The 226,558-nt window shown below is 69.0% G+C and carries 209 protein-coding genes, 5 tRNA genes, 4 pseudogenes and 1 riboswitch (2 of these 219 only partly in view); of the genes and pseudogenes, 89 read left to right on the top strand and 129 right to left on the bottom strand.

Annotated elements, in window-relative coordinates; genetic code table 11:
* The 4 genes in view from ACFYXF_RS25245 to ACFYXF_RS25230 are tightly spaced (at most 26 nt apart) and all read left to right on the top strand, a layout consistent with a single transcriptional unit that may run on beyond the window.
* On the top strand, positions 1-223 hold the 3' portion of the coding sequence (locus ACFYXF_RS25245) for a hypothetical protein (RefSeq protein ID WP_389352551.1). 1,001 nt of this gene lie to the left of the window's left edge; the window shows 223 of its 1,224 coding nt (coding positions 1,002-1,224); its start codon lies off the left edge, out of view; its stop codon occupies positions 221-223.
* 25 nt (positions 224-248) lie between these two features.
* Positions 249-1,430 (top strand): hypothetical protein, encoded by a 1,182-nt coding sequence (locus tag ACFYXF_RS25240; protein WP_389352550.1) that lies wholly within the window; start codon positions 249-251, stop codon positions 1,428-1,430.
* Positions 1,431-1,456: 26 nt separating this feature from the next.
* Complete coding sequence (locus tag ACFYXF_RS25235; protein WP_389352548.1) at positions 1,457-2,572, top strand: hypothetical protein; 1,116 nt, start codon at positions 1,457-1,459, stop codon at positions 2,570-2,572.
* The gene (locus ACFYXF_RS25230; protein WP_389352546.1) at positions 2,572-3,126 is read left to right on the top strand and encodes a hypothetical protein; all 555 of its coding nucleotides are present in this window, start codon (positions 2,572-2,574) and stop codon (positions 3,124-3,126) included. Before ACFYXF_RS25235 ends, ACFYXF_RS25230 begins: the two co-directional genes overlap by 1 nt.
* Before the next feature lie 72 nt (positions 3,127-3,198).
* On the opposite strand, the gene ACFYXF_RS25225 is transcribed toward ACFYXF_RS25230, so the two are convergent.
* The 11 genes from ACFYXF_RS25225 to ACFYXF_RS25175 form a co-directional block, all read right to left on the bottom strand.
* Positions 3,199-7,098, bottom strand: a complete 3,900-nt coding sequence (locus ACFYXF_RS25225; RefSeq protein WP_389352545.1) for a DNA-directed RNA polymerase subunit beta' — start codon at positions 7,096-7,098, stop codon at positions 3,199-3,201.
* 94 nt (positions 7,099-7,192) lie between these two features.
* Positions 7,193-10,675, bottom strand: coding sequence for a DNA-directed RNA polymerase subunit beta (rpoB, locus tag ACFYXF_RS25220; RefSeq protein WP_389352543.1), 3,483 nt, complete (start codon positions 10,673-10,675; stop codon positions 7,193-7,195).
* Between the two features lie 619 nt (positions 10,676-11,294).
* Positions 11,295-11,681 carry a 50S ribosomal protein L7/L12 gene (gene rplL / locus ACFYXF_RS25215; protein WP_389352542.1) on the bottom strand — a complete coding sequence of 129 codons (387 nt, stop codon included), beginning with the start codon at positions 11,679-11,681 and terminating at the stop codon, positions 11,295-11,297.
* 109 nt (positions 11,682-11,790) lie between these two features.
* Positions 11,791-12,321: a 50S ribosomal protein L10 gene (gene rplJ, locus ACFYXF_RS25210; protein WP_389352540.1), complete on the bottom strand. Its 531-nt coding sequence runs from the start codon at positions 12,319-12,321 to the stop codon at positions 11,791-11,793.
* Between the two features lie 357 nt (positions 12,322-12,678).
* The gene (locus ACFYXF_RS25205) at positions 12,679-13,506 is read right to left on the bottom strand and encodes a DUF1396 domain-containing protein (protein WP_389352539.1); all 828 of its coding nucleotides are present in this window, start codon (positions 13,504-13,506) and stop codon (positions 12,679-12,681) included.
* A gap of 58 nt (positions 13,507-13,564) precedes the next feature.
* Positions 13,565-14,476 (bottom strand): hypothetical protein, encoded by a 912-nt coding sequence (locus ACFYXF_RS25200; RefSeq protein WP_389352537.1) that lies wholly within the window; start codon positions 14,474-14,476, stop codon positions 13,565-13,567.
* Positions 14,477-14,612: 136 nt separating this feature from the next.
* On the bottom strand, positions 14,613-15,338 hold the full coding sequence (gene rplA, locus ACFYXF_RS25195) for a 50S ribosomal protein L1 (RefSeq protein ID WP_369036424.1): 726 nt from the start codon (positions 15,336-15,338) through the stop codon (positions 14,613-14,615).
* Positions 15,339-15,427: 89 nt separating this feature from the next.
* On the bottom strand, positions 15,428-15,862 hold the full coding sequence (rplK, locus tag ACFYXF_RS25190) for a 50S ribosomal protein L11 (protein ID WP_006383482.1): 435 nt from the start codon (positions 15,860-15,862) through the stop codon (positions 15,428-15,430).
* Between the two features lie 152 nt (positions 15,863-16,014).
* Positions 16,015-16,863, bottom strand: coding sequence for a transcription termination/antitermination protein NusG (gene nusG, locus ACFYXF_RS25185; protein ID WP_389352534.1), 849 nt, complete (start codon positions 16,861-16,863; stop codon positions 16,015-16,017).
* Positions 16,864-16,940: 77 nt separating this feature from the next.
* Entirely contained in the window at positions 16,941-17,228 is a 288-nt protein-coding gene (secE, locus tag ACFYXF_RS25180; RefSeq protein WP_327695295.1) for a preprotein translocase subunit SecE, read from the bottom strand.
* Between the two features lie 109 nt (positions 17,229-17,337).
* Positions 17,338-17,410: transfer RNA gene (locus ACFYXF_RS25175), tRNA-Trp, on the bottom strand.
* Positions 17,411-17,717: 307 nt separating this feature from the next.
* On the opposite strand from ACFYXF_RS25175, the gene ACFYXF_RS25170 reads away from it, so the two are divergent.
* Both ACFYXF_RS25170 and ACFYXF_RS25165 read left to right on the top strand, forming a co-directional pair.
* The gene (locus tag ACFYXF_RS25170) at positions 17,718-18,944 is read left to right on the top strand and encodes a pyridoxal phosphate-dependent aminotransferase (RefSeq protein WP_389352532.1); all 1,227 of its coding nucleotides are present in this window, start codon (positions 17,718-17,720) and stop codon (positions 18,942-18,944) included.
* A gap of 123 nt (positions 18,945-19,067) precedes the next feature.
* Positions 19,068-20,108 (top strand): adenosine deaminase, encoded by a 1,041-nt coding sequence (locus ACFYXF_RS25165; protein ID WP_389352530.1) that lies wholly within the window; start codon positions 19,068-19,070, stop codon positions 20,106-20,108.
* Between the two features lie 75 nt (positions 20,109-20,183).
* Here ACFYXF_RS25165 and ACFYXF_RS25160 read toward each other — a convergent pair whose 3' ends face one another.
* Positions 20,184-20,813, bottom strand: coding sequence for a TetR/AcrR family transcriptional regulator (locus ACFYXF_RS25160; RefSeq protein ID WP_389352528.1), 630 nt, complete (start codon positions 20,811-20,813; stop codon positions 20,184-20,186).
* A 110-nt stretch (positions 20,814-20,923) separates the two neighbouring features.
* Here ACFYXF_RS25160 and ACFYXF_RS25155 point away from each other — a divergent pair, with 110 nt between their 5' ends.
* On the top strand, positions 20,924-21,556 hold the full coding sequence (locus ACFYXF_RS25155) for an NAD(P)-dependent oxidoreductase (protein WP_389352526.1): 633 nt from the start codon (positions 20,924-20,926) through the stop codon (positions 21,554-21,556).
* Between the two features lie 25 nt (positions 21,557-21,581).
* Here the strand turns inward: ACFYXF_RS25155 and ACFYXF_RS25150 are convergent, their stop codons facing one another.
* From ACFYXF_RS25150 to ACFYXF_RS25115, 8 genes are all read right to left on the bottom strand, one after another.
* Positions 21,582-22,637 carry a UDP-N-acetylmuramate dehydrogenase gene (locus ACFYXF_RS25150; RefSeq protein ID WP_389352524.1) on the bottom strand — a complete coding sequence of 352 codons (1,056 nt, stop codon included), beginning with the start codon at positions 22,635-22,637 and terminating at the stop codon, positions 21,582-21,584.
* Positions 22,638-23,200: 563 nt separating this feature from the next.
* Entirely contained in the window at positions 23,201-24,664 is a 1,464-nt protein-coding gene (locus ACFYXF_RS25145; RefSeq protein ID WP_389352522.1) for an MFS transporter, read from the bottom strand.
* Between the two features lie 113 nt (positions 24,665-24,777).
* On the bottom strand, positions 24,778-25,338 hold the full coding sequence (locus ACFYXF_RS25140) for a TetR/AcrR family transcriptional regulator (protein WP_389352520.1): 561 nt from the start codon (positions 25,336-25,338) through the stop codon (positions 24,778-24,780).
* 485 nt (positions 25,339-25,823) lie between these two features.
* The gene (locus ACFYXF_RS25135) at positions 25,824-26,252 is read right to left on the bottom strand and encodes a MaoC family dehydratase (protein WP_389352518.1); all 429 of its coding nucleotides are present in this window, start codon (positions 26,250-26,252) and stop codon (positions 25,824-25,826) included.
* Positions 26,252-26,716, bottom strand: coding sequence for a MaoC family dehydratase N-terminal domain-containing protein (locus tag ACFYXF_RS25130; protein WP_389352516.1), 465 nt, complete (start codon positions 26,714-26,716; stop codon positions 26,252-26,254). Before ACFYXF_RS25130 ends, ACFYXF_RS25135 begins: the two co-directional genes overlap by 1 nt.
* A gap of 118 nt (positions 26,717-26,834) precedes the next feature.
* Positions 26,835-26,999, bottom strand: coding sequence for a 50S ribosomal protein L33 (gene rpmG / locus ACFYXF_RS25125; protein WP_003948671.1), 165 nt, complete (start codon positions 26,997-26,999; stop codon positions 26,835-26,837).
* Between the two features lie 88 nt (positions 27,000-27,087).
* A tRNA-Met gene (locus tag ACFYXF_RS25120) sits at positions 27,088-27,160 on the bottom strand.
* Between the two features lie 46 nt (positions 27,161-27,206).
* Positions 27,207-27,279 (bottom strand) — tRNA-Thr (locus ACFYXF_RS25115).
* 311 nt (positions 27,280-27,590) lie between these two features.
* Between ACFYXF_RS25115 and ACFYXF_RS25110 the strand changes: the two genes are divergently transcribed.
* Together ACFYXF_RS25110 and ACFYXF_RS25105 are read left to right on the top strand one after the other, a co-directional pair.
* Positions 27,591-28,832, top strand: a complete 1,242-nt coding sequence (locus tag ACFYXF_RS25110; RefSeq protein ID WP_389352514.1) for an amidohydrolase family protein — start codon at positions 27,591-27,593, stop codon at positions 28,830-28,832.
* 82 nt (positions 28,833-28,914) lie between these two features.
* Complete coding sequence (locus ACFYXF_RS25105) at positions 28,915-29,571, top strand: SDR family oxidoreductase (RefSeq protein ID WP_389352512.1); 657 nt, start codon at positions 28,915-28,917, stop codon at positions 29,569-29,571.
* Positions 29,572-29,611: 40 nt separating this feature from the next.
* On the opposite strand, the gene ACFYXF_RS25100 is transcribed toward ACFYXF_RS25105, so the two are convergent.
* Positions 29,612-29,845, bottom strand: a complete 234-nt coding sequence (locus ACFYXF_RS25100) for a hypothetical protein (RefSeq protein ID WP_389352683.1) — start codon at positions 29,843-29,845, stop codon at positions 29,612-29,614.
* Positions 29,846-29,946: 101 nt separating this feature from the next.
* Positions 29,947-30,025, bottom strand: a tRNA-OTHER gene (locus ACFYXF_RS25095).
* Positions 30,026-30,333: 308 nt separating this feature from the next.
* On the opposite strand from ACFYXF_RS25095, the gene ACFYXF_RS25090 reads away from it, so the two are divergent.
* Genes ACFYXF_RS25090 through ACFYXF_RS25080 form a run of 3 tightly spaced genes read left to right on the top strand, consistent with a single transcriptional unit; the run spans position 30,334 to position 32,603 of the window.
* Positions 30,334-30,999: a hypothetical protein gene (locus tag ACFYXF_RS25090; RefSeq protein WP_389352510.1), complete on the top strand. Its 666-nt coding sequence runs from the start codon at positions 30,334-30,336 to the stop codon at positions 30,997-30,999.
* Positions 30,996-31,487: a hypothetical protein gene (locus ACFYXF_RS25085; RefSeq protein ID WP_389352508.1), complete on the top strand. Its 492-nt coding sequence runs from the start codon at positions 30,996-30,998 to the stop codon at positions 31,485-31,487. Before ACFYXF_RS25090 ends, ACFYXF_RS25085 begins: the two co-directional genes overlap by 4 nt.
* A gap of 27 nt (positions 31,488-31,514) precedes the next feature.
* Positions 31,515-32,603, top strand: coding sequence for an MBL fold metallo-hydrolase (locus ACFYXF_RS25080; protein WP_389352506.1), 1,089 nt, complete (start codon positions 31,515-31,517; stop codon positions 32,601-32,603).
* 526 nt (positions 32,604-33,129) lie between these two features.
* On the opposite strand, the gene ACFYXF_RS25075 is transcribed toward ACFYXF_RS25080, so the two are convergent.
* Positions 33,130-33,888 (bottom strand): glycosyltransferase family 2 protein, encoded by a 759-nt coding sequence (locus ACFYXF_RS25075; protein ID WP_389352504.1) that lies wholly within the window; start codon positions 33,886-33,888, stop codon positions 33,130-33,132.
* Entirely contained in the window at positions 33,876-34,787 is a 912-nt protein-coding gene (locus ACFYXF_RS25070; RefSeq protein WP_389352503.1) for a GntR family transcriptional regulator, read from the bottom strand. The genes ACFYXF_RS25075 and ACFYXF_RS25070 overlap by 13 nt, the downstream gene beginning before the upstream one ends.
* Positions 34,788-35,519: 732 nt before the next feature.
* Here ACFYXF_RS25070 and ACFYXF_RS25065 point away from each other — a divergent pair.
* The 9 genes from ACFYXF_RS25065 to ACFYXF_RS25025 all read left to right on the top strand — a co-directional run bounded on the left by ACFYXF_RS25065 (position 35,520) and on the right by ACFYXF_RS25025 (position 41,696).
* Complete coding sequence (locus tag ACFYXF_RS25065; RefSeq protein ID WP_389352501.1) at positions 35,520-35,669, top strand: hypothetical protein; 150 nt, start codon at positions 35,520-35,522, stop codon at positions 35,667-35,669.
* 31 nt (positions 35,670-35,700) lie between these two features.
* On the top strand, positions 35,701-36,153 hold the full coding sequence (locus ACFYXF_RS25060; protein WP_389352499.1) for a hypothetical protein: 453 nt from the start codon (positions 35,701-35,703) through the stop codon (positions 36,151-36,153).
* A 104-nt stretch (positions 36,154-36,257) separates the two neighbouring features.
* Positions 36,258-36,524, top strand: a complete 267-nt coding sequence (locus ACFYXF_RS25055) for a DUF6284 family protein (protein ID WP_389352497.1) — start codon at positions 36,258-36,260, stop codon at positions 36,522-36,524.
* A complete protein-coding gene (locus ACFYXF_RS25050) occupies positions 36,521-36,967 on the top strand; it encodes a Pycsar system effector family protein (protein WP_389352495.1) in 447 nt (148 codons plus the stop codon). The genes ACFYXF_RS25055 and ACFYXF_RS25050 overlap by 4 nt, the downstream gene beginning before the upstream one ends.
* Complete coding sequence (locus ACFYXF_RS25045; protein WP_389352493.1) at positions 36,964-38,070, top strand: conjugal transfer protein; 1,107 nt, start codon at positions 36,964-36,966, stop codon at positions 38,068-38,070. The genes ACFYXF_RS25050 and ACFYXF_RS25045 overlap by 4 nt, the downstream gene beginning before the upstream one ends.
* Positions 38,070-38,480 (top strand): RRQRL motif-containing zinc-binding protein, encoded by a 411-nt coding sequence (locus ACFYXF_RS25040; RefSeq protein ID WP_389352491.1) that lies wholly within the window; start codon positions 38,070-38,072, stop codon positions 38,478-38,480. Before ACFYXF_RS25045 ends, ACFYXF_RS25040 begins: the two co-directional genes overlap by 1 nt.
* Before the next feature lie 2 nt (positions 38,481-38,482).
* Complete coding sequence (locus tag ACFYXF_RS25035) at positions 38,483-38,800, top strand: hypothetical protein (protein WP_389352489.1); 318 nt, start codon at positions 38,483-38,485, stop codon at positions 38,798-38,800.
* Between the two features lie 108 nt (positions 38,801-38,908).
* Positions 38,909-41,029: an FtsK/SpoIIIE domain-containing protein gene (locus ACFYXF_RS25030; RefSeq protein WP_389352487.1), complete on the top strand. Its 2,121-nt coding sequence runs from the start codon at positions 38,909-38,911 to the stop codon at positions 41,027-41,029.
* Between the two features lie 202 nt (positions 41,030-41,231).
* Positions 41,232-41,696 carry a hypothetical protein gene (locus ACFYXF_RS25025; RefSeq protein WP_389352485.1) on the top strand — a complete coding sequence of 155 codons (465 nt, stop codon included), beginning with the start codon at positions 41,232-41,234 and terminating at the stop codon, positions 41,694-41,696.
* A 7-nt stretch (positions 41,697-41,703) separates the two neighbouring features.
* Here the strand turns inward: ACFYXF_RS25025 and ACFYXF_RS25020 are convergent, their stop codons facing one another.
* The gene (locus tag ACFYXF_RS25020; RefSeq protein ID WP_389352483.1) at positions 41,704-42,003 is read right to left on the bottom strand and encodes a hypothetical protein; all 300 of its coding nucleotides are present in this window, start codon (positions 42,001-42,003) and stop codon (positions 41,704-41,706) included.
* Positions 42,004-42,112: 109 nt separating this feature from the next.
* Between ACFYXF_RS25020 and ACFYXF_RS25015 the strand changes: the two genes are divergently transcribed.
* The 4 genes from ACFYXF_RS25015 to ACFYXF_RS25000 all read left to right on the top strand — a co-directional run bounded on the left by ACFYXF_RS25015 (position 42,113) and on the right by ACFYXF_RS25000 (position 46,571).
* Positions 42,113-43,015: a bifunctional DNA primase/polymerase gene (locus ACFYXF_RS25015; protein WP_389352481.1), complete on the top strand. Its 903-nt coding sequence runs from the start codon at positions 42,113-42,115 to the stop codon at positions 43,013-43,015.
* A 401-nt stretch (positions 43,016-43,416) separates the two neighbouring features.
* Positions 43,417-44,766, top strand: coding sequence for a phage/plasmid primase, P4 family (locus tag ACFYXF_RS25010; RefSeq protein WP_389352479.1), 1,350 nt, complete (start codon positions 43,417-43,419; stop codon positions 44,764-44,766).
* Positions 44,767-45,000: 234 nt separating this feature from the next.
* Positions 45,001-45,210 carry a helix-turn-helix transcriptional regulator gene (locus ACFYXF_RS25005; RefSeq protein ID WP_389352478.1) on the top strand — a complete coding sequence of 70 codons (210 nt, stop codon included), beginning with the start codon at positions 45,001-45,003 and terminating at the stop codon, positions 45,208-45,210.
* Positions 45,207-46,571, top strand: a complete 1,365-nt coding sequence (locus ACFYXF_RS25000; RefSeq protein ID WP_389352476.1) for a tyrosine-type recombinase/integrase — start codon at positions 45,207-45,209, stop codon at positions 46,569-46,571. The genes ACFYXF_RS25005 and ACFYXF_RS25000 overlap by 4 nt, the downstream gene beginning before the upstream one ends.
* 155 nt (positions 46,572-46,726) lie before the next feature.
* On the opposite strand, the gene ACFYXF_RS24995 is transcribed toward ACFYXF_RS25000, so the two are convergent.
* Positions 46,727-46,808: transfer RNA gene (locus tag ACFYXF_RS24995), tRNA-Tyr, on the bottom strand.
* 235 nt (positions 46,809-47,043) lie between these two features.
* Here ACFYXF_RS24995 and ACFYXF_RS24990 point away from each other — a divergent pair.
* Positions 47,044-47,532: a YajQ family cyclic di-GMP-binding protein gene (locus tag ACFYXF_RS24990; RefSeq protein ID WP_235475569.1), complete on the top strand. Its 489-nt coding sequence runs from the start codon at positions 47,044-47,046 to the stop codon at positions 47,530-47,532.
* 95 nt (positions 47,533-47,627) lie between these two features.
* On the opposite strand, the gene ACFYXF_RS24985 is transcribed toward ACFYXF_RS24990, so the two are convergent.
* A complete protein-coding gene (locus tag ACFYXF_RS24985) occupies positions 47,628-47,894 on the bottom strand; it encodes a GlsB/YeaQ/YmgE family stress response membrane protein (protein WP_235479946.1) in 267 nt (88 codons plus the stop codon).
* 198 nt (positions 47,895-48,092) lie between these two features.
* Between ACFYXF_RS24985 and ACFYXF_RS24980 the strand changes: the two genes are divergently transcribed.
* Positions 48,093-49,361, top strand: a complete 1,269-nt coding sequence (locus ACFYXF_RS24980; RefSeq protein ID WP_389352474.1) for an APC family permease — start codon at positions 48,093-48,095, stop codon at positions 49,359-49,361.
* A 51-nt stretch (positions 49,362-49,412) separates the two neighbouring features.
* Here the strand turns inward: ACFYXF_RS24980 and ACFYXF_RS24975 are convergent, their stop codons facing one another.
* The 13 genes from ACFYXF_RS24975 to ACFYXF_RS24915 all read right to left on the bottom strand — a co-directional run bounded on the left by ACFYXF_RS24975 (position 49,413) and on the right by ACFYXF_RS24915 (position 61,572).
* Entirely contained in the window at positions 49,413-49,991 is a 579-nt protein-coding gene (locus ACFYXF_RS24975; RefSeq protein ID WP_389352472.1) for an SMI1/KNR4 family protein, read from the bottom strand.
* Between the two features lie 132 nt (positions 49,992-50,123).
* Positions 50,124-50,519: a YccF domain-containing protein gene (locus tag ACFYXF_RS24970; protein WP_389352470.1), complete on the bottom strand. Its 396-nt coding sequence runs from the start codon at positions 50,517-50,519 to the stop codon at positions 50,124-50,126.
* Entirely contained in the window at positions 50,516-51,379 is an 864-nt protein-coding gene (gene htpX / locus ACFYXF_RS24965) for a zinc metalloprotease HtpX (protein WP_389352468.1), read from the bottom strand. The genes ACFYXF_RS24970 and htpX overlap by 4 nt, the downstream gene beginning before the upstream one ends.
* 163 nt (positions 51,380-51,542) lie before the next feature.
* A complete protein-coding gene (locus ACFYXF_RS24960; RefSeq protein WP_389352466.1) occupies positions 51,543-53,066 on the bottom strand; it encodes an NADH-quinone oxidoreductase subunit N in 1,524 nt (507 codons plus the stop codon).
* Positions 53,063-54,640, bottom strand: coding sequence for an NADH-quinone oxidoreductase subunit M (locus tag ACFYXF_RS24955; protein WP_389352464.1), 1,578 nt, complete (start codon positions 54,638-54,640; stop codon positions 53,063-53,065). The genes ACFYXF_RS24960 and ACFYXF_RS24955 overlap by 4 nt, the downstream gene beginning before the upstream one ends.
* Positions 54,641-54,646: 6 nt before the next feature.
* Positions 54,647-56,641: an NADH-quinone oxidoreductase subunit L gene (locus ACFYXF_RS24950; RefSeq protein ID WP_389352463.1), complete on the bottom strand. Its 1,995-nt coding sequence runs from the start codon at positions 56,639-56,641 to the stop codon at positions 54,647-54,649.
* On the bottom strand, positions 56,638-57,045 hold the full coding sequence (gene nuoK, locus ACFYXF_RS24945) for an NADH-quinone oxidoreductase subunit NuoK (RefSeq protein ID WP_389352462.1): 408 nt from the start codon (positions 57,043-57,045) through the stop codon (positions 56,638-56,640). Before nuoK (ACFYXF_RS24945) ends, ACFYXF_RS24950 begins: the two co-directional genes overlap by 4 nt.
* Entirely contained in the window at positions 57,045-57,758 is a 714-nt protein-coding gene (locus ACFYXF_RS24940; protein ID WP_389352461.1) for an NADH-quinone oxidoreductase subunit J, read from the bottom strand. The genes nuoK (ACFYXF_RS24945) and ACFYXF_RS24940 overlap by 1 nt, the downstream gene beginning before the upstream one ends.
* Positions 57,755-58,408: a NuoI/complex I 23 kDa subunit family protein gene (locus ACFYXF_RS24935; RefSeq protein ID WP_389352459.1), complete on the bottom strand. Its 654-nt coding sequence runs from the start codon at positions 58,406-58,408 to the stop codon at positions 57,755-57,757. Before ACFYXF_RS24935 ends, ACFYXF_RS24940 begins: the two co-directional genes overlap by 4 nt.
* Positions 58,408-59,376: an NADH-quinone oxidoreductase subunit H gene (locus ACFYXF_RS24930; RefSeq protein WP_389352457.1), complete on the bottom strand. Its 969-nt coding sequence runs from the start codon at positions 59,374-59,376 to the stop codon at positions 58,408-58,410. The genes ACFYXF_RS24935 and ACFYXF_RS24930 overlap by 1 nt, the downstream gene beginning before the upstream one ends.
* Positions 59,373-60,545, bottom strand: a complete 1,173-nt coding sequence (locus tag ACFYXF_RS24925; RefSeq protein WP_389352455.1) for an NADH-quinone oxidoreductase subunit C — start codon at positions 60,543-60,545, stop codon at positions 59,373-59,375. The genes ACFYXF_RS24930 and ACFYXF_RS24925 overlap by 4 nt, the downstream gene beginning before the upstream one ends.
* Positions 60,542-61,159 (bottom strand): NADH-quinone oxidoreductase subunit B, encoded by a 618-nt coding sequence (locus ACFYXF_RS24920; RefSeq protein ID WP_389352453.1) that lies wholly within the window; start codon positions 61,157-61,159, stop codon positions 60,542-60,544. The genes ACFYXF_RS24925 and ACFYXF_RS24920 overlap by 4 nt, the downstream gene beginning before the upstream one ends.
* A complete protein-coding gene (locus ACFYXF_RS24915) occupies positions 61,150-61,572 on the bottom strand; it encodes an NADH-quinone oxidoreductase subunit A (RefSeq protein ID WP_389352451.1) in 423 nt (140 codons plus the stop codon). The genes ACFYXF_RS24920 and ACFYXF_RS24915 overlap by 10 nt, the downstream gene beginning before the upstream one ends.
* Positions 61,573-61,759: 187 nt before the next feature.
* Here ACFYXF_RS24915 and ACFYXF_RS24910 point away from each other — a divergent pair, with 187 nt between their 5' ends.
* From ACFYXF_RS24910 to ACFYXF_RS24890, 5 genes are all read left to right on the top strand, one after another.
* Positions 61,760-62,974, top strand: a complete 1,215-nt coding sequence (locus ACFYXF_RS24910; protein WP_389352449.1) for a sensor histidine kinase — start codon at positions 61,760-61,762, stop codon at positions 62,972-62,974.
* A gap of 165 nt (positions 62,975-63,139) precedes the next feature.
* The gene (locus tag ACFYXF_RS24905) at positions 63,140-64,498 is read left to right on the top strand and encodes a sensor histidine kinase (protein ID WP_389352447.1); all 1,359 of its coding nucleotides are present in this window, start codon (positions 63,140-63,142) and stop codon (positions 64,496-64,498) included.
* Between the two features lie 453 nt (positions 64,499-64,951).
* On the top strand, positions 64,952-65,611 hold the full coding sequence (locus ACFYXF_RS24900; protein WP_330290511.1) for a response regulator transcription factor: 660 nt from the start codon (positions 64,952-64,954) through the stop codon (positions 65,609-65,611).
* Positions 65,612-65,874: 263 nt separating this feature from the next.
* Positions 65,875-67,860 carry a 2-oxoacid:acceptor oxidoreductase subunit alpha gene (locus ACFYXF_RS24895; RefSeq protein WP_389352445.1) on the top strand — a complete coding sequence of 662 codons (1,986 nt, stop codon included), beginning with the start codon at positions 65,875-65,877 and terminating at the stop codon, positions 67,858-67,860.
* Entirely contained in the window at positions 67,853-68,938 is a 1,086-nt protein-coding gene (locus tag ACFYXF_RS24890; RefSeq protein ID WP_389352443.1) for a 2-oxoacid:ferredoxin oxidoreductase subunit beta, read from the top strand. The genes ACFYXF_RS24895 and ACFYXF_RS24890 overlap by 8 nt, the downstream gene beginning before the upstream one ends.
* A gap of 15 nt (positions 68,939-68,953) precedes the next feature.
* Here the strand turns inward: ACFYXF_RS24890 and ACFYXF_RS24885 are convergent, their stop codons facing one another.
* Entirely contained in the window at positions 68,954-69,379 is a 426-nt protein-coding gene (locus ACFYXF_RS24885) for a winged helix-turn-helix transcriptional regulator (RefSeq protein ID WP_389352441.1), read from the bottom strand.
* Between the two features lie 92 nt (positions 69,380-69,471).
* On the opposite strand from ACFYXF_RS24885, the gene ACFYXF_RS24880 reads away from it, so the two are divergent.
* From ACFYXF_RS24880 to ACFYXF_RS24855, 6 genes are all read left to right on the top strand, one after another.
* Positions 69,472-70,323, top strand: coding sequence for an NAD(P)H-binding protein (locus ACFYXF_RS24880; protein WP_389352439.1), 852 nt, complete (start codon positions 69,472-69,474; stop codon positions 70,321-70,323).
* Positions 70,324-70,504: 181 nt separating this feature from the next.
* A complete protein-coding gene (rarD, locus tag ACFYXF_RS24875; protein ID WP_389352438.1) occupies positions 70,505-71,473 on the top strand; it encodes an EamA family transporter RarD in 969 nt (322 codons plus the stop codon).
* Between the two features lie 63 nt (positions 71,474-71,536).
* Positions 71,537-72,028, top strand: coding sequence for a VOC family protein (locus ACFYXF_RS24870; RefSeq protein ID WP_389352436.1), 492 nt, complete (start codon positions 71,537-71,539; stop codon positions 72,026-72,028).
* A gap of 158 nt (positions 72,029-72,186) precedes the next feature.
* A complete protein-coding gene (locus tag ACFYXF_RS24865; RefSeq protein WP_369033557.1) occupies positions 72,187-73,155 on the top strand; it encodes a M28 family metallopeptidase in 969 nt (322 codons plus the stop codon).
* Positions 73,156-73,274: 119 nt separating this feature from the next.
* Complete coding sequence (locus tag ACFYXF_RS24860; RefSeq protein ID WP_389352434.1) at positions 73,275-74,462, top strand: amidase; 1,188 nt, start codon at positions 73,275-73,277, stop codon at positions 74,460-74,462.
* A gap of 79 nt (positions 74,463-74,541) precedes the next feature.
* The gene (locus ACFYXF_RS24855) at positions 74,542-75,087 is read left to right on the top strand and encodes a flavodoxin family protein (RefSeq protein WP_389352432.1); all 546 of its coding nucleotides are present in this window, start codon (positions 74,542-74,544) and stop codon (positions 75,085-75,087) included.
* A gap of 53 nt (positions 75,088-75,140) precedes the next feature.
* Here ACFYXF_RS24855 and ACFYXF_RS24850 read toward each other — a convergent pair whose 3' ends face one another.
* From ACFYXF_RS24850 to ACFYXF_RS24830, 5 genes are all read right to left on the bottom strand, one after another.
* Entirely contained in the window at positions 75,141-76,076 is a 936-nt protein-coding gene (locus ACFYXF_RS24850) for an ABC transporter permease (RefSeq protein WP_389352430.1), read from the bottom strand.
* Positions 76,063-77,058 carry an ATP-binding cassette domain-containing protein gene (locus ACFYXF_RS24845; RefSeq protein ID WP_389352428.1) on the bottom strand — a complete coding sequence of 332 codons (996 nt, stop codon included), beginning with the start codon at positions 77,056-77,058 and terminating at the stop codon, positions 76,063-76,065. Before ACFYXF_RS24845 ends, ACFYXF_RS24850 begins: the two co-directional genes overlap by 14 nt.
* A gap of 80 nt (positions 77,059-77,138) precedes the next feature.
* On the bottom strand, positions 77,139-78,455 hold the full coding sequence (locus tag ACFYXF_RS24840; RefSeq protein ID WP_389352427.1) for an outer membrane lipoprotein carrier protein LolA: 1,317 nt from the start codon (positions 78,453-78,455) through the stop codon (positions 77,139-77,141).
* 265 nt (positions 78,456-78,720) lie between these two features.
* Positions 78,721-79,698 (bottom strand): CHRD domain-containing protein, encoded by a 978-nt coding sequence (locus ACFYXF_RS24835; RefSeq protein WP_389352425.1) that lies wholly within the window; start codon positions 79,696-79,698, stop codon positions 78,721-78,723.
* Between the two features lie 209 nt (positions 79,699-79,907).
* Positions 79,908-80,918: a polyprenyl synthetase family protein gene (locus ACFYXF_RS24830; RefSeq protein WP_389352423.1), complete on the bottom strand. Its 1,011-nt coding sequence runs from the start codon at positions 80,916-80,918 to the stop codon at positions 79,908-79,910.
* A 641-nt stretch (positions 80,919-81,559) separates the two neighbouring features.
* Positions 81,560-81,725: riboswitch (cyclic di-AMP (ydaO/yuaA leader) on the top strand.
* A 3-nt stretch (positions 81,726-81,728) separates the two neighbouring features.
* On the opposite strand from ACFYXF_RS24830, the gene ACFYXF_RS24825 reads away from it, so the two are divergent.
* The gene (locus ACFYXF_RS24825) at positions 81,729-82,220 is read left to right on the top strand and encodes a transglycosylase SLT domain-containing protein (RefSeq protein WP_389352421.1); all 492 of its coding nucleotides are present in this window, start codon (positions 81,729-81,731) and stop codon (positions 82,218-82,220) included.
* Between the two features lie 16 nt (positions 82,221-82,236).
* On the opposite strand, the gene ACFYXF_RS24820 is transcribed toward ACFYXF_RS24825, so the two are convergent.
* The 3 genes from ACFYXF_RS24820 to ACFYXF_RS24810 all read right to left on the bottom strand — a co-directional run bounded on the left by ACFYXF_RS24820 (position 82,237) and on the right by ACFYXF_RS24810 (position 85,842).
* A complete protein-coding gene (locus ACFYXF_RS24820) occupies positions 82,237-83,082 on the bottom strand; it encodes an HAD family hydrolase (protein WP_389352419.1) in 846 nt (281 codons plus the stop codon).
* A 168-nt stretch (positions 83,083-83,250) separates the two neighbouring features.
* Positions 83,251-84,510 carry an FAD-dependent oxidoreductase gene (locus tag ACFYXF_RS24815; RefSeq protein ID WP_389352417.1) on the bottom strand — a complete coding sequence of 420 codons (1,260 nt, stop codon included), beginning with the start codon at positions 84,508-84,510 and terminating at the stop codon, positions 83,251-83,253.
* Between the two features lie 96 nt (positions 84,511-84,606).
* The gene (locus ACFYXF_RS24810; protein WP_389352415.1) at positions 84,607-85,842 is read right to left on the bottom strand and encodes an ATP-grasp domain-containing protein; all 1,236 of its coding nucleotides are present in this window, start codon (positions 85,840-85,842) and stop codon (positions 84,607-84,609) included.
* Between the two features lie 235 nt (positions 85,843-86,077).
* Here ACFYXF_RS24810 and fahA point away from each other — a divergent pair, with 235 nt between their 5' ends.
* Positions 86,078-87,292, top strand: a complete 1,215-nt coding sequence (gene fahA / locus ACFYXF_RS24805) for a fumarylacetoacetase (RefSeq protein WP_389352414.1) — start codon at positions 86,078-86,080, stop codon at positions 87,290-87,292.
* 163 nt (positions 87,293-87,455) lie between these two features.
* On the opposite strand, the gene recQ is transcribed toward fahA, so the two are convergent.
* Positions 87,456-89,564, bottom strand: coding sequence for a DNA helicase RecQ (gene recQ / locus ACFYXF_RS24800; protein WP_389352681.1), 2,109 nt, complete (start codon positions 89,562-89,564; stop codon positions 87,456-87,458).
* Positions 89,565-89,872: 308 nt separating this feature from the next.
* Here recQ and ACFYXF_RS24795 point away from each other — a divergent pair, with 308 nt between their 5' ends.
* Positions 89,873-90,505, top strand: coding sequence for a hypothetical protein (locus ACFYXF_RS24795; protein ID WP_389352412.1), 633 nt, complete (start codon positions 89,873-89,875; stop codon positions 90,503-90,505).
* Between the two features lie 64 nt (positions 90,506-90,569).
* Here ACFYXF_RS24795 and nuoN read toward each other — a convergent pair whose 3' ends face one another.
* From nuoN to ACFYXF_RS24725, 14 genes are read right to left on the bottom strand one after another with little or no spacing between them, the layout of a single operon-like run.
* Positions 90,570-92,219: an NADH-quinone oxidoreductase subunit NuoN gene (gene nuoN, locus ACFYXF_RS24790; RefSeq protein WP_389352410.1), complete on the bottom strand. Its 1,650-nt coding sequence runs from the start codon at positions 92,217-92,219 to the stop codon at positions 90,570-90,572.
* A complete protein-coding gene (locus ACFYXF_RS24785; protein WP_389352408.1) occupies positions 92,216-93,787 on the bottom strand; it encodes an NADH-quinone oxidoreductase subunit M in 1,572 nt (523 codons plus the stop codon). Before ACFYXF_RS24785 ends, nuoN begins: the two co-directional genes overlap by 4 nt.
* Before the next feature lie 5 nt (positions 93,788-93,792).
* On the bottom strand, positions 93,793-95,688 hold the full coding sequence (nuoL, locus tag ACFYXF_RS24780) for an NADH-quinone oxidoreductase subunit L (protein WP_389352406.1): 1,896 nt from the start codon (positions 95,686-95,688) through the stop codon (positions 93,793-93,795).
* A 14-nt stretch (positions 95,689-95,702) separates the two neighbouring features.
* The gene (gene nuoK, locus ACFYXF_RS24775; protein ID WP_037929353.1) at positions 95,703-96,002 is read right to left on the bottom strand and encodes an NADH-quinone oxidoreductase subunit NuoK; all 300 of its coding nucleotides are present in this window, start codon (positions 96,000-96,002) and stop codon (positions 95,703-95,705) included.
* Entirely contained in the window at positions 95,999-96,853 is an 855-nt protein-coding gene (locus ACFYXF_RS24770) for an NADH-quinone oxidoreductase subunit J (protein WP_389352403.1), read from the bottom strand. Before ACFYXF_RS24770 ends, nuoK (ACFYXF_RS24775) begins: the two co-directional genes overlap by 4 nt.
* Positions 96,850-97,452, bottom strand: coding sequence for an NADH-quinone oxidoreductase subunit NuoI (nuoI, locus tag ACFYXF_RS24765; protein WP_389352401.1), 603 nt, complete (start codon positions 97,450-97,452; stop codon positions 96,850-96,852). The genes ACFYXF_RS24770 and nuoI overlap by 4 nt, the downstream gene beginning before the upstream one ends.
* Positions 97,445-98,812, bottom strand: coding sequence for an NADH-quinone oxidoreductase subunit NuoH (gene nuoH / locus ACFYXF_RS24760; protein ID WP_389352399.1), 1,368 nt, complete (start codon positions 98,810-98,812; stop codon positions 97,445-97,447). The genes nuoI and nuoH overlap by 8 nt, the downstream gene beginning before the upstream one ends.
* Positions 98,809-101,313 carry an NADH-quinone oxidoreductase subunit G gene (locus tag ACFYXF_RS24755; protein WP_389352397.1) on the bottom strand — a complete coding sequence of 835 codons (2,505 nt, stop codon included), beginning with the start codon at positions 101,311-101,313 and terminating at the stop codon, positions 98,809-98,811. Before ACFYXF_RS24755 ends, nuoH begins: the two co-directional genes overlap by 4 nt.
* Positions 101,310-102,659 carry an NADH-quinone oxidoreductase subunit NuoF gene (gene nuoF, locus ACFYXF_RS24750; RefSeq protein ID WP_369033578.1) on the bottom strand — a complete coding sequence of 450 codons (1,350 nt, stop codon included), beginning with the start codon at positions 102,657-102,659 and terminating at the stop codon, positions 101,310-101,312. Before nuoF ends, ACFYXF_RS24755 begins: the two co-directional genes overlap by 4 nt.
* Positions 102,656-103,474, bottom strand: coding sequence for an NADH-quinone oxidoreductase subunit NuoE (gene nuoE / locus ACFYXF_RS24745; protein WP_389352679.1), 819 nt, complete (start codon positions 103,472-103,474; stop codon positions 102,656-102,658). The genes nuoF and nuoE overlap by 4 nt, the downstream gene beginning before the upstream one ends.
* Before the next feature lie 29 nt (positions 103,475-103,503).
* Positions 103,504-104,826, bottom strand: a complete 1,323-nt coding sequence (locus tag ACFYXF_RS24740) for an NADH-quinone oxidoreductase subunit D (RefSeq protein WP_389352395.1) — start codon at positions 104,824-104,826, stop codon at positions 103,504-103,506.
* Positions 104,823-105,584: an NADH-quinone oxidoreductase subunit C gene (locus ACFYXF_RS24735; protein WP_389352393.1), complete on the bottom strand. Its 762-nt coding sequence runs from the start codon at positions 105,582-105,584 to the stop codon at positions 104,823-104,825. The genes ACFYXF_RS24740 and ACFYXF_RS24735 overlap by 4 nt, the downstream gene beginning before the upstream one ends.
* Positions 105,581-106,135 (bottom strand): NADH-quinone oxidoreductase subunit B family protein, encoded by a 555-nt coding sequence (locus tag ACFYXF_RS24730; protein ID WP_053743379.1) that lies wholly within the window; start codon positions 106,133-106,135, stop codon positions 105,581-105,583. Before ACFYXF_RS24730 ends, ACFYXF_RS24735 begins: the two co-directional genes overlap by 4 nt.
* A gap of 14 nt (positions 106,136-106,149) precedes the next feature.
* A complete protein-coding gene (locus ACFYXF_RS24725) occupies positions 106,150-106,509 on the bottom strand; it encodes an NADH-quinone oxidoreductase subunit A (RefSeq protein ID WP_005476348.1) in 360 nt (119 codons plus the stop codon).
* A gap of 725 nt (positions 106,510-107,234) precedes the next feature.
* Between ACFYXF_RS24725 and ACFYXF_RS24720 the strand changes: the two genes are divergently transcribed.
* A complete protein-coding gene (locus ACFYXF_RS24720; RefSeq protein WP_389352391.1) occupies positions 107,235-108,104 on the top strand; it encodes a C40 family peptidase in 870 nt (289 codons plus the stop codon).
* A gap of 152 nt (positions 108,105-108,256) precedes the next feature.
* Entirely contained in the window at positions 108,257-108,883 is a 627-nt protein-coding gene (gene def, locus ACFYXF_RS24715) for a peptide deformylase (protein WP_389352389.1), read from the top strand.
* Positions 108,884-108,904: 21 nt separating this feature from the next.
* On the opposite strand, the gene ACFYXF_RS24710 is transcribed toward def, so the two are convergent.
* Positions 108,905-110,188, bottom strand: a complete 1,284-nt coding sequence (locus ACFYXF_RS24710; protein WP_189151773.1) for a geranylgeranyl reductase family protein — start codon at positions 110,186-110,188, stop codon at positions 108,905-108,907.
* A gap of 99 nt (positions 110,189-110,287) precedes the next feature.
* Between ACFYXF_RS24710 and ACFYXF_RS24705 the strand changes: the two genes are divergently transcribed.
* Both ACFYXF_RS24705 and ACFYXF_RS24700 read left to right on the top strand, forming a co-directional pair.
* Positions 110,288-110,812, top strand: coding sequence for a GNAT family N-acetyltransferase (locus ACFYXF_RS24705; RefSeq protein WP_389352387.1), 525 nt, complete (start codon positions 110,288-110,290; stop codon positions 110,810-110,812).
* A gap of 119 nt (positions 110,813-110,931) precedes the next feature.
* Positions 110,932-111,264: pseudogene (locus ACFYXF_RS24700) on the top strand (PASTA domain-containing protein); the annotation flags it as partial.
* Positions 111,265-111,300: 36 nt separating this feature from the next.
* Here ACFYXF_RS24700 and ACFYXF_RS24695 read toward each other — a convergent pair.
* The 4 genes from ACFYXF_RS24695 to ACFYXF_RS24680 all read right to left on the bottom strand — a co-directional run bounded on the left by ACFYXF_RS24695 (position 111,301) and on the right by ACFYXF_RS24680 (position 116,197).
* Positions 111,301-111,996 (bottom strand): demethylmenaquinone methyltransferase, encoded by a 696-nt coding sequence (locus tag ACFYXF_RS24695; RefSeq protein ID WP_389352385.1) that lies wholly within the window; start codon positions 111,994-111,996, stop codon positions 111,301-111,303.
* Between the two features lie 68 nt (positions 111,997-112,064).
* A complete protein-coding gene (locus tag ACFYXF_RS24690) occupies positions 112,065-113,357 on the bottom strand; it encodes an acyltransferase (protein WP_389352383.1) in 1,293 nt (430 codons plus the stop codon).
* Positions 113,357-115,813 carry a bifunctional polysaccharide deacetylase/glycosyltransferase family 2 protein gene (locus ACFYXF_RS24685; protein ID WP_389352381.1) on the bottom strand — a complete coding sequence of 819 codons (2,457 nt, stop codon included), beginning with the start codon at positions 115,811-115,813 and terminating at the stop codon, positions 113,357-113,359. The genes ACFYXF_RS24690 and ACFYXF_RS24685 overlap by 1 nt, the downstream gene beginning before the upstream one ends.
* 18 nt (positions 115,814-115,831) lie before the next feature.
* Complete coding sequence (locus tag ACFYXF_RS24680) at positions 115,832-116,197, bottom strand: hypothetical protein (protein ID WP_389352379.1); 366 nt, start codon at positions 116,195-116,197, stop codon at positions 115,832-115,834.
* Between the two features lie 430 nt (positions 116,198-116,627).
* Between ACFYXF_RS24680 and ACFYXF_RS24675 the strand changes: the two genes are divergently transcribed.
* Positions 116,628-117,689, top strand: a complete 1,062-nt coding sequence (locus ACFYXF_RS24675; RefSeq protein ID WP_389352377.1) for a chitinase — start codon at positions 116,628-116,630, stop codon at positions 117,687-117,689.
* Between the two features lie 72 nt (positions 117,690-117,761).
* Here ACFYXF_RS24675 and ACFYXF_RS24670 read toward each other — a convergent pair whose 3' ends face one another.
* The 4 genes from ACFYXF_RS24670 to ACFYXF_RS24655 all read right to left on the bottom strand — a co-directional run bounded on the left by ACFYXF_RS24670 (position 117,762) and on the right by ACFYXF_RS24655 (position 123,372).
* The gene (locus ACFYXF_RS24670) at positions 117,762-118,208 is read right to left on the bottom strand and encodes a hypothetical protein (protein ID WP_389352375.1); all 447 of its coding nucleotides are present in this window, start codon (positions 118,206-118,208) and stop codon (positions 117,762-117,764) included.
* A gap of 7 nt (positions 118,209-118,215) precedes the next feature.
* Positions 118,216-119,430 carry a cyclic dehypoxanthinyl futalosine synthase gene (gene mqnC / locus ACFYXF_RS24665; RefSeq protein WP_389352373.1) on the bottom strand — a complete coding sequence of 405 codons (1,215 nt, stop codon included), beginning with the start codon at positions 119,428-119,430 and terminating at the stop codon, positions 118,216-118,218.
* Positions 119,431-119,497: 67 nt separating this feature from the next.
* Positions 119,498-120,301 carry a prepilin peptidase gene (locus ACFYXF_RS24660; protein WP_389352371.1) on the bottom strand — a complete coding sequence of 268 codons (804 nt, stop codon included), beginning with the start codon at positions 120,299-120,301 and terminating at the stop codon, positions 119,498-119,500.
* Positions 120,298-123,372, bottom strand: coding sequence for a BTAD domain-containing putative transcriptional regulator (locus ACFYXF_RS24655; protein ID WP_389352369.1), 3,075 nt, complete (start codon positions 123,370-123,372; stop codon positions 120,298-120,300). The genes ACFYXF_RS24660 and ACFYXF_RS24655 overlap by 4 nt, the downstream gene beginning before the upstream one ends.
* A gap of 490 nt (positions 123,373-123,862) precedes the next feature.
* Between ACFYXF_RS24655 and ACFYXF_RS24650 the strand changes: the two genes are divergently transcribed.
* Positions 123,863-124,336 (top strand): hypothetical protein, encoded by a 474-nt coding sequence (locus ACFYXF_RS24650; RefSeq protein WP_389352367.1) that lies wholly within the window; start codon positions 123,863-123,865, stop codon positions 124,334-124,336.
* On the top strand, positions 124,333-125,427 hold the full coding sequence (locus tag ACFYXF_RS24645) for a hypothetical protein (RefSeq protein WP_389352365.1): 1,095 nt from the start codon (positions 124,333-124,335) through the stop codon (positions 125,425-125,427). The genes ACFYXF_RS24650 and ACFYXF_RS24645 overlap by 4 nt, the downstream gene beginning before the upstream one ends.
* Before the next feature lie 6 nt (positions 125,428-125,433).
* Here ACFYXF_RS24645 and ACFYXF_RS24640 read toward each other — a convergent pair.
* Positions 125,434-126,253, bottom strand: a pseudogene (locus tag ACFYXF_RS24640) (hypothetical protein).
* A 110-nt stretch (positions 126,254-126,363) separates the two neighbouring features.
* A pseudogene (locus ACFYXF_RS24635) lies at positions 126,364-127,130 on the bottom strand (transposase).
* Between the two features lie 116 nt (positions 127,131-127,246).
* Here ACFYXF_RS24635 and ACFYXF_RS24630 point away from each other — a divergent pair.
* Together ACFYXF_RS24630 and ACFYXF_RS24625 are read left to right on the top strand one after the other, a co-directional pair.
* Complete coding sequence (locus tag ACFYXF_RS24630) at positions 127,247-127,870, top strand: hypothetical protein (RefSeq protein ID WP_389352677.1); 624 nt, start codon at positions 127,247-127,249, stop codon at positions 127,868-127,870.
* Between the two features lie 170 nt (positions 127,871-128,040).
* The gene (locus ACFYXF_RS24625) at positions 128,041-128,340 is read left to right on the top strand and encodes a hypothetical protein (protein ID WP_389352363.1); all 300 of its coding nucleotides are present in this window, start codon (positions 128,041-128,043) and stop codon (positions 128,338-128,340) included.
* 76 nt (positions 128,341-128,416) lie between these two features.
* Here the strand turns inward: ACFYXF_RS24625 and ACFYXF_RS24620 are convergent, their stop codons facing one another.
* Positions 128,417-128,857, bottom strand: coding sequence for an ATP-binding protein (locus tag ACFYXF_RS24620; RefSeq protein ID WP_389352361.1), 441 nt, complete (start codon positions 128,855-128,857; stop codon positions 128,417-128,419).
* Between the two features lie 191 nt (positions 128,858-129,048).
* On the opposite strand from ACFYXF_RS24620, the gene ACFYXF_RS24615 reads away from it, so the two are divergent.
* Positions 129,049-129,867 carry a helix-turn-helix domain-containing protein gene (locus ACFYXF_RS24615; protein WP_389352359.1) on the top strand — a complete coding sequence of 273 codons (819 nt, stop codon included), beginning with the start codon at positions 129,049-129,051 and terminating at the stop codon, positions 129,865-129,867.
* Positions 129,868-129,876: 9 nt separating this feature from the next.
* The gene (locus tag ACFYXF_RS24610; RefSeq protein WP_389352357.1) at positions 129,877-130,080 is read left to right on the top strand and encodes a DUF397 domain-containing protein; all 204 of its coding nucleotides are present in this window, start codon (positions 129,877-129,879) and stop codon (positions 130,078-130,080) included.
* 34 nt (positions 130,081-130,114) lie between these two features.
* Here ACFYXF_RS24610 and ACFYXF_RS24605 read toward each other — a convergent pair whose 3' ends face one another.
* The 4 genes from ACFYXF_RS24605 to ACFYXF_RS24590 all read right to left on the bottom strand — a co-directional run bounded on the left by ACFYXF_RS24605 (position 130,115) and on the right by ACFYXF_RS24590 (position 136,752).
* Positions 130,115-130,555: a hypothetical protein gene (locus tag ACFYXF_RS24605; protein ID WP_389352355.1), complete on the bottom strand. Its 441-nt coding sequence runs from the start codon at positions 130,553-130,555 to the stop codon at positions 130,115-130,117.
* A gap of 29 nt (positions 130,556-130,584) precedes the next feature.
* Positions 130,585-131,331: a hypothetical protein gene (locus ACFYXF_RS24600; RefSeq protein WP_389352353.1), complete on the bottom strand. Its 747-nt coding sequence runs from the start codon at positions 131,329-131,331 to the stop codon at positions 130,585-130,587.
* A 22-nt stretch (positions 131,332-131,353) separates the two neighbouring features.
* Positions 131,354-135,994 carry a DUF6531 domain-containing protein gene (locus ACFYXF_RS24595; RefSeq protein WP_389352352.1) on the bottom strand — a complete coding sequence of 1,547 codons (4,641 nt, stop codon included), beginning with the start codon at positions 135,992-135,994 and terminating at the stop codon, positions 131,354-131,356.
* Positions 135,995-136,104: 110 nt separating this feature from the next.
* Positions 136,105-136,752 (bottom strand): hypothetical protein, encoded by a 648-nt coding sequence (locus ACFYXF_RS24590; protein WP_389352675.1) that lies wholly within the window; start codon positions 136,750-136,752, stop codon positions 136,105-136,107.
* A 106-nt stretch (positions 136,753-136,858) separates the two neighbouring features.
* Between ACFYXF_RS24590 and ACFYXF_RS24585 the strand changes: the two genes are divergently transcribed.
* Positions 136,859-137,209: a hypothetical protein gene (locus ACFYXF_RS24585; protein WP_389352350.1), complete on the top strand. Its 351-nt coding sequence runs from the start codon at positions 136,859-136,861 to the stop codon at positions 137,207-137,209.
* Between the two features lie 51 nt (positions 137,210-137,260).
* Here the strand turns inward: ACFYXF_RS24585 and ACFYXF_RS24580 are convergent, their stop codons facing one another.
* The 9 genes from ACFYXF_RS24580 to ACFYXF_RS24540 are packed head-to-tail and all read right to left on the bottom strand — an operon-like array spanning position 137,261 to position 143,932.
* Positions 137,261-137,722, bottom strand: coding sequence for a pilus assembly protein TadG-related protein (locus ACFYXF_RS24580; RefSeq protein ID WP_389352673.1), 462 nt, complete (start codon positions 137,720-137,722; stop codon positions 137,261-137,263).
* Positions 137,723-137,724: 2 nt separating this feature from the next.
* Positions 137,725-138,144, bottom strand: coding sequence for a TadE/TadG family type IV pilus assembly protein (locus ACFYXF_RS24575; protein ID WP_389352348.1), 420 nt, complete (start codon positions 138,142-138,144; stop codon positions 137,725-137,727).
* A complete protein-coding gene (locus ACFYXF_RS24570; protein WP_389352347.1) occupies positions 138,144-138,647 on the bottom strand; it encodes a TadE family protein in 504 nt (167 codons plus the stop codon). The genes ACFYXF_RS24575 and ACFYXF_RS24570 overlap by 1 nt, the downstream gene beginning before the upstream one ends.
* Before the next feature lie 49 nt (positions 138,648-138,696).
* Complete coding sequence (locus ACFYXF_RS24565; RefSeq protein WP_389352345.1) at positions 138,697-138,951, bottom strand: hypothetical protein; 255 nt, start codon at positions 138,949-138,951, stop codon at positions 138,697-138,699.
* Positions 138,952-139,011: 60 nt separating this feature from the next.
* Complete coding sequence (locus ACFYXF_RS24560; RefSeq protein WP_389352343.1) at positions 139,012-139,935, bottom strand: type II secretion system F family protein; 924 nt, start codon at positions 139,933-139,935, stop codon at positions 139,012-139,014.
* On the bottom strand, positions 139,932-140,984 hold the full coding sequence (locus ACFYXF_RS24555; protein ID WP_389352341.1) for a type II secretion system F family protein: 1,053 nt from the start codon (positions 140,982-140,984) through the stop codon (positions 139,932-139,934). Before ACFYXF_RS24555 ends, ACFYXF_RS24560 begins: the two co-directional genes overlap by 4 nt.
* 2 nt (positions 140,985-140,986) lie before the next feature.
* A complete protein-coding gene (locus ACFYXF_RS24550) occupies positions 140,987-142,297 on the bottom strand; it encodes a CpaF family protein (protein WP_235475650.1) in 1,311 nt (436 codons plus the stop codon).
* Complete coding sequence (locus tag ACFYXF_RS24545) at positions 142,294-143,193, bottom strand: hypothetical protein (protein WP_389352339.1); 900 nt, start codon at positions 143,191-143,193, stop codon at positions 142,294-142,296. The genes ACFYXF_RS24550 and ACFYXF_RS24545 overlap by 4 nt, the downstream gene beginning before the upstream one ends.
* A gap of 16 nt (positions 143,194-143,209) precedes the next feature.
* Positions 143,210-143,932 carry a hypothetical protein gene (locus ACFYXF_RS24540; RefSeq protein ID WP_389352337.1) on the bottom strand — a complete coding sequence of 241 codons (723 nt, stop codon included), beginning with the start codon at positions 143,930-143,932 and terminating at the stop codon, positions 143,210-143,212.
* Positions 143,933-144,439: 507 nt separating this feature from the next.
* Between ACFYXF_RS24540 and ACFYXF_RS24535 the strand changes: the two genes are divergently transcribed.
* The 11 genes from ACFYXF_RS24535 to ACFYXF_RS24485 all read left to right on the top strand — a co-directional run bounded on the left by ACFYXF_RS24535 (position 144,440) and on the right by ACFYXF_RS24485 (position 153,672).
* Entirely contained in the window at positions 144,440-145,162 is a 723-nt protein-coding gene (locus ACFYXF_RS24535) for a hypothetical protein (RefSeq protein ID WP_389352336.1), read from the top strand.
* Between the two features lie 116 nt (positions 145,163-145,278).
* Positions 145,279-146,493, top strand: a complete 1,215-nt coding sequence (locus ACFYXF_RS24530) for an acyl-CoA dehydrogenase family protein (protein WP_389352334.1) — start codon at positions 145,279-145,281, stop codon at positions 146,491-146,493.
* A 170-nt stretch (positions 146,494-146,663) separates the two neighbouring features.
* Entirely contained in the window at positions 146,664-147,335 is a 672-nt protein-coding gene (locus tag ACFYXF_RS24525; RefSeq protein ID WP_389352332.1) for a hypothetical protein, read from the top strand.
* Positions 147,332-148,411, top strand: a complete 1,080-nt coding sequence (locus tag ACFYXF_RS24520; RefSeq protein ID WP_389352330.1) for a hypothetical protein — start codon at positions 147,332-147,334, stop codon at positions 148,409-148,411. The genes ACFYXF_RS24525 and ACFYXF_RS24520 overlap by 4 nt, the downstream gene beginning before the upstream one ends.
* A 247-nt stretch (positions 148,412-148,658) precedes the next feature.
* A complete protein-coding gene (locus ACFYXF_RS24515; RefSeq protein WP_389352328.1) occupies positions 148,659-149,492 on the top strand; it encodes a hypothetical protein in 834 nt (277 codons plus the stop codon).
* Between the two features lie 260 nt (positions 149,493-149,752).
* A complete protein-coding gene (locus tag ACFYXF_RS24510) occupies positions 149,753-150,196 on the top strand; it encodes a hypothetical protein (protein WP_389352327.1) in 444 nt (147 codons plus the stop codon).
* 98 nt (positions 150,197-150,294) lie between these two features.
* Positions 150,295-150,579 (top strand): hypothetical protein, encoded by a 285-nt coding sequence (locus tag ACFYXF_RS24505; RefSeq protein ID WP_389352325.1) that lies wholly within the window; start codon positions 150,295-150,297, stop codon positions 150,577-150,579.
* 50 nt (positions 150,580-150,629) lie between these two features.
* The gene (locus ACFYXF_RS24500) at positions 150,630-151,979 is read left to right on the top strand and encodes a hypothetical protein (protein ID WP_389352323.1); all 1,350 of its coding nucleotides are present in this window, start codon (positions 150,630-150,632) and stop codon (positions 151,977-151,979) included.
* A 13-nt stretch (positions 151,980-151,992) separates the two neighbouring features.
* Complete coding sequence (locus ACFYXF_RS24495; RefSeq protein ID WP_389352321.1) at positions 151,993-152,412, top strand: hypothetical protein; 420 nt, start codon at positions 151,993-151,995, stop codon at positions 152,410-152,412.
* Positions 152,402-153,061 (top strand): hypothetical protein, encoded by a 660-nt coding sequence (locus ACFYXF_RS24490; protein ID WP_389352320.1) that lies wholly within the window; start codon positions 152,402-152,404, stop codon positions 153,059-153,061. Before ACFYXF_RS24495 ends, ACFYXF_RS24490 begins: the two co-directional genes overlap by 11 nt.
* Positions 153,058-153,672: a hypothetical protein gene (locus ACFYXF_RS24485; RefSeq protein WP_389352318.1), complete on the top strand. Its 615-nt coding sequence runs from the start codon at positions 153,058-153,060 to the stop codon at positions 153,670-153,672. Before ACFYXF_RS24490 ends, ACFYXF_RS24485 begins: the two co-directional genes overlap by 4 nt.
* A gap of 157 nt (positions 153,673-153,829) precedes the next feature.
* Here ACFYXF_RS24485 and ACFYXF_RS24480 read toward each other — a convergent pair whose 3' ends face one another.
* From ACFYXF_RS24480 to ACFYXF_RS24445, 8 genes are all read right to left on the bottom strand, one after another.
* On the bottom strand, positions 153,830-154,366 hold the full coding sequence (locus ACFYXF_RS24480; RefSeq protein WP_389352316.1) for a hypothetical protein: 537 nt from the start codon (positions 154,364-154,366) through the stop codon (positions 153,830-153,832).
* Positions 154,367-154,680: 314 nt separating this feature from the next.
* Positions 154,681-155,148: a hypothetical protein gene (locus tag ACFYXF_RS24475; protein WP_389352314.1), complete on the bottom strand. Its 468-nt coding sequence runs from the start codon at positions 155,146-155,148 to the stop codon at positions 154,681-154,683.
* A 199-nt stretch (positions 155,149-155,347) separates the two neighbouring features.
* On the bottom strand, positions 155,348-155,548 hold the full coding sequence (locus tag ACFYXF_RS24470) for a hypothetical protein (RefSeq protein WP_389352312.1): 201 nt from the start codon (positions 155,546-155,548) through the stop codon (positions 155,348-155,350).
* 20 nt (positions 155,549-155,568) lie between these two features.
* Positions 155,569-156,174, bottom strand: a complete 606-nt coding sequence (locus ACFYXF_RS24465) for a hypothetical protein (protein WP_389352310.1) — start codon at positions 156,172-156,174, stop codon at positions 155,569-155,571.
* Positions 156,171-156,839: a hypothetical protein gene (locus ACFYXF_RS24460; protein WP_389352308.1), complete on the bottom strand. Its 669-nt coding sequence runs from the start codon at positions 156,837-156,839 to the stop codon at positions 156,171-156,173. The genes ACFYXF_RS24465 and ACFYXF_RS24460 overlap by 4 nt, the downstream gene beginning before the upstream one ends.
* Positions 156,826-157,467 carry a hypothetical protein gene (locus ACFYXF_RS24455; protein ID WP_389352306.1) on the bottom strand — a complete coding sequence of 214 codons (642 nt, stop codon included), beginning with the start codon at positions 157,465-157,467 and terminating at the stop codon, positions 156,826-156,828. Before ACFYXF_RS24455 ends, ACFYXF_RS24460 begins: the two co-directional genes overlap by 14 nt.
* A gap of 26 nt (positions 157,468-157,493) precedes the next feature.
* Entirely contained in the window at positions 157,494-158,789 is a 1,296-nt protein-coding gene (locus tag ACFYXF_RS24450; protein WP_389352304.1) for a putative T7SS-secreted protein, read from the bottom strand.
* Positions 158,786-159,097 (bottom strand): type VII secretion target, encoded by a 312-nt coding sequence (locus tag ACFYXF_RS24445; protein ID WP_006380709.1) that lies wholly within the window; start codon positions 159,095-159,097, stop codon positions 158,786-158,788. The genes ACFYXF_RS24450 and ACFYXF_RS24445 overlap by 4 nt, the downstream gene beginning before the upstream one ends.
* A 75-nt stretch (positions 159,098-159,172) precedes the next feature.
* On the opposite strand from ACFYXF_RS24445, the gene ACFYXF_RS24440 reads away from it, so the two are divergent.
* A complete protein-coding gene (locus tag ACFYXF_RS24440; RefSeq protein ID WP_389352301.1) occupies positions 159,173-159,847 on the top strand; it encodes a hypothetical protein in 675 nt (224 codons plus the stop codon).
* A 105-nt stretch (positions 159,848-159,952) separates the two neighbouring features.
* On the opposite strand, the gene ACFYXF_RS24435 is transcribed toward ACFYXF_RS24440, so the two are convergent.
* Complete coding sequence (locus tag ACFYXF_RS24435; RefSeq protein WP_006380729.1) at positions 159,953-160,252, bottom strand: WXG100 family type VII secretion target; 300 nt, start codon at positions 160,250-160,252, stop codon at positions 159,953-159,955.
* A 268-nt stretch (positions 160,253-160,520) separates the two neighbouring features.
* On the opposite strand from ACFYXF_RS24435, the gene ACFYXF_RS24430 reads away from it, so the two are divergent.
* Positions 160,521-165,089, top strand: coding sequence for an FtsK/SpoIIIE domain-containing protein (locus tag ACFYXF_RS24430; protein WP_389352299.1), 4,569 nt, complete (start codon positions 160,521-160,523; stop codon positions 165,087-165,089).
* Positions 165,090-165,521: 432 nt separating this feature from the next.
* Here ACFYXF_RS24430 and ACFYXF_RS24425 read toward each other — a convergent pair whose 3' ends face one another.
* Positions 165,522-167,204, bottom strand: a complete 1,683-nt coding sequence (locus tag ACFYXF_RS24425) for a serine/threonine-protein kinase (protein ID WP_389352297.1) — start codon at positions 167,202-167,204, stop codon at positions 165,522-165,524.
* Between the two features lie 59 nt (positions 167,205-167,263).
* Positions 167,264-168,112: a menaquinone biosynthetic enzyme MqnA/MqnD family protein gene (locus tag ACFYXF_RS24420; protein ID WP_389352295.1), complete on the bottom strand. Its 849-nt coding sequence runs from the start codon at positions 168,110-168,112 to the stop codon at positions 167,264-167,266.
* Positions 168,113-168,412: 300 nt separating this feature from the next.
* On the opposite strand from ACFYXF_RS24420, the gene ACFYXF_RS24415 reads away from it, so the two are divergent.
* Both ACFYXF_RS24415 and ACFYXF_RS24410 read left to right on the top strand, forming a co-directional pair.
* Positions 168,413-168,616 (top strand): cold-shock protein, encoded by a 204-nt coding sequence (locus ACFYXF_RS24415; protein WP_148009945.1) that lies wholly within the window; start codon positions 168,413-168,415, stop codon positions 168,614-168,616.
* 167 nt (positions 168,617-168,783) lie between these two features.
* Positions 168,784-169,443: a class I SAM-dependent methyltransferase gene (locus ACFYXF_RS24410; protein WP_389352293.1), complete on the top strand. Its 660-nt coding sequence runs from the start codon at positions 168,784-168,786 to the stop codon at positions 169,441-169,443.
* Positions 169,444-169,458: 15 nt separating this feature from the next.
* On the opposite strand, the gene ACFYXF_RS24405 is transcribed toward ACFYXF_RS24410, so the two are convergent.
* Together ACFYXF_RS24405 and kstD are read right to left on the bottom strand one after the other, a co-directional pair.
* Positions 169,459-170,178 carry a DsbA family protein gene (locus tag ACFYXF_RS24405; RefSeq protein ID WP_389352671.1) on the bottom strand — a complete coding sequence of 240 codons (720 nt, stop codon included), beginning with the start codon at positions 170,176-170,178 and terminating at the stop codon, positions 169,459-169,461.
* A gap of 128 nt (positions 170,179-170,306) precedes the next feature.
* The gene (kstD, locus tag ACFYXF_RS24400; protein ID WP_389352291.1) at positions 170,307-172,088 is read right to left on the bottom strand and encodes a 3-oxosteroid 1-dehydrogenase; all 1,782 of its coding nucleotides are present in this window, start codon (positions 172,086-172,088) and stop codon (positions 170,307-170,309) included.
* A 102-nt stretch (positions 172,089-172,190) separates the two neighbouring features.
* Here kstD and ACFYXF_RS24395 point away from each other — a divergent pair, with 102 nt between their 5' ends.
* On the top strand, positions 172,191-172,745 hold the full coding sequence (locus ACFYXF_RS24395) for a YciI family protein (RefSeq protein WP_389352289.1): 555 nt from the start codon (positions 172,191-172,193) through the stop codon (positions 172,743-172,745).
* Between the two features lie 15 nt (positions 172,746-172,760).
* Here ACFYXF_RS24395 and ACFYXF_RS24390 read toward each other — a convergent pair whose 3' ends face one another.
* From ACFYXF_RS24390 to ACFYXF_RS24370, 5 genes are all read right to left on the bottom strand, one after another.
* Positions 172,761-174,056, bottom strand: a complete 1,296-nt coding sequence (locus ACFYXF_RS24390; protein WP_389352288.1) for a hypothetical protein — start codon at positions 174,054-174,056, stop codon at positions 172,761-172,763.
* Positions 174,053-179,182: a hypothetical protein gene (locus ACFYXF_RS24385; protein WP_389352286.1), complete on the bottom strand. Its 5,130-nt coding sequence runs from the start codon at positions 179,180-179,182 to the stop codon at positions 174,053-174,055. The genes ACFYXF_RS24390 and ACFYXF_RS24385 overlap by 4 nt, the downstream gene beginning before the upstream one ends.
* Positions 179,179-181,242 carry a CHAT domain-containing protein gene (locus ACFYXF_RS24380; RefSeq protein WP_389352285.1) on the bottom strand — a complete coding sequence of 688 codons (2,064 nt, stop codon included), beginning with the start codon at positions 181,240-181,242 and terminating at the stop codon, positions 179,179-179,181. The genes ACFYXF_RS24385 and ACFYXF_RS24380 overlap by 4 nt, the downstream gene beginning before the upstream one ends.
* Entirely contained in the window at positions 181,239-182,090 is an 852-nt protein-coding gene (locus ACFYXF_RS24375; protein ID WP_389352283.1) for a hypothetical protein, read from the bottom strand. Before ACFYXF_RS24375 ends, ACFYXF_RS24380 begins: the two co-directional genes overlap by 4 nt.
* A 92-nt stretch (positions 182,091-182,182) precedes the next feature.
* Positions 182,183-182,608 (bottom strand): ATP-binding protein, encoded by a 426-nt coding sequence (locus ACFYXF_RS24370; protein ID WP_389352281.1) that lies wholly within the window; start codon positions 182,606-182,608, stop codon positions 182,183-182,185.
* A 215-nt stretch (positions 182,609-182,823) separates the two neighbouring features.
* Here ACFYXF_RS24370 and ACFYXF_RS24365 point away from each other — a divergent pair, with 215 nt between their 5' ends.
* Both ACFYXF_RS24365 and ACFYXF_RS24360 read left to right on the top strand, forming a co-directional pair.
* Positions 182,824-183,606, top strand: a complete 783-nt coding sequence (locus ACFYXF_RS24365) for a helix-turn-helix transcriptional regulator (protein WP_389352670.1) — start codon at positions 182,824-182,826, stop codon at positions 183,604-183,606.
* The gene (locus ACFYXF_RS24360; protein ID WP_389352279.1) at positions 183,603-183,842 is read left to right on the top strand and encodes a DUF397 domain-containing protein; all 240 of its coding nucleotides are present in this window, start codon (positions 183,603-183,605) and stop codon (positions 183,840-183,842) included. Before ACFYXF_RS24365 ends, ACFYXF_RS24360 begins: the two co-directional genes overlap by 4 nt.
* Positions 183,843-183,866: 24 nt before the next feature.
* Here ACFYXF_RS24360 and ACFYXF_RS24355 read toward each other — a convergent pair whose 3' ends face one another.
* From ACFYXF_RS24355 to ACFYXF_RS24345, 3 genes are all read right to left on the bottom strand, one after another.
* Complete coding sequence (locus ACFYXF_RS24355; RefSeq protein WP_389352277.1) at positions 183,867-185,162, bottom strand: S8 family serine peptidase; 1,296 nt, start codon at positions 185,160-185,162, stop codon at positions 183,867-183,869.
* Between the two features lie 195 nt (positions 185,163-185,357).
* Positions 185,358-186,512 (bottom strand): N(5)-(carboxyethyl)ornithine synthase, encoded by a 1,155-nt coding sequence (locus ACFYXF_RS24350; protein WP_389352275.1) that lies wholly within the window; start codon positions 186,510-186,512, stop codon positions 185,358-185,360.
* Positions 186,513-186,676: 164 nt separating this feature from the next.
* On the bottom strand, positions 186,677-187,213 hold the full coding sequence (locus ACFYXF_RS24345) for a DUF6817 domain-containing protein (RefSeq protein WP_389352273.1): 537 nt from the start codon (positions 187,211-187,213) through the stop codon (positions 186,677-186,679).
* A 261-nt stretch (positions 187,214-187,474) separates the two neighbouring features.
* On the opposite strand from ACFYXF_RS24345, the gene ACFYXF_RS24340 reads away from it, so the two are divergent.
* On the top strand, positions 187,475-188,365 hold the full coding sequence (locus ACFYXF_RS24340; RefSeq protein ID WP_389352271.1) for a LysR family transcriptional regulator: 891 nt from the start codon (positions 187,475-187,477) through the stop codon (positions 188,363-188,365).
* A 184-nt stretch (positions 188,366-188,549) separates the two neighbouring features.
* On the opposite strand, the gene ACFYXF_RS24335 is transcribed toward ACFYXF_RS24340, so the two are convergent.
* Complete coding sequence (locus ACFYXF_RS24335; RefSeq protein WP_389352269.1) at positions 188,550-190,493, bottom strand: AMP-dependent synthetase/ligase; 1,944 nt, start codon at positions 190,491-190,493, stop codon at positions 188,550-188,552.
* 358 nt (positions 190,494-190,851) lie between these two features.
* Here ACFYXF_RS24335 and ACFYXF_RS24330 point away from each other — a divergent pair, with 358 nt between their 5' ends.
* Positions 190,852-191,721, top strand: a complete 870-nt coding sequence (locus ACFYXF_RS24330; RefSeq protein ID WP_389352267.1) for a MaoC family dehydratase — start codon at positions 190,852-190,854, stop codon at positions 191,719-191,721.
* Between the two features lie 76 nt (positions 191,722-191,797).
* On the opposite strand, the gene ACFYXF_RS24325 is transcribed toward ACFYXF_RS24330, so the two are convergent.
* The 9 genes from ACFYXF_RS24325 to ACFYXF_RS24285 all read right to left on the bottom strand — a co-directional run bounded on the left by ACFYXF_RS24325 (position 191,798) and on the right by ACFYXF_RS24285 (position 198,594).
* Positions 191,798-192,451, bottom strand: a complete 654-nt coding sequence (locus ACFYXF_RS24325; RefSeq protein ID WP_389352265.1) for a TetR/AcrR family transcriptional regulator — start codon at positions 192,449-192,451, stop codon at positions 191,798-191,800.
* 31 nt (positions 192,452-192,482) lie between these two features.
* Entirely contained in the window at positions 192,483-192,803 is a 321-nt protein-coding gene (locus ACFYXF_RS24320) for a DUF4229 domain-containing protein (RefSeq protein ID WP_389352263.1), read from the bottom strand.
* Between the two features lie 114 nt (positions 192,804-192,917).
* Positions 192,918-193,442: a GNAT family N-acetyltransferase gene (locus ACFYXF_RS24315; protein WP_389352261.1), complete on the bottom strand. Its 525-nt coding sequence runs from the start codon at positions 193,440-193,442 to the stop codon at positions 192,918-192,920.
* 32 nt (positions 193,443-193,474) lie between these two features.
* Positions 193,475-194,638 (bottom strand): aminofutalosine synthase MqnE, encoded by a 1,164-nt coding sequence (gene mqnE / locus ACFYXF_RS24310; protein WP_389352259.1) that lies wholly within the window; start codon positions 194,636-194,638, stop codon positions 193,475-193,477.
* A 63-nt stretch (positions 194,639-194,701) separates the two neighbouring features.
* On the bottom strand, positions 194,702-195,157 hold the full coding sequence (locus ACFYXF_RS24305) for an Lrp/AsnC family transcriptional regulator (protein ID WP_105972321.1): 456 nt from the start codon (positions 195,155-195,157) through the stop codon (positions 194,702-194,704).
* 136 nt (positions 195,158-195,293) lie between these two features.
* Positions 195,294-195,986, bottom strand: a complete 693-nt coding sequence (locus tag ACFYXF_RS24300) for a UbiX family flavin prenyltransferase (RefSeq protein ID WP_389352257.1) — start codon at positions 195,984-195,986, stop codon at positions 195,294-195,296.
* 31 nt (positions 195,987-196,017) lie between these two features.
* Positions 196,018-196,161 (bottom strand): hypothetical protein, encoded by a 144-nt coding sequence (locus ACFYXF_RS24295; protein WP_389352255.1) that lies wholly within the window; start codon positions 196,159-196,161, stop codon positions 196,018-196,020.
* A gap of 76 nt (positions 196,162-196,237) precedes the next feature.
* Positions 196,238-197,140, bottom strand: a complete 903-nt coding sequence (gene mqnP / locus ACFYXF_RS24290; RefSeq protein WP_389352253.1) for a menaquinone biosynthesis prenyltransferase MqnP — start codon at positions 197,138-197,140, stop codon at positions 196,238-196,240.
* Complete coding sequence (locus ACFYXF_RS24285) at positions 197,137-198,594, bottom strand: menaquinone biosynthesis decarboxylase (RefSeq protein WP_389352251.1); 1,458 nt, start codon at positions 198,592-198,594, stop codon at positions 197,137-197,139. The genes mqnP and ACFYXF_RS24285 overlap by 4 nt, the downstream gene beginning before the upstream one ends.
* 97 nt (positions 198,595-198,691) lie before the next feature.
* Between ACFYXF_RS24285 and ACFYXF_RS24280 the strand changes: the two genes are divergently transcribed.
* Both ACFYXF_RS24280 and ACFYXF_RS24275 read left to right on the top strand, forming a co-directional pair.
* On the top strand, positions 198,692-199,081 hold the full coding sequence (locus ACFYXF_RS24280) for a PLD nuclease N-terminal domain-containing protein (RefSeq protein ID WP_389352249.1): 390 nt from the start codon (positions 198,692-198,694) through the stop codon (positions 199,079-199,081).
* 99 nt (positions 199,082-199,180) lie between these two features.
* Positions 199,181-200,563 carry a purine-cytosine permease family protein gene (locus tag ACFYXF_RS24275; RefSeq protein ID WP_389352247.1) on the top strand — a complete coding sequence of 461 codons (1,383 nt, stop codon included), beginning with the start codon at positions 199,181-199,183 and terminating at the stop codon, positions 200,561-200,563.
* A 156-nt stretch (positions 200,564-200,719) separates the two neighbouring features.
* Here the strand turns inward: ACFYXF_RS24275 and ACFYXF_RS24270 are convergent, their stop codons facing one another.
* Positions 200,720-202,513, bottom strand: coding sequence for an acyl-CoA dehydrogenase (locus tag ACFYXF_RS24270; protein ID WP_389352245.1), 1,794 nt, complete (start codon positions 202,511-202,513; stop codon positions 200,720-200,722).
* Between the two features lie 452 nt (positions 202,514-202,965).
* On the opposite strand from ACFYXF_RS24270, the gene ACFYXF_RS24265 reads away from it, so the two are divergent.
* The 4 genes and pseudogenes from ACFYXF_RS24265 (at position 202,966) to ACFYXF_RS24250 (ending at position 207,235) form a co-directional block, all read left to right on the top strand.
* Entirely contained in the window at positions 202,966-203,601 is a 636-nt protein-coding gene (locus tag ACFYXF_RS24265; protein WP_389352669.1) for an RNA polymerase sigma factor, read from the top strand.
* The gene (locus tag ACFYXF_RS24260) at positions 203,598-204,272 is read left to right on the top strand and encodes a hypothetical protein (RefSeq protein ID WP_389352243.1); all 675 of its coding nucleotides are present in this window, start codon (positions 203,598-203,600) and stop codon (positions 204,270-204,272) included. The genes ACFYXF_RS24265 and ACFYXF_RS24260 overlap by 4 nt, the downstream gene beginning before the upstream one ends.
* Positions 204,269-205,477: pseudogene (locus ACFYXF_RS24255) on the top strand (acyltransferase family protein); the annotation flags it as partial. The gene ACFYXF_RS24260 and the pseudogene ACFYXF_RS24255, both read left to right, overlap by 4 nt.
* Positions 205,478-206,431: 954 nt before the next feature.
* Positions 206,432-207,235, top strand: coding sequence for an SAM-dependent methyltransferase (locus ACFYXF_RS24250; RefSeq protein ID WP_389352241.1), 804 nt, complete (start codon positions 206,432-206,434; stop codon positions 207,233-207,235).
* Between the two features lie 105 nt (positions 207,236-207,340).
* On the opposite strand, the gene ACFYXF_RS24245 is transcribed toward ACFYXF_RS24250, so the two are convergent.
* Entirely contained in the window at positions 207,341-211,546 is a 4,206-nt protein-coding gene (locus tag ACFYXF_RS24245; RefSeq protein ID WP_389352239.1) for an XRE family transcriptional regulator, read from the bottom strand.
* 177 nt (positions 211,547-211,723) lie between these two features.
* On the opposite strand from ACFYXF_RS24245, the gene ACFYXF_RS24240 reads away from it, so the two are divergent.
* From ACFYXF_RS24240 to ACFYXF_RS24210, 7 genes are all read left to right on the top strand, one after another.
* On the top strand, positions 211,724-212,197 hold the full coding sequence (locus ACFYXF_RS24240; RefSeq protein ID WP_389352237.1) for a hypothetical protein: 474 nt from the start codon (positions 211,724-211,726) through the stop codon (positions 212,195-212,197).
* Between the two features lie 196 nt (positions 212,198-212,393).
* The gene (locus ACFYXF_RS24235) at positions 212,394-212,906 is read left to right on the top strand and encodes a toxin-antitoxin system HicB family antitoxin (protein WP_389352236.1); all 513 of its coding nucleotides are present in this window, start codon (positions 212,394-212,396) and stop codon (positions 212,904-212,906) included.
* A gap of 96 nt (positions 212,907-213,002) precedes the next feature.
* A complete protein-coding gene (locus ACFYXF_RS24230) occupies positions 213,003-213,851 on the top strand; it encodes a DUF4097 domain-containing protein (RefSeq protein WP_389352235.1) in 849 nt (282 codons plus the stop codon).
* A gap of 106 nt (positions 213,852-213,957) precedes the next feature.
* On the top strand, positions 213,958-214,965 hold the full coding sequence (locus tag ACFYXF_RS24225) for an ATP-binding cassette domain-containing protein (protein WP_389352668.1): 1,008 nt from the start codon (positions 213,958-213,960) through the stop codon (positions 214,963-214,965).
* Positions 214,962-215,756, top strand: coding sequence for an ABC transporter permease (locus ACFYXF_RS24220; RefSeq protein WP_389352233.1), 795 nt, complete (start codon positions 214,962-214,964; stop codon positions 215,754-215,756). Before ACFYXF_RS24225 ends, ACFYXF_RS24220 begins: the two co-directional genes overlap by 4 nt.
* A 126-nt stretch (positions 215,757-215,882) precedes the next feature.
* On the top strand, positions 215,883-216,299 hold the full coding sequence (locus ACFYXF_RS24215) for a YciI family protein (RefSeq protein WP_389352231.1): 417 nt from the start codon (positions 215,883-215,885) through the stop codon (positions 216,297-216,299).
* 47 nt (positions 216,300-216,346) lie between these two features.
* Complete coding sequence (locus ACFYXF_RS24210; protein WP_389352229.1) at positions 216,347-217,486, top strand: RNA polymerase sigma factor; 1,140 nt, start codon at positions 216,347-216,349, stop codon at positions 217,484-217,486.
* 1 nt (position 217,487) lies between these two features.
* On the opposite strand, the gene ACFYXF_RS24205 is transcribed toward ACFYXF_RS24210, so the two are convergent.
* From ACFYXF_RS24205 to ACFYXF_RS24195, 3 genes are read right to left on the bottom strand one after another with little or no spacing between them, the layout of a single operon-like run.
* Positions 217,488-218,012 (bottom strand): hypothetical protein, encoded by a 525-nt coding sequence (locus tag ACFYXF_RS24205; protein WP_389352227.1) that lies wholly within the window; start codon positions 218,010-218,012, stop codon positions 217,488-217,490.
* A 59-nt stretch (positions 218,013-218,071) separates the two neighbouring features.
* Positions 218,072-218,191, bottom strand: a complete 120-nt coding sequence (locus tag ACFYXF_RS24200) for a DUF397 domain-containing protein (protein ID WP_389352225.1) — start codon at positions 218,189-218,191, stop codon at positions 218,072-218,074.
* The gene (locus ACFYXF_RS24195) at positions 218,154-219,101 is read right to left on the bottom strand and encodes a Scr1 family TA system antitoxin-like transcriptional regulator (RefSeq protein ID WP_389352223.1); all 948 of its coding nucleotides are present in this window, start codon (positions 219,099-219,101) and stop codon (positions 218,154-218,156) included. The genes ACFYXF_RS24200 and ACFYXF_RS24195 overlap by 38 nt, the downstream gene beginning before the upstream one ends.
* A gap of 124 nt (positions 219,102-219,225) precedes the next feature.
* Here ACFYXF_RS24195 and ACFYXF_RS24190 point away from each other — a divergent pair, with 124 nt between their 5' ends.
* Together ACFYXF_RS24190 and ACFYXF_RS24185 are read left to right on the top strand one after the other, a co-directional pair.
* On the top strand, positions 219,226-219,735 hold the full coding sequence (locus ACFYXF_RS24190; protein ID WP_389352221.1) for a hypothetical protein: 510 nt from the start codon (positions 219,226-219,228) through the stop codon (positions 219,733-219,735).
* A gap of 92 nt (positions 219,736-219,827) precedes the next feature.
* The gene (locus tag ACFYXF_RS24185) at positions 219,828-220,574 is read left to right on the top strand and encodes a DUF899 family protein (RefSeq protein ID WP_389352220.1); all 747 of its coding nucleotides are present in this window, start codon (positions 219,828-219,830) and stop codon (positions 220,572-220,574) included.
* A gap of 9 nt (positions 220,575-220,583) precedes the next feature.
* Here the strand turns inward: ACFYXF_RS24185 and ACFYXF_RS24180 are convergent, their stop codons facing one another.
* From ACFYXF_RS24180 to uvrA, 3 genes are all read right to left on the bottom strand, one after another.
* Complete coding sequence (locus tag ACFYXF_RS24180) at positions 220,584-220,844, bottom strand: hypothetical protein (RefSeq protein WP_389352219.1); 261 nt, start codon at positions 220,842-220,844, stop codon at positions 220,584-220,586.
* Positions 220,845-220,927: 83 nt separating this feature from the next.
* Positions 220,928-221,278, bottom strand: a complete 351-nt coding sequence (locus tag ACFYXF_RS24175) for a VOC family protein (protein ID WP_389352217.1) — start codon at positions 221,276-221,278, stop codon at positions 220,928-220,930.
* A 177-nt stretch (positions 221,279-221,455) separates the two neighbouring features.
* Positions 221,456-223,987, bottom strand: coding sequence for an excinuclease ABC subunit UvrA (gene uvrA / locus ACFYXF_RS24170; RefSeq protein WP_389352215.1), 2,532 nt, complete (start codon positions 223,985-223,987; stop codon positions 221,456-221,458).
* A 117-nt stretch (positions 223,988-224,104) separates the two neighbouring features.
* On the opposite strand from uvrA, the gene ACFYXF_RS24165 reads away from it, so the two are divergent.
* Positions 224,105-224,896, top strand: coding sequence for a MerR family transcriptional regulator (locus ACFYXF_RS24165; protein ID WP_389352214.1), 792 nt, complete (start codon positions 224,105-224,107; stop codon positions 224,894-224,896).
* Here the strand turns inward: ACFYXF_RS24165 and ACFYXF_RS24160 are convergent.
* Positions 224,847-226,558: the 3' portion of a bifunctional serine/threonine-protein kinase/ABC transporter substrate-binding protein gene (locus ACFYXF_RS24160; protein WP_389352212.1), read on the bottom strand. 538 nt of this gene lie beyond the right edge of the window; 1,712 of the gene's 2,250 nt are visible here — the last part of the coding sequence; its start codon lies beyond the right edge, outside the window — the gene reads right to left on this strand; it ends in the stop codon at positions 224,847-224,849. The genes ACFYXF_RS24165 and ACFYXF_RS24160 overlap by 50 nt on opposite strands.

Raw genomic sequence — 226,558 nt, 5'->3', positions numbered from 1 at the left:
GATGACCGACATCGTGCTGAACGTGGTCGGTTTCAACGCCGACGGCTTCAAGTTCCTCCAGGGCACCTGCCAGCTGGCCACGAGCGCCGACGGCGTCGGCCTGGCGACCCGGTTCACCACCACGCTGGGCGCCACGGCGACCGGGTGGAACAAGGCCAACCCCTTCCCCTGGATCACCAACTCCGTCCTGTCGATCTCGGGCACCTACCAGTCCGCGTCCTGACCCCCGTCGAGAAGGGGCCCAGCACATGAACGCACGCTCCGCCTGGCTGTCCCCGACCGGCCAGACCCGCGAGGACACCCGCGTCACCCAGCTCGGAGCCGTGACGCCCGCCGACAACATCGAGGGCCGGTCCGGCATCCTCCCCGGCTCCCCGACCGGCGCCGCCCGGATCACGGGCTTCGCCCTGACCGGCGCCACCGGCGGGATGACCGCCACCATCGGCACCGGCCGGGCCATCGTCCAGGCCGCGTCCGCCCGCGGCGCCTACCCGGTGGCCGTCACCGAGCCGATCACGCTCACGTTCGACAACGGCCAGGAGTACGCCCGCAAGGACCTCGTCGTCCTACGGATCTACGACGACCAGTACGACGCCTCCGGCCGCACCGAAGCAGTCGTCGAGGTCGTCAAGGGCACCCCGGCGGCCACCAGCCCGGTCCCGCCCGCGACCCCCGCCACCGCCCTGCCGCTCTACGCGGTCAACGTCCCCGCGAACGCGGGCGCGGGCAGCGGCGGCCTCACCTGGCTCGTCGACGACCTGCGCACCAGCATCGTCGCCGTGGGCGGCATCCTCCCGACGTACGGCGAGACCGGCAACGGCGCCTACCCCGGCCAGTACCGCGACACGGCCACCGCCCTGCAACGCTGGAACGGCACGGTCTGGATCCCGTACCCCCGGGAGCCGGGCGGCATCGCCCCGGGCGGCGCCCTGACCAACGGCAGTTACGCCGGCCAGTACCGGGACAGCCCCAACGGCCAGCTCCAGCGCTGGAACGGCACGGCCTGGGCGCCCGCCGTGCCGGGGCCGGTGTTCGTGGACACCCTCACCACCGGGTCGACGACCTCGACGGCGTACACGGCCACGCTCGTCCAGACGCCCGCCACACCACTGACCCTCAGTTTCACCGCACCCGCGTCCGGCGGTGTCCTCCTCAGCCACGGAACGCGCATGCTGACCGTCGGCAGCACGACCACGAACGCGTTCATGGCCCCGCAGGTCACCCAGGGCAGCACCGTGGTCCTGCCGGTGCAGGACGATCGCGCGGTGATGGGCGGGGGCACCCTCGCCATGTCGCTGACGGCCACCATGCGGCTCGGCTCACTGACCGCCGGCGCGACCTACACGGTCACCGCCATGTACCGGTCCAGCAACGCGTCCGTCGCCTGCACCTTCGACAACATGTGGCTGCGCGTCGACCCCATGGCCTGACGATCCTCCCGAGGAGCTGACGCCGGATGGCGACCACGACCGCGAACACCACCCCGTACCGCGCGATCTTCTGCGACCTGCGCACCGACCGCACCATCGACATCCTGCCCGTACGGGACGTCACCGTCGACGACTACATCGGCAAGGCCGGCTCCCTGTCCGGCACGATCCCCGTCCCCACCGCGGCCCTCGCCGCCCGGGTCCGCCGTATCGCGGAGGGCCGCACCGCGGTCTACCTGGAGCGCGGCGGCGACCTGTGGTGGGGCGGGATCATCTGGACAAGCACCCTGCAGAGCGACGAACGCGGCGTGCTCACCCTCGGCATCCAGGCGGCGACCTTCGACTCGTACGCGGGCCGCCGCCGTATCCGCGCCGACCTCGGCTACACGGACACCGACCAGCTGGCGCTCGCCCGCAACCTGTGGCGGCACATGCAGACATCACTCGCGGGCGGCGACATCCGCGTCAGCTACGGCACCGAGACCTCATCGGCGACCCGGACCGTCTCCTACCGCGACGGCGACGAGATCGTCTACTCCGAGGCGCTCGACGCACTCGCCGCGATGGACAACGGCTTCGAGCACCACATCGCCGTCTACCGCGACCCGGCCACCGGCGAGCGGATCCGCCGACTGCGCCTGGGCAGCCCCAGGATCCGCACCGGGACGACCGACCTGGTGATGGACCGTCCGGGCGCGATCCTGTCGTACTCCTTCCCGCGCGACGCCACCCGGGGCGGCACCACCGCCCGCGCCCGCGGGGCCTCCGTCAACGACAACCAGGCCGAGGAGTCGCGCCCGCTGTACGCCGACGCCCCGCCGGCCACGGCCCTGATCGACGCCGGGTATCCGCTCATCGACCTGACCTCGGACCACAACACGGTCACCGACGTCGACACGCTGCGGTCCCTGGCCACCGCCGAACTCGCCACGGCCGCCGGAGCGGTGGTGATCCCCGAGATCAGCGTCCGGCTCGACGACCTGGTGCCGCCCGCGCTGCTCGGCCGGACCGCCCGGATCCGGATCACCGACGAGTGGTGGCCGGAGGGCCTGGACGTGCGCTACCGGATCATCGGCGTCAAGGTCAGCCCGGCGCAGCGCGGCCGTCCCGACACCGCCGAGCTCTATCTGGAGGAACCCTGATGCCCCAGCTGCCCGAGGACATCATCGACCGGCTCACGGCGATGGAACGCCGTATCCAGCAGCTGTCGACGGCCGTCAATTCCCGGCCCGCGCTCAACAGGGTGTCCGGCGGCGGGGTGGAGATCACCGACGGGGGCTGGCTCCACGTACTGCCGCGCTCGGGCGGCCCCGCCGTCTTCTCCGTCGGCGCCGGAGGCCTGGCGTGCCCCTGGCTGACGATGCTGCCCCCGCAGGACACGACGGTCGCCCGCTGGCCGCAGACCACCGCGACCGCCTGGACGACGATCGCGGTGTCGTCCAACCCGCTGTGGCAGCCGCGGATGCGCCTCCAACTGGAGACCAGGGCCGCCACGGGCACCACCGGTGCGGTCCGTGTGCTCCTGGCCGGCACCCAGTGGGGCCCCGAGGTCGCCGCGGGCGCGGACTTCGACCACACCGCCGCCGTCGGCGCCGACTTCGGCACGCTGCTCACGGTGGAGATCCAGGCGCTGGTGACGAGCGCCTCCGGCACGGTCTACGCCCAGCCGCAGCTCATGTACGGCTGCGGGGACTGACGGCCACCGGCAACGCCGAAGGGCGGCCACCCCGAACCCGGGATGACCGCCCTTCGTACAGACAACTACCGCTTACTGGTTGTACGGACCGTAGTCGTAGTCCTCCAGCGGAACGGCCTGGCCGGAGCCCGTGCCGAACGGCGAGTAGTCGATGTCGTCGTAGCCGACGGCCGAGTACATCGCGGCCTTGGCCTCCTCGGTCGGCTCCACCCGGATGTTGCGGTAACGGGACAGACCCGTACCGGCCGGGATGAGCTTACCGATGATGACGTTCTCCTTGAGGCCGATGAGGCTGTCGGACTTGGCGTTGATCGCCGCATCCGTCAGGACTCGGGTCGTCTCCTGGAAGGAGGCGGCCGACAGCCAGGACTCCGTCGCCAGCGAGGCCTTGGTGATACCCATCAGCTGCGGACGGCCGGAGGCCGGGTGGCCGCCTTCCTGGACCACACGACGGTTCTCGGTCTCGAACTTGCCACGCTCGACCAGCTCGCCGGGCAGCAGCTCGGCGTCGCCGGACTCGATGATCGTCACACGGCGGAGCATCTGCCGGATGATGATCTCGATGTGCTTGTCGTGGATCGACACACCCTGCGAGTTGTAGACCTTCTGGACCTCGCCGACCAGGTGGACCTGGACCGCGCGCTGACCGAGGATCCGCAGCACGTCGTGCGGGTTGGTGGCACCGAAGGTGAGCTTCTGGCCCACCTCGACGTGGTCACCCTCACGCACCATGACCTTGGCGCGCTTCGAGATCGGGAACGCCGTCTCGTCGCTGCCGTCGTCCGGGGTGATGACGATCTTCTTGGTCTTCTCGGTCTCCTCGATACGGACGCGGCCGGCCGCCTCCGAGATCGGGGCGACACCCTTGGGCGTACGAGCCTCGAAGAGCTCGACGACACGGGGCAGACCCTGGGTGATGTCGTCACCGGCCACACCACCGGTGTGGAAGGTACGCATCGTCAGCTGGGTACCGGGCTCACCGATGGACTGGGCGGCGATGATGCCGACCGCCTCACCGATGTCGACCAGCTTGCCGGTGGCCAGCGAACGGCCGTAGCACATGGCGCAGGTGCCGACGGCGGACTCGCAGGTCAGGACCGAGCGGGTCTTGACCTCCTCGACGCCGTGCTTGACCAGCTCGTCGATGAGGACGTCACCGAGGTCGGTGTTGGCCGGGGCCAGCACACGTCCGTCGACGGTGATGTCCTCGGCCAGCGCACGGGCGTACACCGACGTCTCGACGTTCTCGGTCTTGCGCAGCACGCCGGCCTCGTCGCGCTCGGCGATGGCCAGCTTGAGGCCGCGGTCGGTGCCGCAGTCCTCCTCGCGGATGATGACGTCCTGCGAGACGTCCACCAGACGACGGGTGAGGTAACCCGAGTCGGCGGTACGCAGGGCGGTGTCGGCGAGACCCTTACGGGCACCGTGGGTGGAGATGAAGTACTCCAGCACGGACAGGCCCTCGCGGAAGGACGCCTTGATGGGACGGGGAATCGTCTCGTTCTTGGCGTTCGACACCAGACCACGCATACCGGCGATCTGCCGCATCTGCATCATGTTTCCTCGGGCACCCGAGTCAACCATCATGAAGATGGGGTTCGTCTTGGGGAAGTTCGCGTTCATCGCCTCGGCGACCTCGTTGGTCGCCTTGGTCCAGATCGCGATGAGCTCCTGCGTGCGCTCGTCCTTGGTGATCAGACCGCGCTCGTACTGCTTCTGGACCTTCTCGTCCAGCGCCTCGTAGCCCTTGACGATCTCCTTCTTCGCCTCGGGAACGACGACGTCGGAGATGGCCACGGTGACACCGGAGCGGGTCGCCCAGAAGAAGCCGGCCGCCTTCAGGTTGTCGAGCGTCGCCGCCACGATGACCTTGGGGTAGCGCTCGGCGAGGTCGTTGACGATCTCGGAGAGCTGCTTCTTGCCGACCGAGTAGTCGACGAACGGGTAGTCCTCGGGCAGCAGCTCGTTGAAGAGCGCGCGGCCCAGCGTGGTGCGCAGACGGAACGAGTCCCCCTGCTGCCACTCGGGCTCGCCCTCCTCGCGGGCCGGCGGGGTCCAGCCGCGCGGCGGGATGGTGCCCACCGGGAAGCGGATGTCGACGGCCGACTGGAGCGCCAGCTCACCGTTGTCGAACGCCATGGTCGCCTCGGCCGAGGAGCCGAACGCACGGCCCTCGCCCTTGACGTCACGCAGTTCACCGTCGGTGGTGAGGAAGAACAGACCGAGGACCATGTCCTGGGTCGGCATCGTCACCGGACGGCCGTCGGCGGGCTTGAGGATGTTGTTCGAGGACAGCATCAGGATGCGGGCCTCGGCCTGCGCCTCCGCGGAGAGCGGCAGGTGGACGGCCATCTGGTCACCGTCGAAGTCCGCGTTGAACGCGGTGCAGACGAGCGGGTGGATCTGGATGGCCTTGCCCTCGACCAGCTGCGGCTCGAAGGCCTGGATGCCGAGGCGGTGCAGCGTGGGCGCACGGTTCAGCAGAACCGGGTGCTCAGCGATGACCTCTTCGAGAACGTCGTACACGACGGTACGGCCGCGCTCGACCATCCTCTTCGCGCTCTTGATGTTCTGCGCGTGGTTGAGGTCGACCAGCCGCTTCATGACGAACGGCTTGAACAGCTCCAGCGCCATGGCCTTCGGCAGACCGCACTGGTGCAGCTTCAGCTGCGGACCGACGACGATCACGGAACGGGCCGAGTAGTCGACTCGCTTGCCGAGCAGGTTCTGACGGAATCGACCCTGCTTGCCCTTGAGCATGTCGCTCAGGGACTTCAGCGGGCGGTTACCGGGACCGGTGACCGGACGGCCACGACGACCGTTGTCGAACAGCGCGTCAACGGCCTCCTGAAGCATGCGCTTCTCGTTGTTGACGATGATCTCGGGAGCACCGAGGTCGAGAAGCCGCTTCAGACGGTTGTTGCGGTTGATCACACGGCGGTACAGGTCGTTCAGGTCGGAGGTCGCGAAACGGCCACCGTCCAGCTGCACCATCGGGCGAAGGTCCGGCGGGATGACCGGGACGCAGTCGAGAACCATGCCCTTGGGGCTGTTGGAGGTCTGCAGGAACGCGGACACGACCTTCAGCCGCTTCAGGGCGCGGGTCTTCTTCTGGCCCTTGCCGGTACGGATGATCTCGCGGAGGCGCTCGGCCTCCTCCTCCAGGTCGAAGGACTCCAGGCGCTTCTGCAGCGCCGCGGCACCCATCGAACCGTCGAAGTAGGTCCCGAAGCGGTCGCGCAGCTCGCGGTAGAGCAGCTCGTCGCCCTCCAGGTCCTGGACCTTGAGGTTCTTGAACCGGGTCCACACCTCGTCGAGCCGGTCGATCTCGCGCTGCGAGCGGTCCCGCAGCTGCTTCATCTCCCGCTCGGCACCTTCGCGCACCTTGCGGCGTACGTCGGCCTTGGCGCCCTCGGCCTCCAGCTCGCCCAGGTCGCTCTCGAGCTTCTTGGCGCGGGCCTCCAGGTCGGAGTCACGCCGGTTCTCGATCTGCTGCCGCTCGACCGAGACGTGCGCCTCCAGCGAGGGCAGGTCACGGGTACGGCGCTCGTCGTCGACGTACGTGATCATGTACGCCGCGAAGTAGATGACCTTTTCCAGGTCCTTCGGGGCGAGGTCGAGCAGGTAGCCAAGACGCGACGGAACGCCCTTGAAGTACCAGATGTGGGTGACGGGAGCGGCCAGCTCGATGTGGCCCATCCGCTCACGGCGCACCTTGGCGCGAGTGACCTCGACGCCACAGCGCTCACAGATGATGCCCTTGAAGCGGACACGCTTGTACTTGCCGCAGTAGCACTCCCAGTCCCGGGTCGGACCGAAGATCTTCTCGCAGAAGAGTCCGTCCTTTTCGGGCTTGAGCGTGCGGTAGTTGATCGTCTCGGGCTTCTTGACCTCGCCGTGGCTCCACTGACGGATGTCGTCAGCGGTGGCCAGACCGATCCGGAGCTCGTCGAAGAAGTTGACGTCGAGCACTATGCGTCAATCCCTCTCAGGGTTGTAAGTCATGGGGTCTGATACGGGGGTCCTGGGGCCGGAGGCCTTCATGGTGAAGGCCTCCGAACTCCCGTCAGACCTCTTCGACGCTGCTCGGCTCACGCCGGGACAGGTCGATGCCGAGCTCCTCCGCCGCGCGGAAGACGTCCTCGTCGGTGTCACGCATTTCGATGGACATACCGTCGCTGGACAGCACCTCCACGTTGAGGCAGAGAGACTGCATCTCCTTGATGAGCACCTTGAAGGACTCGGGGATGCCGGGCTCGGGGATGTTCTCGCCCTTGACGATGGCCTCGTAGACCTTCACGCGGCCGGTGACGTCGTCGGACTTGATGGTCAGCAGCTCCTGGAGGGCGTAGGCGGCGCCGTATGCCTCCAGCGCCCACACCTCCATCTCACCGAATCGCTGGCCACCGAACTGGGCCTTACCACCCAGCGGCTGCTGGGTGATCATCGAGTACGGACCGGTCGAACGCGCGTGCAGCTTGTCGTCGACCAGGTGGTGGAGCTTGAGGATGTACATGTAGCCGACCGAGATCGGCTCCGGGAACGGCTCGCCGGAGCGGCCGTCGAACAGCGGCGCCTTGCCGGTCGGGAGCACCATGCGCTCGCCGTCGCGGTTCGGGATCGTGTGGTTGAGCAGACCGGCCAGCTCGTCCTCACGCGCACCGTCGAAGACGGGGGTGGCGACGTTCGTGCCGGGGGCGACCACGTCGGCCTCGATGGCCTGGAGGCGCTGTGCCCAGTCGTCCGCGAGGCCGGAGACGTCCCAGCCGCGACTGGCGAGCCAGCCGAGGTGGATCTCCAGGACCTGTCCCGGGTTCATTCGGGACGGCACACCGAGCGGGTTGAGGATGATGTCGACCGGGGTCCCGTCCTCGAGGAACGGCATGTCCTCGATGGGCAGGATCTTGGAAATAACACCCTTGTTGCCGTGACGACCGGCGAGCTTGTCACCGTCGGTGATCTTGCGCTTCTGCGCAACATACACACGGACCAGCTGGTTGACGCCGGGCGGCAGCTCGTCGCCCTCTTCACGGTCGAAGACGCGGACGCCGATGACCTTGCCGATCTCGCCGTGCGGCACCTTCAGCGAGGTGTCACGGACCTCGCGCGCCTTCTCACCGAAGATCGCGCGGAGCAGGCGCTCCTCGGGGGTCAGCTCGGTCTCACCCTTGGGCGTGACCTTGCCGACGAGGATGTCACCGGCGACGACCTCGGCACCGATGCGGATGATGCCGCGCTCGTCGAGGTCGGCGAGGACCTCCTCGGAGACGTTCGGGATGTCCCGGGTGATCTCCTCGGGGCCGAGCTTGGTGTCACGGGCGTCGACCTCGTGCTCCTCGATGTGGATCGAGGAGAGGACGTCGTCCTGCACGAGGCGCTGCGACAGGATGATCGCGTCCTCGTAGTTGTGACCCTCCCACGGCATGAAGGCGACGAGCAGGTTCTTGCCCAGCGCCATCTCGCCTTCCTGGGTGGCCGGCCCGTCGGCGAGAACCTGGTTCTCGACGATCCGGTCGCCCTCGTCCACGACAACCTTCTGGTTGACCGAGGTGCCCTGGTTGGAGCGCGAGAACTTCGCGACGCGGTACGTGGTGTACGTACCGTCGTCGTTGGCGACGGTGATGTAGTCCGCGGAGACCTCCTGGACGACACCCGCCTTCTCGGCCTTGATGACGTCGCCGGCGTCGACGGCGCAGCGGTACTCCATGCCCGTACCGACGAGGGGGGCCTCGGCGGTGATCAGCGGCACGGCCTGGCGCATCATGTTCGCGCCCATGAGGGCACGGTTGGCGTCGTCGTGCTCCAGGAAGGGGATCATCGCGGTCGCGACGGACACCATCTGGCGCGGGGAGACGTCCATGTAGTCGACGTCGTCGCCGGGGATGTAGTCGATCTCGCCGCCACGGCGGCGGACGAGAACGCGGGACTCCTCGAAGCGCATGTCCTCGGAGAGGATCGCGTTCGCCTGGGCGATCACGAAGCGGTCTTCTTCGTCGGCGGTCAGGTAGTCGACGTCGTCGGTGACGACACCCTCGACGACCTTGCGGTACGGGGTCTCGACGAACCCGAACGCGTTGACCCGGCCGTAGGAGGCGAGCGAGCCGATCAGACCGATGTTCGGGCCTTCAGGGGTCTCGATCGGACACATGCGGCCGTAGTGCGAGGGGTGCACGTCACGGACCTCGAAGCCGGCCCGCTCACGGGAGAGACCACCCGGGCCAAGAGCCGACAGACGGCGCTTGTGGGTGAGACCCGACAGCGGGTTGTTCTGGTCCATGAACTGCGACAGCTGGCTGGTGCCGAAGAACTCCTTGATGGAGGCGACGACCGGCCGGATGTTGATCAGGGTCTGCGGCGTGATCGCCTCGACGTCCTGGGTCGTCATCCGCTCGCGGACGACTCGCTCCATACGCGCCAGACCCGTACGGACCTGGTTCTGGATGAGCTCGCCGACGTTGCGCAGACGACGGTTGCCGAAGTGGTCGATGTCGTCGGTCTCGACGACGATCGTCGTGCCGTTGTCGCCAACGGTCTCGGTCTCACCGGCGTGCAGCTTCACCAGGTACTTGATCGTCGAGATGATGTCCTCGACGGTCAGCACACCGGCGTCCAGCGGGGCCTCGCCGCCCAGCTTCTTGTTGACCTTGTAACGGCCGACCTTGGCGAGGTCGTAGCGCTTCGGGTTGAAGTAGAGGTTCTCCAGAAGCGTCTGCGCGGCCTCACGGGTCGGCGGCTCGCCCGGACGGAGCTTGCGGTAGATGTCGAGCAGCGCGTCGTCCTGGCCCTGGGTGTGGTCCTTCTCCAGGGTGGCGCGCATCGACTCGTACTCGCCGAACTCTTCGAGGATCTGCTCGGTCGTCCAGCCGAGAGCCTTGAGAAGGACGGTGACGGACTGCTTGCGCTTGCGGTCGATGCGGACACCGACCATGTCGCGCTTGTCGATCTCCATCTCCAGCCAGGCGCCCCGGGAGGGGATCACCTTGGAGGAGAAGATGTCCTTGTCGGACGTCTTGTCGATGGAGGAGTCGAAGTAGACACCCGGCGAACGGACCAGCTGCGACACGACGACACGCTCGGTGCCGTTGATGACGAAGGTGCCCTTGTTGGTCATGAGCGGGAAGTCGCCCATGAAGACCGTCTGGGACTTGATCTCGCCGGTCTCGTTGTTGGTGAACTCGGCCGTGACGAAGAGGGGCGCGGAGTACGTGAAGTCGCGCTCCTTGCACTCGTCGATCGAGTTCTTCGGAGGCTCGAAACGGTGGTCGCGGAACGTCAGGGACATCGACCCGGAGAAGTCCTCGATCGGGGAGATCTCCTCGAAGATCTCCTCCAGACCGGACTTGGTGGGGACGTCCTGTCCGCTGTCCAGAGCAGCCTCGACGCGAGCCTTCCACGCGGCGTTACCGAGCAGCCAGTCGAAGCTCTCGGTTTGCAGCGCAAGGAGGTTCGGAACCTCGAGGGGCTCCTTGATCTTTGCAAAAGAGATGCGCAGCGGGGCAGTGCTGGCGCCGTTGTTCGTATTCGCGGAGGCAGTGCGCGAGGCGGCCAAGAGGGGGTCCTTCCGAGGGCTCGGACTCACTACGCGCGTACCGGCCCCTCACCGGGGCACAGAGACAGGCGCTCCACTGACCAGCCGTAAAAGGCCAGGTCGGAGAAGGTCCGATCGTCGGTGCTCAAGCGAGGGCATGCCCCTGGTGACGGGCAGGAGGCAGCTAACAGGCAGCGCAAAGGGTCAGTGTAGCCACTAGGCCCACTGATGTCCAGTGCGGGTTTTTGAAGACCCTCGTTGTTCTCAGCCCCTGCTGCAAGCCACGCCCTCGATGCACATCGATCCTGCCCTCTTCGCCACCGATCCATGCCTCGGATTCGGATCGATGTGGCGACGCGTCCTGAGAATTGCGCGCTACGTGCAGTTCGTCAAGGCCTCCATGCCCCGGACCCGGTGCTGCCATCGTCACGTACGGGACGTCACCAGGGGCGTTCGGAGGCACGACGAAGATCACCTTACTCGCCGTCACCGAGCCTGCAAGGCAGCCACGACCCGACCCCTCGAACGCCGAAGAGCGACCACCCAGATGGATGATCGCTCTTCACTGCGTCAGCGTTACAGGGCTCTCAGAAGCCCCACGTCAGCTGCCACGAGAGCCCTCAGCGGGCTCCCAAGGGTGTTACTTGACCTCGACGCCCGCGCCGGCGGCCTTGAGGGACTCGGCAGCCTTCTCGGCGGCCTCCTTGGTGACCTTCTCGAGAACGGGCTTCGGGGCGCCGTCCACGAGGTCCTTGGCCTCCTTCAGACCCAGGGAGGTCAGCTCACGCACGACCTTGATGACCTGGATCTTCTTCTCGCCGGCACCCGTGAGGATGACGTCGAACTCGTCCTGCTCCTCGACGGCCTCGGCGGCGGCGGCCGGACCGGCCGGGCCCGCGACGGCGACGGCCGCGGCGGCGGTGACGTCGAACTTCTCCTCGAACGCCTTCACGAACTCGGAGAGCTCGATGAGGGTGAGGGACTCGAACTGCTCGAGCAGCTCTTCCTGGGACAGCTTCGTCGCCATGATGGGCGATCCTTCCAGTCAATTCGGCAGGTGCCGATTACGTGTCGGCGGGCGTACGTTCGGCCCGCGTCGACCACCGCGTCAGGCGGCGGTCAAAGTGCGAGCCGAATTACTCGGCACCGCCCTGCTCGGCGAGCTTGACGCGAAGCGCCTCCGCGGTGCGGACGAACTTCGACGGCAGCGCCTGGAAGAGCGAGGCAGCCTGAGACTGCTTGCCCTTGAAGGCACCGGCCAGCTTGCTGAGCAGAACCTCGCGGGACTCGAGGTCCGCAAGCTTCTTGATCTCATCGGCGGACAGCGCCTTACCGTCAAGGACACCGCCCTTGATGATGAGGTTCGGGTTGTCCTTGGCGAAGTCACGAAGACCCTTCGCCGACTCCACCGGGTCACCGGTGACGAAGGCGACCGCCGTCGGACCGTTGAACAGGTCGTCGAGCGTAGAGATCCCGGCCTCGTTGGCCGCAATCTTGGTCAGCGTGTTCTTCACCACGGCGTACTGGGCGTTCTCACCGAGCGAACGACGCAGCGTCTTGAGCTGCGCCACGGTGAGACCCCGGTACTCGGTCAGCACGGCGGCGTTCGAGCTGCGGAACTGCTCCGCGAGCTCGGCCACCGCGGCAGCCTTGTCGGGCCTTGCCATAGAGCGTCGGCCTCCTTCCGGGTGATGAGGACCGCTCGGAAGGGGCTGAGGAAAACGAAACGCCCCGGCGCAGGCGCACGGGGCGTGAACTCGACCGAACGAATTCCGTGAGCGGATTCCGTCCAGGAGCACTTCCACAGTCACCTACGCGGGTCGTCCGCAGTTCAGCGGATCCTTCGGCCACCGAGCCCTCGTATGAGGACACAGCAACGACCAGCGGTCTTTGGCTTCAAAAGGAGAGTACGTGAAGGACCAACAGCCAGGCAAATCGCGCCCCTGGGAGGGCCGCAGGCCCTTCTCAGGGGCGCGGGGAACTGCGCGACAAGCCCCCACCGGGCCCGCAGGCAACCAACGAGCCTAGGCCCCCTTCAACATCTCAGCCAGGTCAGCAACATCCTTGGCCGCCGGGGCAACGATCGTCACCGGCTTGTTGAAGTCGTCAAAGGTGATCGTCATGTCCAGCGGCCCCTTGTCGCCCGCACCCCGCATCCGGAACTGCTTCGTCAGCTCGTCCTCACCGACCCACAGATCCATCGTGAACTTCTCGATCCCCAGCTTCTCGTACTGCTCAAGGCTCTTCTCCCGCGCCTCACGAGTCACCTTGGTCTCCTTCTTGAGGGAGTCCCGGAACTCGTCGAGGGTGACCGTGCCCGCGTAGTGGGTGGTCTTCACCCCGTCCACGGTCTCCGTGCCGACCTCCTTCACGTCCTTCGAGCCGGTGAGGAAGGTGGACTCCTGGGCGGGGTTCTTGTCGGCCTGCCCAGCCGCCCCGAGCGACTCGCCACCGGCAGCGCCCAGCGTGGACAGGTCGAACTTGATCCAGCTCTTGCCGTCCATCTCCTTGGCCGCCGCCGCGCCCCCGCCTATGAACATCGCCTTGTCGACGAGACGTATCTCGGCGGTGCCGTCCGCACCCTGGTCGAGGGCCGTGATCTTCATGCTCATGGCCACGTCGGGCTTGAGCCGCATCTTGGCGTCGGCCTTGACGCGCCCTTCCTCGGGCGTGCGGCCGGTCATCCGGTAGCTGAGGGAGGTGATGTCCTCCACGTTCTTCGCCGCCTTGGCGACAGCAGCCGCCGGCGTCATCTTCGGCGACTCCTCGGTGTCCCCCTTGGAACAGGCGACGGCACCGGTGCCGAGCAGCAGTACGGCAAGGCCCACACGTACAGCGGATGAAGCAGCCATGATTCCCCCCATAGGAACTTTGTGAACACACGGTCGATTCACAGAAACGACCGTGAGCCTAACCCGGAGAGGCGGATGAGGCTCCTGAATTCCCCAACAGCTCCTTGAAGTCCGCGGTGTCCCCGCCCGCCGGAGCCGCCACCTCCGCCTTCACGCCGTACGCGCTGTAGTACGCCGTCGACGACATCCGCCCGCTCGACAGCTCACCCTGCTCGACCTTCTTGACCAGCAGATTCCGCTCGTTGACCCAGATGTCGACCGTCTCGGTGGCGACGCCGGCCTGGACGAGCTGCTCCTTGAGGGCCGAGTCGGCGAGTGCGGCCACGTCCACCGTGCCCGAGTAGCGCGTCGTACGTTCACCGCGCACTGTTTCCGTCCCGGCCCTGCGGGCGTCACCGGAGGCCAGCAGGAGCTTCACCGGCTGCACGGGGGCGGTCTGGCGCAGCTGGTCCTTCAGATACGTCCCGGAGCCGCCGGGCAGGTCCGCCAGGTCGTCGTAGCCGTACCGGATCCAGTGCTTGCCCCGCATCTGGGCGGCGAACTTGTCGCCGACCTTGGCGTAGTAGGCGTCTGGCAGCAGCCTGGCCTCCATGGAGGAGCTGTTGAGCGCCCGCATGGAATCGGCCAGCTCACCGCCGGTGTAGGTGATGCTGAGCTTGCCGACCGACTCGCCGGCCCAGCCGAGGACACCGGCCGTCCGCATGGAGAGCAGGTCGCCCATGACGGAGGACGAGCTGACCCGGGCGGAACCGGCCAGGTCGGTGGCCTTCTCGACGGCGTGCAGCGCGGCGGCCGTACGGGGGTCCGGGCCGGCCGTTCCCCGGGTCTGCTCGGCGTCCCCCTCGTCGGGGTCACCGGAGAAACTGCACGCGGACATCGCCACGCCCGCCACGACCAGCGCGGCGGTCACCGCGCCCGCCCTGACCGTCCGCCGTACGCCTCGTATCCCCCGTACACCGCTGTGCCTCATCCGTACCCCTACCCCCTAGTACACCCCGTGATCTTCACGCTAACCCGTCCCTACGACAACGGGCCCCGCACCTCGAAAGGTTGCGGGGCCCGTCGTACAGAACGCGTACGCGCGGCTACCGGGGTGAGCGGAGGGCTCAGACGGCGGCCGGGTCCTCCTCGACGAGGAGGTTGCGGGTGCGGTTGGGGTCGAGCGGAACGCCGGGGCCGATCGTGGTGCTGATCGCGGCCTTCTTGATGTAGCGCCCCTTGGCGGCGGACGGCTTCAGACGGAGGATCTCCTCCAGCGCCGCGCCGTAGTTCTCCACCAGCTTGGTGTCGTCGAACGACGTCTTGCCGATGATGAAGTGCAGGTTCGAGTGCTTGTCGACACGGAACTCGATCTTGCCGCCCTTGATCTCGGTCACGGCCTTGGCCACGTCCGGGGTCACGGTGCCCGTCTTCGGGTTCGGCATCAGACCACGCGGGCCGAGGACACGGCCCAGGCGGCCGACCTTGCCCATGAGGTCCGGGGTGGCGACGACGGCGTCGAAGTCCAGCCGGCCCTTCGCCACCTCGTCGATGAGTTCGTCGGAGCCGACGATGTCGGCGCCCGCGGCGGTCGCGGCCTCGGCACGGTCACCGGTCGCGAAGACCAGGACCCGGGCGGTCTTACCGGTGCCGTGCGGGAGGTTCACGGTGCCACGGACCATCTGGTCGGCCTTGCGCGGGTCTACACCCAGGCGGAAGGCGACCTCGACGGTGCCGTCGAACTTGCTCGTGGAGGTCTCCTTGGCGAGACGCACGGCTTCGAGCGGGGCGTAGAGCTTGTCCCGGTCGACCTTGGCGTCCGCAGCGCGGAGAGACTTGCTGCGCTTGCTCACTACTGCTCCTGATGTTGTTCTGAGGAGTCGTGGGGTAACGGGCCGAGCAGGCCCTGCCACGTACTACTGAAGACTTACGGGGTTGGGGCTCAGCCCTCGACCGTGATGCCCATGGAACGGGCGGTGCCGGCGATGATCTTCGACGCGGCGTCCAGGTCGTTGGCGTTCAGGTCGGGAAGCTTGGTCGTGGCGATCTCACGGACCTGCGCCTGGGTGATCTTGGCGACCTTGGTCTTGTGCGGCTCGCCGGAGCCCTTCTCGACACCCGCGGCCTTGAGGATCATCTTCGCGGCCGGCGGCGTCTTGGTGATGAAGGTGAAGGAGCGGTCCTCGTAGACCGTGATCTCCACCGGGATCACCCAGCCACGCTGCGACTCGGTCGCGGCGTTGTACGCCTTGCAGAACTCCATGATGTTGACGCCGTGCTGACCGAGCGCGGGGCCGACCGGCGGGGCGGGGTTCGCCGCACCGGCGTTGATCTGGAGCTTGATAAGCCCCGTGACCTTCTTCTTCTTGGGAGGCATTCCGGGTCCTCTATCTTCGTTGGTCTTCGCTGTGCCCGACAGAAGCCAGGCAACCGCACCACGATAAAGGACACCGTGGCGAGGCGTGAAACCGAGCAGGTCAGGCCAGCTCCGGGAGAGCCGACCTGACCTGGACGGAAGCTGGTGACGTGCTAGTTCTTCTGGATCTGGTCGAACGACAGCTCGACCGGGGTCTCGCGGCCGAAGATCTCGACGAGGCCCTTGACCTTCTTCGAGTCGGCGTTGATCTCGTTGATCGTCGCCTGCAGCGTCGCGAACGGGCCGTCGGTGACGGTGACCGAGTCGCCGACCTCGAAGTCCAGCACCTGCACTTCGAGCTTGCGGGCCGGAGCCGGCCTGCCCTCGGCCTCGGCGGCCTCACGAGCGGCCTTCTCCTCGGCCTCCGGCGCGAGCATCTTGACGATCTCGTCCAGGGTCAGCGGGTACGGGTCGTACGCGTTGCCCACGAAGCCGGTGACACCGGGGGTGTTGCGGACGACGCCCCAGGACTCGTTCGTCAGGTCCATGCGGACGAGAACGTAGCCGGGAAGCTTGTTCTGGCGGACCGTCTTGCGCTCGCCGTTCTTGATCTGGGCGACCTCTTCCTGCGGCACCTCGGCCTGGAAGATGAAGTCCTCGACGTTGAGCGAGACGGCACGCTGTTCGAGGTTGGTCTTCACACGGTTCTCGTAACCGGCGTACGTGTGGATGACGTACCACTCGCCGGGGAGCGTGCGCAGTTCCTCGCGGAGGGCCTCGACGGGGTCGACGGGCTCGGCCTCTTCTTCGGCTTCCTCAGCCTCAGCCTCGGCCTCAGTGTCCTCGGCGTCGCCGTCCTCATCGTCCTCGATGTGGATGGCGTCTTCCTCGGCGGGCTCCCCCACGGCGGCGTCGGCAGCGTCGACCTCGTCCTCGACCTCATCGGCGCCCTCGACGATGTCCAGCTCGTCATCCACGGACTCGTCCGGCACGATGGCGTCGTTCAGGTTCGGGTCAGACACGGTGGCTGCTTCTTCCTGGATACATGTGGGTGGAACATGCGAAAGGGGCGCCGCACCCGGCGCCCTTCGCTCTTGGCTCAGCCGAAGACGTACTTGGCGGCTTTGTCGAGGCCAAAGTCAATCACAGTCACCAGGCCGATCATGACGATCACGAAGACGATCACCACGGTCGTGTACGTCGTCAGCTGGTTGCGCGTCGGCCAGACGACCTTGCGGAGTTCCGCGACGATCTGGCGGTAGAAGACCGCGAGTCGCTTCAGCGGACCCTTCTTGGCACGCTTGCCGCCCTTGCGAGTCTTCTTGTCCGACTCGGGCGCCTCGTCCTGGGCATCAGGCATGTCGATGGAGCCCACGGCGTCCGCCATTCATCCTCACCTGTTCCCGGGTCGTGGCCGTGCCGCGCCCGGTCTGAGCCGCACGGCGATGCAATGCAGTACGTACATGCGCACACAGCCTGGTGACAGGCGTGTGTAGCAGGGCCGGAGGGACTTGAACCCCCAACCGCTGGTTTTGGAGACCAGTGCTCTACCAATTGAGCTACGACCCTTTGTGGTTACTCCAACGTACCGTACTCGCCCGGAAGCTCGGTGTGCACCGGATGAGCGCGGGCCGGTGAAGGCCAACGAGGTGAGAGTGTACGTGCTCCAGCGGCGATCGTCGAACAGAAAGCGCCCGCTGGGGCGTTGCCGACGGAAGATCACCCAGCCCAGCCCCCGGATCCGGACGCTTGTTCAGCCTTCCGCCCTGCCCGGCACGTGTTCTTCTCCTCCTGGGTGATCCACTCCGGTATCCGGTCTGACCAATACGTGAAACCCGTGTGCCGTGGAGGTTTCCGGTCTGAAACGATGGGCACCATGAGCGCTGCAACCCCTCCCACCGAGCGCCGGGTCTCCGCCCGAGTCGGCGCGATCTCCGAGTCCGCCACCCTCGCCGTGGACGCCAAGGCCAAGGCCCTGAAGGCCGCCGGGCGCCCGGTGATCGGCTTCGGCGCCGGTGAACCGGACTTCCCGACCCCGGACTACATCGTCCAGGCCGCCGTAGAGGCCTGCTCGAACCCGAAGTACCACCGCTACACGCCGGCCGGTGGTCTCCCCGAGCTGAAGGCCGCGATCGTCGCCAAGACGCTCCGCGACTCGAACTACGAGGTGGACGCCTCCCAGGTCCTGATCACCAACGGCGGCAAGCAGGCCATCTACAACGCCTTCGCCGCGATCCTCGACCCGGGCGACGAGGTCATCGTCCCGGCCCCGTACTGGACGACCTACCCGGAGTCGATCCGGCTGGCCGGCGGTGTCCCGGTCGAGGTCGTCGCGGACGAGACGACCGGCTACCGCGTGAGCGTGGAGCAGCTGGAGGCGGCCCGCACCGAGCGGACGAAGGTCGTCCTGTTCGTCTCCCCCTCCAACCCGACCGGCGCGGTCTACAGCGCCGAGGACACCGAGGCGATCGGCCGCTGGGCCGTGGAGCACGGCCTGTGGGTGCTGACGGACGAGATCTACGAGCACCTCGTCTACGGCGACGCGAAGTTCACCTCGCTGCCCGCGATCCTCCCCGAGCTGCGCGACAAGTGCATCGTCGTCAACGGCGTCGCCAAGACGTACGCCATGACGGGCTGGCGGGTCGGCTGGATCATCGGCCCGAAGGACGTCGTCAAGGCCGCGACCAACCTCCAGTCGCACGCCACCTCGAACGTCTCCAACGTGGCCCAGATCGCCGCCCTCGCCGCCGTCTCCGGGAACCTGGACGCCGTCGCGGAGATGCGGGTGGCCTTCGACCGCCGCCGCCACACCATCGTGCGCATGCTCAACGAGATCGACGGCGTGGTCTGCCCGGAGCCCGAGGGCGCCTTCTACGTCTACCCGTCGGTGAAGGCCCTCCTGGGCAAGGAGATCCGCGGCAAGCGCCCGCAGGACTCGGTCGAGCTGGCGGCGCTGATCCTGGACGAGGTCGAGGTGGCCGTCGTACCGGGTGAGGCGTTCGGCACACCGGGCTATCTGCGTCTGTCGTACGCCCTGGGCGACGAGGACCTCGTCGAGGGCATCAGCCGCGTACAGAAGCTGCTGGCCGAGGCGACGGACTGAACCTCGTGAGGTGAGTGGGCCGCTTCCTCAGGGAAGCGGCCTTCTTTCGTCTCTCAGTGCGAGCAAGACCACGTTCAGGGAAAGCGGTACCGATACGAGCCGGACGTACGGCAGGATCCTGGAATGGAGCACGTACGTGATGTCTCTGCACTGCCGAAAGCCCATCTGCACCTGCACTTCACCGGGTCGATGCGGTCCGCGACCCTGCTGGAACTGGCCGACAAGTACGGTGTGCGGTTGCCCGAGGCGCTGACCGACGCCCTCACCAGCGGCGAACCGCCGAAACTCCGGGCGACCGACGAGCGGGGCTGGTTCCGTTTCCAGCGGCTGTACGACGCGGCCCGGTCCTGTCTGCGTGAGCCCGAGGACATCCAGCGGCTGGTCCGCGAGGCCGCCGAGGAGGACGCGAAGGACGGCTCGGGCTGGCTGGAGATCCAGGTCGACCCGACCTCGTACGCCCCTCGCCTGGGCGGTCTCATCCCGGCGCTGGAGATCATCCTGGACGCGGTGGAGACCGCGGGCCGGGAGACCGGGATCGGGATGCGGGTCCTGGTGGCCGCGAACCGCATGAAGCACCCCCTGGACGCGCGCACGCTGGCCCGGCTGGCCGTGCGGTACGCGGACCGGGGTGTCGTGGGCTTCGGACTCTCGAACGACGAACGGCGGGGCATGGCCCGGGACTTCGACCGGGCGTTCGCCATCGCGCGCGAGGGGGGCCTGCTGTCGGCCCCGCACGGCGGCGAGCTGACGGGCCCGGCGTCGGTCCGCGACTGCCTGGACGACCTGCACGCCTCCCGGATCGGCCACGGTGTGCGGGCGGCGGAGGACCCGCGCCTGCTGAAGCGTCTCGCGGACCGCCAGATCACCTGCGAGGTCTGCCCGGCCTCGAACGTCGCCCTGGGCGTGTACGAGAAGCCCGAGGACGTGCCGCTGCGCAAGCTCTTCGAGGCGGGTGTCCCGCTGGCGCTGGGCGCCGACGACCCGCTCCTCTTCGGCTCCCGCCTGGCGGCCCAGTACGAGATCGCCCGCCAGTACCACGCCTTCACCGACGCGGAACTGGCCGAACTGGCCCGGCAGTCGGTACGGGGTTCGGCGGCGCCGGAGGGCGTGAAGGCCAAGCTGATGTCCGGGATCGACGACTGGCTCAGCGGCCCGGCTGCCTGAAGGGGGCGTACGGCGGATACGGCTTGAAGCAGATCGCGGCCTCGGGCGCGGCTTCTCATGCGGTGAGGTTGGCGCTCACGAGGCGGGGTCCGCGCCGGAGATTCCGCCCAGTACGGTCCGCGCCAGTCGGGGAGCGAAGTCGTCCACCGGGGGGCGGGCGCCGGTCGGTGTCATGTCGTACGCGAATGCTCTCTGCGCGCAGGCGCCGAGGAGCAGGGAGGCCGCGGCGAACGTGTCGGCCTCCTTTCGTACCCGTCCCGTTCCTTGCTCCGCCCGCAGGTACGCGTCCAGCTGCTCGATCGGCCTGTGCGGTCCCGCCCCCATCTTCCGCATCGCCTCGTCGTGGCGCCGCTTCAGCTGTGTCTCCGCGTACAGCGACGCGGCGATCGGGAAGCTCTGCTCGTAGAACAGTGCGGCCTGCCGGGCGATCTCGGTCAGGTTCCCCTCCAGGGTTCCCTGTCCCGGCTCGGCCGCCAGGCTTCGCAGCAGCGGGGCCAGCCGGGGCAGCCGTTCGGTGAGGACTCTGATGAACAGCTCCTCCTTGCTCGCGAAGTACTTGTAGAGCGCGGCCTCCGAGCAGCCGGCCGCCTTGGCGATCTCCTTGGTCGTGGCGCGTGCCAGTCCGACGGTGAGCATCAGCTCGTGGGCGGCGTCGAGGATGCGGATCCTGGCGGGGGCCGGTTTCGGCTGTGGATTCGGCTGCACGGGGCTCCGATCGGGATATCGGGCTTGACGAGTGGGTGAGTGCTTACCCACTCTAGAAGAGGTAGGGGTGAGTGAATACTCACCCACCACTTTCGAGCACGGGAGTGTCCATGAAACTCACCGTTTTCGGTGCCACGGGTGGCATAGGACGGGAGATCGTCCGGCAGGGTCTGGAGGCGGGGCACGCGGTCACGGCCGTGGTGCGGGATCCTGCCCGGCTCGATGTGAGCGGGGAACGGCTGGAGGTGTTCCGGGCCGATCTGAGCGATCCGGATGCCGTGCGGGCCGCGGTGGCCGGGCGGGACGCCGTTCTGTCGGGGCTGGGTGCGCGCAGTCGAAAGGACGCCGGGGTGGCGGCTCGGCTGACCCGTACGGTGATCGACGCCATGGAGGCGGAGGGGGCGCGGCGGTTGCTGGTGGTGAGCGCCGGACCGGTCGGGCCTGCGCCGGAAGGTGACACCGCTCTTGACCGGGCCGTGCGGGGGATCGTCTCCGCGCTCCTCAAGGACGTCTACGCCGACCTGCGGGAGATGGAGGCCGAGTTGGCCCGCAGCGCCACGGACTGGACCGTCGTACGGCCGCCGCGACTGCAGAACAAGCCGTCCACCGGGGCGTACCGGGTGGTGGTCGGGGGCTTCCCGCTCAAGGGGCGGTTCATAGCGCGGGCCGATGTGGCGCACGCGATGCTGGCGATGGCGGGTGATCCTGGGGTGGTGAAGCAGGGGGTGGGCCTGGCCTACTGACCACGGCGTGGGCCAGGCCTGTCGGCTACAGGGCTACGCCGACCGTCACGGGCTCGTTGACCAGGGTGATCCCGAAGGCGTTGCGGACACCGACCACGACCTCGCGGGCCAGGGTGAGGAGGTCCTCCGTGGTTGCCTCTCCCCTGTTGGTGAGCGCGAGCGTGTGCTTCGTGGAGATGCGGGCGGGGCCGGTGCCGTAGCCCTTGGTGAAGCCCGCCTTGTCGATGAGCCAGGCGGCGGAGGTCTTGGTGTGGCCCTCCCCCGCCGGGTAGGCGGGCGGCTCCACGTCCGAGCCGAGTCGCTGCTTCACGCGCGCGTGGAAGGCGGTGAACTGTTCGTCGCTGAGGATCGGGTTGGTGAAGAACGATCCGGCGGACCAGGTGTCGTGGTCCTCGGGGTCCAGGACCATGCCCTTGCCGGAGCGCAGCTTCAGTACGGTCTCTCGGGCCCTGGCGAGGGGAACGCGGTCGCCCGGTTCGACTCCGAGGGCTCGGGCCGTCTCGGCGTACCTGATGGGGGCGGAGAGGCCTTCGGCGTCCTCCAGCCGGAAGCGGACGCGGAGGACGACGTATCGCTCGGGGTCGGACTTGAAGCGGCTGTGGCGGTAGGAGAAAGCACAGTCCGCGTTCGGGATGGTGACCGATTCGCGGGTCGTGCGGTCGTAGGCGACGACCTCGGTGATCGTCGACGAGACCTCCTGGCCGTAGGCGCCGACGTTCTGGATGGGCGTCGCGCCTGCGGAGCCGGGGATGCCGGCGAGGCACTCGACGCCGGCGAGTCCGGCTTCCACGGTGCGGGCGACGGCGTCGGTCCAGACCTCGCCGGCGGCCAGCTCCAGGTGGGTGCCGTCGAGGGTGACGCCCTTGGTGGCGATTTCGAGGGCGGTGCCCGCGAAGCCCTTGTCTCCGATGACCAGGTTGGAGCCGCCGCCGATGACCAGGAGGGGCGTGCCGGTGTCGTCGGCCTCGCGGACCGCTTCGATCACCTCCGCGTCGGTCGTGGCGGTGACCAGCCGGGTCGCGGGGCCGCCCAGGCGGAAGGTCGTCAGGGGGGCGAGGGGGGCGTCGTGTCGTTCCTGCACGCGGTCAAGAGTACGGGGCGGGGTGCCTGCGGCGGCCTGTGCGGGTGTGGTGGGGGCGGATGCAGCGCGTTCGGTCTGGTGGGTGGGTCGGGGCCGCGCCGGGGGGTGTCCGTCCTCGGTCGGGCGGTGCTGTGTGATGTGGATGTGCACGGCGTTGGACGCCCGCCGCTGCGGGCGGACACCCCCCGACACGGCCCCTTGCCGCCGTACGCGGCTGACAACGCCCCCGCTCGTGCCGGGTTGCTCGTCATCGGCGGCCGCGCCAACGCCCTGCTTCTAGGGGCGCGGGGAACTGCGCGACCAGCCACAACGCACCCGCACACGCACGACGACCTCACGCGACACGGCCCCTGCTCGCCGTACGCGGCTGACGCCCACGCCCACGCCGAGTTCTCGCCGTCGGCGGCCGCGCCAACGCCCTGCTTCTAGGGGCGCGGGGAACTGCGCGACCAGCCACAACGCACCCGCACACGCACGACGACCTCACGCGGCACCCCAAATGGCGTCCGCACACACGCGAACGGCCCCGCCCCCTCGGACGGAGCCGTCGTCGTACGCCGAGGTCAGCCCGCGACGGTCTCCAGAACCGGCGTCGGCTCGGCCGAGGCCGGCTCCGAGGGACGCTTCCGTGAGGGGATCAGCAGGGCCGCGAATCCCGCGACGGCGACCATCGCCGCGCCCGTGACCAGCGCGGGCCGCAGGCCCTCGACGAAGGTCTGGCCGGTCTCGTAGCCGCCCTGGGCCGCGAAGATCGACGCCATGACGGCGATGCCGAGGGCGCCGCCGACCTCGCGCAGGGCGTTGTTGGCGCCGGAGGCGATGCCCTGTTCGCTCGGCCGGACGCTGGACATCACCAGGTTGGCGGCCGGGGCGAAGTACAGGGCCATGCCGATGCCGCTGATGATCAGGCCGGGCAGTTGGATGGCGTAGGAGGCGTCCGCGGTGACCACGGAGGCCAGGTAGCCGAGGCCTGCGGCCTGGAGGAAGAGGCCGGTGGCGACGACCGGCCGGCCGCCGATCCGGTCGGAGAGGATGCCGGCGATCGGCGCGACGAGCATCGGCATGCCGGTCCAGGGCAGCATCCGCAGGCCCGCCTCGGTGGGCGAGTAGCCGAGCACGCCCTGCATGTACTGGCTGAGCAGGAAGATCGACCCGAACATCCCGAGGAACATCAGCAGGGAGGCCGCGTTGATCCCGGCGAAGGCGCGGGAGCGGAAGAGCCGCATGGGCAGCATCGGGTTCTTCGCCCGGATGCCGTGGACGACGAAGGCGACGAGGAGCGCGCCGCCCGCGATCAGCCCGGTCAGGACGTAGGAGCTGGTCCAGCCGTCGGCCGGTCCGCGCACGAGCCCGTAGACGATGCCGAAGAGGCCGCTGCTGGCCAGCAGGGTGCCGATGACGTCGAGCGGGGCGCCGGTGCCGTGCGACTCGGCGAGGCGCAGCCGGGCGAGCGGCAGCAGGGCGAGGCCGAGCGGAACGTTCAGCCAGAAGATCCAGTGCCAGGAGATGTGCTCGGTGAGGCTGCCGCCGATGAGCGGCCCGGAGGCCACGGCCAGCCCGTTCACGGCACCCCAGATGCCGTACGCCATCCCGCGTTTGGCGACCGGGACGGCGGCCGTGAGCAGGGTCAGCGTCAACGGCATCATGATCGCCGCGCCGATGCCCTGGACCGCGCGGGCCGCGATCAGAGAGTCGATGCCGGGTGCCATGGCCGCGGCGGCGGAGGCACCGGTGAAGACGGTGAGCCCGGCGAGGAAGAGCCGGCGCCGGCCGAAGCGGTCGCCGAGGGCCGCGCCGAACATCAGCAGCACGGCGAAGGTGAGCGTGTAGGCGCTCACGGTCCATTCCAGGTCGTCCAGCGCTCCCCCGAGATCCTTGCGGATGGAGGGCAGTGCGGTGGTGACGACGAGGTTGTCGAGGGACGCCATGAATCCGGCGACGCTGGTGATGACGAGGGCCCAGACGGCTCCGCCGCGCGGTGCGTCGGCCCGGCCCTGCTCGCGCTGTTTGCTCTCCTGCTGTGACATCGCTCCCCCTGGGGATGCTCGCTGTCGGCGGTTTCGGTGAGGTGATGCAGGTTTAGTTATTGATCACTAACTTCTACGGGCAGACCAGGACCATGAGCACTGGCCCATGACCCTCAGACCTCGGTCCGCCCCTTGGTCTGCGCCGAGGGGTACATCCCCTGCCAGACCCGATGCCCAGGCGGAAACCCCATGGCCGCAAGGGTGTTGATCAGCATGCCGTACGCCAGGAAGGTCGTCGTCTCGTCCCCGATGGGCACCTGCACGGTGTCCCAGAGCTTCATCCAGCCGGCCCGCACGGCCTCGCCGAACTCATGGTCACCCTCGGCCTCGGCGGCGGCGACGGCGACGTACGTCTGCATCTGCATCTGCAGCCGCTCGGGGTGCTCGGTGATCAGCCGCGTGTACGCGTTCGCCATGGCATACAGGGCTTCATCGCCCTCCAGCCCCTTGGCCGCCTCCTCGAAGACCCGGCACACATCGCCCATGCACCGCTGGGAGGCGGCGGCGAAGATCGCCTTCTTGTCCGGGAAGAGCCGGAAGAGATACGGCTGCGAGACGCCCACCCGCTTGGCGATCACCTCGGTGGAAGTGCCGTAGAAGCCCTTCTGCGCGAACTCGGCGATCGCCGCGCGAATGACGCTCTCGCGTCGCTCCTCTGCACTCATCCTGACCATGTTCGTAAGTTAGTACTCAATCACTAACTACGTCAAGAGGTCGGGGTCGCATCCTCTCCGCCCCCGGAACGAAGGCCCGGCGAGGAGCGGCGCCGGTGGGGGTGGCGGTGTCCGTCACGTTGATCGGGCCGGCGCTGTCTGTGGGATGGAGGCTGCCGAGAACGCCGTGCGATCGGCCGGGCAGAAGGAACCCCAAGTCGCCGAGGTCACGGGAGTGGCAGCCGGAGTTGTCGGACGGATCGGGGGCTCAGCGGCCGCCGATCTCTCCAGGCTGCGGCGCCGGCGGTGACGGGTCCGGTCGCACCTCGCCCTGGCCGCCGTACTGGTCGACTGGTCGCCGGAGTCGGTGAAGGGCCACAGCTCACCGCCCTGTTCGCGATACACCACCGGGAGGCGTCGGAGCCCTCTTAAAGAGGAGGGCGGGTAAGGGGCGCCTGCCATGGCGAACGCCCCTTACCAGAAAGAAATCCCCCGAACTGCCGTGCTCAGCCCAGCTGGACAACGGCCCGGGACATGCCCAGCACCTTCTGTCCCGCGCACATGGCGAGGAGGTCGACGCGGACCTTGTTGTCGTCGAGCTTGGCGCCGACCTTGCCGCTGACCTCGATCGTGGCGCCCTTGTCGTCGTTGGGGACGACGACCGGCTTGGTGAAGCGGACGCCGTACTCGACGACCGCGCCCGGGTCGCCGACCCAGTCGGTGACGACGCGGATCGCCTCGGCCATGGTGAACATGCCGTGCGCGATGACGTCGGGCAGACCGACCTCGACCGCGAACCTCTCGTTCCAGTGGATGGGGTTGAAGTCCCCGGAGGCGCCCGCGTACTGGACGAGGGTGGCGCGGGTCACCGGGAAGGTCTGCGCGGGCAGCTCGGTGCCGACCTCGACCTCGTCGTAAGCGATCTGCGTCGCCATCAGGCCTCGCCCTCCTCGGGGTCCGCCGCGCGCGCGACGAGCTTGGTCCAGGCGGTCACGACGTGTTCGCCCGCCTCGTCGTGGACCTCGCCGCGGATGTCGATGATCTCGTTGCCCGCCATGGACTTGATGGTCTCGATGGTCGAGGTGACAGTGAGCCGGTCGCCCGCTCGGACGGGGCGGACGTAGGCGAACTTCTGGTCGCCGTGCACCACCCGGCTGTAGTCCAGGCCGAGCCGCGGGTCCGCCACGACGTCGCCCGCCGCCTTGAAGGTGATGGCGAACACAAAAGTCGGCGGGGCGATCACATCGGGATGGCCGAAGGCCTTGGCGGCCTCGGGATCCGTGTACACGGGGTTGGTGTCACCCACCGCGACCGCGAACTCGCGGATCTTCTCCCGGCCGACCTCATAGGGCTCGGTGGGCGGATAGGACCGCCCCACGAAGGACTGGTCGAGCGCCATGGACTCGGCACCTCCTGAGTGATGTCCTGAGCGATGTTCTGAGTGACGTTCTGAGTGATACAACGACGCGAGGCCGCCCCCCAACCAACAGGGGACGGCCTCGACGTACGAGCCTGATTTATCGCGTTTCGCGATGCGCGGTGTGCGCATTGCAACGCGGGCAGTGCTTCTTCATCTCCAGTCGATCCGGGTTGTTACGCCGGTTCTTCTTGGTGATGTAGTTCCGCTCCTTGCACTCCACGCAGGCCAGCGTGATCTTCGGGCGGACGTCGGTGGCAGCCACAGGAGTGCTCCTTGACGAACGGATGGGACGATGAACGCATAAAAGAGTAGCCGATCGAAGGACCGACCCCGCAATCGGCTACTGTCAGTAGCGGTGACCGGACTTGAACCGGTGACACAGCGATTATGAGCCGCTTGCTCTACCGACTGAGCTACACCGCTGTGATGCGATCGGTCCCCGCCTCGCGACGGGGGCCTCTCACACCAGAGCCCCAATACGGAATCGAACCGTAGACCTTCTCCTTACCATGGAGACGCTCTACCGACTGAGCTATTGGGGCGAGCGATGAAGACATTACACGCTCGGCTGCCGTTCACCCAAATCCGTTTCGCGGCCCCCGTCCCGCCCTGTTCCGGCCCCCGTTCAGCACTCCGCCCGGACGCCGAAATCCCCTCCCCCAGCAGCCCCTGAGCCCCCTCCCGCAACCGCTCGCACACCCCCTTGCCAGTGATGTTTCCCATCCGGCGGACCACACCGGTACGACTATTCCGCTCCTCCGCAACACGGACGGATGCCCGCCCTAGGCTCGACTCACTCTGCGTGATCTTGTGTCCCCGCTTGCGCGCAGCCGCCCCCGAGCCCAGGAGCGCGATGCCCGACAGCCAGCCGCAGCCGCCCCACTCCTCGTCGCCCGCTTCCTCGGGGGACCCGGCGGCGCTCCTCCTCTGCGGCGCGCGTCTCACCGACGGCCGGACCGTGGACGTACGGCTGGGCGGCGGTCGTATCGAGGCGGTCGGCACGGTCGGCAGCCTCAGCGCGTACGCCACCCGCGTGGACCTCGGCGGCTACCTCCTCCTGCCGGCCCCCGCCGAGCCGCACGCCCACGGCGACACGGCCCTGTCCGCCGACGCCGACGGCCCGGTCTCGTACGACCCGCAGGACGTCCAGCGCCGGGCCACCGAGGCCGCGCTGCTCCAACTCGGCCACGGGGCCACAGCGTCGCGCTCACACGTGCGGATCGGCGACGTACCGGGCCTCGGAGCGCTGGCCGCCGTACTGCAGGCGCGGCGGGCGCTGCGCGGCCTCGCCGAGCTGTCGGCGGTGGCCATGCCACGGGTCCTGACCGGCGCCGCCGGGGCGGACGGGCTGGCGATGCTGCGGGACGCGGTGAAGATGGGCGCGTCGGTGGTGGGCGGCTGCCCGGACCGCGACCCCGATCCGACGGGCTATGTCGAGGCGGTCCTGGAGGTCGCCTCCGAGCACGGCTGCCCGGTCGATCTACACACGGACGGTGACGACCCGGCGAGGCTGGCCCGTCTCGCGGCGATGGCGGGCGGCCTGCGTCCCGGTGTGACGATCGGACCCTGCGGCGGCCTCGGCCGGCTGCCCGCCGAGGTGGCCTCCCGGGCCGCGGACCAGCTCGCGGCGGCGGGCGTGACGGTGGCGTGCCTCCCGCAGGGCGGCTGCGGGGGCGCGGAACGCCGTGCGACGGCTCCGGTACGGCTGCTACGGGCGGCCGGGGTCCGGGTGGCGGCGGGCAGCGGCGCGCTGCGGGACGTGGCGAACCCGGTGGGCCGCGGGGACCCCCTGGAAGCGGCGTATCTGCTCGCCTCCCGTCACGGTCTGCGCCCGGAGGAGGCGTACGACGCCGTGAGCACGTCGGCGCGGGCGGTGCTCGGCCTGCCGGAGGTCCGCGTGGAGGCGGGCTTCCCGGCGGAACTGCTGGCGGTCCGCGGCGACCGCCTGGCCGGCGCGCTGTCCCTGGCCTACAGCCGAATCGTGGTGCACAGGGGGCGCGTTGTGGCACGCACGAGCGCGGTACGGGAGTACTGCAACACCCCGGCAGCAGCGGCCCTTGACCTGCCGAGGCAGGGGCGCACGGAGCTGTCGTGAGATGAGTGCGGGCCCTGTGGGTGCTGTGCGGCGAACGGGTCCGTCCGGGCGCAGGGGTCCGTCCGGGCGTACGGTCGAAGGCATGCGCATTGTCATAGCTGGAGGTCATGGTCAGATCGCGCTGCGGCTGGAGCGTCTGCTCGCCGCACGCGGTGACGAGGTCGCGGGCATCGTCCGCCGCCCCGAACAGGGCGACGACCTGCGCGCGGCCGGCGCGGAACCGGTCGTGTGCGACCTGGAGTCGGCGTCGGTGGAGGAGGTCGCGGAGCTGCTGCGGGGCGCCGACGCGGCGGTCTTCGCGGCGGGCGCGGGCCCGGGCAGCGGCACGGCCCGCAAGGACACGGTGGACCGGGGAGCGGCGGTCCTGTTCGCGGACGCGGCGGTCCGGGCGGGGGTACGCAGGCACCTGGTCGTGTCGTCGATGGGCGCCGACCCGGCCCACCCGGGCGACGACGTCTTCGACGTCTACCAGCGCGCGAAGGGCGAGGCGGACGCGTACGTCAGCGGCCTGGACGCGCTCGACTGGACGATCCTGCGCCCCGGCGCCCTGACGAACGACGCCGGAACGGGCCGCGTACGCCTGGAGGCGGACACGGGACGCGGCGCGATCCCCCGCGACGACGTGGCCGCCGTCCTCACGGAACTCCTGGACACCCCGGCAACGGCGGGCCTGACGCTGGAGCTGATCGGCGGCTCGACGCCGGTCTCGGTGGCGGTGAAGTCGGTGGCGGGTAACTGAGGAACGGGCGGCAGGGTCAGAAGCTCTGCAGACCAGACGATCAGAAGAGGGGAAGCTGGCCGGGGAATTCGGGGACGACGTACCCGTCCAACGAGGGCTGGGCGGCCCCGAGTTCCGCGTGCCGCCGAGACCCGGGGCACGACACCAGCTCGCCACTCCCCCGGGCCCCCGGCGGATCGTGCCGAGCGAACCTCCCGGCGACGACAGCGATCTCCCGCCGGCACTCGGGACAGTGCCGACGACGGGACGACGACGCGAACGACGACCGTGACATCGATGACATGGGGCCACTCTCCCTTATGACCTTGGCGTGCGCCGACAACGAAAAGGCCCTCTTTTCTCCGCGAGAACGAGGAGAAAAGAGGGCCTTCAACGTGGTGGCGCCAGGGTTCGAACCTGGGTAGGCTGAGCCGGCAGATTTACAGTCTGCCCTCTGATGCGTGCCACTCACACCTCTGACCTGCGCAAACTGCCAAGCTCAGCCAGGCAGACCCCTCAGCCGTCCACGTCTCGTCCATGCCGCATGGTGTGGCTCTCCATAGGCTCCAAGTCGCAGCGCGCGTCCTGTGCCAGGCCGCTCTGCTCGGCTACTGAACTCACGGGGCATCGCCTGGAAGGGCTCACTCGGCCGGCTCGATAGCAGCGCCCCCTGCGCGCCACCTCACCTGCCCTGATCTAGCTCCTGTTCGTACACAGACCAGGACAGTTAGAGGCTGCTCGTTGTACTGTGACATCGGTGTTGGAGTCGACAAGGGAGGAAGCGTGCAGGAGTCACGCCCACCAGACCACGATCAAATCAGCATCGTGCTTGTCGGCTCCTTTAACCCCAAAATCTTCCAACCCGCTTGGTTCGCAGCACAAGGGCTAATCCGCCAAGAAGAGGCGACCGAAGCCAATATCGAAATTGTCAACAATGACATCTGCATTTTCGAATCAAGTTGGTTTCGAGTTGAGATTTTCAATGAACGATGGGCGCTACTTAGCCGCGCCACACCAGCCGTTGAGACGCTTCGGGATCTCGCAGTGGGAACCTTTAGCGTCTTGCGGCATGCTCCAGTAAAAAAAGTCGGGCTCAACGCTCACGGACATTACACCATGCCGAGCCGGGAAGCCTTGGACAATTTTGGCCATGCCATCGCCCCTAAAGAAGATTTTTGGCTCCCAGTCATGGAGGACCCTCGTCTTCTTTCATTGACTGTGCGCGGCGAGCGAACAGACGGATTCACGGGTGGCGTACGCGGAAAGATCGAGCCGTCAGGGCGGATTCAGGATGGCCTTTTTGTCGAAGTGAACGATGAGTTCACTAACTCCGAAGCCGACTCGGCAGAGTGGGCGATCAAGACCTTGAGTGAACAGTGGGAAAACCACCGGAACAGAGTCGCCTCAATCCGAGAAAACATCGTCAGTAAAGCTTGGGGGATGCAATGACCATCACAACGGCAGACACTGCACTAACTGATAGCGCAACCCTGGCCGATAGCTTTACCGACGTTGCCTCCGACTCGCTGACAAGGATCCCTAAGCCTACAGTCCTTCCATTGTCAAATCTGGATTCACTCAATTCGCACACCCCTTCACCTCCAACCCAGGATGTACCGCCGAAGCGCGTCAGCAATGATTCTTTTCGCAGAATCTCGCGCCGCAGAGACAGTAAGCAGTTCCTTCCCCTCGCCCGCTGGGAAGGAACAGTAATCGAGCGCTATGACTCGCATTTTGTAGCGGAAGTAATTGATCTGGATAGCGACGAGTCAGCTACTGCAGAATTCGACATAATCGAACTGACACCCGGAGATATCCCTCTCTGCGAACCGGGATCCCTTTTCTACTGGACAATCGGCTACGACATCAAAGAAGGCGGCCAGCGCAGCCGGGTTTCCGTCCTACGCTTCCGGCGGCTTGGTCGAATCTCGAAGTGAGTGCGAAGCTTGACTAGTGGCGCTTCCATGCAATCGGTCGTTCTTCATCCTCCTGCCGCCGACCAGATCGAAGTCAGCGTTTTCGGACCCGGTGTAGGAGAATGCATTGTCATCCATCTCGGTGACGCAGAATGGATGGTAATTGACTCGTGTGTGCGCACCGGATCTAAGATCCCCGTGGCAGTGGAGTACTTGCAACAGCTCGGCGTAAATGTCGCAGAATCCGTCAGGATTGTGGTAGCTACACATTGGCATGACGATCACGTTAAAGGCATCTCCACCCTGCTGCAAGAGGCCACTAAGGCACGCTTCTACGCCGCTGGAGCATTTCGACGCGATGAGTTCCTCGCGGTATCCCAGCGGACCCATCTGATTTCCAAGTTCAGTTCAGGCGTCGAAGAGCTAGTAAATGTTCGCAAGATCATCACTGAACGCAAAGCGCAGAAGGGAGGCTCACTAGAGCAAGTTAGTGCAGTCCAAAGAATCTCCGCTGATCCAAACAGAGCAGTCCGAGAGATTTGGGCGCTTAGCCCTTCTGCCGAAGACACAGAACGCGGAATCGAGCACATCGCTTCGATTATTGACGAACAAAGCGGGAAAGTATCCCGGGTTCCAAATCTTCCACCAAACGACGTCAGCGTTGTTCTTCACCTCGAAACGGCGATCGGCGGAATTCTTCTCGGCGGCGACTTAGAGCATCATAGAACTACGCGAACACGGGGATGGCACGCCGTTCTTGACCACCCGGGACGCCCGGACACCAAGGCAACTTTTTACAAGGTGCCTCACCATGGATCAGGGAATGCTGACTGCCCAGAAATATGGCAACACTTGCTAGCAGACCAACCTGTCTGCGTCCTCACCCCGTTCGAGCGGGGAAAGATCCCCTTGCCCCGCCAAGCTGATGTCACACGTTTGCGTTCAAAAGTAGATCGCGTTTTTATCACAAGCGCGCGCCGCTTTGCTTCCGTCGCGAGAAGCAGCACAGTGGAAAAGGCGATTCGCGGAGCAACTCGCTCATTCAAGCCAAACACCTTGAAGATGGGTCACGTCCAGGCCCGAGTTGTTAATGATGGATGGGATGTTCGGGGGAATGACGCTGCCGTTACCTACTAATACAATGTGTCGAATTTTCTGCGACATTGCTCGCCATCTTGGAGAGGGTTACGGGCAAGCACCTATCGCCGCTTCTGCCTGATTGATTCGGTCCCCTGTCATCGCAGCCGGAGAGCTGTAACGAGGTCAGCTGGCATGCCACGATCGAAGCAAGTGTTAGGAGCGATGACGAGAAAGTCGAGTGCCGTGCCCGGATTGCACCTCAGGCACAGATCCACCCGACCCAAAAGCGCCCTAACAGCACTACTCGCCTCGCCGTGAAGCGCTTTAGGCCTCGGAAGCTAAGCGGATCGGGTGAAGTTCCTTGCTGATGCATTGACAGGCGTTGTCCAATCTATCGCGTTCTTCCCGGCATGCTTCCACGAAGGCTACGTATATGGCCTTCCGTGGCTCTCTGATGAGCCTCACATGCTCTGCGAGTATCTGTGAGCGAGCCAGCGCGGCTATCACGCCAGCTCCTCCGGTACCGGCGGCGCCCATGGCGGCGCCAAGTACAGCTGCAAGTCCTGCATCCATTTCTCGAATCTCAGGTAAGACGGTACCGAAGCGCAAGGGCCTCCACATGCTTGCGGATCGCTCCCATCCGAGCCTCCCACTCTGTCCCACCTCGGTGGTCAATGTGCGCGGTCGTCTGTCCCGGGTGTTTGCGGTAATGGAGACCGGTCTCACCGATGAACCAGCCGTCAGCCATCACGTCAAGGGCCACTAGAAGGCCGGTGTCCTCCGACGCGGGCAAGGCCATCCATCCCCCGGCTTCCGCGAGCACGCTCCCTCGAATACAGAGCGTCGCGGGGTGGACATGCGGTCGGTGAGTGGTCGTCCAGTAGGCATACGTCTCGCCCCGGGTAAGCAGGCCGGCGTCGGGGTCGCCGAGTGTGTAGTGCCGGAGTGAGCCGTCCGGCATGAGGTCGAGCGCCCGGCACACAGTCCAACCGACAGACGGATGCGCCTCCATGACCTCAATGTCCCGGGCGAGCGCGCCGGCAGGCAGAACGTCATCCGCGTCAAGGACCTTCACCAGCTCCCCCTGGCTACGGCCCCAAGCCATGGTCCGGGCTACTCCGGGACCGCCGCGCCTATTGGCGCCCACCTTGACCCGAGAGTCCTCACGGATGTTGGCGGACACCTCGCTCTCTTTGCCACCGTCGACCTGAACCAGCCACTCCCACTCCCAGCCATCCGGCAGATCCTGAACACGGAGCGAGGCGAAAGCCTCAGGCAGGAACGGCAACGCCGTGTCGTGAACCGGCGTCACGACCGACACAATCCGCGTCACTGGGTCCACCTCTCCAACGGTACGGAGTACCGCAACTCCGTCCGCTCACCGGCAAGCACTATGTGCGAGTACTCCACAACGTCGCCACCGGTCGAGACGCTGGTCTTGTCGAGCAGCAACACCGCGCTGCCGGGCGGGATGCCCAGCTTCCGAGCCTCGGCCTGGGTGGCCAGTCGCGTCCTGATCCCGTCGTCGATGCGGTCGATCTCGATCCCGATGGTGCTCAGTTGGTGGTGCGATCCTCCGGGCCAAGGCTCGTTGGAGCTGTCCAGTAGGTCAGGGTTTCGGGCAGCGACCTCGTGGACCAGGTAGGAGTCGATCAGCGACAGCGCGGTCGAATCCCCAGAGGTGCTGTGCCAGTACTGCCGGTACAGCATCAAGGTGCCGGGCTCCACGCTGAATCGTTCGGCGAGGGCCGCGTCGGCGGGGATGACACTGAACGTCGCATGGGTCTCGATCTGGTCGTGATCCATGCCGGTGTCTTTGTCGATCACGCCGTTGTTCCGGCGCACTTCGTGGGTCCGCTTCGCGAGTTTCTTCTCCCAGGCGTAGCGCTCCTGGTGTTGGCGGATCTGGTACGGCGGGCGCTGGCGAACCTTCGTGCCGTGACCTCGGCTCATGGTGATCAAACCCTCAGCCTCCAGCGCCTTGTACGCCGCAAGGACAGTCGTCTTCGACCCTTTGCCCTGGGCGACAAGCTCCCGAATCTGGGGCAGTTGATCTCCGGGCCGATACCCAGCGTTGCCAGCCTCGATGTCCCGCGCGATCTGATCCGCGAGTCCGCGCCATTGCGGCGTTTTGGGTGCCATCAAAACCGCCTCCTCTTTGACCTCACCAGTGAACCACAGTCCCGGGATAACGGATATCCCGGGACTGTTGACAGTCCCGGGACTTGGTGTCAGTCTCATGTTGTGCCGCCGAGCAGTCCCGGGACAACAGTCCCGGAGGGTGCGGCACCCCATGCCAAGAGGGCCCTTCTTTGGGCTGCTTCGTGGGGCTTGTCGGTTCGGGATCGCTCGTGCAGGTGGGGCCCTGAGCTGGTCGTTCCTTGAGAACTGAACAGTGATCGTGCGGGGCTGACGCGGGAGCGGCGGTCACGACAGGTGCCTAGGACGAGGGTCCGGGTGGCAAACCGTCGTGATGAACGCAGCTCTCCCCCTATGCGCCTGGCAGGCGCCACCCGGTGACGGGTGTGGGGAAGTACAGCGGGCTCCAACGCACGTGGCGGGATGAGAAGACCGCCCCCGAGACGACCGGGTGACGTCGTCGGCGGCACGCCACCCTGCACCGTTTCGTGCAAGCCGCCTGCTGGCGTCAGAGCAGTGACGATGACGCACCCGATTCACCGGCTCGGGACCGGCCCGCCCTGCAAGGGCCGACCGGTGAAGCCGTTTCCCCTTCTCGCTGAGGGAGGTCGGTGTGAACCGACGACATCCCAGGGCGCCGCCGTGAGGACCGACCGCCGGCGCCGTACATCCCTGGTCCATTCCTGTTCCGCAGCGCGAGCGCGCTGCGGCCGGCTGCCTCTCCCACCCGTCCGCCCCTCGGTTCCGCCGAGTGCCGTACGGGTCGGAGCGCGGGGAGTCGGGGCCGGTTCGTCCGGCCTGGCCCACCACCTACGACACCTGAGGAGCCCATGCATGTTCGGCATGAAGTCGCAGGAGTCCACCACCGACCTGACCTCGCCGGAAGCCGTTCAGCGTGGTCAGGAGGTCTACGACCGCATCGCGTCCGGTGAGTGCACGGACGCGGTGAGCGAGCTGAACGAGGCCTACGGCCGCAACGCCTGACCAACCACCTCTTCGCCTCTCAGGAGTTTTTGTGATCTCCACGCTCATCGCTGTGCTCGGCACGCTCGCCGGCGCGGTCGTCGTCGGGTTCATGCAGCACCTGACCGCGACCCGTACCGCTCGCACCGCCACGGCGGAGCAGCGTCGCAAGGCACTGTCCGACGCGATACCAGCGCTGCTGACTGCGTTGGTCCGCCACCGTGAGCAGCAGTACTTGAAGATCGTGGCGCGCCGTGACGGGCAGGCCGATACGACCGAGGCGCGCCAGGCCCGTTACGCGGCCCGCTCGGCGGTCACCGGCGCCATGGACACGTTGCACATGGCCACGCAGCACGGTGAGTTGCTCGCCCTCGCGCAAGAGGCAGTAGATGCCGCCTTCGCCCTGGGCGACGTGCCGGATGCCGCAGTGGACGCGGCGGGGCTTCGGGCCCGTAAGGCGCACACCGCGCTGCGCACCGGTGGTGCCCGTCACCTGCACACCTGACCTTCTCCTCGTACGACACACCCCCTCAAACGGCGCGCGGCGTCCGGGTTGCACCCCGGACGCCGCTGTTCGGGCCGTTGCACCTTCTAGGGAGACCACGACCCATGAACCACATCGTCACTGTTCAGGACACTGTTACCGCGTTCGCCGACTTCATAGAGCCGACGGCCGCTGAGCTGGACGGCATCGAGCGCGAGATGCCGCTGATCCTGGCGCAGGTCGACCTGTTGGACGCGCAGATCATCACGATGGACCGCACCCCGACCGAGCTGGACGTCCGCCGTATCCGCCGGGCCCGCCGCAAGGTGCTGGCCGCCGGCCGCGAGCTGGCGAACACCGCCGCGACGCTCACTCCGGAGGTGGGCGCGTGAGGACCACGGAGCAGAACCTGACGGCCGCGCACGCCGAGGTGAAGGCGGAGATCGCGCGGACGGACACAAAGACCGGTCTGCTGCTGGCGTTCGTCGGCGCGGTCCTGGCCGGCACCTGGACCGTCGCCCGCGACCTCCCCCTCAACACTGCCGCTCTCGCGGTGGGCGGTACCGGCATCCTCGCGCTGGTCGCGGCGGCGGGTCTTCTGCTGCGGTCGGTGCGCCCGAACCTGAGCGGCAGGCGGGGGTTCCCGCTGTGGGCCACCCTCACCCCCGAACAGCTCACCGCCGCCCTGTCCGCCGACGTGGGCACGGACATCGCGGGTCTGTCCCGGATCGCGGTGGTGAAGTTCACCGGTCTCAAGCGCGCGGTGGATCTGACCTGCGCGGGCGGTGTGCTGCTCATCGTCGCCGCCCTGATCGCGGTCGGAGGTGTGGCATGAGCGCCGTGATGACCGGACGCACCCCCCTGACCACACCGCAGAAAGCCGTGCTGGCCGCTGCGTTCGTGCCCATGCTCGCCACCGGCGTTGCCGGGGGCATCGGTACGTTCAGCAACATCAGCAGTGCCTACGGCTCGGGGACCGCGCTCGGTGCGGTCGCCGCCGGTGAGGGCGCCACGGCCGTGCTCGCCCTGGTTCTGCTGGGCTTGACCATGCTGGGCCAGTCCTCGCCCCGGATCATCCGGCTCGGACTGTGGGCACTGCCCGCCGCCGCGTCCGCCATGGCCGCGACGGCCGGACACGACCCCGGACGGACCGTCATCTATGCGGTGACTCCGATGGGCATGTGCGTGTCGGCGGAGGGCATGGCGTTCCTGGCCCGACGGATCGTGGTCCACACCGACGGCCGCGACGCGGAAGCCGAAGCCCGCGCCGCCGCCGTGGTGCAGGAACTGGCCTACCATCGCGCCGTCGCCGCCAACCACCCCGATACCAAGCAGCAGAAGCGTTCCGAGCGCATCTCGTGGAAGCTGGCCCGCCAGGTGGGGGCCGGTGACCACCTGCTCGGCATGCGGCTGCTGGACGTGCAGCGTGAACGCGTCACCCACGGTGCCGACGCGGCCCTGACCGCCATGTTCACCGCTCCGACCGCTCTCACGGAACTCCCGTCGGTCGACCCCGCCGGGGACGTGAATCGGGAGATCCTTTCTGCTGTCGCAAACCAGGATGAAACACAACAGGGCACCGTAAAACAGTCGCCCTCTGAGCTGGGAGAATCGACCCCCGCCGACCCGATCCCGCTCGCCCTCGAATCGGCCGATCCCGCCCCGGCGGCATCGATCGTGCGGCGTACGGCTGCGGTTGAGTCACCCCGTCCGCGTCGGGCGACGGGTCGGGTACCGGCAGCGGCCCGATCGACCCGCCCCAAGCGCACACCCGATCAACTCCTCGCCGAGGCACGGGAGTTGACGGCCGGTTGGTCGACTGTGGAGCTGACGGCGGAAGCGATCCGTAAGTCACTCCACACCGCCCCGGCCAACGCCCGGATGCTGCGTGACACGCTGCTCGCCGAACGCGCCGCCATGGCCGTCGGGACGCCGTGATGTCCGCCGCCTACGGCAAGTGCTACGACCCCACCGGCGCCCTGTACGGCGTGCCCACCTTCCCGTGGAAGTTCGCCCCCGACGACGAACTGTTCGCCACCCGCCGCCAGTTACGGGCGCGGGGGCTGCGGCCGGGGGGCCAGCCGATAGCGGCGCAGGTCATGCGAGTCAACCGGCGGGCCGGCGGGGTGCGGGTCGCCTACCTCTACCTCTACCTCTACCTCTACCGCATCGACCTCGCCAAGCCCGTACGGCCGATGACCTCACGGAAGTGGGGCGCCCTCGCGCTGGCGATGCTGGCCCGCCGCACCTGCCCCAACTGCCAGATCGTCTACAGCTACTGCATGCCGACCTCGCTCGGCATGTGCGTCCTGTGCGCCTACCCCGAGCCGACCCCGAACGGGAGTTGACCGTGTCCAAGTCCGAGATCCGCCGCCTGGACCGCGAAATCCACAAGGCCACCGTCAAGCTGGCTGCGGTCAAGCGCGGTGAGTCGTGGCCGCTGAACGGTGCCGAGCGCCGGGCCCTGGCCCGCGCCATCGCCGGCGGCTCCTACCAGGTCGTCCGGGGCAGGAGCGCCGCCCGTGCCGAGAAGCAGATGGACACCACCAGTGCCAACGCGGAGATGCGGTTGACCGCCGAACTGACCGCCCTGCACTCCGAGAAGCAGCGACTCGTCACCGAGGCCGCGCGCGAGAAGGCGGCGAAGAAGCGTTCCGGCTGGTTCTGACCAGCCAGGCCAGGCGTCGGGGTGCCCGCTCTTTCCACGGACCCGGCCACCCCGACGCCCTCACTCCCAACTCCCGCCCCCGAGGGGGCAGTCAGGAGCAGATCCAGCATGACCGAGAACGTCGTACGCCTCGTCAAAACCCCGCCCACCGACCCGCAGCCGGACGCGACCCCGACCGTGCTGACTGTGGTGCCCGACGCCCCGGCGGCGCCGCTGGTGCCGTTGTGGGTGCGCTCCGGGCGGGCCGTCAAGACCGTGGTCACGCACGAGGGCACCAAGAGCGCTGTTCGTGCGGTGGCGCGGCACAGTCTCTACACGTTCAACGGGGGTCGGATCGTGGCCCGCCGCACCTGGGACGGGAAGACCGGGTCCCGTTACGAGCGGATGATCCGCACGGCGGAAGCCGCCGGGAACCTGGAAGCCGCCGAGGAGTGGGAAGAGCGGCTCACGCGCTTCCGCCAGGCCCGCCACCACCGCCGCATGGACCTGCTCCACTCGCCCGTAGAGGCCGCCAAGGGACTTGCGGTCGGTACCGGGGTGAGCATCGGCGTGCTGGTCGCCCTCGGGGTCATCATGGCCATCAACAACCACGACGTCACCGACGTCATCACCCCACTGGCAGCGACCATCGAGTTCATCGCCCTGCTCATCCGGATCGTCCAGGTCACGTGGGGTACTGCCGTGATCGTCGGCCCGCTGCTCGCGCTGTTCGCGCTGTGGGCGGTCGGCAGCAAGCAGCAGGCGGCCCCCCAGTGGGCGCTGCCCGCCAACGTCCGCAGTGGCGAGGGTGAGCCTGTCACCCCGTCCATCGTCGTCAAGGCGCTGCGGGATCTGGGGGTGCCCGCGCTGCGCAACGCCATCAAGGACATGGGCGACGCCGGCGCGTCCATGCTGGGTCCGATCCGGATCGCCGGATGCGGCGTGGAAGTCGACGTCACCCTTCCGTCGGGGGTGTCGACGAACGAGGTACAGGGCAAGCGGCGCAAGCTCGCCGAGAACCTGACGCGGCACGAGCACGAGGTGTTCATCACCATCCCCCAGGCGGCTCGCACGGTCCGGCTGTGGGTCGCCGACTCCGGGGCGCTCGATGAGCCGATCGGGCCGTCTCCGCTGGTCACGGACGAGACGATGACCGCCGACTACGCCAAGGGCCGCGCCCCTTGGGGGCAGGACCTGCGCGGCGACGCGGCAGCGCTGAGCGTCTACCAGCGCCACCTCCTGATCACCGGTCTGTCCAACCAGGGCAAGACCGTCGCCCTGCGCTCCCTCGCCCTGTGGCTCGCCCTCGACAAGTCGGTGCAGTTCCTCATGGGTGACCTCAAGGGCGTGGGCGACTGGAACATGTTCACCGGCCTCGCCACCGTGCTCATCCAGGGCCCGACCGACGACCACGTCATCCAGGTCACCGAGATGGTCGAAGGCGCGGTCGACGAGATGAACCGCCGCATCCAGGCCCCGCCCGGAACGGTGTTCCCGCCGCTGATCGTGCTGGTCGACGAGGCGCAGGTCGCGTTCATGTGCCCCGTCAAGGACGACGAAGGACGCCCCTACGGCGGCTCGAAGGCCACCTCCCGCTACTTCATGGCCGTACGCAAGATCCATAACCAGGGTCGTGCCGTCAACGTGCTGATGTGGCAGGGCACGCAGGACCCCACCGATCAGAACCTTCCCAAGCTGGTGCGCGAGGGCGCCCACACGCGTGCCTCGCTCGCCCTGGGCACGGAGTCTCAGGCACGGATGGCGCTGGGGGACAAGGCCGTCGACGGGGGCGCCGCCCCCAACCTGCTGCGTCCGGGGCTGGACCGGGGAACCCTGGTCGTCGCGTCCGACGGCATCGCCATTCCCGCCGGGCAGGCGTCCATCACGGTGCGCACGCACTACATCGACGACGACGCGGCCGTCGTCATCACCGACCGCGCCAAGGCGATGCGCGACGGGGTCACCACCCTGCGCGTCGTCGACAACGGTGAGGAGCGAGACGCGCTCGCCGACGTCGCCGCCGTGCTCGGGGACGCCCCGCGTGTCCTCACGCAGGAGGTCCTCAAGCGGCTCGCCGCCCTGGACGCGGACACGTACGGCGGCTGGTCGTTCATCGACCTCAAGCGCGTGCTGGACGGCACCGGAGCCGAGCCGTACAAGTCGGACGGCCGCATGGTCGTCGGCACTGAGCGCGTCGCCCGCGCCCTCACCAACCGCGACGGCGAAGGTTCCGCTTCCGCCGCCGAGTGACAGGGAGCCGACCCCGGCGGGCCAGGGAGGCAGGGAGAACTCCCTAACCCCCTCCCTGACCCGCCTCCCTGGCCCTGACCTGCGCGAATGATCGCCAGGGAGTCAGGGAGGCATCGCAGGTCAGACCCCCGAAACCCCCTCCACACGCGCCCCGCCAGGGGGTGCTTCCGCCTCCCTGGCCTCCTGCCGGAAGGGATTCCGCATGTACCCCGACCACACCCAACCCGCCCCCGCTGAGCGGGCCCTGGACGTCCACTACCCCACCCCGATACAGCCCGTGGTCGCCGTTCCGGCGCCGCTCGTTCCCGTCCAGCCGGGCAGCGTCCCGGCGGTAGCGAGCATCGTCCTGCCGGACGGACGGGTCGTCACCGGATATGCCATCAACCCCATGCAGCCCGAACCGGTCCAGGCCCCGCCGGCCGTCTCCCGCACGGCCGTCAACGTCGCCCTCGGAGGCGTCGGATTCCTCGCCGCGTGCGGCGGACTGCTGCTGCTCACCTCGTTCATCGCCGCGCTGACCGCGTTCGTCACCCAGCTCATCACCCTGGCCGCTGTGATCTTCGGCGGCTGGATCGCCGTGCAGATCTTCAGCGGCAGTGGCCACAAGGGCGGCACCACGATCAACGCCCGCAAGGCAGTCATCAAGCGGAACAAGTTCTACGGCTGACCGACAGCTACTGGGAACCAAGTTCCTCATCGAGTACGTGCGGCCAGTTGCCGTGACCCAGCTCTCCCGCCATGAGGAGATCGCGCCAGTCCGCCCGTGCGAGGCGGACCGCCGCACGGAACCGGTCGACGTCCCCGGCGGCACTCAACACGGCCGCAGCCAAGAGCCGCTCCGTGTCCTGCCGCGAGTTTGCGAGTTCGACCGCCAGCACACGCAGGGCACCGGCCACTCCCCGCGCAACGTCGGCATCCGGAAAGTCCCGCCGAACTCTCTCGTGCAGACGAGCGCTGATCACATCCTCGGCCACACCATCCCCCTCGTCACATCCAGCAACACGCAGGGCGGCCCCCGTCTCGCCAAAGTCCGGGGCCGCCCTTGCCAACCAGTCACCCATCAAGGAACTGGAGACAACCAGCATGACCCATGACCCCCGTTCCGCGCTGCTGCTCGCGGCATTGGACGCCGCCGAGCGCGGCTGGCCCGTCCACCCCCTCCGCCCAGGTGCCAAGCCCCCCGCCCTGCACGGCGAGGCCGCCTGCCGCCGCACCGGCGCGTGCGCCACAGGACACCGCAAGTGGGAGCAGCGCGCCACCCTCGATGCCGACCGCATCCGCGCCGCGTGGGCCCTGCGCCCCTTCAACATCGGTATCGCCACCGGTCCGTCCGGGCTGGTCGTCGACCTCGACATGCCCAAACCGGAAGACGATGCGGACACGCCTGACGGCATGACGTCCTTCCAAGCGCTCTGCGAGCGCGCCGGGCACCCCGTCCCCACCACGCTCACAGTGCGGACCCCCAGCGGCGGCCGGCACCTGTACTTCACCACCCCGCCCGGCATTCAACTGCCCAGCACCAAAGGCACGTTGGCCCCGAAGATCGACACCCGAGCATGGGGCGGCTACATCGTCGCGGCGGGCAGCATCACCCCCGCCGGACCCTACGAAGCCCTCAGCGCCCCTGTGGCGGCCCCGGTGCCCGGATGGCTGCTGAGCGTTCTCCAACCGGCCCCCAAGCCGTCACAGGCGCTCCCGGAGCACGTAACGGCACAATCTGGCCGATACGCTGACATCGCACTCGGCAACGAGACCCGCAACGTTGCCGGTGCCCAACCCGGGGAACGCGAAGCCACGTTGTTCCGGGCGGCGCGCGCCCTGGGACGGTTCGTCGCGTGGGGCGACCTCCCCCGCCATCGGGTTGAACAGGCTCTTCAGGAGGCGGGAGAGGGGGCGGGACTCACCGCCGCCGAGTGCCGCTCCACCCTCCGCAGCGCACTGAACTGGTCGATCACCCACAACCAGCGTCGCCGGGACGCGGCATGAACGCCCCTCCCCGCCCCCATCTGAAGAGCATCACCGGAAGCGCGACGGGCCCGTGCGCCGCCGAACCCACCGTGCCCCGGACGGCCGTGGGCGAACCGAAGGGCGTCGCCGAAGGCGTCCCCATTGCCGTTCGCCCCAACCCGCCACGCGGCGACGGCCGTTACCCCATCGCCTGGCTCCATATCAGGGCCCCACGCGGCGCCACTCCCACCGCCACCTCGAAGTGCGAGTGCGGCCGTGACCGCAGCGCCGTAGGCCACCGCCGCGTGCATGCACTGATCGCCGATCACATCGCACACCGAGACGCCTGCCCGCTCCGCCCCCGCCAGGAAGGGAGGGCCGCCGCATGACGGACCACCCCACCCCCCGAGACCGAGGAACTGCCCGCGCCGTCCCACCCCATGGCCGTTGCTCGCCGCCTGCTGCCCGACTGGCAGACCTATGACGGACAACTCGTCTACCGGCGCTGGCGCGCGTCCTGGATGCGCTGGAACGGCACCTGCTGGCGCGAGATCGACGAAGCCCAGATCCGCAAGGCCATGTATGAGCGGCTGGAATACTCCGTCTTCCGCGTTCCCGCCAAGGACGGCGAGACCGAGGAACGCGACTGGGCACCGACCAAGCAGAAGATCAGCAACCTTCTGGACGCCCTCGGCTCCATCACGCTGCTGCCGACCGACACCGACGCTCCCGCGTGGATCGACCGTGCCGGCGGCACGAGCGAGCCTGACGGGGGGCCAATCGTGGCGTGCGAGAACGGCCTGCTCAGGATTCGCGACCGCGCACTACTGCCGCACACCCCCAGGTTCTTCAACATCGTGTCCGTCCCGTTCGCCTACGACCCCGCCGCCACAGCCCCGGAATGGGAACACTTCCTGTCCGAGGTCTGGACCGACGACCCCGACTCCATCACCGCACTCCAGGAGTGGTTCGGCTACGTCCTGTCCGGCCGCACCGACCTACAGAAGATCCTCCTCATCGTGGGCCCGTCCCGGTCGGGCAAGGGCACCATCGCGCGGGTGCTCAAATCCCTGGTCGGCAAGGAGAACCTTGCCGGGCCGACCCTGGCCGGGCTGAGTACGAACTTCGGCCTGGCCACGCTGATCGGGAAGTCCCTGGCGGTCATCTCCGACGCTCGCCTGTCCGGCAACGACAACAGCCAGGTCGTGGAACGCCTGCTGACCGTGTCGGGTGAGGACACCCTCGATGTCGACCGCAAGTACCGCGAGCAGTGGACCGGCAAACTGCCCTCCCGGCTGATGATCCTGTCCAACGAACTGCCGCACTTCGGCGACTCCTCAGGCGTCATCGCCAACCGGTTCGTCCTGCTCAACACGCGCCTGTCATGGCTGGGCAAGGAAGACACCACCCTCACCGACCGCCTCACCGCCGAGATGCCTGGCATCTTCAACTGGGCACTGGAAGGGCTCGCACGCCTCCAGCGCACCCGCCGGATCACGGAACCCGCCTCCAGCCGCGACGCTGTCACCACCATGCGCGACACCGCCTCACCCACCAGCGCATTCGTCCGCGAACGCTGCACCACCGGACCCACCTGCACCGTGCCCGTAGACGCACTGTGGAACATCTGGCGCGAGTGGGCCGAAGACAACGGCGTCCGCGCCGGCACGAAGCAGGTGTTCGGCCGCAACCTGCTCTCCGTCGTGCCGCAGCTCAACCGAACCCGCCCCCGCGCGCCTTCGGGCGACGAGCGAATCGCCACCTACAACGGCATCGGCCTCAGCGGTTGAGCCCACAATCCGCCGGGTCGCGGCCCATCGCGGCCCACACCGCTTGACCTGCGACTTTTCCCGCACCGCATCACGGCCCATCGCGGCCCACCCCACTCGGCCGTGGGTCGCGATGGGCCGCGCAAGGACAGGGCAAAGCCGCAGGTCACAGCCTTGGGCCGCGATGGGCCGCGACCCACAGCATTGTGACGCCAACCACACCCCGCCCTCTCCTCACCCCAAGGAGATCCCCGCATGAGCACCCCCACCCGCCGACGCCGCGCGCCGAAAGACGAACTGCTGCCCCTGAGTGACGTCCTGGTGGAACTCGGCATCAGCCGCCCGACCTGGTACCGGTGGCGCGATCGCGGTTATGGGCCGGAAGCGCGCCGCACGCAGTCCGGCCGCATCTGTGTGCGCCGAAGTGTCCTGGACGCGTTCAAAGACGAAATGGAAATTGCGTGACCGAGTGGAGCTACACCGTCAAGTTCTGGACCATCCGCAAGCGCAACTACCGAAAGCCCTACCAACTCCGCTGGAAAGTGGGCACGAGGGAGCACGCGGAGTCATTCCTGACGTCGGGTCTTGCGAAGAGCCTCGAAGCTCAGCTCATCACCGCAGCGAACGCAGGTGAACCGTTCGACGTGGAGAGCGGACTGCCCAAGTCCCTGGTCGTCAGGAACCGGGACATCTCCTGGTACGAGCACGCCCGCAACTACATCGACATGAAGTGGGACGACTCTCCGGGCTCAACACGGCGGACCCTGGCGGAAGCCATGGCGACCGTGACGCCTGCGCTGGTGAAGGACACCAAGGGCATGCCCGACGTACGAGCCGTCCGTACCGCTCTCTATAGCTGGGCGTTCAACAAGAACCGCTGGGAGCAGGAGATACCGGCGGACGTGGCCAAGGTGCTGGACTGGTTCGAGCGCAAGTCGTTGCCGACGTCCGCACTCGCCGAGCGTCTGCTCGTACGAGCCGCCCTGAAAGCCGTTTCGAAGAAGTTGGACGGCGGCACGGCGGCAGCGTCGGTTATCCGCAGGAAGCGTGCCATCTTCCACAACGCCCTTGAGTACGCGGTAGACGCCGAACTCCTCACCGAGAATCCGCTCACCCGAATCAAGTGGAAAGCGCCGGAACAGGTGGAAGAGGCAGTGGACCCAGCCTGTGTACCGAATCCGGGGCAGGCCTCGAAACTCCTGGCCGCTGTACGGGACCAAAGCCGCCGTGGGCGCCACCTGGTGGCGTTCTTCGGCTGCATCTACTACGCGGCTGGACGCCCGGCGGAAGTCGTCGGGCTGCGCCTCTCAGACTGCGATCTGCCGCGCCGTGGGTGGGGCATGCTCCGCCTCGCGGAGACGCGCCCACGGTCGGGCTCAGCGTGGACGGACAGCGGGGAAGCGCACGAGAAGCGGGGGCTCAAGCACCGGCCGCGAAAGACGGTGCGGCCAGTCCCGATCCCACCCGAACTGGTGGCTCTGCTGCGGTGGCACGTCACCGTGTACGGCACCACCCCTGACGGCCGGCTGTTCCAGACACAGCGCGGTGGGCTGGTCCAGGACACCGGTTACGGGGAGGTCTGGGCTGAGGCTCGGTCGCGGGCCCTGACTCCTGCCAAGTACGGGTCGAAACTCGCCAAGCGTCCTTATGATCTTCGCCACACGGCGGTGTCCACGTGGCTCAGTTCCGGGGTGGAACCACAGCTCGTGGCGAAGCGCGCCGGCCACAGCGTCACCGTGCTGCTTCGCGTGTATGCCAAGTTCCTCAGTGACGGAGATGAGGCTGCGAACGCCAAGATCTCCGAGCGCTTGGGGCGGCATGGCTGAGGGGCCCGTGGACGCCGTCCACGCCCCGTCCGCAGATTCCGAGAGAGAGCGTTCGAATACGAGACAGCGTGAGACAGTGCGCTGATCTCGCGGACGGATGACAAAGAGCCTGTGACCTGCAATGAAAGCAGGTCACAGGCTCTTTGTTTTTCCTGTGGCGGCGCCAGGGTTCGAACCTGGGTAGGCTGAGCCGGCAGATTTACAGTCTGCTCCCTTTGGCCGCTCGGGCACACCGCCAAGGTTTGCTGCCCTTCGAACCGCTTTTCGGCGGTGCTCCGTGGCAACGACGTAAACGATACCCGATGCACAGGGGTGCTTCGCCACTCGATTGAGCGGCGCTCGGGGGGTAGGGGGTGGCTAGGCTTATGCGGATGCGGCCCGGGACATGTGCCGGGCTCGGCTGCTGCCCCCACGCATGCCGAATCGCAACCCACAGATCCCGACAAGCACCCCATACAAGGAGCCACAGGACATGGCCGACTCCAGTTTCGACATCGTCTCGAAGGTCGAGCGGCAGGAGGTCGACAACGCCCTCAACCAGGCCGCCAAGGAGATCTCCCAGCGCTACGACTTCAAGGGCGTGGGTGCCTCGATCTCGTGGTCCGGCGAGAAGATCCTCATGGAGGCGAACTCCGAGGAGCGGGTCAAAGCGGTCCTCGATGTGTTCGAGACCAAGCTGATCAAGCGCGGCATCTCGCTGAAGGCCCTGGACGCCGGTGAGCCGCAGCTCTCCGGCAAGGAGTACAAGCTCTTCGCGTCGATCGAGGAGGGCATCTCCCAGGACAACGCGAAGAAGGTCGCGAAGATCATCCGCGACGAGGGCCCCAAGGGCGTGAAGGCCCAGGTCCAGGGCGACGAGCTGCGCGTCAGCTCGAAGAGCCGCGACGACCTTCAGGCCGTGCAGGCACTGCTCAAGGGCAAGGACTTCGACTTCGCGCTGCAGTTCGTGAACTACCGCTAGTCCATGAGTGGTTGATGCATTGACGAGTTGACGAGGGGTGGGCGCTGCACGGCGCCCACCCCTCCCTTACTGCCGGCTGCGGACCAGGTGCGCGCTCAGTCGCGCGAGTTGCCGAACAGGATGCGGTACGCGACCAGCAGCACGAGCGAGCCGCCTATCGCCGCCGCCCACGTGGTGCCGTCGTAGAAGTCTTTGCTGATGGGGTGGTCGAGGAAGCGCGCCGAGATCCAGCCACCGATGAACGCGCCCGCGACGCCGATGACCGTCGTGCCGATGAAGCCGCCCGGGTCGCGCCCCGGCAGCAGGAACTTGGCGATGGCCCCGGCCAACAGCCCCAGAATGATCCAGCCGATGATGCTCATGCCGTGAACCTGCCCCTTCGTGCTGTGCTCGAACTGTCCCGGCACTGTGATTTCGTCGACCTCTGATGGCGTGATACCGCCGGTCGGTCTGGCCGTGCTCGTGCCGGTGCGTTCGAGTTGGTGCGTTGTTGGTGTCGCGTTGCTGTACACGACGTCAACGCGCTGCCCGGCGGTTGCACCGGTCAGTAGGGTGCGGCCATGACACAGCCCGGAGCGGAATCGTCCGCCGAACTGCGACGCACCCTTGGCGTCGGGGACGCCGTGGTCATCGGGCTCGGTTCGATGATCGGGGCCGGCGTCTTCGCAGCCCTGGGACCCGCGGCACGCGCGGCCGGGTCCGGGCTGCTGCTCGGGCTCGCCGCGGCGGCCGTGGTCGCCTACTGCAACGCCATGTCGTCCGCCCGACTGGCCGCCCGCTATCCCGCCTCGGGCGGCACCTATGTGTACGGGCGTGAGCGGCTCGGCGAATTCTGGGGCTATCTCGCGGGCTGGTCGTTCGTCGTCGGGAAAACGGCCTCCTGTGCGGCGATGGCGCTCACCGTGGGCACGTACGTCTGGCCGGGGCAGGCGCACGCGGTGGCGGTCGCGGCCGTGGTGGCGCTGACCGCGGTGAACTACCTCGGCGTCCAGAAGGCCGCCTGGTTGACGCGGACGATCGTGGCGGTGGTCCTCGTTGTCCTCGCTTCCGTGGTCGTGGTGTGCCTGGGTTCGGACGCCGCCGACACCGGTCGGCTGGACGTCGGGGCCTCCGGTGGTGTGGGCGGCGTGCTTGAGGCGGCCGGGCTGCTGTTCTTCGCGTTCGCCGGGTACGCCCGGATCGCGACCCTCGGCGAGGAGGTCCGGGATCCCGCGCGCACCATCCCCCGCGCGATCCCCTCGGCCCTGGGCATCACGCTGGTGGTGTACGCGGCGGTGGCGGTGGCTGTCCTTTCCGTGCTGGGGTCGGGTGGTCTCGGGCAGGCGACCGCCCCACTGGCCGACGCGGTCCGGGCGGCGGGCGTGCCGGGCCTGGTTCCTGTCGTACGGGTGGGTGCCGCCGTGGCCGCGCTCGGCTCGCTGCTCGCCCTGATCCTGGGCGTCTCACGGACGACGCTGGCCATGGCCCGTGACCGTCATCTGCCCGGTGCCCTGGCCGCCGTGCATCCGCGCTTCCAGGTGCCCCACCGGGCCGAGTTGGCCGTGGGTGCGGTGGTCGCGGTGCTGGCCGCGACGGTGGACGTACGGGGTGCTGTCGGCTTCTCCTCCTTCGGGGTGCTGGCGTACTACGCGGTGGCCAACGCCTCCGCCTGGACACTGAGTTCGGCGCCGGCGTCGCGGGTGGTGCCGGCGTTGGGGCTTCTCGGCTGTGTGACGCTGGCGTTCGCGCTTCCGGGGGTGTCGGTGGTCGTGGGCGCGGGTGTGCTGGGTCTGGGGGCGGTCGTGTACGGCGTGCGACGGCGGTGGCCGGCTTCGGGGGCGTCGGCCTGACCTCACCGCCGACGGAACTCGTGTCGGTTACTCGGCTGCTCGGTCACCCGGTTACGAGGCCTGGGTCGGCGGTATCGCTGGCGCCGTGCGTATGTGGAGGTCGGGCCAGGGCTCCAGGTCCATGTCGGCGTTGAGTTCCTGGTACCAGCCCGTGCCGTCGAGCCAGGCCCGCAGCCACTCCGCGAGGCCCGGGGCGTCTATGTACCACGCGTTGTCGACGTCGTCGGCGTTCGGCTCGAAGAGCAGGACGGTGCCTTCGGGGGAACGGCAGTCCACACACGCGTACATTCCGCAGCCCCAGTGGGATATCGGCAGGATGCCCTCGGGCCAGGGCCAGTCCGGGTCCTTGCGGGCCTCCTCGCGGCTGGCGAGGTACTGGGCGACGACGGCCGGCTCTCCTGCGGGCGCGCTGTCGAGCAGCGGCAACAGGCCGTACTCCGGGCCGAATCCGCCGTCTCCTATCCGGAGGTAGAGCGCGGCGAGGAGGGGTGGCAGGGGGAAGCCGAGGGCGGTCTCGGCGCGGTCGAGCGTGGCCGCGTCCACGGGGGCGGGGAGTGAAGGCCAGCCCCACGGCCGGGTGTTGCGGGCCTCGGCCGCCACCCGTGTCAGCAACTGCTCGATCTCGGTCATGGATTCATGATGCAGGCCGCCACTGACAATCGGGCGGCCTGTGGATAACCGGCGGGCCGGGACCGGAACCCACCCGGCAGCCTGTGGAAAACGGTCGGGCAGGGGCCGACCGCTTCCCCTCCCCCGGCCGGACTACCAGCGCGAGCTGAACGGCTGGTCCGTCGGCACGATTTCGCGGCCGAGCGGCATCAGCGAGACCGGGATGAGCTTGAAGTTGGCGAAGCCGAAGGGGATGCCGATGATCGTGATGCACAGCAGAACGCCGGTGACGACATGGGCCAGCGCGAGCCACCAGCCCGCGAGGACCAGCCACAGGACGTTGCCAATACAGGAGGGAGCGCCCGCGTCACGGCGCTCGACCGTCGTACGGCCGAAGGGCCACAGGGCGTACGCGCCGATACGGAAGGCGGCGATGCCAAAAGGAATGCCGATGATCGTGATGCAGAGCAGCGCGCCCGCCAGCACATAGCCGAGGAACAGCCAGAAACCGCTCAGGACGAGCCAGATGATGTTGAGGATTGTCTTCACTGGGGGCGACCTGCCATCTTTTCGAGCCGGGCGATGCGCTCCGCCATCGGCGGGTGCGTGGAGAACATCTTGGAGAGTCCCTGGCCTGGGCGGAAGGGGTTCGCGATCATCATGTGGCTCGCGGTCTCGATCCGCGGCTCCGGGGGCAACGGGAGTTGTTTCGTGCCCACTTCCAGCTTACGCAGGGCGCTCGCGAGGGCCAGCGGGTCGCCGGTGAGCTGGGCGCCCGAAGCATCGGCCTCGTACTCCCTGGAGCGGCTGATGGCGAGTTGGATGAGGCTGGCCGCGAGCGGACCCAGGATCATGATCAGCAGCATACCGAGGATGCCGGGGCCGTCGTCGTCGTTCGAGCGGCCGATCGGGATCAGCCAGGCGAAGTTGACCAGGAACATGATCACGGAGGCCAGGGCGCCGGCGACCGACGAGATGAGAATGTCGCGGTTGTAGACATGGCTCAGCTCATGGCCGATGACGCCGCGCAGTTCACGCTCGTCCAGGATGTGCAGGATGCCTTCGGTGCAGCACACAGCCGCGTTGCGCGGGTTGCGGCCCGTCGCGAACGCGTTCGGTGCCTCGGTCGGCGAGATGTACAGGCGCGGCATGGGCTGGCGGGCCTGGGTGGAGAGGTCGCGGACCATGCGGTACAGGGCCGGGGCCTCGAATTCGCTCACCGGGCGGGCGCGCATCGCGCGTAGAGCCAGCTTGTCGCTGTTCCAGTACGCGTACGCGTTGGTGCCGATCGCGATGAAGAGTGCGATCACGAGGCCCGTACGGCCGAAGAAGCTGCCGATGACGATGATGAGTGCGGACAGTCCCCCGAGGAGTACGGCTGTCCTGAGCCCGTTGTGCCGGCGGTGCACGGTACGCCCTCCAAGTGGTGCGGCAGGGGAACCCTGGTGTCAGGTCCAGTGGACCCTTCTGTACTGGTCAACGCCAGGCGGGGGTTCGCAGTTCCCTTGCGCAGGCGCAGGCGCGCGTGGGCCGTCCGGGTGAGGGGCCACGCGCGCCTGCGGTCGCGGTGGGTCAGAAGAGTCCGGTGTCGGCGAAGCGCAGCACCAGTTGGGGTGCGCCGGAGAGGGCGATGCCGAGGACGGCGGTCAGGGCGATCGCGGCCGTGAGGGGGGCCGGGGCGCGGTGGCGTTCCTCGGCTCCCTCGGGGGTGCGGAAGAGAAGGGCCGTCCATTGGAGGTAGTAGAAGAGCGCGATCACCACGTTGACGGCCATGATCACGGCCAGCCAGCCGAGTCCGGCGTCGACGGCCGCGGAGAAGACGGTGACCTTCGCGAAGAGGCCGATGATGCCCGGCGGCAGCCCGGCGAGGCACAGCAGGAAGAAGCCCAGGACGAGCCCTGCCAGGGGGCGGGTGGCGTACAGGCCTCGGTAGTCGCTGACGCGGTTCAGGGGCTTCGTACGGGCCACCAAGGCCGCCACCGCGAAGGCGCCGAGGTTCACGGCGGCGTACATGAGGGCGTACGCGACGGTGGAGCCGATCGCCTTCTGGGGGTCGTCGGAGTACGCGGCAGCGGCGATCGGGACCAGGAGGTAGCCGGCCTGGCCGACGGAGGACCAGGCGAGCAGGCGTACCGCGCTGTACGCGCGCGTGGCCTGCTGGCGCAGGGCGCCGACGTTGCCGACGGTCATGGTGAGCGCGGCCAGGGCCGCCAGTGCGGGGCCCCAGACGTCGGCGTACGACGGGAAGGCGACGACGGTGACGAGGATCAGGCCGGAGAAGCCGACGGCCTTGCCGACGACCGACAGATAGGCGGCGATCGGCAGGGGCGCCCCCACGTAGGTGTCGGGGACCCAGAAGTGGAAGGGCACTGCGGCCGTCTTGAAGGCGAAGCCGATGAGGGTGAGGACGACGCCCGCCTGGGCGAGGGTGTGGAGTTGTGGGTCGACGTCCTGGATGCGGTCGGCGATCTCGGTCAGGTAGAGGGTGCCCGTGGACGCGTACACGAAGCTGATGCCCATGAGGCTGACCGCGGTGGCCGTCACTGAGGACAGGAAGAACTTCAGGGCCGCTTCGGATGACTTGCGGTCGCCGTGGCGGATGCCGACGAGGGCGAAGGCGGGCAGGGAGGCGACTTCCAGGGCGACGATCAGGGTCGCGAGGTCGCGGGAGGCGGGCAGGAGGGCCGCTCCGGCGGCGGAGGAGAGCAGCAGGAACCAGTACTCCCCTTCGGGGAGTCCTCTGTCGGCGTCCTTGAGGGCGGTGACCGAGAGGAGGGCGGCGAGGAGCGCGCCGCCCAGCACCAGGAACTGGATGACGAGGGTGAAGCGGTCCGCCGTGTAGCTGCAGACGTCCGTGCCGCCGGTGAGGCAGAAGGTGGCCCGGTCACCGTCCAGGAGGGGCAGCAAGAGGAGCGCGGAGGCGGCGAGGCCGGCGACCGAGGTCCAGCCCAGGACCGCCTTCTTGTTGCCGCCGATGAACAGGTCGGCGACCAGCACGGCGAGTCCCACGACGGCGGCGAGGGTGGGCGGTGCGATGGCGAGCCAGTCGACGGACTGGACGACGGACTGAGCCGTGGACTGGGCCAGGGCGCTCATCGGGGGCCTCCGGAAAGGAGCTGCTGCACGGCCGGGTCGGTCAGTCCGAGGAGGGCCTTCGGCCACAGTCCGGCGACGACGGTGAGGGCGACGAGCGGGGTCCAGGCCGCGAATTCGTATGTCTGTACGTCGGCGAGCTGGGGGGCGTCCGGCTGCGGGGCGGCGCCCATGCAGACGCGGCGTACGACGACGAGCATGTACGCGGCGGTGAGCAGGGTGCCGAACGCGGCGATCGCCGTGAACGTGAGGAAGGCGGGGCGGCTGAGGTCGTCGGCGGGGTCGAACGCACCGAACAGGGCCAGCATCTCGCCCCAGAACCCGGCGAGGCCGGGCAGTCCGAGCGAGGCGACGGCGGCGAAGGCCACGAGGCCGCCGAGGCGTGGGGCGCGGCCGTACAGGGCGGCGCCCGTGCGGTCGGCGAGGGTGTCGAGGTCGGAGGTGCCCGTGCGGTCCTTCAGCGCGCCGACCAGGAAGAAGAGGAGGCCGGTGATGAGGCCGTGGGCGATGTTGGCGAAGAGCGCGCCGTTGACGCCGGTCGGGGTCATGGTCGAGATGCCGAGCAGCACGAAGCCCATGTGGCCGACGGAGGAGTAGGCGATGAGCCGCTTGAGGTCGCCCTTCGCGCCCTGCCGGGCGAGGGCCAGGCAGGCCAGGGAGCCGTAGATGATCCCGACGACGGCGAAGGCGGCGAGGTAGGGCGCGAAGGTCCGGAATCCGTCGGGTGTGATCGGCAGCAGGATGCGCACGAACCCGTACGTGCCCATCTTGAGCAGGACGCCCGCCAGCAGGACCGAGCCGACGGTCGGGGCGGCGGTGTGGGCGTCCGGCAGCCAGCTGTGCAGCGGCCACATCGGCGTCTTCACCGCGAGCCCGATCCCGATCGCCAAAGCGGCGGTGACCTGCACGGATGTGCTCAGTCCTGGGCCGTTGTCAGTGGTGAGTGCCATGATGTCGAACGTGCCCGCCTTGATCCCGATCAGGAGCAGGCCCAGCAGCATGACGACGGATCCGAGCAGGGTGTAGAGGATGAACTTCCAGGCCGCCCGGGTCCGTTGCTCGCCGCCCCAGCGGGCGATGAGGAAGTACATCGGGATGAGCACCATCTCGAAGGCGAGGAAGAACAGCAGCAGGTCGAGGACGGCGAAGGTCGCGAGGGTGCCGGACTCCAGGACGAGGAGGAGCGCGACGAATGCCTTCGGGGACGGGCCCGCAGGCATCTTGAAGTAGGAGTAGAGCGCGCAGAGGAAGGTCAGGAGCGCGGTCAGGACCAGAAGGGGGAGGGAAATGCCGTCGACGCCGAGGTGGATGCGCACGTCGAGTGCGGGGATCCAGCTGATGTCGGTGGTGGCCTGCATCTTCGACGGATGGTCGTGGTCGAAGCCGAGCGCGAGGACGATCGCGGCGATGAGCACCGCGCCGGTCACGGTCACGCCGTGCCGCAGCACGGCCTGCTCCGGTGACTTCCCCTTCAGCCCGGGCGGGGCCGGCAGGAGAGCGGCGACGGCGCCGATGAGCGGGCCCACGACGAGGAATGCCAGAAGAAATTGCATCACTGACTCGTTCATATCGATCACGCCTGCTCACGCTCCCGTGGCGACGAGGAGGACGGCGACCACCAGGACGACGGTGCCGGCGAACAGCGCGCTCACATAGGTCTGTACGTTGCCGGTCTGGGCGCGCCGTACGGCCGCACCGAGCAGGCGGGGCACGGCGCTCGCGCCGCGTACGTAGGTGTCGACGACCTCCCGGTCGAGGAACCGGACGAGGGTGGCGCCGGCCTGTACCGGGCGGACGAACAGCGCTGTGTACAGGGCGTCCAGGTGGAAGCCGACGGCCGCGTGGCGGTGCAGCGGGCCGAGCAGGAGCCGGCCTGGGTCCGCCGGGTCGGGTGCGCCGGCCATGTCTCCGTAGGCGGGGGTGTGGGTGGCGATGGCCTCGGCCTCGACCAGGCCGCCGTCCGCGTCCGGGTGGGCGGCGACTGCGCCCATGGGGACTCGGGCCGCCAGGGCGGTGGTGTGGCGCCAGGCTCCGTAGGTGACGATGCCGCCGACCAGGGCCACTCCCGTGCCGAGGACGGACGTGGTGAGGGTCGGGGTCAGGTCGTGGCCGTCGAACCAGTCGGGCAGCCTGCCGTAGGCGAACCCGCCCAGGGCGAGGGACGGGACCGCGAGCACCCAGAGCACGGCGGTCATCGCGACGGGCTGCCTGCCGTGGTCGGGGGCCTCGGCGCCCTTGCCGCGGAAGGCGAGCAGCCACAGCCGGGTCGCGTAGGCGGCGGTGAGCAGGGCCGAGATCAGGCCGGCGACGAGGACGATCCAGCCGGCGGCCTCCGGGATGCCCTCGGCGTGGCCGGTGGAGACGTGTTCGGCGGCGCCGAGGACGGACTCCTTGGAGAAGAAGCCGCTGAAGGGCGGGATCGCGGCGAGGGCGAGGAGCGCCACGGTCATCGTCCAGTAGGCGTCGGGGACGCGGGCGCGCAGGTTGCCCATGCGGGACATGGCGGCCAGCGAGTTGGTGCCGGCGGCGTGGATGATCACGCCGGCCGCGAGGAACAACAGCGCCTTGAAGGCGCCGTGGGTGAGGAGGTGGAAGACGGCGGCACCGCGGTCGCCGACGGCGAGGGCACCGGTCATGTAGCCGAGCTGGCCGATCGTCGAGTAGGCGAGCACGCGCTTGATGTCGTCCTGGGCGAGGGCGGCGAGGGCGGAGCCGGCCATCGTGACGGCGGCCATGACGGCGAGGACGACCAGTGCGGCCGAGGAGGCCGCGAAGACCGGGAGGAGCCGGGCGATGAAATAGACACCGGCGGCGACCATCGTCGCGGCGTGGATCAGCGCGGAGACGGGGGTCGGGCCCGCCATCGCGTCGGGGAGCCAGGTGTGCAGCGGGAACTGCGCCGACTTGCCCGCCACGCCGGCCAGAAGCAGCAGCGCGACCAGCGTCGGGTGGTCGAGGCCGCCGGTCGCGACGGTGCCGAGGATCTTCGTGATCCGGAAGGACCCGGCGTCGGTGGCGAGCGCGAACAGGCCGATCAGGAAGGGGACATCACCGAGTTTGGTGACGAGGAAGGCCTTGAGGGAGGCGGCTCGGGCCTCCGGGGTCTCCCAGTAGTGGCCGACCAGGAAGTACGAGCAGATGCCCATGATCTCCCAGCCGACCAGCAGCACCATCAGGTCGCCGGAGTAGACGACGAGCAGCATCGCGGAGGTGAAGAGGGAGACGAGAGCGGCGTACGAGGGGTAGCGCGGGTCGTCGCGCAGATAGCCCGTCGAGTAGATCTGCACACAGGTCGCGACCAGGCCGACCAGTACGGCGACGAGGGCGGCGAAGCCGTCGATGTGCAGGGCGAGTTCGACGGGGACCGAGCCGGTGGGTGTCAGCTCGGTGGCGGCGTCGACGGCTCGGTCGCCGCCCTGGCGTACGGCGACGACCACGGCGAGGGCGAGCGCCGTGAGGGTGGGCAGTACGGCGAGGGGGCGTACGAAGCCGGGGGCCGTGCGGCCCAGGAGCAGGCCGGCCGCGGCGCCCAGGAACGGGAGGAGGGGGACGAGGACGGCGAGGGTGGTCGTGGTCACGCGGTGGCCTCAGCCTTCTCGTCTTCCGATTCCGTGCCGTCCGTGCTGTCCGTGTCGTCCGTGCCGGTGGCTTCGTCGGGGCCGTGCGGCTCGGCGGTGTCGCGGAGCTTGTCGATGTCGGCGGTGCCGCGGTTTCGGTGGACGGCGAGGACGATCGCCAGGCCGATGCCGATCTCGGCGGCCGCGATGGCGATGGTGAACAGGGTGAGGGCCTGGCCGGAGTGCAGGGTCTCCCGGGCGGTCCTGCTGAGCCAGACGTCGAAGGCGACGAGGTTGAGGTTGACGGCGTTGAGCATCAGCTCGACGGACATCAGGACCAGGATCGCGTTACGGCGGGCGAGGACGCCGTAGAGGCCGGTGGAGAAAAGGAGGGCGGCGAGTACGGCGGGATAGGCGAGGTGCATCAGCGGGCACCGTCCTGCTCGGTCGACTCGGTTCCCTTGACCGACCCATTTCGCCCGATCGGGTGATTCCGGTAATCCGGGACAGAGGGGGAACTACCGGTCGCGGCCCGGGAGTTCACAGGGGGAGAACTCGACTCCGCCTTCGTCTTGCGGGACAGGACGATCGCCCCGACCAGGGCCGCGAGGAGAAGGACGGAGAGGGCCTCGAAGGGCAGGACCCAGTTCTGGAAGAGGCTCGCACCGGTGACGGCGGTGGAGCCCGCGGCGGCTCCGTCCAGGTCGATCCAGGTCGTGCGGAAGGCGTCGACGACGACCCAGACCAGGGCGGCGGCCGAGGAGAGGGCCACAGCGAGGGCGATCCACCGGTTGCCGGAGTCGGCGTCCGGGGAGCGGCCGATGGGGGCCCTGGTGAGCATCAGACCGAAAAGAAGGAGAACGACGACGGAACCGACGTAGATGAGGACCTGTACCCAGGCGATGAACTCGGCTGTGAGGAGGAGGTATTCGACGGCGAGGCCGCCGAGGGTCACCACGAGCCACAGGGCGGCGTGCACCAGCTGCCGGGTGGTGACGGTGACGAGCGCGGCGCCGAAGGTGACCAGGCCGACGAGGAGGAAGGCGATCTCGACGCCGGTCGGGGAGAGGAAGCCGTGGGTGTCGGAGGCGGCGGTCGTGACGTGTGCCGCCGTCGCGGTGGCTGCGGCGAGGGTCACGAGTCTCCTCCCTGAGGATCGGCGGGCGCGGTCGGTCGGGGCGGTCGGGGCGGCCCGGTCGGTTCAGACGGCCCGGACGGCTCGGTCGGTTCAGACGGCCCGGACGGCTCAGACAGTTCGGCCTGCGTCGCGGTGGCGAGCTTCTCCGCCGTCTTGCGGGCCGCCGCGATCTCCTTCGGTTCCTCGGCGGCGGGGTCGAGGGCGGGTGGGGCCGGGACCGTCCACATCCACTCGCGGAGCTTGTCGCGTTCGTGGGTGAGTTCGTGGATGTCGGTCTCGGCGTACTCGAACTCCGGGGACCAGAAGAGAGCGTCGAAGGGGCACACCTCGATGCAGATACCGCAGTACATGCAGAGGGAGAAGTCGATGGCGAAACGGTCGAGGACGTTACGGCTGCGCTCGCGGCCACCGGGAGCGGCGGCCGGGACCGTCTCCTTGTGGGAGTCGATGTAGATGCACCAGTCCGGGCACTCGCGGGCGCACAGCATGCAGACCGTGCAGTTCTCCTCGAAGAGTCCGATGACTCCGCGACTGCGGGGCGGGAGGTCGGGCTGGACGTCCGGGTACTGCGCGGTGACGGTCTTCTTCGTCATCGTGCGGAGGGTGACGGCCAGGCCCTTGGCGAGGCCTGAGCCAGGAATGGGGGCCACTAGGAGATCACCACCTTCACGATGCCGGTGAGGGCGATCTGGGCGAGGGAGAGGGGGACGAGGAGGGTCCAGGCGAGCTTCTGGAGCTGGTCCTCGCGCAGGCGGGGGTAGGTGACGCGCAGCCAGATCACGACGAAGGCGAGGACGGCTGTCTTGAGGAGGGTCCAGACCCAGCCGAGGCCGTCGGCGCCCCCGGGGCCGTGCCAGCCGCCCAGGAAGAGGACGGTGGTCAGGCCGCAGAGGACGACGATCCCGGCGTACTCGGCGAGGAGGAAGAGAGCGAAGCGAAGGCCGGTGTATTCGGTGTAGGCGCCGAAGATGATCTCCGAGTCGGCCACCGGCATGTCGAAGGGGGGCCGTTGGAGTTCGGCGAGGCCGGCCACGAAGAAGACGATCGCGCCGACGATCTGCCAGGGCAGCCACCACCACTCGAACGCGTCCAAGATGCCGGGGAGCGAGACCGTGCCGGCGGCCATCGCGACCGAGGCGGCGGTGAGCAGCATCGGGAGTTCGTAGGCGAGGAGTTGGGCGGCTGTGCGCAGACCGCCGAGGAGGGAGAACTTGTTGGCCGACGCCCAGCCGGCCATCAGTGAGCCGAGGACGCCCACGCCCATGACGGCGAGGACGAAGAAGATGCCCGCGTCGACGACCTCGCCGACGGCGCCCTCGCCCGGGCCGATCGGGATGGCGAGGAGGACGAGGAGGTACGGGAGGAGGGCCACGGCCGGGGCCAGTTGGAAGATACGGCGGTCGGCTCCGGCCGGGACGATGTCTTCCTTCTGGGCGAACTTGACGCCGTCGGCGACGAGTTGGGCCCAGCCGTGGAAGCCGCCGGCGTACATCGGGCCGAGGCGGCCCTGCATATGGGCCATCACCTTGTGCTCGGTCTGACCGACGATCAGGGGGAAGGTGAGGAAGACGACGAAGACGATCAGGAGTCGCAGGGCGACGTCGAGCGCGTCGTTCACTGCGAGCCTCCTGGGGGGTTCTCGGGGGTGCCCTTTTCGGGGGCGAGGTCGTCCGGTGCCGGGGTTTCCGGGGCGGGCGCTTCTGGTGCGGAGGCCTCCGGTGCAGGGGCTTCCGGTGCAGGGGCTTCCGGTGCAGGAGCCTCGGTCGGTTCAGGAGCCTCGGTCGGTTCAGGGGCTTTCGGCGTGGGTTCGTCGAAGGCGGGGCGGGCGTGGTGCCAGGGGGCGTCCGCCGTGGGGGGTGGCTTGGGGGCCTCTGTCAGCGGGGGCTCTGGAGCGGCGGCCTCGGTCGGCGGTGTCTGGGGGCGCTGCGACGCCGAGCCCTGGCTTGCGCTGCGCGACCGGCGGGGAGTGGGCGGTGGGGTGGCCTCCGTGGGGGTGCTCTCCGTTGCCGGGGGCGAGCCCGCCGGGGGCTGGCTCGCACGGCCTGCCGGGGACGGGTCTGCCGGGGCCTGGCCCGCCGGGGCTGCCGTGGACGAGCCTGCCGGGCCGTCCGGGGGCTGGCTTGCTGAGCCCTCCGATGCCGTGCGGGTGCGGCGTGGTGGGCGGTCGGCGGTTGCGCGGCCGGCGGCGGCTCGGGCAGGGCGGGTCGGGGCCGGGGGGAGTTGGCCCTTCAGGGGGCCCCATTCGTTGGGGTCGGGGACGCCCGGTGGGAGCATCTGGCGGCGCTTGGGGCCGCCGTGCTCCGACTCCCCCGGCTCCTTGGCGCCCGGCCAGGCCTTGGCGACGCGGGCCGCGAGCACGAAGTCCTTGCGGAGGGGGTGGCCTTCGAAGGTTTCCGGGAGGAGGAGGTGGTCGAGGCCGGGGTGGCCCTCGAAACGTACGCCGAACATTTCGTGGGTCTCGCGCTCGTGCCACGCGGCGCCCGCGTAGACGCCCACGAGGGAGGGGAGTACGGGGGACTCGTGCGGGACTGTCGTGCGTACGAGGAGGCGGCGGACCGGGGAGAGGGCGACGACGTGGGCCGCGACGCGGAAGCCGGTGCCCGGTTCGTCGACCGCGCTGAGCCAGTCGAAGTAGGTGCAGGAGAGGCGGTCGCGGGCGGTCTCCAGGGCCGTGGTCCAGGAGGCCGGGGGTACGTCGACGGTCAGGACGTCGTAGGACTCCTCGGCCGTGGCCTCCGTACCGAAGAGGTCCTCGGTGGGGGCCGGCAGCCAGCCGGTTGCCGTCATCTGTTCGACTCCCCTGCGTTCGACTCCCCTGCGGCCGGGGGCTTTACCAGGGGGCTCTGGAGTGCGGCCGTGGACGGGCGGGTCGTCTGTGCGGAGGCGTATCGCTCGCCCAGGGACTCGCGGGCGATCTTCTCCTGGAGTTTGAGGATGCCCTGGAGCAGCGCCTCGGGGCGGGGCGGGCAGCCGGGGACGTAGACGTCGACCGGGATGATCTGGTCGACGCCCTTCGTCACGGAGTAGGAGTCCCAGTAGGGGCCGCCGCAGTTGCTGCACGCGCCGAAGGAGATGACGTACTTCGGCTCGGGCATCTGTTCGTAGAGGCGGCGTACCGCTGGGGCCATCTTGTCCGTGACCGTGCCCGAGACCACCATCAGGTCGGCCTGGCGCGGCCCGGGGGCGAAGGGGATCACGCCGAGGCGGATGAAGTCGTGGCGGGCCATGGACGCGGCGATGAACTCGATGGCGCAGCAGGCGAGGCCGAAGTTGAAGACCCAGAGCGAGTAGCGGCGGCCCCAGTTCAGGACCACCTTCATCGGCTCGGGGGCCAGGCGGGCGAGGGCGCCCAGCCGTTTCGGCTCCGGCAGCAGAACGGGTTCCGCGGGGGTCACGTCCATGTCAGGACGCCCTTCTTGTATGCGTAGAGCAGGCCAACGGCCAGGAAGCCGAGGAAGATGAACATCTCGACGAGGGTGGTCGCGCCGTAGCCCGGGGCGGCGAAGACGGTGGCCCAGGGGAACAGGAAGATCGAGTCGACGGCGAAGATGACGTACAGGAAGGCGTAGACGTAGTAGCGGACCTGGGTGTGGGCCCAGCCCTCGCCGACGGGGTCGACACCGCATTCGTACGTCAGGAGCTTCTCGGGGGTCGGGACCACGGGGCGCAGCAGGCGGCCGGCTCCGAAGGCGACCGCGACGAAGAGCACCCCGACGACGGCGAGCAGGCCGACGACGGAGTAGGACCGGAAGTACTCCGACGCCACGATGTACTGCGTGTGCTCCGTCGTGGCGGTGGCGGTCGGTACCTGCACGTCCGTCCCTCGCTCCCTGGCGTTCGGCGATCTGTACGGACGGGAGTCTAGGGCCTGCTAAAGAGACCGTAAGCAGCCCGTCACACATGGCCATGCCCGAAGTGATGTGCAAGGTGGGGTTTTCCCCCGGGTCGGCGGGCGGTCCGCCTCATGGCGCCGGGGCGTGGCGGCGGGCAGGCTGGCGAACATGACCGCACGTATCGCCGCCACCAGCGCGGAAACCGAGGGCGACCGACTGCCCCCTGTCCGTTTCGCCCTCGACCCGCACACCTGGAAGGAGATCGCCCACCTCCTGGCCAACCTGCCGATGGCGTTGTTCGGTTTTGTGTACGTGGTGACCGTGGTGTCCGTGGGTTCCTTCCTCGCGATCACGGTGATCGGCCTTCCGATCCTCGCCGGCGGGCTGATGGGCGCGCGCCTGCTGGGCCGGTTCGAGCGGGCGCGGGCCAGGGCGCTGCTCGGGGTACGGGTGGACGAGCCGAGTCCGCTGCCGTTGCGCGGCGGGCGGGGCGCCCATGGCCAGGAGCTCGGGTTCTTCGGGCAGTTGTGGATGGCGTTGAAGGATCCGGTCGGCTGGCGGACCATCCTGTACGACTTCGTACGGCTGCCCTGGGCCGTTCTCACGTTCAGCGTCGTGCTCGTGTCGTTGTTCGTGCTGTGGCCGGTGCTGCCGTTCGTGGCGCGGGGGCTCACGAATGTGGACCGGGCGATGGTGCGCGGGCTGCTGTCGCCCTCCGACGAGTTGGAACGCCGTATCGCCGAACTGGAGTCCGGCCGGGGGGTCGTGATCGACACGGCCGCCGCCGATCTGCGGCGGATCGAGCGCGATCTGCACGACGGGGCGCAGGCCCGGCTCGTCAACCTCGCGATGGGGCTCGGGCTGGCCAAGGAGAAGCTGCTTGAGGGCCAGGCCGACGAACACGTGGCGGCGATGGTCGAGGAGGCGCACGGCGAGGTGAAGCTCGCGCTTCAGGAGCTGCGCGATCTGGCGCGCGGGATCCATCCGGCGGTGCTGACGGACCGGGGGCTGGACGCGGCGCTGTCCTCGGTGGCCTCGCGGTGCACGGTTCCGGTGCAGGTCACGGCGGATCTGCCGGCCAGGCCTGCCGCCGCCATCGAGGGCATCGCCTACTTCACGGTCTCCGAGCTGCTCCAGAACATCAGCAAGCACAGCGGGGCGCGGAACGCGTCCGTCGACGTGTGGCGCACCGAGGACCGGCTGTTGATCCAGGTCTGGGACGACGGGCGCGGTGGTGCGCGGCTGGACGGCGGTACCGGGATGGCGGGGCTCGCGGACCGGCTGGGCGCGGTGGACGGGCTGTTCGTCATCGAGTCGCCCGAGGGCGGGCCCACGACGGTCACAGCCGAACTGCCCTGGCGGGAGCGGGCCGAGCAGTCGTAGGCAGGGCTTTCCTGTCCGGCGCAGGTAGGGAAAACCCCCGGGGGAAGACCCCTACGTGCTCCATGGTCCGTGGGGGTCGGTGCGAGCAGGCTGATGGCAGGCGAACAGGGCAGCGGCGGGCGCGCCGACTGGGACTCGTAGGACTAGTAGGACGGGACTGGGGCGATGGCCATGGAGTACGGACAGGGGTACGGGCAGCAGGGCGGGCCCGGGGCCGGATTCCACGAGGCCGGGCGGGGGCGGCGGTTTCGGTTGCCGGCCGCGTTGCGGGCGCCCGTCGAGGCGCGCAGCTGGCGCGAGTTCGCGTATGTGCTGCTGAGCCTGCCGGTCAGCGTGCTGGTGTTCACGTACGCCGTCACCATGGCCTCCACCGGTGCGGGGCTGCTGATCACCTTCCTCGGGATTCCGGTGCTGGCCGTGGGTCTGGCGGGGTGCCGGGGGTTCGGTGTGCTGGAGCGGAGGATGGCGCGCGCGCTGATCGGCGCCGACGTGGCCGAACCGGAGCCGGTGCGGACCCGGAAGTCGGGGGCGGCGGCCTGGATGGGGGGCGTGCTCAAGAGCGGTACCTCGTGGCGGCACCTGTTGTTCTCGGTGCTGCATCTGCCGTGGGCGGCGTTCTCGTTCGTGGTCGCGGTCGTCTTCTGGGTCTACGGCTGGGCGCTGCTCACGTATCCGCTGTGGTTCTGGGTCTTCCCGATGTACGGCGGGCAGGACGGCCTTCAGCTGTACGGCGACGAGACCCACCGGATCTACCTCGACAACCCGTTCGAGATCACCGTGACCGCGCTGGTCGGGCTGTTGTTCACCATGGCCACGCCCTGGATCGTGCGGGCGCTGACGCTGGTCGACCGGGTCATGGTGCAGGGGCTGCTCGGGCCGTCGCGGCTCGCCACGCGGGTCGTCGAGCTGGAGTCCGACCGGGGGGTCGTCGTCGACACGGCGGCGGCTGATCTGCGGCGGATCGAGCGGGATCTGCATGACGGGGCGCAGGCGCGGCTGGTGGCCCTGGCCATGGATCTGGGGCTCGCGAAGGAGAAGCTCACGGAGGATCCGCAGGCTGCGGCCCGGATGGTGGACGAGGCGCACGGGGAGGTGAAGACGGCGTTGCAGGAGCTGCGGGATCTGGCGCGGGGGATTCATCCGGCGGTGCTGACAGATCGGGGGCTGGACGCGGCTCTGTCGGCGGTGGCGTCACGGTGTGTGGTGCCGGTGCAGGTGGAGGTGGATCTGGTGGAGCGGCCGGCTGCGGCGATCGAGGGGATCGCCTACTTCACGGTGTCGGAGTTGTTGCAGAACGTGAGCAAGCATGCGTCGGCCACGTGGGCGTCGGTGGATGTGTGGCGGGTGGAGAGTCGGTTGATGTTGCAGGTGGTGGATGACGGGGTGGGCGGGGCGGATGCCTCCGGCGGTTCGGGGTTGGCGGGGTTGGCGGGGCGGCTTGACGCGGTGGACGGGATCTTGGTGGTGGATTCTCCGGTGGGGGGGCCTACTCGGGTTACTGCGGAGTTGCCTTGGCGGGGGTGAGCGGTGGTGCGGGGGCGGCTTTTTTCGCCCCCGCCGCCCCTACCCGTCCCATCCTTCTGGGGGCTGCGCCCCCAGACCCCCCTTCGTCCTCAAACGCCGGACGGGCTAAAAGATCAAGCCCCGGCCGGTGCTGAAGTGCGGTGGGGGGCGGGTGGGCGGGGAAAGGGGCGGCGGGGGAAAGGAGTGGGCTGAGCGCGGTTGTCCTCGAACGCCCGCCCGCACCCCCACTCAGCCCGTCCGGCGTTTGAGGACAAGGCCCCTTCAGGGCCGTAGCGGGGGTCTGGGGGCGGCAGCCCCCAGAAGGATGGGAACGGGTAGGGGCGGCGGGGGCGAAGAAACACTGCCCAGGCCCCAGGAAACCCCCGACAACAACCCCCTCCTCGTCCGAATACTGGGATGCTGGAGCCTGGTGTTCGGACGGGGTATGGGGGCCGGGGAATCGTGGAGAACAGGGTGCGGGTCGTCATCGCCGAGGATTCAGTGCTGCTTCGGGAGGGCCTGACCCGGTTGTTGACCGACCGTGGGCATGACGTCGTCGCCGGTGTGGGCGACGGGGTCGCGCTGATCAAGACCATTACCGAGCTGGCCGCGCAGGACGAGCTCCCGGACGTCGTCGTCGCGGATGTTCGGATGCCGCCCACGCATACCGACGAAGGGGTCCGGGCCGCCGTACAGCTGCGGAAATCGCATCCGGAACTCGGTGTGCTCGTGCTGTCTCAGTACGTCGAGGAGCGCTACGCGACCGAGCTGCTCGCCGGGTCCAGCCGGGGCGTCGGGTATCTGCTGAAGGACCGGGTCGCCGAGGTGCGGGAGTTCGTGGACGCGGTGGTGCGGGTGGCCCAGGGGGGTACCGCGCTCGATCCCGAGGTCGTGGCCCAACTGCTGGGGCGCAGCCGTAAGCAGGACGTGCTCGCCGGGCTCACGCCCCGGGAGCGGGAGGTATTGGGGCTGATGGCTGAGGGCCGGACCAATTCGGCCATCGCACGTCAGCTCGTCGTGAGTGACGGTGCCGTCGAGAAGCACGTCAGCAATATTTTCCTGAAGCTGGGGCTCTCCCCCAGCGACGGCGATCACCGGCGTGTTCTGGCCGTTCTGACCTACCTCAACTCCTAGCCGTCTGACGCCTCGTCAGGGACCGGCCGCACCCGGCAACAGGCACTCGGTCCGCGGCAGAACCGGAGACCCGGCCGGGAGCGTCTACCGAGTCAGCGCTGCGGGGCAGGAAATCATGACAAGCCAGGGCGCCGAACCGTCTCAAAATGGCGTCCATCATGCGATCGGTCCAGGGAAGGCGACCCTTACCGACGTACTGTTGATCCTGGGAAGGTCCGCGGGAGGGCCGCCCCAGGCCGCCGCCTCGAAGGAGGTCCAGTTCAGTGACCAGCCAGGTCAGCAGTCCAGCGGACAGTTCAGCGAACGGTTCAGCGGACGGGTCAGCGGAGAAGGCCGACTCAGACGTCGGAGCCGTCGGATCCGTCGTGGGAGAGCAGCGCGGTCCGGCGGGTGTGAAGGACGTACGGCGACTCGATCGGGTGATTATTCGGTTCGCGGGAGACTCCGGGGACGGAATGCAGCTCACGGGGGACCGCTTCACCTCCGAGACCGCGTCCTTCGGGAACGATCTGTCCACTCTGCCGAACTTCCCCGCCGAGATCCGAGCGCCCGCAGGAACACTGCCGGGCGTTTCTTCGTTCCAGCTGCATTTCGCCGACCACGACATCCTCACGCCCGGCGACGCGCCCAATGTGCTGGTCGCGATGAACCCGGCCGCGCTGAAGGCGAACATCGCCGATGTGCCGCGCGGCGCCGAGATCATCGTCAACACGGACGAGTTCACCAAGCGGGCCATGCAGAAGGTCGGGTACCCGGTCTCCCCGCTGGAGGACGGCTCGCTCGACGGGTACAGCCTGCATCCCGTGCCGTTGACCACCCTCACCGTCGAGGCGCTCAAGGAATTCGCCCTCTCCCGCAAGGAGGCCGAGCGCAGCAAGAACATGTTCGCGCTGGGGCTGTTGAGCTGGATGTACCACCGGCCGACGGAGGGCACCGAGAAGTTCCTGGCCGCCAAGTTCGCCAAGAAGCCCGAGATCGCCGCCGCCAACCTCGCCGCGTTCAGGGCCGGTTGGAACTTCGGGGAGACCACTGAGGACTTTGCCGTCTCCTACGAGGTCGCGCCTGCGTCCACCGCTTTCCCCACCGGGACCTATCGCAACATCTCCGGGAACCTGGCTCTGTCGTACGGGCTCATCGCGGCCGGTCAACAGGCCGATCTGCCGCTGTACTTGGGGTCGTACCCGATCACGCCCGCCTCGGACATCCTGCACGAGCTGAGCAGGCACAAGAACTTCGGGGTCCGGACCTTCCAGGCCGAGGACGAGATCGCCGGTATCGGGGCCGCGTTGGGCGCCGCCTTCGGCGGGGCGCTGGGCGTCACCACCACCTCCGGGCCTGGTGTGGCGCTGAAGTCCGAGACCATCGGGCTGGCCGTTTCGATGGAACTGCCCTTGCTGGTCATCGACATCCAGCGCGGCGGGCCCTCCACCGGGCTGCCGACCAAGACCGAGCAGGCCGATCTCCTTCAGGCCATGTTCGGACGCAACGGCGAGGCCCCGGTCCCGATCGTGGCCCCGTGCACGCCCGCCGACTGCTTCGACGCCGCGATCGAGGCCGTCCGGATCGCGCTCACCTATCGCACCCCCGTCTTCCTGCTCTCCGACGGGTATCTCGCCAACGGCTCCGAGCCCTGGCGCATCCCCGAGGTCGACGAACTGCCCGATCTGCGCGTGCGGTTCGCCCAGGGACCCAACCACACCCTCGACGACGGCACCGAGGTCTTCTGGCCGTACAAGCGGGACCCGCAGACCCTCGCCCGACCCTGGGCGATCCCCGGCACGCCCGGGCTCGAACACCGCATCGGCGGCATCGAGAAGCAGGACGGCACGGGCAACATCTCGTACGACCCCGCCAACCACGACCTGATGGTCCGTACCCGCCAGGCCAAGATCGACGGAATCGACGTACCGGATCTCGAAGTCGACGATCTGTCGGGCGCCGCCAACACCCTTGTGCTGGGCTGGGGTTCGACGTACGGGCCGATCACGGCGGCCGTACGGCGGCTGCGGGCGGCCGGGCAGCCGATCGCGCAGGCCCATCTGCGCCACCTCAACCCCTTCCCGCGCAACCTCGGTGAGGTGCTGAGGCGTTACGACCGGGTCGTGATCCCCGAGATGAACCTCGGCCAGCTCGCCACGCTGATCCGGGCGAAGTACCTGGTGGACGCCCATTCGTACAACCAGGTCAACGGTATGCCGTTCAAGGCCGAACAGCTCGCCACGGCTCTCAAGGAGGCCATCGATGGCTGAGACGTCCACGGAAGGCTCCGGTACCGGCACGATCGAGGCACTCACTCTGGTGCCCAAGGCCGAGGCCAGGCAGTCCATGAAGGACTTCAAGTCCGATCAGGAAGTGCGCTGGTGCCCCGGCTGCGGGGACTACGCGGTCCTCGCCGCCGTACAGGGCTTCATGCCCGAACTGGGGCTGGCGAAGGAGAACATCGTCTTCGTGTCCGGGATCGGGTGCTCCTCCCGCTTCCCGTACTACATGAACACCTACGGGATGCATTCGATTCACGGGCGCGCGCCCGCCATCGCCACCGGTCTCGCCACCAGTCGGCGGGATCTGTCCGTCTGGGTGGTCACCGGTGACGGCGACGCGCTCTCCATCGGCGGCAACCATCTGATCCACGCCCTGCGGCGCAATGTGAACCTCAAGATCCTGCTCTTCAACAACCGGATCTACGGGCTGACCAAGGGCCAGTACTCGCCGACCAGCGAGGTCGGCAAGATCACCAAGTCGACGCCGATGGGCTCGCTGGACGCGCCCTTCAACCCGGTGTCGCTGGCGATCGGCGCCGAGGCGTCCTTCGTCGCCCGGACCGTCGACTCCGACCGCAAGCACCTCACGAGCGTGCTGCGCGAGGCCGCCGCCCACCCCGGTACCGCGCTCGTCGAGATCTACCAGAACTGCAACATCTTCAACGACGGCGCCTTCGAGGTCCTCAAGGACAAGCAGCAGGCCGAGGAGGCGGTGATCCGGCTGGAGCACGGGCAGCCGATCCGCTTCGGCGCCGACGGCACCAAGGGTGTCGTACGGGACCGGGCGACCGGCGATCTCAAGGTGGTCGCCGTCACCGCCGACAACGAGGGCGAGGTACTCGTGCACGACGCGCACTCCGCGTCCCCGACCACGGCCTTCGCGCTCTCCCGGCTCGCCGACCCGGACACCCTGCACCACACGCCCATCGGTGTCTTCCGCTCGGTCGACCGGCCCGTGTACGACACACAGATGGCCGAGCAGCTCGACACCGCGATCGTCCAGAACGGCAAGGGCGACCTCGGCGCGCTGCTCGCGGGCGGGGACACCTGGACCGTCGTCGGCTGACCTGTCGGCGGGCGACTACGAGGCCCGGGTCTTCTCGGCCCGGGCCTCGTCGTACGCCTTGCGGGCCCGGGCCACGTCCGGCATGCGGTCCTTCGTCCAGCCGGCCAGGGCGCTGACCTGGGCGGCGGCCTCGCGGCCGAGGTCGGTGAGCGAGTAGTCGACGCGGGGCGGGATGACCGGCTTCGCGTCCCGGTGGACCATGCCGTCGCGCTCCAGCGTCTGGAGGGTCTGCGTCAGCATCTTCTCGCTGACGCCGTCGATGGCCCGGCGCAGTTCGCTGAAGCGGTACGGGCGCTCCTGCAGCTCCATGAGGACGAGCACACCCCAGCGGCTGGTGACGTGCTCCAGGACCAGGCGGTACGGGCACCTGCCCTCGGAGTCGACCGTCGTGTACTTGCCCCTGGCCTCGACCTCGCCGCTCACTACCGTGCTTACTGTCATGTAAGTACCTTACTTGAAAGTGGGTACTTTCCAAGAGTTAGCGCTTCTCCTAGGGTTAGTGCCAGCCCGCACCCCACAAGGAGATTCACATCATGAGCATCGTCGTCACCGGAGCCACCGGCCACCTCGGTCGTCACGTCGTCGAGCAGCTGCTGGAGAAGGTTCCGGCCGACCAGATCACCGCCGTCGTGCGCGACACGGAGAAGGCGTCCGGCTTCGCGGCCCGCGGCGTGAAGATCGCCGTCGCCAACTACAACGAGCCCGAGACCTTCGACGGCGTCATAGCCGCAGGTGACAAGGTGCTGCTCATCTCCGGCAACGAGTTCGACAAGGGCCGTGTCGGCCAGCACAAGGTCGTCCTCGACGCCGCCAAGGCCGCGGGCGCCGCGCTGCTCGCGTACACCAGCGCCCCCGGCACCCTGACGGCCGCGCTCGCCGACGACCACAAGGGCACCGAGGCGGCGATCCTCGAGTCCGGCGTCCCCTACTCGCTGCTGCGCAACGGCTGGTACAACGAGAACTACACCGAGCAGCTCGCCGTCGCCCTGGAGCACGGCGTCACCCAGGCCGCCGGCGAGGGCAAGGTCGCCTCGGCCGCGCGCGCCGACTACGCCGCCGCCGCTGTCGCGGTGCTGACCGGCGAGGGCCACGAGAACTCGACGTACGAGCTGAGCGGCGACACCGCCTGGACCTTCGCCGAGTACGCGGCCGAGATCTCCAAGCAGTCCGGCAAGGACGTCCCCTACAACGCGGTCTCCGTCGAGGTCTTCACCGGCATCCTGGTCGGCGCCGGCCTGCCCGAGGGCCTCGCCGCGATCCTCGCGGGCGTGGACGCGTCCATCGAGCAGGGCCAGCTGGCCGGCACCCCGGGCGACCTGTCCCGCCTGACCGGCCGCCCGACCACGCCGATCGCCGAGTCGATCGCCGCCGCGCTCAAGGGCTGACACCAGCTGTAACCCCTGGACCCCTCAGGGGCGCGCACTCCCCCGTGGCGCCCCTGAGGATGCCACCCCCGGCTGTCATGACCGTATCGCGATACGAGCATGACAGCCGGGGGTGCTCGGCGTTACCGTCAGGGACGCGCACGTCCATATGACGATGTGCTGATACGAGGGGGAGGCACCGGTGGCCGGGAAGCCCACGAGCGAGCAGCGCACGGGTCTGCTGAACGGCTTCGCGGCATACGGGATGTGGGGCCTCGTTCCGCTCTTCTGGCCGCTGCTGAAGCCGGCCGGGGCGGTCGAGATCCTGGCCCACCGGATGGTGTGGTCCCTCGCGGTCGTCGGTATCGCGCTGCTGGTGCTGCGCCGCTGGGCCTGGGCGGGCGAGCTGCTGCGGCAACCGCGCCGACTGGCACTGATAGCGGTCGCCGCGGCGCTCATCACGGTCAACTGGGGTGTCTACATCTGGGCGGTGAACACCGGGCACGTGGTCGAAGCCTCGCTCGGCTACTTCATCAACCCGCTGGTCACCATCGCCATGGGCGTGATCCTGCTGAAGGAACGGCTGCGGCCGGTGCAGTGGACGGCGGTCGGCGTCTGCCTCGCCGCCGTGCTCGTCCTGACGGTCGGATACGGCCGGCCGCCCTGGATCTCCCTCTGTCTGGCCTTCTCCTTCGCCACGTACGGCCTGGTGAAGAAGAAGGTCAACCTGGGCGGGGTCGAATCCCTGGCCGCCGAGACCGCGGTCCAGTTCCTGCCCGCGCTGGCCTACCTGCTGTGGCTGGGCGGACAGGGCGAGGCGACCTTCGGTCAGGAGGGCCCCGGGCACGCGGCCCTGCTCGCGGCGACCGGCATCGTCACCGCCCTCCCGCTGGTCTGCTTCGGCGCGGCGGCGATCCGGGTGCCCCTGTCGACCCTGGGCCTGCTCCAGTACCTGGCCCCCGTCTTCCAGTTCCTCCTCGGCATCCTCTACTTCCACGAGGCCATGCCCCCGGAACGCTGGGCCGGCTTCGCCCTGGTGTGGCTGGCGCTCGCCCTGCTGACGTGGGACGCGCTGCGGGCGGCCCGGCGGGGGGCGCGGGCGCTCAGGGCGGGGGCCGAGGCGATCCCCGCTCCCCGGCCGGCGGAGGCCACGCAGGACGTACGCGGCTGAACACGCGGGACGTACGCCGCCGAGACGGGGCGTTGTCAGTGCGGCACGTTATAAGTGGTTTCCATGACGCTGATGCCCGGACAGTCCGACTCGCCCCCCGCCTCCACCCCCGTCCACTGGAAGCTGGTCGTCGACTGCGCGGACCCGCACGCGCAGGCGAGCTTCTGGGGTGCCGCGCTCGCGTACACCGTCGAGGACCACAGCGCGCTGGTCGAGCGGCTGCTGGACATCGGTGCCGTGCGGGACGAGCTGACCGTCGTGGTGGACGGCCGGCGCGCCTGGCGGGACCTGGCCGCCGTACGGCATCCCGGTGATCCGTACGAGGAGGAGAGCGGGACCGGGCTCGGGCGGCGGCTGCTGTTCCAGCGCGTTCCGGAACCGAAGACGGGCAAGAACCGGCTCCACCTCGATCTGCACCCGGGCCCGGACCGGCGCACGCCCGAGGTCGAGCGGCTGACCGAGCTGGGGGCGAGAGTGCTGCGGGAGGTGCGGGAGATGGGCGGCGAGTGGGCGGTGATGGCGGATCCGGAGGGGAACGAGTTCTGCGTCCACTGAACCTGACGCTCGACGTGTTGGTCATGTCCATGTTCATCCGGTATGCGAACTCCCTGTCCAGATAGCGCTCTTGACGAACAGTTGGCCAGAGCTTCACCATCCAGGCACCTATCCGCTGTGGAATCCCTGTGATTCCCAAGGAATTCGGAGCCCCCCACATGAAGCTCTCGGTTCCCGGACGCGCCACAGCCACCGCTGTGGCCGTCACCGTGCTCGCCACCACCGCGCTCCTCACCACGAGCACGGCGGCCGGCGCGACACCCGCACCAGACTCGTCCGTGAAGCTCGCCGCCGCGCCCGACCTGCCGCTGGCCAACGTCAAGGCACATCTGACCCAGTTGCAGTCCATAGCCACCGCCAACGGCGGCAACCGGGCGCACGGCAGAACCGGCTACCGTGCCTCGCTCGACTATGTGAAGGCCAAGCTGGACGCGGCCGGATTCACCACGACCATCCAGCAGTTCACCGCGTCCAGCCGTACCGGCTACAACCTGATCGCCGACTGGCCCGGCGGCGACCCCGAGCAGGTGATCATGGCGGGCTCGCACCTCGACAGCGTCACCTCCGGCGCCGGTATCAACGACAACGGCAGTGGTTCGGCCGCCGTTCTGGAGATCGCTCTCGCGGTCTCCCGCGCCCAGTACCAGCCCACGAAGCATCTGCGTTTCGCCTGGTGGGGAGCGGAGGAGCTGGGGCTGGTCGGGTCCCGGTACTACGTCAACAACCTCTCCGCCGCGAACCGCGCACGCATCGACGGCTATCTGAACTTCGACATGATCGGCTCGCCGAACCCCGGCTACTTCGTCTACGACGACGACCCGACCATCGAACAGACCTTCAAGGACTACTACGCGGGCCTCGGCATCGCGACCGAGATCGAGACCGAGGGCGACGGCCGCTCCGACCACGCGCCCTTCAAGAACGTGGGCGTCCCGGTCGGCGGTCTGTTCAGCGGCGCCGACTACATCAAGACGGCGGCGCAGGCGGCCAAGTGGGGCGGTACGTCGGGCCAGGCGTTCGACCGCTGCTACCACTCGTCCTGCGACACGACGGCCAACATCAACGACACCGCCCTCGACCGCAACAGTGACGCGGCCGCGTACGCGGTGTGGGAGCTGTCGGAGTAACGCGCGCGGTCCGTGGTCCAACTCCCCCGTACCGCACCGGCGATGGCATCGACGGCACCCTACGGATGCCAAGATCGGTCAGCAGATCATCGGTCGGTACGGGGGGGGAGGGTGACAAGTTGAGTCTCCCGATCGCGGAGATCGCCGCCGCCGTCCGAGCGCGGGAGGTGACCGCCGTCGAGGTCGTCACCGCCGCGCTCGCCCGAATCGCCGCCGTGGAACCGGAGTTGTGCGCGTTCAGGGAGGTCTGGGGCGAGGCGGCGGTACGGCGGGCGCGCGAGGTCGATGTCCGGGTCGCGGCGGGTGAGCGGCTGCCGCTCGCGGGCGTTCCGCTCGCGGTGAAGGGGCGGTACGGGGAGCGGGCCGCGGACGCGGTACGGCTGATCGCCGCCGGGTGTGTGCCGGTGGGCTCGACATCCGTACCCGCGCCTGGAACCCCCTGGCAGACATGGGGACTTGGGGCCGGGGGACCGACCGTGAACCCGTGGCGGGCGGACCGTGTGCCGGGCGGTTCGTCGGCGGGGGCCGGGGCGGCGGTGTCGGCGGGCCTGGTGCCGCTCGCGACCGGCGCGGACGGCGCCGGGTCCGTGCGTATCCCGGCCGCCTGGTGCGGGGTGTTCGGCCTCAAATCGACGAACGGGCGCCTGCCGCATCCCGACCGGACGGGCCTGAGCGCGGTGGGGGCGGTGGCTCGGCGGGCGGTCGACCTGGGGGCGTACTGGCGGTGCGTGACGGAGGAAGGGGACCCGGAGTGCCAGTCCGTACGGCGACCCCTCACCGCCCTCTGGTCGGACTCCCTCGGCTTCGCCCGCGCCGATCCCGGGTCGGCCCTCGTCGCGCAGGGGGCCGCACTGCGGCTCGACGGTGCCGGGGTCGTACGGCTGCTGCCGCCGGACGATGCTCTCGTGCGCCTCGACGATCCGGGGCCGGCTTGGCTGGCGCTGCGGGCGGCGGGTGCGGGTGCGGGTGGGACGGGCACGAGTACGGGTGGCGGTACTGCGGCGGCGTACCGGCTGCGCGCTGCCAACGACCGGCGGCTCGCGGAGCTGTTCAGCCGGGCCGACCTGCTCCTGACCCCCACGACGCCGAATCCGCCGCACGGCCACGAGGGTCCGGGCGACCGGTACTCGACCGCGCTCACCTGGGCGTTCAACCTCAGCGGGCACCCGGCGGCGAGCATCCCTGCGGGCTTCGGCCCGGACGGCTGCCCGGTCGGACTCCAGGTCGTGGCCCGGCACGGCGCGGAACAGGTGCTGCTGCGGGTCATGGCTGAGGCGGAGGAACAAGCGGGCCTGGCCAGCTGTTGATGCACACGCATGTACTGTGGGCGCATTGACTCACCGTGCGCGCCACACCCGCCGTACACCAACCGCACCGGGGGCCGACATGAATCGCAGTTTCCTCTTTCTGCTGGGCAGCAGCCGCACCGACGGCAACACCGAGGCGCTCGCCCGCCGGGCCGCCGAACAGCTGCCCGCCGAGGTCGAACAGCGCTGGCTGAGTCTCGCCGAGCATCCGCTGCCCGACTTCGAGGACCTGCGCCATGACGCGGACCACGTCCGGCCCAGCGGGAACAACGCGGCCCTCCTGCTCGACGCCACCCTCGCGGCAACGGACATCGTGATCGCCTCGCCGCTGTACTGGTACTCGGTGTCCGCCCCCGTCAAGCGCTACCTCGACTACTGGTCGGGCTGGCTGCGCACCCCCGGCCTGGACTTCAAGGCCACCCTCGCCGGACGCACGCTCTGGGGCGTCACCGTCCTCGCGGACCCCGAGCCGAGGGTCGCCGACCCGCTGGTCGGTACGCTCCGCAGCTCGGCCGCGTACATGGGGATGCGGTTCGGCGGGGTGCTGCTCGGCAACGGGAGCAAGCCCGGTGACGTACTGAAGGACACCGACGCGCTCACCCGCGCGAAGACGTTCTTCGAATAGTTCGGCCGGTTCGGCCCCTTCGACCCGTTCGGGCGAGGGGAGGCAAGGGGAGTTCAGACGGTGATGTCCTTCGTCGTGAACCGCGCCCAGGCCGCCGAGCCGAACACCGCCGCGTACACGGCCTGGATGCCTAGGTTCTTCACCAGGTCGTCCCAGTAGACCGGTTCGCGCATGAGGTCGGCGAAGGACAGCCAGTAGTGGGAGAAGAAGTACGGCTGGAGCGCGTGCAGTTGGGGTATCTGGTCGAGGATCTGGACGGTGATGAGCAGTCCGACGGTCGTCGCCATCGCCGCGATGCCGCTGCTCGTCAGGGTGGAGATGAACAGGCCGAGCGCCGCCACCCCGATCAGTGACGCGGCGACGACCAGCGCGATCAGCAGCGCCCGCCCCAGCCCCTCCGTGAAGCTGATGCTCGTACCGGAGATCGTCATCAGATCGCCGAGTGGGAAGAGCAACGCGCCGACCGTGAGCGCCGACAGTGCCACCACCAGCGTCGCGACCAGGCAGAACGTCAGCGTGGTCGCGTACTTGGTGAGGAGCAGGCGGGTGCGGCCGGCCGGGGCGACCAGCAGATAGCGGAGGGTGCCCGCGCTTGCCTCGCCGGCTATCGCGTCGCCCGCGATGACGCCGATGGCCATCGGGAGGAAGAAGGGGAGGGTTGCGGCCAGGGCCGTGAACACCAGGAAGAGGCCGTTGTTGGTGATCTGCGAAATGAAGGCGGGGCCTCCGCCGCCGCCCCCGCCCGGGCCACCGCCGACGCCGGACGAACCGTCGCTCGTCTCGATCTTCACGGCGATGCCGACGAGGATCGGTACGGCGGCGAGCACGGCGAGCAGTGCGAGGGTGCGCCAGCGGCGGAAGGTGGTGAGTAGTTCGTTGCCGAAGAGGGTGCCTCGGACGGTTGTTCGGCGGCTGAGGGTTTGTTGTGGCTGGTCGCGCCGTTCCCCGCGCCCCTTTGGGGCGCCTACCTGAACCTCAGCCTGCGACATCGAAGCCCTCCCCCGTCAGCGCCATGAACGCGTCCTCCAGGGACGCCCGTTCGACGCCGAAGCCCCGGACGCGGACGCCTGCGCCGACCAACGCGGCGTTCAGATCGGCCAGTTCGCGGTCTCCGTCCGGCACCTCGCAGGTCACTCGGTCCTCGGTCATGACCACGTCGCCGCAGCCCTGCTCCTTCAGTACGCGGGCCGCCTCACCCGTATCCGGGGTCGTCACGACCAGGCGTCCGCGTGTCCCTGCGGCCAACTCCGCCACCGAGCCCTGGGTGATGAGACGCCCCTGCGCCATGACGGCCGCGTGCGTACAGACCTGCTCGATCTCGTCGAGGAGGTGGGAGGAGAGGAAGACGGTGGTGCCGTCGGAGGCCAACTCCCGTACCAGAGAACGGATTTCGCGCATGCCCTGCGGGTCGAGTCCGTTGGTCGGCTCGTCGAGGACGAGCAGTCGGCGCGGCTGGAGCAGCGCCGCCGCGAGACCGAGGCGCTGCTTCATGCCCAGCGAGTACGCCTTCGCCTTCTTGCCGGCGGCGGCCGTGAGGCCCACCCGGTCCAGGGCGTGCGCGACGCGTGTACGCCGGGTGCGCGGATCGGCGGTCGGGTCGGCGGCGTCGTACCGGACGAGGTTGTCGCGGCCCGAGAGGAAGCCGTACAGCGCGGGCCCCTCGATGAGCGCGCCGACGTGCGGCAGCACGGCGCGGGTGGCGCGGGGCATCGGCCGCCCCAGCACCCGCGCCGTGCCCGACGTCGGCTCGATCAGGCCCATCAGCATGCGGATGGTGGTCGTCTTGCCGGAGCCGTTCGGCCCGAGGAAACCGAAGACGCTGCCCGCCGGGACGGTGAGGTCGAGAGCGTCGACGGCCAGCTGTCCACCACGGAAGCGCTTGGTGAGGGCACGGGTGACGATGACCGCGCCATCGTCACCCCGGTGCACCTCTTCCGGCTCTCCCCGCTCCGCGGCGGACGCTTCCTCCATGGGCTCCCCCGGCTCCCTCGGTCGTCTACTCGTACAACAGGGATTCGCGTCCGGAGGTTCCCGAACGGGAGTTACGCGAGTTACTGGGCCGCGTTCGCCGCCTTCACCAGCGCGTCCTTCGTGACGGCGCCGACGTAGAGCTTGCCGTCGTCCGTCATCAGGGCGTTGATCAGGCGGGTCTTGAAGACCGTGCCGGAGCCGAAGTCGCCGGAGACCTTGTCGCCGAAGGAGTCGAGGAAGCCGCCGAACGCGCCGGCGTCCGGAGAGTCACCGGCCGACGGCAAGCCGCCCTCGGACCCCGAGTCGAAGGCGGCGATGGAGTTCCAGCCCTCGCCGATGACCTTGACGCCATCGTCCTCGGCCCCGTGCGCCCACCCATGGCCCTGGGTTCCCGCGACATCGCCGTCGAGTTCCTTGCCGAACTCCTGGTCGAACTCCTTGCCGAAGTCCTCGTCGGCCGTGCCCGAGCCCTCCTCGGTGACCTTCGTGCCCTTGGGCGGGGTGAAGTCGAAGGTCGAGGCGGCGGGCTTGGCGAAGTCGACATCGACGAAGCCGGCGTCCACGACGGCCGCACCTCCGCTCGCCGGGGTGAGCGTGAACTTCAGCGGCGTACCGGTCTTCGAGTCGACCGCGATGCTGATCGCCCCGACCGTGGACCCGGACGCCTTCGGCTTGATGACCAGCTTGTACGCGTCGCGGCCAGCGACCTGGGCGGTGCCGTCGACGGTCACGGAGGTCGTGCCGTCGGCCGCCTTCAGGGCCTCCTCGGCGAACTCCTTGGGCGTGGCGGGCACGTCGTCGGGCAGGGCCTGGTCCTTGCCGTCGGCCTTGTCCTTGCCGCCCTCGGACGCGGGGGCCGTCGCGTGGTACGCCTCGTTCGACGAACTGTCGTACGCCCACACCTCGTCGCCGTTGTGGATGACGCTGTACTCGGCGGCCTTCTCCAGCAGCGACACCTTCTGCTTGTCGGGGCCGTCGACGGCGACCCGGACCGTGTGCGTGCCGGAGGCCAGTTCGAGGAGCTTGGCGCTCGGGTCGGCGGCCGACCCCGAATCGCCGGAACCCCCACCGAGGCCGCCCGACAGCAAGCCGCTCTCCAGACCGCCGAGGTCGGGCAGCCCCAGATCCGTGCTGATCTTCACCGTGCCGGACAGCTGCTGGGTGTCCGACGCGGCGATCTTCTCGATGAGTTCCTGCGCGCTGATCTTCGGCAGATCGGGGTCACCAGAGCCGGCGAACGCCGGTACCAGCCCGATCGTCGCGACCGTCAGACCGATCACCACGGCCGGGGCGGCGTACCGCGCGGCCTTGCGGCGCCGCGAGGGCACGTCCTCGGCCTCGGTCTCGATCTCGGCCTCGATCCGGTTGCCGGACTTGGCCTCTTCGTACGGTGCCATGTGTGCCTTACCTCCGTCGTCGGCGGCGGCCGTCAGTCCCACACCTGTCCACCCTGAGCCGCCATTCTCACCCGAATCGGTGAGGAGTGGTGCTTTCCATCTCACCAAATCGACGAAGGGGAATCGTCAGACCTTGGTCTCAACTCCGCGTACTGCTACGGGATGACATGAGGAGGCGATGCTTCCCCCGACCCGTAGGGGTCGTGCGGTGGTGGTACCGGGGGAAGCGCCGCCTCACATACCAGCTGACCGGCAACTCCGGGTCTCAACTCTTGAGGAACACGTAGTCCGCCTGGTAGGGCACGCCCACGATGGTGCCGGGCGAGCAGGAACCGGCCGGTGCGACGCCGCCCACGGTGTTCAGCCGCAGGATCTCGGTCGTACGGGCGAGCAGCCCGCGGTGCTTGCCGGACTGGGTGGCCCTGAGGTCCAGTTCGGGGATGTTCCTGTCGCCGTTCGGGGTCTTGGAGATCAGCGACCCGGTGACCGCGCTGCTGTCGGGGGCGATCCACTGCGGCGTACCGGAGTTGGGCTTCACGAAGGTGTGCGCGATGTTCCCGCCGAGTACGGCGCTCACGTCACGCTGCGCGAAGGCGTATCCGCCGCCCTCGGCCGGCTTGCACTGGTAGATCTGCTTGCCCTTGACGACGGACGCCTGGAAGTTGTCGAGGGCGTCCCGGAAGTCGAAGGAGGCGACGGTGACCTTGTGGAGCTGCCCACGGACGGCTCCGCCCGGGAACTCAGCGGTGTGCAGATTGGCGTAGAAGGCGCCGGGGTCGGACTTGAGCTTCGCGAGCAGGGCGGCGTCGTTGACCTTGACGGTTCCCGTGACGGTACGTCCCTTGCCGAGCAGCCCGGTGAAGTCGATCTTGACACCGCCGTTCGTGCCCTTGGCGCCCTGGTGGATGTGGAGGAGGGTCGGCTTGCCGGTACCGCGCCAGGCCACGGCGACGGACACCTTGTCGCCCTTGACCTTGACGAACTCGACGGCGGCTCCGTCCCGGTCCCCGACGGCGGGCCCACCGGCCACGGGCACCTCGTTGGCACCCCGGAGACTGGCGGCGAGAACGGTGCCACCGCCTCCGGCGCCGACACCCCGGGTGACGATGCCCACGTGGTCGGCGTGGGCGTTGCGATCACTACCGCGATCCCCGTTCGCGGCCACCGCCGGAAGAACGGCGGCGGCGATCCCTGCAGCGGCGACCACCGCGACCCCGGAAACGATCAGGCTTTTACGGCCCATGATTCTTTTTCTCCCCGTATCGCAGCTGACGCCCCCTGCGTCAGCTTCTGGAACCAATACGGGAAGAGGTCTCGCTTTGGACTTAGTCCAGCCACGTGGCGTGCGTCACACACCCTTTTAGCCCGTCCGGCGCTTGAGGACGAAGGGGGGTCTGGGGGCACAGCCCCCAGAAGGATGGGAACGGGTAGGGGCGGCGGGGGCGAAAACCCCTACCCAGCCCGATGCACCACCGCGTCACACATCTCCCCCAACGCCACCTTCGCATCACACTCGGCCAACGGCACCAACGCAGCCCGCGCCTCCTGCGCAAACCGCACCGTGTCCCGCCGAGCCTGCGCCAACGCCGGATGCACCCGCAGCCGAGCCAACGCCTCCGCATGCCGCGCGTCGTCACTCAGATCGGAGTCCAGCAACTCGCACAGCGCGACATCCTCGGCCAGCCCCATCCGAGCCACCCGCTCCCGCAACCGCAGCACGGGCATCGTGGGAATGCCCTCCCGCAGATCCGTCCCCGGCGTCTTCCCGGACTCGTGGGAGTCGGACGCGATGTCCAGCACGTCGTCCGCGAGCTGGAAGGCGACCCCGAGCCGCTCCCCGTACTGGGTGAGCACGTCCACGACACTGTCGTCGGCGCCGGACATCATCGCCCCGAACCGGCAGGCCACGGCCACCAGCGACCCGGTCTTCCCGCCCAGTACGTCCAGATAGTGCTCGACCGGGTCCCGCCCGTCGGACGGCCCCGCCGTCTCCAGGATCTGCCCGGTCACCAGCCGCTCGAACGCCTCCGCCTGCACCCGCACCGCCTCGGGCCCGAGGTCGGCAAGGATGTGCGAGGCGCGCGCGAAGAGAAAGTCGCCGGTCAGGACCGCGACGGAGTTCCCCCAGCGCGTGTTGGCGCTGGGCACCCCGCGCCGCACCTCGGCCTCGTCCATGACGTCGTCGTGGTACAGCGTCGCGAGGTGGGTCAGCTCCACCACCACCGCCGACGGCACGATCCCCGGCGCGTGCCGGTCCCCGAACTGCGAGGCGAGCATCACGAGCAACGGCCGGAACCGCTTCCCGCCGGCCCGTACGAGGTGCTGCGCGGCCTCCGTGATGAAGGGCACCTCGCTCTTGGTGGCTTCGAGCAACCCTTCCTCGACAGCCGCCAATCCGGCCTGGACATCGGCTTCGAGAGCCTGGTCCCGCACGCTCAGCCCGAACGGCCCGACGACGGTCACGAGGGATCTCCTGTCTGCTGGTGTCTACTGGCGGTCACACGGTGTGTCGATAGGTCGCTGCCATCACTCAAGTCAGCGTATCCGGTCACGTTTCGATCACCACGAGCGCCCGCCCGTCCAGGCCAGGCGGTATCGGATCACGACCGGAATGTTTTTGATCAGCCCATAAGTATGGACATTCATAAACATCCCGCGCCCCACCCGTCACACCAGTGATCGCACCCGCGCATACGCCACCACCTCCCTGACGGCACCCTCCGTACCCGTCGCTACGACAACGACGCGCATCGCACGAGAGGTTCCGCCCGCCCGACTGACACACCCACAAGAAGCATAAAAACCCTAAAAACCCCTATTCACCCCACTCATCTCACCCAGACCACGACTACCCCCACCCCGTGATTCGAGTCACTCCAAATTCCGGCCCCCACCACCCCCTCCCCCGCAAACTCCCCATTCGCAAAAGGCAAGTTACTCACCACCCCTCTCCGCGCATCCGCCCGTTTTGTCCACAACGTGCGCCCCAAATGACCAAGTCCTATGCTTCCGCCCCTTGTTCCACGCGTGTGCTCTCGCATACGTTCTCGCCACGCCGGGCGGATCGCCGAATCCTGCCACCGCCCGCAGAGCACCATCCCACCCACCCACACGTGACTCACGCAGGCAGGAGCGGGGGACCCAGGTAAGCCGCCGGTCCGGGCACGACGCCGGAGCGGCTAGGGGTGAAGTCGCGCGCCGAGCAGGCGCCCGGCCGGGCATCTCCCGCCCGAACCCGACAGCTCACCTCGTAGGCGTCGGAGAGGACTCAGCATGCCCGCACGAGGTCAGCACCAGCGCGCGAGAACCACCCGCCGCCCGCTCACGCGCACAATCGCCATCACCGGAACGGCCGCCGCAGCCCTGGCCTTTCCCTTCCTGACCGCGACAACGGCATCAGCCGCACCGTCGTCCGCCGCGTCCGTGTCGTCGGCGACGAACTACGCGAACAACCTGGACGGCTGGATCCGCGAATCGCTCGACATCATGGCGCAGAACGGAATCCCGGGAACGTACGACGGCATCTACCGCAACATCATCCGCGAGTCCTCGGGCAACCCGAACGCCATCAACCTCTGGGACTCGAACGCGGCAGCCGGCACCCCCTCCAAGGGTCTCCTCCAGGTCATCGACCCGACCTTCGCCGCCTACCACGTCGCCGGCACCTCGTACGACCCCTACGACCCGATCGCGAACATCACAGCGGCCTGCAACTACGCGGCGGCGCGATACGGCTCGATAGACAACGTGTACGGGGCCTACTAGGCCGGCCGACCCGCCCTCACCGCCACACCCCGGTCCCGTACCCGTCCCCGTCCCCGGCTCCGAACAGCCGCTCCAGCACGACCGCGATCCCGTCGTCCTCGTTCGAGAGGGTGACCTCGTCCGCCACCGCCTTGAGTTCGGGATGGGCGTTGGCCATGGCCACCCCATGGGCCGCCCAGTCGAACATGGGGATGTCATTGGGCATGTCGCCGAAGGCGATGGTGGCGGACGAGGCCAGCCCGAGGTACTCGGCGGCGAGCGCGAGCCCCGTCGCCTTGGTGATGCCGCATGGCTGGAGTTCGACGGTGCCCGGCCCCGACATGGTGACGGTCGCGAGCGAACCGACCGCTCCACGCGCCGCCGACGCCAACTCGTCGTCGGACAGCGACGGGTGACGCAGCAGCACCTTGCTGATGGGCGCGGCCCACAGGTCGTCCCGATGCGGCACCCGTACGGCGGGCAGCGTCGGGTGCGGCATCAGGTAACCGGGTTCGATGAGCGTCAGCCCGTCGACACCGTCCTGGTCCACGGCGGCGTACACCTGCCCGACCTCGGCCTCGATCTTGCCGAGCGCGGTCTCCGCCAGCTCCTGGTCCAGGGTCACCGACCACAGCAGACGGTCCGCGCCGGCGTCGTACAACTGCGCGCCCTGTCCGCACACCGCGAGCCCCCCAGCCCCGAGGTCGTCGAGCAGCGGCCGGACTCTCGGCGCCGGCCGTCCCGTCACCACCAGATGCCGGGCGCCGGCGGCCGTGGCACGCGCCAGCGCGGTCCGCGACCGGTCGGAGAGCGTGTCGTCGGCACGCAGGAGCGTTCCGTCCAGGTCCGTGGCGATAAGTGTGTATGAGGTGGGAGCGGCCATGATCCAGAGAATACGGATCGTTCGGCACATCGGTCTCCGCCCGAACCGGACGACGTTCGGCATCCCGGCAGCAACAGCCTCTCAGTCTGCCCCAACTCCCGCCCCGGGAAGGCCCGAACGGCACGAGATCGCGGTCCGCACCCGTTGTCGCCCGCACCCGTCCGAGGCCTACCCGTGCGCGGCCGCCAGATGCCCCACCAGCCTCGGTGACGCGAACTCCGTACCGCACACGAACCGCATCACCGGCCCGTACGAAGCAGCCGCCGGCAACCCCGTGAAGTACAACCCCGGTACGGAGGACACATACCCGGCACCGAGCCTCGGCGTCCCCCTGCTCACCGCCAGCTCCGTACGCAGCTCGTGCCCGAGGAAGTCCATCGCGGCGATGTCGACGCGGTAGCCGGTCGCGGATATGACGTGGTCGGCCGACAACTCCCGCGTACGGCCGCCGAGATCCTCCACGGTCAACACCGACCGCCCTCCGCCGGAGCCCCCTGTCTCCCCTGCGCCTCCCGTTGCCCGTACGATCCGTGCGACCTCGCTCACCTGCACCTTCCCCTCGAACCTGTCACGCAGCCACCACGCACCGAGCGGTCCGAGGACCCGGCGGACCAGATAGTGGCGGGCCTGGGCCGGGAGATGGCGGTAGGGATGCGGGTAGTAGGTGAGGGCCCAGAGCGACCACGCGTTGCCGAACGGCGACTCGGGCCGCAGCCGGGGCTGCCGCCACGGGGGCGCACCGAAGGCGACGCGACCCCGCCCGCGCGAGACCACTCGTACCCGCGCCCCCGCCTCCGCCGCCAGCGCCGCCGTCTCCAGCGCGGACTGGCCCGCACCGACGACGATCAGCTCCCGGCCCGCGAACCGGCCCAGGTCATGGTGCTGCGAACTGTGGGACACCGGACCCGTGGGCGAGGGCCCGTCCGGCGCGGCGCCGGCCAGCTCCGCGGGCAGATGCGCGAGCCCCGACAGGCCCGTCGCCACCACGACCGCCCGCGCGGTGAACAACTCGCCCGAGTCCAGCTTGAGTTCGAAGCCGCCGCCGCTGCCACCGCTGCCGCTGCCCGCGCCCTTGTGCTGCCGCCGGTCCACGGACACCACCCGCACCTGCTCCAACTCGGGCACGAGCTGCTGCTGGAACCACTCGCCGTACGCGATGAAGGTCTCCACCGGGACGATGTCCTCGTCCGTGACCAGCCGGCGTATCCCCGCCGCGTCGCAGTAGTCGACCAGGTTGTGGCCCCGCTGCGGGGCGTCGATGCTGGACGCCGCCGGCGTCGACTTCAGGAGCATTCCGGCGGGCATGTGGTCCCGCCAGCTCACCATGGGCTCGCCGAACACTCTCACCGGAATGCCACGCGCCCGCAGATGCGCGGCGGTTGACAGACCGAACGGTCCCGCGCCGATTACCGCTACCGGATGATTCACGAAGTCCCCTCCCCAGGACGCTGCTTCGCCACTTCGCGCTGCTCTGCTGCTCTACCGCCCAACCGGTCAGCAGGTTGTCGCCACTACGCCTATTGCCTACGCCTTGCCGCCACGACGGCCTGCCCGCCACAACTGGTACAGATGTTTCACGCCCGGTCGTACGAAGCGGGCGAGCATCGTGAGGAACGGCAGCGGGTCGTCACCCGCGAGCCAGGCCAGTTCCGTCCCGCTCGCCCGGGTCGGCGCGTGCGGCGTCGTGTAGCCGCTGCGCCGGTAGGCGAGGAGGGCGGGCAGGTCGATGTTCTCCACGATGTACCGGTGCCCGGCGCGCTGTTCCCCCTCCGGAACGGTGCGCCCGGTCAGATCGAGATGCATGGCCCGTACGACGTCCACCCCCGACTCGCTCTCGAAGAGCCGGAACTGGGCGCCCATCCGCGGGTTGAAGTCGAGGAGCTTGTACTGTCCGTCGCGCCGGTCGAAGCGCAGGTCGAGGTCGATGATTCCGGTGAAGCCGATCTGTTTGATGAAACGTGCGGCAAGGTCCGCGAGTTCCGGATTGTCGACGACGTATGCATTTGCCGTCATTCCCGCGTGCGGCGGCCAGGATCGGACCTTCACGCCCGTGAACAACGCACGCGGATTCGAGTCCGCGTCGAAGTAGGCGTGCACGATCCAGTCCTCGGCCTCCTCCCGGGGCAGATACTCCTGAAGGATCACGCCGGGACGCTCACCCCAGTCGCGGGCCAGGGACAGCAGCGCCTCCCGACTCGCGATGCGCGTAGTGCCGTTGACGGCGGGCCGGGCGCGCCGCACGAACGCCTCCCGGTTCTTGGCCACCAACGGGAACCGGGCCGTCCGCGCGAACCGCTCGATCTCGTCGTACGACTGCGGAAAGGCGGCGGCCGGAGTCGGTATGCCGTGCTCCACGCACAACTCGTGCAGCCCCTGCTTGCTGGCGAGCCGACGCGGCAGCGCCGCCTCCACACGCGGGAAGAGAAACGCTTCCCCCAGTTCCTCCTGCCGCTCGGCGATCAGTACGGCCGCCTCCTCGTCCGTGGGAACGAGCAGAGCGGGACGCCCGATCCGACGCCCGATCCGCAGCAACCCCTCGACGAGCCGCTCCGGTTCCTCGGTCCCGGTGGTCGGCCAGACGAACGCGCGCCGCAGATATCGCGACGAGGCCGCCGGCGTGTAACGGTCCTCGGTGATCGCATACATCGGAACGCCCAGCCGTCCCAGACTGCGGATGGCCCCGACGCCTCCGTGGTGCAGCGGATAGTCACCGAACTTCACGATCAGCGCCGGCACGGCATGGTCGGCCGAAAACGGCACAGTGCTGCTCCTGGCCACGGGTCCCCCCACGTGTCCCCCCTACGGACCGGACCCACCCCGTCCGTGTCCCCCCAAAGGACGCTAAGCCGGAATCACCCACTCCGGACAAGGCTTATCCGGACATTACGAACTCTTTAGACACTGGGGACACTGCCCCGAGCCCGCAACTCACCCGTAACCTGTGGCGCGACCACATGGCCACACGGCACGACACACGAGAGCGAGGCAGCACCCCATGCCCCCCTTCGATGTCCCCGAGGGCGACCCCTTCGGCCCGCACAACCTCCCGTACGGCGTGTTCACCCCGGCCGGCTCCACGGACCGCCGGGTCGGCGTCAGACTCGGCGACCACGTCCTGGACGCGGGCGCCGCTGCCGCCGCGCTCGGCTCCCCCTATGTCTCCGTGCTGGCCCGCCCGACCCTCAACGCCCTTCTCGCCGCGGGCCGTACGACCTGGTCCGACATCCGGCGCGCCCTGACCGCCTGGGTCACCGTCCCGTCCCACCAGGAGACGATCGCTCAGCTCCTCCACCCCCTCTCCTCGGTGAGCCTGCACCTCCCCTTCGAGGTCGCGGACTACGTCGACTTCTACGCCTCCGAGAACCACGCCCGGAACGTCGGCCAGATCTTCCGCCCCGACGCCGCGGACTCCCTGACCCCCAACTGGAAGCACCTGCCGATCGGTTACCACGGCCGCTCGGGCACGGTCGTCGTCTCCGGCACGGAGGTCGTCCGTCCGTCGGGCCAGCGCAAGGCCCCCACGGACGCGGCCCCGCTCTTCGGCCCTTCGGTCCGCCTGGACATCGAGGCGGAGGTCGGCTTCGTGGTGGGCACACCGTCGCCCATGGGCAGCCCCGTGCCCCTGTCCGCCTTCCGGGACCACGTCTTCGGCCTCTGCCTGCTGAACGACTGGTCCGCCCGCGACATCCAGGCCTGGGAGTACGTCCCGCTGGGCCCGTTCCTGGGCAAGTCCTTCGCCACGTCGGTCTCGGCGTGGATCACCCCGCTGGACGCCCTGGAGGACGCCCGGGTCGCCCCGCCCGCCCGCACACACGCCCTGCTCCCCTACCTCGACGACGCCGAGGACGAGCCCGGCGGCTACGACCTGCGTATCTCCGTCGCCGTGAACGGCCACACCATCTCCGAGCCCCCCTTCTCCACGATGTACTGGACGGCCGCGCAGCAACTCGCCCACATGACCGTCAACGGCGCGTCCCTCCGCACCGGCGACCTCTACGGCTCGGGCACGGTCAGCGGCCCCACCGAACGGGAACGCGGCTCACTCCTCGAACTCACGTGGAACGGCACCGCCCCCATCGACCTCCCCACCGGCAAGCGCACCTTCCTGGAGGACGGCGACGAGGTCACCCTCACCGCCTGGGCCCCGGGTCCGGGCGGCACCCGCGTGGGCCTGGGCGAGGTGACGGGCAGGATCACGCCGGCGGGCTGAGCGAGGCGCCCCGAGCAGCGGGTCCGGAGCAGCGGTCGGGGCAACGCATCGGGCGGGCAACGGGCGGGGCAGTCCGTCCGGCGCCGACCAGGAGTACGCCGTCGCGCCCCAGCCCCGCCCCGCCGCCCCGCGTCTCCCCCCTCCACCCTCTGCATCCGGTCCCCTACATCCAGTCCTCCGGCTCGGGCTCCATCTCCATCTCGGGCCAGTCGTCCGGCCCCAACTGCTCGTCCCTCGGCCCGGATCCCGTACCCCGGCCGCTGTCACTGCCCGAAGAGCCCGACCTGAAGCCGGACTTGGCGCCGGGCGCCGAGCCGGTCTCCGGGACCTGTGGAGCCGCCGCGGACACCTCAGGCGCCTCGCCCAGTGCCGAAAGCGCCCCCAACACGCCCTCCCCGTACGTGGCGAGCTTCTTCTCGCCCACCCCGCTGATTCCGCCCAGGTCCGCCACCGACCGGGGCCAGACGCTGACGATCTCCCGGAGCGTGGCGTCATGGAAGATGACGTACGCCGGAACGCCCTGCTCACGAGCCTGTTCGGCGCGCCAGGCCCGCAGTGCCTCGAACGCCGGCTGCAGTTCCTCGGGCAACGCGACAGCCGCCGCCTTCGCCTTCTTCTCACTCCGGCCGCCACCGGCCGCCGACCGTGCGGTCGCCGCCTTCTTCGGCTCCTTGCGCAGCGGCACCTCCCGCTCGCGCCCCAGCACGGCACCGCTCGTCTCGGTCAGCACCAGCGTGCCGTACTCGCCCTCGACCGCGAGCAGCCCCTGGGCCAGCAACTGCCGTACGACACCGCGCCATTCGCCCTCGGCCAGTTCCTCTCCGATGCCGAACACGGAGAGCTGGTCGTGGTCGAACTGGATCACCTTCGCCGTGCGCCGCCCCAGCAGGATGTCGACGATCTGCACCGCGCCGAACTTCTGCCGCCGCTCACGCTCCAGCCGCCAGACCGTGGACAGCACCTTCTGCGCGGCGACCGTGCCGTCCCAGGTCTCCGGCGGGGCCAGGCAGGTGTCGCAGTTGCCGCAGCCGCCCGGCACCGGGTCCTGGCCGAAGTAGACGAGCAGTTGCCCACGCCGGCACTGCACCGTCTCGCACAGCGCCAGCATCGCGTCCAGGTGCGCCTGCGCGCGGCGGCGGAATGCCTCGTCGCCCTCGCTGCCCTGGATCATCTTGCGCTGCTGTATGACGTCGTTCAGTCCGTAGGCCATCCAGGCCGTGGACGGCAGTCCGTCACGGCCGGCGCGGCCCGTCTCCTGGTAGTAGCCCTCGACCGACTTGGGCAGGTCGAGGTGGGCGACGAACCGGACGTCCGGCTTGTCGATGCCCATTCCGAAGGCGATGGTCGCCACCACGACGAGGCCGTCCTCGCGCAGGAAGCGCGACTGGTTCGCCGCACGGGTGCCCGAGTCCAGGCCCGCGTGGTACGGCACCGCCCGGACGCCGTGCGCGGCGAGGAACTCCGCCGTGCGCTCCACGGAGTTGCGCGAGAGGCAGTACACGATGCCCGCGTCGCCATCGTGCTCCTCCTTCAGGAAGGTCAGCAGCTGCTTCTTGGGGTCGGCCTTGGGCACGATGCGGTACTGGATGTTGGGCCGGTCGAAGCTCGCCACGAAGTGACGGGCGTCCGGCATGCCCAGCCGCTGGGTGATCTCCTGATGCGTCGCGTGCGTGGCCGTCGCCGTGAGCGCGATCCTCGGGACGTCCGGCCAGCGCTCGCCCAGCAGCGAAAGTGCCAGGTAGTCGGGCCGGAAGTCGTGCCCCCACTGCGAGACACAGTGCGCCTCGTCGATGGCGAAGACGGCGATCTTCCCCCGGGAGAGCAGATCCAGGGTCGACTCCAGTCTCAGCCGCTCCGGGGCCAGGTACAGCAGGTCCAGCTCACCGGCCAGGAACTCGGCCTCCACCACCCGCCGCTCGCCGAAGTCCTGCGTGGAGTTCATGAACCCGGCGCGCACACCGAGCGCCCGCAGCGCGTCCACCTGGTCCTGCATCAGCGCGATGAGGGGCGAGACGACGATCCCCGTACCCGGTCTGACCAGGGACGGAATCTGGTAGCAGAGCGACTTGCCGCCACCGGTCGGCATGAGGACGACGGCGTCCCCGCCCGCCACCACATGATCGATGACCGCTGCCTGCTCGCCGCGGAAGGAGTCGTACCCGAAGACCCGGTGCAGCGTGGCCAGCGCCTCGCTGTCCACCGCCCCGGCCGCCGATCCGACGACCGTGCCCGGACCCTCGCCCGCTTCCGTCATCACACCCGACCCGCCCATCACGCTCATCGCGCTCATCGTCGTGTCCCCCGTACGTCGCGCCTCGACCACTGCCTCCACCATAGGGGCCCGCACCGACAGCCCCGGAGTTATCCACAGGCTGCCCGGCCGCACTTCCGCCCCGCGCCACCTGCGCCCTCCGTCGCGCCTGGGTGGTCAGCCCATTCGGCCCCTTCGCGTGGCGCCCCCGGACACCCCGGGACATGCTGCTCGGGCGGGACGAGGGGAGGCCCGTACAACGGACCGGCGCCCGCGCGCCTCTCGGACCGGCGCCTCCCAAGCGCCTCTCCCGCCCAAGGAGCCCCCACATGCCCCGCAGCCGGCTCAAGGTCACCGTCGCCCTCGCCACGGCCGCCGCGTCCCTCTCCCTGGCCGTCGCCCCCGCGCACTCCGCGCCGAGCGATCCCGTCGACCCCGCGGTCTGGACCGAGCTGGCCAAGACGCTCGAAGGCACGGCGAAGTACCAGTACGCCCCGTTCGCCGTCACGGACGGCTACAAGCCCGCCTTCTGCTCGGCCAGTCCGACGCTCGGCGGGATGGGACACCACTACATCAACGAGAAGCTCTACGGTTCACTCGATCCGGCGAAGCCGGCCGCTCTGCTGTACGAGGACCGGGTCAACGAGGACTGGATGGACGAGGCGTCCGACACGAGCTGGCTCGACGACATGGACGCGCTCGACGGAAGCGCCCCCACAGTGAGCGCCGCCCCCGAGTCGCGCAGGCTGGTCGCCGTCGAGTGGATCGTGGTGGACAAGGACCAGGACCTGACGACCGACGACGACCGCCCCAGCCTGTTCGGGGTCCCCTTCAACGGGCCGATGCTCGGCCACGAGCCCGGTATGCCGATCCACTACGACCTGCACGCCTGGGTCTGGAAGAAGAACCCCAACGGCATGTTCGCCCGCTGGAACCCCACGGTGACCTGCCCGGCCGCCTGAACACGCGCTGGGCCCCGGTCTCCCAAGGAGACCGGGGCCCAGCGCATTCCATACAACTCGCTGCTCAGCGCACGAAGACGCCCGCCTGGTTCGCCAGGTCGAGGAAGTACTGCGGCGCCACACCCAGCACCACGGTGACCGCCACCCCCACGCCGATCGCCGTCATGGTCAGCGGCGACGGCACGGCGACGGTGGGTCCTTCGGGCCGGGGCTCGCTGAAGAACATCAGGACGATCACCCGGATGTAGAAGAACGCGGCGATCGCCGACGAGATCACACCGACCACGACCAGCGAGCTGGCTCCGCCTTCGGCCGCCGCCTTGAACACGGCGAACTTCCCGGCGAACCCGGAGGTCAGCGGAATGCCGGCGAAGGCCAGCAGGAACACCGCGAACACGGCGGCCACCAGCGGCGAACGGCGCCCCAGCCCCGCCCACTTGGACAGATGGGTCGCCTCGCCCCCGGCGTCCCGCACCAGGGTGACCACGGCGAACGCCCCGATCGTCACGAACGAGTACGCGGCCAGGTAGAAGAGGACGGACGAGATCCCATCCGGTGTCATCGCGATGACACCCGCGAGGATGAACCCGGCGTGCGCGATGGACGAGTACGCCAGCAGCCGCTTGATGTCGGTCTGCGTGATGGCGACGATCGCACCGCCCACCATGGTGACGACCGCGACGCCCATCATGACCGGCCGCCAGTCCCAGCGCAGGCCCGGCAGCACGACGTACAGCAGCCGCAGCAGCGCGCCGAAGGCCGCCACCTTGGTCGCCGCCGCCATGAAGCCCGTCACCGGCGTGGGCGCGCCCTGGTACACGTCCGGCGTCCACATGTGGAACGGCACGGCGCCCACCTTGAAGAGCAGGCCCACGACGATCATGGCGGCGCCGATGAGCAGCAGTACGTCGTTGCCCATGGTGTCGGCGAGCGCCGGGTTGACGTTCTGAACGGTGCCGTCGACGACCTGGGCGATCGTCCCGTACGACACCGAGCCCGCGTAGCCGTACAGCAGTGCGATGCCGAAGAGGGTGAACGCGGAGGCGAAGGCGCCGAGCAGGAAGTACTTGACCGCGGCCTCCTGCGACATGAGCCGCTTGCGGCGGGCCAGGGCGCAGAGCAGGTACAGCGGCAGTGAGAAGACCTCCAGGGCCACGAACAGCGTCAGCAGGTCGTTGGCCGAGGGGAAGATCAGCATGCCGCCGACCGCGAACAGCAGCAGCGGGAACACCTCGGTGGTGGTGAACCCGGCCTTCACCGCGGCCTTCTCGCTGTCGCTGCCCGGTACGGACGCGGCCTGTGCCACGAACGAGTCGACGCGGTTGCCATGGGCCTCCGGGTCGAGCCGCCGTTCGGCGAAGGTGAACAGCCCGACCAGTCCCGCGAGCAGGATCGTGCCCTGGAGGAACAGGGCGGGCCCGTCGACGGCGATGGCGCCCATCGCCGCGATTCCGGCCTTGGTGGTGCCGTATCCGCTCGCCGCGAGCCCCACGACCGCGGCGAAGGCCGCGGCGAGGGCGACGACGGACACGAACAACTGCACGTAGTAGCGGGACTTGCGGGGCACGAACGCCTCGACCAGGATCCCGACGATCGCCGCGCCGATGACGATCAGGGTGGGCGACAATTGCCCGTATTCGATCTTCGGCGCGTCGATCTTGGAGATCGGGTCGGCCGCCGTTGTCCACAGGCTGTGGACGGCTGATGCGCTCACTTGGCCGCCTCCACCTCGGGCTGGGGGTCCTTCTTCTGGACGTCGGTCATGGTCTGCTTGACCGCCGGGTTGACGATGTCCGTCAGGGGCTTCGGGTAGACGCCCAGGAAGATCAGCAGCACGATCAGCGGCGTCACGACCACGAGCTCCCGCACCCTGAGGTCCGGCATCTTGGCGACCTCGACCTTCACCGGGCCCGTCATCGTCCGCTGGTAGAGGACGAGGGTGTAGAGCGCGGCGAGGACGATGCCGAAGGTGGCGATGATGCCGACCACCGGGTAACGCGCGAACGTGCCCACCAGGACCAGGAACTCGCTCACGAACGGCGCGAGGCCCGGCAGCGACAGGGTCGCGAGACCGCCGATCAGGAACGTGCCGGCGAGCACCGGAGCGACCTTCTGGACTCCGCCGTAGTCGGCGATGAGCCGCGAGCCGCGCCGCGAGATCAGGAAGCCCGCCACCAGCATCAGCGCGGCCGTCGAGATCCCGTGGTTGACCATGTACAGCGTCGCGCCCGACTGGCCCTGACTGGTCATCGCGAAGATGCCCAGGACGATGAACCCGAAGTGCGAGATCGACGCGTACGCGACCAGCCGCTTGATGTCCCGCTGCCCGACCGCGAGCAGCGCCCCGTAGATGATGCTGATCAGCGCCAGTACGAGGATGACGGGCGTCGCCCACTTCGACGCCTCCGGGAACAGCTGGAGGCAGAAACGGAGCATCGCGAAGGTGCCCACCTTGTCGACGACCGCCGTGATCAGCACGGCGACCGGCGCGGTGGCCTCGCCCATGGCGTTGGGCAGCCAGGTGTGCAGCGGCCACAGGGGCGCCTTCACCGCGAAGGCGAAGAAGAAGCCCAGGAACAGCCAGCGCTCGGTGTTCGTCGCCATGTCGAGCGAGCCGTTGGCCCGCGCGGCGGCGATCTCCGTGAGCGAGAAGTTCCCGGCGACCACGTAGAGGCCGATCACGGCCGCCAGCATGATCAGACCGCCGACGAGGTTGTAGAGCAGGAACTTCACGGCCGCGTACGAGCGTTGGGTGGACGCCGTTTCCTCGCCGTGCTCGTGGGCACGGTCGCCGAAGCCGCCGATGAGGAAGTACATCGGGATGAGCATGGCTTCGAAGAAGATGTAGAAGAGGAAGACGTCGGTGGCCTCGAAGGAGATGATCACCATCGCCTCGACGGCCAGGATCAGCGCGAAGAAGCCCTGGGTGGGCCGCCAGCGCGTGTTCCCGGTCTCCAGGGGGTCGGCGTCGTGCCAGCCGGCCAGGATCACGAACGGGATCAGCAGCGCGGTCAGTGCGATGAGCGCCACGGCGATGCCGTCCACGCCCAGCTCGTACCGCACCCCGAAGTCCTTGATCCAGGCCCGGGATTCGGTGAGCTGGTAGCGGTCGCCGTCCGGGTCGAAGCGCACCAGGACGATCGCGGCGAGCACCAGCGTGGCGAGCGAGACGATCAGCGCCAGCCACTTGGCGGCGGTGCGCCGCGCGGCCGGTACGGCCGCCGTGGCGATCGCCCCGAGGGCCGGGAGCGCCGCCGTCGCTGTCAGGAGGGGAAAGGACATCGGTATCAGACCGCCCTCATCAGCAGGGTCGCGGCGATGAGGACCGCCGCACCGCCGAACATCGAGACCGCGTACGACCGCGCGTAACCGTTCTGCAGCTTGCGGAGCCGTCCGGACAGGCCGCCCATGGAGGCCGCCGTACCGTTGACGACCCCGTCGACCAGGGTGTGGTCGACGTACACCAGGGAGCGTGTGAGGTGCTCTCCGCCGCGTACGAGGACGACGTGGTTGAAGTCGTCCTGGAGGAGGTCGCGCCGGGCGGCCCGGGTGAGCAGCGACCCGCGCGGGGCGAGCACCGGGACCGGACGGCGCCCGTACTGGCCGTACGCGAGGCCGACGCCGATGACGAGCACGACCATCGTGGACAGCGTGACCGTGAGGGCGCTGATCGGCGGGTTTCCGTGCGCGTGCTCGGTGACGGGCTCCAGCCAGTGCAGGAAGCGGTCGCCGACGCTGAAGAACCCGCCCGCGAAGACCGACCCGAAGGCGAGCACGATCATGGGGATCGTCATGGACTTCGGGGACTCGTGCGGGTGCGGTTCGTGGCCGTGCTCGTCGGGCTGCCAGCGCTTCTCGCCGAAGAACGTCAGCAGCATCACGCGCGTCATGTAGTACGCGGTGATGGCCGCGCCGAGCAGGGCCACGCTGCCGAGGATCCAGCCCTCGGTGCCGCCCTTGGCGAACGCCGCCTCGATGATCTTGTCCTTGGAGAAGAAGCCGGACAGACCCGGGAAGCCGATGATGGCGAGGTACCCGAGACCGAAGGTCACGAAGGTGACCGGCATGTACTTCCTGAGGCCGCCGTACTTGCGCATGTCGACCTCGTCGTTCATGCCGTGCATGACCGAGCCGGCACCGAGGAAGAGCCCGGCCTTGAAGAAGCCGTGGGTCACCAGGTGCATGATCGCGAAGACATAGCCGATGGGGCCGAGTCCGGCCGCGAGGATCATGTAGCCGATCTGCGACATGGTCGAGCCGGCCAGCGCCTTCTTGATGTCGTCCTTCGCGCAACCGACGATCGCACCGAAGAGGAGTGTGACCGCACCGACCACGGTGACAACCAACTGGGCGTCGGGCGCCCCGTTGAAGATCTCCCCGGATCGGACGATCAGATACACGCCCGCGGTCACCATCGTCGCCGCGTGGATGAGGGCCGAGACCGGGGTCGGGCCCTCCATCGCGTCCCCGAGCCAGGACTGCAGCGGCACCTGGGCGGACTTGCCGCAGGCCGCGAGCAGCAGCATCAGGGCGATGGCGGTGAGCTTGCCCTCGCTGGTCTCACCGGTGGCTTCGAGGACCGGCCCGAAGGCGAAGGTCCCGAAGGTGGTGAACATCAGCATGATGGCGATGGACAGGCCCATGTCGCCGACGCGGTTGACCAGGAAGGCCTTCTTCGCGGCGGTAGCGGCACTGGGCTTGTGCTGCCAGAAGCCGATCAGGAGGTACGAGGCGAGGCCGACACCCTCCCAGCCGACGTACAGCAGGAGGTAGTTGTCGGCGAGGACGAGCAGCAGCATCGCCGCGAGGAACAGGTTGAGATAGCCGAAGAAGCGGCGGCGCCGCTCGTCATGCTCCATGTACCCGATCGAGTACACGTGGATCAGCGAGCCGACGCCGGAGATCAGCAGGACGAACGTCATCGACAGCTGGTCGAGCTGGAAGGCGACGTCGGCCTGGAAGCCCTCGACGGGGACCCAGCTGAACAGGTGCTGCATCAGGGCGCGGTGCTCGGCGTCCTTGCCCAGCATGTCGGCGAAGAGGATCACGCCGATCACGAAGGAGCAGGCGGCGAGGGCCGTGCCGATCCAGTGGCCGACGGCGTCGAGCCGCCGGCCACCGCACAGCAGTACGGCCGCTCCGAGCAGAGGCGCCGCCACCAGCAGCGCGATCAGATTCTCCACGATTCAGCGACCCCTTACAGCTTCATCAGGCTGGCGTCGTCGACCGAGGCCGAGTGGCGGGAACGGAACAGCGACACGATGATCGCGAGCCCGACGACGACCTCCGCGGCGGCGACGACCATCGTGAAGAAGGCGATGACCTGGCCGTCGAGGTTGCCGTGCATCCGGGAGAAGGCGACGAACGCGAGGTTGCAGGCGTTGAGCATCAGCTCGACGCACATGAAGACGACGATCGCGTTGCGCCTGATCAGCACGCCGGTGGCGCCGATCGTGAACAACAGGGCGGCGAGATAGAGATAGTTGACCGGGTTCACTTCGACGCCTCCCCACTGTTCGAGCCCTTGGCCGAGCTACTGGCCGGGCCGCTGTTGGTGCGCTCCAGGCGGTCCTCGGCGCGCTGCTCCAGGGCCTTGAGGTCGCTGATGGCCTCGGCGGACACATCGCGGATCTGGCCGCGCTGGCGCAGCGTCTGCATGACCGACAGTTCGGCCGGGGTGCCGTCGGGCAGCAGGCCCGGGATGTCCACGGCGTTGTGCCGGGCGTAGACGCCGGGGGCGGGCAGCGGCGGCAGGTGCTTGCCGTCCCGTACGCGCTGCTCGGCCAGTTCGCGCTGGGTCTTGGCGCGCTCGGTGCGCTCGCGGTGCGTGAGGACCATGGCGCCGACGGCGGCCGTGATCAGCAGGGCGCCGGTGATCTCGAAGGCGAAGACGTACTTCGTGAAGATGAGGGCGGCGAGGCCCTCCACGTTGCCGTTCGCGTTGGCCTGGCCGAGGCCGGTGAACTCCGTCAGGGAGGCGTTCCCGACGCCCGCGACCAGGAGGATGCCGAAGCCGAGCCCGCACAGCAGGGCCAGCCAGCGCTGGCCCTTGATGGTCTCCTTGAGGGAGTCCGCGGCGGTGACACCGACGAGCATGACCACGAAGAGGAACAGCATCATGATCGCGCCGGTGTAGACGACGATCTGGACGACGCCCAGGAAGTAGGCGCCGTTGGCCAGGTAGAACACCGCCAGGATGATCATCGTTCCGGCGAGACAGAGCGCGCTGTGCACGGCCCTCTTCATGAAGACGGTGCACAGGGCGCCTGCCACGGCGACCGTACCGAGCACCCAGAACTGAAAGGCCTCACCAGTGGAGGTGGAATAGGCGGCGAGCTGCGCGCTCATGCCCCCACCCCCTCTTCCTCGGGCTTCTCGCCCTTGGAGACGGCGACTTGACGCACCGTGCCGGGTGCGGCCTCGGTGACCAGCCCCTGGTAGTAGTCCTGTTCGTCGGTGCCCGGGAAGATCGAGTGGGGCGAGTCGACCATGCCCTCGTCGAGTCCGGCGAGCAGCTGTTCCTTGGTGTAGATGAGGTTGGCGCGGCTGCTGTCGGCCAGTTCGAACTCGTTCGTCATCGTCAACGCGCGCGTGGGGCACGCCTCGATGCACAGACCGCACAGGATGCAGCGGGCGTAGTTGATCTGGTAGACCGCGCCGTACCGCTCGCCCGGGGAGTAGCGCTCCTCGTCGGTGTTGTCGGCGCCCTCCACATAGATGGCGTCCGCGGGGCAGGCCCAGGCGCACAGTTCGCAGCCGATGCACTTCTCCAGGCCGTCCGGATGGCGGTTGAGCTGGTGCCGTCCGTGGAACCGTGGGGCGGTGGTCTTCTGCTGCTCGGGGTACTGCTCGGTCAGCCGCTTCTTGAACATGGCCTTGAAGGTCACGCCGAAGCCGGCCACGGGGTTCTGGAAACCGGGCTTGGTCTCCTTGGATTCCTCAGCCATCGGACGCCTCCTTTCCATCCAGAGATCCGTCACTGCCAGTATCCGGTCCACCACTGACAATCAACTCGCGCTCGCGGCGCGGGCGCCTGCGGGGCACCGTCTGTGCCTCCTGTCCCGGCAGTGGCGGTACGGGGAATCCGCCCGCCATCGGGTCGAAGGCGACGGGCTCGTCGTCGACTGTCTGTGGTGCCTTGCCCCGGTCGCGGAACATGTCGGCCACGAAGGAGAGCAGAAGCAGGACGAGGACACCGCCGCCGACGTAGAGGGCGATGTCGGCGAAGTCGTAGTTCTCGTTGCGCAGGGTCCGTACGGTCGCGACGAGCATCAGCCAGACCAGCGAGACCGGGATGAGGACCTTCCAGCCGAGCTTCATCAGCTGGTCGTAGCGGACGCGCGGGAGGGTGCCGCGCAGCCAGATGAAGAAGAACAGCAGCAGCTGCACCTTGAGGACGAACCAGGCCATCGGCCACCAGCCGTGGTTGGCGCCCTCCCAGAAGGTGCTGATGGGCCAGGGGGCCCGCCAGCCGCCCAGGAAGAGCGTCACCGACACGGCCGAGACGGTCACCATGTTGACGTACTCGGCGAGCATGAACATCGCGAACTTGATGGACGAGTACTCGGTGTTGAAGCCGCCGACCAGGTCGCCCTCGGACTCCGGCATGTCGAAGGGGGCGCGGTTGGTCTCGCCGACCATCGTGATGATGTAGATCACGAAGGAGACCGGCAGCAGGACGATGTACCAGCGGTCGTGCTGCTGTTCGACGATGGTCGAGGTCGACATCGACCCGGAGTAGAGGAACACCGAGGCGAACGCGGCGCCCATGGCGATCTCGTACGAGATCATCTGCGCGCAGGACCGCAGGCCGCCCAGCAGGGGGTACGTGGATCCGGAACTCCAGCCCGCGAGGACGATGCCGTAGATGCCGACCGAGGCGACCGCGAGGACGTAGAGCATCGCGATCGGCAGGTCGGTGAGCTGCATCGTCGTACGGGTGCCGAAGATCGACACCTCGTTGCCGGCCGGTCCGAAGGGGATCACCGCGATCGCCATGAAGGCCGGGATGGCCGCGACGATCGGCGCGAGGATGTAGACGACCTTGTCCGCGCGCTTGACGACCAGGTCTTCCTTGAGCATCAGCTTGATGCCGTCGGCGAGCGACTGGAGCATGCCCCAGGGGCCGTGCCGGTTGGGGCCGATGCGCAGCTGCATCCAGGCGACGACCTTGCGTTCCCACACGATGGAGAACAGCACGGTGATCATCAGGAAGGCGAAGCAGAAGACCGCCTTGACGACGACCAGCCACCAGGGGTCGGTGCCGAACAGGGAGAGGTCTTCAGCGGCGAGGTACGGACTGCTCATGCCTCCACCTCCTTGGGGGCCTCGGAGGCGAGCGTCGCCGGGCCGATGCGGACGAGTGCGCCGGGCAGCGCCCCGGTGTCGGAGGCGACGCCGCCTCCGGTGGAGTTCAGCGGCAGCCAGACCACCCGGTCGGGCATCTCGGTGACCTGGAGGGGCAGTTCGACCGTCCCGGTGGCACCGGTCACGGCGAGCAGGTCACCGTCCTTGACCCCGGCTTCGGCGGCCGTGGGTGCCGACACGCGCGCGTGGGCCGCATGCCGGGTCCCGGCGAGCGCGTCGTCGCCTTCCTGGAGCCGCCCTTGGTCGAGCAGCAGCCGGTGTCCGGCGAGGACCGCTTCCCCGGCGGCCGGACGCGGCAGCTGGGCGCCGATCTCCAGGGGGTTGGTGGCCCGCGCCCCGTCCCAGGCCCCGAGCCGGTCCAGCTCCTGCCGCGCGGTCCGCAGATCCGGCAGCCCCAGGTGGATGTCCATGGCGTCGGCCAGCATCTGGAGCACACGCGCGTCGGGCGGGGCGAGGCGGCGGGTCATCTGGTCGGGCTTGAGCGCGGCCTCGAAGAGGCGTGCGCGGCCCTCCCAGTTGAGGAAGGTGCCCGCCTTCTCGGCGACCGCGGCGACCGGGAGTACGACATCGGCGTGCTCGGTGACCTCGCTGGGCCGCAGTTCCAGCGACACCAGGAAGCCCACCTCGTGGAGGGCGTCCCGCGCGCGTGCCGGATCGGGCAGGTCGGCGACCTCGACGCCGGCGACCACCAGGGCCCGCAACTCGCCCGCGGCGGCGGCCTCGACGATCTGGCCGGTGTCACGGCCAAAGCGGTGCGGCAGCTCGGCCACACCCCAGGCGACGGCGACCTCGTCCCGCGCGCGCGGGTCGGTCGCCGGACGTCCGCCCGGCAGCAGCGAGGGCAGCGCGCCGACCTCGACGGCGCCGCGCTCCCCGGCCCGGCGCGGGATCCACACCAGCTGCGCGCCGGTCGTGGAAGCGGCCCGTACGGCGGCGGTGAGGCCGCCCGCCACAGCGGCCAGCCGTTCTCCTACGACGATCACCGCGCCCTCGGTGCGCAGCGCCTCGGCGGCCTTCGCCCCGCTCTCCTCCAGGCCGAACCCACTCCCGAGCGCGTCCAGCCACTCGGTCTCGGTACCGGGGGCGGCGGGCAGCAGCGTGCCGCCGGCCTTCTCCAGGCCGCGGGTCGCGTGCGTGGCGAGCGAGTAGACCTTCTGTCCGTGTCCCCGCCAGGCCTTGCGCAGCCGCAGGAAGACGCCGGGCGCCTCCTCCTCGGACTCGAACCCGACCAGGAGGACCGCGGGGGCCTTCTCCAGGGAGGTGTACGTGACACCCGTACCGTCGAGGTCGCGTCCGCGTCCGGCGACCCGGGCGGCGAGGAAGTCGGCCTCCTCGGCGCTGTGCACGCGCGCGCGGAAGTCGATGTCGTTGGTGTCGAGGGCCACGCGCGCGAACTTGCTGTACGCGTAGGCGTCCTCGACGGTGAGCCGGCCGCCGGTGAGCACTCCCGCACGGCCACGGGCCGCGAGGAGCCCCTGGGCCGCCGCTTCCAGCGCCTCGGGCCAGGAGGCGGGCTCCAGGACACCGTCGGCGTTGCGTACGAGGGGGGTCTGGAGCCGGTCCGGCTTCTGCGCGTACCGGAAGCCGAAGCGTCCCTTGTCGCAGATCCACTCCTCGTTGACCTCGGGCTCGTTGGCCGCGAGGCGTCGCATGACCTTGCCGCGCCGGTGGTCGGTGCGGGTGGCGCAGCCGCCGGAGCAGTGCTCGCACACGCTCGGCGACGACACCAGGTCGAAGGGTCGGGAGCGGAAGCGATACGCCGCCGAGGTCAGCGCGCCGACCGGGCAGATCTGGATCGTGTTCCCGGAGAAGTACGACTCGAAGGGGTCGCCCTCGCCGGTGCCGACCTGTTGGAGCGCGCCGCGCTCGATCAGCTCGATCATCGGGTCGCCCGCGATCTGGTTGGAGAAGCGGGTGCAGCGGGCGCACAGCACGCACCGCTCGCGGTCGAGGAGCACCTGTGTGGAGATCGGGACCGGCTTCTCGTAGGTCCGCTTCTTTCCCTCGAAGCGGGACTCCGACTGGCCGTGCGACATGGCCTGGTTCTGCAGGGGGCACTCGCCGCCCTTGTCGCAGACCGGGCAGTCGAGCGGGTGGTTGATGAGCAGCAGCTCCATCACACCGTGCTGGGCCTTCTCGGCCACGGGCGAGGTGAGGTGGGTCTTCACCACCATCCCGTCCGTACAGGTGATCGTGCAGGACGCCATGGGCTTGCGCTGGCCCTCGACCTCGACGATGCACTGGCGGCAGGCGCCGGCCGGGTCGAGGAGGGGGTGGTCGCAGAAGCGCGGGATCTCGATGCCGAGCTGTTCGGCGGCGCGGATCACCAGGGTGCCCTTGGGCACGCTGATGTCGATGCCGTCGATCTTCAGCGAGACGAGATCTTCCGGCGGGACCGCCGCGTCGCCCCCTCCCGAGGGAGCGCTCGTGGTCACCGTCATGCGTTCACCTCCGTGCGGTCGGCCCAGGCCGTCGACTTGGCCGGGTCGAAGGGGCAGCCCCGGCCCGTGATGTGGTCCTCGTACTCCTCGCGGAAGTACTTGAGGGAGGAGAAGATCGGCGAGGCGGCGCCGTCGCCGAGGGCGCAGAAGGACTTGCCGTTGATGTTGTCGGCGATGTCGTTCAGCTTGTCGAGGTCGGACATGGCGCCCTTGCCGGCCTCGATGTCGCGCAGCAACTGCACGAGCCAGTACGTCCCTTCGCGGCAGGGTGTGCACTTGCCGCAGGACTCGTGGGCGTAGAACTCGGTCCAGCGGGTGACGGCCCGGACGACGCAGGTGGTCTCGTCGAAGCACTGGAGTGCTTTCGTGCCGAGCATGGAACCCGCGGCGCCCACTCCTTCGTAGTCAAGAGGGACGTCGAGGTGCTCGTCGGTGAACATCGGTGTCGAGGAGCCGCCCGGTGTCCAGAACTTCAGCCGGTGGCCGGCGCGCATCCCGCCGCTCATGTCGAGGAGTTGGCGGAGCGTGATGCCGAGCGGGGCCTCGTACTGGCCCGGGTTGGTGACATGGCCGCTGAGCGAGTAGAGCGTGAAGCCCGGGGACTTCTCGCTGCCCATCGAGCGGAACCATTCTTTTCCTTTTTGGAGAATCGCGGGAACCGACGCGATCGACTCGACGTTGTTCACAACAGTTGGGCAGGCATAGAGCCCCGCGACGGCAGGAAAGGGGGGACGGAGCCGCGGTTGACCCCGGCGGCCTTCGAGCGAGTCGAGCAGTGCGGTCTCTTCACCACAGATGTACGCGCCCGCGCCCGCGTGCACGGTGAGTTCGAGGTCGAGTCCGCTGCCCAGCACGTTCTTGCCGAGGTAGCCCGCCGCGTAGGCCTCACGTACGGCCTCGTGCAACCGCCGCAGCACTGGTACGACTTCACCGCGCAGATAGATGAAGGCATGCGAAGACCTGATGGCATAACACGCGATCACAATGCCCTCGATGAGGCTATGCGGGTTCGCGAAGAGGAGCGGGATGTCCTTGCAGGTTCCCGGCTCCGATTCGTCGGCGTTGACAACTAGATAGTGTGGTTTTCCATCTCCCTGAGGAATGAACTGCCATTTCATTCCCGTAGGGAATCCCGCACCGCCGCGGCCACGCAGACCGGACTCCTTGACGTACGCGATCAGGTCGTCCGGTGTCATCGCGAGGGCCTTGCGGAGTCCCTCGTACCCTTCGTGCCTCCGGTAGACGTCCAGCGTCCAGGACCTGTCCTCGTCCCAGAAGGCCGACAGCACGGGTGCGAGCAGCTTCTCGGGGCTGGTCTCGTTGATCTCGGGTGCCAATGTCATCACTCCCCCTCCTCGGTGACGGGCCCCGCCGGGTGGGAGGGGTCGGACGCCGCCGTGTCCTGCGGCGCGTCGTGCGAACTGAGGTGCTCGGCGGGCGACGGGTCGTGCGGCTGCGTGCTCTTGGGGGCGCCGCCCCGGGGGTGGACCACGCGCGCGGGGCTCTCGCCCTTGGCCAGCCGGAGCCCGGTCAGCGAGGCGGGGCCGGCGCTGCCGCTCGCCTCGACGGCCCCGTCCCGGGTGTCGGGGAAGCCCGCCAGGATGCGGGCGGTGTCCTTGAACGTGCACAAGGGGGCACCGCGCGTGGGCTCGACCTGCGCGCCCGCGCGCAGGTCGTCGACGAGGCGCTTGGCGCTGGCCGGGGTCTGGTTGTCGAAGAACTCCCAGTTGACCATCACCACGGGTGCGAAGTCGCAGGCCGCGTTGCACTCGATGTGCTCCAGGGTGACCTTGCCGTCCTCGGTCGTCCCGCCGTTGGCGACGCCGAGGTGCTCCTGGAGGGTCTCGAAGATGGCGTCGCCGCCCAGCACCGCGCAGAGGGTGTTGGTGCAGACGCCCACCTGGTAGTCGCCGGAGGGGCCCCGGCGGTACATGGAGTAGAAGGTGGCGACCGCGGTGACCTCGGCCGTGGTCAGGCCCAGCACGTCCGCGCAGAACCGCATCCCGGTGCGCGTGACATGGCCCTCCTCCGACTGCACGAGATGCAGCAACGGCAGCAGGGCGGACCGGGAGTCCGGGTAGCGGGCGATGACCTCGCGGGCGTCCGCTTCGAGCCGGGCTCGAATGTCGTCCGGGTAATCGGGCGCGGGCAGTTGGGGCATGCCCAGGCTGACGCCCTCGGGGGTGGTGGTCACCGGTCGACGCCTCCCATCACGGGGTCGATGGACGCGACGGCGACGATGACGTCGGCGACCTGGCCGCCCTCGCACATCGCCGCCATGGCCTGCAGATTGGTGAAGGACGGGTCCCGGAAGTGGACCCGGAAGGGGCGGGTGCCTCCGTCGGAGACGGCGTGCACCCCGAGTTCGCCCTTGGGCGACTCGACTGCCGCGTAGGCCTGTCCCGGCGGGACGCGGAAACCCTCGGTCACCAGCTTGAAGTGGTGGATCAGGGCCTCCATGGAGGTGCCCATGATCTTCTTGATGTGGTCCAGGGAGTTGCCCAGACCGTCCGGTCCCAGGGCGAGCTGGGCGGGCCAGGCGATCTTCTTGTCGGTGACCATGACCGGGCCGGGCTGCAGCCGGTCCAGACACTGCTCGACGATCCTGAGCGACTGCCGCATCTCCTCCAGGCGGATCAGGAAGCGGCCGTAGGAGTCGCAGGAGTCGGCGGTGGGGACGTCGAAGTCGAACGTCTCGTAGCCGCAGTAAGGCTGGGACTTGCGCAGGTCGTGCGGGAGGCCGGTGGAGCGCAGGATCGGGCCGGTGGCGCCGAGGGCCATGCAGCCGGTCAGGTCGAGGTAACCGACGTCCTGCATACGGGCCTTGAAGATGGGGTTCCCGGTGGCGAGCTTGTCGTACTCGGGAAGGTTCTTCTTCATCTTCTTCACGAACTCGCGGATCTGGTCCACCGCGCCGGGCGGCAGGTCCTGGGCGAGTCCGCCGGGGCGGATGTACGCGTGGTTCATCCGCAGGCCCGTGATGAGCTCGTAGATGTCGAGAATCATTTCACGATCACGGAATCCGTAGATCATGATCGTGGTGGCGCCGAGTTCCATACCGCCGGTGGCGATGCACACCAGGTGCGAGGACAGCCGGTTCAGCTCCATCAGGAGCACGCGGATGAGGGTCGCGCGGTCCGGGATCTGGTCCTCGATGCCGAGGAGCTTCTCGACGGCGAGACAGTAGGCGGTCTCGTTGAAGAAGGACGTCAGGTAGTCCATGCGCGTGACGAAGGTGGTGCCCTGCGTCCACGTGCGGAACTCGAGGTTCTTCTCGATGCCGGTGTGCAGATAGCCGATGCCGCAGCGGGCCTCGGTGACCGTCTCGCCGTCGATCTCCAGGATCAGGCGGAGCACACCGTGGGTGGAGGGGTGCTGCGGGCCCATGTTGACGACGATGCGCTCGTCGTCGGCACGGGCCGCGCTCTGGACGACCTCGTCCCAGTCGCCGCCGGTGACCGTATATACGGTCCCCTCGGTGGTCTCGCGCGGAGTTGCGTGCTGCGTGCTCATGAGTACGACCTCCGCTGGTCCGGAGCCGGGATCTGGGCGCCCTTGTACTCGACGGGGATGCCGCCGAGGGGGTAGTCCTTGCGCTGCGGGTGGCCCTGCCAGTCGTCCGGCATCATGATCCGCGTCAGGGCCGGGTGACCGTCGAAGACGATCCCGAAGAAGTCGTACGTCTCGCGCTCGTGCCAGTCGTTCGTCGGATAGACGGAGACCAGGGACGGGATGTGCGGGTCGCTGTCCGGGGCGCTGACTTCGAGGCGGATCAGCCGGTTGTGGGTGATCGAGCGCAGGTGGTAGACGGCGTGCAGCTCGCGGCCCTTGTCCTGCAGGTAGTGGACTCCGCTGACGCCCGTGCAGAGTTCGAAGCGCAGGGCCGGGTCGTCGCGCAGGGTCTGGGCGACGCGGAGCAGGTACGCGCGTTCGACGTGGAACGTCAGCTCGCCGCGGTCGACGACCGTCTTCTCGATCACGTTCTCGGGGACCAGCCCCTGTTCCTCCAGGGCGCCCTCGAGTTCGTCGGCGACCTCGTCGAACCAGCCCCCGTAGGGCCTCGCCGAGGCTCCCGGGAGGCGGACGGAGCGGACCAGGCCGCCGTAGCCGGAGGTGTCGCCGCCGTTGGTGGCGCCGAACATGCCGCGCTGGACGCGGATCTCCTCGCCGCCGTCGCCGCGCTGGCCGGGGAGGTTGGAGGAGGCGAGGTCCTTCTCGGGGTTGACACCGTTGCTCGCCCCGCCCGCTCCGGTGCCGTTCGCGTCGCTCATCGCAGCAGCCCCTTCATCTCGATCGTGGGGAGTGCCTTGAGCGCGGCCTCCTCCGCCTCGCGGGCGGCTTCCTCGGCGTTCACGCCGAGCTTGGAGGTCTGGATCTTCTGGTGGAGCTTGAGGATCGCGTCGATCAGCATCTCGGGCCTTGGCGGGCAGCCGGGCAGATAGATGTCGACCGGGACGATGTGGTCGACGCCCTGGACGATCGCGTAGTTGTTGAACATGCCGCCCGAGGAGGCGCAGACCCCCATGGAGATCACCCACTTGGGGTTGGGCATCTGGTCGTAGACCTGCCGCAGTACCGGCGCCATCTTCTGGCTGACCCGGCCGGCCACGATCATCAGGTCCGCCTGGCGGGGTGAACCGCGGAAGACCTCCATGCCGAAGCGCGCCAGGTCGTAGCGGCCGGCGCCGGTGGTCATCATCTCGATGGCACAGCAGGCGAGTCCGAACGTGGCGGGGAAGACGGACGCCTTGCGCACCCAGCCCGCGGCCTGCTCGACGGTGGTCAGCAGGAATCCGCTCGGCAGTTTTTCTTCGAGTCCCATGTCTTAGAGGCCCCTCAGTCCCATTCCAGGCCGCCGCGCCGCCATACGTACGCGTACGCCACGAAGACGGTGAGCACGAAGAGCAGCATCTCCACGAGCCCGAAAACACCCAGGGCGTCAAAGGTGACGGCCCAGGGGTAGAGGAAGACGATCTCGATGTCGAAGACGATGAAGAGCATCGCCGTCAGGTAGTACTTGATGGGGAATCGCCCACCGCCGGCCGGCGTGGGTGTCGGCTCGATCCCGCATTCATACGCTTCGAGTTTGGCCCGGTTGTAACGCTTCGGGCCGATGAGCGAAGCCATGATCACGGAGAAGATCGCAAAGCCTGCCCCGAGGGCTCCCAGTACGAGGATGGGCGCATACGCGTTCACCGCTCCTCGCTCCTCTCAGTCGGCACTGACTGCTGGCGATTGCATCGGGCCGGCGCCCCCGCCCCGTCCGCCCCGCGAACCTCGCCCGTCCCGGCGAAGATCGAGAACATGTGAAGCAGGTCACAAGCCCAACTGCCCCGCATCCTATGCCCGCCGGTCTGTGATCTGCGACACGGGGTATTGCCGAACCTTTGTGATCTCCACCACCTGGCGAAGGATCATGAAGTCGGATGAGCGGTGACCTTCACACTCGAAGCGTCCACGCGATCACCAGAGGTGACATTCTCGCCGGTTACCGCTGGTCACGAGCGGCGTCTCCATATCAAGAGAGTTCCCCTGCATGCAAATTGGAGATGGACAGGACGGCTTGATAGTGGAGCGCGTTCACACACCGTGGGGGGCGAGGGTGAATGTGGATGCCCGCCCGTGCGTGCACGCGTTCACGAGCGGCAGTCAGTCGACGATCTACGCGCGTGACGCGCCCCGACCGGTGACCTTTCCGTGACCTGCGCCACACCTGTGAAGGCCTGTGAAGATCGGGGGTTGGCCACGGACCGCAACCGATGGTAAGCAGCGGGCAATTCGGGCGTACCGATGAAAGTGCATGATCACAGGCATGATCGCCGGTGTCCGCAATGCCCGTTACGGCGTCAATAAAGAGTGACGCTTCGGGAATTTGGGTCCTCCGTTGAACAACTGTGGCGCAGCACACGTTTCTTGAAGGTATGGAGGAGTCGCTGGTACCGCTAGTACCCATGTCCCACACCGCTACCGCTCACATACGAAGCCACCGGAAGCCCCGGCGTGCCGGCAACTCGTCGTTGGCCATGCGCGCAGGAGTCGCCGGTGGCGTTCTCAGCACCCTGGCAGTGGCTGGTGCGTCCAGTGCGGCGAGCGCCGCCGAGCAGCCTGTGACGCAGACACTCGAACTGCCCACCCTCACGGCCGACCTGGCCGCTCAGATCGCCGAGTCCGCGGACGCCACGCAGCTGGCCGCCGCGAACTACGAGCTCCAGGCCGAGCGTGACGCCGCAGCCGCCAAGGCGGCCCAGGAGGCCAGGAAGGACCTCGCGGAGGCGAAGCAGAAGGCGGAGGCCAAGGAGAAGGCCGAGGCCGCCCGCAAGGCCGCCGCAGAGGCCGCTGTGTCCCGTTCCGCCGAGCGCGCCACGCTGGCGGCATCCGACTCGTCCTCGGAGTCCGCCTCCAGCTCGGACTCGTCGCAGGTGACCGCCCCCGCGAGCGGCAGCGTCGCGACCGTCATCGACTTCCTCAAGGCTCAGCTGGGCGACGCCTACGTCATGGGTGCCACGGGTCCCAACGCGTGGGACTGCTCCTCCCTCGTCCAGGCCGCGTTCAAGCAGGTCGGCGTGGATCTCCCCCGGGTCTCGCAGGACCAGTCGATGCAGGGCACCGAGGTGTCCCTGTCGAACATCCAGGTCGGCGACATCCTGTACTGGGGTGCGAAGGGTTCGGCGTACCACGTCGGGGTGTACGTCGGTAACGGCCAGTACCTGGACGCGGCGAACCCGTCCAAGGGCGTTGTCATCCAGGACCTTTCCGGATACCCGGCGACGGGTGCGGTGCGCGTTCTCTGAACGGACCGTCGAGGACCGACGGGTGATTTTCGGGCAAGGGTCGCTGCCGATGGTGGGCAGCGGCCCTTCTCCGCCCCCTGCGGGGGATGGCTGTGTGAGGCTGATGCCCCAGTACCTACTCGGTACTCCACACAGCAGAAGGAGAGACAGCGATGCCTCGTGTCTTCGTACAGGGCAGGCCCGTCGACTCGTATCCGCGGCTCACGCCCGAGGCACGGCGTGGTGCCGTGCGGCGGATCACCGAAGTCGGCGAAGAGGTGCTCCACAAGCCGTGCCGGGACGTGACCGAGTTCGGGCCCGAACTCGCGGCGCTCATCGACGACATGTTCCTGACGATGCAGGTGGCCGACGGAGCAGGGCTCGCGGCCAACCAGGTCGGCGTCGGTCTGCGGCTGTTCGTGTACGACTGCCCGGACGACGACGGTGTCCGCCATGTCGGGCACATCGTCAACCCGGTGCTGGAGCCGCTGGACGCCGGCGACCGGCGCCTCCTGGACGAGGGCGAGGGGTGCCTGTCCGTGCCGGGAGCGGTGATGGACGTACCCCGCCCGGACCGGGCCGTCGTGCGCGGGCTCGATCAGGACGGGAACCCTCTGGTCGTCGAGGGGACGGGGTACTTCGCCCGGTGTCTGGAGCACGAGACCGACCATGTGAACGGGCGTGTGTATCTCGACCGGCTCTCCAAGCGGGAGCGGAAGGACGCGCTGCGGCAGGTGGCGGACCGTCGCGAGGCGGTGTTCGCGCGACGGGCCGCCAAGCAGCAGGCCCTCACCTCCTGAGCCTGGGAGGGCCTGCGCCGGTCACGCCTTCGGCGCCACCTTGCTCAGGCCGTTGATGATGCGGTCCATCGCGTCGCCGCCCGTCGGGTCGGTCAGGTTGGCCAGCATCTTCAGGGTGAACTTCATCAACAAGGGGTGGGTCAGGCCGCGTTCGGCCGCGATCTTCATGACCTTCGGGTTGCCGATGAGCTTCACGAAGGCGCGGCCGAGCGTGTAGTAGCCGCCGTAGGTGTCCTTGAGCACGCGCGGGTAGCGCTGGAGGGCGATCTCCCGCTGGGCCGGTGTGGCCCGCGCGTGGGCCTGGACGATGACGTCGGCGGCGATCTGGCCGGACTCCATGGCGTAGGCGATGCCTTCGCCGTTGAAGGGGTTCACCAGGCCGCCGGCGTCGCCGACGAGCAGCAGCCCCTTCGTGTAGTGGGGCTGGCGGTTGAAGGCCATGGGGAGGGCGGCGCCGCGGATCGGGCCGGTCATGTTGTCGGGGGTGTAGCCCCAGTCCTCCGGCATTGACGCGCACCAGGCCTTCAGCACCTCGCGCCAGTCGAGTTCCTTGAAGGAGTCCGAGGTGTTCAGGACGCCCAGACCGACGTTCGACGTGCCGTCGCCCATGCCGAAGATCCAGCCGTAGCCGGGGAGCAGGCGGTCCTCGGCGCCTCGCCGGTCCCAGAGTTCCAGCCAGGACTCCAGGTAGTCGTCCTCGTGGCGGGGAGAGGTGAAGTACGTCCGGACGGCGACGCCCATGGGGCGGTCCTCGCGGCGGTGCAGGCCCATCGCCAGGGAGAGGCGGGTGGAGTTGCCGTCGGCGGCGACCACCAGCGGGGCGTGGAAGGTGACCTCGCGTTTGTCCTCGCCGAGTTTCGCGTGCACGCCCGTGATGCGGCCGGTGCGGTCGTCGGTGATCGGGGCGCCGACGTTGCAGCGCTCGTACAGGCGCGCGCCCGCCTTCTGGGCCTGGCGGGCGAGCTGTTCGTCGAAGTCGTCGCGCTTGCGGACGAGGCCGTAGTCGGGGAAGGAGGCGAGTTCCGGCCAGTCGAGCTGGAGGCGGACGCCGCCGCCGATGATGCGGAGGCCCTTGTTCCGCAGCCAGCCGGCCTCCTCGGAGATGTCGATGCCCATCGCGACGAGCTGCTTGGTCGCCCGGGGTGTCAGGCCGTCGCCGCACACTTTTTCGCGCGGGAAGCTGGTCTTCTCCAGCAGCAGCACGTCGAGGCCGGCCTTCGCCAGGTAGTAGGCGGTGGTGGAGCCGGCTGGCCCGGCCCCGACCACGATGACATCGGCGGTGTTTTCGGAGAGGGGCTCGGTCACGGCGGGTTCTCCCCAAGACTCTCAAATCTGTGTGCCGACCGGCACTGGACATGGGCAGTCTATTCAGCAGTACTGATCACCCGGCTGAAGGGCTGCCCCGTGAACCGAGCGCTCCCCGTAGTACGCCTGCGTGTTCCCACCGACGAGGACGCCTTCGCGTGGCACCGGGTCTTCGACGACCCCGATGTCATGGAGTTCCACGGGGGCAAGTCGGCGGAAGTGTCCGCCTACGAGGAACTCACCGCGCGCCAGCGCCGGCACGACGCCGAGTACGGGTTCTGTTTCTGGACCATGCTCGACGAGTCGGACCAGGTCATCGGCTTCACGGGCGCCCAGCCGTGGCCGCAGGACTGGGGGCCCAAGGGGGAGATCGAGATCGGCTGGCGGCTCGGGAGGGCCCACTGGGGCCAGGGGTACGCCACCGCGGCGGCCGAGTTGACCCTGGAGCGGGTGCGTGCGGCGGGCGTGCCCAGCGTGGTCGCGATGGTCAACGCCCGTAACGAGCGGTCCATCGCGGTCACCCGGCGGCTGGGCATGCGGCTCGTCGAGGTCTTCAGGACGCCGATGTCGAAGCAGGAGGGGCACTGCTACCGGCTCGACCTCCGACCGGATTCGACCGATTGATCCCTGACGGAGATCCGACTTCGTGACGCACAGTAGTTATTTGGCGCGGAAAAATACTTAGCGCTTCCGGGCGGTACTCGGCCGGGGTTACTCTGCCGGTACCGCTGGGGGTGACGTCTGTGCACTCAACACCCAACACGCCCGAAGCGCGCGTGCCGAGGCTCGTCGGTCTGATGGCCATGGACGCGCGTGAGAGGGCCAGAGCACACGGGGTGCTGCTCGCCGCGCCCGACCGGCCCGAGTTCCATCTCGCCGTCGTCGACTACGTCGTACGGCAGTACCCGCCGCCCGGCGTCGAGATACCGCGCGGTGCCGTCGTCACCGTGTGGTTCGACTTCGGGGACGGGGAGGGCGGCGGGGGCGCGGGGGTGCGTGAGCCGCGCGTGCCGAAGCCGCCCAGGGGTGGGCTGAAGCGCGAGCACGACCGGCCCGGGGAAGCGTTCGAGGCGATCGGATCCCGTTTCGGACCCCATGCGGGCAGATGGGGGTCAGGGCTGCTTGAAGCCCCGGTGCAGGGCCACGACGCCGCCCGACAGGTTGCGCCAGGCGACCTTCGACCAGCCCGCGCCGCGCAGCAGTCCGGCCAGGGCGGGCTGGTCGGGCCAGGCGCGGATGGACTCGGCGAGGTAGACGTACGCGTCGGGGTTCGAGGAGACCGCGCGGGCGACCGGGGGCAGGGCGCGCATCAGGTACTCGGTGTACACCGTGCGGAAGGGCGTCCAGGTCGGGTGTGAGAACTCACAGATCACGACCCGTCCGCCGGGCCGCGTGACCCGGTACAGCTCGCGCAGCGCCGCGTCGGTGTCGTGGACGTTGCGCAGCCCGAAGGAGATCGTCACCGCGTCGAAGGTGTCGTCCTTGAAGGGCAGCCTGGTGGCGTCCCCGGCCGTGAAGGGCAGCCAGGGGTGGTTGCGCTTGCCGACCCTGAGCATCCCGAGGGAGAAGTCGCAGGGGACGACGTACGCGCCCGTGCGGGCGAAGGGCAGGGAGGACGTGGCCGTGCCGGCGGCCAGGTCGAGGATCTTCTGCGCCGGGCGGGCGTCGACCGCCTTCGCGACCTCCTTGCGCCACACGCGGTCCTGGCCGAGCGACAGCACGTCGTTCGTGAGGTCGTACCGTTCCGCCACGTCGTCGAACATCGAGGCGACTTCGTGCGGCTGCTTGTTCAGGGATGCGCGGGTCACAGGCCCATTGTGGCAGTACGTGCCGCACGGCCTCCCAGCGGCACGGGCGCGGGGAGGCGTGCGCGGGCCTACGGCAGCAGTCTCGGTTTCTTCTTGCCCGCCACGTCCTCCACCCAGCCGCAGAGCAGGATGAACACGGCGATCAGGATCCAGCCGACGCCGAACATGAACCACTGGCTCTCCAGCGGCAGGTACTTCTCGAAGGCCGGGATGTTCCAGAACTGGTCGATCAGCGGGACGGCCAGGACCAGGGCGATCTCGTGCCAGAGGTAGAGCGTGACGGCGCGCGCGTTGAAGATCGTCACGATCCGGTCGAGCCGCTTGAAGCGGGTGAGACCCGCGAAGTCGATCTCGAAGTGGGCCTTCGCGTACATCAGCAGCGTCACGAAGCCCGCAGACCAGAACGCCTGCGCGAGCGGGATGTCGTCGAGGTCGTAGGAGCCCGTCTCGGCCTGGTGGGTGAAGGCGTACCAGCCGCCGAAGCCGATGGCGGCGAGCGAGAGGAGGACCACCAGCGCCGGCTTGAGCCGTTGCAGGACGCCCTCGCGGTGCGCGAAGCCGAGCATCCAGCAGAAGAGGAAGGTGGCCAGGTCGGTGAGGGCGCTGCCGAAGCGGTTGTCCGGGGGCTCCCAGAAGTTGTGGAACACCACGATCGGGGCCAGCGAGAGGAGCAGTACGGCCACGGGGGCCAGCCGGAACGTCCTCAGCAGGATCGGGGACAGCAGGACGAACCAGAGGTACGTGCGCAGGTACCAGAGGATCTCCCAGGCCTGCTGGCCCCAGGCGTTGCCCGGCGGGTCGCCGAGCGGCACGACCCAGAAGACGATCTGCCAGCCCGGCATCCAGTCGTGGACCATCATCGCGACGATCACGAAGAAGCCCCAGAACCAGAAGGGGGGCAGGAGCCGGCGGACCCGGCTCCTGATCACCTTGAGGGCGGGACGTTCCAGGGACTTCGCCATGAGCGTGCCGGCGAGGGCGAACATGATCCCCATGGACGGGAACACCATGCCCGCCCAGGCCCAGCCGAAGGTGTGGTAAGTGACGACGCGGACCAGGGCGACCGCGCGGAGGGTGTCGAAGTAGCGGTCGCGGCCCGCCGGCTTCCTCGCCTTCGGCGGGAGGTCCGTCTCCTTGGTGTCGTCGAGGTTGGTCTCCTTGGCGTCGGTTTCAGCGGTGTCCGGCTCCACGTACTCCTGCTGCTCGTAGGCAACCTGGCCGTAGTCGACGTACTGCTGGGGGTACGGCTCCTGCGGGTACGGCTGTTGTGCGGGATACGGCTGTTGCTCGTACCCATAGCCGTAGTTGTCGCCGTAGGCGTGGTTCTGGCCGTAGCCCTGCTGATCCGTCCCCCAGCTCATCAGTTCGCCCCCGCCGGGGTGCCTACCTCGCCCGTGCGCTTCAGTTTCTGCCAGCGCAGGCGGCCGCCGGTGAGGGCGGTGATGGAGGAGTGGATCAGGACGAGGTACATCATCTGGCGGTACGCCAGTTGCTGCAGCGGCATCATCAGCAGGTACCTGTACTGCTCCTTGTCCAGGCGGAACGCGTAGGCCGCGCAGACGAGTTGGATGCCGAGGACCGCCAGCCAGGCCAGCAGGGCCGCCTGGAAGTCGATGAAGATCATCGAGTAGGCGGTGAAGACATCGATCAGCGGGGCGAAGATCGGCGTGATGATCTGGAAGATGACCACCAGGGGCATGCCCACGCGGCCGAAGCGGCCCGAAGGACCCTTGTCCGTAAGGGACTTGCGGTGCTTCCAGAGGGCCTGCATCGTGCCGTACGACCAGCGGTAGCGCTGGCTCCACAGCTGCTTCAGCGAGGCGGGAGCCTCCGTCCAGGCCCTGGCGTGCTCCTGGTAGACGACCCGCCAGCCCGCGCGGTGCATCGCGATGGTGATGTCGGTGTCCTCGGCGAGCGTGTCCTCGCTCATGCCGCCGACCTCCAGGACCGCGTCGCGGCGGAACGCGCCGATCGCGCCGGGAATGGTGGGCATGCAGCGCAGCAGGTCGTACATCCGGCGGTCGAGGTTGAAGCCCATCACGTACTCGATGTGCTGCCAGGCGCCGATGATCGTGTTGCGGTTGCCGACCTTGGCGTTGCCCGCGACCGCGCCGACCTCGGGGTCCGCGAAGGGCTGGACGAGCTGGTGCACGGCGTCCGGCTCGAAGACGGTGTCGCCGTCCATCATCACGACGATGTCGTAACTGGCGCTGCGGACACCGTTGTTGAGGGCGGCCGGCTTGCCCGCGTTCTCCTGGCGGATGACCCGGACGTTCGTCATGCCGAAGGAGATGGCCGCGTCGCGCGCGATCTGGGACGTGTTGTCGTCCGAGCCGTCGTCGACGACGATGATCTCGATCGGGTGGGTGCTCTTCGCCAGTGACTCGAGGGTGTTGGCGATGCACTCCTTCTCGTTGTACGCGGGCACGATCACGGTCACCGGCCTGGTGACCGTCGGTCCCCAGCTGAACTTGCCACCCTTGCCGCGTTTCCGGTTGCGTTGCCGGTAGTGGCGGCGGGCGAGGATCAGCATCATCCCGAACCGGCCCATGACGGCGAACCCGACCACCGCCAGTCCGGTCGCGAGGCCCGGTACCGCCCATTCGGCGACGGCGACGGCCGCGATGAGGGCCTTGCCCTCGTAGAGGGTCGCGCCGGTGGCGGTGCGGTGGGCGGCCTGGAGGAGGTTCACGGTCCCCGCGCCTCCCGGACCGCTGCCCTGCTGACCGTTGCCCTGCTGACCCGTGCCGAGCTGGCCGTTGCCCTGCTGCCCGTTGCCCTGCTGGCCGACGGGCGCGCCGCCAGGCTGCTGGCCCTCGGCGGTGCCCGGAGCACCCGTGGCGGTGTCCGTGGCCTCGGTGCCCGTGCCCGCGGTGGCACTGGCGCTGGGGCTGGCACTCGCGGCCGAGCCCGCGGCCGCCTGCTGCGCGCTCGACTGCTCCTGCTGGATCGCGCCGCTGATGGTGGTGAAGGTGTAGCCCGCCGCCTTCATCTTCTTGATGTACGTCGGCAGCGCCTTGATGGTCTGCGAGCGCTCACCGCCGGCGTCGTGGAAGAGCACCGAGGCGCCCGCGCCGTCCTCCGGCGTGGCCCACTTGATGATCTTCGAGACGCCCGGGCGCTTCCAGTCGTCGCTGTCGGTGTCGACGAAGACGCTGGTGTAGCCCTCCTCGCCGAGCTTCTTGTAGACGGGCCAGCTGTAGTTGTCGATGGCGTCCGCCTCCGACGAGTACGGCGCCCGGAACAGCGTCGTCGTGATGCCGGCCGCGCCCGCCAGGGCGAGCTGTGTCTGCTGCATCTCACGGTTGACGCGGGCGTCGCTCTGGTAGGAGAGGTCGACGTGCGTGAAGGTGTGGATGCCGATCTCGTTGCCGTCCTCGACCATCGTCTTCACGATGCTCGGGTAGCGGGAGACCATCGAGCCGACCACGAAGAACGTGGCGGGGACGTCGTACTCCTCCAGGATCTCCAGGATCTGGGGCGTCCAGGTGGGGTTCGGGCCGTCGTCGAAGGTGAGCGCGATGGTCTTGTCCGGCACGGACTGGCTCACGGCCTGTCCGTTGCGGAAGCTGAGGATCGGCCCGCCGTCGATGACCTTGTCGGGGACGTCGCTCGAACTGGCGCCGGTGCGTACGCGCTGGTCGCCGCCGACCTCCGCGCGCAGATAGCCGTCGAGCAGCATCACGCTGGTCAGCGCGAGCAGGAGCAGCAGGGCGAGGATGACTCGCGGTTTCTGCAGCGCCGCGGCCTTGCCGGCGGCCCGCTGCACCTTCGAGGGGGCGCGCCTACGGCCGCGCGAGGTGGTCGTCGTAGTCATATGGTGGCTGCGTTCCGGTCAGTTGGCGGCCGCGGAGGCGGACGCGGTGGCGGTCGCGGTCGGTGCCGAAGCGGGCGGCTCGCCCGTGGCAACGCCCGCCGGCGGAGTGCCGGAGGGCCTGGCGGGCGGGGAGGCGGCGCCGCTGGGAACGCCCGTCGGGGCCGCCCCGATGCCGCCCTGCGGCTGCTGGTTGTTGCCGCCCGGTCCCTGGCTGCCGCGGGGGCCGCCGCCCCCGAAGGGCAGCAGCGAGGACGGGGTGAGCGACGTGCCCCAGCCCATGAAGGCCATGCCGAGGACGACGGCATACCCAAGGCAGACGACACCTACGAAGGTGCCGAACCGGCGGAGCAGCTTCGCCCGGCGGCCGGAGTTGTCAACGAACACGGGACCTTCCGCGGACCCGTTGGACCCGTTGCCGCTCTTACGGCGACGGCCGCCGCGGCTCGCGGCACGGTTTTCGATGGCAGGCTCGGAATGCATTCCCCGGACATTAGGAGGCGTTTATGTGACTGAAACTCTGGTTCTCATGTGAGACGCCCATGAGAAACTCCTTAACCTGTGCATCCTCTGAGAGTTTCCCCGGAAGCCTGCGCAACCCGCCCCCTATGGAAAGGAGTCGATTGTCCGGCTTGCTTGCCCCATTCGCGCCCTTCGAGGCGCGCTGCCCATGAGCCCGCTGTGTGTTCATCGCCCTCATGAAGGACAGCCTCGTGTGAGACCTTTCCACTCCGGGTCCACGTCGGAAACACACTTTGTTTCCATCCTGAGACGTTTCCATCCTGAGACGGAAATCACGAAAGCGGGTGCATGCGCGATGAGGCGTTTTCTGAGGCCGGCCGCCGGATTCACATGTCTGGTGGCGCTGACCTGCGCCGGGTGCTCATCGGGCTCGGACGGCGACGCGGACAGCGGCTCCGACGCCGCGTCCGAGGCCCCCTCCGAGGCTGCTTCCGAGCAGGCCTCGCCGAGCGCCTCGCCCTCCGAGAGCGCGGCCTCGACGACCGGGTTCGCCCCGTACGTCAGCGCCACCGAGGCGAACGACAACGACAGCGCGGGGTCGCCGACGTCGTACAACCTCGCGTTCGTGATCTCGGACGGTACGACCTGTACGCCGAAGTGGAACGGTACGACGGCCATCGGCGACTCGGCCGTCAAGGCCCGCATAGCGAAGCTCACGGCGACCGGTGGCTCGGTGCGTGTCTCCTTCGGCGGCGCGTCCGGCAAGGAGCTGGCCGAGGTCTGCGACAGCGCGTCCGCGCTGGCCAAGGCCTATGGCGCGGCCCTGGACGCGGCCGGTTCGACCCAGGCCGACTTCGACGTCGAGGGCGACGCGCTCACCGACTCCGACTCGGTCGAGCTGCGGTCGAAGGCGATCGCGCTGCTGCAGAAGGAGCGGAGCGACGTCAGCGTCTCCTTCACGCTGCCCGTCATGCCGAGCGGCCTCGACGACGACAGCGTGGCCCTGCTCGACTCGGCCAACAACAACTCCGTGCAGGTGTCCACCGTCAACATCATGACGATGAACTACGGGAGCGAGTACACCGACGACATGGGGCAGTACGCGATCACGTCCGCGACGGCCACGCATGATCAGCTCGCCGACGTCTTCGGGCTGTCGGACGAGGGGGCGTGGAAGGGGATGGCTCTTACTTCCATGATCGGGGTGAACGACGTCGACAATGAGACGTTTTCGTTGGCGGACGCGGCGGAGGTGCGGGCGTTCGCGGAGGGGAAGGGGGTTGCGTGGGTGTCTATGTGGTCGACATTTCGGGATCAGGAGTGTGAGGACGGGAATTCGGCGTCTGATGATGCGGCGACCGATTGCAGTGGGGTTTCTCAGGATGCGGGGGCGTTTGGGGTGGCGTTTTCGGGGTGAGATTGGTTGTTTGTCGGGTGCGGGTGCGTGGGGGCTTGTCGCGCAGTTCCCCGCGCCCCTAAAAGCGACAGCTCACCGGCGTCTGTGGATCAGGCGTCCTGCGCATACCGTTGCCATGCACTGCCCAGCCTCGTCGAAGACTGCCAGGTCCGCTCGTTCGCCCTCTGCGATTGCCGGGGTTCGCGTGTGCCGGAGTACGACCAACTCGTTGCGCGCGGCGGCTGAGTGGAGGTCGGGGGAAGTGACGTACTCCTCCAGGACCGCCACCGCGCCCGCCTTCAGTAGGGCGTGGACGCGTTCGCGTGGGGTCGGGGCGTCCGGGAGGGGGCCCTCGTGGACCAGGCCGGGGCCCAGGGTGCCGGGCCAACTACGCACCCTCGCCCCCGGGAACCGCTCCGTCAGCTCCACGAGCGGGCCCACGGCAGCGATCCTCGTGCCGTCGACCGCCACGGCGGCGTTCTTCAGAGGCTCCGCGGCCCAGTCGAGGCGTACCTCGTCGGCGGCGTGAATCGTCAGCACAGGGACGTCAGTTGCTGGTGAGGAGCTTCAGCTCTGGGTGGGCCGTGCCGCCCTCGATCGCGGTGGACGAGATGTGGGACATGACGCGCTCGTCGACCGGGTCGTTCGCCGGGTCGTCGTGGACGACGATGTGCTCGTACGTCGTGGTCCGCTGGGCGGGGACGCGGCCCGCCTTGCGGATCAGGTCGATGATCTCCATACGGTTGGAGCGGTGCTTGGCGCCTGCGCTGGAGACGACGTTCTCCTCCAGCATGATCGAGCCGAGGTCGTCCGCGCCGTAGTGCAGGGACAGTTGGCCGGCCTCCTTGCCCGTGGTGAGCCACGAGCCCTGGATGTGGGCGATATTGTCCATGAACAGGCGGGCGATGGCGATCATGCGCAGGTACTCGAAGATCGTGGCCTGCGTACGGCCCTTGAGGTGGTTGTTCTCGGGCTGGTAGGTGTACGGGATGAAGGCCCGGAAGCCGCCCGTCCGGTCCTGTACGTCACGGATCATCCGCAGGTGCTCGATGCGCTCGGCGTTGGTCTCGCCGGTGCCCATGAGCATGGTGGACGTCGATTCGACGCCCAGCCCGTGCGCGGTCTCCATGATCTCCAGCCAGCGCTCGCCGGACTCCTTGAGGGGCGCGATGGCCTTGCGGGGGCGCGCGGGGAGGAGTTCCGCGCCGGCTCCCGCGAAGGAGTCGAGACCGGCCGCGTGGATACGGGAGATCGCCTCCTCCACGCTGACCTTGCTGATCCTGGCCATGTGTTCGGCCTCGCTCGCCCCCAGGCTGTGGATGACGAGCTGCGGGTACTCGGCCTTGATCGCGGCGAAGTGCTTCTCGTAGTACTCGACGCCGTAGTCCGGGTGGTGGCCGCCCTGGAACATGATCTGCGTACCGCCGAGTTCGACGGTCTCCGCGCACCGGCGCAGGATGTCGTCGAGGTCGCGGGTCCAGCCCTTGGCCTTGTCCTTGGGGGCGGCGTAGAAGGCACAGAACTTGCACGCCGTCACGCAGACGTTCGTGTAGTTGATGTTTCGCTCGATGATGTACGTCGCGATGTGCTCCGTACCCGCGTACCGGCGGCGGCGTACGGCGTCGGCGGCCGAGCCGAGCGCGTGCAGCGGGGCGTCGCGGTAGAGGTGGAGCGCCTCTTCGGGGGTGATGCGTCCACCCGCGGCGGCACGGTCGAGGACGGCTGCGACATCAAACGGCACAAGGTCGGCGTTCTCGGTCACCGGGCGTCCCTTCGAAGGCGTGGGGCGGACCGTTCCAGCCTACGTCAGCGCCCTGCCAGGCCTCACGTCAGGCCGCGTACGCGCCGATCAGCAGCCCGACGAACGCCCCCGCGATCAGGAACGGGCCGAACGGGATCGACGTACGGCGGCCGGCCTTCCGTGCGACGACGAGCGCGAGCCCGTACAGCCCGCCGAACAGGAATCCGGCGAAGGTGCCGAGCACGACACTCCCCCAGCCGTACCAGCCCAGGACGGCCCCCAGCCCCAGGGCGAGCTTCACATCGCCGAAGCCCATGCCGTTGGGGCTGATGAGGAAGAGCACGAAGTAGGCGCCCCCCAGCACCAGGGCACCAAGGAGGGAGGTGAGCCAGTCCCCGGCATGCTCGGGCAGCAGCGCCGCCACGCCCAGCAGGACGAGGGCGGCTGCGGCCAGCGGAAGGGTCAGCAGGTCGGGCAGCCGCTGCACCCGGAAGTCCACGACCGCGAGCAGCACCCCGACGGGCGCGAGCAGCAGCCAGGCCCCCAGCTCGGGCCGCGTACCGGTCGCGACGGCGAGGGCGGCACAAACTAGCGCGGTGGAGAGGGCGAGGAGGGGGGTGCTGGGTCCGTACGAGGCGCTCTCGTCGTACGAGGTTCCTGCCGCGCTCGCTGTCACGTGCCCGGCGTCCGGGGCGGGCCGGTGTCCGGCGCAGGTCGCGCACCGCGCCCAGCCAACCCAACCGCCGAGCGCGTGCCCTTGCGGACAGGTGTCCCGCCAGGACTCCTCGGGCGGGACGGAGAACCGGTAGGCGGCGCGGGGTACGAGGGTCCCGGCCGCCGCGCCCCACAGTGCGGCGACCACGACGATCAGCTGGTCGAGATCGATGCTCATCCCACGGCCGATGCGCCGTCGCGCCACGTCGGCAGCAGCTCGTCGAGGAGGGCCTCGGTGCGCGGCGGCAGGCCACGCGCGCCGCTGCGGCGGATCAGGTCGGCGGCGAGCTGCTGGAGCTTGTCCGTGTCACCCGTGGAGTGCGTGGCGCGCAGGAGTTCGTGCCACAGCCGCTCGTCACCGGGGGCGGAGTTGAGCGCGGCGTTCAGCGCCTCGATGGCCCGCTCGGCGCGGTTCTTCACGAGGTGGAACTCGGAGAGCGCGAGCCCGATGTCCGCGACCAGGAGCGGGAGTTGGGCGTCGATGATCTCGTGCGTGAGCCAGCCGTAGCGGCCCTCGGGACGGTCGGCGAGCAGCGGTCCGCGCACAAGCGCGAGCGCGTCGGTGAGCAGCCGTCCACGGACGACCCGGCTGTCGGCGCCCCTGCCCTGCGTGGCCTCGTGGTAGAGGGAGCGCAGCACATCGAGGTCGGACACGACCGACTGGGCGAGCGTGAGCCGCCCGTTGGCGTCGGTGGCGAGACGGGGGGTGCCGTCGGGGTCGGTGCCGAGCCAGACACGCAGCCGTTCGAGGAGCGCCTCGCGTACGTCGTCGGTGACGCCGCGCGGCCACAGCGCGGAGGCGAGCACGCGCGGGTGCACACCCTCTCGGTGCAGCAACAGCAGGGCGAGCGCCTCGTGTTGGAGCGGGCTGCGCTCTCCGTCGGGGGTGTCGAGGCCGATGATCTCGTACGGGCCCACGAGCCGCGCGTACACCGCCGGCCGTCCCTGCTCGCTGATGTCGACGAGGAAGGGGGGCGTGGTCGCCGGTCCTTCAGGGGTGCGCTCGGGGTCGGCGTCGACGAACAGCTCGACGATCGCGCGCTGTTGGGCGACGGGGAGTGTCTGGGCGTCGAGTTCGAGGCCGAGGAGCGGCGCGAGGAGCTTGCCCTCGCTGGTGATCTCCATCTCCCAGGCGGCGCCGGGCAGATCACCGCTGTCGGTGCCGACGAGGTATCCGATGCCCAACCGGCTTGCGTCGGCGGCGAGTTCGGCGAGCTTGACGGCGTCGTCGGCGGAGGGTGAGGCGGCGAGGAGGACGAGGTGCGGGGCCCAACGGGTGTGCTGGGCAGGGCCGGTGCGTCCGGTGAGTACGGAGTCGTGGCCGGCCGCGCCCAGCGCACCGCGCCGCTGCCGGGTCTCGGCCTCCATGGTCTCCACCAGGGCCTCGATGTCGTCGAGGTGGCGCAGCCGGTTGGGGGCGAGGGGGGTGAGGTCCTCGCCGAAGCCGACGAGGGTGATGGTCATGCGGTCCGACCACCCGTTGGTGGCCAACTCGGCGGCGACGGAGGCGAATACGGCGGCCCGGTCGGACTCGCTGCCGCTGAGCGAGACGATGCCGGGCACCGACTCCAGGTTGAGCAGCAGGCGCGAGTCGTCCATGGTGCCGAGGCTGACGAGCCCCGGGTAGGGAGCGGCGGTGTCGACATCCTCGTACCGCTCGGCGTCGGTCCGGGAGAGCAGCCAGAAGGTCTGGTCCTGGCCGAGCTGCCACGGGGTCGGGGGCTTCCCGGCGGGCTGCGCGAGCTGGAGGTGCAGGTCGCCGTTGCTGAGCCAGGCGGCGTAGACGGTGGGGAGGGGCCGGGACTCGCCGGCCAGGGAGGCGGCGAGGCCGCGCAGGGAGCGGTCGAGCAGGCGTACGCCTTCGGGGTCGGCGCCGATGAGGAGGGCGTCCTGGGCGTCGGCGGCGGCGCCGGTCGGCGTGGGCGGCTCCATACCGCGCCGCCCGCCGACCGCACCGAGCGCCGACTGCCACAGGGCCTGGCGACGCCGACGGCCGAGGGCGCCGAGGAGACCGGCGGCGAGGAGGGGGGCGCCGAGGAGGGCTTCGGGGAGGCCGAAGGAGAAACCGGCGTCGGAGGCGGACTCGGAGGCGGTTTCGGTGGCGACGGCCGCGTGCTGCTCGTGGTGTACGGCGGGGGTTGCAGCGGAGGTCTCGGCGGGGCTCTGCTGCTTGGGGATGCTGATGCGGGTGGTGTTGGTGTCGAGGGAGGCGGTGCCGCCGCCCTGCTGTCCACCGCCGGTGCCCTGGGCGTGGTCGCCGGTCTGGGCGTAGGTGTTGATCTGCTGCGCGACCTGCGGGGTGACGGTGGAACCGGCGTCGGGGGCGGCGGTAGTGGTGGTGGACATGTCCACGAGGTCGCCGCCGCGGGCGTCGCCGGGCATCTGCATGATCCAGCCGGGCCGGATGAGGCTTGCCTCGGAGAGGCGTGAACCGTCGGGCTGCACACGGTCCTTGTTGAGCTGGTAGATCTCGCCGTAGCGGCGTCCGTCGCCGAGGTGCCGTTCGGCTATCTCCCAGAGGGAGTCGTGGTGCCGGCCCTCGGGGGGCTGGATCCGGTAGTACTTCGTGTTCTCGGCCTTGACCGAGGGGCCCCCGACCTCCGCGTGACTGGCGGCGTCGGCGGCCTGCTGACCGAGCGCCGCGGCGGTAGTGGCTGCCTGCTCCTGCTGCTGCGCGAACATCCCACTCAGCGAACCGCCGCCCGGCGTGGCCTGGGCGGAGGCGACGGTGCCCTGCTGGTTGCCGTTGTAGCTGTTCCCGAGCTGCGAGAGTCCGGGGGTGAGGGAGGCGGCCGTGGCTCCGACCAGGAGCAGCGCGGCGACGAGCTGCCGCGCGAGCAGCTGACTGGGCCCGGCCCCGGGCACGCGGCCCGGCATGCCGACGCCGGACAGCGCGGCCTTGATCTCGACGAGGACGCACGCGGTGAACTGCGCCCAGGCGATCCACACAACCACCCCGAGCACACCGAGGAAGGTGTTGACCGTGATCTCTTCCTGCAGCCAGTCCAGGGACGGCGTGCCGTCCGGGAAGGGCCAGCCGATGGTCACGGCGAGCGCGTAGGGCACCCCGACGAGCAGGACGGCGAGGGCGACGAACGCGAGAAACGCCTTGAGGAAGTCACCGAAACTGCGCCGCCGGCGGGGCAGAGGCTGCGGAGTCCGGTTCCTGGGAGTCCCGGATCCCGACGAGCCCCCGGTCGGGCTGCCCGTCGGATTTCCCGTCCGGCTTGAAGTGCTGCGTCGCGGCATGGCGGGTGTCCTGGAGTTGTGTCGTGTGGGGTGGGAGAGGGCGCGGGGGTGTGGCGGGGGTGTACTGAGCCTATCGGGATCTTATTTCGGGCGTGGGGGGCGGTGGCACTGAATCCGGGCGGAGGTCCTGGTCGAGGGCGGGCACGGCAATCCAACGGCAACTGCCGTACGTACCGTTCGCAACCGCCACGACACACTCCTCACGGTCCCCACACAATCCCCTGGCGGCACGCAAATGCCCTCTACGCACCCCTGATAGCTTCGTTCTCTGCCGTACACAAGCCAACCCCGGGGGAGATCAACCGTGGCCCGCCGCGCCCTGTCCGTCACCGTAGCTACGTTCACCGCGACAGCGGCTCTTCTGGTCAGCGGGTGTGGTGGGGGTGACGGTGACTCGTCGCCGGATGACATCAAGGGGGCGGGGTCGGGGGCGGGCAGCCCCTCTGCTTCGGCGTCGGCATCGGCGGGTGCGGGAGCACCGGATCTGACTGTGCCGCAGGACGTAAACCTGGTCTTCGACTTCGACGCACCGTCCGACGCCAATTCCGCCGCCGCGCTCGCCAACGCGGAGAACTACATGCGGGCACTGACCCATGGGATGACTCAGCAGGATCCTGAGGACCCTGCGTACAAGTACTACTCCGAGGGACTTGCGGCCCAGTACGCCAAGTCTCAGATCCAGACCATGGTGAAGGGCGGCTGGACCGTCAACGGCACGGACGAGTACTACAACGCCAAGGCGACCCCGCTGAGCAACAAGAACATCGTGGTCACTTTCTGCCGAAACCAGGCCAAGTTCTACGGAAAAGAAGTCAAGACGGGCAAGATCCTCCGCACCGAGGAAAGCCTGGCGAGCTACGAGAAGTACACCTTGCTGATGAACCCGCCGTCCGCGTCCTCCAAGATCTGGAAGGCGATGGTCATCGAGGTCGCGGGCAAGTCGGAGGAGTGCAAGGCCGCATGAGGGCGTCGACTCACTCGTTGCGTCTGGTGCCGGTCCTGGCCGCCGCCCTTGTGCTGTGGACCGGCGGCGTCGCACAGGCCGACCTCCCCGGCGACCACACGACGCCTCCGCCCTCCACCCCACCCCCTACGGGCGGCGGCGCCAACGGCAAGGAGCTGTACGCGTCGGCCCGTTACTCCAACATCAAGGTCACCCAGGTCAGTGGCCCGACCGGCGGCAAGCGCGGTGCCCTCTCGTCGGTGGACACCACGTGGACACCACCACCGTGCTGGTACGAGCCGGGCTTCACGCCCGAGCAGCTCAAGACGTTCTCGGAGACGGTGGGTGCGGGCGACGTCAGCACCCGCATCGGGTGGTACGGGTCGAAGCTGTGGACGGACTTCTTCCGGGACGGCAAGTCCACGTTCAACTACTACGACACCACCGATGGAACCGCGGGAACCGTCAAGGGCTTCGACGACTACAACCTGGGCGAGAAGGGCTACTTCTGGCGCGGCGTCGCGACGGACACCACCGACCCCTTCTCCTGGGACTGCAACCGCATGATGTTCTGGGAGCCGGCCGGGGTGATCCCCAAGATCGCCCACGCCCCCACGCCCAAGACCCTGGCCGAGTACGCCTACGACAAGATCAAGGTCCCCAGCACCGAGATCGAACTCCGACCGACGGCCAGATCAACGGTGAACCTGCCTACCTGGGTCTGGCTGGACAAGGGCACCTTCCAGGAGGTCAAGGTCCGCGCCGAGCTGCCCAACACGGGCCTGTGGGCGGAGACGACGGCCAAGCCGGTCGCCCTCCATCTGGACCCGGGTACGCCCGATGCCACGACCTACCCGGCCTCGGGCGACTGCACGATCAACGAGGACGGCTCGATCGGTACGCCGTACACGACAGGTGGGTCGTCCAGGACCCCGCCGTGCGGGATCACGTACCTCCGCGCCACCGAAGGCAGCCCGTACCAGCTGCGGGCCTCCGTCACCTGGGAGATCACCTGGCAGGGCAGCGACGGCACCGGCGGCGACCTCCCGAACGGGACGTTCGAGACGACGCAGGAGATCGCCGTCCAGGAGATTCAGTCGGTCAACCGATGAGGCGGATCAGCCCGCGTCGCCGCCGGCGAACAGATCCTCGGCGTTGGTCGCGTTGACGGCCCGCCGGGCCCAGATTTCCAGCTGTCCGAGGTCGGAACAGGCCTCCACTCGGTCCTTCACGGAATCCGGAATCGCGATGCCGCGCCAGTCGAGAATCCGGAGGACCATCGACGCGCGTTCCTTCTCGACGCCCTCTTCTCGCCCCTCTTCCCGAACCTTCTCAGCGACCTCGTGCCGGAAGAAGTAGTTGACCGGCATCATCAGTTCCTTCCAGATCTGCTTGGCCTGGGCATCGCCCAGACATGACTCGAGCGGCACCCGGGCCCTTGCCATGCGTCATCGCGGAGAACGCGGCGAGGAACACATCCCGCTCGGCCTGGGCCTGGTCGACGACGAGCGGCACGTTCTCCGGGCTCAGCACGAGCGGCCGTACGGTGAGCGAGTGCCAGCCGGGCAGGCCCAGCCGGATCGGCTGTGCCGCCCAGCGGGCCGTGGCCCTGCTCTGGGTCAGGACGATCAGCACCGGCTCCCAGCGGTACTTCGCGTACAGGTAGCTGAGGTAGTACGCCCAGCTGCTCCGTTTCTCCTTGTCCTGCTCCCCCTGTGACTCGACGACCAAGAGGTACGTGCCCTCGTCCGTCTCCGCTCTCAGCAACGTGTCCACGCGTCGCTCGATCGGCTCGATCTCGGTCAGATCCGCGTTCAGCACCGCGAAGTCACGCGGCTCGGGGATCGGAATGTGCAGCACACGTTGAAGGGTGCGTGTGAAACCCGCCGGGTCCTTCTGGCAGATCCGGTGCAGGCCTTCATGCGACGAGCCGACCATCCGCTCTCCTTTCCATCTTCCGTTCGGTCCGGTCAACGAGCTAAGGCCCTGTCCCGTAAATGATCTTTGACTCGTTGGGGACGTGGTTGGTGGCCTGTCCGGCCGCTCGCCTACCCGGCGAGGTTGAGGTTGTGGAGGCGGGCGATGCCGAGCATGGCGTGGTGGACGCCGTCGCCCTTGAGGCGGCAGTCGCCGGGGATCTTCCAGGTCTTCATGCGGGCGAAGACGTGCTCGACGCGGGCGCGGACCTGTTTGTGGGACTTGTTGTGGGCCTGTTTCCAGTCGGGCAGGTCTTCGCCTTTGCGGCGACGGTGAGGCATCACGAGCCCGGTGCCTGGATAGCCGCCGTCGGCGATCGTCATGATCTTGCCGACGGCGGCCTTCGCGCCCGCTTCCTCCCACGCCTTGCAGTCGTTGCGGTTGCCGGGTAGGGGCCGGCCGACCACCACGACGAGCCGGGTGTCGGCGTCGATGACGACCTGATGGTTGGTGGAGTACCTGTAGTTCTTCGATTGTTCGGCGATGCTGTGGTCGCGGGTGGGAACCAGGGTGCCGTCCACGATGAGCACCGTGCCCTTGCGGAACGCTGTCGCTGCTTGAGCGCGAGCAGTGGGCCGGTGCGGACGACGATCCGGTCGGCTGCGGACTTCGAGATATCGAACAGCAAGGCGAGCTGCCGCAGCGTCATGTTGGTGCGCCAGTAAGCGGCGACGAGCAACACCCGGTCTTCCAGCGGTAGCGACCATGGACGTCCCGGCCGCAGCACTTCGGCTCCCTCGCGGCGCAGCATCGTGATCAGCTTGCGGAAAGCTCGCGGGTCCAGCCCGGTGAACGGGGCTATCCAAGACGGCTCCGACGCCGTGATCACTGCAGTCACATCAAGATCGTCCCACCACCCCGGAGCCCGAACTTACGGAGATGCCTACGCCGGAATTTCACTGGGCGGTCTCGTCATCAGCCGATACCGTGCGACGCAGAACCAAGGGGGATGGGCTGGTGCGCCCAGTGCTGTTGGTGGATGTCGACGGACCGCTCAATCCGTATGCCGCGAAGCCGCACCGCCGGCCCGAGGGCTATCAGACGCACCGCCTCCTGACGCCTCGTTGGGAGACCGCCGAGCGGCGCCGGCTGACTGAGTGGGGGCTGCCGAACAAGCCCGTGAAGCCGCTACGGGTCTGGCTCAACCCGAATCACGGCCCGGCGCTGGATGCCCTTCCCTTCGACCTGGTGTGGGCGACCACCTGGGAGGAAGAAGCCAACGCTTTCATCGCGCCAGTCCTGGGACTGCCTGAGCTGCCCTTCATTCCCTGGTCCTCGCCGCGGGCTCGGCCCGGCGACGGTGTGTTCTGGAAGACGCCTGAGATCGTCGCGTGGGCGAAAGGCCGGGCGTTCGCCTGGATCGACGACGAGATCACAGAGGCCGATAGTGCCTGGGTGAAGGAACACCACGACGGACCCGCCCTACTGCACCGGATCGACCCCCGACGCGGCCTCGCCATCGACGACTTCGCCGCGCTGACGGCATGGGCGACCGGCCTGGACCGACTTCACCGCCGCTCGATAAGTGCCCGTGAAGTGTGCCGAGGCTCGGTGGTTGTCACCGATGGCACCGGATAGCCTGCGAAGGAACCAGGTTGAAGCAGTCGGACTGTCACCAGAGAGGCACTGGAGTTGTCACACACAGCCGATCACTGGTCTTCCTGTCACCGGGTCGCAGTGTGACTCGCGACGACCTCATCGCCATGCTCCGCGAACAGACGCCGGCATGCGGGCCTGCACGTAACGCTTTGATCGCCGGGGCTGACTTCGTCGTCTGGGACGGCCTGGTCCCGGCCAACCGGCACGCAGGCGTCTTCCGGATCCGAATGCACCACTCCTTGAAGCGTGGCCACACGATCGATGGCCTGGCCGACAGCGTCGACATCCTCAAGCGGGCCGGGGAAGAGCCGCTTCGTACCGGATCCATCGACGCGGTGGACAGGTCATCCTGGTTCACGATCTTCCTGAACTCCACGGCGACAGCAGTGGTGGCCTGCTGCGGCGGACGCCGGCCCACCCCCATGGAGTCGGCCGACGGTCCGGAGTGACAACAAGCCTGCCTTTGTGGCAACTATCGTGCTTCGGCTCATGACGCCGCTCCGCACGCACATTGCGGGACAGCCCTTAGGCCGCGACGAGGTCACCCCACACGTACTTGCCCCGCCGCCCATCCCTGCTCAGCGGCTGCCAGCCCCACAGGTCCGCGCACGAACTGACCAGGGCCAGACCACGCCCCTCCTCCAGGTGCGTGAGCTGCGTCAACTCCTCTGCCGGAGGGGGCGGGTTGGGCGGTTCGGGGTCGGCGTCCCACGCTCCGACCCTCAGGAAGCCGTCCCGCATCCGCAGGCGCAGGGCGACGGGCCCTTTCGTATGCCGTACGGCGTTACTGACCAGCTCCGTCGCGAGGAGTTCGGCGACATCGGCGAGTTGGATCAGGCCGTGCATCGTGAGGACGAGGCGGACGGTACGGCGGCAGACGGTGACCGCGCGGAGGTCGTGGGGGATGTGGAGGACGTACTCCCAGGGCTCGTTCGTGGTAGGGGCGTTTCCTTCGGTTTCGGGCATGCGTTGACTCCGGTGGTGGGGAGGGGGGTTGGCGGATTCCGCAGCGTGTGCGCCACAGCACTGACGGTAGGGCAATAATTTCTGCCCATGCAACCTTTTGCCGTAGCCTGACACCCGAACGAGGCATTTCTTCGCGGCTGTTGAGAATGGGAGAGTGCGTGGCACCGAGGAGCCACCCCACCGCACGACAGATGCGTCTGGGGACGGAACTGCGCAGGCTGCGCGAGGCCGCCGGGTTGAAAGCCCGCGAAGTAGCGGCGTTCCTCGACTCGACTTCGGCCCAGATGAGCCAGATGGAAGCGGGCATCGCGGGCGTCAGCGCGGACCGCATCCGTCGGCTGGCGGCCCACTACGACTGCACGGACACCGCACTGATCGACGCCCTGACGGCAATGACAGGCGACCGCGCGCGTGGCTGGTGGGACGAGTACCGAGGAGTTCTGCCTCAGGTGAACCTGGACGTGGCGGAGGCCGAGCACCACGCGACCTTCCTGCGCGAACTCGTCATCACCCACGTTCCCGGGCTCCTCCAGACCCCGGACTACGCCCGCGCCGTCTTCAGGTACATGCGCCCGGAGTTGCCGGAGAGCGAGTTGGCGCCCCGGGTCGAGCACCGCATGAGGCGGCGCACGGTAATTGAGGGCGACGCCCCGACCCCGTACGAGACGATCGTTCACGAGTTCGCCCTGCGCATCCGCGTGGCCGACCGCCAGGTCTCCCGTGCTCAACTCGGGCAGATCCTGGACCAGATCGAGCAGGGGCACGTCACCATCCGCGTCATCCCCACCGACCAGGACGGTTTCGGCGGTGCCGGCGCCTCGATGATGTACATGGGTGGGCCGGTGCCCCAGCTCGACACCGGCTTCCGGGACGGAGCGGCCGACACCGCGTTCATCGACGTAGAACCCCAACTAAGGACGCTTCGAACACTCTTCCGTAAGGTGGAGGAGGCGACGCTGGACCCCACAGCGTCCCGGGACTTCATCCACCGCCTGTCGAAGGAACTGTGAGGCGCACCCATGACTCAGGCTCTGAACTGGCGGAAGTCCAGCTTCTCCGGCGGCGCCGAGGGCAACACCTGCGTGGAGATAGCAGACCTGCGTGCCCGAGTCGCCGTACGCGACTCCAAGGAACCGGCGCGCGGCACGCTCTCCTTTCCCGCCGGAACCTTCACCGCGTTCGTCGAGACGCTCAAGGCCGACACCGCACACACGGCCGTCTGACCTCACGTCGGCTCAGGGCCGCCGCCACTGCCGGTCACCGCTCGTGCCATGGGCGTGCCGAAGCCCATCCGACCAAGGGCAAGGTTGCGTTGCAGCGGGGAGCGAAGTGCGCTGCGACGAGGGCCGGCATCCGATGGTTCAGGCCTCGCACGTGCGCGGTGAACGCCTCGGGGAGCAGGACGTGGTGTGTCTCCACGTAGTGCGGGAAGTCCAGGCGCCAGAGCCAGGTGCCGTCGGTGACCAGCGAGGAGCAGCCCAGGGAGTGGCGGTGCGCCCTGCCGGTGATTGCGTCGTGGCCCGCTTCCATGACGTCGATGAGGACGTGGCCCGCATCCAGGTAGGCCACCAGGTCCGCCTCGTCCGGCTCCCCGACGGGCCGGACGGCGTCGTGGACGGATCCGTTCGGCTGCCCGGGGCGGTTGTCGAGTTCGTCGTAGAAACCCAGCAGGCCCAGCAGGCCCGGCGATCCCTGCACCACATCTCCCTGCACCGCAGTCTTCGTCCTTACCTGTCGTACAGCCTCGCGGTGGCGAACTCGACGAGTTCGTCGATCTCCGTCTGCCGCGGTGTGCCGTTCTGGGTGTTCCACTCTGCGACGAACCAGGCGCCGTGCCATTCGGCGCGCCACACATCGCCGTGCCGGTTCTCGAACTCGACGAAGCTCCCGGTTCCGCCGTCCATCAGCCGAAGCTCCTCCACGAGCCGCGCCGGCTCGGTGAAACCCCGGCCGGGGTTCGTGCTCTTGCCCCGGGTCCGCGTGTTGGCATACCGCATCTTCAGGAAGGGGAGGGGATCGCGGCCGAGATGGTTGAGGCGCAGCATGCGGTACCTGGTGATGGCCTCGTCGAGCGTTTCGTCGCCGGAGAACTCGCAGACGTACGCCGGGAAGGTCAGCCGGACGTGCGGGGTCAGGTCCGGATTCTCCACGCGGTAGAAGCGGTGGACCTCGGGCGCGATACCCACCACCGCGTCGAAGCGGAGTCCGGCGGGCGGTTCGAAGCCGTCGAGCGCGCCCAGGAAGGAGTTGCGGGCGAAGATCGCGTCCTCGTGCTCACGGGCGAAGCGAAGGGTGCCGACGGCCAGGTCCTGGTCGTAGGAGTTGCGGCCGCTCAGCTGGAGCAGCCGCTTCCCGTCGGCGGACAGCGCACCCGCGAAGTCGATGCCGGGAGCCGGCGACCAGTGCCAGCTGTCGGGCAGACCGGGAAGCGGCTCCGCGCCACGGAAGCCCGTCACTACGGCGCGAATGTCCATGAATCCTCCGTCATCTCCGTGATCAGCTGCATGAGTATCCGTCTCCGACTTCCTGGATGAACGTGTCCGTCATACGGCCGCCGCCCCGGGAGTTCTCCCTCATCTCCATCGCTTCCAGGTGGTCCGTGTTGTTGTAGAAGTCGTTGCGTGTGGGGCGGTCGGAGAATCGGCCTTCCCGGTTCCAGTGCTGTACCACCGGGTCCAGGTGTTCGTAGGTCACCGTACGGTGGAACGGCCTGGGATTGTCGGCCCGGGGGTCCCAGATCAGCTCGTCGTTGCCGTTGCGCCAGGTCAGCTGGTCCCGGGGGATCCGCGCGCCGTCGTCGTCGCGCGGCACCCCGCTGATCGCACGGCCCTCGTCGGTGTAGTTCTCGACCATGTAGTCGTGGGTGGGCACGCGGTAATCGGACGGATACTGGTTGTTCCGCGTGTACTCGCGATCCCCCTCCGGGAGATCCGGGTCCCGCCCGAACCGCATTCCGTTGGCCGGGTCCTGCCAGTGCAGTCCGAGCGGGTCGCTCCATCGGTGCGGGTTGGGTACGTACGCGCTGTCGTTCGTGGCAGGTGCGAGGCCGAGAGGATCAGGGCTGACGTACTGCCCGGTGAGCGGGTCGTAGTGGCGCAGGAAGTTGTAGTGCCAGCCGGTCTCGTCGTCGGCGTACTGTCCGGGGAACCGCAACGGACAGTCGACCTCGCCGGTGTCGCCGGTCTGCGGGGTGTCGGACAGGCGGCTGCCCCAGAGGGTTGTCCGCCGCAGCCGGACCACCTCGCCGTCGGCCGAGACGAGTTCGGCCGGCGCCCCGGAGAGGTCGGTGACGATCGCGTGGAAGCGTGCGTCCAGGCCTGGCGCCGCCCGGTCGAGCTGGGTGATCGGCTGATGGGTTCCGGGGACGTAGTCCCAGGTCGTGGCGGAGCCGTCCTGCGTGATCTGTTCGACGAGACGGGTGCCGTCCCACACGAAGAGGATCTCGTCGGCGACTGCTCCGTTCGCGGTCAGCCGCTGCTTCGCCACCCGGCGGCCCGCGGGGTCGTACCGGTACCGCCAGTCGACTCCGTCCGGTGTCGTCGTACCGACGAGCCGGCTCCGGCTGTTCCACGAGTACGAACGGATCCGTCGCTGCCCGTTGAGCAGCCGCCGCACCGTGCGGACGATCCGCCCTTCCCCGTCCCGTTCGTAGCGGGTGCGCCCGGTGTGCTGGATCCGGGTCCCCGCGAATGCACGGTTCCTGTCACCGTCCTCGACAACAGGGCTCGACGCCCGGGTGATGTTCCCCAACTCGTCGTACTGGTAGGTCTCCTGCCACCCTCGCGCGTCCACGGCGGTGACCCGGCCCCTGCTGTCGAGGGCGAAGTGGCGTGTTCCGGTGGTGAGTTCGTCGACGGAGGTGGGGACGCCGTCCGGGCGGTACGCATAGGTGCGCCGCTGGAGCAGGGCCGCTGCCCCGTCGAGTGCCACCCCGTCGGCCGAAGCGCGTTCCAACGTCTGGGCGGCGAGCCTGCCCGTGTCGTCCCAGGAGTGGCTGAGCCGGACTTCGCCGGGGAGGGTCCTGCTCGTCTCACGCTCGAGGTCGTCGAAGCCGAACACGATGCGGCGGCCGTCCGCTTCGAGCACGGCGGAGCGGTCCGTGTCGTCGTACGTCCAGGTGGACTCGATGCCGGTGGGGGTGCACCGCCTGACGCGCCGGCCGAGGACGTCGTACGCGAATGTCGTCGCCCTGCCGTCGATGCTCTCCGAGAGCAGCAGACCGTCCACGCTGTAGGCGCGCTCGACGGTGGCGTCGGGGCCGGTCTCCCGGATCGGGCGGCCGGCGGCGTCGTACGTGCAGCTGGTCGAGACACCGTCGTACCGTGTCTCGACCGTGCGGCCGAGGACGTCGCGGTGGAACGAGACCGTCTCTCCGGCGCCGTTGACCCGGGACGCGAGCAGGCCCACGGCGTCCAGTTCGTAGGTGAGTGAGCGCCCGCCGAAGTCGGTCTCGGACACGAGGCGGTTCGCCGCGTCGTACCCGTACTGCCAGGTGTTGTCGTGGGGGCCCGTCACAGCGAGCAGGTTCAGCTCGGTGTCGTAGGCGAACGAGTGGGCGGTGCCGTCGGCCAGCCTGCGGGCGGCGACCTGGCCGAACGGGCCGACCTCGAACGTGGTCGTACGCCCCAGTTGGTCGGTCTGGGACACCAGGTTGCCCTCGGCGTCCCACACCCAGTGCTCCTGGGCCCCGTCCGGCGTCCGGCGCCACACCATCCGGCCCTCGGGCGTCGTCCGCCGGTGCGTGACACGACCCCGCGCGTCGGTGAAGCTGCTGATCTGGCCCAGAGCGTCCCGCTGGATCCGGCTGACGGCACCCCGTGCATCGGTGAACTCGACGGGCAGCCCGGTCGCGTCGCACCGTGCCCTGCTGGTGCGCCCGGCGGTGTCGGTGACAGCGACGAGGCCGCCGTGACCGTCGTACTCGTAGCGAGTCCTCGACCCGGCCGGACCGGTGGTGGCGATGTGGTTGCCCCTGTTGTCGTACGCGTGGCGCCACTCCGCCCCGCCGGGGGTCACCGCCCGCACCAGGAGGCGCAGTTCGTCGTACTCGGCTTCGGTCACGGCACCGTCGGGGCGAACGACCGTGGTGAGATTCCCCGCCGGGTCGTAGCCGTAGCGGGTGGTGCGGCCCAGCGCGTCGGTCCGGGCGAGCAGACGGTCGTAACGGTCCCACTCGTTGGCGATGCTCTCCCCCAGCGCGTTGCTCACCGAGACGAGCTGCAGCCTCTCGTTGTGCCGGTACGTGGTGGTGCGGCCGAGGGAGTCGGTGTATCGAGTGGTGCGGGTCTCCGTGTCGTACGTGATGGCGCAGTCGAGGACGCCGTCGACGCCCTCGCCGCGGACGACACGGTGGGCCTCGTCATAGGTGTAGCGGTACCAGGAGCCCGTGCGGTCGGTCCAGGACGTTATTCGGTCGTCCGCGTCGTAGGTGAGCCGGTACGGCAGGTCACTGGAGTTGAAGATCTCGGTCAGACGGCCGTTCTCGTAGGCGTAACGCACCAGCGGGACAGGGCCGTTGTCGGGATCGAGCAGCCGTAGCCCCGTGACTCGGGCGTCGGCCGAGTCGACGGCCACGTGGTAGCCGCCGGAGTGCCTCAGGGCGAGTGGCGTGCCGTCCGGGGCGTAGTCGACGTCGATTCGGTTGCCGTTGCGGTCCCAGACCGCCTGTATGGGCAGCGTGAGCCCGATGTCGTGTTCGGCGCACTCCACGGGGGCGAAGAGCCGGGTGATGCCCGACACGGGGTCGGTGACCCTCAGGGCACCCGGCTGTTCCTCGTCCCAGGAGAGCGGCCAGCGGGGCCCTTCCTGCGGCAGGACAGTGCTGTCGCCCTGCGGCGGCGGATAGACCAGCACCATGCCGTCCGCCGTGGCGAACAGCACGCCCTCGTCGTCGAGTTCGAGCCGTTGGTCGAGCGTGGAGGTCCATGAGGGGCCGAACCAGCGGCCCGAGCGATAGGTGGAGACATGCGTGCGCGCGACCGCCAGCCGCAGCACTCCGGGAAGCAGTACGTCCGTCGCGGTCATCAGCATCTCGCCGGAGACCATGTCGATCGGATCGCCGTTCTTGCACCGCCCGCCGGCCGGCTTCCCCTTGGCGACGGCGTTGTCCGCCTCCCTGCGGAGGCCTCGTTTTCCCAGTCCCTCGGCCATGGCCTTGAGACCGCCCTTGCCCAGAGACTTCATGCCCTTGGCAAGACCTCCGAGGGTGGTCAGGCCCTTGCCGCCGGGTATGCAGTCCAGCGCGGCAAACCCCACATCCCATAGAGACGCCTGTCCCTTGGAGTATTTGTAAAGCGTGTCCGCGAGCACGACGAGAGCCGCGATCAGCACGATCGCGCCCAGAATCGGCCCCCCGATGATCATCGCGACGACGCCGACCACCGCGACGACGATCTTGCATACGGCGACGATGGTGTCCCAGTTGTCGACGAACCAGTCGCCGACCTCCTCCCACCAACTCCGGTTCTGGATACCGGCGTCCGAGGCCTCGTCGATCCTCCGCTTCGCCTCCCCCGCCGCCTCCTCACGCATCTTCCGCGCGTCCTCGGCCATCTTCTTCGCCGCGTCCAGCGCGGACTCGGCACTGGAGACGTCCGACCGGGCCGTGCTCTGCGCCGACTTGGCGTGCTGGGCATCGCGGGTGGCGGCCCGGACCTTCGCCTCGTCCGGCGGCTCCGCCGCCTTGCTGCCCGTCGGGTCGTCCTTGTACTTGTCCGACTCCTTCGTCGCCCGGGTGACCCACGAATCCGCCGACGACAGACGGGACTTGGCCGAGGACAGGTCCGCCTGCGCCTCCCGGCCCTTCGCCAGCGCCCTGTCCGCCAGCGCCTGCGCCCGCTCCAGCTTCGGCCAGTAATCCACCAACGCATCGCCGCACAGGTCGTACGACCGCTTCAGCTTCTTCAGGTTCTTCGGCACGTCCGCGAACTCGTCCTGGAACACCTCAGCGGTCTTCCCCGCCCACTCCAGCGTCTCGTTCTCCGACGCCATCCCCTTGACCAGACGCAGCGCGTCCGCGACATCGTCCGCGAAGTCGTGCAGCGTACGGGCCAGTTGGCGGACCCGGTGCGGGTCCCCGGGCGTCGGGTCCTTGTCCAGGTCAAGGACGTGCCAATCAGCCGGCCGATACCCCGCCATCCCGCAACCCCCGTCACCCGCGTACCACCAACAACCGTGTGCACACGTGAACTTACAAGGAACGGCCGTTCGGCGGGAAGGCAATCAGGGTGGCGCGTCGGCCCGCTGGGCTAGTCGGTGAACCGGAATGTCGACGTGATCGCGTCGAAGATGTCGAAGAACGACTCCGCGAGGTCCAGCACCTGGCTGCTGCCCGCCACCAGCGCCACCTTGCCCTCCTGGCCCGGCACCGGGATGAACGTCTGCATCAGCACAGCCCTGATGGTGCGGCCGAGTTCGTCGCCCGGTACGGCGATGTCCTCGACGCCGTACGTACGGGCCGCCGGGCCGACGCCGGGGATGTCGACGGTCGTCACCTTCCGCCAGCTGTCCCCTTCCCGCTTCGCCTCCTTGACCGCCAACTGGGCCGCGATGGCCGCCGGTTCGGTCGAGAGCGGTGTGCCGTCCTGGGCCCGGCCGCCGACCATCGAGACCGTCACCGAGCCGGTGATCGGGGTGTCGCCGCCGAAGCTCTCGGCCATGCAACCGCAGTACAGCGCACCCGACTTCCACGCGTCCGCCGCCGCCTTCCGCAGGAACGCGGTGTACGTGTCGCGGTACGGGGCCAACTCCTCGCGCTGCCGCACCCGTTCGTCCACCATCCGCCTGATGGAGTCGTCGCGTGACTCGGGGCGCACGTCGAACTCCCACCACGACTCGGGCACCTTGATCCGGAACCCGCCTCGTTCGACCGTCTGCGCTTCGCTGTAGCGGGCCATGTCCTCGCTCCACCCCGTTGACTCGTTCTCCCGTGCCGACATCGTTCCGTTGTACGGTGCCGATCAGACGCTGATCAGACTACGAGGCACTCCGGGGGACTCACACATGGGCAAGGGCAAGTCCGACCTCACGCTCCCGCTGAGCGAACTTGAGGACTACGGCAGCCGGTTGCGCTCGATCAAGACCCGGCTGAACCACACCAAGAAGCTCTTCGAGTCCTACCGGGACGACATCGGCGACGGCAGCGTGAACGACGCCCTGGAGGACTTCGAGTCCAACTGGGAGGACGGGCGCGAGGACATCAGCCAGCAACTGGACGCCCTCGCCGACATGTCCGACGCCGTCGTCCGCGAGTTCAAGAAGCTGGACGACGAACTGGCCAAGCAGGTCAACGAGAAGATGACGACCAAGGACACCAGGAGCAGTGGCCAGGGTGGCAGCGGCGGCGACAAGTGAGCCGAGGGGTGTGAGCATCGGGGCGCGTACCCCCGTACCCCTTCCCCTCCCTCACCCCACCTCGTTCTCCGCCACCGCCTCGCCCCGTACCGTCACATCCCCGCCGTAGAACAGCCCCGTGAACACCGGCGAGTACGTCAACTGCACCTCGACCTGCACCTCGTCCGCGTTCGCCGCCACGCAGTGGGACGCGCCCGTGTCCGCGGCGGACATGCCCATCTCCTGGGCGAAGGCCTTCACGCGGGCGTCGCAGTTCTGGAAGTTGATCGGGGCGCCGCCCGCCGCGTTGCCGTAGAGGGCTTCGAGGTCGATGTCCTGGGCGGCGTAACGCGCCGCCTGTTCCGCGATGTCCGCCGCGCGTTCCCGCTTCGAGATGGACATGCCGCCGTCGATCACGAAGGCGGAGAGGGAGAGGAAGAGGAGGGCGAAGATGATCACGGCGCCGGCGCCCGAGCCGCGGTCGTCCAGGCGGGTCCATCTACGCTCACACCAGTCACGTACAGCAGAGTGCACCGTCACACCGTCCTCCGGAACGGGTCCAGCGGTGAGCTGAAGGTCGCCGTCAGGGTGGTGGGGATGTCCAGGCCCAGCATCGCCAGGCCCCGCACCTCGCAGCTCACCTCGACGCTGAAGATGGTGTCGGGCTCGAATCCGGCGCTGGTCTGGGTCACCGTGACCGGGCCCGAGCAGACGTCCGTGAGGTCGGCCTCCGCCGCCTCCCTGGCTTCCGCCATGGCTGTCACGTGATCCTTCTGGATCGACCCGGCGCGGGCGGCGTCACGCGCCGCCCCGTCAAGAGCCCCACGCCCGTCCACCAGTTGCCCAAAAGCCACCAGCACCAGGATGAACATGATCATCACCGGGGCGAGAATGACCACCTCGATGGTGGACAGACCCCGGTCGCCGTAACTCCGCACATCAGCGGGTGAGTTCATCAGTTCTCCCCCTCCCGCACGAACCGCTCCACCGGCCCCACCGACTGCGCGTGCACCGTCAGATCGAACCCGGGGAACACCGTGGGCACCCGTGCCGTGATCTCCACGCCCACCGTGTTCACCTCGGGCTGGAGCATCGTCACGTTCGGCGACAGGACCAGGCTCGGGCCCAGCTGCTGGATGTAGCTGTCCACCACGTCCTTCGCCTCACCCCGCCACGCGCCCGGCTGGTCGTGCGCCATGGCGCGGGCCTTGCGGGCGCCCGCCTGGGCCGCCGCCTGGGCCACATGGTCCGCGAAGAAGTACAGCGCGAACTGCACCGTCGCGAAGATCATGAAGAAGAGTACGGGCGTGAGCAGCACGAACTCGATCGCGGTCATGCCGGAATCGGACCTGCCGACCCCGGACCTGCCGGCGCCGGACGTCCCGGAGTCACCGCGGGCGGACGCCGACTTCCGTGCGGCCTCCACCCTGCGGCGTACCCATCTGCCTGCGCCACCCACGAGCAACCCCGTCAACTCGACCCCGTACACCCCGTTTTCGTACGTGCGGTCAGCAGGTGCCGCTCGCCTTGGCGCCCTTGATGCAGTCACCGACCTTGTTGGCGCCGTCGCTCAGCGCGGTGTTGATGATCGCGGCGACCACGCCGACGATCGCCACGACGACCGCGGAGATGATGACCCACTCGACCGCGGACGCGCCGCGGTCCAGCTCGCCGGAGCGCGCGCGCTCCACCCGAGCCTGGAAGAAGGTGACCAGGAAGTCCATTGCCGGGATCCCGGTGTTGGTGAAGTTCCGCCCGTTCATGATCAGTTGTCCTCTCACATCAAAAAAGAATCTTGGAGCATGGGCACTGCGGGAAACGACTCAGACCTGGAACACACGCATCGCCGCCGGATAGATCAGGAAGACCAGGAAGCCTGCACAGAGCAACAGCTGGGCCACGAGCATCGACTGCGACTTCTCGCCCGCGCTGCCCTCGATCTCGGCGAGCTCGCGGTGCCGCATGGTCTCGGCGCGGGAGGCGAGGGACTCACGGACCTTCGCTCCGTCGTCGGCGACGAGCGCGAGGGAGGCCGACAGGTCCTTCAGCTCCTCCACACCCAGCTCCTCGCCCAGCGAACCGAGCGCCTGCCACTGGCTGGTGCCGGTGATACGGGCGTCCGCGAGCGCGTTGCGGATGCGCTGGGTGGCCCAGCCGTCCGACACCTCGGCCGCCGCCATCAGCGCCTCGGGCAGACCCCGGCCGCCGGCCAGGCTCATCGACACCAGGTCGAGATACGCCCCGATCACCCGCCGCAGGTCACGCCGCTTGTCGGCCGCGTCCCGCCGTACCTCCAGGTCGGGAAGGAAGAAGAAGACCAGCGCGAAGAGCAGCGCCAGCCAGACCGGGATGGCCGGGCTGCTGGCCATGCTCAGCGTGTAGACGATGGCGAACAGGAACGGGCCGAAGAACAGACCGGCCGCCCCCAGCAGCACCTTCGTCGCAAGGAAGTTCTCCCAACTCCGGTCCAGGACGGCCAGATCGGCCCGCAGCGAGCGCTGCTCCCAGCCCTGCTGAAAGTAGAAGTCCGAGACCCGGACGCCCACTTGGGCCCGGAACGAACCGATCCGCCCCGCGTCCTGCGTGCGATGGGCCGACTCGTACGCCGCTCCCCGCGCCCGCATCGCGTCGACACGCGCGACCTGCGAGACCGCACTCCGCTTCGACGGCATCAACGCCCGTACGAGGACGTAGATCCCGAGGCCCAGGACGGCGCCGACCAGCACGGGCATGGTCAGGTCGTTCATCGACGTACCCCCTCTTCTGTGCCGGGAGCGGCCCCGTACGGCGGCTGTACCTGCACGCCCTGCGCAGTCGCCGGCGTCCGGGTCGGCCGTACGAACTGCACCGACGGGTCGTCCCGTACGAGGAAGCGTTCGGGAGTCTCGATGGTCGACAGCTTGCGCAGCCACCAGAAGCCGAGCGCGAACAGACCGCAGACACCGGCGAGGACGACCTGGCCGATCGGCGTGCCGTACGGCTCGACGAACTCCCGGTTGAAGATGGCGAGTCCGAGCACGAAGGCGACCGAAACCGCCACAACGATCTGTACGGACCGCCGAGTTGACGACCGCTGCGCCATGACGCGCTGCCGCATGTCGACCTCCTCGCGCGCCGACTTCGCGAGCGCGCCCAGGACTTGGCGCAGACCCGGGCCGCGCAGCCGCGAGTTGAGGATGAGCGCCGCGACGATGATGTCGGCGGACGCGTCGTCGATCTCGTCGGCGAGCTGCTGGAGCGCCTCGGGGAGCGGGGTGCGGGAGCGGAGCCGGTCGACCATCGCGTCCAGGTGCGGACGCAGTACGGGTGCCGCCGCGCGCGCCGACGCCGGGATCGCCTGCTCCAGCCCGACAGCGCCGGCGATCGTGTCGCGCAGCGACTCCGTCCAGGAGGCGAGGGCCTCGACGCGCCGCATTCCGGCCCGTTCCTCCGCCGCGCCGCCGAAGAGCCGGTCCCAGAAGAAGACGAGGACGCCGGCCGCGATACCGGCCACCGCCCACCGGGTCAGCACCAGCACGGCGAGTCCGACGAGCGCGGCGAGCGAACCGCGCTGCCCCGCGAACCGGATGAGTTCGTTGGCCCGCTCGCTGGCCTTCTGCTTCTCGTGCTCCGGCTTGGCCGGCAGCCCGCGGATCGCGACGACGAGCAGCGCGAGCCCGCCGCCGACGGCGACACCGGCCACGAGAGAGTAGAGAACCTCGGTGGAGAACAGCCCGCCCATGGAGCCGAGCGAGCCGACGGCCGCCGAGTACGTGTCCCCGTACGCCGGAACATCACTGGTTGTCGTCATGATCATGGTCACCCCCAGTTCCCGCCGGGCAACCGGTACCCGTGCGCGACCAGATCGTCGAGGCAGGAGATGGGCGCGTGCGGCACGATGCGACCGTCCGGGGTCTCGGCGAAGACCTCGCTGGACAGCACCCGGCCGTCCACGCCGTTGACCTCACGGACCGAGGTCACCATGCGCTGGAGCCGGCCGCCCGTATGGAAGTTGTTGCGCCGCGTGATGAAGACGACGAAGTTCACGGCGCCCGCGACGAGCATCTGGCTGGCCTCGATGGGCAGCCGCTCCGTGGCCTGGAGCGCGTACGTGGAAATACGGTTGAAGACCTCGTGCGAGCTGTTGGCGTGGATCGTGGAGAGCGAGCCGTCGTTGCCCTGCGACATCGCGTTGAGCATCGTCACGATCTCGTCGCCGAGCACCTCACCGACGATGACGCGCGAGGGGTTCATACGCAGCGACCGTCGCACCAGCTCGGCCATCGAAATCATGCCCTGGCCCTCGGAGTTGGGCAGCCGCTCCTCGAACGCCACGACGTTGGGGTGGAGTTCGGGGAACTGGTCGAGGCCCAGCTCCAGCGCACGCTCGACGGTGATGAGCCGCTCGTGCGGCGGGATCTCGTTGGCGAGGGCCCGAAGCAGCGTCGTCTTACCGGCGTTGGTGGCGCCCGCGATCATGATGTTCTTCCGGGCGCGCACGGCACAGGCCATGAAGTGCGCGACTTCGGGGGTGACGGTCCCGTTCCCGACAAGATCGGAGATGAAGACCTTCCCCATACGCGCACGACGAATGGAGAGCGCGGGGCGGCGGGTCACGTCCATGACCGCCGACAGACGCGACCCGTCCGGCAGCCGCAGGTCGAGCTGCGGGTTGGCGGAGTCGAAGGGCCGGGAGGAGAGCCCGGAGTACGCGCCGAGGACTTGGATCAGCTCGATGAGCTCCTCGTCGGACTCGGCAACGGGATCCCCGGCCACTTCCCGCCCATCGGAATACCCGACGAAGACCTGGTCGTACCCGTTGATGTCGATGTTCTCGACGTCGGGGTTGTCGAGCAGCGGCTGGAGCCGCCCGACGCCGAAGAGCGCGGCGTGCACGGCGGCCGCGTACTGCTCCTCGGTCTCGGCGTCCAGCGGCGTACGCCCGGCGTTGATCTCGGTCCGGGCGTAGTCCTCGAGGATCTGGGCTATGACGGCCCGCGCGTACTGCCGTTCGTCCTCGCCGGACATCGGCGTGACGTTGGAGGCCTGGTCGAGCCGACGCTGCTCGGAGATCCGGTCACCGGCGTCCTGCCGGAACCGCTTGACCAGCGAGTGGTCGACAGCGGTCATCGGCCGGCCCCGGCATGGCCGGAGTAGCCCGCGTGGCCGGGCTGTTGGCCGCCCGGCTGCTGGATCTGCTGAGCCTGGTGGACCTGACCGGGTACGGACCACGCGGCGCCGTACTGCTGGTACAGATCCGAAGTCACCTTGCGGGCCGACCGGATGAGCATCGACTTGTCGAGCCGCCCGCGCTTGCGCCCGGCCAACTGCTCGGCCCCGGCGGGGTCTTCGGCGAGCGTGCCGACGACCCGGGCACCCGTCTGCGCGTGTACGAGCATGTCGTTGACCTGGTTGACCAGCTTGCCCGAGTTGTTCGGATCGGCGATCAGGATGACCCCGATGAGCGGCGTGGCCAGGCTGGCGGCGCCGCGCGGACCACCGTGCAGCTTGGTGGAGAGGGCGGCGGCACGATCCCGCACGCGAGCGATGGCCTCGGGCTCGGTACGCGAGATGAGCAGCACGAGGGCGGCATGCGGGAACAGCTCGACGACAGGCGTGTCCCCGCTGATGCGTCCGCAGTCGGCGATGACGTCGGCGGGCGCGTTCGGGGAGTCGGCGAGCTGCGCGAAGGCGCTGCCGAGGGTGGGCCAGAGGCCCGCGAGCCCGGCGGCCTGCTCGGCGATTCCGAGCCCGACGAGCACTTCGAGCCCACCGCTCAACGGCTGTACGTGGTCCCAGAGTTGATCGGGAACGAGCCCACGCCGTGCGGTCGCGGCGATGGACAGCATGCCGGTGTTGGGGTTGAGCATCCCGCCGTGCGCGGCGGCACTGCGGTACACGAGGTCGCCCCCGGCCGGGTCGGTCTCGGCGAGCAGGGCCCGCCGCGGCCAGACCGCCGCGAGCGCGACGGCCGCGGTGGTCACGCCGGGGGAACCCTTGTCGGCGGCGAGAACAATGAGCGCCATGGTTCTGGGGCCGCCTTCAGCTGCTGGGGATGAGCACGAGAGCCACTTGGCCTGCGGCGGCTGCCTGGGCTAGATCGGCGGCTTTGGTGCTGTCCACGGTGAGGGTGACGGGGAGGTTGGTGCTGCTTATGACGTCACCGTCCGGGTTCTTCACGTCGCTGACCTTCGCCTTGTCCACGAGCAGGCTGGTGCCGGCACCGGACGAGGAGGAGTCGCTGGAACCCGTGCTGGAGCTGCCGGAGCCGGTGGAGCTGACGCGGTAGACGGCGACGAGGTCTCCGGGCTTGAGGCCGTTCGGGTACTGGCCCTCCTTGAGGGAGAGCCCGACGATGGCCTGCCCGGCGCCGAGGCCGGTCTCGCCGGTGAACATCTGCCCGACGGGGACGACTCCCGCGGGGATCGCGTTGACGGCCTTCAGTTTCATCAGGCCGGTCAGCTGCTCCCACGGGATGTAGTCGATGCCGTCGTCGGCGGCGACCATGACGGACGACGTGTTCGCCTTGGTGACGGACCCGCCGGCCGGGATGGGGGCGGTCACCTTGATGACCTCGATCCGGTCCCCCGCCCGCAGCACGAGCATCGTCGCACCCAGCGCCCCGACCAGAATCAGAAGCACCGCAAGAGCGGCAAGAGCCGGTTTGCGCTCGCGAGGCGGCGCCGGGAGGCGCTCACCGGCCATCGGCTGAGCAGGTACCGAGGAACGGCCGCCGCCCGCACCCGTACGCTCTTGGATCTTCACGCAACAGCTCCCCGTACACCCAAGACAAATTCTGCCAATTCAAGTGCCAAATAGGACACTTCACTCGCGAATACGCACGATGTACGCGATGCGCGCGATTCGCCCTTACTGCTGGACGTACCGCCCGACCTGGCCAATTAGCCAGCGCTGGAGTGAGTGTCAAGCCATGGCACCGTATCAGCCGCACATAAGCCCCTCAAGGCGCGTTCTGGATCGTGAACAGCGCCGGGCACAACGTTATTCACGTGCAACTACGGCCGTACGGTTCCCCGTTGAGCACAGCGATCCGGTTACGGCACCAGCTGTGCACGCGCGAATCTGTTGCCGACCCGACATTTGCAGGCCATCCAACCCCGGCCACCACCACCGCCCGTCGCCACGGCTCGGCCATGAGGCCTGCACGATTCGCTCACGCGACGCCCGGCCGCCCTCGGGGCGCCCGTGCCATGATCCTTGACCGCCCTCCCTCGGGAACCCCACGTCAAGCAGAGAACCGCAGGCCCCCCCATGAAGCGAACCGCACTGCCCCTCTCCCTCCTCTGCCTGGCGGCGGCGCTGACCGCCTGCTCGGCAGATGGTGAGGACAACAAGGAAACCGCCGACAAGCCCAAGGCGTCCGCCTCGGTCTCTGCCTCGCAGGCCAAGCAGGCGGGCCCGGCGGAACGGGTCGCACAACTCCTGGTCACCAAGGCCGAGGCCGGCGACTTCAGCATCGCGGAGCCCGCCGCCAACGATGCCCTCGCCAAGTCCCAGTCCGCCCTGACCTCGGACAAGGCGGACTGCGCCCCTCTGTCGTACGCGCTGAACGAGCTGCCCATCGGCACCTCGGAGGCCTCGCTCGTACGGGTGACCAACTCGGCCAAGGGCATGGTCACCTACATCACGCTCGCCACGTACGCCACCGGCAAGGCGGAAGCAGCGATGCAGGGGCTGACCACAGCGGCCAGCACATGCCGCGGCGGCTTCACCGCGAAGTCGTCCGCCGGGGCCACGACGTACGACTCGGTGACCGTGGAGACGGCCCCCGCCGACGGCGACGAATCCCTGGCGACAGCCACGACGTTCACGTACCGGGGTGCCACCCAGACCCTCCGCACCCAGACGTTCCGCTTCGGCGACACGATCGCCAACTACTTCACGCTGAACAGCAACGCGTTCCTGCAGGGAGGACCGGGCAACGCGGAGATCCCGGCAGCCCTGGTGAAGGCGCAGAACGCGAAACTGGCCTGAGCCGGTTCACCGATCACGCCTCCTCCACGAACCACAACTCCTGCTGCTGCAAGGCCTGTTGACAGCCAATCCGCGCCGCGCGACGGTGAAGGCTTCGTCGAGCCCGGAGGTAGTCCATGGCTCCGCCAACAACCCGTCCCCCTCCCCTTCCTCCTCGCCCCGCAGAAGGCCTCGTAGACCGCGTACGGGCGCTGCAGCCACTCATCCGCGAGCACGCGCCCCATACAGAGCAGGAACGGCGGGTGACACCAGAAGTGGTCGCGGCCCTGACGGACGCCGGGCTCTACCGGATGAACGTCCCCCGGCGGTACGGCGGTTACCAGTCCCCCCTGCGTACCCAGGTCGACGCCCTGTCCGAGATAGCCGCCGCATGCGGCTCGGCCGCCTTCATGGCCCTGATCCAGGCGGGCTGCGCCTACATCGCGGCGCTCTTCCCGGACGAGGCCCAGGACGAGATCTTCACCAGCCCCGACGTACGGGTCGGCGGCACCCTCATCCCTGACGCGACGGCGGTCCCGCGCCCCGACGGCGGCTACGTCGTGAACGGCACGTCGGCCTTCGCGACCGGCTGCCAGGACGCGGACTGGCACCTGCTGACGGTCCGCGTAGAGCCCGACACCCCTGGCACCCCACCCGAACTCCTCTGGGCCGCGGTCCCCATGGCCGACCTCGACATCCTCGACGACTGGTACGTGTCGGGGCTGGCGGGCAGCGGCAGCAACAGCGTGGTCGCGCGTGATGTCGTGGTCCCGGCACACCGCGTCCTCCCTGTGGGCCCCCTACTGGACGACGGCACGATCGCGTCGAAGACCAACGCCGACGACCCTTTCTACGGCATGCCGGTACTGCTCCTCTTCTGCGCCTGGACGCCCCCGAACGCCCTCGGCCTGGCCCGCTCGGCACTGACCGAGTTCACGGAACGCATCCACCGCCGGGGCATCACGTACACCTTCCACGAACGCCAGAACGAGGCGACGGTCACCCACCTCCAGGCGGCCGAGGCGGCGATGAAGATCTCGTGCGCCGAACTCCTGACGGCTGACTTCGTGGCGAAGATCGAGTCAAGGGCGGCGACAGGGACGCCGTACACCCCGGAGGAACGAGCCAGGATCAGAGCCCAGAGCGGCTACACGACCCGCCTCTGCAAGGAGGCCGTAGACCTCCTCGCCTCCGCCTCCGGCGCGTCCTCCCTGCACCGCGAGGTCCCCATCCAGCGAACGGTCCGTGACATCCACGCCCTGAGCCTCCACTCGTTCGTGAACCCGACGACCAACCTGGAGCTGTACGGGCGGGTGCTGTCGGGGCTGGACGCGGGGACGCCGTTCCTCTAGCCCACACGATCAGGACACGGCAGGACACAGGACCCATCGAATTTGCACCAAAAGATTCACAAACACCCACGCTCCGAAGGAAGTCCTGCCTGGCAAGACCACAAGCCCCCCAGATACCGTCAGGGCTCTCAGTTGTATCGCCTGTATTGACATCTCACGGGGAGCTCACCTTGAAGCGCCGCCCTTTGCCCGTTGCTGCCGCACTCACCGCAACAGCGGCCCTACTACTGACGGCCTGCGGCAGCGGAGACGACGAGTCCACCGCCAACGACAAGATCGCCGGCGCCGAACAGAACACGGCGACCCCGACGAAGTCTGCGGAGCCCTCGGCAGCAGCGGCGGAGGACAAGCCGGACGGGGTGGACTTGTCCCTGCCCAAGGACATCAACCTGGTCTTCGACTGGACGAAGCCGTCGAACAAGAACGAGGCGGCGGCGATGGATGATGCCGCGAATTACATCCGGGCCATCTACCAGGGCGTCGACAAGGGCACGACCAAGAGCGCAGCCGTCGCCACCTACGCGAGCGGCGACGGTCTCAAGTACGCGAACACCCAGATCGACGCCTATATCGAAGGTGGCTGGACTGTCACCGGCACACGGCGCCACTACGACGCCACCACTCGGTTCGCCGCGAACGGCAAGTCGGTGGAAGTGGCGTTCTGCTCCGACTCGACCAAGTTCTACGGCAGGGAGGTCACGACCAGGAAGGTCCTGACGACCGACCCCAGCATCACAGACTTCAGCTACTTCAAAATCATCATGGTCAAGCACCCTACGGGTACCGACCTGTGGCAGGCGTCGAACGTGTACGTCGAGGAGAAGGCGGCGAAGTGCCAGTGAAGGCTTCACGTGGTCCACGCCTCGCCACAGCAGCGCTGACGCTGGCTCTCAGCACCCTCACCTTCACAGGATCCGCCTACGCGGGAACGGGTGTGGGCGACGGAAAGGGCGGCGACACGGAGCAGACGGGCGGCAGCGACAGCACAGGCATCTACGCGGCCGCCAAGATCCAGTACTCCGGATCCGTCGCCAAGGGCGGCGCCACCGGCAACGTGACGTCGGCCGACGTCAACTGGACGCCACCCGCCTGCTGGTACGCCCCCTACCTCGGTGCCAAGGACTTCAAGAAGGAGATGTCCGGGAACCTCGACGAGGCCCTGAACACTCCCGGCATGGGCGGCACCGCGAGTTCGGCGATCGGCGAGGTCCAGCGCCACTACGAGGACGACTACGGCTGGACCGACACCCCCGGCTACAAGGACTACAACGTCGACAAGGACGGCGAGGGGATGTTCTGGGCCGCTGTCGAGAACCCCAACGAGCCGGATGTCCTCAAGCGGACGTCCTGCACGGACCTCCCCTTCTGGGTCGACAACGGCGAAGCCCCGCCGCCCCAGCACGAAGAAGCCATCAGCCCGGAGATACTCGCGGGCCTCGCCTACCAGCACATGCAGCTCCCCGACACCAAGGTCACCCTCGCCCCGGCGGCCAACACCAAGGTGAACCTGCCGACTTGGGCCTGGCTGGACAAGGCCGTCTTCGACGAGGTCCAGGCGACGGCGGCCCTGAACGCCCCGGGCTTCAACATCCAGGCCACGACCACCGCCAAGCCGGTGTCCCTGAAGCTGGAACCGGGCACGGAGGATGCCGAGACCTACCCGGCCTCCGGCGAGTGCGTCATCAACGCGGACGGCTCCATCGGCGAGCCCTATGCCCAGGGCAAGTCGGCCCAGACCCCACCGTGCGGGCTCAAGTACCTCCGCTCCTCGGGCGACGGCACGTACAACATGCGGGCGACCATCACCTGGGACATCGCCTGGACCGGAACAGGCGGCACGGGCGGCGACCTCCCGAACGGCACGTTCGGCAGCGAACAGGCGATCACCGTCCAGGAGATCCAGGCCGTCAACCGCTGAACGGACGGACAGACGCGGCCGGTTCACTCCCTGGAACCGGCCGCGGATTCCCTCCTGGGGGCGGAAGCGAAGCGCCACGCAAGGAACTCACGACCTCACCACCGCGAGCCCCATCGTCTCTGCCGGAGTCCCCCGGCGCTGCGGACCTGTGGCCGGATGGTGCTTCCCGGTTGCGTGAGCAGGCGGATGCGCTCGGCGTGTTGATCCGTGAGGATCTTTCGCGGGTCCGCGCTCCCCTCTTCCTCCTGTGCGCGCGGGCGTGGTGACGATCGTCGCCGGGGCGCCCGTACGGGGCATGACCCTGATCATCGTCCTCGCGGTACCGGCCCTGCCCGTCCTGGTCATCGCAGAGGCCTTCGCCTGGAGCCCGATCAAGAAGTACGCCGGACGGTACGGCTGGTCCGAGCGGGAGCGAGTGATCCGCGCTCGTGCGCGCAGGCGGGAGCTACATCGCACGCGGCTCACACAGGCATTATCGTCCGCCACCGAGCCGCCCGTGACTGTCCTGGGCAGCGTACGCATCCACCCCGCGCTGCTCTATGCGGCCGTCCTCAGCCCCGCCGCCATCGTCCCCCTGGTCTTCGTCGCCGTACGCCCCGAGAACGTCCCCGGCATTGCCCTTGCGGGCCTGGTGACGTTGACCGTCCTCGCGCTGGGACTGCCCAAGGTGGTTCTCACCCGTCGGCGTGAACGAGTCGAACTCGACTCCGCCGCGCACTTACTCCCTCACCGCAGCCTTCGCGGCAGGAGCCGTCCTGCACCCGGTGTGCTACGGCTTGGGCGAGCCGGACGTCCAGGACGCGGTACCGACCGCAGCAGCCTGGGACGCCGGTCCCTCGCGCACCGGCGCCCTGGCAGTCAATGCCGGGACACTTCGCCTTCGCGGAATGGACGGAGCCACGCTCGACCTTCCGGTCGCAGAGGTCAGGGGGCGGTCCTCGTCGCCGGCAGTGTCGCCGGGCTGGCCCCCTCGGTGGACGTACTCCTTCACTCAGGAGAAGCCATCGAGTTCCGGTCGCCCGAGGCGAGAGCCATCGCGGACTCACTCGCCGGTGCCGGCGTACAGGTGGTGACGGCATAACGGCGGGGCCACGAGGCGCCGCGATAGCGAATCGAAACCCCCTCGGCATAGCCAGCCCGAACGCGGCACTCCAGAGCACCTGCTCTGGTGGTCATCGCCCGTTTGCACACGATCACGATCAGGAAACAGAGCCCACCATCAAGTCCCCTCTTTGTCCTGAATCGCACATGTTCTCAAGCAGGTTCGCACTGGCGAAACCTCCAGCCCCACCGCTACCGTCAGCGTTCTTGATTGAATCTTTGCCTCACGGGGAGCCCATCTTGAAGCGCCGCGCTCTGCCCGTTGCTGCCGCGCTCGCCTCAACCGCAGTCCTGCTGCTGACGGCATGTGGAACCGAGGGCGGCAAGAACGCCGGAGCCGACGTCGGTGGCGGGAGCCCGGAGACACCACTCTCGCCGAGTCCGTCGCGGGACGGCGACCACCCCGATCTGTCGTTGCCCGGTGATGTGAAGGAAGCATTCGAGGAGTGGAAGACCGGCGACGTCACCAACGACACGGCCCTCAAGGAGGTGCAGACCTTCGTGGATCACGACGCGACCATCACCGGCGCCATCCGCTACTACTCGCCCACGGTCAGCCTGTCCGGCAACAAGACTGCCGCCGTCACGCTCTGCGCGGACGAGAGCAAGGCGTTCAACAAGCTCCTGAAGATGAACAAGGTCGACCGCAACGCCACTCGTACGTGTACTACATCAACCGCCTGACCCTGAACGCGAAGGACGTCTGGGTCACCACCGAGTCCGTCTCGAACCGGGCAGCGAGATGTGCACACCGTAACGGCACCCGGAAAGGGGGAATCTCAATGTCAGACCTGATCGTCGACTTTGACCTGCTCAGTACATCGGCAAAACAACTCAACGCCATTCAGCGCGAGTTCAAGAACCTCGACGACTGGAAGGACGAGATCAAGTCGGTCGTCGGAGCCTCCGAACTCAAGGAGGCCATGACCGACTTCATCGACAACTGGGACGACAACCGCAAGCGTCTGCTGGAGTCGTTGGAGTCCGTCGGAAAGATGGTCGAGGGGACTCGGGACACGTTCAAGAGTCTTGATGACGAGCTGGCCAAGGCCGGAAAGAAGAAATAGGGGCCGTACGTCCCATAAGCGCCGGCTGAACAATTTCTTCTGGGGGAGAAATGGCAAGACCGAAGGACTGGCATCCACTGCGCGAGAGTGATCCCGTGCCAGGTGATCCCGAGGGCATCCGTGGCCAGGTCACACACATGAAGAAGATCGCCGAGTTCCTGCGTACGCAGGCCGCGGCGCTCACCGCGATGGCCGACGCCGACAACCTCAAGGGCCAGTACGCCGAGAAGCTCGGCGAAGACGCCCGAGGCCTGGGCCGCAAGCTCGACGAGGCGGAGGACCGCTATCGCGAGGTGAAGGGGCACCTGTCCAACTGGGCGGACGAGCTGGAGGACTTCCAGCGGAAAGCCGACAAGGCACTCGGTGACGCCCAGGACGCCCAACGCATCATCGACCGTCACGCAGCCAAGGCGGACGACAAGACAGGCCCGGACAAGAAGAAGGACGGCGAAAGCGGGGAGGACGGCGGTTCCCCGGCAGAGGATCCCGAACTCAAGCGCGCCAAGGAGGACTTGGAAGACGCGCAGAAACGGGTCAACACCGCGGCCGGCGACTACCAGGAGCGGGCCGGCCACTTCGCGGGCAAGATCCGGTCGTCCATCGACGACGACATGAAGGACAGCTGGTGGAACGACGTCAAGGCGTTGGTGGCTGATGCCGAATGGCTCGGCGACTGGGCCGAATATCTGAGCTGGGCCGCGACGATCGTGGGTATCGCCGCCATGTTCTTCCCTTTCCTCGGCCCTCTCGCACTCGCGCTGACCATCGCTGTGACCCTGATCCACCTGACACAAGCGCTCACCGGGAACGGCTCCTGGTTCGACGTCATCATGGACATCGGCGCACTCAAAATGGCACGGAACGGAATCAGGGCGGCCAAGGCCGTCAAGGCTCTCCAGGCAAGTTCCCGGAAGACCGCGGCAGGACTCGCCAAGGACAAGGCCGCAGCGCAAGCCGCACGGGGAAATGCGGGGGCGAGGAACACAGCGGCGCGCGCCGGACGAAGGCGCGGCGGGACGTCGAGCAAGACGCGCGACAAGGCCCGTGCTCGCCGTCTGCGCATGGAGGGCGAGAACCGCGCAGTCGGGAAACGAGCCTCCGATGAGGTGCGCGACGCCGAGATGCCCCAGCTCAGCGCACAGGAAGCAGCCAATGCTCTGGGTGACAAGGCCCTCGGCCGCCAGATGAAGGACATCAACAAGTTGCGGGACGAGTACCCGGACAGCAGCATCCTCGCCAACAACGCTCAACAGGCCGCGCGCCACACGGATGCCATCCGGGGCTCGTGGGGTGTGTCTACCGTGCTGGACGTGTCCGACAAGAGCGGGGACGCCATCAGCGGTGGCGAGTACGGCAGGATGAAGGACGGAATGACCGCACCCGTAGGCTCGCAATGGTGAAGGAAGCCCACTGATGACCGACGTCCCCCGCGACGGGGAAGCCGACCAGGCCGACCTCCGAGCGCCGAGCCTTATGTACGGCATGGCAGCCGTCAAAGTGGTCTTTATCCTGGCATTGCTGCGTTTGTTCGCCGGACCGATGACCAAGGACTTCTTCGACGAGGAACTGATTTCGATGCCGACCTGGGAGTGGGCCCTGTGCTCACTCACTCCAGGAATCCTGGTCTTCCTTGCCCGGCGCCCGCAGGACTGGGCCTGGCTCGCGGATGAGCGTAATTTCCTCCGGATTCCGCTGAGTTTCTACTTCCTCTACGGGCTGGCTTTCGCCGTTTTCCAGGGCGTGTGGATCCTCTGGATCTCGGTCGCCGCGAGCGTCGGAGCCTTCGTGGGTATCCGGTACCTCAACAGCAGGGAGGCCGCCCATGACCACTGAGCAAACCACCACATCAGTAACCGGCTACCGTCTCCTCCTCCCAGACCAGTGGGCCCAGGTCCCCCTGCGCCACGGCACCGAGAACGCTGTACACCGCATCCTGGAGGACGCCTACACCCGAATCCCGAAGGAGGCGCCACCCGACAAGGTCGGCCCGTACAAGCGGGAACTTGCTCGGAGGTTCCGGCGGGCCGTCGCACAGGCCCAGCAGACCAAGGGCCTTGACCTCTACCTGCCGGTGAAGCCCATGGGCGGCAGCGACTTCAACTTCAGCCTGGGCGCCTCGATCCTCGTCTCGGAAAGCCTTCTCCCGCGGCGCTCCGGAGTAAAGGGCACCGGTGAACCAACCGACGTAGCCGTGCAGTTGCTGTCGCGTGACGGAGTGGACGGAGCGGATCTCAGCTCGGGAGAGATCGACGGCGCTCTCGCAGTGCGCCACGAATACGTTGCTGCGGCCAACCCGGACCGGAGCGCGGAGCTGCCCTCCCGACGAGTGGAATACATCGTGTCCGTACCGGGCGATCCCGACCGCTGGTTCGTGGCCGCCTTCTCCACCATCGGAGGCGGGAACCCTCGCGACGAGCTGGCCGAGGCCCTCGTCGAATGGTTCGACGCCGTGATGGCGAACTTTCGCTGGAGGCAGGGATGAGCGAGTTCTGGCCCATCATCGACATCGAGCACGTCGATGCCTATCCGTGGGTCATTCTTCCGCCGCGCGGCGGGCCTCTGGCCCCGTTGGAAGAGTGGGACGACATCCAGGCGTGGTGCCACGAAGCAGCCGAGGACTTGTGGCTGGACCGTGAGCTCGACCCCGGTCCGAACGGCGTGGACTTCGTCGCCGTCACCCTCGCCCGCTGCGCCGAATCCTTCTGCCCGCCCGACTCGGAGCACTGGCTCTTCCTCCACCTCGACCACCCCACCGACCTCCCGATCCCCGTCTGTGTGGCCATCGGGCCGGCACAGCGCCCCCGCGAGGAGACTCTGCGGGCGCTGACCCTGGCGGACGACCCGGATGCCGTCGAGCCTCCGGTCGTCAAGCCCTTCAAGGCGGAGCGGCTGGGGGAAGGCCTGACGACCTTCCGGTACGTCCCCCAGGACGACTCGCCGCATCTGCTCGCCTGCGTGCGCTACGCGTGGCAGGTCGAGGAGCACGGGGCCGATGTCGTGATGTGGACCGCGACCGAGGACATCCCGCGCCTCATGAGCGCCTCCGAGGACCTGGAGAACCTCGCGCACTCCCTGGCGATCTGGATTCCCTGAGCTGAGGAGCCACGGAAGCGGAGGCCATCCAGTCTCCGCCCTCCGCTCTCGTCTCGTCAGTGGGTCGCGGTCAGGCGCAAACGTCGCAAAAGGTGTCAGGTCGTCCGCCGCGCCGCCCGACGTCTCACACGCGCCGCCATCACCCGCGCGAAGCGCATCACCCCCGCTCACCCGTGGCGTCGTACTCCCGGTCCCATCGGCTCTGCCGTACGCCACCCCACGTACCCATCGCCACGGCCGCCACGACGAGAGACGCGAGCAGCGCCCCGTACGAGGTCGTGTCCACGTCCTCGACCGGTCGGGCGGCGCCCTCGGGGTCGTACCGGACGCGCAGGGTGTCCCCCTTCGACACCCAAGCCCCGCAGCCGTCTCCCTCCGACAGCGAGGGCGAGATCTCGTGCCCACCGGACATCCGCATCGTGCACTGGTCGGTCTTGCCCTCTTCCTTGTGCACCACCACGGCCTCGGTCCACCGGCCGCGGTCCGCCAGAGCGGCCTGATCGCCCGCCTGTTGCCCGAGCACACCCACGGCCACCCCCGCGGCCACGGGCACGATGAGTTGCCACGCGACCTTTCGCCGCTTGCGCGGAACCCTGCGCAGCCACAGCGCGGGGGCCAGGGCCGTCGCCAACGGCAGCACGATCCAGGCAAGCAACAGAGCCACGCCGCCGACGGGCTTGGGCAGCGGCACCACGGGGACGAGCCAGGCCAGTCCTGCGGAGCCGCCTGCGCACGCAAGGCCGCAGAGCGACCAGCGGATCGTCGCGATCCGCCGCCAGGAACCATCGTCCGCGGACCCGGGCTGTACGTCGGCCCGGGGACACGTTCGCCGCCATGTTCTCCCCCGTACTCGGACCGGAGCCACCCCGGTCATCGCGCCGGCCTGTCACGCCACCGACAGTGTGTTCACCATGCCGGCCGCGGCCTCCTCCATCTCATCTGCGATGCCCGGAACGGTCCAGGACATGAGGAAGACCACCGCGCTCTCGGCACCCGTCGGCAGCACTCCTACATGAGGGTCTCCAGCAGGACGCCCGGGCTGCGTGGCGAGGCTCCGGCCGCGGCGAAGTTCTGCCGGATGCGGACCGCGGAACCGATGGGCAGTTCGGTACGTGTGATCAGCGGTGGCCCGAAGTCGTGGGCGCTGAAGGTCTCGGCCAGCCAGTCCAGGGTGATCCGGGGCACCGACGCACCGGGATGGATGAGGTCGATCTCCAGGGTGCCCAACGCGTTGTCAAAACCATCGGGGTAGAAGGCGAAGGCGTAGAAGGGGTCGCGTCGTCGGCTGTCCTCGGCCCGCCTGCGGAGGTCCTTTTCCAGAGCCTGTGCGTCGATCTCGTATCCCGCCGCTCGACTTCGCTCACCGACTTCGGCAGCCGTACTCCCGGCCCACCGCCTGACGTCGTCGGTCGGCTCGATCGCGAGCGGCACCCAGTCCGTCGGGCAGACGATTCCGCATTCCCGAAGCTCGCTCATGCGCTGTCCGTCCAGCTGAGAGATCCGGCGACCGCGTCGAAGAGATCGACCATGGCATCGGCGATCTGGATCAGTGGGGTGGAGAAGGTGAGGAGCAGAATCGCCTCGGCCCTCGGCCCTCGGTACCTGCACCTGATAGTCCAACGTGACGGAAGGCAGCGCGTAGTCCGCGCCCTCCTCCGCCTCTGTCGCCGGGCGGTCACGGGCCGCCCTTCCAGGCCTCGACGGACGAGAGTGCCTTGATCTCGTCCGCCTGCTTCTTGATCGATTCCGCGGTCCTACGGAAATCGCGGCCAAGGCCGTCAGCCGGATTCGCGTTCCGGCTGAACTCCCGGTGGATCTTGGAGAGCGATCGTGCACTCTCCTTGATGGGCGAGATATCGGCAGTCTGATCCGACATGATCCCCCTGTTGAGAAGCCTCACACCACCCACCGCAGCGACCCCGCGATCGCATCGCACAACCGCTCCATCGGCCCGAACATCCCAGCCACCGGCGCCGAGAAGAAAAGCGTCAAGTAGCCCGCCCCGCCGGGCATACAGACGTGGACGTCGAGCGTCGTGGCGCCGAGGACCCGTACGGCAGTGCCCGCCGGGAGATCCACCACCGACACCTGGTCCCGAGCACGGCCTTCGGGCCGGCGCATGTCGAGCCATGCCGCGTACTTCTGCGGATCAGCCGGCGTCTCGCCCAGCGGCATCAACGACACAAGGAGGGAGACAGGCATGCTGCCGTCCTGGGAGGTCGTCAGGAGGAAGAACTCCATGGCGCCGCGCGCCCGGCCGGCCTCCGCGGTGTTGCGCAGAGCGGTCCATACGCCCCGGGTGAGTTCCGCGGTGACACGGCGGCCCGCCGCCTGGTGGTCCACGAAGGTCTTGAGCTGGGCACGCCAGCGGTCGTGAGTGAGGTCGATACGGAACCACTCCCGCGGAACCAGCAAGCGGTAGTCCCGGGGGAGGCCCACCGGCGGGTCGCCCGAGGGGCTGCTCACCGGAGGCGAGGCATCGGGCTCTGCTGACTCCGTCACCCCGGCATCACCAGGGGCGCTCCCTCGTCGTCGAAGAAGCGCACGCTCTTCACGACGCCGGCGAACATCGCGGAGAAGGTGTCCCAGCCTTCGATCGTCGGCGTTCCCATCTCCAGCACCAGCACGGTCCCGTTGTCCAGCGGAACCTGGACCTGTATGAAAGAGGTCCATATCGGCTCGTCCTGGCCGGACTCCGTCAGGCTGCCGTCAACGGCGGCGGACCGGTTGCCGACGCACGTCACCGCCGGGCCGCACGGCAACTTCACTTCGCCGACCTGTCCGAGCTCCAAGTGTCGCATCGTGGACGCTATGAAGCCCGCCGGATTCCTGCCGGCCCGCTCGTCCAGGTCCATGAGGCTGACGTTCACCGTGGCCGTGCAGCGCACCCCGTCGACTTCCGTCGTGACGAAGCCGGCGTACTGAACGCCCGCCTCGATGAAGTCGTCGTAGTTCGCGGCGCACATCGCAGCCCACTGCAGCTGCACTTCCTCATCGGCACCGGGCAGTGTCCGCTTGGCCAACTCGACCAGTTGGTCCGCGAGTTCGTCCAGGTCATCCGCCTCGAAGGGCAGCTCGAAGAAGCCCTCGGGCATGATCCACCGAACCTCCACGCCACCACCCGTGAGGCTGCGCCGGGCTTCGTCGACGGTGTCAGTGGTGGTCATCCGAACCTTCACTCCCAGAACTGTCAGAGCCGTCAGAGCTGTTAGAACCGCCAGAACCGCCAGAGCCGTCGGGCTGTGCGCGATCGGCCACCTCGGGATGGAATTTCGCCGCGAAGGGGTAGGGGCCGTAATGGGGGTAGAAGGCCGGGACGTCGGCTCCTCCCCGTCGGGCGATGTGCGCGATCTCCCGGTAACTTCGCGCGCGGGCCCGCAGGTTCTGCCGGACCGGATCGCCCCAGACCGACAGCGCGCTTCGTACGAAGAAGAGGAACTGAACTCCTACGACGGCCGCCGCGACCGCGAGATAGACCGTGCGGGCAGCGGCGGTCTCCCAGTACTGCGCCACTCCGCCCCAGTAGATCGCGGCCCCGAAGCCCACGAGCGCCAAGGGCACTCCATGCACGAGGCCGGCCTTGAACATGTCCTCTTCGTCGTCATGCCGCCGATGCAGCAGCGCGAGCACCGCCCGGTCGTCCAGGAAGTCGAACCGAAGCTCCCGGCGGGCCTTCTCCGCTGCCTGTTTCGCCTCGGGAACAGCGGAGATCACCGAGGCACCCACCAAGGTGACGACCTCACCGCCCCGGCGTCCGATGAAATCCCATTCACCGAAGTCATTGCTATCGCTCATGACACCTGCCCTCCTGACTCGCTTTTCTAGGCAGCCAGAGCCGCGTTGAACGGCTTCGGCGAGACGCTCGGGGCGGGTCCGGGCGTGGGCGACGGCGTGGGAGCGGGTGCGGGAGTGGTCGAGGGAGGTGCGCTGGGAGCAGGGCGCGGCGCGGGGGAAGGAGCGGGTGTGGCGGTCTTGGGCGGTTCCTGGTACCCGGTCTTCTCACCGTTCTCACCGCTGAACATCCGGTGCAGGGCGCTCCCGAGGCCTGCTCCCTTGATCACACCGGTGATCTTCTTGCCGTCGATCAACGCGTTGCGCGCTGTCCTGCCCAGAACCTTGTTGACCAGCTTGACGCTGACCCCGTTCAGGAAGTTGTGGCCGACTCCGTCGAGCGCGGTCGCATAGATCCTCGAGTTTCCGAATGCCTTCACCTTCGAGAGCCCCTTGAGGCCCTTGAGAACCCGGAACCCCTTCAGCGCACCAAGCCCGGGCAGCACTCCCAGCGCATCGGCGCCCAGCTTCAGCCAGTCGACCTTCCCACCGCGCGCTGTCATGTCGTACGCATGGCCTGCGAGCGCGGCCGCACTGGCCAGCACGGCAAGGGTCGCGAATATGGGAACCAGGAACTGAAGCGGCGGGACGAAGGCGCAGATCACCGCAAGCACGGACAGGACGGCCGAGATGTTCGACAACATGTCCGCCCAGTCCGCAAGGAAGTTCATGAAACCGCCCGGGTCCCGGACCGCATCGTGGTGCACGACATTCCTGATATGACGAGCGGCCTTGTCCCCCGCATCGTCATAGATCTCCCTGGCCTCCTTCACCAGCTTCCGTGCGCCACCGATGCGATGAAGCGCGTCGTCACGCTTCTTCTCCCAGCGCTCGTACTCGTCCTTCTCCGCGGCGGGAATGTTATGGGTGGGATACTTGTCGGTGTACTTCTGTACTTCGCGCTCCGCGAGGTCATGGTCGGTCTTGGCCTCGCGATAATCGCTCAGCGCCTTGTCCGCCTTTCGCTGCGCCCGGCGCATTTCGCTGGCGAACTCGTCCGAGCTACCCTCGCGCACGTCCTCCCCGACAGCCTTGGCCGCCTCGTCGTAGCGCTCGAAGGACTTCTTGAGCTTGTCCGACGTATCGCCGGCTATTTCGTGGAATCCTCTGCCGGCTTCACTGTCCCAACCCTCCACGGAAGCAAGCGCCTTGATGACCCGGGACTGCTCCTCGATCATCTCGGCCATTTTGCGCAACTTGCGCCCCAGTTCGGCCACTTCTTCGGGGTCGCCCGGCGTCGGGTCGTCATGCCACAGCGGCGGCCAGTCGGCATCCGTCCTGCTCACTTCTTCCCCTTGCTCTGCGCCTTGGCGTCCCTGATGGCCTCTGCCAGCTTGTGGTCGACTTCCTCGTACGCCTTGGCGGCGGTCGAAGTGAACTCGGCCAGCTGTTCAAGCTCCTTCATCAGTTTCTTTCGGGTCTTCTTCCAGGTGTCCCCGAATTCCGAGAAGGCATCTTTCAGCCCGCCGTGTCCCACAGCCTGGCCATACTCGTCGGCGGGATTACCGTTCCGCTCGAACTCGTCATGGATCTTGCCCAGGTCGCGTGAACACTTTTTGATGGCGGCAAGATCCGCCTTGATATGGTCCCCCATGAGTACTAACTCCCACTGGTTGATACGCTCTCGACGCACCGATCCTGTTTCCGCATCGGCAAGGAGAGTCGTGACGTGACACGTAGGGCCAAGCAGCACGTGAAAACGGACCGTCTCGGCATCCACGCCGAGGCGGGCGACTGGTGCACGATCGACAAGATCCCGCAACCCCCGGCGGAGGTACTCCAGGCTGCCGCCAACCCTCGGCTCCGACCTGCCAGAATGCGCCCACTGGGCATGGTCGGTGCGGTGCTCGGTGCCCCTTTCATACCCGTCATCATGTTCTTCGAGCTTCTGGCCAAAATAGAAGCGGCAGTCATGCGATCCCTTGACACCAAGGAAGAAAAGGAGCGGTGGCAAGCCAAGAAGGACGACGAGAAGCGCCGGGACGCCACCATCCTCCAACAAGGCCTCGACAAGGTCTTCGACGGGAACTGGGGCGCCGACGCCGGGCAGTTCCTGCTGCGTTGGTACAGCCACTCCACCCATCACCAGCGGCTGCTGCTCGCCACCGAGGACGGGATCGTCCTGGCGGCTCCGCCGCGGCGGGTCAGCGTGGGGCGGGAGAAGCACATGGAGATCGTCGCCCGACTGTCCGCCGACGAAGCGACCCTCGTCGACCCGTTCTCCGGTGAGTTCGAGACGAGGCTGCTGCTGATCCGCTTCCGGGACGGGTCCTGGCTGCGGGTCGAGACGGAAGAGCTGCGCAGCGAACTCCACATGTACGTGCTCCGGCAGCCCCTCGGCTGACGGGGGCGGGACCACGACCGGGCGCCGGCCCGGTGCGTACAGCGACGCTGCCGCACCGGGCCGGCGCCTCGCGGGCCATGCCCCTGAACCGCGCCTCGGCTTCGGCTACTTCTTCGCCGACTTCGCCAGTTCCTCGTCGATCTGCTCGAACTTGTCCGCGGCCATGGTCAGGTAGTCACCCATGCCGTCAAGACCGTCCAGCGTGTCCTTCGCGCCGCGCGTGAACTCCTCGAAGTTCTCGTCGAAGGCCTTCGACGAGCTCTTCGTGACGTAGCCGGACTCGACCAGGTTCGCGATGTACTTGCGCAGGCCGTCCAGCTTCTCCTGGAGCTTTTCCTTCTCCTTCACGACATGCTTGGCTGCATCCCGCATGTCCTGATATGTGACATCAAGGTCCTTGGCCATGAAGCCGCTCCCTCGTGAAAGTGCCGCAGGGCCAACCCCCGTGGCTTCCCTGTTCGAACTGGCTGAGGCAGCAGCTTACGGGTGTGGCACGAGTGGAGACATCCCGGTTCTGGAACAAGATTGTTCAACACCGTTCCGTCACCAATTCACCATAGGGAAGAGCCCGGTCCCCACCCGTTGCCCTTCTGTCATACCGAGCGGATATCGTCACTCCCTACGGTGGCCGGCGATGCGGAAGCGGCCACGGGGGCCGTTGGGGAGGACAACCGTGCGCCTGACTCTGACCGTCGTCGATCCGTTCGGCGGGGGCACCGCCGACGTCGTGCTCGACGCGGATCCCGAGTCCACCGTCGGGGACATCGCACAGGAACTGGCCAAACAGGTCGGCCACAGCGGTGCCCAGATCATTCCGCTCGGGCATCACGGACAGGTGCCCGCCAACAACTCCCCCCTTGTGTATGTCGATGGGTACGCCGTCGATCCGAGCTCCAATGTCGTCGGGTCGCCGCTGCGCGAAGGTGCCGTCGTCAGCCTTCAGGATCCGGCCGGGTGTCTGCCCGGGGAACCGACCGGGCTCGTCGAACTGCGGGTCGTCGGCGGGCCCGTCGCCGGGTTCGTGCACCGGCTCGGGGTCGGGCGGTACGACATCGGCAGCGGGCCCGCCGCGTACATCAGGATCGACGATCCCGAAGTCGACGCCCGCGCCCTCACGTTGTCAGTTGCAACCGACGGCACCTGCCAAGTCGCCGTCCACGGGGACAAGGAGAGCGTCACTCTCGACGGCAAGGCGATCGCCGACGTCGAGGGGGACGCCTGGCCCCTCGGCGGGCAGATCTCCATCGGGAACTCCCTCGTCGAACTCGCCCGCTACACCCCGCCCAACGCCGCCCTCAAGTGGTCCGAGGACGGCGTCGGGCTCGACTACAACCGGCCGCCCCGTCTGCGCGCCCCCGACCGGCAGACCAAGTTCCGGCTGCCGTCGCCGCCGCGCGACTTCGAGGCCCGGCCGCTGCCCTGGCTGATGGCGCTCACACCGCTCGTGGGCGCGATCGTGGCCGTGGCCATCTTCGGGCGCTGGTACTACCTGATCATGGCGGGCCTCAGCCCGATCATGCTCTTCGCCAACTACTTCATGGACAAGAAGCACGGGCGCAAGTCCCATGCCAAGCAGGTCAAGGAGTACAAGGAGCAGAAGGAGCGGATCGAGAAGGACGCCCAGGACGCCTTGGTGGCCGAAAGGCAGGATCGGCGGCACGCCATTCCCGACCCCGCCACCGTCCTCTCCCTCGGCACCGGACCCCGTACGCGGCTGTGGGAGCGTCGGCGCACGGACCGCGACCATCTGCTGCTGCGGGTCGGCACCGGGCAGATGCCGTCCGAGGTCGTGCTCGACGACCCGGAGCAGGACGAGCACCGGCGTCAGGTGACCTGGAAGATCGAGGACGCGCCGGTCGCGCTGTCGCTGCGGTCGCTGGGTGTCATTGGTATGGCGGGCCCTGGGGATTCGGCGCGCGCTCTCGGGCGGTGGGCCATCGCCCAGACCGCCGCCCTCCAAAGCCCGATGGACGTCCAGTTCTATGTGCTGAGCGAGAGCACCGCGCAGGAGAGCTGGGACTGGGTCCGCTGGCTGCCGCACACCAGGCCGTCCGGCGGGCAAGACGTCAACGTCCTCATAGGGACGGACGCGGAGACCGTCGGCGCGCGCATCGGCGAGCTGACGCAGATCCTCGACGCACGCAAGAAGGCCCTGGAGCAGAACAAGGGGCAGCGCGCGTCGTTCAGCGACCCGGACATCGTCGTCGTCTGGGACGGTTCGCGGCGGCTGCGGTCGCTGCCGGGCGTTGTCAAGCTGCTGCGCGAGGGTCCGGACGTGGCGATGTACGCCCTCTGCCTCGACGCCGAGGAGAGGTTCCTGCCCGGTGAGTGCCAGGCCTTCGTCGTGGCCGAGCCCAAGCCCGAGGAGCACGCTGATCAGGCGTACAACCCCCAGGCCCAGGCTCAGCCGCAGGTCGCGGGCGGATTCCCGTCCTTCCAGGCCTGGCACAACACCGGCAGCGAGACCGATCAGCGGGCCCGGACCGACAAGCTGCGGCTGCGCGTCGAGGAGGAGAGCGCGGAGCGACTGGCCGACGTACGGCCCGACTTCGTCTCCGCCGCCTGGTGTCTGCGCCTGGCCCGTTCCCTGTCCGCCCTCCGTGACATCAGCGGCGAGACCGAGGACTCGGCGCTGCCCGGCTCCAGCCGGCTGCTCGACGTGCTCCAGCTGGAGCCGCCGACGCCCGACGCGATCTCCGCGCGCTGGCGGATGGGCGGGCAGTCGACGATGGCGGTCATCGGGGAGTCGTACGACGGCCCCTTCGGCATCGACATCCGCAAGGACGGGCCGCACGGACTCATCGCCGGTACGACCGGTTCGGGCAAGTCGGAGCTGCTGCAGACCATCGTGGCCGCGCTGGCCGTCGCCAACACCCCCGAGAACATGACGTTCGTGCTCGTGGACTACAAGGGTGGCGCCGCCTTCAAGGACTGTGTGCATCTCCCGCACACCGTCGGCATGGTGACCGACCTCGACGCCCACCTCGTCGAGCGTGCCCTCGAATCGCTGGGCGCCGAGCTGCACCGCCGCGAGCACATCCTGGCCGCCGCCGACGCCAAGGACATCGAGGACTACCAGGACCTGGTGCGCAGGGACCCCTCCCACGCGCCCGTCCCCCGACTCCTCATCGTCATCGACGAGTTCGCGTCGATGGTGCGTGACCTGCCCGACTTCGTCACGGGGCTGGTGAACATCGCCCAGCGAGGCCGTTCCCTCGGCATTCACCTGCTGCTGGCCACCCAGCGGCCGTCGGGTGTCGTGTCCCCGGAAATCCGCGCGAACACCAACCTCCGTATCGCCCTGCGGGTGACCGATGGTGGTGAGTCGTCGGACGTCATCGACTCGCCCGAAGCCGGACACATCTCCAAGAACACGCCCGGTCGCGCGTACGTCCGACTCGGCCACGCCTCCCTCGTCCCCTTCCAGTCCGGACGCGTCGGCGGACGCCGGCCCGGAGCGGCCGACCCGGCGGTGCTCATGCCCTGGTCGGGGGCGCTGGCCTGGGAGGATCTGGGGCGGGCCGCGCTGAAGAAGCCCAAGGTCGAGGCGCGTGAGGAAGAGGAGATCACCGACCTCAAGGTGCTCGTCGACGCCGTACGCGACGCCAACCGGTCGCTCGGTATCCCGCCCCAGCACAGCCCCTGGCTGCCCGCGCTCTCCGAGACGCTGCTGCTCGACGAGATCGAGGTCCCCGCCTTCGCCGACCACGGCACGGGCAAGCTCGCGCCCGTCCCGTACGGCATCGAGGACCTGCCGGCCGCCCAGGCGCGCCGCCCGGTCGTCGTCGACTTCTCCACCTTCGGCCATCTGATGATCGGCGGCGCCCCGCGCAGCGGCCGCTCGCAGATCCTCCGTACGATCGCGGCCTCCCTGGCCCGCACCCACTCCACGGCCGATGTCCACCTGTACGGCATCGACTGCGGCAATGGCGCGCTCAACGCGCTGAGCCGGCTGCCGCACTGCGGTGCCGTGGTCAGCCGTAACCAGACCGAGCGTGTGATTCGGCTGGTCAACCGGCTGAAGGGGGAAATGGCGCGCCGCCAGGACCTGTTGGCGGAGAAGGGGTTCGCGGACATCGGTGAGCAGCGGGCCGCGTCGGCGGAGCAGGAGCGGCTGCCGCACATCGTCGTGCTGCTGGACCGGTGGGAGGGCTGGGTGCCCACCCTCGGCGAGGTCGACCACGGGTCGCTGACCGACGAGTTGACGACGATGATGCGTGAGGGCGCGAGCGTCGGTATCCATCTGATCCTGACCGGTGACCGCACGCTGCTCGTCGGCCGGATCGCGACGCTCACCGAGGACAAGTACGGGCTGCGGCTCGCCGACCGCAGCGACTTCTCGACGCTCGGTATCCCGCACCGGAAGGTCCCGGAGGAGATTCCGCCGGGCCGTGGCTACAAGAACGAGTCAGGCATCGAGACCCAGTTCGCGCTGCTGTCGGAGGACACGACGGGCCAGGGCCAGGCGGCGGCGATCACCGCGATCGGCGAGGCGGCTGCGGCCCGGGACGCCCAAGTCCCGCGCTCCCGGCGCCCGTTCCGCGTCGACAGCCTCCCGTCCCGGATCTCGTTCGCGGACGCGTGGGGCATGCGCGACCCGGAGACGTCAGGCTCGCGCCTCTGGGGCCTGGTCGGCATCGGCGGCGACGACATCACGGGCTTCGGGCCCGATCTCGCGACGGGTGTACCGACGTTCGTCATCGCGGGGCCTGCGAAATCGGGCCGCTCGACGGTGCTGATGAACTTCGCGCAGTCGTATCTGTCGCAGGGTGTACGTCTGGTCATCGCCGCCCCGCGCCAGTCGCCGCTCCGTCAACTGGACGGCACGGAAGGGGTGTTGAAGCTGTACACCGGTGACGACATCGACGAGGACGACTTCGAGGAGATCATCGACCAGGCGTCGCTGGAGGAGCCGATCGTGGTTCTCATCGACGACGGGGAGATCCTGGAGGACTGCGATGCGGCGAGCCAGATGAAGAAGATCGTGTCGAGGGGGGCAGAGCGGGGGCTCGGGCTGGTCATCGCCGGTGACGAGGAGGATGTCTGCAGTGGGTTCAGTGGCTGGCAGGTCGACGCGAAGAAGGGGCGGCGGGGGATTCTGCTCTCCCCGCAGGAATCGTCGAGTGGGGATCTGATCGGGGTGCGCATCAACCGGAGCATGGTGGGTGGGCAGATCGCGCCGGGCAAGGGGATGTTGCATCTGGGGGATGGGGAGCTTCGTACGGTTGTCATCCCTGGGTGAGTGGGTGGGGTGCGGGCGGTAAGGGTTCTCGCCCCCGCCGCCCCTACCCGTTCCCATCCTTCTGGGGGCTGCCGCCCCCAGACCCCCGCATCGGCCTGAACAGCCTCGTCCTCAAACGCCGGACGGGCTAAAAGATCAAGCGCCGGCCGGCGTTCGAGGACAACCACACTCAGCCCACCCATTTCCCCGCCCACCCGCCCCGCCGCACTTCAGCACCGACCAGGACATTTCAGCCCGTCCGGCGTTTGAGGACGAGCGCGTTCAGCGCGACTCTCCCACCCACCCGCACCCCCACCCAGCCCGTCCGGCGTTTGAGGACAAGGCCCGTTCAGGGCCGGAGCGGGGGTCTGGGGGCGGCAGCCCCCAGAAGGATGGGACGGGTAGGGGCGGCGGGGGCGAGAGAAACCCGGCCCGAGCCACAGGCCCGGCCCCCTACTCCACCCGCGACATCCGAGCCACCGGATCCCCCGCCTCCGGGTTGTCCGTCTCGTACTTCAGCTCGTCCCCCACCGGAGTGAGTCGCACCGTATGCGACCCCGTCGTACACACATTCCTGTTCGACTCGTCGGCGATCGACGTCACGATCAGGCGGGTCTTCGTGACCTCCTTGAGGATCAGTTCGTCGTCGCAGATGCCCCCGATCTGGTCGGTCTGGCGGAACGTGCCCAGCTTCTCGCCCACCGCCACCCGCCGCACCGTCACCCGGAACGTCCCCATCGGCAACGCCCCGTCGAGAGCGACAGCCGGCCCCTCCCAGGTACCGACGTAGGACGCGGGAACCGTCATCGTGCCGCTCGCCGGATCCGGCACCGTGCTCGGTGCCGGGCTGCTCTCGGCCTCACCGGAGTCCTCGCCGGTGTCCTCGCCGGTGTCCTTGCCCGCCGCCGAGTCGGAGCCGCTCACCGAGTGCCCCTTCTTGTCCCCGCCCGGCAGCAGGTCGAAGACGAACACCGAACCCACCGTCACCGCCGCCAACGCGCCCGCCACCGCGAGGGCCACCGTGCAGCTCAACCTCCGCCCACGCCCGTCGGCCACCGGCCCCGAGGTCGCCGCCACACTCACGGAGACCTTCCCAGGCGTACGGTCGGACGGCACAGGCACAGGCACAGGCACAGGCACAGGCTCCGCGTCCCGAGGCCCCGGCATCACCGGCGCCGGCCCGAACTCCCCCACCCCCACCTCGACCGATGACGCCTCCGCCGACGACGCCTCCGCCCCCGCAACCTCCAGGTTCAGCAACGCCACCGCCCCCCTGCTGACCCGCTCCACCAACGCCCCCGGCAGCCACCCACCCGCCACCAGCCGCGCCGCGCCTTCCGGAGCGAGCCGCCGAGCCACCTCCCCGGGAGCCGGTCGCACGGACGGGTCCTTCGCCAGGCACCCCTCCACCACCTCCCGCAACTCCCCGCTCAAGCCGTCGAGTTCGGGCTCCTCGTGCACGACCTTGTACAGCAGGGCTGCTGAAGAGTCACCAGGGAAGGGAGATCTGCCCGTCGCCGCGTACGCCAGTACCGCGCCCAGAGAGAAGACGTCCGCCGCTCCCTCCACCGGCTTGCCGAGGATCTGCTCCGGGGACATGTAGCCCGGCGAGCCCACCGACACACCCGTCGACGTCAGCGACGCCGTACCGTCCGTGGCCCGCGCGATGCCGAAGTCGATCAATAGAGGGCCGTCGAGGGTCAGCAGGACATTGGACGGCTTCACGTCCCGGTGGACCAGGTGCAGCGCGTGTACGGCCGTCAGCGCTTCCGCAAGGCCCGCCCCCAGCGCCCGTGCGGAATCCAGCGGCAGTGGGCCGTCCTCCGTGACCGCCGCCGTCAGCGAGGGGCCGGCCGCGTACGCCGTCGCCACCCACGGCACCGGGGCATCCGGGTCCGCCTCCAGGACGGGTGCCGTCCACGCCCCGCCCACCCGCCGCGCCGCCTCGACCTCGCGCCGGAACCGCGCCCGGAACTCCTCGTCGAGCGCGAAATGCGGGTGCACGATCTTGACCGCGACGGTACGGCCGCCCGCGCTGCGCCCCAGGTAGACCCGGCCCATCCCGCCCGCGCCGAGCCGCCCCAGCAGCCGGTAGGGCCCGATCACGGCCGACTCGCCGACGTCCAGCGGCTGCATGACGCCCACCTCTCCCCCGTACAACACCCAGCCATCGCGGCAACCGCGCGACCAGCAGCCTACGGCTCCAGCAACTCCACCTCCACGTCCGCCGGGAAGCCCGTCGTCGGGCCCACCCGGCGGGCGAACTCCTGTACGGCCGCCAGCTGCGGACCGCCGAAGCGGAAGTCGAGGGTCGTGAAGTAGCGCTCCAGGACCGTCGCGTCGAACTCCTCCCAGCGGGCCGCCTGTTCGGCGACCTTGCCGACCTCCTCCAGGGAGAGGTCGCGGGAGGCGAGGAACGCCTCGTGGACCTTCCTGGTCAGGGTCGGTTCGCGGTCGAGGTAGTCCCGTCGCGCAGCCCAGACCGCGAAGACGAACGGCAGGCCGGTCCACTCCTTCCACAGCGCGCCCAGGTCGTGCACCTGAAGGCCGTAGCGCGGGCCGTCGAGGAGGTTGGCGCGCAGGGCCGCGTCCCCGATCAGCACCGCCGCGTCCGCCTCCTGCATCATCAGGCTGAGATCGGGCGGACACGTGTAGTAGTCAGGTTGTACGCCGTAACGCTCGGACAGAAGCAGCTGCGCCAGGCGTACGGACGTACGGGAGGTCGAGCCGAGCGCCACCCGTGCGCCGTCCAGGCGGTCGAGCGGGACCTGGGAGACGATCACGCACGACATCACCGGGCCGTCGCAGCCGACGGCGATGTCGGGGAAGGCGACCAGGTCGTCGGCGTTGCGGAGGAACTCGACGAGGGTGATGGGCCCGATGTCGAGCTCGCCGCGCACCAGCCGCTCGCTGAGCTTCTCGGGGGTGTCCTTGGTCAGCTCGAAGTCGAGGAGCGTGCCCGTTCTCGCGAGCCCCCAGTAGAGGGGCAGGCAGTTCAGGAACTGGATGTGGCCGACGCGCGGCCGGGTGCGAGAATTGTCCACATCGCGAGGCTAACGGGCGTGGGGTACGGTGCACCCTCCTGGGGGTTGTCCGGATGGTTGTCAAGACCGCGCGCCGTCTCTCAAACGTCCGGGTGACGTGATCTTGCCCTCTATTGCTTTCGCCTGCCCGAGTGCTAAGCTCACCGCAAGTTGCAGTTTGGTTTCCCTTGCAGTACAGAGCCTGCGGAGCATGTGACCGCGGGCTCTCGTCGTTTTCAGATGAATGCAGTTGTTTACAAGTTTTTGTTTACACCTTGCAGGTTCTGGAGCAGGGCAACCCTTTGGGCCCAAGGAGGGCTTATGGCTACCGGAACCGTGAAGTGGTTCAACGCCGAAAAGGGCTTTGGTTTCATTGCCCAGGAAGGCGGCGGCCCGGACGTCTTCGTCCACTACTCCGCGATCAACGCGAGCGGATTCCGCTCCCTCGAAGAGAACCAGGCGGTTTCCTTCGACGTCACGCAGGGTCCGAAGGGCCCGCAGGCGGAGAACGTCACCCCCCTGTAGGTCTTCGGCTCACCTGAGTCCCCGGCTCATCTGAGCCAGTTACTCTGATCCGGAACGTGTGCAGTACCCAAGGAGCTCCGAGCCATCCGGCATCGGAGCTCCTGCCCTTTCCGGGGCCCGTCCTTCCCCCGGCCGCATTGTCAGTGGGTCCCGCTAACCTCCCGCCCATGGCCACTGACACCGATTTCGTCGCCGCTACCCGCGTCTTCTACGACGCCATCGCCGAGGACTACTTCTCCCGCTTCCGTTCCGGACTCGCCGCCCAGCCGCTGGAGCGGGCCGTGCTCGCCGCGTACGCCGAGTTCGTACGGGGTTCAGGGGGCGGTGGCGGACAGGTCGCCGATCTCGGGTGCGGGCCCGGGTGGGTCACCGCGTTCCTCGACTCGCTCGGGCTGTCGGTGTTCGGTCTTGACCTGTCGGAGTCGATGCTCACGGTGGCCCGGCGGGAGCATCCGGGACTGCGGTTCGAGCAGGGTTCGATGCTGGAGCTGGATCTCGCGGACGAGGTGCTCGGCGGGCTCGTGTCCTGGTACTCGACCATCCACACCCCGATCGATCGCCTGCCCGCCCTCTTCGCCGAGTTCCGGCGCGTGCTGGCGCCGGGCGGGCAGCTGCTGCTCGGCTTCCAGGTCGGGGACGAGCCCAAGCACCACGACCAGCCCTTCGGGCGCCCCGTGTCCATGGACTTCCAGCGCCGCCGGCCCGACCGGATCGCCGCGCTGCTGACGGCGGCCGGCTTCGCCCTCACCTCGCAGACCGTGCGGGAGGCGAACGAGGAGGCCGGGGAGTCGTCCCCGCATGCGTTCCTGATGGCCCGCAGGCCGTGAACACCGGGGGTCGGGTCAGAAGCCGTAGTCCTCGGGGTCCGGGAGCCGCTGGTAGTCCTCGTAGGCCTCCCACTCCCCCGGTCTGTCCCGGATCAGTTCCAGCAACTCGGCGAAGAGCTTCGGGTCGAACAGGACCCCGTTGATCTCCTCCGGGACCCGGATGTCGTTGATCACGGCGGTGGGCGTGCCCGGGCCCTTCCCGACCTCCGTACCAGCGATCTCGTACGCGTGCTCAGCGGCGGTCACGAAGGAGCGGTACTTCATCGTCTTCACCGCCGATTCGAAGGCCGGGGTGCGCAACCCCTCGACCTGCTCGGCCAGTTCGAGGAGGCGGGCGTCGGTGAAGCCGTCGACCTCCTCCTCGGGCTGGTTGGCGTAGAGCACCTCGTGGTACTCGGCGAACCTGTCGGCGTCCAGGGCGGCCCGGAGCGCGTTGGCCGCCTTCTTCGAGCCGCTGCCGCCGAGCCGGTCGTCGAGGAAGGAGGCCAGGGTGTACTCGGCCTTCACCTCGCGCCGCAGCACGGCCTGCTGGAGTTCCTGGCCGCCGCCGGTCGTCTCGAACTCCTCGCAGACCGGGCAGCGCATGTCCTCGTACAGGTGCACGGTCACCTCGGCGGTCGGGTCGCCGACCGTGATGGTCGTACCGTTCGCCGCGAGCTTCTCCGGCGTCTGCGCCAGGCTGCCGTACGGCTCCGGATCCCCGTACCGCTGCCCGCATCCCGCGACGAGCGACATTCCCACCACGGCCGCCACAGCCACCGCGGTGATCCCCCTGCTTCGCACTTCGTGCCTCCCCGGCAATCAGCGCGACCCTAGGGCATGTTCATGCAGAACGCACAGAAATAACGGCGGCGGAGCGACGGTCACAGCACCCCCGCCGCCGCCAGTGCCGCCACATACCCGAACGTCATCGCCGGGCCGATCGTAGAGCCCGCGCCCGCGTAGCTGTGGCCCATGACGGCGGCGCTGGCGTTTCCGGCGGCGTACAGGCCGGGGATCACCGTGCCGTCGGCGCGCAGGACCCGTGCCCGGGCATCCGTGCGCAGGCCGCCCTTCGTTCCGAGGTCGCCGGGGACGATCCGGAAGACGTAGTACGGGGGCAGCCACAGCGGGGCCAGACAGGAGTTCGGGAGAACGGCCGGGTCCGTGTAGTAGTGGTCGTACGCGCTGTCGCCGCGCCCGAAGTCGGTGTCATCGCCGTTCAGGGCAAGGGAGTTGAAGCGGCTGACGGTGGTGCGGAGGGCGGCGGCCGGGACGCCGATGGCAGTGGCCAGGGCATCGACCGTCCACGCCTTGTACGCGGCACCGGAGTTGTACCAGTCCGCCGGGAGTACGAAGGTCGGCGCGATGTCCTTGAAGAGGTAGCGGTTGCGGTAGTTCTGGTCGACGATCAGCCAGGCCGGGATGTCGGGGTCGGTGGGGTTGCGCTCGTACATGGTGTGGACGACGTCGCTGTAGGGACCGGCCTCGTTGACGAAGCGGGAGCCGGCCGCGTTGACCAACAGGCCGCCGGGGAGGGTGCGTTCGGCGAGGCAGAAGTACGGCTCGCCGGGGAGCGGGATCGCCGGGCCCCACCAGGCGTCGTCCATCAGGGCGAGGGAACCGCCCGCCCGTTCCCCCGCGCGGATGCCGTCGCCCGTGTTCTCCTTCGCGCCGACGGTCCACTCCGTACCGATGGGCTGCTGCTGGTACTGGTTGCGCATCGCCGCGTTGTGCTCGAAGCCGCCCGAGCCGACGATCACGCCTCGCCGGGCGCGGAGGAGACCGGGGGTGCCGTTGCGGGTGACGACGGCGCCGGTGACGGTCCCGGCCTCGGAGTAGAGGTCGGTGAGGGGGGTGTTGAGCCAGACGGGCACGCCTGCCGAGGCCAGCCCCGCACGCAGTCCGCCCGCGAGGGCCTGGCCCATGGTGAGCGGGGTCTCCCCGCGCAGCGCGGCCCTCGTACCGCGCGCCAGGCACTCCACCGCCACAGCCGCGCCCTTCACGCTCACGGCCGACAGGGCCAGCCACTTGTAGTCGGCGCTGAAGACGACCATGCCGGACGGGACGGCGAGGTAGGGCGGGTTGAGGTGGGCGAGTTCGGCGCCGAGGACGTTCCCGTCGAGCTGATCGGGCTCGATGGAACGGCCGTTGGGCAGCCCGCCCGGCAACTCCGGGTAGTAGTCGCTGTATCCCTCCATCCAGCGGAAGCGGAGGGGGCTGTTCGCCATGACGAAGGAGAGCATGGCGGGTCCGTGGGCGAGGAAGGCCTGTTGGCGGGCGGCCGGGATCTCCGGTCCGACGACCGCCGCGAGGTAGGCGGCGGCCTTGGCGGGGGTGTCCGGCACACCGGCGGCGAGGATCACGGAGTTGTTCGGTATCCAGATCCCGGCACCGGAACGGGCGGCGGACCCGCCGAAGGTCGGCGCTTTCTCGACGACGACACAGGTCAGCCCCTGTTTGGCGGCGGTCAGCGCGGCGGTCATCCCGGCGGCACCGGCGCCGATCACGACGACGTCGTACGTCCCGAGGAGGGGCGGGGCGGCGGCGCGGGCGGCCGTCGCACCGACCCCGACCGCAACACCCGCCACGGCGGCGGTGCCTGCCAACACGCCTCGTCTGGAGGGGAGTTGGGTATGTCTTGCGGAGTCCGATTCTGGGTTCATGGGGCGGGAATGTCCTGCTTGGGTCTTGTGAAGTCAAGGCCCATGCCTGACCGACAGTGAAACCCGCTCGACCGCGTCTCCCCTTGGAGAGATCCTCTGCGCATGGAGTTCCTCTGCTACCACCGCGACCGTCCCGACTCCCTGGCCCTGCGCGACGAGCTGCTGGAGGACCACTGGTCCTACATGGACCAGTACGCGAAGGAGATGATCGCCCGGGGCCCGACCCTCGCCGACGACGGCGAGACCCCCACCGGCAGCGTCCACATCCTCGACCTGCCCGACCCCGCCACCGCCCGCGCGTTCGCCTTCGACGAGCCGGGCTACCAGGCAGGCGTCTACCGGGATGTGCTGCTGCGCCGGTGGCGCAACGTACTGGGCCGCACGATGTGGGAGTTCCCGGGCGGCCCGACCGAGGGCAACCGGTACTTCGTACTCGGCCTCGGCACAGGCGAGCCCGCCGACCTCACCCCACCGGCCGACCGGGACGACCTGATCGCGTACGGGCCCCTGCTCTCCGACGACGGCGCGACCTGGCTGGGCACGGCGGCGCTGCTCCGCGCCCCGGACCCGGAGACGGCACGCGCCGTCCTCCTGACCCCGGACCGGTACGCCGACGTCGAGGTGCACAACTGGCAGTTCGGTGGGCGGTCGTCCTGACCTGGGCACCCTTGCTCAGGACTCCGAGGCGTCCGCGTCCAGAAGGCCGAACAGGGCCAGGCCCGCCGCGGAGTCGCGTGCGACCAACAGCTTCTCCGTCGCGGAGGCGGCGCGCGGGCCCTTGGGAACAAGGGACAGGGCCTCGTTCTGGGCGCGCATCCCCACGGCCTGTACGTCGTAGGCGTCCGGGGCGTCGAGGAAGGCTAGGGCCGCTGCTGCCAGCACTCCCGGGACGTCGTTTCGTTTCGTTCGCAATCCGGTACAGAGTCTGCGGCTGGCCTCCGTGAGTTGTGTGGAGTTGCGCAGGCCGATGAGTGAGGCCAGGGAGGCTCCGCCGAGTTCCCGGAAACCGACGCCGATCAGCGCGTTCACCACGGCCGGCGCCTCCTCGTCATCCGGGTCGATGGCTCCCGGCAGATCCGGCGGGACATGGGCGCCAGCCGTGATCAGGGCGGCCCGGCAGACCAGCAGGCGCAGGCGGGGCGGCGGGTAGTCCCCGGTGGCGTGGGCTGTGACCGGCGTGGCGGCGAGCGCATCGGCGAGTGTACGGACGTACGCCTCCCCGCAGGCCAGCGTCGCGCACACGTCCGCGAACACCTCACCGAGCCAGGGTTCCCACACGTCGATCCGCTCCGCGGGGAGCCCCGCGTGTTCCCGCAGGCGCGTCCGCAGCGGCTCGGCGAGGCCGAAGTCGTCCTCGATGTGGTGACCCGTCTCATGGGCGACGGCGAGCAGGGCGGGAAGGTGATGACTCGCGGACCAGGGGATCCCGATGACCGGGAAGGGGAGATACCCGCTTGCCCTGCGCCCGGCCAGGGTGCGCTGTTTTCCGGAGGTCAGGAGTTCCTCGAAGTCGCTGCCCCGGGCCGCGGCGAAGGGGACGGGGTGCCGGCTGAGGAAGGTGAGCGGCGGTTCCCTGAGCCCCGGCCGGGCCATCGCCGCGGCTCGGCGCACGGGGTCGTAGACCGACCAGGCCAGCTCGTCGGCGACAGCGAGAAACCGCTGGTAGCGCGGAATGTGACGGACCGTCAACTTGGTGCGGAAGAAGTCCCACAGGTGATGCAGGTCAAGGACGAGTTCAGGTGCCTTCCTGTGCCGTTCGGCGTCGGGCAGGCTCCTGAGCTGCTCAAGTGCCCCCGCTATGACCCGTACCGCGCTCTCGATCTGCGACTGGTGTTTCTCCAGCGGCCCCCGGGCCCTGGCCGCCTCCGCCCAGTCGGCCAGTTCCTCCTCGAACCCGTTCAGGAGATGGCGTACCTCGGCCTCGCGGCGGGCGTGGGCGTCCGCGGTCTCCGGGAGGCCGTCCGTCATGAGCGGGTCGGATTCCGTGCGGGGGAACCGGGTTCGGAGATGTGGAGGGCGGCCGGACTGGCGAACAGCGAGACGCAGTGCTGTTCGAGGGTGTCCTCGCCCCAACGGGTGCGGCGGGTGGGACGGTCGGCGGAGCGGCGCAGATCCGCGTACAGGCGCAGAAGCGGCGCGTCCGTCCGGACCGCCCGCGCCACCTGGTCCGCCTGCGGCTTGCCCGTGCCGCGCAGCAGTCCGACGCCGAGCACGGCGGGGACGTGCCCGGAGGCGAAGAGGGTCGCGGCGAACAGGTTGCGCAGCACCAGTTGGAGGGGGATGTCGGCCGGTGAGCCGGGGCGGGGTGGGTCGAGCACCACCAAGGGCTGCGTACCGGGTTCGAACTGCCTTAGCCACTGTACGAGTTGGTCCGCGTCGAGGTCCGCCCCCAGCGCCGTGCGGCTGAGCCGCTCGCCGTGGCTCAGCTCCGTCGAGGACAGGTCGAAACAGGGGGTCGTGCCTCCGATGAGCCGCAGCGGGGCGTTCACGTGGATGACGGCGGGGGCCACCTGGAGCCTCGGCAGGTTCTGCGGTGAGCGGATCTCCTGGGGGGCCAGGCCGTGTGCCTTGTAGGAGCCGAGTACGGAACGCGAGGAAGGGCCGGACCCGGACGCGGCGTACGAGTGGTTGTCGTAGGGCAGGTCGCAGGCCAGCACGACGGCCTGTGGCCCGGACCTGGCCCTCGCCCGCTCCCGCGCGCGCTCACGTGACTTCCGTACGAGCTGGAGCGCCACGGCTGATGCCGCGCCGGCCACCAACCCGAGGGCGGCAGCACTCGCACCCATGGCGGCGCCGAGGGCCACCTTGGAGAGCGAGCCCAACACGCCGTCCGTCACCAGCTGTGTGTCGGCGCGGGCGTTGAGCGCCGCCTGGACGGCCCGGACATCGACGGCTTCCGCCGCCTCGGGCAAGGTCCGGAAGATGGTCAACGGGCCGTTGCGGAAGGCGAGTTCCCAGGGGAACGCGAGCGGCAGCGGCTGGTCCGCCTGGATCTGGATCGCGCTGACCGGTGGTGTCCCCGGGCAGTGCTGTCGCAGGGAACCGGCGTTGGCGGCCGTGACGTCCGGCCAGTTGGCGGTCAGCACCTGGGCGGTGTGCAGCGGGGCGCTGGTGACGCGGAACGCGGGGTCGACCTGGAACACGTCCTCGTGCTCCGAGGAGGCGCCGAGGGACGAGGCCGGGGGGCGGTGGACCGAGGGTTCCGGGCGGTAGCCGAGGGCCGTCGACATCCGGTTCGCGGCATCGAGGGTCGCGTCGTCGGCGTTCACGAGGGCGATCGACCGCAGGATGTACTGGGCCCACAGGGAAGGCCGTTGCACCTCGCTCAGGTGCTCCGAGGCCTCGATGAGCAGGGCGCGTTTGGGCTCGGTGTCGCTTTCCGTGAGGGAGAGCATCCAGCGCGAGGTCGCGCTGAGGAGAGGGGACGTCGCCCCGGACAGCTCGCACAGGGAGCGGCTCACCTTGCGCGACGCGAGCCCGTTGAAGCGGACCTGGGCCTGGGCCCAGCGCCATCGGGCCAACGGCTCCTCGTCGCCGACCGACTCGCACAGCACGGAGTGCGCCCGCGTCATGAGACGGGTGGCCTCTTCGTGACGGCCCGACACCCGCTCGAACTCCGCCAGCAGGGTCAGCCGCACCTGCTGGTCGGCGCTCGCGGGGTCCCCCTGGGTGGCGTCCGCGAACAGCGGCCTGAACAGGTCGAGTTGGGGCAGCGGCGCACCCTCGGGAGTGGCGCACCGGCGCAGCCTGTTGAGTACGGCCAGCCGCGCTTCGGGCGGATGTACGTCGGCCAGGGCCTCCGCCAGCGCGGTGGCTCGGGTGGGGTCGGGGTCGGCGAGTACGGCGGGCACACCACCGTCGATCAGGTCCTTGGGGGTCCGCCACGGCACGACGAGCAGGGAGCGGTCCGGTGCGTCGTAGCCCCGGAGGGCGAGGTCGTGCCACAACAGGGCCACGTGGACGGCGTGTTCGCCGGTGGTGTCCACGGCCCGCAGCCGATCGAGGGTCTGGGCGGCCCGACGGAGGTCGCCGACGTTCGAGGTGAGGAAACGGGCGTAGACGAGCAGGGTCAGCGGGTGACCGTCCGGATGACCCAGGTCGCTCCAGAGGGCGGCGGCGCGCGCGTACCAGCGTTCCGCGTCGTCCACGCACAGGAGCGCGCCCTCGATCATCCCGCGATGCAGGGCGTTCTCGGCCAGGTGCCGGTAGTGGGCGGGGTCGTCGGCATCGGACCGGGCGAGCCGTTCCGCCCGGTCTAGTACGTCCAGGGCACGGCGCGAACGGCCCAGCATCTCCTGGGCCGCCGCCTCCGACCGGAAGGCCTCGGCGCGTTCGTGGGCAGCCAGCGAAGTCGGATCGAGGGTGCGGAGCGTCTCCAGCGTGGAGCTGGGAGAGAAGGTCAGCAGTTGCGTGCGTGCGAGGCTCAGGAGAGCGTCGATACGGACCGGCGCCACCTGCCCGACGGTGAGGTCCGGGAACTCGTCCACAGAGGTGAGCCGTAGGCGGAGTTCGGCTGCCTGGTCGATACGGCCCCGATCCTCCAGCGTCTGCGCCAACTCCAGAGAGATGCTGGCCTCGTTCTCGCTGTCGCCCCGGGAATGCGCCTCCCGCATGGCCACCCGGTAGGTCGCTTCGGCCTCCGGGTCGCTCAACTGGCTCTGGATCCGCGGCAGAAGCCGGAGCAGGGCCCCTTGGATCCAGTCCTGGGCGCCAGATTCCAACACGGATCGGGTGAGTTCGGCGGCCTCGTCCAACTGGCCCCGGCCGAACAGGAGGAAGGCCCGAAGGTAGGTGTCGACCCCCTCCGCATCGAAGGGTTGGGATGACTGGGCCTGCACCTCGTCGTAGAGCGCGAGGCTGCGTTCGATCTCACGCCATGCCGGGTTCGAGGGATTGGGCCTGGACGTGCCCAGGTGGCTGTACGCCACCGACGTGGCCACCGCGATGTGGCAGGCGGCAATCGCCCGGTGACTGATCAGAGGCTCTCCGTTGACGCGCAGCCTGGGCTTCCCCTCTTCGAGGTACTCCGCTCCCATCACCTCCTCGGCCAACTCCCGGACGAAATCGAGGGAGTCCTGAGAATCGTTCGCCTTCTGGAGAGCCCCCACCAGGAACCCCTCAGCCCGGGGATCCCCCGCCTGGTACCGGTGGTAAATCGCCTCCTTCGTGTACGTCACCCACTGCTCGGGATGGGCCTCGGCCAGCCCGTCGAAGTGGACGACGAAGGCCTCGTGCAGCTCCCTGTACACCCGGTGGCCGGAGATCAGCAGGCGCATCGGGGCCAGTACGTTCGTGTGGAAGACGACGGTGCTGTCGTCGCCGGGATGCCGTGACACCCAGGAGGACTTGGCCGCGTAGTCGAGGAGCCGTTGCCAGGATCGCTCCAGCTCCTCGTCGGTGGGCTCTGTCTGAGCGATGGGGAAGACCTTGTCGCTGCCGCGCAGGTGATGGTCGTCCAGGCGTGGGTCGTCGGCGTCGGAGCTGGCGGTGATGCCCCTGGCCAGCCAGGGACGCATGAGGGTGAAGACGTCCTCCTTGCGCAGCCGCCGCGGAATCACGCCGTAGCGCAGCAACCAGCGCACCGCAGGATCGTCGATGCGCTGGACGACCCGTTCGATGAGATAGCGGACGTGGGGTTCACGGTGGGAGGCGAGTTCGGTGGCGGTCATGGACGGGGACTGCTCGATGACGTCCGCGAGCAGGGCCAGGGTGAAGGGGAGCCCGCCTGCCTTGCGGACGGCGACGCGCACCAGCTCTCCGTCGCCGATGCCACGGACGTCCGTCAGATAGGTCCGGGACTGTGCCCTGCTGAAGGGGCTGACCCTGATGTGTTTGATCCGCTTCTTCGGGAATGCCTTCAACGCCAGGGGAACGCGGGTGCGCAGGTCGTAGCGGCCCGCCAGGACGAGGCGCAGCGACGGGCAGGCCTTCAGCAGGTCGGCGAGGAGGCGCAGCAGGCGTTCCGCCTCGGTGTGGCCGTGCAGGAGCAGTTCTTCGAGGGTGTCGACGACGAGTACGGCGGGGCGGCCGGCGACGGCCAGGTTCAGCCGTTCGGCGAAGGCGGCGAGGAGGTCCGTCTCGATCGCGTCGCTGTCGATGCTGTCGAGGGTGCCGGCGACCTCGCGGCCGGATTCGGAGGGCATCCGGTCGAGGAGGATCCGGTAGACGCCGTAGCTGCTGGTGAGCGACTCGAACGGGCGCCCTGGCAGCCGGCGGCCGAACTGTTCGGCCAGTTCCAGGAGCAGCAGCCAGGGGTGGCGGCCCACCGCATGGGGGTTGACGACGTCGAAGTCGATCCGGGCGCACGGCACGTCACGCGGTGCGGGTACGCAGTGGCGGGCGACGAGCCAGCGCAGTTGCATGGTCTTGCCCGCGCCGCCGGGGGCGTACAGCTGCCAGACCCGGTGCTCGCCGGTGAGGAGCTGTTCGGCCTCTTCGACGAGGCCGGGGGGCTGGAGGAACTGTGCGGAGCGGGCGTAGTCGGCGGACCAGTGGTCGCGGGCCCGGACGTATCCGGCGCGTTCCGGGCCGAGTTCGGAGATCTCCGGGCTGAGGAAGGGGAGCCGGTCGGAGTCGCCGAGTGCTTCGACGAGGTCCAGGCAGGTGGCGAAGTCGCGGCGCCGGTCCGCCGCGTCGAACCGCTCCCGGAAGAGGGCCAGTGCCTCGTCGGAGGAGGGCAGCAGGAGGTGTCGTACGGCTTCGGTGTGGTTGCCCGTGGCCAAGCGGTGACCGGCGATCTCGCGTTCCAGGCGCAGGAGTTCGGTGGGCAGCGCATCGCTGTCGCCGGTGCCGATCCAGTCGAGGAAGTAGGAGGTGCGGTCGGGTTCGGAGAGGGTGTACGTCCGTGGGGTGCCGCTCACCGGTCGCACCGCGCGGTCCTCGACCAGGTCGCGGAGGGCGGGTGGGTTTCCCGACCCGCGTGCCGCTGCCGCCGGGCGGAGGACGTTGTCGTACAGGGACTCGTCGAAGGTGCGGGCCACGGCGCAGACCCGCAGTGCGGGCGCCCAGTCGGGCGGGCGCACGGAACGCGCGATGTCCTCCAGGCTCTCGCCCGCGGCGAGTCGGCGGGTGAGGTCCTCCAGAGGATCGGTCATCGGGCCCCCTGTGCTTTGGCGTTGCGCCAGGCCGGCAGGACCCGGGTGAGGTCGTCGAAGATCTCGACGCCGAAGTACGAGCCCTGGGCCTCGCCCAGTTGTTCCAGCAGCGCGTCGATCCGCTCGTCGGGCGGTACGCCGAGCCGCCGCCCGTAAGCGCGGGCGAGCCGCATGAACTGGGCGCTGTCGAAGTCGCAGACACTCACCCGGCCGAACATGTGGGAGTCGGCTCCCGGGAGCACGCCGTTGAGCCACGGGTCGGGGGCGACGACGATGAGCCGCAGGGGCGAGGCATGGCCGTAGGCGATCGGTCGCACCAGGCCCTTGTACAGGACGTCGGTGAAGGCTCCCGGCATGATGCTGTCGGCGTGATCGAGGGCGACGACCAGGGGCCGTCCGTCGGTCGCGGTGCTCAGCGCGTCGCGGAACGCCTCGAAGATGCCTTCCTTTCGCTTGTCGTAGGGGTCCCCTATCTCGTCGTCGAAGGGTCTCCACTGGTCCTCGGCCGGCTCCAGTTCGCCGACCGGCAGGGTGGCGGAGCCGGTCAGGTGGTTGAGTACGGCGTCGAAGGTGCCGAAAGCCGTCTTCGGCAGCCGACACAGCTGCTCGGGGCTCGTCGCCTCCTGGCGGATCAGGCGCAGCACCGACAGCCAGTCCTTGTACCGGGCGTGCGGGTTGATGTCCGGGGCCCCGGTCGGCGAGCGGAGCGGGGTGTCCAGGTTGACCGAGACGACGTGGTGTCCGCGCAGGAACCAGGTGATTAGGCACCAGTTGGTGAGCCAGGTTTTGCCGGTCTTGTCGCTGTTGGTCTGTGAGTGGCCGCCGATCAGCAGCACCGGGCGTTCCCTTCCGCTCTGTGCGAGGACCGGGTTGTCCAGGGTCCACCAGGCTTCCCGGCGCTCGCCGGAACGGCCCACGAAACGGCTGAGTTCGACGTACTGCTTGCACTGGTCGATGTCGGCCAGCGAGGAGTCGGGCGGCAACACGCAGTCGATGTCGAGGACTTGGTCCGGGGCACAGCGGGTGAGGAGCACCGGCAGCGCCCAGGAACCAGAGTTCCTTGCCAGTCCGGCGAGGTGGGAGCGAGTGGCGGCGACCGCGTCGTCCAGGGAGCGCGAGCTGCCCAGCTCCTCGTAGAACTTCGTGGAGAAGGCGACCGCCGCATCCGAGGCGATGTCACCCTGCATCGACAGCACCGCTCTGGTGTCCGCATCCAGGAAGGCCTGCGCGATGCCGCCGATCCAGTCCGCTGGGTCGGCCTTTCCTGCGTGGCAGGCGTTGAGCACGACCAGCATCGGCTTCCAGTCGGCGATGTTGGCGAGGTCGGTGACCCCCTCCGCGGTCAGCTCCGCCTCCTCCGAGCCGTCACGGGCCGCTGCCAGGACGAGTACGGGGCTGCCCGCGCCGGGCCGTGGCATGCCGTGGCCGATGAAGTGCACGATGTGCGGGCGTAACCCTTTGATGTGGGCGCCCAGTTCGGTCACGTCGCGGGGTGCGTCGAGCACCTCCAGATAGGTGCGGCCCGGGGAACGCTCCAAGGCGCCCGAAATCGAGGCGAGTTCCTGTTCGGCCAGGAGGCGGTCGTCGTTGGGCAAGGGCGGGCTGCACACGACGACGAGGACTCTCAGAGGGCCGAGTTCTCTCGGCTCGGCGCTCGGCGGATCGTCGGGGCAGCCGCGTCTCCACCGCAGTTCGGGTCTCCGCCACAGCCACTGGTTCCGGTGGCGCAGTAACTCCCAGGGCAGCGGCCGCAGTTCGGGCTGGTCGATCTCGATGCGCACGCGCAGGGGACTGCCCGCTGCCGCGCCGCTGCGCAGTTCTGCCCAGCGTGCGGACAGTTCCCCGCCGAGCAACGCCGAGTACAGCCGCTCGCCCGCCTGTTCGCGCTCGATTTCACCCACGCCGCGGTCGAAGACCGTGGTGAGGTCCTCGGTCCGGCCCAGATCGCCCAGATGGGCAGAGGTCACCGGGCCGCCGTCCACCGAGAGTTGGACGATGGCCCCCGGCTCACCGTCCGTGCCGTCGACGAGCCGCAGTTCCACGTCCACTCGGTCGGTCATGGCGCTTCCGTGGAGGGCTCGTCGGAAGAGTTGGAAGTGACCTCAGGAGGCGACGGTTGCTCTTCCGACGTCACCGTTTCGAGCACGGCGGCCGGATCGTCGTAAGCCTCCTCCAGCAGTACGGGCGGAACGGGCACGGGAGCCGCACCGCGGCCCGGCTGGCGGGGCCCATAGTCCGTCTTGACCTTGCCGAACCAGGTCTTGCGCAGGCGGGCGACGCGGAAGAAGGGGGTGGTGTCGGTGCCGAGCCACTCCAGGCCGACGCTGCGACGCCAGGCGACGCTCGCCCGGCCCGCGAGGTCGGCGAGGCCCAACTGTGCCTGGCCCGCGCCTGCTTGGAGGCGCAGTTCGACGACAGCTCCGCTCTCCTCGGCGGTCAGGACGATGCCGGAGCCGGCGGTGACCACGTCGGTCACGGCGAGCAGCGTGTCGTCCCACTCGTCCCAGCCACGCTGTACGAGCGCGGCGGCGAGGGCCCGTACGTCGGCGACGCCGGTCTCCGACAACCCGCGATAGACGACGAGAGCGCTGTCGCCCGTCTCGAACTTGACCCGTGCGCCGAAGTCGGCGACCGCCAGCGCGGTGAGGCCGTCCATGGCGACTCCGGCCGCCTTGAACTGGAGGGACGCGGAGCCCTGTGTGTCATAGGTGTAGTCGTTGTGAGGTGTGCCGGGGCGCGGGGCGAACGAGACACCCCGCTCCGACAGGCTCCCGGCGGTACGGACGCTGCCGTCCACGTTCTGCAGGACCTGGCCCACCTCGACACGTCCGGACAGGGGCCAGGACACCCACCAGCCCTTCCAGACGTCGTCGATGGCGCGGCGGTACAGCTCGTACGAGTCCTTCATGTCGTCCCCCGTGTGGTGCCCGTGCTGTTCTCGCAGCGTACTGCGGCATGCACCCGAGAGTGACGGTTCCGGCGATACCGGTGGGCCGGGACTCACCTGTCTTTGAGAGGGAGTTCCACCCACACCGTCTTGCCGATGTCCCGCTCCGCCACGCCCCACGTACGGGCCAGCACCGACACGATGACCAGTCCCCGGCCGTATTCCTCGGCCTCCCACCGGGGCACGATCCGCAACTGCCGGTCGCCGCGCGTATCGCTCACCTCGATACGCAGAGTGCCCTCCGGGAGCAGCAGGAGCCGCAGTTCGAAGTCCCGTCCCGGTACGCGGCCGTGCGTGACGGCGTTCGCGGCGAGTTCGGCGACGACGTGCCGGGCGGCGTCGTTCACGTCGCTGTCGTGCGGGTATCCCCACTCGGCGAGTTGCTGAGCGGCGAGTCTTCTGGCGAGGCGGGCGCCGCGCGGGGTCGAGCTGAGGCGCTGGGTCAGTTCGTCGGTGGGGGTGGCGATTTCCGAGTTCACGTCACCGAGCGTGGTCGTCCGGTTCTAATCTGACCAGGGGCGACTTGAGGACTCCAAGTATCTGTACGGGTGCGGTGGGTTAGGGGTACGGGTTGTCGGCCGTGACCACGACGAGGTGAAGGCGGGTGGCGTGAGTGACAGAGGATGCGGTGCGAAGGCCGGAGACTCCGGCGGAGGAAGCGGGGACGACGGGGTTGTTCACCGCCCTGGGCAAGATGCTCAAGCGTCTGCGGGAACGGGCGGGGCTGACCCAGAAGGAGTTCGGGGTGATGGTGGGTTACGGGCCGGACGCCATCTCCGCCATGGAGCGCGGGGTGCGGATCACCAGGCCTGAGCTGCTGGAGAAGGCGGACGAAATCCTGGACGCCGGTGGGTTGTTGAAGGATGCGATCCCTGAGATCGAGGAGGCGATGAAGAAGGCGCGGACGCGTCACCCCGAGTGGTATCGGGGCTATGCCGACTTGGAGGAGAGTGCCAAGTCGCTGCACATTTACAGCAATCAGCTGGTGCCGGGGCTGCTGCAAACCGAGTTGTACGCACGGGCCGTGTTCCAACAGTGGCGCCCCCTCCTCAGCGTGGAGACAATCGAGAAGCGCGTGGCCGACCGGATGTCGCGCCAGCAACTTCTGGAGAACTGGCCGTCGCCGACGTTCAGCTTCGTGCTGGACGAGAGCGTGCTCCTGCGGCCCATCGGCGGGCGACCCATGCACAAGGAGCAGTTGCAGCACCTGTTGTACGTCGGCAATCTCCGGCCTGTCGAGCTTCAGGTAATGCCGATGGACCGTGAGGAACAGCCAAGCATGGACGGCCCGTTCAACCTGCTGACCGTCAGGAAGGGGGAGCAGGTAGCGTACGTGGAGATCCACACGTATCCACGTCTCATCACGGACGCGGAAGAAGTACGCGTTCTGAGCGAGCGCTACGGGCTACTGAGGGCGCAGGCACTCAGACCAAGCGAGTCGCTGGACCTGATCGACAGACTGCGGGGAAAACTATGAGCGCCGAGGGACTCAGCTGGTTCAAGTCCAGTTACAGCAGCGGCGGAGGCGGCGAATGCCTGGAAGCCGCCTACACCTGGCGCAAGTCCAGCCACAGCGGCGGCGAAGGCGGCGAATGCCTGGAGATCGCCACCTGCCCCCACGCCATCCACATCCGCGACTCCAAGAACCCCACCGGCCCCCATCTCACCCTCTCCCCCGCCGCCTGGTCCGGATTCATCCGCCCCGGCAGGTAGGTGTCCCGCCGGGGCAGCGATGAGTCAGCGAACCGCGGTCCTGGGCGAGCACTTGGAAGTGTGCTGCCAGTAACAGGTGGCCTGGAGGAGTCCGTAGCGATACTCCGTGCCGGTGCCCGCGATGGACAGGGAGTCACGGCCGAGGGTCGCCTCGACGTTGTCGGTTCCCCGGCAGCGGCCCGAGGTCAGGCACAGTGCCGCCGCGCCCGAGACGAAGGGGGCGGCCATGCTTGTGCCGTCTTGGTTGCCATAGTCCTCCGGATTTGACGGATGGGTGGGGGTGGGCTGGGCGGGCGTGGGGTGGGTGGGAAAGGTGGAGAGGATGCCATAACCGGGGGCCGCGATATCGACCCACGACGCTCCGTAGTTGGAGAAGCCGGCCCTCTGGTCGAACACCGTCGTGGCGGCGACACTGATCGCTTCCGGGTAGGCCGCCGGATACTTCATCTGAGTCGTGTTCTCGTTGCCCGCAGCGGCGACCACGGCGACGCCCGCCTCAGTGGCCACTCTGACGGCCTGGTGCAGCAACGCGGAGTCGTTCTCGAATGTCAGACTCATGTTGGCGACCCGGATGTTCCTTGCCCGGGCGTTCTGGGCGACCCACTCCAGCCCCTCGATCACGTCCTCAGTAGTGCCGCTACCGGCGTCGTTGAGGACTTTGAGGTTCCAGAGGCTGGTGCCGGGGGCAGTACCCAACACTCCGATGCCGTTGTTGAGCGCCTGGACGATGCCCGCGACATGCGTCCCGTGGCCGAAGAAGTCGTTCGCATCGACGGTGTCGGTGAAATTGACGTTCCCGGCCACCCGCAGGTCCGGATGGTTGAAGTCGACGCCGCTGTCCAACACAGCCACCCCGACGCGGGCGGGTGCGGGGACACGGAGTCTGCCGTCGGCACCCGTCACGGCACCGATCCGGCGCAGACCCCACTGCGCGCTCAGCCCCGAGTCTCCCTTGTACGCGACGCCGTCCTGGCGTGGCTTGGCCGCACGTTGCGCCAAGCCGTCGTCCAGGGAAGCCTTCTGGTCGCGTTCGACCCCCATGACCTGCGGGTCCGCCTTGATGGCCCGGATCTGGTCCGCGGTCGCCTCCAGGGCGTACCCCTTGAGGACCACCCCGCCCGCCGAGGCGTTGTACACATGCCCCAGCCGGCTCCTGCCGCCCGGCGCCCGGTCCCGCATGTGCCCCTCGGCGACCTTCGCCGGGTCGGCGACCGTGTCCTTGAGTTGTACGAGCCACCGCTCCAGCGGAGCGGGCGGCGCTGCTGCCTGTGCGGGGCCGGGCGCGGCGACGGCGGTGGCCGTGACCACCGCCGACAGCACGGCACACGCCGCGAAACTACTTCGGAGCGGACCTCTTCCGAGAAATCCCACCTGATCCTCCACAGCATAGGAACTGGAGATCGACAAGGCGGGACATTAGGAACATGTGAACGTTTATGAGGGGAGGCGCGGCCCCGATCCGGCCTACCGGATCACGAAATCCCCTGATCGGCCGATCAGGGGATCACCTGACAATCACAGCGTGGGGCTCTCCGCAGCGTGCGGATAGGTCGCCGACCGGTGCTGGAAGGACAGGATCTTCGGGTTCTGTACGACGCCGTCGCGGATCTCGATCGCCTTGCGGAGCGTGACGTCCGCGTCCCATGCCTTGGGGCCGTTCATGACCTTGCGCAGGTACGGCAGGAGCGCCTCGCTGATTTCCCAGGTGGCGGAGTTCCAGAGGTGGGACGGGCTGTGGTCGACGCCGTAGTAGTGGCAGCCGGGGCCCACCTCGTGCATGGGCTCGCCGAAGGTGGTGGGGCGGGCGAAGGTGAAGCCCATGCCCTCGTCGCAGGAGACGTCGACGAAGAAGGTGCCCGGCCGGAACTGGGCGAGCTCCTCGTCGGTGACGAACATGAGCGGCGCGTCGGTGTCCTGGAGGACGCAGTTGACGATGACGTCGAATCCGGCCAGGTACTCCGCCAGCGGCATCGAACCGGCCGAGGTGACCGCCCGTAGGCGCGTCGGGTCGTCCTGCTCCTCCTCGAAGTGAGCCATCACGACCGAGGGCATCGGTGAGGCCACCGCGGCGGCGGCGCGCTGCGTGAGCACCGTGACATCCGTGACCCCCATCGCGCCCAGTCCCGTGACCGCTCCGCGTGCCGTCGCGCCGAAGCTGATGACGACCGCGCGCAGGCGGCGGCCGTAGTGGCCGGTCAGTCCGCCGAGCTGGAGGGCGTGGAGCACCGAGCAGTAGCCGGCCAGCTCGTTGTTCTTGTGGAAGACGTGAACGCTGAAGGCGCCTGCGGCGGTCCAGTGGTTCATGGCCTCCCAGGCGATCAGGGTCAGCCGTCGGTCGATGCCGATCTGCGTCATCTTCTCGTCCTGCACGCAGTGCGGCCAGCCCCACAGCACCTGGCCCTCGCGCAGTTCGGCCATGTCGTCGTGCATCGGCTTGGGCAGCAGTATGGCGTCGCACTCGGCGACGAGCTGTTCTCGCGAGCGCAGTCCGGCCACAAGTGGTCGCAGCGCGTCGTCGGCGATGCCGAAGCGTCGGCCGTAGCCCTCTTCGAGGAAGATCCTCCCGCGCAGGTCCGGGGCGATCCGGTCGAGGTGACGGGGGTGCAGCGGAAGGCGGAACTCGTTCTCCTTGCGGGAGGAGGCGAGTACTCCGAGACTCATCAGGCTCATGTGGGGCGGCTCATTTCCGACCGGGCACGCGGTGCTCCGGCATTGCCGTTCCCCGAGGGCGACGCCGAAACGGATGACGGCGTGCGAGGTGCGCTCGGTAAGCACCACGGTACTCCGTCCGGCATACAGCCCTGGTTCTACGCGACGCTCACGGTGGGTGATTCTCAGTGGTCGCGGCGGCGGTCCCGGCGGCCCAGCAGCGCCCCTGCCTCCTCCCACGCCCGTCCGCTCAGCAGTGGCCGGAAGCCGGTGAACAGGGCGAGCAGCTCCGAGCCCCACTGGTCGCGGAAGACCGGGTTCACCCGGGCCAGATCGAGTTCGTTCGCGGCCGTCAGCTCGGCGAGGTCCTCGCACCGGCTGCGGAGCACGGTCCGGGTACTGCCGGTGAAGCGGTCGTGGAACAGGGCGTCCGGGGCGGCCAGGCCCGGGTAGGTCGCCTTGCGGTCCATGGCCGCGTACACATGGACGATCTCCTCCGCCTCCGGGCCGATCACCCTCGCCAGTTCGGCGCGGCGGTCGAGGGAGAGCAGGGCGGTGGGGAAGCCGTCGGTGCCGTACGCGGCGTGGCAGAGGCCCGCCAGCCGGAGGGCCGGTCTGGCCTCCCAGGCGGCGAGCAGCCGGTACACCCGGCAGAGGTGGGCGAGCAGGGTGCCGCCGGGGTGCGCGATCTGTTCGGCGCCCAACTCCCGTAGGAATCCCACCGCTTGGGCGGCGGGGGACGGGGCGAGAGCGGGCGTCGGAGGGGGGAGAGACGTTGAGGGTGAGGGAGGGGAAGCGGACATGGGGTGGCGTCCTCTCGGTGCGCGAAAGGTCGGCACCCGTCCGCTCCCCACCCTCGGTCCGGACCCTGGCGGGGGCGCGGGACGGGTTGCCGCCTGGGCCCTGCACCGATCGTGACGTACCGCCCGTACCCAGTCAATCCTAAGGTTCTGTCACCAACTCCAAGTGCTAGCTTGGGTGTTGTGACCCTGGATGACCTGCGTGTCTTCGTGGCCGTGTGCCGGGCGGGGAGCCTGAGCGCGGTGGCCCGTGATCTCGCGTGCACACAGTCGGCCGTGAGCCAGCATGTGAAGCGGCTGGAGCGGGAGACCGGCGTCAGTCTGGTGGAGCGGCATGCGCGGGGAGTCGTGCCGACCGCGGCCGGGCGGGTGTTGCAGGCCGCGGCCTCGGAGGGGATCGCCGGGCTGGATCTCGCGTTGCGGCAGCTCAAGGATCTCGTGGACGGGGAGAGCGGGTCGGTGCGGGTTGCCACCGGTGCGACGACCGTACGGCACTTCATGGCGGAGGCGGTTGTCGCTTTTCGGCGTCAACACCCCAAGGTGAGCCTGGAGTTCCGTACGGAGAACTCCAGTCGGGGGTGTTTCGCGGCGCTCGCCGACAGTGAGCTGGATCTTGCGTGGATCACCATCGGGGCGCCTGTGCGGGGGATTGAGCAGCGGGTGGTGATGGAGTTGCCGTGGGTGCTTGCTGTGGGGGCGGGTGAGGCGCTTGCGCGGCGGGACTTCGCGGAGGTTGAGGATCTGCGTGATCTGCGGTTGATTCGGTTGCCGCCGAACTCCACGTCTGCGGCGCGGCTGGATGCGGCGTTCGCTGAGGTGGGGGTGCGGCCGGTGTTCGACACGAGTGTGGCCGACTGGGATACGGCGCTGTTGTTGGCCGAGTTGGGGCTGGGGTATGCGATTGTGCCTGCCGTGCCCGATCTGCCCGTGCCGGGGGGCGATGGGCCGGTGCGGTTGATTCCGCTTCGGGCGTTGCGGCCGTTGGCGGTGGGGTGGGCTGTGCGGCGGTGGGATGCGCTCAGTCCGCTGGCGCGGGCGTTCGCGGATACTGTCGCTGACAGTTGTCGGGGGTAGGTGGGGGTTGTTTGTCGGCTGCGGGCCGGTGGGGCTTCTCGCGCAGTTCCCCGCGCCCCTAAAAGCAGGGCGTTTCCGTCGCGCTCGTTGCCAAGCTCCCCCGCACCCCTGGGTTGTTCGTCGGCTGCCGGCCGGTGGGGCTTCTCGCGCAGTTCCCCGCGCCCCTAAAAGCGGTCCGCCTCGGTTACCGCTCGTAGAGGTCCTCCACCTCCGCTGCGAAGTCCCGCATGATTTCGAAGCGGCGGAGTTTCATCGATGGGGTGAGGTGGCCGGCCTCCTCCGAGAAGTCGACGGGGAGGATGGTGAAGCGGCGGATTGACTCCGGGCGGGAGACGAGTTTGTTGGCCTCCTCCACCGCGCGCTGGATCACTGCCCTCAAGTCGGCGTCGTCCATGAGGAGTTCGGCCGGGACCGGGTGCTTGCCCTGCATCTGGCGCCAGTGGGTGAGGCCCGCCGGGTCCAGGGTGATCAGGGCCGAGATGTAGGGGCGGCCGTCGCCCAGGACCATCGCCTGGGAGATCAGGGGGTGGGCCCGCAGCCAGTTCTCCATGGGCGCCGGGGCCACGCTCTTGCCGCCCGCGGTGATCAGGATCTCCTTCTTGCGGCCGGTGATCGTCAGATAGCCCTCGTCGTCGAACGACCCGATGTCACCCGTCGCCAGCCAGCCGTCCGGCGCCGCCGGGACTACGCCGCCCGCGCTCGGGTCCCAGTAACCGCGCAGGATGTTCTCGCCCGCCAGCTCCACCTCGCCGTCGGCGGCGATCCGGACCCGGGTGCCGGGGATGGGCCAACCCACCGTCCCCACCCGGGGTTTGAGCGGTGGCGTGACCGTGGCCGCGCCCGTGGACTCGGTCAGGCCGTACCCCTCGTAGATCTCGATGCCCGCCCCGGCGAAGAACCCGGCGAGCGGCCGGCCGAGCGGTGAGCCGCCGCAGATCATGTAACGGACCCTGCCGCCCATGGCGTTGCGGATACGGCGGTACACCAGGGGATCGTAGAAGGTGCGGGCTGTGCGCAGCGAACGGCTCGGGCCGTGGCCGGTGCCGTGCCGCTCGGCCTCCACCGCCTCGCTGTAGCGGCGGGCCACGTTCACCGCGCGGTCGAAGGACGAGAGCCGTTTGCCCATCTCGGCCCTCGCACGGGCCGTGTTGAAGACCTTCTCCAGCATGTACGGGATGGCCAGGAGGCAGGTGGGCTTGAACTCCGCCAAGTCCCCCAGCAGGTCCTCCGACTTGAGGCTTGGGGCGTGGCCCAGGCGCACCCCCGCCCGGAGGCACGCGATGGCCACCATCCGGCCGAAGACGTGGGACATCGGCAGGAACAGCAGCACCGACGCCTCCTCCTTCGTCCGGTCCCGGAAGACGGGGTAGAGGAGTTCGATCGCGTTGTCGACCTCGGCGAAGAAGTTGCCGTGCGTGAGCGCGCAGCCCTTCGGGCGGCCGGTCGTGCCCGAGGTGTAGATGAGGGTGGCGAGCGTGTCGGGCCCCAACACCCCACGCCGTACGGCGACTTCCTGGTCCGGCACGTCCTTGCCCAGCTCCGCGAGCCGCTCGACATGCCCCTTCTCGAAGACCCACATGTGCTGGAGGTCGGGGATACGGTCGCGCTCCGGGCCGAGTGCGGCGGCCTGGGCGACCGTCTCCGCGGCGAGGGCCACGGCGCCGGAGTCCTGGAGGATCCAGCGGACCTGGAAGGCGGAGGACGTCGGGTAGATCGGGACGGTGACGAGACCCGCCGCCCACGCGGCGAAGTCCATGAGCGTCCACTCGTACGTCGTGCGCGCCATGATGGCCAGCCGGTCACCCGGCACCAGGCCCTCGGCGATCAGCCCCTTGGCCACCGCGAGCGCCTGCTCGGCGAACTCGGCCGCCGTCACATGCGCCCAACTCCCGTCCGGCGTACGGCGGCTGAGGATCGTCGCCGCGGGCGCCTGGTCCGCGTTGTCGAACGGAATGTCCGCGAGCGAGCCGTAGGTCACTGACGTGACGACCGCCGGTACGGACACCTCGCGCACGGCCCCGTCCAACCGCCGTATCTCGGGCTCCACCAGCAGGGGCTCGCCGTCGTAACCGACGGCGGACACCGGCAGTGGTGAGGTCGAGGAAGAGGACGGGAACGACGAGGACACTGGCGGCTCCTGTGGCGTGCAGCGGCCTTCCGGGGCGTGCACCTCCGGTGGCGTTCGCCACGGGTGTACGACGACGGCGGTTACCGCTGGTTAGGAACCGGATCGTACGGCTCGCACGTGTGGGGTTCGTGCGGGTTCGGGGGTGATGGGGCGGCGGGGGTGTGCAAGCTCAGGCGTCGCACAGGTTACCGATGCGTCAACTTGCCCTGTCCTGAGCGTTTTTCACGTTAGCACCGGCCCCATGCGCCTTCCTAGGCCTTCTTCACACCTTCCGCTTCTCGACACCTATGGGCGATCCGGGGCTTACCTCCGGTAACCTGACTCTGGAGTAAGTACGGTACCGAGGTGGGAGTTGACCATGGCCGACCGCTCTCTTCACACCCTCGACCGCTCCCCGGCCCTCGCGCCGCTGCTCACGCGGGGTGCACTGCTCTCCCCCGCCAAGCGGCTCACCCTCAACAGGCCCCGCCCGCACACCGATTGCCCCCGCACCCGCCTCGTCCTGCCCGGCGTACGCATCGACCTCGCCCGCCTCGCCGCCTACGAACGCGTCTGCGGCTTCCCCGTCGGCGACGACGCCCTCCCCGTCACCTACCCGCACGTCCTCGGCTTCCCCCTGGCCATGCGCCTGATGACCGACCCCAGCTTTCCGCTGCCGCTGCTCGGGCTGGTCCACACGTCGGTGGAGATCGTCCGCTGGCATCCGCTGGCCGCTACCGGGCTGTACGAACTCTCCGTGTACGTCGATGAGTTGACGGCGCATCGGCGGGGGACGGAGGCGGCGGTGCAGACGGAGGTGCGGGAGGGGGAGGAGTTGGTGTGGGAGTCGCGGAGTACGTATCTGGCTCGGCACGGTTCTCGGGGCGTTGTGCCGGCCGCCGCCGAGGCGCGTGAGGAGCGTGAGGTGTTGCCTCTTGTCGCCGAGTGGCGGCTTGGTGGGGATGTGGGGCGGCGGTACGCCGTCGCGTCCGGGGACCGGAACCCGATCCATCTGAACGCGTTCGCCGCCCGGTTGTTCGGGTTTCGGCGTGCGATTGCCCATGGCATGTGGACCGTCGCGCGGTGCCTGGCCGCCCACGGGGTTCCTGAATCGGCTCTGGTTCGGGGGGAGTTCAAGGCGCCTGTGTTGTTGCCGGGGGCGGTGGGTTATGGGGCGGACGGTTTTGGGAGCTTTGAGTTGCGGAGTGGAGGGCGGGTGCATTTGCTGGGGGAGGTTCGGGCTGTGTGAGGGTTGTTGGGTTGGTGCGGCGCCGTGGGGGCTGGTCGCGCAGTTCCCCGCGCCCCTTTTGGGGCCTGCGGCCCCATCAAGGGCGGCTAGGCTCCGGCGGTGTCCATGGAGTTCCCGCCATCAGGCTGTTCAGGCCCGCCCAGGCGAAGTTCATCAGAGTTGTCGCTGCCTGTTTTGCTGTGACGCCCGGGGTGGCGTTCGCCCAGGCTGCCAGGGACTCGGCGGCGCCTACGAGGGCCTCGGCGAGGCCGGCTACCTCTCGTTCCGGGAGTGACGGGTCGCGGTGGGCCTCGCGGGCGGCGGTCACGATCAGTTGCGTGACGAACGCGACGATCTCCTCGCGCATCGCGGTGACCTCGACCGCGAACCGCTCGCCATGGGTGCGGGCCTGGAGGTGCAGTACCGACCAGCCGTCCGGGTTCTGGGCGGTGTGGGTGAAGAACGCGCGCAGCCCGTCCCAGAGTTGGCGGTCGGCGGGGAGCGCCGGTTCGACGCCGACGCGGACGGCGTCGGTGAGTCTCCTCGCCTCGCGCCGGATGCAGGCGGTGAAGAGGTCGTCCTTCGAGTTCAGGTACAGATAGACCAACGGCTTGGAGACACCGGCGAGTTCGGCGATCTCGTCCATCGACGCGGCCATGTAGCCACGCTGCCCGAAGGTCCGTACGGCGGCGTCGAGCATCTGCTGCTCACGGACGGCACGCGGCATCCGTTTGTTCTTCACAGCACCCATGAGGGCAAGGGTAGTTGCGGCGGGAGGGAGGTCAGGAAGGCTGGCTCTGAGCCTGGGTCTGGGCCTGGGCGCGGGCTGCCTCGTCGACCGCCTCGTCCTCCTGGCTGCGGTTCGCGTCCAGGTTGGCCTTGACGCGGTCCACCTTCTCGACGATCTGCACCGACGCCCGGTCCCGCTCCTTGCGGAGGACCACGAAGCTGATCGGCGCGGAGATCACGAGGGAGAGCAGGATGATCCACATGCCGTTGGAGCTGCCCAGGCCGCGCGGAGCGATACCGGAGTAGACGGCGCCCCAGACGACCAGCAGACAGGCCACCAGGATCCCGAAGCGCATCAGCGTGTAGCGGAGCATCTCAATCCACTCTTCTTCCGGTCCGAACATTGCCAATAACGGGCGTCATCCAGTGAAACACGCCCAGGTCACGATCTTGCAGTGGGGTGCTCGGCAGAGTACCCAGCAGAGCCCTCAGTGCAGCGGCAGCAGCATCGTGATGTCGTCGCGGTCGTCCCCGGGGGCGACCCGTATCGCACCGGGCACGCGGCCGACCTCCTTGTAGCCGCAGGAGCCGTAGAAGCGCTCCAGGCCCAGTCCGCCCCGGCAGCCGAGCCGTATCGCCTCGATGCCGTCGAGTCGGCGGGCGGCGTCGGCGACCGCCGCCATCAGGTCCCGCCCGTACCCCTTGCCCTGGTGGCTCGGATGCACCATCACCGTGTACACCCACAGCCAGTGTGTCCGCAGCCGATGGGTGTTGAAGGTGAGAAACGCGGTCGCCGCGACCCGCCCCTCCTCGTCGTACCCGACGAGCAGCCGGGCGCTGCCCGCCCCGAGCGCCACGAACTGCTTCACCAGCTCGGGCCGTATCGACTCCCGCGCCACGGGCGCCACAAACCCGACCGCACCCCCGGCATTGGTGACATCGGTCCAGAGATCGAGAATCCCGTCACGGAGGGCGGGAGTGACAGCAGGGTCGAAAGTAAAAGTAAGGGCCACCAGAGAATGGTAGCCATTACATCCCGAAAAACTCAGACCCGCATCGGCTGCGGCGACTCCCGACGAGCCGGATCCGGACCCTCGTACTCCCTGATGATCTCGTACCGCGTGTTCCGCTCCACCGGCCGGAACCCCGCGTCCCGGATCAGGTCGAGCAGATCCTCGCGCGTCAGCTTGTTCGGCGTGCCGTAGTTGTCGGCGTCATGCGTGATCTTGTACTCGACGACCGAGCCGTCCATGTCGTCGGCGCCGTGCAGCAACGCCAGTTGCGCGGTCTGGACGCCGTGCATGACCCAGAAGACCTTGACGTGCGGAACGTTGTCGAACAGCAGCCTCGACACCGCGAAGGTCTTCAGCGCCTCCGCGCCGGTCGCCATCTGCGTACGGGCCTGGAGCCTGTTCCGTACCTTGCCGTCCTTCATGTCGACGAAGTCGTGCTGGTAGCGGAGCGGGATGAAGACCTGGAAGCCGTTCGTCTCGTCCTGGAGTTCACGCAGGCGCAGGACGTGGTCGACGCGGTGGCGGGGCTCCTCGATGTGGCCGTACAGCATCGTGCACGGGGTCTTCAGACCCTTCTCGTGCGCGAGGCGGTGGATCCGCGACCAGTCCTCCCAGTGGGTGCGGTGGTCCACGATGTGCTGCCGGACCTCCCAGTCGAAGATCTCGGCGCCACCGCCAGTCAGGGACTCGAGGCCCGCGTCGATCAGCTCGTCGAGGATCTCCGACGCCGACAGCCCGCTGATCGTCTCGAAGTGGTGGATCTCCGTCGCCGTGAAGGCCTTGAGCGAGACGTCCGGCAGGGCGGCCTTCAGCTCGCGCAGCGACCGCGGGTAGTACCGCCACGGCAGACTCGGGTGCAGCCCGTTGACGATGTGCAGCTCGGTGAGGTTCTCGCCCTCCATCGCCTTGGCGAGCTTCACCGCCTCCTCGATGCGCATCGTGTACGCGTCCTTCTCGCCCGGCTTGCGCTGGAACGAGCAGTAGGCGCAGGAGGCGGTGCACACGTTGGTCATGTTGAGATGCCGGTTGACGTTGAAGTGGACGACGTCACCGTTCTTACGGGTCCGCACCTCGTGCGCGAGCCCGCCGAGCCAGGCGAGGTCGTCCGACTCGTAGAGCGCGATGCCGTCCTCGCGGGTCAGCCGCTCACCGGCCCTGACCTTCTGCTCCAGCTCGCGCTTGAGTCCGACGTCCATACCCACACCCTTCTTCGGCAACCCGACAATCCGCCAACATGCCCAACCGTACGGCCAGCCCGCTCAGACCTCTTCGGGCAGGTCTCCGACCCTGTTCTCCCACTTCGTGGAAAGCACGACGGTCGTACGGGTCCTGGAGACGCCCTGAATCCCGCTGAGCCGCCGGATGGTCTTCTCCAGACCGTCGACGTCACTCGCCCGCACCTTGAGCATGAACGAGTCGTCGCCCGCGATGAACCAGCAGTCCTCGATCTCACCGAGGTCCCGGAGCCGGCGCGCCACGTCCTCGTGGTCGGCCGCGTCGGACAGCGAGATGCCGATGAGCGCGATGACTCCGAGGCCGAGCGAGGCGGAGTCGACGGTGGCGCGGTACCCGGTGATGACACCGGCCGCCTCCAGCCGGTTGATGCGGTCGGTGACACTGGGTCCCGACAGACCGACGAGGCGCCCCAGCTCGGCATAAGAGGCCCGGCCGTTCTCCCTCAGGGCCTGGATGAGCTGCCTGTCCACCGCGTCCATGCGATCGAGCCTTCCGATGAAGAATCTTGAAGTTTGCCGATGATGCTGAAAGTGCTGGTGATGCTGAGAGTGCTGAAGGTTCTGCTGGTGCTCGAAGTGATGAGCGGTACCGCGGATCACTGATACGGCCCAGGGCTCAGCCGTTATCAGTACGGGACGTACGCGCCGCCCCGCCGCCGAGTTCGCCCTCCCAGCGGCGGTACAGCCCGTGCGGGACGCCCGCCGCGTCGAGCACACGCCCGGCGACGAAGTCCACCAGGTCCTGGATGTGGGTGGCGCCGGCGTAGAAGGCGGGCGAGGCCGGTACGACGCTCGCGCCGGCGTCGTCCAGCGTCACGAGGTGCCGCAGGGTCTGCCCGTTGAGCGGGGACTCCCGTACGGCGACGACGAGCGTGCGCCGCTCCTTCAGGGTCACACCGGCCGCCCGCTGCAGCAGATCCTTGGACAGCCCGAGCGCGACCCCCGCCACGCAGGCCGTCGAGGCGGGCACGATCAGCATCCCCTTCGTGGCGTACGACCCGGAGGACGGCCCGGCGGCGAGGTCACCGGCAGCCCAGTGCCGTACGCCGCTGATGTCCACGTCGAAGGTGCCGGGCTTGCCGTCGGCGCCCCGGGTCAGCCATTCGCGCAGGTCGTCCTGCCAGTGGGCGTCCCGGAAGGAGATCCCGGTCTCGTCGAGCAGCGTCAGCCGGGACGCTCTGCTCACCACCAGATCGACGGCCTCCCCGGCCACGAGGAGCGCGCGCAGCACAGCAGCCGCATACGGCGTCCCTGACGCTCCGGACACCCCCACGATCCAAGGCGTGCGCTGCGATTCTCCTGCGTTCACACCCTGAGCCTACCGGCGCACGGGACCGTATTCAGGACGGGGCACTCGCCTTGGGGTCGACGGGGAGATGAGCGGTGGACACGGTGAACCGTCCGAGCGGGGAGCCCAGGGTCAGATCGACTCCGTACGGGACGGTGTCACAGCCCCGGTAGCCGTCCGGGCCCGGGTTCCACACCGTGTGAATCGTCTCGCCGTGGTGGGGCTGGACCGGATGAGCTGTGCGTCCAGTCGGTCCACGGTCCGCACCGTACTTACAGGGTCAGACCCCGAACCAGAAGATCCATCAGCGCACACCCGAAAAGGGTGATCCCGATGAACCCGTTGACGCTGAAGAACGCCCTGTTGAGCCGCGACAGATCATGCGGCCGCACGATCCTGTGCTCGTACACGAACGCCCCCGCCACGATCGCCAGCCCCAGCCAGAAGAACGCCCCCGCGCCGGTGGCGACCGCGTACCAGACGAGCAGGCCTGTCGTCAGGACATGGCAGACCCGCGCCCCCCACACCGCCGCCGGGATGCCGAAGCGCGCGGGCACCGACAGCACGCCGGTCTCGCGGTCCGTCTCGACGTCCTGGCAGGCGTAGATCAGGTCGAAGCCGCCGATCCAGATGCCGACGGCGAGGCCGAGGATGACCGCGTCCCAGGACCACTCCCCCGTGATCGCCAGCCAGCCGCCGACCGGGCCCATCGCCTGGGCGAGACCCAGGATGGCCTGCGGGAAGTTCGTGAACCGCTTGCCGTACGGGTACACCACCATCGGGATCACGGCGACGGGGGCGAGGGCCAGGCAGAGGGGGTTCAGGAGGGCCGCCGAGCCCAGGAAGATCACGACGGCGATCAGCGCGCCCGTCCAGGCGTGCTTCACCGACATCGCGCCCGTCACCAGCTCGCGGTGGGCCGTACGCGGGTTCCGCGCGTCGATCTCGCGGTCGATGATCCGGTTGACGGCCATCGCGAACGTCCGCAGACCGACCATGCAGATCGTGACCAGGAGCAGCCTGCCCCAGTGGATGTTCTTGTCCGCCTGGAACATCGCCGTGAGCGCCGCGATGTAGGCGAAGGGCAGCGCGAAGATCGAGTGCTCGATCATGACCAGGCGCAGGAACGCTTTGGTGCGGCCGGGCTGGGGCAGCGCAGCAGATGCGGAACTCACAATCCGTATTCCTTCCAGCGTCTGTCGACCGTCGCCGCCGTCTCCGGGTCGGACACCACCATCTCCGGCCAGCCGCCGTCCCGCGTGTACCCCTCCTCGGGCCACTTACGGGTCGCGTCGATGCCTGCCTTGCCGCCCCAGAACTGCTGGTAGGAGGCGTGGTCGAGGTGGTCGACGGGGCCTTCGGCCACCGTCAGGTCGCGGGCGTAGTCGGTGTTGCCGAGGGCCCGCCAGGCGACTTCGTGCAGGTCGTGGACGTCGCAGTCCGAGTCGACGACCACGATGAGCTTGGTCAGGGACATCATGTGGGCGCCCCAGACCGCGTGCATGACCTTCTGCGCGTGCTTCGGGTACTTCTTGTCGATCGCGACGATCGCGCAGTTGTGGAAGCCGCCCGCCTCGGGGAGGTGGTAGTCCACGATGTCCGGCACGATGATCTTCAGCAGCGGGAGGAAGAACCGCTCCGTGGCCCGGCCCAGCGGCCCGTCCTCCGTCGGCGGCCTGCCGACGACGATCGACTGGAGCAGCGGTCGCCGCCGCATCGTCACACAGTCGATGGTGAGGGCCGGGAAGGGTTCCTGAGGGGTGTAGAAGCCGGTGTGGTCCCCGAACGGGCCCTCCGGGAGCATCTCCCCCGGCTCCAGCCAGCCCTCCAGCACGACCTCCGCCTGCGCCGGCACCTGCAAGGGCACCGTCTTGCAGTCGACCATCTCGATCCGCTTGCCCGCGATGAACCCGGCGAACAGATATTCGTCGATGTCACCGGGGAGGGGCGCGGTGGACGCGTACGTCACGGCGGGCGGACACCCGAACGCGATGGCGACCGGCAACCGCTCGCCCTTGCGCGCGGCCACCTGGTAGTGGTTCCGGCTGTCCTTGTGGATCTGCCAGTGCATACCGATCGTGCGCTTGTCGTGCCGCTGGAGGCGGTAGAGCCCGAGGTTGCGTACGCCGTTCTCCGGGTCCTTCGTGTGCGTGAGCCCCAGGTTGAAGAAGGAACCGCCGTCCTGCGGCCAGGTGAACAGGGCCGGGAGCCGGTCGAGGTCCACCTCGTCCCCCTTGAGGACGACCTCCTGCACCGGCGCGTTGTCGGACTTCACCTTCTTGGGCGGTACGTGCGTCATCGCGCCGAGCTTGCCGAAGGCCTCGCGAACACCCACGAACCCGTGCGGCAGCTCGGGCTTCAGCAGCCCGCCGATCTTGTCGCTGATGTCCTCGTACGACTTCAGCCCGAGGGATTTCAGCAGCCTGCGGTCGGTGCCGAACACGTTCATCGCCAGCGGCATCGCCGACCCGCGCACGTTCTCGAAGAGCAGCGCGGGCCCGCCTGCCTTCTGCACCCGGTCGACGATCTCCCCGACCTCCAGGTACGGGTCCACCTCGGCCTTGATGCGCTTGAGGTCACCCTCGCGCTCCAGCGCCCTGAGCAGGGAGCGAAGATCGTCGTAAGCCATGCGTTCCAGTATCCGTTACGCACTACCCTGGACCCGTCAGCGGGGGCCGGACGCGACCGTCAGCGCGCCCGGACAGCGACTCAAGGGGAACCGATACATGCTCCGGGTGCTGATCGTCCTGGTGCCTCTCGCACTGAGCATCTACGCGTTCATCGACTGCGTCACCACGCAGGAGAAGGACGTCCGCTTCATGCCCAAGCCCGTGTGGGCCCTGCTCATCCTGCTGTTCCCGCTGGTCGGCTCGATCTCCTGGCTGATCATCGGCCGCGACCGCGCCACCTCCCAGCGCATGGGCTCCGCCTCGGGCGGCCAGTGGGTCGCCCCGGACGACAACCCCGAGTTCCTGAAGTCCCTCAAGGACGACAAGCCCGACCCCGCCGAGCCGGTGGAGGACGACGACACCCACCTGCGCGACTGGGAGGCCGACCTGCGCCGCCGCGAGGAGGAACTGAAGCGCAAGGAGAACGGCGAGGAGCCCAAGGACTAGCCCGAGCAGTCGGGCGTACAAGCTGTACGCCGACGAGCCCCCCGAAGCGGACAATGCGCCCCTGGGCCGGAGGTGGCGGGGGCCGGACACTTACCTCGCATGACGACTGCTCCGGCCAGTACCCCTGTGAGCCCGGCCCCCGCGTACGGCGACAAGGTCATCGCCGTGGAGACGGCGGGCTCGGAACCCATCCCGGACGCCGAACGGCACGGCGGCCCGCTCCAGTTGCTCTGGACCTGGGCCTCCCCGAACATCGAGTTCGCGACCGTCTACATCGGCGTGATCTCGGTCCTCTTCTTCGGGCTGAACTTCTGGCAGGCGTCCGCGGCCCTGCTGCTGGGCACCGCGCTCGGTTCGCTGACGCACGGGATCCTCTCCCTCGACGGGCCCCGGTTCGGCGTACCGCAGATGGCGATCGGCCGGTTCTCCTTCGGGTTCAAGGGGAATCTGCTGCCCGCCGGTGTGAACGCGCTTGTCGCGGGCGTCGGCTGGTTCGCCGTCAACAGTGTGAGCGCCGCTTTCGCGCTCAACACGCTGACTGGACTGCGCCCGCTCCCCTCCCTGTTGCTCGTGGTGGCCGCCGAGATCGTGATCGGCTTCATCGGCCACAACTTCGTCCACGCCTTCGAGAAGTACGCGTTCCCGGCACTCGCGGTCGTGTTCCTGCTGGCCGGTGTCTGGACGTTCAAGGAGGCGGACCTCGGCGCGCCGGGTGCCGGCGGCGGCATCGGCGGGTTCCTGCTCGCGTTCAGCGCGGCCTGGGGGTACACGGCCGGCTGGAACCCGGGCGCCTCGGACTACTCCCGCTACCTTCCCCGTACGGCCGACCGCTTCCGGACCGCGCTCTACCCGGCGGTGGGTCTGTTCGTGTCCGTCGCCGTCGTGGCGCTGATCGGCGCGGCCTCGGCGACGATCGTCGCCCCCGAGGGCGCCTCCCCGACGGCTGCCTTCACGGGTCATCTCCCGGGCTGGCTCAGCGACCTGGTGCTCCTCGCGATCATCCTGGGCGCGGTCTCGGCGAACGCCCTCAACGTCTACTCGTCGGCGATGTCGGTCACGTCGCTGGGTTTCCGGCTGCCCGTCTGGCTGGGGCGCGGCGCGATCGTCGTACTGTGCGGGCTCGCGGGTACGGCGGCGGCCTGGTCGTCGCTGGCGGACGCGGGGCACGCGTACGAGGCGTTCCTGCTGGTGATCGCCTACTGGGTGGGGCCCTGGCTGGGGGTGGTGCTGGTGGAGCGGTGGCTTCAGGCGCGGACGCCGGTGGAGACGCTGGCCGCGCGGCTGTCCGACCGGTCCTTCGCCAACTGGCCGGGAATCGCCTCCCTGTTGGCGGGCATCGCGGTGTCGGTGCCGCTCTTCTCCAACCAGGAGAAGTACGTGGGCTGGGTGCCGGAACAGTGGCCGGCCTTCGGTGACATCACGTGTCTCGTGGGGTTCGCGGTGAGCGCGGGGCTGTACCGGGTGTTGCGGCGGGCCGCCTGATCGACCGACCAGGAGGGCCGCTTGGGTGATCGGCCGGGCGTACATCCCCCACACGCCCGGCACACATATCAGTAATGCGTCATGAGCACGTCATTATCAGACCAGCAGTCGCCCCGTCGCAGCTCAGGAACAGACGGGTCCGGCGGGTCGGACAGGTCAGACGCCGCTCAGCATCGGCAGCGCCGACAGGTGCTCCTCCGGGACGTCGAAGGCCTGCGTCAGGGTGCTGAGGTGCGGGCCGAGCCGGGTCGTGAGGGCCTGCAGGGTCTCCGGCAGGGCGCGTACCTGGTCGGCGGTGAGGGCGCCTTCGGTGAGTAGCAGTCCGCTGCGGGCACTGACCTGGCGGAGGAGGAAGAGCGCGCTCAGGTCCTCCAGGACGGCGCGTGTGATCGGGTCGGAGACGCGGGCGCAGGCGGCGAGGAAAGCGTCGGCGGCCTGGCCGACCGTGTACGTCTCCACGAGGTCGAGGGCGGCGTCGGACACGTTGTTCCAGCGGCTGAGGGCGTCGCCGCCGTCGTTGTCGCGACTCAGATCGCGACGGGCGGCGAGGTGCCAGTAACGCTCGGCGGTGGTGAGGGCGCGACGCAGCAGCCCCAGGTCGGCCAACGGCTCGTCGCCGGTGGGCCGGACGGGCTCCGCCGCCAACTCCTGCCCCAGGATCATCCCGGCGCCGGCGTTGCACCAGATCGCCACGTTGTCACCCTCGGCGGTGATCGCGCCGTCCATGTCACCGGCCATGGCGGCGATCCCGTTCACGGGGAACAGCCCTCGGGCGCCGCACCGTTCCCGGCTCTCGGTCGCGATCTCGCGGGCCCGCCAGGTGACCCAGCCCTTGGTGAGGGCGACCAGCCGCTCGGCGCCCACGCGGTCCTCGGGCGCGTGGGTGACCCAGCGTTCGGTGGCCGCCCGGTGCAGGAAGGTCATGGCGTAGGCGGTCGCGGTGTGGTCGAGGAGGCGGGTGTGGTGGCTGCGGTGGGCGGCGAGCGGGACGCGCTGCCCTGGGACCGGCCCGGATATGTGCCGGGTGTACGAGTACCGGACGGCGATCGCGAGTGCCGTCCGGGCCGCCCCGAGCCCGCAGGCACTCATGCACAGCTTGCCCGCCGTGACCCGGCTGATGGCGTGGAAGAACCGCTTGCGCTTACTGTCGACCGAGCTGACGAGGGTTCCGTCGGGCAGGAGTTGTCCGTGGACGCCCTGGACGAGGGCGGTGCGGGGCAGCCGTACGTTGTCGAAGTTTGTGGCGCAGTGGTCCACCGAGGAGCCGACACGCTCCGGAAGCAGGGTGACGGTGATGCCCGGCAGGGTGCCGAACTCGTCGCTCAGCGGGGTGAGGAAGAGGAAGGCGCCCAGGTCCTTGTCGTCGACGATCAGCCGGGCGGCGACCACCGCGGTCTTGGGGCCGCCCGCGGAGCTGGTGTTGGGCATGTACTTCTGCGCCCCGGGGTGCGGGGTGTGCAGGACGAACTCGTCGCGCTCCCTGTCGTACCGGGCGACGGTCTCCAGCGCCGGTACGTCGTTGCCGTGCGCGCGCTCGGTGACCAGGAAGGTCCCTATGCGGGACATGGTGGTGAAGTCCGTCAACTCGCGCGGCGGGGAGACCTGGTCGTCGACGACGCTGCCGAGAAAGAGGTTGTAGTGAATGCCGGCCACGGTGACCGTGGCGCCGTCCACGGGGCAGATCCACTCGTGCAATGCCGCGAGTCCGCGCGGGTCGTTGACGAAGTGTTCGGGCGAGGGAACGTGTTTGTTCAGGGCCCTTAGCCGCTCATAGGTTAGCTGCTGTCGCTCCTGAGTCCCCAGTCCCGGCCGATACCGGAACAGTTCCTCCGAGGCCGCTCTGCGCCAGCGGCCGTGGACCTCGTTTCCGTCCACGCCGTCACTGAAGAGGAGGCTGGTGACGGCGGCTTGATCAAGCACTGGATGGGGCGTGCGCGTCTCCGTGGTCATGATGATCAAGATGCCCATTGCCATTCCAGGATCAACCAATTGTGACCAGGAGCACTTCAGAAATTGCCGAATATGCGGCATTAACGGACAGGAATCGGCCGAAGTGCGGCAACGACGATCAGACCGCTCTCGAACGCCAGATCGACCTTCACAAGCGCCCGGATTTCACTAACCGGAATCCAGTTCGAGTGAATCGGAACGCGAGATTCCAGAGTGGCCCGTGATGTCATCGACAGGTTCGTTCAAGGGGCTGAACGGCACCGGTCGGAGGCGGATTCACCGCCTCCGGGAATGTCCGACGCCAGCCGGATACCGGTCGAATGTCGGCCGGAATCCGTATTGCTGGTGGGTGTGGCTGGTGAGCATTGCCGGTGGGGCCTTGTAACGCTTTTCGGATCTCCGTCCAAGAACAGGTGAAGAGCGAAGGCCGCTACGAGCAGGACGCGAAGGAGATGCCAGTGGATGGTGCGGAGGCGGAAAGGTTACGGGGTGGGCCCTCCGATGCCGTCCATGACCCGGTGCTCTTCGAGGCGTTCTACCGGCGTCATGTCGACGCCGTGCTGCGGTTCGTGGCCCGACGGGTCGACGACCCGCACACGGCGGCCGACCTGACGGCCGAGATCTTCCTCGCCGTGCTCGACTCGGCCCACACGTACAAGCCGGGCCTGGGCAGCGAGACGGCCTGGCTGTACGGGATCGCGCGCAACGTCGTGTCGTCGGAGCGGCGTCGGGTGGCCAGGGAGGCCGAGCGGGACCGGCGGATCTCCGGGCGGCGGCTGCTGGAGGCCGACGACATCGCCCGTATCGAGGACAGGCTCGACGCGGAGAGTCCGGGGCGACGCGCCCTGGCCGCTCTCGAACGGCTTCCCGAGGGCGAGCGGGCAGTCCTGGAGCTGATCGTGGTCGACCAGCTCACGATCCCGGAGGCGGCGTCCGCACTGGGCATCCGCCCGGTCACGGCCAGGGTCCGGCTGCACCGGGCGCGCAAGGCGCTGCGCGGGGAGGCGGGTTCACAGGGGTCCAGGAGTCCAAGGGTCTCGGAAACACCGGACACATCACTGCTGTACGTCAGGAAGGGCGAGGCATGAACACGGGGAGGACGTCGTTCGAGGAGCGGCTCCTGGAGGAGCTGAAGCGGGAGATCGCGCTGCGCGAGGCGGACTCGGGCAGCGGTGATGCGGGCGTGGGCAGCGGTGAAGCAGGCGTAGGCAGCAGCGAGGCGGACACTGCTGCCGTGCACCGCCGGGACGCTCCGCTGGTCACCCCGCGCCGGATCGCCCTCGCCGCCGCGACCTGCGCCGTGGCCGGACTCGCCATGGTGGTCGTTCCGGGTACGCCGGCCGACTCGGTGGCGTACGCGGTGGAGCGGCACGGGGACGGCAGGGTCACGCTCACCCTCCAGGGCGAGCGCATCGACCTCGACGCCCAGTACGAACTCGCGCGGGAACTGCGTCCGAACGGCATCGTGGTGGACGTGGAGCTGCTCCCGCCCGGGTACACCTGCAAGCCGTGGGGCAGTGCCGCGGCCCTCCGGCTCGTGTCGGTCGGCAAGGACGACATCGTCAGTGGGCCCGTCCACGCCTGGAACGTGCCCGTGCGGGTCACCCTGAGCCGGGGCAACGTGCTGGTCTTCGAGAACAGCGAGGGCAGCGCCGAGCCGCAGGCGGTGCACGCCTACGAGATCGACCGGTACACGCTCGACGCCTCCACGCCCGAGGCCGAGTCCAAGCCCTGCGTCCACGTGAAGCCCACCCCATGACCAGCCCACCGAGCCCCGCAGGGGAACGCCTGAGCCGACTGGGGTGGCTGGACGCCCTGCGGGGCATCGCGGCGCTCGTCGTCGTGTTCGACCACTCGGCGTACTCGTTCCTGCCGGAGTTCCGGCGGGAGCTGGTCCCGGAGTTCAACACCAGCCGGTACGGCATCATGGTGTTCTTCCTGGTCAGCGGCTACATCATCCCGGCGTCGCTCGAACGCCGGGGCAGTGTACGGACGTTCTGGATCGGGCGGGTCTTCCGCATCTACCCGCTGTGCGTGGCGGCCGTCGCCACCGTCCTCGTCCTCGGCCTCCTCGGGATCGCGGAGCCGCGTACCGACCTCGGCGCCGCCACCACCGCCCTCGCCCATCTCACCCTGTTCCAGGAGCTGTTGGGCACCCCCAACCTCCTCCTCGTCCTGTGGACGCTCTCCTACGAGATGGCGTTCTACCTCCTGGTCGTCGCCCTCTTCACGGTCCGCCGGCACGAACGGCCGGCGCCGGTCGCCGTCACCCTGGCCGTGCTCGCCGCCGTGAGCGTGGCGACCGGGGTCGCGCTCCCGGTCTCCGCCCTCTCCGACGCGGTCGGCACCGGCACCCTGGTCACGCTCACCGCGATCGCCCTGACGGTCGCCATCTGCTGTACGAGCGCGAGGTCGCCCCGGCTCCAGGTGTTCGGCGGCGGGGTGGGCGCGACCCTCGCCCTCGTGCTGGTCGTCTTCAACGGCACGGTCCCGGTGTGGGAGGGCCTGGTGATCCTCGCCGTGATGTTCCTCGGCACGGTCGTCCACCGGGCCGAACACGGCCGGAGCAGCTGGTGGTACGCCGCCGGTATGGCCGTCGTGGTCGTCGTCTGCGCCGTGGGGAGCGCGTACGGCCACGGCGACGGGGCCCAGTTCACACGGCGCGGCTGGATCACGGCGTTCCTGCTGGCCGTACTCACCTTCGGCACCGGACTGGCGCTGCGCCACCGCCGTGTACCGCTCCTGCTGATCGGCCTGGGCACGATCAGTTACTCGGTCTATCTGCTGCATCCGCTACTGCTGATGGCGAGCGACGGCACGATCGGCCGACAACGGCAGAACACTCCGCTGCTCGAAGTGGCCTTCTTCGCCGTGCTGTTGCCGCTGTGCGTACTGAGCTACCGGTACATCGAGGCACCGGGGCAGGCATTGGGCCGGAGGCTGGCGCGACGGAGCCCGAAGAGATCCGGGCAGAGCGGGTCCGGCGCGAGCGGACCGGGCGTCGACGGCGATCGAATACGTTGGCGCGCGGCGGCCACGGCGGGTAGAAGGAGGAGCGATGACGACGTTCTCCTTCAGTCCCGGCCCCGACCCCGACTTCGGGGCGCGGCTCCTGCCCTCCGAGGCGAGTGTCCTGTACGAGGCCCTCAGCCACTGCTCGCGGGCGGAAGCCCCCGATGCCTACCTGGCCCTGCTGCTCGGCGCCGGCCGGGAGGTGGTCGACGGTCTCCTCGTACGCCTGTGTGGGCCGCACGTGGAGCCCTTCGACGTACGGTTCCGTCCGGACGAACTCCATGTGCTGCTCGCCGCGCTCACGAACGCGCCCACCCATTTCGTCCGGGCCGACGGCCTGTTCGACCCCGAGCCCTTCCACATCCGGCTGGGCCACTTCCGGCAGGAGTTCGACGCGCTGGCCATGGCCATCAACAACGCGGCCTACCTGGCGTACGAGGCCACATGAGACTGCGCCTCCAACTCACGCGGGACGGCGAGGGGTCCCAGAAGTTCATCGCCCGGGTGCGGCCGTACCAGGCCCACATGCTGCACCGGGCGCTGACCGTCTTCCTCACCGAGTCGCACCATGGGGACGTCGCCCTCGCCGTGCGGCTCGGCGCGGACCGGGAGACCGTCCAGGCCCTCGCCGGACGTTTCGCGTCCGGGTGGACGGAGTCACGCGAACTCCGTCTCACCCTCGGCGAGTTGCATCTGCTGCACAGTGCGCTGACCGGCGCGCCCCTGCTGTTCCTGGAGCGGGGGCTCTTCTCGGAGAAGGCGTTCCACGAGGGGACGGACTCCTACCGCGAACACTTCGACGCACTGGCACTGAGCCTCGTCGAGTCCCTGTCGCCGTGAACTACCCTCACGGAAAAGGAAGTTGATACGGAGCTTGACACGGAAGCCGACCAGGAGGAACGCAGGGTGAGCCAGGATCACGTCCGGATCGAGGACATCGACACCAGCAAGCCGCACCCTGCCCGGATCTACGACTATCTGCTGGGCGGCAAGGACAACTACGAGGTCGACCAGCAGGCCGGCGAGGCGCTGGCCGCCGCCGCGCCCGAGGTGCGGATCGGGTTGCGGGCCAACCGTGCCTTCATGCGGCGCGCGGTCCGGCATGTGGTCGGCAGCGGCGTACGCCAGATCCTCGACATCGGCACCGGGCTGCCCACCTCGCCGAATGTGCACGAGGTGGCGCAGGAGCTGGTGCCGGAGGTGCGGGTCGCGTACGTCGACAACGACCCGATCGTGAAGGCGCACGCCGACGCGCTGCTCAGCCGCTCGGGCGGCGGAACCAGCACGGTGCTCGCCGACCTGCGTGACCCACGAACCGTCCTGGACCACCCGGACGTCCGCCAGGTCATCGACTTCGACGAGCCGGTCGCCCTGCTCCTGGTGGCCGTCGTCCACTTCCTCGCCGACGCGGACAAGCCCGGGGAGATCCTCGCCACCCTGCGCGACGCGCTGCCGACCGGCAGTTTCCTGGTCCTCTCGCACGCGACGGGCGACTTCGCGGACCGCACGGACGCCCAGGCCGAGTACAGCAGAAAGGCCACCGCCAGCCTGAACCTGCGCCCGCGCGCGGAGGTGGAGCGGTTCTTCGACGGCTTCGAACTGGTCGACCCCGGCCTGACCCAGGTCCCGTTCTGGCGCCCCGACGGGCCGCCGCCGGAGAGGTCCGAGGAGATCGGCATCTACGGGGGTGTGGCCCGCATAACCAGGTGAGCCAGGTGAGCCGGAGGATCCAGATGGCCAGAAGGCTCCCGGCCGGAGACCCGACCTGCCGGAAACGCTGGCCGACGGCGACGCCGATGCCAGTGCCGTAGGTCCTCAACTCCCGCACGGTGGACGGTACTTCCACTGTGGGAAGTACTGGTGCCATTCGGCGCGGGTGATCGTCGGGTGGGCCGTGGCGCAGATGCGGGTGGCGACGCGGTCGATGTCGGGGTCCCAGAGGAGGGCGGTCCAGTCCTCGCTGCCGGTGGCGAGGGTGCGGCCGTCGGGGCTGAACGCGAGCGTGTCCACCGGCTTGGTGTGGCCGGTCAGCAGCACGGGTTCGCGGACCTCGCCGCCCGCTGTCACCCCGTACAGCCGCACCCTCTTGTCGGCGCTCGCGGCGGCCAGCGTCCGGCCGTCCGGCGCGAAGGCGACGGACATGACGCCGTCGGTGTAGCCGGTGAGACGGTCGCGGGAGAGCGGATGGCGGGGGTCGCCCAGGTCCCACAGTCGTACGGTGCGGTCCTCGCTGCCGGTGGCCAACGTGCGGCCGTCGGGTGTGAAGGCGACCGACTTCACGGCGCCGGTGTGGCCGGTGAGGACCGACAGCCGGGCGGGGTGGCGCGGGCGGGTGACGTTCCAGAGGGTGGCCGTACGGTTCCGGCCGGCCACGGCCAGGGTGCGGCCGTCGGGCGCGAACACCACGGAGTCGACGGCGCCGGTCAGCCGCAGGGCGGACAGCGGGCGGGGGCTGCGTACGTCGGTGGTGTTCCAGAGGCGTACGGTGCCCTGCTCGCCGCCGGTGGCGAGGGTGCGGCCGTCGGGGCTGAACGCGAGCGTGTTGACGTGATCGATCCGGGCGGGGACCGCGCTGAGCAGCCGGGTGGATGCCGCCTCCGGGGCCCATAACCTCACGGTGCCGTCTGCGCTGGCGCTGGCGAGGGTACGGCCGTCGGGGCGGAAGGCGACCGAGTTGACGGGGCCGGTGTGGCCGGTGAGCGGGGGGAGTTCGCGCGGGCGGCTCCGGTCGGCGAGGTTCCAGAGGCGTACGGCGCGGTCGTAGCTGGCGGTGGCGAGCAGCCGGCCGTCGGGGCTGAAGGCGACGGAGTAGAGCGAGCTGGTGGCGCCGGTCAGGGCGGGGCCGGGCAGGTCCCAGAGCCGGGTGCTCTGGTCCTCGCTGCCACTGGCGAGCGTGCGCCCTCCGGACCCGAAGGCCAGCGCCCGGACGCTCCCGGTGTGCCCGGTGAGCACCGCCGCCTCACGAACGGAACCGTCACCCTCTCCGTCACCTTCCACGTCCCACCGCCGTACGGTGCCGTCGGTGCCGCCGGTGGCCAGCCGCCGCCCGTCGGGGCTGAACGCGACGGCGTTGACGGCATCGGTGTGCGTGGTGAGCACCTGCGTCTGCCGGGGTCGAGCGGCCTGCCCCACGTTCCAGAGCCGCGCGGTGAAGTCGGCGCCGCCGGTGGCGAGTTGACGTCCGTCGGGGGCGAACGCCATCGCGTTCACGGGGCCGGTGTGGGCGGTGGGGGTGGCTCGGGATGTGGGAGTGGCCTGGGATGTGGGGGCGGCTTGGGCGGTCCGGTCGGCCCAGTCGGCTCCGCCTGCCTCGCCGGGCAGGCCCGTCCGTCCTGGGGTCGTCGACAGTCGGCGTAGCCGTGGTTGTCCGCTCGACTCCGCCAGCTCCCACAGCCGTACCGCGCCGTCTTCGTGCCCCGTGGCCAGCGAGAGTCCGTCCCGGTGGAACGCGGTGGCGGTGATGTCGGGGCCCGCGTCCAAGGTCGCGAGGGCGTGTGGGCTGCGGGGGTTCGACAGTTGCCAGACCCGGATTCCGTCGCGGGCGGCGGTCGTGAGGGTGCGGCTGCGGCTGCGGCCTTCGGGGGCGAATGCCAACCCCACCACCGGACCGGCGCCGCCCGGCAGCCGTGTCGCGAGCCGGGGGTGTCGTACGTCGGCTATGTCCCACAGCCCCACCGTGCCGTTCTCGCCCCCGGCCGCCAGCAGGCGCCCGTCGGGGCTGACGGCGACCGTGCGTACGGTGCCGCCGAGGCCGCCCAGGGTGAGCGGCCCGGCCGGCCGGTGCGGGTCGGGCACCCGCTGTAATCGCACGGTCCCGTCGGCGTCGCCGGTGACCAGGACGCGGCCGTCGGCGCTGAACGCCAGTGCGGTGACGGCACCCTGACGGCCCGTCAACTGGGTTGCGTACGGGGTCGCGAAGGTGCTGAGTACGCTGCCGCGCGCCTCCGGGGTGGGCGACAAACGGTAGGCGGCCAGGCTGAGTTGGGCGGCCAGGGCCGGGTTGACGCCGCGCAGTGCGGCCGCCCGTTCGGCGGCTCGCTGCGAACCGACGACGTCACGCTGCTGGTCCGCCGCCCGCTGTGCCCGTACGGCCAGGGCCGCTGTCGTGGTGGTCAGCACCAGCAGGACGCTCAGCAGCCCCACGCCCAGGCGCCGGAACCGGGCCCGGCGCCGTACCGCCGCGTGCTCCGCCGCCCGGGCGGCCAGACCGGCGTCGAGGAACTCCCGCTCCGGTACGGACATCGTCGTACGGTCGAGTCCGGCGGCCAGGGCGAGACGGGTGCCTCGGTAGAGCGCGCCGGGTTCGCGCCCGAGCGCCTCCCAGGTCTGGGCGGCGTCGGTGAGCCGGCGTGCGGTCCGGGTGGCCTCGCGGTCCTCGGTCAGCCAGCCGTGCAGCCGGGGCCAGCATCGGATCAGCGCCTCGTGCGCCAGCTCCACGCGCTCACGGTCCAGGGTGAGGAGGCGTGCGCCCGCTGCCAGGTCGAGTACGGCACGGATCTCGCCGGTGCCGGGGCCGGCACCGGTGCCAGCGCCAGTCCCACCAGCACGACCGGCACTGGCGCCACCACCAACACCGGTGTCACCGCCACGACCGGCGCCGGTACCGCCGCCACGGCCGACACCGCCAGCGCCAGCCCTGTCTCCGCCGCCACCCGCACCAGCGCCAGCGCCACCTCCGGCTCCGCCCCCGCCCTCGCCACCAGCCCGATTGCCGCCACCGGCCCCGCCGCCATCACCCGTGTCGGTCAGCCCAGTCAGCCCGTCCAGTTCCTCCAAGCGCGCCGGGCGCCGGGTGTCCTCCGTGCCGTCGCCGAGCGCGGTCAGCCGTACGAACACCTGGCGGGCCAACTGCTGGCGCCCCGGGTCCAGTTGCCGGTAGAACTCCTCGGCGGTGCGGGCGAGGGCGCCCTCCAGGCCGCCCGCCGCCTCGAACGCGTCCCGTGTCAGCGCGTTGCCGCGTCGGCGCCGCCAGGTCTGGAGCAGGGCGTGGGACAGCAGCGGGAGTACGCCCGCCTGGCCGTGGGCCTGTGCGATGAGCGTCGTCAGCAGGGCGCCCTCAATGGTGAGCCCGGCCCGTTGAGCGGGCTGCACGACCGCGCGGCGCAACTCGTCCAGGCTCATCGGCCCGACCGGCACCTGCGCGTCACGCATCGCCTCCACCAGGGGCGCGTGGTGGGTGCAGTGGGCGTAGAAGTCGGCGCGCGCTCCCAGGGCGACGCGACATCGGCCACTGGCGTCCGAGGCGGCGGAGACGAGCGCCTCGATGAAACGGTCACGCTCGGCGACATCCTGGCAGAGCGTGAACGTCTCCTCGAACTGGTCGACCACCAGCACGAGTTGACCGTCGGCCGCACCGGGCCGCGACGCGGTGATCTGCCGTACCAGGCGCCCCAGGTTCTCCGGGTTCTCCCTCAACTCCCCGTACAGCGCACCCGGCATGAGGCCCGCCATCGCCCCGAGCCGCACGGCGCACTCCTCCAACGGCCGTGCCCCCGGCGTCAGTACGACCACCGTCGTCGCGGCGGCGGCCTCAAGACGCGGGACCAGTCCGGCCCGCAGCAAGGACGACTTGCCCGAGCCCGAGGCGCCGATCACCACCACGAACCGCTGCCGCTCCAGCCGCCCGACCAGTTCCTCCAGCAGCCGCTCCCGCCCGAAGAACCACTCCGAGTCCTCCTCCCGGAACGACCGCAGTCCGGCGTACGGAGGGGGCTGGTCGTCCTCCTCGGCCGGGCCGGAAGCCGGATACTCCTCGCCGAGAAGGACCGCCACCTCCCGCCAGAGCCGCTCCCACTCCTCGACGTCCCCGTCGCAGGCCCGCACGTACGCCAGCGTGACCGCCAGTGTCGGCAGCCGGTGCCCGGAGGCGGCGGAGGACAGGGTCGAGATCGAATAGTGCGCCTGCTCGGCCAGTCTCCGGTACGGCGGATTCCCCGCCTTCCGCCTCAACTGCCGCAGTCCTGCGGCGAATTCGACTAACGGACCGTCCCCCGCGTCCAGCGGTCGCTCCCTGCGCGGCATCGCCGCACCTCCCCGATGGTCCCCGCAGCTCCCCGTGACTCCCCGTTCCCCCGTGTCACGGCTCGCGCGGCGGGTCGCATTTTTCAGGACTTGTTTGTTCGACACCAGGCTTCGAACACGAACAACGCACGAGCCGCTACATCTGGAGGACAAACCAGACGACAAGAAAGGAACACCGTGCGCAAGAAGGCAGGAGCAGGTCTGGCAAGTGTTCTCCTGGCGATGGCGGCGGTCGTCGCCACGGTCGCCGGAACCGGCACGGCGAGCGCCGCGCCCGTCAGCGGCCGCGCCGCGTTCGTCACTGAGGCCCACGGGGCAGGCCTCAGCGACAAGCAGCCCCGGCAACTGGGCGACGTGGGGATACTCGCAGAAGGGTTCGGCTCCACCGAGTGCATAGGCGGAGCCGACTACGGCTGGTTCTGCGCGTACTCGGGCCCGAACTTCACCGGCGAGCGCCTCGGCATCTACAGGTGCGGCGTGACGTGGAACATCCCGTGGGTCAGCGTCGGCTCGTGGGACAACAACCAGACCGCGGGCACCCGGCCCCTACTGACCTTCACGAACGGGTCGACCTGGCTGATGCCCGCCGCCCACAGCATCCAGCCCTCCGGCGTGGACTGGGCCCCGGTGCGGTCCATCCGCGCCTGCTGACCACCAGATCGCACCACATGGCACCTCATGGCACCTCATGACGCCGGGTGGCATCACTTGACATCAAGTGGTGCCACCCGGTGCCATTTCATGCCCCCACACGTTTTCGCAGCTCAGAGCCCCTCTCACCACACCCCACCCCCCGCCGGCGCCATCAAGGCTTGCATAGGCGCCATAGCGGTGCCACAATGGCGTCATGGACCTCACCCCGTACGTCGACTCCCTCCGCCGTGAACTCGCGGTGGCCGCCGAAGCCGGCGGCGACGAAGCCCGCGAGCTGGCCGAGCGGCTCACCGCGCCCCTGCAGTCGGCGACCCGGCTGACCATGCTCAACGTGCTCTCCGCCGCGATGGACGAGATCACCCGCGAACTCGCCCCCGGCTCGGTCGACGTACGGCTGCGCGGGCTCGACCCCGACTTCGTGGTGACACCACCGCCCAGCTACGACCGCGCCCCCGAGGAGCCGGCCACACCCGCCGAACCCCTCAGGGCCCCGGCCGACGGCGACGAGGGCGGCATCGCCCGCGTCAATCTGCGCCTGCCGGCCCACCTCAAGGCCCGCGCCGAGGAGGCCGCGACCCGCGAGGGCCTGTCGGTCAACGCGTGGCTGGTGCGCGCGGTGTCGGCCGCGGTCGACGGCGGCACCCGGCCGCGTACGCCGGAGAAGAGCCAGACCGTCGGACAGAGCTTCACGGGCTGGGTGCGCTAACCGCGTTCCCACCTGCGCACTCCCCTCCGCACCACCTCACCCACACCACGTCCCACCAGCGGGGACGTCTCCAAGACCCAAGAGGACGGGACAGCCATGCCTTCTTTCGACACTCCCGAAGCGATCTCGGTCACGGCGCGCGTGGAGGCCGGTTCCATCCAGTTCACCGCGGGCGACCGCCTCGACACGGTCGTCGAGGTACGGCCCCGCGACCCCAAGAAGGACGTGGACGTACGGGCGGCCGACCAGACCGAGGTCACCTACGCGGGCGGCACACTGACCGTCCGGACGCCCAAGGGCAATCTGCTCGGCCTCGGCCGTACCGGCACGGTCGACGTGAATGTCGAACTGCCCACGGACTCACGCGTCGACATGACCGGCTCCTGGGCCCAGGTGCTCGGCGAGGGCCGGCTCGGCGAGGTCCGGGTGAAGACCTCGTCCGGCGACGTCCGCCTCGACACGACCGGCCCGCTGCACCTGACCGCGGCGCACGGCTCGATCACCGTCGACCGGATCGAGGGCACGGCCGAGATCACCACCAGCTCCGGCAGTCTGCGCGTCGGCCTCATCGACGGCTCCGCCGTCCTGAAGAACTCGCACGGCACCACGACCGTCGGCGCCGCGACCGGCGAACTGCGCGTGAGCGGCTCCAACGGTGACATCGAGATCCGGCGCGCCGAGGACTCGGTCACCGCCACCACCGCCCACGGCACCCTGCGCGTGGACGAAGTGGCCCGTGGCGAGGTCCAGTTGGAGACCGCCTTCGGTGCCATCGACATCGGCGTCCGCGAGGGCACGGCCGCCTGGCTCGACGTCAGCTCGAACTCCGGCCAGGTACGCAACGCGCTCGCCGCGTCCGACAACCCGGGGCAGTCCGAGGACACCGTCAGGATCCGCGCCCGCACCCGGTACGGCAGCATCGACATCCGCCGCGCCAAGGCCTGAGCACCTCCGGCACCTCCAACACCTCCGGCACCTCCAACTCCCGCTCCGCTCCCACCACTTCAGCCTTCTCTCAGGCTCTCAGGAGGGCCACATGCCTTCATCTGTCATGCCCACGCCCAATGCAGCCAGTACGTCCAATGCATCCAATACGTCCAACGCGATCGCCCCCGCCATCTCCACCCTCGGTCTGCGCAAGTCGTACGGCGACAAGACCGTCCTCGACGGCATCGATCTGCGCATCCCCACCGGGTCCGTCTTCGCGCTCCTCGGCCCGAACGGCGCCGGCAAGACCACCGCCGTGAAGATCCTCTCCACCCTCATCAGCGCCGACGACGGACAGGCCCAGGTCGCGGGCCACGACATCGCCACGTCACCGGACGGAGTGCGGGCCGCGATCGGCGTCACCGGGCAGTTCTCCGCCGTGGACGGCCTGATCACCGGCGAGGAGAACATGCTCCTCATGGCCGACCTCCACCACCTGCCCAGGCAGGAGGGACGGAAGGCCGCCGCCGAACTCCTGGAGCGCTTCGATCTGACGGAGGCCGCGACCAAGCCCGCCTCCACCTACTCCGGGGGCATGAAGCGCCGCCTGGACATCGCCATGACGCTGGTCGGCAGCCCCCGGATCATCTTCCTCGACGAGCCGACCACCGGCCTCGACCCGCGCTCCCGCCACAACATGTGGGGCATCATCCGCGGGCTGGTCGCCGACGGGGTGACGGTGTTCCTCACCACGCAGTACCTGGAAGAGGCCGACGAACTCGCCGACCGTATCGCCGTGTTGAACGACGGGAAGATCGTCGCCGAGGGCACCGCAGAAGAGCTGAAGCGCCTCGTCCCCGGCGGCCACGTCCGCCTCCGCTTCACCGACCCCGACACCTACCGCTCCGCCGCCACCACCCTGCGCGAAGTCACCCGGAACGACGAGGCCCTGACCCTCCAGATCCCCAGCGACGGCAGTCAGCGCGAACTGCGCTCCCTGCTCGACTGGTTGGACGCGGCCGGCATCGAGGCGGACGAACTGACCGTGCACACCCCGGACTTGGACGACGTGTTCTTCGCCCTGACCGGCCCCGCCAACGTCGCCGACGATGCCAAGGAGAACGTCCGATGAGCAGCGCCCTCACCCTCGCCGTCCGCGACTCGAACACCATGCTGCGCCGCAACCTGCTCCACGCACGCCGCTACCCGTCGCTCACCCTGAACGTGCTGCTCACGCCGATCATGCTGCTCCTGCTCTTCGTCTACGTCTTCGGCGGCGCGATGAGCGCGGGCATCGGCAGTGATGGGGCGGACCGCTCCGCCTACATCGCGTATCTCGTCCCGGGCATCCTGCTGATGACCATCGGCTCCACCACGATCGGCACGGCCGTGTCCGTCTCCATGGACATGAACGAGGGCATCATCGCCCGCTTCCGTACGATGGCGATCCACCGCGGATCCGTGCTCATCGGGCACGTCGTCGGCAGCGTCATGCAGGTGCTCGCCAGCCTGGCCCTGGTCGGCGCCGTCGGGGTGGCCATCGGGTTCCGGTCCACGGACGCGACGGCCCTGGAATGGCTGGCCGCGATCGGACTGCTCGTACTGTTCGCCCTGGCGCTGACCTGGATCGCGGTCGGGATGGGCCTGTCCAGCCCGAACCCCGAGGCGGCCAGCAACACGGCGATGCCGTTGATCTTCCTGCCGCTGATCTCCAGTACGTTCGTGCCGATCGACGCGATGCCGGGCTGGTTCCAGCCGATCGCCGAGTACCAGCCCTTCACGCCGGCCATCGAGACCCTGCGCGGTCTGCTCCTCGGGACGGAGATCGGCAACAACGGCTGGATCGCGGTGAGCTGGTGCCTGGTACTGGCCGCGCTCGGCTACTACTGGTCCAAGTCGCTGTTCGACCGCGACGCGAAGTAGCGGACGCGGTCGGACGAAACGGCCGCAAAAAACTTCGGGCGGCGATGTCGAGAACCCGCGCCCCGCTCCGTCCCAGCTGTGAACGCGACCAGAATGGGCCGCACCAGCACACCCAGGAGACACACCATGGCCAAGTACCTGCTGCTCAAGCACTACCGAGGCGCCCCGGCCGCCGTCAACGACGTGCCCATGGACCAGTGGACTCAGGACGAGATCACGGCGCACGTCCAGTACATGCGGGACTTCGCGGACCGGCTCGAAAAGACGGGCGAGTTCGTCGACGGTGAGGCGCTGGCCCCCGAGGGGGCGTGGGTCCGGTACGACGGTGAGGGGCGCCCGCCGGTCACCGACGGCCCGTTCGCCGAGACCAAGGACCTGATCGCCGGCTGGATGATCATCGACGTCGACACCTACGACCGTGCCGTCGAACTGGCCGGGGAGCTGTCGGCCGCCCCCGGAGCGGGCGGCAAGCCGATCCACGAGTGGCTGGAGGTACGCCCGTTCCTGGCCGCACCCCCCACCATCACGGACTGCCCCCACTAATGACCCCGTCCACCCCGTCCACCCCATCGAACCCATCGAACCCATCGATGGACGAGGCCCTGCTCCGAAGCCTCACCCCGAACGTCCTCGCCGTCCTCGTCCGCCGCGGAGCCGACTTCGCGGCGGCCGAGGACGCCGTACAGGACGCGCTGGTGGAGGCGGTCCGCGTCTGGCCCGACGACCCGCCCCGGGACCCGAAGGGCTGGCTGGTCACGGTGGCGTGGCGCCGGTTCCTGGACGCGGCCCGAGCGGACACGGCCCGCCGCAGACGAGAGGACCGCCTGGACGAGGAGCCGACACGGGGCCCCGCCCCGGCGCAGGACGACACACTCCAGCTGTACTTCCTGTGCGCCCACCCGTCCCTGACCGCGTCGTCCGCGGTGGCCCTCACGCTCCGCGCGGTCGGCGGGCTCACCACTCGCCAGATCGCCCAGGCCTATCTGGTCCCCGAGGCGACGATGGCGCAGCGCATCAGCCGGGCCAAGCGCACGGTGTCGGGCGTACGGCTGGACCAGCCCGGCGACGTCGCCACCGTCCTGCGCGTCCTCTACCTGGTCTTCAACGAGGGCTACTCCGGCGACGTGGACCTGGCCGCCGAGGCCATCCGCCTCACCCGACGCCTCGCGACCGCGATCGACCACCCCGAGGTGGCGGGGCTGCTGGCCCTGATGCTGCTCCACCACGCGAGGCGCGCGGCCCGGACAACCCCCGACGGGGACCTGGTACCACTCGCCGAACAGGACAGAACCCACTGGGACACGAAGACGATCGCCGAGGGCGTGGCGATCCTCCAGACCGCCCTCTCCCGAGACCGCCTGGGCGAGTTCCAGGCCCAGGCGGCCATCGCGGCCCTCCACGCGGACGCACAGACCGCCGAGGAGACGGACTGGGTCCAGATCGTGGAGTGGTACGACGAGCTGACCCGCCTGACGGACAACCCGGTGGTCCGCCTGAACCGCGCGGTAGCGGTGGGCGAGGCGGACGGCCCCCGCGCAGGCCTGGCGGAGCTGGCGAAACTGGACGACGCACTACCCCGCCACACGGCGGTGGCGGCCTACCTCCACGAACGCGACGGCGACACGAAAACAGCGGCCCGCCTGTACGCCGAGGCCGCCCAAAAGGCCCCCAACCTCGCCGAACGCAACCACCTGACCCGCCAGGCGGCCCGCCTCAACGCCGACCGGTAACTCATCCAGGCGTCGCGATTCGCGGCGACGAATACAGGCGCTGGTCCTTTCCCAGGGGTTGTTCCTCGACCCTGCCGAGCCACAGGAGTACGCCGTGGCGTCGCTCCCAGAGGGACACGTACACGCCCTTGACGAACCGCTCCGGTACGAACGCAATCCCCCAAGCGACGCCCCAGGGGTCCCAGAGCAGGCCGAAAAGCAGGATCGGCAGTCCGACGGTGACAATGAAGGATCCGTGGAAGCTGCGGCGCATGGACTCACGCGGGACGGGGAGTATCGCCTCGGGGTCGGTCAGGGGGAGCGCGCTCTCGAAATCGCGCTTCTCGCCGCCCAGCCACCACGACCGTGTCAAAACCCCCTGCAGGCCGATCAGCCCCATGGCCACTGCAAGCCACAGCGCGAGAAACACCTCTCCGTTGTCAGTCTGCGGCAGCCCGCGCAGGGCGATGACCACAGGCGCGGTGACTGCCGTGGCGATCCCCACCTCGACGACCGCCGACAACTGATGGTGAACGTAGCGCACCACAGTTTTCCCCCTCCGCATGCGCCTCCCAGGGCGCACACGGGACTCACTATGTACGATCGTCAGCGAGCCGCGAACCCCACGAACTCGGCCCAGGCGGCACGGGTTACGACGATCACGGGACCCTCGGGAGCCACCTTGCTGTCACGCACCGGGACGACGCCGTGGAATCCGGGGGCCACTTCGACGCAGTTGCCGCCGTCGTTGCCGCTGTAGCTGCTCTTGATCCAGGTCGCCATGTCGAGTGCGTGCCTGCGCATGATGCTCGTAACCCTCCATCACGTCGCTGATCAGAGCGGCGGATTCGCGGGCCGACGGGATGTCCGCCCTGAGCACATCATAAGTCTGGCTGTGCCGTGCGTAATCGGCTGGATCATTGGTGAAGTACCCCTGGCTCAGCGACTCCGAGTACACCCACCGTTCGCCGGGGAGGTCGATCAGGGACATGGAACTCTTCGGCGGGACAAGTCCGAACAGGCCGGTCGGGACCACCTGGATACGGATGTTGGGGCGCTGCCCGACACCCAGCAGATGCGCGCACTGGTCGCGCATGACCTCCGGGCTGCCCACCGCGTTGCGCAGACAGCTCTCGTCCAGGACAGCGACGTACAAGGGGCCGTCGTCCGCCAGGAATCGCGGCTGGCGACTCAACCTGGCCCGGACACGGTCCTCCACTTCCTTACCGGTCGAAATCTGGGAGAACAGGGCGTGCGCGTAGCCCGGAGCCTGCAACAAGCCGGGGATGACCTGCTCTTGATACTCCCGAAGAGCCACCGCCTCCCCATCCATCCTTGCCCGCCGCTCGAACCAGTCCGGATGCTGAACCTCCGGATACCAGTCCACCTTCTTCCACAGCCGCAGCAACACCCCACCCGTGCCCAGCAGTTCGTCGCACGTCTTCGCGAACGTGTCCTGCGGGACGCTGATCCCCGCCTCCACCTTCGCCACGTGGGACCGGTCGCACGGGATCTGCTGGGCCAGCGCCGCCTGGGTCAGGAACGCGGCCTCGCGGAAGTGTCGTAACACCTCACCGAACAGCGCGGCGTTGCTGACTCCCGTCCCGGAACCGTCCTCCGCGTTACGTCGCGCCACGCGCCCTCCTCATGTGCCAGTGCCCTGTTCACACGCCCCAGGCGTTGAACCGGACCGTTCCCCTCAGCCACCCTCGATACACCCAGAGTAATGACGAACAGTGACGTACGTACGGAGTTGGCGCATGAACGACGAACAGCACATCGAGCCGGGGACGACGACGAGCCGGCGGGCGGCCATCCACCACTCGGGGCTCAACCTGCTGCCCGCCACGATCTATCCGTCACCTCCCGTACCCGTCCCGGACTGCGCCACCTGCGACGAGCTGGCCGAGATGCGCCGCATCGCCCGGACCGAGGCCGACCGCAGCCGCGAGGCCGACGCGAACGTGCTGCTCCGCCGCCACCAGCGACAGGCGCACACCGGGGACGGGGAAGGTGGGGAAGGTACGGAGAAGCCCCGCCACCGCGTCTTCCGATACGTCCCGTACTCCATCGTCCAGGACGGCTCCGCCGAGCCCGAGTACGAGGCGCGCTGCGTCTCGGGCGACGAGCGCGACTGCGGGGCCGTGTCGGGACGGCACGCGAACCCGGCCGAGGTCGAGGAGTGGCAGCGCCTGCACACCCAGGAGACCGGCCACACCCGCTACCGCCGCTGCTTCGCCGACTACTCGGTACTGGAGCCGCAGGCATAGGAGCGAGCGCCCGTCGCGATGAGTTTCGACCGGGTCGGGAGTCTGTTGTGGTGACGACCGTCGCTGGAGCTGGAGTACGTACGGAGGACACCATGACGAACACGCCCGTCGTAGACCTGGCCACCTGGCAGGCCGCCCGTGACGAGCTGCTGGTCCGCGAGAAGGCCCACACCCGTGAGGGCGACGCCATCGCCGCGGCCCGCCGCCGACTGCCGATGGTGGAGTTCGACGGGACGGTCGAGGTCGTCGGCCCCGACGGCCCGGTCCCGTTCCTGGACCTGTTCGAGGGCCGCGACGAACTCGTGGTCTACAAGCACATGTGGTACGACGGCGCACCGCACCAGGGCCAGTGCGAGGGCTGCACCACCACGGCCTGGCACCTGAAGGACGCCGTCTACCTCAACGCCCGGGGTGTGTCCTTCGCCGTCCTGACGACGGGCCCTTGGGACGAGGTGGCCGACTTCGTCGAGTTCATGGGCTACACCCAGCCCTGGTACTCGGTACGCGACGTGGCCGGCCCGGCCGGTGGCGCCATGGGCTACCTCACCTCCTACCTGCGCGACGGCGACCGCGTGTTCCTCACCTACTCCACGACGGGCCGAGGCAACGAGCGGGTCAACGGCTCCCTCGGTCTGCTCGACATGACCCCCTACGGCCGCGGCGAGGCCTGGGAGGACAACCCCGAGGGCCATCCCGAGGGAGGAGCCCCGTGCTGGTCCTGGCGCTCGGACGCCGAGGGCAACCCCTCCTGGGGCCCGACCAGCCGCCCGGTCCCCCAGTGGTCCCGCCCCGACGCGACCCCCGTCCAGACCCTCGGCCGCCAAGGCCCCCACCACTGACGGACGCCCTCAGCGACGCGCCGTGGTCGCCGCCGACCACACCCCGGCCCCCACACATACGACGACCAGCACCGCCAGAACAACGATGCCCGGGTTCACCCACATCGGCACAAGGTCGTAGTCGGCGTTGCACTTGTTGTGCAGCGGGAACCATTGGCCCGGCTCCCGCCAGTACTCGGCCCGGTACTCCTCGTCCACCCGCTGACCGACAGAAGCACAGGTCTCGTCGAGTTCATGACCGCCGGAGAACATCCCGACGAAGTACGTCACCCCCAGCAGAAACAAGAAGACGACGGCCAGAGCCGCTTCGCGACCACCCCGAGATACGCCACGCCGAGCCAGAAGTGCCGGGGTCACAAGCTGTGGGCGACGGGGTGCAGAGGTTCGTACAGCGGCAGCTCGGCGCCACTGGGGAGCCGGATCGCCGTCAACCGGCCCCAGCGTTGTTCGCTGACCGGGCGGGTGATCTCGACGCCCTGCGCGCGGAACTCGCCGAGCTGGGCGTCAAGGTCGTCGCACATCAGGAAGAACTCGTGCTGGGGCGGGCCGTCGGTCGGGTGCACGGCCACCTCGGCCGGGGGCAGCTTGAAGATGAGCCAGCCGCCGCCCGCGTCGACGCCGGGAAAGTCGAGGACGTCACGGAGGAACGCGCGGTCCGCCTCGGCGTCCTGGCTGTAGAGGATGACATGTGCACCGCTGATCATGGCTTGCTCCTGCCCCTTCGACGTGAGCGCGGTCGTGTCCTCGGCATCCTGGCACGCTCAGGCGGCAGAGCGACCGCACGTCTGCCGCGTGCTCGCCCGGCTCGCCGTCTTCGTCGCCCTCGACCTCGGCCTCGACCTCAACCTCGATCCGGACAACCCCTCGTCGATGAACGACGCCTACCAGGCCGCTCCGCCCGGGAAACCGCCCCCGCGCAGAAACGCCCCCGTCCGGGAACCGGCCACCACCGCGACCTCCTCCGGCGTCCCCTCCGCCACCACGAGCCCGCCCCCGGCGCCGCCCTCCGGGCCGAGGTCGACGAGCCAGTCGGAGGCGCGCATGACGTCGAGGTTGTGCTCGATCGTCACGACCGAGTGGCCCGCGTCGACGAGGCGTTGGAGTACGTCGAGCAGGCGGGCGGTGTCGGCGGCGTGCAGGCCTGTGGTCGGCTCGTCGAGGAGGTAGAGGGTGCGTCCGGTCGCGCGGCGCCCCAACTCCTTGGCCAGCTTGAGGCGTTGGGCCTCGCCGCCGGAGAGGGTGGTGGCCGGCTGGCCGAGGGGGAGGTAGCCGAGGCCCACGTCCGAGAGCCGCCGCAGCCGGGCCGCGACCTGCCGTACGCCCCGGAAGACGGTCAGCGCCTCGTCCACCGTGGCGGCCAGTACCTCGGCGATGTCGTACCCGTCGTAGCGGACCGCGAGCACCTCGCTCCGGAACCGGCGGCCCCGGCAGCCCGGACACCGCACCTCCACCGCGGGCAGGAAATGCATGTGCACGGCGAGCACACCGGCACCCTCGCACCGCTCGCAGCGCCCGCCCGGCACGTTGAAGGAGAAGGAGGCGGGAGTCAGGCCCCTGGACCTTGCCGTGTCCTGCGCGGCGAACAGCTCTCTCACCGGCGTGAAGACGTCCGCGTACGTCGCCGCGTTCGAACGCGGGAGGCGGCTGATCGGCTCCTGGTCGATCGTCACGACCTTGTCGAGATGCTCCCAGCCGTCGATGCCGTCGTGCTCCCCCGGCGACACCGGCAATGCCCTTGCCGGGTCCAGACGTTGCTGTGCCGCCCGCCCCAACACATCCAGTATCAGCGTCGACTTGCCCGACCCGGACGGCCCGGTGACCGTCACCAGCCGCCCGAGCGGAATCCGTACGGTGACGTCCCGGAGGTTGTGTGCACGGGCCCCGCGAATCACCAACTCCTCGGCCCTGTCCGGCCGTTCCTTCCGTACGGGGTGCTGGAGCCGCCCCGACAGATACGCCCCGGTGACCGACCCCTCCGTCGCCGCCACCTCCTCCGGCGTCCCCGAGGCGACGACCCGGCCGCCGTCCCGGCCCGCGCCAGGACCGATGTCGACGACGTGATCGGCGGCCCACAGCACGTCCAGGTCGTGCTCGATGACGAGGACCGTGTTGCCCAGGTCGCGCAGACGGCGCAGTACGTCGACGAGGCGGGCGGTGTCGGCGGGGTGCAGCCCGATCGTCGGCTCGTCGAGGACGTACAGCATGCCGGTGAGGCCCGAGCCGAGCAGCGCGGCCAGGCGCAGCCGCTGGGACTCGCCTGCGGAGAGGCTGGTGCTCGACTGGTCGAGGGTCAGATAGCCGACCCCGGTGTCGACGAGCCGTCGTACCCGCTCCTCCAGGTCGGCCACGACGGGCTCGGCGAACCGCCACTCGTCCCCGGTCGCCCGTGACCTCAACTCGCCCACCCAGTCCGCGAGTTCGGCGAGCGGCAGCCGGGCCGCGTCCGTGATGCCGAGCCCGTGCACGGTGACGGCCCGGCTCTCGCCACGCAGCCGGGTCCCCGCGCACGCCCCGCAGACCTCCTTCACCATCGAACGCTCGGCCTTCTGCCGGTAGTCGGTGTCGTCGACCCGATCGGCGTAGCGCCGCATGAACGCGGTGACGACCCCCTCGAAGCGGCCTGCGGAGACGGTGGTCGGGGCCTCGACAGCCGGGAAGCGGCGCCGGAACTCCGGTGACTCGACCCCGTACAGGAGCAAGTCCCTTGCCGCCGGGGCCAGTTCGGTGACCGGAGTGTCCGCGTCGAAGGTGAGGCCGTAGTGGTGGGCCGCTGCCAGCAACAACTGCACGTTCCGCTCGACGACTTGCCGGGGCCAGCCCCGCACCGCACCGGCGGCGACGCTCGACTCCTCGTCCACCAGGGTCCGTACGTCCACCCGGATCACCTCGCCGAGCCCCGTGCAGGAGGGGCAAGCACCGGCGGGCTTGTTGAAGGAGAAGGAACCCATGACGAGTCCGGGCACGGGCGCGGCGCAGTGCGGACAGTTCACGCCCCCGGCCCCCTCCCTCTCCTCCTCGTCGTCGCCTTCCGGGGCGTGGGCGTACGACGGAGGGACCCCCTCCCCACAGCTCGGGCACGGCCGTACGCCGATCCGGGACCACAGCAGCCGCAGATAGGTGAAGACCTCGGTCGCCGTGCCGACCGTCGAGCGCGGGCCGCGTCCGGCCGGGCGCTGGTCGACGCTGACCGACGGGGACAGCCCGGTGATCGAGTCGACGGAGGGCCTGCTGACACCGGCGGTCGCCACACCCCACGACTCCATGTACTGCCGGTGGCTCTCCCGGTGGAGGGTGTCGAGGGCGAGCGTGGACTTGCCGGAACCGGAGAGACCGGTCATGACGACCAGTTTCCGCTTCGGGATCGCGAGCGAGACGTTCTTGAGATTGTGGAGACGGGCACCTTTGACGTGCATCACGGAACTTCGGTCAACCGTGTCTTCATCCATACCTTCAAGTTTTTCATTGAAGTTCCTGTTGAGATTTTTAGGCAGAAACACCGGGCCGCACTGCCTCTAAGCTTCAAATCCGTGATGAACCACGAGTCGCGACTCCGTCCCGTCGACCTGGCCCGGCTGTCGGGACTGTCGACGCAGCAGATCCGCAACTACGAGGACGCGGGCGTCCTGCCCCCGGCGGCGCGGACGGAGTCGGGGTACCGCGTCTTCGGGGACGTGCACCGCCGCGCGCTGCTCACCTACCGGGCCCTGCAACCGGGGTACGGCCCACTGGCGGCGACCGCCGTCATGCGGACCCTGCACGACGGTGACGTACCGGGCGCCCTCGCGCTCGTCGACGCGGCGCACGCCGGGCTGCACGAGCAGCGGACGGCACTGCGGGCGACCCGCGAGGCCCTGGAGGCCCTGGCCACCCGGCGGACTCCGGCGGCGACACCCCGTACGGCCGACCTGCGGATCGGCGAGGTGGCCGCACTGCTCGGCGTACGGACGTCCGCGCTACGGGTGTGGGAGGCGGCGGGACTCCTCACCCCGGCCCGCGAACGCGGCACGCGCTACCGCCGGTTCGGCCCCGACGACATCCGCGACGCCCGCCTGATCCAGACCCTCCGCCGCAGCCACTACCCCCTGGACCAGATCAGCCCGGTACTGGAAGAACTGCGTCAGCAGGGCAGCACGGAGGCACTGCGCGCGGCGGTCGCGGCACGTGGGGAGGCACTGGCGGGGCGCACGCGGGCGATGCTGACGGGGGCGGGGCGGTTGGCGGAGTACATCGAGTACGTCGAGCGGCGCGGGACGGTCATCGGAGCGGCGCCGGTCAGCTCACCTGGTCGTACCGGCCCAGGAAGCGGAACTGACCGCCCCTGACCTGGTACAGGAAGCTCGTGTTCTCGGGTCGGAGGCTGTGGGTGATGTCCTGGTTGAAGCGGATGGGCTTGGCCACACCGTCGTAGGTGAGTTTGAAGAGGCGTTCGGCGACCTGCCCGGGGGTGATGCCGGCGCCGCCGCCGTTGGCGTTCAGGGAGGCGGCGATCAGACCCACCGCGTCATAGGCCTCGGCGGCCCAGCGGGCGGGAGGCGCGCCGTAGCGGTCGCGGTACGCGGCGGTGAAGGCCTTGGCGGCCTTGCTGTCCGACGACTGCGGTTCGCTGTAGGGCGCCCCCGACACCCAGCCCTCGGCGGCCTCGCCCGCGGCCTCCGGGAAAGCCGGGCGCATGACGGGTTCGAAGGTCACCCGGGGACCGGTGAAACCCGCGGTGGCCAGCGCGCGGGCACAGGCCGCGGCCCGGGTCGGCGAGGTGCCCGCGTAGACGACGGCCTCGGGGCGCGTGGCCAGCGCGGCGGCGACGGCCGGGCCGAAGTCGTCCGTGCCGGACGCCACCGGGTGGACGGTGGCGGTGCCCTCACTGGGCGGTGTCTCGCGCAGGTCGCGGGCGAGGCCGGCGGCCATCTCGCCCGCGGCCTGATCCTGGACGACGGCGGTGCGCTCGACCTTGTGGACCCAGGTCAGGTAGGCGAGCACCGGTGTGGTCCGGTACCTGCTCGGGGCCGTGGTCACGCAGAGGGTGCGTTCCGTGGCCGCAGACAGCCCCAGGGCGTCGTAGTCGGCCGAGACGAGCAGGACCGGCGTGGACGCCTCCCCGTACAGGGGGACCGCCACGCGGGCGGCGGCGACGGTGGTGGGGCCGATCACCGCGCACAGGGACCGCTCGGCGAGCAGCTTGCGGGCCCCTGCCTTCGCCCGCCCGGCCTCGCCCCGGTCGTCGTACGAGGTGAGGGCGAGCCGGAAGCGGGTGTCCTTGCGGGCGTTGTGGGCGGCCACGGCGAGCCGGGCGCCGCGCTCCTGCGCCAGTCCGACCTCTTTCTGATCACCTGTCAGGGCGGCCTGGAAGCCGATGACATGGGTGGGCAGGTTCTGCGCCGCGCCGCCCTGCGTGGTTTCCTGACGGTTCATCAGAACGATCGCGGTGCCGGTACCGGACGCAGCGAGGACCGCGACGGCCGAGCCGCCGATGGCGAGGATCCGGCGCCGGGAGGGCGCGCGTCCCTCGTCGATGAGGGTGGGCTCCAGTGGGGCCGTGGGTCCGCTCTGCCGGGGCGGCGGGTCCAGAGCGCGGGCCGAGCGGTCGGCGACCAGGCGTAGCACGGCGGAGGGGAGCCAGTCGGCCGGGAGGGCCGGGGCGGAGGTGAACTCCTGTACGGGAGTGGTCTGTTGATGGGGAGCGGCCTGTTGATCGGGGCCGGTCGCCGGCTGCTTGACATCCCGCAGGGAGCGGGCGAGCTCGGTGGCTGTGGGGCGCCCGGCGGGGTCCTTGGCCAGGCAGCCCGCGATCGCCGTACGCAGGGGGAGCGGCAGCCGGTCGAGGCCGGGTACGTCGGGTTCCTCGTGCACGGTGCGGTACAGGACGGCGGCCGGGTCGCCGAGGCCGAAGGGCCGCTGCCCGGTGAGGGCGTACGCCAGCACACAGCCCAGGGCGAACAGGTCGCTCGCCGGGGCCGCCTCGCCACCGGTCCGGGCCTGCTCGGGGG

This window comes from Streptomyces sp. NPDC002680 (genome assembly GCF_042889145.1).
GTDB lineage: Bacteria > Actinomycetota > Actinomycetes > Streptomycetales > Streptomycetaceae > Streptomyces > Streptomyces adonidis.
Note: the sequence above shows the minus strand (reverse complement) of the source record. Positions and strands in the feature narration are given on the sequence as shown.

Bases quoted from the DNA above. Each gene is read 5' to 3' on its own strand.
- ACFYXF_RS24505 (WP_389352325.1), top strand. From the start codon at position 150,295: ATGTCAGACCTGATCGTCGACTTTGACCTGCTCAGTACATCGGCAAAA.
- ACFYXF_RS24460 (WP_389352308.1), bottom strand. From the start codon at position 156,839: ATGACCACCACTGACACCGTCGACGAAGCCCGGCGCAGCCTCACGGGT.
- ACFYXF_RS24410 (WP_389352293.1), top strand. From the start codon at position 168,784: ATGGCCACTGACACCGATTTCGTCGCCGCTACCCGCGTCTTCTACGAC.
- ACFYXF_RS24165 (WP_389352214.1), top strand. From the start codon at position 224,105: ATGAACCACGAGTCGCGACTCCGTCCCGTCGACCTGGCCCGGCTGTCG.
- ACFYXF_RS25200 (WP_389352537.1), bottom strand. From the start codon at position 14,476: ATGAGGCACAGCGGTGTACGGGGGATACGAGGCGTACGGCGGACGGTC.
- ACFYXF_RS24230 (WP_389352235.1), top strand. From the start codon at position 213,003: ATGCCTTCTTTCGACACTCCCGAAGCGATCTCGGTCACGGCGCGCGTG.
- ACFYXF_RS25045 (WP_389352493.1), top strand. From the start codon at position 36,964: ATGAGCGCCGTGATGACCGGACGCACCCCCCTGACCACACCGCAGAAA.
- rplJ (WP_389352540.1), bottom strand. From the start codon at position 12,321: ATGGCAAGGCCCGACAAGGCTGCCGCGGTGGCCGAGCTCGCGGAGCAG.
- ACFYXF_RS24865 (WP_369033557.1), top strand. From the start codon at position 72,187: ATGAAGCTCTCGGTTCCCGGACGCGCCACAGCCACCGCTGTGGCCGTC.
- ACFYXF_RS25055 (WP_389352497.1), top strand. From the start codon at position 36,258: ATGAACCACATCGTCACTGTTCAGGACACTGTTACCGCGTTCGCCGAC.
- ACFYXF_RS24215 (WP_389352231.1), top strand. From the start codon at position 215,883: ATGGCCAAGTACCTGCTGCTCAAGCACTACCGAGGCGCCCCGGCCGCC.
- ACFYXF_RS24280 (WP_389352249.1), top strand. From the start codon at position 198,692: ATGCTCCGGGTGCTGATCGTCCTGGTGCCTCTCGCACTGAGCATCTAC.
- ACFYXF_RS25065 (WP_389352501.1), top strand. From the start codon at position 35,520: ATGTTCGGCATGAAGTCGCAGGAGTCCACCACCGACCTGACCTCGCCG.
- ACFYXF_RS24435 (WP_006380729.1), bottom strand. From the start codon at position 160,252: ATGGCCAAGGACCTTGATGTCACATATCAGGACATGCGGGATGCAGCC.
- ACFYXF_RS24210 (WP_389352229.1), top strand. From the start codon at position 216,347: ATGGACGAGGCCCTGCTCCGAAGCCTCACCCCGAACGTCCTCGCCGTC.
- ACFYXF_RS25085 (WP_389352508.1), top strand. From the start codon at position 30,996: ATGACCATCACAACGGCAGACACTGCACTAACTGATAGCGCAACCCTG.
- ACFYXF_RS24740 (WP_389352395.1), bottom strand. From the start codon at position 104,826: ATGAGCACGCAGCACGCAACTCCGCGCGAGACCACCGAGGGGACCGTA.
- ACFYXF_RS24535 (WP_389352336.1), top strand. From the start codon at position 144,440: ATGAAGCGAACCGCACTGCCCCTCTCCCTCCTCTGCCTGGCGGCGGCG.
- ACFYXF_RS24785 (WP_389352408.1), bottom strand. From the start codon at position 93,787: ATGTCCTTTCCCCTCCTGACAGCGACGGCGGCGCTCCCGGCCCTCGGG.
- ACFYXF_RS25080 (WP_389352506.1), top strand. From the start codon at position 31,515: ATGCAATCGGTCGTTCTTCATCCTCCTGCCGCCGACCAGATCGAAGTC.
- ACFYXF_RS24490 (WP_389352320.1), top strand. From the start codon at position 152,402: ATGACCACTGAGCAAACCACCACATCAGTAACCGGCTACCGTCTCCTC.
- ACFYXF_RS24405 (WP_389352671.1), bottom strand. From the start codon at position 170,178: ATGTCGCTCGTCGCGGGATGCGGGCAGCGGTACGGGGATCCGGAGCCG.
- ACFYXF_RS24755 (WP_389352397.1), bottom strand. From the start codon at position 101,313: ATGACGGTGACCACGAGCGCTCCCTCGGGAGGGGGCGACGCGGCGGTC.
- ACFYXF_RS25205 (WP_389352539.1), bottom strand. From the start codon at position 13,506: ATGGCTGCTTCATCCGCTGTACGTGTGGGCCTTGCCGTACTGCTGCTC.
- ACFYXF_RS24270 (WP_389352245.1), bottom strand. From the start codon at position 202,513: ATGACCACGGAGACGCGCACGCCCCATCCAGTGCTTGATCAAGCCGCC.
- ACFYXF_RS24415 (WP_148009945.1), top strand. From the start codon at position 168,413: ATGGCTACCGGAACCGTGAAGTGGTTCAACGCCGAAAAGGGCTTTGGT.
- ACFYXF_RS24475 (WP_389352314.1), bottom strand. From the start codon at position 155,148: ATGAGCGAGCTTCGGGAATGCGGAATCGTCTGCCCGACGGACTGGGTG.
- ACFYXF_RS24840 (WP_389352427.1), bottom strand. From the start codon at position 78,455: ATGGCACCGTACGAAGAGGCCAAGTCCGGCAACCGGATCGAGGCCGAG.
- ACFYXF_RS25145 (WP_389352522.1), bottom strand. From the start codon at position 24,664: ATGTCACAGCAGGAGAGCAAACAGCGCGAGCAGGGCCGGGCCGACGCA.
- ACFYXF_RS25155 (WP_389352526.1), top strand. From the start codon at position 20,924: ATGAAACTCACCGTTTTCGGTGCCACGGGTGGCATAGGACGGGAGATC.
- ACFYXF_RS24615 (WP_389352359.1), top strand. From the start codon at position 129,049: ATGCGTCTGGGGACGGAACTGCGCAGGCTGCGCGAGGCCGCCGGGTTG.
- ACFYXF_RS24770 (WP_389352403.1), bottom strand. From the start codon at position 96,853: ATGAGCGCGCAGCTCGCCGCCTATTCCACCTCCACTGGTGAGGCCTTT.
- ACFYXF_RS24495 (WP_389352321.1), top strand. From the start codon at position 151,993: ATGACCGACGTCCCCCGCGACGGGGAAGCCGACCAGGCCGACCTCCGA.
- nuoE (WP_389352679.1), bottom strand. From the start codon at position 103,474: ATGCCCCAACTGCCCGCGCCCGATTACCCGGACGACATTCGAGCCCGG.
- recQ (WP_389352681.1), bottom strand. From the start codon at position 89,564: ATGGGCGGGTCGGGTGTGATGACGGAAGCGGGCGAGGGTCCGGGCACG.
- ACFYXF_RS24260 (WP_389352243.1), top strand. From the start codon at position 203,598: ATGAACACGGGGAGGACGTCGTTCGAGGAGCGGCTCCTGGAGGAGCTG.
- ACFYXF_RS25240 (WP_389352550.1), top strand. From the start codon at position 249: ATGAACGCACGCTCCGCCTGGCTGTCCCCGACCGGCCAGACCCGCGAG.
- ACFYXF_RS24720 (WP_389352391.1), top strand. From the start codon at position 107,235: ATGGAGGAGTCGCTGGTACCGCTAGTACCCATGTCCCACACCGCTACC.
- ACFYXF_RS25230 (WP_389352546.1), top strand. From the start codon at position 2,572: ATGCCCCAGCTGCCCGAGGACATCATCGACCGGCTCACGGCGATGGAA.
- ACFYXF_RS24590 (WP_389352675.1), bottom strand. From the start codon at position 136,752: ATGGCCCGCTACAGCGAAGCGCAGACGGTCGAACGAGGCGGGTTCCGG.
- ACFYXF_RS24565 (WP_389352345.1), bottom strand. From the start codon at position 138,951: ATGAACGGGCGGAACTTCACCAACACCGGGATCCCGGCAATGGACTTC.
- ACFYXF_RS24905 (WP_389352447.1), top strand. From the start codon at position 63,140: ATGGCCATGGAGTACGGACAGGGGTACGGGCAGCAGGGCGGGCCCGGG.
- ACFYXF_RS24365 (WP_389352670.1), top strand. From the start codon at position 182,824: ATGCTCAAGCGTCTGCGGGAACGGGCGGGGCTGACCCAGAAGGAGTTC.
- ACFYXF_RS24305 (WP_105972321.1), bottom strand. From the start codon at position 195,157: ATGGACGCGGTGGACAGGCAGCTCATCCAGGCCCTGAGGGAGAACGGC.
- nuoI (WP_389352401.1), bottom strand. From the start codon at position 97,452: ATGGCTGAGGAATCCAAGGAGACCAAGCCCGGTTTCCAGAACCCCGTG.
- ACFYXF_RS24500 (WP_389352323.1), top strand. From the start codon at position 150,630: ATGGCAAGACCGAAGGACTGGCATCCACTGCGCGAGAGTGATCCCGTG.
- ACFYXF_RS25100 (WP_389352683.1), bottom strand. From the start codon at position 29,845: ATGTCACGGTCGTCGTTCGCGTCGTCGTCCCGTCGTCGGCACTGTCCC.
- nuoK (WP_389352462.1), bottom strand. From the start codon at position 57,045: ATGCACCTCGCCTATCCCGCCGTACTCGCCGCCCTCCTTTTCTCCACC.
- ACFYXF_RS24585 (WP_389352350.1), top strand. From the start codon at position 136,859: ATGGGCAAGGGCAAGTCCGACCTCACGCTCCCGCTGAGCGAACTTGAG.
- ACFYXF_RS25105 (WP_389352512.1), top strand. From the start codon at position 28,915: ATGCGCATTGTCATAGCTGGAGGTCATGGTCAGATCGCGCTGCGGCTG.
- ACFYXF_RS24855 (WP_389352432.1), top strand. From the start codon at position 74,542: ATGAATCGCAGTTTCCTCTTTCTGCTGGGCAGCAGCCGCACCGACGGC.
- ACFYXF_RS25070 (WP_389352503.1), bottom strand. From the start codon at position 34,787: ATGAGACTGACACCAAGTCCCGGGACTGTCAACAGTCCCGGGATATCC.
- ACFYXF_RS25025 (WP_389352485.1), top strand. From the start codon at position 41,232: ATGTACCCCGACCACACCCAACCCGCCCCCGCTGAGCGGGCCCTGGAC.
- ACFYXF_RS24980 (WP_389352474.1), top strand. From the start codon at position 48,093: ATGACACAGCCCGGAGCGGAATCGTCCGCCGAACTGCGACGCACCCTT.
- ACFYXF_RS24470 (WP_389352312.1), bottom strand. From the start codon at position 155,548: ATGTCGGATCAGACTGCCGATATCTCGCCCATCAAGGAGAGTGCACGA.
- ACFYXF_RS24825 (WP_389352421.1), top strand. From the start codon at position 81,729: ATGCCCGCACGAGGTCAGCACCAGCGCGCGAGAACCACCCGCCGCCCG.
- ACFYXF_RS25005 (WP_389352478.1), top strand. From the start codon at position 45,001: ATGAGCACCCCCACCCGCCGACGCCGCGCGCCGAAAGACGAACTGCTG.
- ACFYXF_RS24920 (WP_389352453.1), bottom strand. From the start codon at position 61,159: ATGGACGTGACCCCCGCGGAACCCGTTCTGCTGCCGGAGCCGAAACGG.
- ACFYXF_RS24455 (WP_389352306.1), bottom strand. From the start codon at position 157,467: ATGAGCGATAGCAATGACTTCGGTGAATGGGATTTCATCGGACGCCGG.
- ACFYXF_RS24870 (WP_389352436.1), top strand. From the start codon at position 71,537: ATGACGCTGATGCCCGGACAGTCCGACTCGCCCCCCGCCTCCACCCCC.
- ACFYXF_RS25165 (WP_389352530.1), top strand. From the start codon at position 19,068: ATGGAGCACGTACGTGATGTCTCTGCACTGCCGAAAGCCCATCTGCAC.
- ACFYXF_RS24380 (WP_389352285.1), bottom strand. From the start codon at position 181,242: ATGACCGACCGAGTGGACGTGGAACTGCGGCTCGTCGACGGCACGGAC.
- ACFYXF_RS24265 (WP_389352669.1), top strand. From the start codon at position 202,966: ATGCCAGTGGATGGTGCGGAGGCGGAAAGGTTACGGGGTGGGCCCTCC.
- ACFYXF_RS25110 (WP_389352514.1), top strand. From the start codon at position 27,591: ATGCCCGACAGCCAGCCGCAGCCGCCCCACTCCTCGTCGCCCGCTTCC.
- ACFYXF_RS24395 (WP_389352289.1), top strand. From the start codon at position 172,191: ATGGAGTTCCTCTGCTACCACCGCGACCGTCCCGACTCCCTGGCCCTG.
- ACFYXF_RS24185 (WP_389352220.1), top strand. From the start codon at position 219,828: ATGACGAACACGCCCGTCGTAGACCTGGCCACCTGGCAGGCCGCCCGT.
- ACFYXF_RS24245 (WP_389352239.1), bottom strand. From the start codon at position 211,546: ATGCCGCGCAGGGAGCGACCGCTGGACGCGGGGGACGGTCCGTTAGTC.
- ACFYXF_RS24645 (WP_389352365.1), top strand. From the start codon at position 124,333: ATGAGGGCGTCGACTCACTCGTTGCGTCTGGTGCCGGTCCTGGCCGCC.
- ACFYXF_RS24545 (WP_389352339.1), bottom strand. From the start codon at position 143,193: ATGGCGCTCATTGTTCTCGCCGCCGACAAGGGTTCCCCCGGCGTGACC.
- ACFYXF_RS25015 (WP_389352481.1), top strand. From the start codon at position 42,113: ATGACCCATGACCCCCGTTCCGCGCTGCTGCTCGCGGCATTGGACGCC.
- ACFYXF_RS25135 (WP_389352518.1), bottom strand. From the start codon at position 26,252: ATGGCGACGCAGATCGCTTACGACGAGGTCGAGGTCGGCACCGAGCTG.
- ACFYXF_RS24555 (WP_389352341.1), bottom strand. From the start codon at position 140,984: ATGATCATGACGACAACCAGTGATGTTCCGGCGTACGGGGACACGTAC.
- kstD (WP_389352291.1), bottom strand. From the start codon at position 172,088: ATGAACCCAGAATCGGACTCCGCAAGACATACCCAACTCCCCTCCAGA.
- ACFYXF_RS24960 (WP_389352466.1), bottom strand. From the start codon at position 53,066: ATGAGCGCCCTGGCCCAGTCCACGGCTCAGTCCGTCGTCCAGTCCGTC.
- def (WP_389352389.1), top strand. From the start codon at position 108,257: ATGCCTCGTGTCTTCGTACAGGGCAGGCCCGTCGACTCGTATCCGCGG.
- rplL (WP_389352542.1), bottom strand. From the start codon at position 11,681: ATGGCGACGAAGCTGTCCCAGGAAGAGCTGCTCGAGCAGTTCGAGTCC.
- ACFYXF_RS24175 (WP_389352217.1), bottom strand. From the start codon at position 221,278: ATGATCAGCGGTGCACATGTCATCCTCTACAGCCAGGACGCCGAGGCG.
- ACFYXF_RS24620 (WP_389352361.1), bottom strand. From the start codon at position 128,857: ATGCCCGAAACCGAAGGAAACGCCCCTACCACGAACGAGCCCTGGGAG.
- ACFYXF_RS24845 (WP_389352428.1), bottom strand. From the start codon at position 77,058: ATGGAGGAAGCGTCCGCCGCGGAGCGGGGAGAGCCGGAAGAGGTGCAC.
- ACFYXF_RS24575 (WP_389352348.1), bottom strand. From the start codon at position 138,144: ATGAACTCACCCGCTGATGTGCGGAGTTACGGCGACCGGGGTCTGTCC.
- ACFYXF_RS24560 (WP_389352343.1), bottom strand. From the start codon at position 139,935: ATGAACGACCTGACCATGCCCGTGCTGGTCGGCGCCGTCCTGGGCCTC.
- nuoH (WP_389352399.1), bottom strand. From the start codon at position 98,812: ATGAGCAGTCCGTACCTCGCCGCTGAAGACCTCTCCCTGTTCGGCACC.
- ACFYXF_RS24850 (WP_389352430.1), bottom strand. From the start codon at position 76,076: ATGTCGCAGGCTGAGGTTCAGGTAGGCGCCCCAAAGGGGCGCGGGGAA.
- ACFYXF_RS24375 (WP_389352283.1), bottom strand. From the start codon at position 182,090: ATGAAGGACTCGTACGAGCTGTACCGCCGCGCCATCGACGACGTCTGG.
- ACFYXF_RS24655 (WP_389352369.1), bottom strand. From the start codon at position 123,372: ATGCCGCGACGCAGCACTTCAAGCCGGACGGGAAATCCGACGGGCAGC.
- rplK (WP_006383482.1), bottom strand. From the start codon at position 15,862: ATGCCTCCCAAGAAGAAGAAGGTCACGGGGCTTATCAAGCTCCAGATC.
- ACFYXF_RS24985 (WP_235479946.1), bottom strand. From the start codon at position 47,894: ATGAGCATCATCGGCTGGATCATTCTGGGGCTGTTGGCCGGGGCCATC.
- ACFYXF_RS24835 (WP_389352425.1), bottom strand. From the start codon at position 79,698: ATGGGCCGTAAAAGCCTGATCGTTTCCGGGGTCGCGGTGGTCGCCGCT.
- ACFYXF_RS24675 (WP_389352377.1), top strand. From the start codon at position 116,628: ATGAGGCGTTTTCTGAGGCCGGCCGCCGGATTCACATGTCTGGTGGCG.
- ACFYXF_RS24730 (WP_053743379.1), bottom strand. From the start codon at position 106,135: ATGGGACTCGAAGAAAAACTGCCGAGCGGATTCCTGCTGACCACCGTC.
- ACFYXF_RS25030 (WP_389352487.1), top strand. From the start codon at position 38,909: ATGACCGAGAACGTCGTACGCCTCGTCAAAACCCCGCCCACCGACCCG.
- ACFYXF_RS24735 (WP_389352393.1), bottom strand. From the start codon at position 105,584: ATGAGCGACGCGAACGGCACCGGAGCGGGCGGGGCGAGCAACGGTGTC.
- ACFYXF_RS24225 (WP_389352668.1), top strand. From the start codon at position 213,958: ATGCCCACGCCCAATGCAGCCAGTACGTCCAATGCATCCAATACGTCC.
- ACFYXF_RS25235 (WP_389352548.1), top strand. From the start codon at position 1,457: ATGGCGACCACGACCGCGAACACCACCCCGTACCGCGCGATCTTCTGC.
- ACFYXF_RS24445 (WP_006380709.1), bottom strand. From the start codon at position 159,097: ATGGGGGACCATATCAAGGCGGATCTTGCCGCCATCAAAAAGTGTTCA.
- ACFYXF_RS24485 (WP_389352318.1), top strand. From the start codon at position 153,058: ATGAGCGAGTTCTGGCCCATCATCGACATCGAGCACGTCGATGCCTAT.
- ACFYXF_RS24325 (WP_389352265.1), bottom strand. From the start codon at position 192,451: ATGGGTGCTGTGAAGAACAAACGGATGCCGCGTGCCGTCCGTGAGCAG.
- ACFYXF_RS24880 (WP_389352439.1), top strand. From the start codon at position 69,472: ATGAGCATCGTCGTCACCGGAGCCACCGGCCACCTCGGTCGTCACGTC.
- ACFYXF_RS24990 (WP_235475569.1), top strand. From the start codon at position 47,044: ATGGCCGACTCCAGTTTCGACATCGTCTCGAAGGTCGAGCGGCAGGAG.
- ACFYXF_RS24360 (WP_389352279.1), top strand. From the start codon at position 183,603: ATGAGCGCCGAGGGACTCAGCTGGTTCAAGTCCAGTTACAGCAGCGGC.
- ACFYXF_RS24425 (WP_389352297.1), bottom strand. From the start codon at position 167,204: ATGCAGCCGCTGGACGTCGGCGAGTCGGCCGTGATCGGGCCCTACCGG.
- ACFYXF_RS24235 (WP_389352236.1), top strand. From the start codon at position 212,394: ATGGACCTCACCCCGTACGTCGACTCCCTCCGCCGTGAACTCGCGGTG.
- ACFYXF_RS24610 (WP_389352357.1), top strand. From the start codon at position 129,877: ATGACTCAGGCTCTGAACTGGCGGAAGTCCAGCTTCTCCGGCGGCGCC.
- ACFYXF_RS24285 (WP_389352251.1), bottom strand. From the start codon at position 198,594: ATGGCTTACGACGATCTTCGCTCCCTGCTCAGGGCGCTGGAGCGCGAG.
- ACFYXF_RS24330 (WP_389352267.1), top strand. From the start codon at position 190,852: ATGGCCGACCGCTCTCTTCACACCCTCGACCGCTCCCCGGCCCTCGCG.
- ACFYXF_RS24275 (WP_389352247.1), top strand. From the start codon at position 199,181: ATGACGACTGCTCCGGCCAGTACCCCTGTGAGCCCGGCCCCCGCGTAC.
- ACFYXF_RS24600 (WP_389352353.1), bottom strand. From the start codon at position 131,331: ATGGACATTCGCGCCGTAGTGACGGGCTTCCGTGGCGCGGAGCCGCTT.
- uvrA (WP_389352215.1), bottom strand. From the start codon at position 223,987: ATGCACGTCAAAGGTGCCCGTCTCCACAATCTCAAGAACGTCTCGCTC.
- ACFYXF_RS24550 (WP_235475650.1), bottom strand. From the start codon at position 142,297: ATGACCGCTGTCGACCACTCGCTGGTCAAGCGGTTCCGGCAGGACGCC.
- ACFYXF_RS24890 (WP_389352443.1), top strand. From the start codon at position 67,853: ATGGCTGAGACGTCCACGGAAGGCTCCGGTACCGGCACGATCGAGGCA.
- ACFYXF_RS24795 (WP_389352412.1), top strand. From the start codon at position 89,873: ATGCCCCGCAGCCGGCTCAAGGTCACCGTCGCCCTCGCCACGGCCGCC.
- ACFYXF_RS24885 (WP_389352441.1), bottom strand. From the start codon at position 69,379: ATGACAGTAAGCACGGTAGTGAGCGGCGAGGTCGAGGCCAGGGGCAAG.
- ACFYXF_RS24320 (WP_389352263.1), bottom strand. From the start codon at position 192,803: ATGCTCCGCTACACGCTGATGCGCTTCGGGATCCTGGTGGCCTGTCTG.
- ACFYXF_RS24190 (WP_389352221.1), top strand. From the start codon at position 219,226: ATGAACGACGAACAGCACATCGAGCCGGGGACGACGACGAGCCGGCGG.
- ACFYXF_RS24690 (WP_389352383.1), bottom strand. From the start codon at position 113,357: ATGAGCTGGGGGACGGATCAGCAGGGCTACGGCCAGAACCACGCCTAC.
- ACFYXF_RS25170 (WP_389352532.1), top strand. From the start codon at position 17,718: ATGAGCGCTGCAACCCCTCCCACCGAGCGCCGGGTCTCCGCCCGAGTC.
- ACFYXF_RS24220 (WP_389352233.1), top strand. From the start codon at position 214,962: ATGAGCAGCGCCCTCACCCTCGCCGTCCGCGACTCGAACACCATGCTG.
- ACFYXF_RS24660 (WP_389352371.1), bottom strand. From the start codon at position 120,301: ATGAGCATCGATCTCGACCAGCTGATCGTCGTGGTCGCCGCACTGTGG.
- ACFYXF_RS24910 (WP_389352449.1), top strand. From the start codon at position 61,760: ATGACCGCACGTATCGCCGCCACCAGCGCGGAAACCGAGGGCGACCGA.
- ACFYXF_RS24975 (WP_389352472.1), bottom strand. From the start codon at position 49,991: ATGACCGAGATCGAGCAGTTGCTGACACGGGTGGCGGCCGAGGCCCGC.
- ACFYXF_RS25130 (WP_389352516.1), bottom strand. From the start codon at position 26,716: ATGGCGCTCGACCAGTCCTTCGTGGGGCGGTCCTATCCGCCCACCGAG.
- fahA (WP_389352414.1), top strand. From the start codon at position 86,078: ATGCCCCCCTTCGATGTCCCCGAGGGCGACCCCTTCGGCCCGCACAAC.
- mqnE (WP_389352259.1), bottom strand. From the start codon at position 194,638: ATGGACGTCGGACTCAAGCGCGAGCTGGAGCAGAAGGTCAGGGCCGGT.
- ACFYXF_RS25010 (WP_389352479.1), top strand. From the start codon at position 43,417: ATGGCCGTTGCTCGCCGCCTGCTGCCCGACTGGCAGACCTATGACGGA.
- ACFYXF_RS24390 (WP_389352288.1), bottom strand. From the start codon at position 174,056: ATGACGGACGGCCTCCCGGAGACCGCGGACGCCCACGCCCGCCGCGAG.
- ACFYXF_RS24925 (WP_389352455.1), bottom strand. From the start codon at position 60,545: ATGACGGCAACCGGCTGGCTGCCGGCCCCCACCGAGGACCTCTTCGGT.
- secE (WP_327695295.1), bottom strand. From the start codon at position 17,228: ATGGCGGACGCCGTGGGCTCCATCGACATGCCTGATGCCCAGGACGAG.
- ACFYXF_RS24385 (WP_389352286.1), bottom strand. From the start codon at position 179,182: ATGACCGATCCTCTGGAGGACCTCACCCGCCGACTCGCCGCGGGCGAG.
- ACFYXF_RS24350 (WP_389352275.1), bottom strand. From the start codon at position 186,512: ATGAGCCTGATGAGTCTCGGAGTACTCGCCTCCTCCCGCAAGGAGAAC.
- ACFYXF_RS25140 (WP_389352520.1), bottom strand. From the start codon at position 25,338: ATGGTCAGGATGAGTGCAGAGGAGCGACGCGAGAGCGTCATTCGCGCG.
- ACFYXF_RS24530 (WP_389352334.1), top strand. From the start codon at position 145,279: ATGGCTCCGCCAACAACCCGTCCCCCTCCCCTTCCTCCTCGCCCCGCA.
- ACFYXF_RS24685 (WP_389352381.1), bottom strand. From the start codon at position 115,813: ATGACTACGACGACCACCTCGCGCGGCCGTAGGCGCGCCCCCTCGAAG.
- ACFYXF_RS25040 (WP_389352491.1), top strand. From the start codon at position 38,070: ATGTCCGCCGCCTACGGCAAGTGCTACGACCCCACCGGCGCCCTGTAC.
- ACFYXF_RS24595 (WP_389352352.1), bottom strand. From the start codon at position 135,994: ATGGCGGGGTATCGGCCGGCTGATTGGCACGTCCTTGACCTGGACAAG.
- ACFYXF_RS24820 (WP_389352419.1), bottom strand. From the start codon at position 83,082: ATGGCCGCTCCCACCTCATACACACTTATCGCCACGGACCTGGACGGA.